The following is a 230,686-nucleotide window of genomic DNA, read 5'->3' as shown; positions in this document are numbered from 1 at the left end:
CTTTTTAGCGAATCTTGAAATTGTGTCTGAAAGCCAACGCGAAAGTTTAGGCCGCTATAATAAGAATCGGCTAGGGTTTCCTTGGTTCGTTCGTTGAATTTGAGTTCGCCTCCGCTCTCATGCTCAACTTGAAATATTAACCTTGTTTTTGCAGGTTTACGACTATCTGATGTGTCCTTTTGATTTTCTATTCTAGGGGTGACCTGCGCATTTGTACGAACGGAAAAGAGTGCGAAGACCACAAAAACAAGTATGCTTGATCTCATGAATTAAAACGTTAGCGTTTTTTTAAACTTGTGCAAAAATAAGAATGATTAACCATTGTAACAATATTCATTAAACTATTGGGAAATATAATTGATAAATTGCCGTATTCCAGCCACAGCGAACAACATGCAACAGCGCAGCGGCATAAATTGTTTTTGAGATGGATTTAAATATATTGTATATCCACAGCAATTTATCTAAGTTTGAATTGAAAAGAAAAAGGAAATATGATTAAAAACCTATTTAAAATTACCGCTGTTACGTTTGCTTTAACAACAGCGGGGGGTACTTTGTTTGCCCAAAACGCTAAGTTTGACTGGAAAGAAACCACAGAGGGCGGGTATACTTACAAGTACGTGACCAATGATCCTACCCATTCAAGGTTTTATAAACTTAAAAATGGCTTAACCGTTATCCTCAGTCCAACCAAAAAGGAACCGCGTATCCAAACCTACATCGCAACCAAAGCAGGGAGTAAAACGGATCCAAAAGATCACACAGGTTTGGCCCACTATCTGGAACATATGCTCTTCAAGGGTACGGACAAATTTGGATCTAAAGATTGGGCCAAGGAAAAGCCTTTATTGGATCAGATCGACGCACTGTATGAGAAGTATAATAGTACAACTGATGAAACACAGCGGAAAGCGATATATAAAGAGATCGATCGTGTGTCTGGCGAAGCTGCAAAGTATGCTATCGCAAATGAATACGATAAGCTGATGGCTTCCATGGGGGCAGAAGGTACCAACGCATTTACTTCGTTTGAACAGACGGTATATCAAGAGCAGATCCCAAGCAATGTGGTGGATAAGTATCTTGCTGTCCAAGCAGAGCGTTTCAGAAACCCTATTCTCCGCCTTTTTCATACAGAGCTAGAAGCGGTATATGAAGAGAAAAATATTGGATTGGATAAAGATAGCCGCAAGGCTATTGAGGCTATGTTTGAAGCTGCATTCCCAAATAATAATTACGGAAAGCAAACTACTATTGGTACAGTGGAACACCTGAAAAACCCGTCATTAAAAGCAATCCGTGAATATTTTCATACTTATTATGTGCCCAACAATATGGGTGTGATCATGTCCGGGGATTTTGATCCCACAGAAGTGGTAAAGAAGGTAGAGCGGAGTTTTGCCTATATGCAGCCAAAAGAAATACCTGCATATACCTTTGATCCGGAAAAGCCTATTTTAAGTCCAATTGTCCGTGAGGTGAAAGGTCCCGATGCCGAATTTATGTTTATGGGCTTTCGTTTTCCCGGGGCAGCGACCAAGGATGCGCAGCTATTAAATCTGATGAGTCAGATTTTGACCAACGGTTCCGCTGGTCTGATTGATCTGGATTTGGTGAAGAATCAAAAATTATTGGGGGCAGGAGCCTTTCCGTATGTATTGAAAGATTACTCGTTATTGATCCTGCAGGGGAATCCTAGTCAGGGACAGAGTCTGGAGGAGGTGCAGCGGTTGTTGTTAAAAGAATTGGAAAAACTGCGTAAAGGAGAGTTTTCGGATGATTTGATCGGTGCAATTGTCAACAATGAGAAAAAAGATGAGATCAAACAGCATGAAAGTTATGGTGAGCGGGCTGAAGCACTGATGGATGCTTTCACATCTGGCCAGGACTGGGCGTCGGTAGTGAGTTATTCTGATGGATTGAATAAAATTACAAAACAGGATATCGTCGATTTTGCCAATAAGTACCTAAACGAGAATAACTATGTCGTGGTGTATAAACGCAAAGGCGTAGATAATAATGTAGTTAAAGTCGTGAAACCGGAAATTACGCCTGTCACTGTGAATCGTGACGATCAATCTGATTTCTTGAAAACAGTGGCCGCAATGCCCGAGGACAAAATCCAACCGGTGTGGGTAGACTACAATAAAGATGTTCAAAAAGCTGCAGCTAATGGATTGCCGGTACTTGCTGTCAAGAATAATGATAACGAATTATTTTCCCTGTCTTATCGTTTTGACGTGGGTAAATGGAATAATAAATTACTTTCGCTGGCGGCTGGTTACCTGGAATTTTTAGGTACGAAAGGCAAGTCCAGTGAGCAATTCAGTAAAGATTTTTATCAATTAGCATCTGATTTTTCGGTATCGGCTGGAAACGAAGAGACATTGGTTTCGATTTCGGGGCTAAATTCGAATTTTATCGCCACGCAAACTTTAATCCAAGACTTATTGCGCAATTGTGTTGCTGACCAGGAAGCTTTCAAGATGTATATCGCGCGTCTTAAAAAATCAAGAGCTAATGCCAAGGAAAATAAGGCTGCTATTATGGAGGGGCTGAAATCGTATGCAAAATATGGGGCCAAAAATCCATTCAATAACGTGTTCACGGATGCAGAATTGGATGCATTGAAAGCAGAGGATTTGGTGAAAGCACTTCATGATCTGGCTAATATGAAACATACTTTGCTTTATTTTGGGCCCTTGAGTGTTGGTGAATTTGTTGCAAAGGCAAAACCGTTAAAACAAGGCTCAGGTGACTATGTTCAAGGGGCGAAAGCTTTGGTGTTCACTGAGCAGCCGACCAGTAAAAATCAGGTGTTGTTTGCAGATTTTGATATGAAGCAAGCTGAGGTATTCTGGTATAGGACATCAGGTGTTTATTCTGCAGCACTAACCCCTACCGTGTCATTGTTCAATAACTACTTTGGAGGAGGTATGGGAAGTATCGTGTTCCAGACTATCCGTGAATCAAAAGCGTTGGCTTACTCCACTTACGCATTCTATGGGCAGCCTTATAAAAAGCAAAATCATTATACGGTAGGTGCTTATGTCGGTACACAGGCTGATAAATTCAATGAAGCTATAAAGGGGATGAATGAATTACTGGACCTGTTGCCTGAAAGTGCGAAAGGCTTGGATATCGCTAAGGTAAGCTTGCAGAAATCGATTGCTAGTGAGCGTGTGCTAAATGCGTCTGTTTTAAGTAGCTACTTGGCCGCCCAGCGTTTGGGGAATGCAACGGATATTCGTAAAACGGTGTATGAGCAGGCTCCTAAGTTGACGTACGGTGACCTAAGCACGTTTCATAAGAAAGAGATGAGCCAAAAGCCGTATGTATATTGTATTGTAGCAAAGGAAAATAATCTTAAACAAGAAGATCTTGCAAAATTAGGCGAAGTGAAAAAACTAGACCTAAACGAATTGTTTGGGTATTAGTTTACTGGAATAAGAAGGCTTTCGATATGTATCGAGGGCCTTCTTGTTATTACTGTATCTTTATCTACAACGCTTGAGCTTGCCGGTACCTCCGGAAAGCGGGAGAGGGCAGTGTGTATAAAGGGATGGTGTGATTTGAAGATGTTCCCAGAAGGCGAATCAAAACCGCACGATTTCTTCAATCTGTTCGTTGATAAACTGCAGTGTGTCCTCTTTAAATAATTCCCCATTTTCGTTTAATTCCTGCTGTACGTTGGGAAGGAAGATCTTGAGAGGGAGAACATGCATTCTGAGGTAGTGGCATATACCGGTGAGATGGTCTATCCCGCGTAGGTTGCCATATCTTCCAGAAGATAATCCGACCAACGCAACTTTTTTGTGGTAAAAACTTATGGGAAAGGAGCAGCAGTCAATAAACAGCTTGAGCGCACCTGGTATGCTCCCATTATATTCTGGTGCCACAAAAATAAACATATCAGCTTCGCTAACCTTTTTCTGTATAGGTTCAAAAGCTGCACTTCTTTTGCCGTAAAGGTCTGTTTCTAAAATAGTTGCAGGCAGATCTGATAGGGAAAAGATCTCGTTCTCAATGGATTTACGATTAAGTAGCTGTTGGTAGCATTTTGCTATTTTTAACGTCTTACTATGAGGACGGTTTGTTCCGGATATTATTAAAATCATTGTGTTGTTGATACTTATAAAAAGCACTATTTCAAAGTGGATACATATCTTGATTTTTTGTATCTTAGCATCCTGAGGATATGTGCTTTTGATCAATCAAAAGTACAAAATATGCTGAATTTGTTAGGCTAATTTAAATTTAGTGTAAATATTTGGACAAATAAATCTTCAGGAAAGTGAAATGTAGTGTAAAATGACATTTTAATTAAGAAAGGTTTTCATTCAAGATGGGAAAAGTAATCGCAATCGCAAACCAAAAAGGTGGGGTCGGAAAAACCACAACGTCAATTAACTTGGCGGCTAGTTTGGCGGTTTTAGAATATAAAACATTGTTGGTGGATGCGGATCCTCAAGCGAACTCAACTTCTGGGATTGGTTTTGACCCTCGTACAATCAATGAAAGTATATATGAATGTTTGGTTAATGATCTAAACCCGAGAGACGCTATTCAATCAACTGAAACGCCAAATCTGGATCTTTTGCCCGCTCACATCGACTTAGTTGGTGCAGAGATTGAAATGATTAATATGCACGAGCGCGAGTACAAGATGAAAAAGATCTTGGATCAAGTGAAAAACGATTATGATTTTATTATCATCGACTGCTCACCTTCATTGGGCTTAATTACCATTAATGCCCTGTCGGCATCTGACTCCGTAATCATCCCTGTTCAATGTGAATATTTTGCCTTGGAAGGACTTGGTAAATTGTTGAACACAATTAAAATTGTTCAAAACCGTTTAAATACTAGTTTGGAGATTGAGGGGATTTTATTGACGATGTATGATGTTCGTTTAAGGCTCTCCAATCAGGTTGTCGAAGAAGTGAAGACACATTTTACGGATTTAGTTTTTGACACCATCATTCAACGTAATACCCGTTTAAGTGAAGCTCCTAGCTTCGGTATTTCTGTTATCATGCATGACGCTTCCTGTAAAGGGGCGATCAATTATTTGAATTTAGCGCGTGAAATTTTACAGAAAAACGGGCATCTTAATGAAATGAATACAACAGTAACCGCATAATATGGCAGCACATCAGCGTAAAACAGGACTGGGGAGAGGTTTAGGTGCGCTATTAAACGATAGTGTAGAAGCTCCTGCTAAAAGTAATCAGCAAGTTGAGGAGTCACCATTAGTGACTTCTTCTGTAATAAATAAAACGAAAGAGAACGGCAGCATCAGTCATGTCCGGGTAGAAGAAATATCGGTGAACCCATTTCAGCCCCGTATGGAATTCGATCCGGTTGCATTACAGGAATTATCTGAATCCATTATCTTACAGGGTTTAATCCAGCCGATTACAGTACGTAAGATTTCGGACGGAAACTATCAATTGATCTCTGGGGAGCGACGTCTTCGGGCTTCAAGATTAGCGGGATTAACAGAAATTCCAGCTTATATACGTACTGCCAATGATCAGCAAATGCTGGAAATGGCATTGATCGAAAATATCCAGCGTGAAAACTTAAATGCTATTGAAGTTGCTTTGAGTTTTCAGCGCATGATTGAGGAATGTAATTTAAAGCAAGAGGAATTGGGGGAACGTGTTAGCAAGAACCGTTCAACAGTCACGAATTATTTGCGCTTATTGAAACTTCCACCAGTTATTCAAGCGGCTATTCGCGATGGCGCATTGACCATGGGGCACGCACGTGCATTGATCAATATCGCAGAAGTAGATAAGCAGCTATATATCTTTAAATTGATTATCGATCAGGGGCTCTCCGTTAGAAAAGCCGAAGAACTTGTTCGTGAAATCCAAAAAGGAGGTAAGAAAAAAGCAAATAAGGACAAAGCTCCAAAGTCCTTTCAGCTACAGAAAATAGAAGATGATCTGGCTTCAAAATTTTCTTCAAGAGTCAAGTTGAACTTAAAGAGCACCAAAGGTAAGGGGGCTATTGAGATTCCTTTTGAATCGGAGGATGATTTGAGCCGTATTCTTGAACTTTTAGACTGGTAACATGACCAAGTTAATGAGCTTGCTCTTTGCTGTATTTGCTGTACTTATGGTACAGGGGCAAACTACCGATACAATTTCCAAAAAACCGATTCAGACAATCAAAAGAGAAGGTTTGAATCCCAAAGCAGCACAGGATACGGTTAAAAAAGAATCCCGAAAGGAGCGCAAAAAGCGTGAAAAGGAGGAAGCTAAAGCCAAGGAGAAGGTTGTGTTTAAAGATTCAACCCGATTAGCTATTGAGGCAAAAAATAAACAGGCCTGGAAACGCTCTCTGGTGCTTCCGGGCTGGGGACAATATACCAATGGTGGTGTGTGGTGGATAAAAGTGCCTGTAATCTATGGGGGATTGGCTACCACAGTCCTCGTCTTTGATTTTAATAATCGGTACTATAAAGAACTATTGGGGGTATTGCAAGATAGAGCCGAAGGTCGGCCAGTAGATCCTTTTTATCTCAATATTCCAGATGAGTCCATTATTCGGGCAAAGGATAATGCAAGGCGAAACCGGGATCTGATGGTGCTGCTTACCCTTGGCGTCTATGGACTGAACGTTGCCGAAGCTTATATCGATTCTATGCTAAAATATAGATGGAGTATCGGGGATGACAAACCTAAGAAGACCGCTTTTTCTATTGGACCTACATTGATGGATGCCAGTCTTGCATCCGGAACGTCTACTTTTAAGCCTACAGTTGGATTAAAGTTGTCCATGAAATTCAATTAATAACTTCCTCTCACGGGCCGCGCAAGCAATAAACGAGGGAGACTTGAGATGTTATTAATCTTTGAATAGGTATGCACCTGATAAAAAAAACGTTGTTTACCACGGTTTTGTGTCTGTTTTTCACTGGAATTTTTTAATTTTAAAAATAAACTATACTTTATTTTCTAGATATATGAACATCATTCTCTTGGGATATGGCAAAATGGGGCAGATTATCGAAAGGTATGCACTGAAAAGAGGCCATCAAATTTTTTTAGTTGTGGATGAAAATAATCGCCCTGGCCTGACAGTTGATGATATCAAGGGTGCTGATGTAGCAATCGACTTTAGTGTGCCATCTGCTGCTTTGGATAATATGAACCTTTGTTTGGAAGCAGGGGTGCCGATTGTAGTCGGTACAACGGGCTGGTACGATCAGCTGGAAAGCGTCCGAGAAAAATGTTTGGACATGGAGGGAACTATTTTATATGGTTCAAATTTTTCAATCGGCGTGAATGTGTTCTTCCATATCAACCGTATGTTGGCACAGGCTTTACAGCCTTATAAACAATATGATGTTCAGGTAGAAGAGATTCACCATATCCACAAATTGGACGCACCGAGTGGTACAGCGATAACCATTGCCGAAGGTATCTTAGCTAACAGTGATGTGAAGACAAACTGGGTGAATACCGTTGTTGGAGAGCAAGATGAAATTATTCCTAAGCCACAGGAACTTCTTATAGAGAGCCATCGAATCGAAGAAGTACCGGGTACGCATACTGTGTTGTACAGTTCCGAAGTGGATCAGATAGAATTTAAACATACTGCCCATAGCCGTGATGGCTTTGCTTTAGGCGCTGTAGTCGCCGCCGAATGGTTGAATGGTAGAAAAGGATTCTATCAGGTGACGGAAATTTTTGATTTTAATAAATAGTACTAATAAATAGATTATGTGGTTAATTATCTTTGCGGTTTTAACAGCAATAGCGGGATATGGATTGTGGCAATTGTTTGTTAAAGCTGGCAGAAAGGGCTGGGAAGCAATCGTACCTTTTTATAGTCAATATATTCAAGCTAAATTAACAGGGAGACCAACATGGTGGGTGATCTTACTTGTGGTGCCTATCGTCAATATCTTTGTTTTCTATAACCTTTACCTCGACTTTATCCATTGTTTTGGCAAACGCCGTTTTTGGGAAAATGCTGCCGCTGTTGTGGTACCGTTCATTGTACTACCCATGTGGGCGAAAGATAATAACGTACGTTTTTTGAATGGTTTGTACGCTAAAAATCTGAAGGCTGCCACTCAGGAGGGTCTGGAATTAACTGCGGAAAAGCGGGCAGAGATTGAACAGGAGTCTTATCAGGAGTATAAAATTAAGTATCCTTATAAAAAATCTATGGTACGCGAATGGGCGGATGCCATCGTGTTTGCCACTGTTGCAGCATCACTTATTCGTGGGTTTTTAATTGAAGCTTATATGATTCCTACGGGATCGATGGAGCGCACCCTATTGATCGGAGATTTTCTTTTTGTGAGCAAACTGAATTATGGCCCTCGCGTCCCCAATACACCCATTGCGTTTCCTTTTGCGCATCATACCATGCCAATAACAGGAGGTAAGGCCTATTCAGAACTGATTGAATTGCCTTATAAACGTCTTCCGGGATTTCAAAAGATCGAACGAAATGATGTTGTGGTTTTTAACTTCCCCGCAGGAGATACAGTCGCTCTGGAAAATCAGAATGCAAGTTATTATGATCTTGTAAGGGCCTACGGTTGGCAGACCGTCAATTCGCAATTTACCATCCAGGCTCGACCAATAGATAAACGCGAAAATTATATCAAACGTTGTGTGGGATTGCCCGGTGATAAGATAGCGATGCAGGATGCCAAACTCTTTATCAATGATCAGCCAGGATTTGATCCGCCCGAAAGCCAGCTGGATTATATGGTATTGACCGATGGGACACCATTGAATATGGACCGTCTACGTGAACTGCGAATTGAAGCTGTTGGTTCTGACCAACAGCCTGGCTTGTACCAGTTGTTTATGACCAAGGATGAGTTGGCATTGGTGAAGTCATGGTCCAATGTGAAAGAAATCAGGAGAAGCCCAGTTGGAGAAGGTGCTTATCCGTACGATCCTCAATATAAATGGGATTTTGATAATTTTGGGCCGATCTTGATTCCGAAAAAGGGCTGGACGGTTGCTTTAAATGCACAAACTTTACCAATCTATGAACGCGCAATTCGCGTCTACGAAAACAATAAACTCGAAAAGCGCACCGACGGGATCTATATCAACGATGTTAAAGCAGATAGTTATACCTTTAAAATGGACTATTTCTGGATGATGGGGGATAATCGCCACAATTCGTTGGATTCCAGAGGCTGGGGTTTTGTTCCTGAAGACCATATCGTAGGTAAAGCATTATTTACCTGGATGAGTTGGGATGAAATTGGTTCGGGCCTTTCTAAAATTCGCTGGAACCGTATATTTAAAGGAATTCATTAATAGCGTTAAAGGGGAGCCCCCGTTCGTTTTGATAAATGATTTGAATAAAAAAAGGCTTTCTGCAGGAAAGCCTTTTTTTATTGAATAATTTTTTCTTTCAGAAAAAACTGAAAGAAATCCCCGAATGGCGCAATAGGCGCAATCCCATTGTCTCGTTTATTTTAAACAGGCCAGATAACGTTTGATTGTCTCCTCGAGCCCTAAGTATAAAGCATCTGAAATTAAGGCGTGACCAATACTCACCTCCAATAGTTCAGGTATATGCTGATTGAAATACTGGAGATTATTGAGGTCCAGATCATGACCGGCATTCAGACCCAGTCCTACCTCGCGTGCTTTAAGCGCTGCTTTAAAATAAGGTTGGATCGCAGCTTCTTTATCAAAACCGTATTCGCTGGCAAAGCCTTCGGTGTATAACTCGATGCGATCTGTGCCGGTCTCTGCTGCAGCCTCAATCATGTCTTCAACGGGATCTACAAAGATTGATACCCGGATGCCCGCATCTTTGAACAATTGGCACATATCCTTTAAGTAAGCGCTGTTTTTGATGGTATCCCAACCGTGATTGGAGGTCAATTGTCCTTCCGAATCCGGGACCAATGTGACTTGGGCAGGTTTGTTAGCCAATACAAGGTCAACGAATTTCTGTTCCTGACAATTGCCTTCAATATTAAGCTCAGTCTGAATTTCAGCTTTTAGATCGAATACATCCTGATAACGGATATGCCGTTCATCCGGTCTTGGATGGACAGTGATGCCTTGTGCCCCAAAACGTTCACAAGCTAATGCTGCAGATACAAGATTAGGGTTATTGCCCCCTCTGGAATTTCTGAGTGTTGCGATTTTATTGATATTTACTGAAAGTCTAGTCATTTTCCTGTATGTTATACCGTAAAAATACAAATAATATCTATTTTTTTTTAACTTGCATGTATGGATGGAATCGATTATAGCTTGTTTAGTGGCTTTCGCCTATTGGACGTTATCGATATTATATTGGTAGCGATTATTATCTACTATATCTATAGTTTGATTCGGGGCACCATTGCCGTAAATATCTTGATCGGAGTTGCCTTGTTTTATGGTGTCTATATTGTTGTCAAACAGATGCACATGCGTCTATTGACCGAGATATTTGGCGGATTTATATCCGTAGGATCCATTGCGCTTATTGTGGTATTCCAGCAGGAAATCAGGCGCTTTTTACTTCACGTGGGTAAAAATATATCGATGAAGCGGAAAAAGGTATTCTGGTCTTTTTTAGGAAATAAAAAAGCGATACAGAAGGATCTGACTGAAGATCTAAAACCAATTGTCGAGGCCTGCAGAAGTATGTCACGTACACGGACAGGGGCCTTACTGGTCTTCTCAAAATATTTTGATGAAGAATATTACCAGAGCAGCGGCGAATATATTGATGCCCATATTTCGAAACGGTTAATAGAAAGTATCTTCCATAAAAACAGTCCCCTACATGATGGGGCAGTTGTGATTGTCGACTTCAAGATTATGACGGCTTCCTGTGTATTGCCGCTTTCGGATAGTGACGACTTACCCCTTCAGTTTGGGTTGCGGCACCGTGCGGCGATCGGCGTGACGGAGATCTCTGATGCAATTGCAGTCATTGTCTCTGAAGAAACTGGCGAGATATCTTTTGCAAAAGACGGAAACGTGAACATGAATGTTTCACCCGAAGAATTGGAACAGTTGCTAAAAGATGAGTTATAAAAAACGGCATCGTAAATACGATGCCGTTTTTTATAATTTAAAATTATTCAAATGCCTTATTTTTTTGCGGCATTGATTACTTGCGTATTCAGCTTGATGTATTCGCTATTTTTACCTTCTGTAGCGACTTCAACTCCTTTCGTGGCTGTTTCTATAGCCCCCCTTTTATCTCCAGCTTTAAGTTGCGCTTTTGCTTTCCAGTACAATACATGGGCGGCCTTCGGTTGTGCTTTGGCTGCTTCATCAAACCAAGTTAATGCCTTATTTAAATCCAGATTGTTGTTGAAATAATATTGGGCAGCGGCAAAATATGGTTTTTTCTCACCTTTCATTGCTTCGTCGATGGATGCAATAATTTTTGCCTGTTGATTGACTTTAAGGTCAATCTTTACTGCTGTTTTTTCCCACGCAAGCGTTAATACGGCGTCCGTTGGAGTAACATTGTCAAAAGACAGTGTAAATGTTTCTACGGGGTTGCTTAAAGACTGTGGTTTAACGTTAAAACGAACAGCGTCTTCGGATTGATTGTAGGTATAAGCACCCCATTGTTTGGTATTCTTGCTAATAATAACGGTCCATTCAGTTTTGTTTGGAATGGTGAATAATGCATATGTTCCTGCAGGGAGTGTATGTCCATTTAGCGTGACATCGCCTTCAAATGTCAAGGTTGTATTGGTATTGGCACCTGTACGCCATACCTCGTTGTAAGGTACGAGCTCGCCAAAAATCTTACGGCCGTTCATACTTGGACGGCTGTAGTTAAGCGTTACATTTTCAATTCCTAAACCTTGTGTGATGGTTTGGGCGCTACTTGCTGCCGGTAGTTTTAACTGGGCAAAAGATTCATTCGCAGTAAATAGTAAGGCTGCTGCAAAAGCAATGGCAAAGAATTTCTTTTTCATTTGTTCGATAATTATTGTTTGAGCTTTTCAGCCCGATTATTTATGCATGTTGAATTGCTAATTAATGGCTAACGCTTTCTTAGTGTATAAAAACATTTCGCATGATTGTATGAATGAAGCCTGTTGCAATTAACTCGGATTCATTTCTTAAAAATAACAAGAATTTCACAAAAACGGGCATCNNGATGCCCGTTTTTGTGAAATTATACGGTTTTTGTATTACATTACGCTTTTTTACCAATTTTATGACCAGCTATTGAAAAATACATGATATACAGGTATCCTGGAATCATCGCATAAAGGAATGCATGTTGGAAATCAATATGTAGGTGGTCTTTTAAATAGCCGTATACTAAAGGCCAAATTGCCCCTCCCGCAATCCCCATAATCATAATAGCAGAACCAGTTTTGGTGAATTTTCCAAGACCTTTGATTCCTAGTGGGAAGATTGCCGGCCACATTAAGGAGTTTGCAATCCCCAATAAAGCAACAAAGACGAATGATGTGGTTCCTGTCGTAAATACAGAGATCAGTGTAAATGTAATTCCAATAATTGTACAGATCCGTAATGCCATTTGTTGAGACACATATTTAGGAATCGAGATGATACCGATGATGTACCCGATCAACATGCATGAAAGTGTAAAAGCTGTAGCATAGGTCGTAAAGAACGGATCAACTTTTAGCTCGCGTGCATATACGCCAATAATATCGCCTGCCATTACTTCAACCGCAACACAGAAGAAGATCGCCAATGATCCCAAAAATAGATGTGGGAATTGGAAGATCGAAGTCTTTTTCACTGTTACAGCACCATTTTCTTCTCCACTTTCTTCTTCTGCATCGACATCAACTTCTGGAAGATGTGTGAATTTTAAGAAAATTGCAAATGCAACGAAGATTACTGCAAGGGAGATGTAAGGGGTATGAACACGTTGAAGAAGATCATCTAAAATGGCATTTTTTTGTACTATATCTGCTGTCGCTTCTAATTTTGCCGTCACATTTTGTGCATCTTTCAAAAAGAGCGTTCCAAATAGTATAGGAACGATGATTCCCGCTGATTTATTAAAGAATCCCGCAATTGAAATCCGTTGTGCAGCGCTATCAATTGGGCCAATAATACTTAAATAAGGATTGACAGCAGTTTGAAGTAAGGCCATTCCAGATCCCTGAATGAATATACCCGTTAAGAATAAGGCATAACTTCTACTGTCGGCGGCAGGTATGAAAATCAATGATCCCAAGCCTAATATAACAAGACTGACGACTAAGCCATTTTGGAAACCTATTTTTTTAATTATAACTGAACTTGGAAGCGCCAGGAAAAAATAAGCAATATAGGAAGCGAAGGTTACGAAAAATGCCTGCAAGTCTGTTTCTAGGTTACATGCAATTTTCAGGAATGGAATTAGTGTTCCATTTGCCCAGGTAATAAAACCGAGGATAAAAAATAATCCACAGCAAATGGCCATAGGGCGAAAAGCTGTTTTACCAACGTTAGGATTAGTGGTCATGTTTTGTTTTATATATTTAGTTAAGTTATCGTTGACGGATTTGTCAATCAGAAAAAAATAGCTTTAAACAAACGATTGCATGCTATTTTTGTTGATTTTTAAAATATCCATCTTACAAGACTACTTAATTTTCTTGAATATTCGAAATAAATAAAGGGGTATTTTGATAATTATTTGGCAAAAAAAAGAAGAATAAATTATGGTTATTCTTCTTCTTTACGTCCAAATATTGTTGATTTCGAATTGTGCGGTATTTATAATTTGAGCTAGCCGTAGAGGGCTACTTTGGTACTATGGCCACTGTTAGTCTTGAGATACAATTCAATTTATTGAAGCGGTCATACATTTTTATCTCCCAAATATGAGTCGATCGCCCAATATGAATTGGGCTGCATTTTGCCGTAATAATTCCACTGCTTACCGGTCTAATGTGATTTGCATTAACTTCGAGTCCTACACCTCGATATTTATCCGAATCGACCACCAAATTGGATGCAATACTTCCTAAAGATTCTGCAAGTACTACTGAGGCACCACCATGCAGGATACCATGTGGTTGTTTGACATTGTCCGTGACAGGCATGGTAGCCGTAATACTATCATCGTCTATTTCGGTTGCCCTGATTTCCAATAGTCCTGAGAGGTATTTGTTGAAAAAAACATTTATCTCCTCAATGTTGTAAGGCTGAAACCAAATTTTTGACATCGTCTGAATTTAAATAACGTTCCTGAATGATAATACGATGGTGATTGAGATGCCCTGCAATCACGTACAATAATGCTTTGACACTGGTCAGTCGCTCCGAAGCCATGCCTTTGCGTTCTAATTCTGCATCGTTAAAGCTGCGGAAGAGCATTAGATTTGCCTTACGGAGATAAGTAAATTCTTTGCTTAAACTTTCCAATGTACGATCATTATAACGGGAATATTGAATAAAATAGTCTTGATCGTAACCGGCCAGCTCTTTCAGATCGTTGCGTGAAAAACGTAATGCACGGTAGGCCATGATACGTTCATTGTCAATGACGTGTCCCACCACTTCTTTAATTGTCCATTTGTCTTCTGCATATTTGAAATTCCCCCTTTCTTCTGGAATGGTATCCAAAAATGCTGGAAAGGAGAGTGTTTGTTCTTCTAATGTATCTAATACGTTATCAACTACAGTCTCAATATAAGGAGCGTAAACTGCTGGATATTCATCAGATTTGAGTGGCTTCATATTTTAAGTTGCTTTTTAAGATTATTCGAAATGTTGTTCCTTTACCTATTTCAGATTCTTTAACAAAGATTTGTCCTTGATGATACCGCACCATCCGTTTGGTTAGGCTAAGGCCAAGTCCCCAACCTCTTTTGCGTGTTGTAAAACCTGGCTGGAAGACAGATTCAAAATTTGACCTTGAAATTCCTTTGCCCGTATCACTAATGTCTATAAAAATTTCTTCTTTCGCAATATTTTCTGAAATATTAACAGTTATCTTTCCTTCTGTGCCAATTGCATTTACGCCGTTTTTCAATAAATTCTCAATGATCCAATCAAAGAGGGGAATATTAAGTTTGGCCTCTACATGTGTATCTCCGGTTAATTCGAATGTAATTTTGTTACTGGTCCGTATGCGGAAATAATCGATGTAATTTTTGATGACATCATACAGGTTATGCGTGGTCAATACCGGTGTTGACCCTATTTTTGAAAAACGATCGGCGACGATCTCTAACCTTTTAATGTCGTTTTCCATTTCATTCAGTGTATCGTCGTCTTCGGCGTCAAATTTGATGCGAATCAGCTCCAGCCAGCCCATCAATGAGGATATTGGGGTGCCCAATTGATGGGCAGCTTCTTTTGTTAGCCCCACCCAGACAAGGTTCTGTTCAGATTTTCGAATGGAATTGAAAACGGTATAAGCAATAATCAGGAAAAGGGCAATCAGTGATAACTGAACATAAGGGAATACTCGTAATTGTTGCAAAAACCAGGAGTCTTTATAGTAAACATGCCACTTTTGACCATTCTCCAATTCGAGGGTAATGGGTGGATGACTTTTCTTCATAAAGGCAAGCTGTTTTTGGAAATAAGCAGGATCATAATCCAGATGCTTTGTAACACTGTCGTTGTGGATTGGTTTGATATTCGTCTTGGTAGAATCTAGATTACGCCAAAAAATAATCTCCTCTTTATCGTCGGTAATAATTGCGGGTAAATTTAAACTATCCCTGACGGCATAGATGAAGGTAATGAATTCATCGTCGACATCGGGCATGGTCATAATGTTTTTGGTACTCATTGCCCAAACCTCAGCTTTTGAACGTTCAGCATGTGCTAGGTTCCGGACGAGATAATTGGTGTAAACCAGCGATGCGATCGCGATGATTGCCGCAAAGATGAGCAAAATAAATTTCCAGCGTTGTTGGCTTATCTGAGAGGGTTTCATGATTCCGTATTTTGTACTCTATTGCAAATTAATGAATAAATGTCTGGTTTCTGCACTTTTATTTTACCTTAGAAGTGATCCTGTTATCCAAATCAAAAATTTTGTGGTAATTTTGCGACATGAGTTCAGAAAGAAGAGTAAGGGTGCGATTTGCACCGAGTCCTACTGGTGGTCTGCACCTTGGAGGCGTACGTACAGCTTTGTTTAATTTTCTCTATGCACGTCAGCATCAGGGTGATTTTATTTTACGTGTCGAGGATACGGATCAAACTCGTTTTGTCCCAGGCGCAGAGGAGTATATCAATGAATGTTTAGCTTGGTGCGGCCTGACTCCAGATGAAAGTCCCTTACAAGGTGGCCAATATGGTCCTTACCGACAAAGTGAACGAAAACCGTCATACCGTCAATACGCAGAACAATTGATTGAAAATGGATATGCCTATTATGCATTCGACACAGCGGAGGAATTGGAAGAGCAGCGTAAATTGCAGCCAAACTTCCGTTATAGCCATGAAAATAGACTGCAGTTGCGTAATTCTTTGAGCCTGAGTGAGTCTGAAACTCAACAATTACTGGATGCGGGAACACCGCATACCATCCGAATAAAGATCCCGACAGAGGAAACGGTGTTATTCACCGATATGATCCGTGGGAAGGTCGCTTTTGATACCAATCTGGTCGATGATAAGGTGTTGCTTAAAGCTGATGGAATGCCTACTTATCATTTAGCGGTTGTCGTGGATGACAAAGCGATGGAGATATCCCACGTCTTTCGTGGTGAAGAGTGGTTGCCCTCGGCACCAATTCATATCTTATTGTGGGAATACCTCGGATGGGCTGATAGCATGCCACAATGGGCACATCTCCCTTTAATTCTCAAACCCGATGGGAATGGAAAATTAAGCAAGCGTGATGGTGACCGTTTAGGATTCCCTGTTTATGCAATGAATTGGACGGATGCCAAGACAGGTGATACAACAAAAGGGTTTCGTGAAATGGGGTTCTTACCTGAGGCATTTATCAATATGCTTGGCGTATTGGGCTGGAATGATGGTACAGAACAGGAGCTATTCTCTTTAGAGGCGTTAATCCAGAAATTTAGTGTTGATCGCATCAGCAAAGCCGGTGCAAAATTCGATTTTGAGAAGGCGAAATGGTTCAATCATGAATGGATTAAACGTTCTTCGAGCGATTCTTTATTGCCTCAGATCAAGGAGGTGCTGTCTCATCATCAAATAGAAGCAGAAGAAGATTATATAAACCGTGTATTGGAAGCTGTCAAAGAACGGTTGACGTTTGTTGAAGATTTCTGGAGCCAGGCTTCTTTCTTTTTTGCACAGCCTGTTGAATACGATCTGAATGCCGTGAAATCAAAATGGTCTGCAGAGAAAACAGCATTTTTTGAAAATATCATCACATCATTTGAAGGCTTTGCGGATTGGAAAGCATCTGAACTGGAGGCATTCTTTAAGGAGGCAATTCAAAACTCAGGTATGAAGATGGGCGAATTGATGATGCCATTCCGCATTATGCTAGTAGGCGGTAAATTTGGTCCTGATGTATTTCAAATTGTTGAATTACTCGGCCAAGACGAAGTTATTGCGCGTGTAAAAAAGGCACTTCAAGAATTTGATACCTAGGGTGAGCAAGATATATCATATAAAAAAGCTGTTGCATTTTGACAACAGCTTTTTTATTTTTATAGGTATGACATTCTTAGCCGCATGAGGAGTGCTTTTGCGGGTCCGAATAAAAAAATGATCAAGGTGATGGCTGTCCCCAATATGCCTAAATAGGCAAAGATCTCCATATTACTGATCAGCGACGCTTGCTGGCTAATTGTAGCCTGAAGACCTTTACTAGCCAGATTAGTTGCCAGCTGGTCGCTGGATGTATCTAAGTGTTTTCCTATTAATGAATTCCAGTAGGAGATCACGATTGGATTGCTTGTATTTAAGTTTTGCTGGAGTTGTATAAAGTGTTTCTGATTTAAAGAGTAGCTGATATTCTGAAACAAAGCGAAACCAACATTTGTGCTCCAGAACCTAATGGTAGTACCCATTAAACCTGCATTGCCTGAATGATGTGGTGCAACTCCCGTTAGAATATAAATAACAAGTGGAGTAAAGAGCCAGCCCTGCCCAATTCCCTGGATAAATAATGGTAAGCCTATCACTCCAATACTGCTATCGGGATAGAAGGTCGGAACAAACAAAAAGCAGGATATAGTCAATAGCAGAAAGCCCAGGCCGAAAATGTATTTTGGTGATACATCCCGCAATAGGAGTATTCCTGAGCTAGCAACTCCAACGACGGTACCCAGTACATTAATATATTGGATGTCGACGATGTAATGCCAGGGCCACTTCCAAACATTGGCCATGACCGTGTATACATTGTTGAGGCTACTGCGGATGATATAAAATAGGAAGAATAAAATAACACCAAGAATGATATTTTTATAGTTTAAAATTTCGAAATGAAATAGTGGTCGTTTTACGAGATATTGTTTGATGACAAAGAGTGCACCGAAAATCAGGAAAAGTGCCAAATTAATGGTGATTGCGTTATGTTCGAACCAATAATATTTACGACCGTAAATCAATACATATGCACCACAGCTTAACGAAAGTAAGAGGAAGAGGCAGCTGGCTAGATCCAATTGATAGAGGGGGAATTTTTTGCTTAATCGGTTGTTATTTAAGATTGTCAATGCGATTGCGATAACCATCAAATGCCAATAGAGCACAACATGGATCATATCTTCCCAACCATAATCCATAATACTTTCTTTTAGAAGTGAGGTAGTTATCGTTCCGCCAGTCAACATAAAAGTATATAAAAAGAAATAGGCAATAGTCCGGCTTTTGGGATGCCTGATTTGCATCATCAACAAGGGAAGAAAACAGGCGCCCTCGAGCACACAGAAGACCCCCTCGATTACTCTTAGGATAGCAATGACGAATGGATCTCTGGTCAGGGAAATGGCCAATAGAATGAGAATGGATACCGTACAAGTCAATAAGATGTACGTCCTAACCCGAAAGAAGGCAAATAGCCGTTGAAATATCAAAAGTGCGACGACAATAGCGCCATACATCAATGACAGAAAATACTGTATATCTTCCATTTCGATCCCCAACGCAGAGGCGGTAAAAGCGGTATTCGAATGAAATAGTGACATCAGCATGAGGTGAGGAAACATGGCCAAGATCATCAAGGGAAGTTTAATCCATTCGGGAACCCAGCTGTAATATAAAGATTTGCTTGAACTCATGAATAATTAAGATTGGTGGGTGGCATGAACCACAACGTTCATTCCTGCACGTAGTTTTGTCAAATCCTGTTTTGGAGAAAAAACAATTTTGATGGGTATACGTTGCTCTATTTTAACGAAATTTCCGGTGGCATTGTCTTGAGGTATTACCGAAAATTTGGACCCTGAAGCCGGAGAAAAGGAATGAATTTTTCCTTTCAGCTGTAATTTTGGAAAAGCATCTACATGTATGCTGACCTCAGTGCCTTCGGTCAGGTGTTCCAATTGTGTCTCTCTAAAGTTGGCGTTAATCCATTTCTCTTCGCTGACTACGTTAACTAGCGTTTGTCCTTCTTTAACAAATTGTCCCGGTTGGATACTTCTTTTGCCGACAAAACCATCATAAGGTGCAGTCACCACAGTGTATGAAAGAAATATTTCAGCATTGTTTTTTGCTGCTTTTTTAATATCGATATTGGCTCTGGCAGGTAGCTCGTTGGCTTTTTCTTTGTTTGTATTCAGTTGTGCAGCGTTGTATTCTTCCTGTATGGTATGGAGCTCCGCTAAAGAAATATCATACGCAGCCTTGGCATTATCGTATTGTTGTTTGGTTGCAGCATCTGCCTCAAACAAATTTTTAAATCTTGTGTAATCTTGTTCGGTCTGCCATACACTCACTTTAGCTGCTTCTAATCTTGCCTTTTGGATAGAAATGCTATTGGCAGTAACATTTGCATTTTTGGTAATCACTTTGGCATTGTGTTGGCTACTTCGAAGTTCGGCGTTAGCCATGTCTACTTTGGTCTGATACTCGCTGGCATCTATGAGCAATAAGGTGTCACCACGATGTACATATTGATTTTCTTCAAATCTAACTTCCTTTACAAAGCCGGATATTCGACTTGCAACTGGCGTCACATACTGATCAATTTGTGCATCGTTTGTCGTGATATGCTGACTGGTAAATAGTAGATGTTTACCCAAAATCCCGATTCCGACAAGCAGCAAGGCCGCTGCGAATACAACTAAAACTTTATTAAATCCTTGTGTTCTGTCTTTATTTTCTTTTTTACCCATTTGTCTTTATGAATATTTTATTGCTTTTTCAGCTACTCTCCAGTTGGCCTACCGGTGCGGTTTGGATGATTTGCGCCCCATATTTCAAACAGCAATTTCAAAATTGAATGACAAATTGTTCTTGAATTGAGGTCGCGCGGATGCGCTGCATAGGATACAACTGTGAGCAAGGAATGAAACTGTGCACAAAGATACTGCTGTAGGGGGGAGTTTAGTTTTGTATAGTCGGACGGATATTTGTTCAATTGCGCCATATTGTGAAAAAAGTGTAATTTTAAATCATGGAACTTGAACAACTAGCAGCTATCGATGACGATCAGGACGACTTTTATGTGTACCATACGCATGTAGATCGGATTGATCCCCGTGAATATATACATCGGAAAGCGCGGTTACTTTATGCTGATGGTGGAATTATCCATGTCTTTACCGCTACGCAGCATTGGTATTTGCCGGGGCGGTTTTACATGTGGATTCCAGCAAATACTACTTATCATCTGGAAAGTTCCAGTTCCCGCATTCATCTATATAGCTTTTACTTTAAAGAACAGAAAGGAGCTCATCCTGTTCTTTTAAATCCCAATATATTTTTGAGCAACGACCTGATGCGGGAGATGTTCTTATTTGCCCAGGATTGGGAAGGGCGAATTAATAAAAAGAACAACTATTCAAAATATTGTTTATTACGTGCGATGATGGCTATTATCCCTGAGATGAGTCCGCCGATCGATGCTTTTCCTATGCAGCATCCTTATCCGAAAAACGAAAAGCTTCAGCGTATTGCCAGGTATTTAAATACGAATATTGATCAGGCCTTTACAATCGAGCAGGTAGCAACACAGTTTGGGATGAGTAGCCGATCTCTTTCACGGCTTTTTAAGGAGGATATGGGCATTAGCTATATCCGTTTTTTGAGAGCTATACGCATTGCGAAGGCCTTGGAGCTGATGGCTGAAAATACCTATTCCATCCTAGAAATTGCAATGCGGATTGGCTACAATGAACTGTCGTCTTTCAGTAATATCTTTACACGTGTTACGGGTATCCGTCCTTCGGTTTATATGTCGAAAATCAATGAATACAAAAATTGATTGGACTGGATTACGCCAAAAGTTCGTGTAGATCTTCCTGAGAAAGAGATTTTATAAAACTTTCTTCAGTTGTAATAAGGGTTTGTGCAATAGATTTTTTTCTGTTCTGTAGCGCCAATATTTTCTCTTCGACAGTGTCTTTGCTGATGAATTTATAGATGAATACGTTTCGCGTCTGTCCAATGCGATGTGAACGGTCTACAGCTTGTTGTTCTACCGCTGGATTCCACCATGGATCTAATATAAAAACGTAATCTGCTTCAATTAGGTTGAGCCCCACACCGCCGGCTTTGATCGATATTAAGAATAATTTGGTGTTATTGTTTTTACGGAACTGACTGACAGCTTCGTCCCGATTTTTAGTCCCACCATCCAGGTAGGCATAGTTTGTTCCTTTCTTATCAAAATATTGTCTGAAGATATTAAGCTGTTTGACGAACTGGGAAAAAATAAGGACTTTGTTTCCGCGTTGCATGACCATTTCAAGTGTTTCAATAACAGCGTCGAATTTCCCCGAATCACCTAAAAAATCCTCGTCGACCATTCTGGGGTGATTGGCAAGTTGACGGAGTTTGGTCAGTCCCTGTAACAAAGCAATCTGAGTCGATTTCGGTTTGTTGTCCATTTGTCCATCAAGAATCGCATTACGATATTCCGACTTCACTTTTTCATAAAGTTCCGACTGTTTATCAGTCATTTCGCAATAAAGTACCTGTTCTGTTTTGGGCGGTAACTCTGTCGCGACTTGATCTTTTGTACGCCTTAAAATGAAAGGCTTGACAATCGCCTGAAGACGTTGCGCTTTTTCTTCATCTTTTTTCTTTTCAATGGGCTGTACAAATTCTTTTTGAAAATAAGTGTAACTTCCCAATAAACCCGGATTGGTAAAATGCATTTGTGCCCAAAGATCAGAAACAGAGTTTTCAACGGGCGTACCACTTAAGGCGAGTTTATTCTTGCTCTTCAAACTCTTTATGGCTTTGAACGATTTTGACGTTGGATTTTTAATGTTTTGGCTTTCATCTAGAATGATGTAATTAAAATAAAATCCACTTAATATATCTTCATCAATGCGAGCAATACCGTAAGTTGTAATAACGAGATCATATTTGGTGAACAGTGAAACATCTTTTATGCGATTGTTTCCCGTATGCAAATGGATCTTCAGTTGGGGGGCAAATTGATGTGCTTCTTTCTGCCAGTTATAAACGAGCGATGTTGGCAATACCAAGAGTGAGGTATGTACTTCCTGCGGATCGATAATTTGCTCTTTTTGCTGTTGTAATAAGGCTAAGGTCTGAATGGTCTTACCCAGTCCCATATCATCTGCAAGGCAGCCGCCAAATTTATATTGTTTTAGAAAATTGAACCAATTGTATCCTGCTTTCTGATAAGGCCGCAGGTTTCCTTTGAAATGCTTAGGTTCTGGGATATCAGCAATTTCTTCGAAAGTAGCGAGATTTTGTAATTTACGGTTGAAAACTAATTTGGTATGTTCACTGATCTCAAATAGTAGACCGATATGTACCTTATTTAATTTAAGTTCATGTCTGTCGGCAGAGAACTGGAATAGATGATTGTATTGTGCAAACCATTCCTCTGGGATCATTGCAATTTCACCATTTGGTAAAGTAAATTCTTTGATATTGTTTAGAATATGGTTTCTTAACTGAATAAAAGGAATTTCGTAGGGGCCAAATTTCGCAATAGCACTGATATCGAACCAGTCATTATCCTCATCTATGGCGATGTCCAAGGAGGTATGTCCAATGAAAAAGCGTTTTTGTTCGCTGTTTTGTATGATTTGAAATCCAAGGGCTTTTATTTGCTCCTGATGATTATTTATCCAGTCAAATATCGAAATCCGTTTTCCGGATTGCATAGCTGGGGCAAGCAATCCAAGCTGGCGGTCCAGATCTTCCAGACCCAACGCTTTTAGATTTTCCAACTGCTGTTCTTCCCATTGTAAAGAGCGTTTGACCCGATGGAAGATATATAAGTCCTCTTTCTCGTTATATTCCATTCGGACGGTCACTTTATTTTCGGCTCCTGCCGTAAATGTATGGGGGCCATAATTGAATTGCAATTGTAATTGCGAAGGACCATCTTCGACGTAGATCAGATGGAGTAATGGGATTGCCTGATGTTGATGTGTCTGGATTTCAAAACCCTCTGCATAGACATGGTAGCGTTCAATCAGTCCGCAAACAAAGGTTTCAAAATATTTTTTTTCCGTACTTCTTCCGACCGAAATGTATCGTTTATTGAGAAAGGGGCTAAGTTTTTTTCCTTCCAATGCTTGGTCAAAAAAGTATAAAGTATTATTTAAAAGAAGCCAAGCTTGGGCGTTAGTCAAGACAATGGCATTCTTAAACATGAATTCCAAGCGTTGATTTTCGTACTTTATTGTTGGAAAGTAACGTGTTTCTTCCTCATTACGGCGAAAGTGGAATAGAATAGAGGCCGCTGATGTTGCCAATTTAATTTCCTGATCTGCCGGATAACCATCTTTACTCATCATAAACAGTGGTTTATCGCCGATTGCCTCAAAGCATTGAATCATCTTTTCATCAATCTTTGGCCGCAATAAATCATAGAGCTTTTTGTCGAAGACTTTAGAGAAGAAGTCTACAGGCCTGATTGCTTTTTTATAATATTTCTTAATGAGGTTGGTCTGCTCGATGTCGTCGAGCAATCGGATTAGCTTGTAATCTACCTCATCCAATTCTGCTGCATAGGCATCTACAGTATTGCTAAATATACGTTGATATCGTAATGAGTAAGTTCCATTGGGATTGAGTTTGACCATATGTGGCTCAATGAGATAGCCGAGATAAGGATGCTCACAAATAGAATAAACGATTTTATATACTGGAAATGACTTTGACTGTTGCATTAAAAATAGCGGACCTTGTAAATAAAGGTATCTAATATACAATAAAATATACCATTAAACGTAATTTGTCGAATGAAATTTAAAAAAATATAGATTACAGAAACTGCCTGTAATATTTTAGGTAATAAATTGGCATCGTATTAAGACTATACTGAATGGCGATAGCAATATGTCTTCCCAAATACTAGCAGTTGCCCTCAAAAACAAATTGAGCAGGGCCCTTGAGAAAAACATTTGTAAAGCTATTTTCTTTCTTATGGAAAGAGATATACAATTGTCCACCTAATACGCGAATTGGGATGACGATATCGCCTTCTAGGTTCAGTTGTAAGGCTACGGCCATTGCTGCAGCAGTAGCGCCGGTGCCACAGGCATAAGTTTCGTCTTCCACACCACGCTCAAATGTGCGCAGGAAATAACCATTTTCCTCTTTCTCTATAAAATTGACATTGATGCCATCGTTGGCATAGGTAGCGTTGTTGCGAATCGAGTGACCATCCTGAAAAACATTTTTTTCTTTAAGGTTTGTAACAAAACAGACGTAATGGGGCGACCCGGTCTGCAGGATGTAAGCATCGCCATCTCGTCCAAATTCATGGACGTCGATCATTTGCAGGTTGACAAGTTCAGCGGATAGAAAAGCATGGTGTATACCGTCTACTGCCAAAAAGTCAGTTTTGTCAGTAATGATGCCTAAATCATGTGCAAAAGCGACGATACAGCGCCCGCCATTGCCACACATACTCCCTTCTCGACCATCAGCATTATAGTAGATCATCTCAAAGTCGTAATTTTCTTTGTTTTGAAGCAGCATAAGGCCATCCGCGCCTATCCCAAATCTGCGGTCACAAAGCCTTTTTACCAGTGCTTCGTCCGCCCGGTTAAATGAATTGTCGCGATTATCGACTAGGATGAAATCATTGCCTGCTCCCTGATATTTTGAAAATCTTATTTTCGATGCCATTCTATTGATTTGAAGTAACAAAAATACGTTTTTTTGTTACAAAAAAACGGTAGGAAGTTAAGATTTGTTAAAATTATTGCATTTGTCTAGCAATTAACATTTTTTAACGTGACGGATTTTCCGAAGGCCTTGAAATGGTATTACATTTGAACATATCCGAATAAAATCGGTAATTTTAAGAGCAAAAATTATCAGCTTATATTAAGACATTTTTAAAATATAAATAAGTTTATGAATAAGGTCGGTTTAACGCTATTAACAGCTGTTTTCGGTGGAGCAGTAGCATTAGGTGGTTACAAGCTTATTGAAAATAAGAAACTTGATGGTATGTCTTTTGAGGACAAACAGAAAGTTTATTTTGCCAATAACCCTACAGGAGTCATGTCTTCAACGGGCAATCCTGATTTTACACAAGCATCTGCGGCGGTAGCTCCGGGTGTCGTACATATTAAGACAACATATAGTAGAAAGGGGTCGCAGCAATCACAAGGTTCTCCATTCGACATGTTTGAAGAATTCTTCGGTATGCCTCAGGGTGGGGGACGCCGTCAGATGCAGGCGCAACCTGTGCAAGCTTCAGGATCAGGAGTCATTATCTCTGACGATGGGTATATTGTTACCAATAACCACGTAGTAGAGGATGCTGATAAGATCGAGGTGGTGCTAACAGACAAGCGTACTTATGAAGCGAAGTTGATCGGTCGTGACCCAAATACGGATATCGCTTTATTAAAAGTAGCAGGAAAAGGTCTTCCTGTTGTAAAGTTGGGTAACTCGGATAATGTCAACGTAGGCGAATGGGTATTGGCCTTTGGTTACCCACTTGGGCTTCAATCAACCGTAACAGCTGGTATTGTCAGTGCAACAGGTCGTGATATTGGTATCTTAAGAGAGGGGCAGCAACAACGTGGTAATCCTTTTGGCGGGTCTACAGAGCAACCACTTGCAAGCTCTGCTATCGAGTCTTTTATCCAGACTGATGCGGTGATCAATAAAGGGAATAGTGGTGGAGCATTAACCAATGCCTCCGGTGAATTAATCGGTATCAACTCTGCTATTGCGTCACCAACAGGTGTGTATGCAGGTTATGGTTTTGCTATTCCTGTCAATTTAGTGAAAAAGATTGTAGATGATTTTGTAGAATTTGGTAATGTAAAACGTGGCTATATTGGCGTTAGTTATACGCCAATAACGTCAGAACTGGCCAAAGAAAAAGGGATCACTGATGTCAATGGTTTATATGTGCAAGATGCGGTAGCTGGTGGAGCTGCGGCAGCTGCAGGGATCAAAAGTGGTGATATCTTGACTAAGATCAACGGTAAGACCATCACAGGATCGCCTGTATTAAGTGAGACGATTGGCCGTCTACGCCCAGGAGATAAAGTGAATATTACCTACAAACGTGACGGTAAAGAAAAACAGGTTACATTGACATTGAAAGGTGAAGAGTCTTTGAAATCAGCATCTAGCGCCAGCGGAAAAGCGTCGAAAAGCGCAACCGAAATTTATAACAAATTAGGGGCTAGCTTTATTCCTGCTTCTGCGGCGAAAAAGAAAGAACTGGGTGTAAACGCTGGTGTCGTGGTGACACAGGTAAACCGTGGTGGTATATTTGATTATTTTGGTGTCGAAAGAGGTTTAGTGATCACCGAGGTAAATGGAAAAGCCGTGAACAGTGTTGATGATATAGAATCTGCATTGGGAGCAACACAACGCAATATCGTTCGCTTAAAAGGTGTATCTCCACAAGGAGGTGCTGTTCAGTTAAGCTTTCCAGTGGAATATTAAAAATTGAATTAAGAATTGGTTGATTAATATAGTTTAGGTGGTTCTAGCCGTAAGGTTAGGCCACCTTTTTTATTTAGGGGCCATGCGAAAGGGCCTAAGTATTTTAAATGTCTATGTTTGATGCCTTAAAGTCCTGAAATTGAATTTTAAACCCCGCTATCAAAAATGATCAACGTATTGAGGTCGTCACAGAAAGTACGATTTCATCCGGATTGTTTCTTTAATAGTTTAAGTTTAGTTATTTTGTGCAATAAAGTATGATAAACTGATCCTGTTCGTAATGTAACAGCAATATAGTTTATGATTTAGTTATTATAAAAACATAGGCTCATGAAATTTTAATATTCGTATTCTATTTCATAGCATAAAAAAAGTATTTAGATGAAAATTTTAATGGTTTGTTTGGGTAATATCTGTCGTTCGCCATTGGCACATGGTATATTAAAGCAAAAAATAAAAGATAAACAATTAAACTGGGTTGTAGAATCTGCTGGTACGGGTGATTGGCATATCGGTGAGGCACCCGACCGAAGGGCGATTACAATTGCCAAGAAGTATGGTGTTGATATATCCGGCCAAAGGGCAAGGCATTTTCAGCCTGCTTTTTTTAATGAATATGACCTTATTTTTGTGATGGATCGACAGAATTTTGCGGATGTGTGTGCACAGGCAGAAAACAAAAATGATCTGGAGAAAGTACAATTATTTTTAGATAATGATGTTGTGCCTGATCCGTATTTTGATGATAATTTGTTCGATCCGGTATTTCAGATGATTGACAAGCGCTGTACGGAGGTAATCGAAAAAGTATCTTTATCTTCGTAAATAATTATATATTACAGAAAAATGGTGCAGTAATTTCCTAATTTTCATTGGCTCAGAACACCAAGTAGGAATAGGAAACAATCTCGCATGTCACTATGCGTAAAACATGGGTGAAAAATAGCGATGAATAATGTTTTATCACAAGACAATGAAATTAGCCTATCAAGCCATTGTCTTAGTTAGTATAAAGGAAAAAAATGAAAGCAGCAGAAGTAAATAAGAAGTGGAGCATACTACAGGGTGAAATTGCTTCTTTATTTGATATGGAAAAGCCTGACATCAAGGTATGTTTATTCCTTATCGGTGTACAGGAATTGGGGAAAGGTCCGCAGACCTTCTCGAAACGGCAAAAGGAGGAATTGATGCATATTGCAACATGCCGCCTATTCAGTGCCATGGGTTTTTATAGCCTAAAGGGATTGGATGAGGAAGGCTGGCCACACTGGGAATTGATCAAGCCTATTCCTAATTATACGTTATTGGAACAAGAGCTTATCATGAAGTCCTTGATTATTGATTATTTTGAAGAATTAAACGTCATCTAACGCATGAGATTTTTAAAAGTTTGTTTAGTAGCAATATTTTGCTTTTTGCAGGTCATGGCATTTGCTGCCAAACCGGAATATAAGTATGTTCAGATTATTACAGATAAAGGAACCTGTGTGTTGCGATTATATAATGAGACACCAAAACATCGGGACAATTTTGTGAAGCTGGCAAAAACGAAATACTATGATGGCACATTGTTTCATCGGGTGATTCAAAACTTTATGATCCAAGGTGGTGACCCAGACTCAAAAAATGCTGTTGGTGGGGCTCAATTAGGTAATGGAGGACCTGGCTATACTATCCCTGCTGAAATAGCGGATGGACTCTTTCATAAGAAAGGTGCTATCGGTGCTGCCCGGGACAACAATCCAGCGAAGGCATCTTCAGGATCGCAGTTTTACCTCGTTCAGGGTAAGGTATTTACTCCTGAAGATCTCAATCGTCTTGAACAGACACGGATGAATGGAAAGAAATTTTCTGAAACCCAGCGGCAGGCTTATACCACAATTGGTGGTGCTCCACATCTGGACTGGAATTATACTGTATTTGGCGAATTAGTAAAAGGAATAGAGGTAATTGACCAGATTGCGGCAGTTAAAACCGATAAGAACGACCGACCGGAAGTAGACCAGAAAATGACTATGCATCTACTGACCAGACGTGAGGCACTTAATCTGGAGCGCGAACTGAAAGGTTTAAAGCCACAGACTGGCTTCTTTACCAAGATAAGTGATTTATTCTCTTCTAAAGATTATTAAAATTACCATTAATGGATCTCGCTGTCAGAAAGATTTAAATTTATCGTGTCAGCGTGTGAAGGGACTGTAACAGTCAAAAATAAAAAAATAGTAAGACGTTGTAAGGTTCTAGGCTTTAGGAGTTAACGTCTCAGATCTAATATCTCAATACTCATATCTATACAATGAAAATAGTAACCTATAATGTGAACGGTTTGCGAGCTGCTTTAAAGAAAGATTGGTTGGGCTGGCTAAAAAATGTGGATGCTGATGTCATCTGTCTTCAGGAGATCAAAGCTACTCCAGATCAAATCCCGGAAATCGTTCTATTGGAAGAGATGGGATATGAACATTACTGGTATCCAGCTCAAAAGAAGGGGTATAGTGGGGTCGCTATTTTTACTAAAATTACGCCTACACATGTCGAGTATGGATGTGGTCACGAAGACTATGATTTTGAGGGAAGGATCATTCGGGCCGATTTTGATAAAGTTTCAGTGATGAGTACTTATTTTCCCTCTGGAACAACAGGGGATGTAAGACAAGATTTTAAATATCGTTTTTTGGATGATTTTCAATTGTATAGTGACAAGCTGCTGGTAGAGCGTCCGAATCTGGTCGTCTGTGGAGATTATAATATCTGTCATCGTGCAATTGATATTCATAATCCTAAATCAAATGCGAACTCTTCCGGATTCTTGCCTGAAGAACGCGAATGGATGGAAAATTTCATTCATTCGGGATATATTGATTCTTTCCGTCACTTGAATCCGGAGCCGCATAACTATACCTGGTGGAGTTATCGTGCAGGTGCCCGTGCCCGAAATCTGGGTTGGCGTATCGATTATAATATGGTATCAAAACCGTTGACAGCACAGATCAAATCATCACAAATTTTAGCGAATGCAGTTCATTCGGACCATTGTCCAGTTTTATTGGAATTGGACGTGTAACGAGCCATATATCTCTAATAAAAAAGGCTTTCATTAACTGAAAGCCTTTTTTATAGTTATGAACATTTTATTTGAAGACAGTCATCTGCAATGCTGTATCGCTTGTATGCCTCAAATGAAGTATTTAGGACTTGCTTTGAATGATGGAAAGTTGCTGTGCAACTTTCTCTGCAATTGTTAGAAATGATTTTGTTACAGGGTCTTCCTGATCTATTGCAACGGGAAAACCGTTATCTCCAGCATCGGAAATACCTTTTAGTAAAGGTATCTCGCCAAGGAAGGGTACCTGATATTCTTCAGCTAAACGTTTTCCTCCATCCTTGCCGAAGATATAATATTTGTTTTCCGGCAGTTCTGCTGGAGTGAAGTAAGCCATATTTTCGACAACGCCCAAAAGTGGGATATTGATACTATCCATTAAAAACATACCAATTCCTTTGACGGCATCCGCCAACGCTACATGTTGCGGTGTAGTGACGATGACTGCCCCAGCTATTGGGAAAGTTTGCGATACTGTGATATGGATATCTCCGGTTCCTGGAGGCATGTCAACAACGAGATAATCCAATTCGCCCCAATTGGCATCGTTGAATAGCTGTTTGATAGCAGAGGTGGTCATCGGTCCACGCCATGGAATGGGTTGGTTGGGATCCGTAAAAAAACCAATTGAAAGTAGTTTTAAACCAAATTTTTCAAGAGGCTGAATTTTTACCTGACCATCCGGCATTTCGACTGATCCAGGTTTCGCTCCCTCTAATCCAAACATAATTGGTAGTGAAGGACCGTAAATATCGGCGTCCAAAAGGCCTGTTTTTGCACCTTTGGCATGAAGTGCCAAAGCCAGGTTTGCGGCGACGGTAGATTTCCCTACACCACCTTTACCCGAAGACACCAGAATGATGTTTTTAATCCCCGAAACCTGAGCCCCTTGTTTACCGATTACATTGGAAGTCATGTTGATCTGAACTTCAAGATTTTTGTCAATAAAATGCGCTATAGCATTGCGGCAGGCATGCTCAATATGGTCTTTTAATGGACAGGCTGGCGTGGTCAATACAACATCGAAGGCAATTTTTTGGTCTTCGATCTGAATATTTTGAATCATATTCAATGTTACAAGATCCTTTTTTAGATCGGGCTCTTCAACATACGATAATGCATTTAATATTTGTTCTTTGGTAACCATCTAGTATTCATTTGAAATCATGGAATACAAAACTACTCATTGCCGACCAATTTCCTGTCATTTGTTTGTTTTTAATGGAATTGAGATCATGTATCTTTCTTTTATAGTGGATTTAGGACATCTCTATGGTTTCGAAGGACATCAAAAAATAATCCTATTGCAGAGGACAACATGTTGCCGACCCGGTTTTTGATGTTTTCTGCTGTACCCAGTAATAAGACTCACCATCGATACTCGGTGTGACTGGTATTATGGTGGAAGTGTGTCAACCGGGGGCGTGTAATTATAATTGTATATAAAGGCAAATTTATCTAAGTTTGACTATTGATATGCATGGATTTGCATGAAATTGTAATTATGTCCAATCGATTTATAACATCTCTGAAGTCCCGCAAGTGGCGATGGCTTTATATTACTTTGGCTGTTTTCTTAATTTTGGTAATCGCGTTAGGTACTTATGCTTATCAAAAGAGAGATGGGATGCTCATGGGAGCGATCAATAAGGCAAAAGCTAAACTGCTGGAAAAGTATGATATTGATTTAAAAATTCAATATTATGCTTTTCAGGGAATTAATGCAGTGCAGTTTAAAAATATACAGTTATTACCTAAAAATAGGGAACCACTGGCACAAATTAATGACCTGACCGTATCTGTTAAACTCTGGCCACTTTTATTCGGCGATGTAAAACTCGGGGAGGTTATTCTGGATAATGCTACCGTATCACTGGTCAAGAAAGATTCGATTAGCAACTATGATTTTTTGTTTAAGAAACAAAAGAAGGATACGATCGAGAATGATAATCCAAAACAGAATTTAGCAGCCTTGGCGGATCGCTTGCTGAAAAATGTATTTTTTAAGATCCCGAACGATCTGGATCTCAAAAATCTTGAGCTTTCCTACAAAGATGACAGTACGGCACAGCTTATTGTTATTCCTTCGGCTGTCATTGATGGTGGTGATATGGAATCCAAATTTTTGTTGAACGATCATGAGGCTGCTTGGAACCTAACAGGGACAATAGATTCGGATAATCAGGAATGTGATCTACGTCTTTTTTCGGATAAAAAGGAAGTAAATCTGCCTTTATTACAGCGTAAATTTGGTCTGGCAGTTAGCTTCGATGAGATATCCTTTCGATTGGATAAAGCCAATCGACGCAATAAGGAATTGTTGGAATTGCATGGACAATGGGGATTTAAAAATCTGAAAGTAAACCACTGGCGAATTTCCAGCAAAGATGTTATTTTCCCAGAAGCGACGATGCAGGGGGCACTCAATATTGGAGCTTCTTCTATTGAAGTTAGTAAGGAAAGTACGGTACAAGTAAAAGATTTTGTTTTTTCGCCTTACTTAAAATATGTCCATAAACCTGAAAAGGAGATTTTCCTGGCTGTGCACACCGATAAAATAAAAGCGCAGGATTTTTTTGATGCTATGCCGGTTGGATTATTTCCTGGTTTGGATGGCATTCAGGTTGAAGGCCATATTCAATATGATTTAAATTTCGCTCTGGAGTTAAAAAGACCGGATAAGCTTCTTTTCTCTTCTAGAATGGATGATAAAGATCTGCAGGTGGTTAAATGGGGTGAAGCTAATATTGGGATGTTAAATACGCCCTTTACTTATATCGCTTATGAGGATGGCAAACCCATGCGCGAAATTGTCGTCGGCCCACAAAATCCGAATTTTACACCATTAGATCAGATCTCCCGTTATATGCAGATTAGTTTGATCAATACTGAAGACCCATTTTTCTTTAAGCATAAAGGCTTTGAGGAGAAAGCCTTTAAACTCTCCATCGTTACAAATATCAAAGAAAAAGGGTTCAAGCGAGGCGCAAGTACGATATCCATGCAATTGGTGAAAAATGTATTTCTGAACAGAAACAAAACTGTGGTCCGCAAATTGGAGGAAATTTTATTAGTCTGGTTGATGGAGCGATCGCAGCAAGTGAGTAAAAAGCGTATGTATGAGGTTTATCTCAATGTGATCGAATGGGGCAATAATGTATATGGGATCACAGAGGCTGCCCGTTATTATTTTGGAAAAACACCGGCGCAACTTGGACTTGGGGAAAGTATATTTTTATCGAGTATCGTACCACGTCCGAAGAAAGGACTGAACTTTTTTGATTGGACGGGGCATCTTAAAGGAAATATGTTGCGGTATTTTAATATCTATGGCCATATCATGACCAAGACAGGCCAAATTGGCATTGATTCAACTACATCGGCCTATGGTTTTTATGAGGTGGTATTGCAACCACATCTACGTGCAGCCAGACCTGCTGTCGTGGATTCGATAGATACATTGGATATGGGCGATGACCCGTTGCTGTTCGACGATCTGGAGGGTCGCCCGTCTACTGATAATATCGAGGGGTTGACTGTTCCCAAAACCATAAAAAAGATGTCTAATCCTGATAAACAGGATGAAGAAACGGCCGAACCGGATAAGCATAAGAGATCTATATTCGATAAGATCCTGGGCAGGAATAAAGAAGAAAAGGAAAAAACGGAAGACGAGCCGACGCAGCGTTCGAAAAAATAGCAAAAGTGACCTGGATTAGTTAGTGGTCTGGATGGCAAGTGCCCGGAAATAATACAGGACGGAGTTTGACGATAACATCGTGGGATGAAACCATGATGATTTTATTCGGTCATACAGAGAATTGGTAAATCGGATAGCTTCATCACGATCGAAACTGCAGATGGCTGTATGAGCGCCGTAAAGCGGAAATTGACGGATGGATAATAATTTAAATAGATGAAAAAGATAGAAATTGACGGATTGCTTTTTGAACCACTTTTTGAAGATGAACAGATTCAAAAAAGGGTTCGATTGATGGGCATAGATATCAGCCTACGCTATGAGCATAAGCAGCCTGTTTTTATAGGTGTTTTAAATGGATGTTTTATGTTTATGGCAGATTTGCTCAAACAAATAGACGTTCCCTGTGAGATGTCTTTTATCAAATTAGCTTCCTACATTGGTACAGGGCAAACTGAATTAAATGAACTTTTGGGGTTGGGTATTGATCTGGAAGGACGTGATGTAATTATTGTGGAAGATATTGTAGATTCCGGTCACTCGTTGAAACATACTTTAGATGCCGTAAAGCGGTTGAATCCGGCAAGTGTTATCGCTTGTGCCCTGCTGGTAAAGCCTGAAGCATTACAATATCATTTTGAAGAACTGACGTATGTCGGTTTTGAGATTAGCAAGGAGTTTGTGGTAGGCTATGGAATGGATTATAATGGGCTATGCCGAAATCTTCCCGATATCTATAAGAATGTCCCTGTCTAGATCTGCACATTGGTTATTCGTTTTGAAATTTCTGCCATGTGAATTCAGGGCTTAACTAGGGTTTTTATTGAAAAATAACTCAAGTATCGAGATCGTTGAGAGCTTGTAGTGGGGACAGATAGTGTTCTATAGGCAAGGCCCTACATAACGTCATGATGTGGGCCTCGCAGTTGTTAATATGTACTAATATTTAAAGGAGCAAGTCGCAATATGGTCATTGACCATGCCTACCGCTTGCATATAAGCGTAGCAAATGGTAGAACCAAAAAATTTAAATCCTCTTTTTTTCATGTCCTTTGCTATTTGATCAGAAATCGCGGTTGTTGCTGGAACGTACTGTAAACTTGGCCAGTGGTTGATTACGGGTTGTTGTTCTGGCAGAAATGTATACAGATAATTGAAAAAACTGCCATATTCAGATTGGACTTTTTTAAATAGTATCGCATTCGAAATGGTCGATTCGATTTTATTCCGATGTTTAATAATCGCGGAGTCTTTTAAAAGCAGTTCTACATCATCGGCTGTATAGTTGGCTACTTGATCAACATCAAAATTAGCAAAAGCTTCTTTGTAGGCCGATCTTCGGCGGAGGATAGTAATCCAACTCAAACCAGCTTGTGCGGATTCCAGGACCAAAAATTCGAATAAGGTTTTATCATCTTTTACCTGCCGCCCCCATTCTTTATCGTGATAGTCGACATACTGTTCGTCGGATCCGCACCATTGACAGCGTATTATTTCTTTTGGCATGTTCTATAAGATTTTTTGAATGCAATATAACTTTTTATCCTAACTTTACGACCATAAAAAAGAGTTTCGAATCAAACGGCTTGTGATTTCTGGATGGCCGATAGGGACAATTTATTTCAATGAAAGTTAACATCTTTAGATATTATATTGTATTTGTAATCCTCTTTGTGTTTTCGGTAGTACAATTGAATGCACAGCGCCGGACAGTGCGACAGGTTGCCCAAAGTAGCGTGTCCGTATCTGATAGTATACATGTTTTGAGCGATTCTGTGTCGTCGTCGAACCAAGAAGTATTAGCATCATTGAATCCCGAACTTCAAAAACAATATCGTATTGCTACTGTGGAAGCGGAGGGGTTGGTTATTCACAACATATATAATTATGATGTAAAACAATATTTCAAAGGAAAGCAGCGTAACACGACCTTGGAGCGGCAATATGGCAGTCCTAAGCCACATCGAGAGAATTGGATATTATTTACTGTGCTCTTTTTGATATTTGGCGTTGGCCTAATTCGTGTCTTTTTTCCGTCCGATATCAAATTGGTTTTTCAGGGCTATTTTGATGACCGGGTGCTTTTGTCCGTTAGTAAGGAAGATACGATCTTAACCTCCTGGCCGTTCATTTTCCTATTTATATTGTTTTCAGGCGCAATGGCGTTATTTGTCAGCCTATTTTATGCATATGAATTAAACCGCTTTGATTTTATTACCTTCCCCAACTATATTAAAACCGTTGGAATGGTTGGTGGGCTATTTGCTTTTAAAATCGGTTTTATCCGGTTTTTGTCTTTCGTTTTTGAAATTAGGAAACTTGTCAAAGAATATGTGACGGTGTTATATCTGATTTATTTTAATACATTATTTTTGATGCTCCCGGTGTTATTAATATTGAGCCTAGTTCCGTTGACGACTGTTGGTGTCGTTTTACATTTGGCCATTATCGGAGCGGCGTTGTTATTCTTATATCGATTTCTCAAGACAGCGGCTCATATTATGTCAATGTATAAATTTTCAATTTCCTATTTAATTTTGTACCTTTGTTGCCTAGAAATAGCACCAATATTAATACTGTTAAGATTATTGAGCTAAAACTGGTTAATATGCAAACTTCAGACGTAGAAAGAGCAAAGAAGGTAAAAAGTGTACTGGTGACTTTACCAAAACCTGAAAACGATAAGTCCCCTTATTATGATTTAGCAAAAAAATACGGGTTAAAATTAGACTTTCGAGGTTTTATACACGTAGAAGGTGTTCCTGCCAAAGATGTGCGCAGGGATAAAGTTAATTTAGCGGATCACACTGCGGTAATATTTACAAGTAGAAATGCTGTAGATCATTATTTTAGGATATGCGAGGAGATGCGGTTTGAGGTGTCTGCGGAAATGAAATATTTCTGTATTTCAGAGACAATTGCTCTTTATCTTCAAAAATATATTCAATACAGAAAACGCAAAATTTTCTTTGGTAAACAAACCGCTAAAGATTTAGAGGAAGTGCTTAAAAAACATAAGGCAGAAAACTTCCTTTTTCCTTGCTCGGATGTTGCCAATGAGGAAACAAGGAATTGGTTGCTGCAGAACGGATATAAGTTTACTCCGGCGGTTCTTTTTAGAACTGTGGTAAGTGACCTAAGCGATCTGAAGGATGTATTTTATGATGTAATCGTATTCTTTAGTCCTTCCAGTGTTCAGTCGTTATATGATAACTTCCCTGATTTTAAGCAAAACAATACTCGAATTGCCGCGTTTGGTGCTTCGACACAACAGGCTCTTTTGGAGCATGGATTGATATTGGATATTCCTGCACCTACACCAAAGGCACCTAGCATGACGATGGCGGTAGAAGAATACATCAAAAAAGTGAATAAATAATACCTATCTTAGGTCAATTATATAAAGGGTTTTTTAACCCTTTTTTTGTTGGATATGTTTAACGGATACTGTTAATGTATCGTAGTTATATACGGGCTTACTCTATAATAATACAAGTGCAATAAAAGTGTTCGCCTAGTTTTTATATTATAGTGTAAGCGAAACGTGATGAGGATTTGAAAGAAGATATGTCATTTGCGGATAACTGAATAGGTGCCAAAGATGATGCAGCCCAAATGTAAAAATGAGGCTCTTTAATAAAGGGCCGGATTGTTGTAGGGTAAATGTAATGAAAGTGACAGTTGTCATTTAGATTTTAATTATATTTCTATTAAATTGTATTGGGGTAATTTGTTCCAATTAAAAATAAGGTATAAGCGTTATTTTTAAAATTTGGTAGAAATATTTTTTATGTTTGTAATTAAGCAAAATTAGTCAGTCGTGAAGTTAAAGCAAGTTGATAAAATTTCGGGCATTCGATCAGAAGACTTTTTAAAAAAATATCTGAAACCTGGGTTTCCGGTGATTATAACAGATTTTATTAGTGCTGATAGTCCTGCATGGAAGAAATGGAGTTATGATTACTTTAAGGAAATAGCCGGAGATATTAAGATCGATGTCTATGGAAAAGAAGAAGATTCTATGGATCGTGCTGCCAGTGCTCCTGTGGGGCAAATGACATTTGCGGAATATTTGGATCTCATTACCAAAGAACCTACCGAGTTGCGGTTATTTCTGTTCAATCTGCTTAAGATACGTCCTGAATTGAAGCAGGATGTTATCTATAATGATGTGACTGGAGGGAAAGTGTTGCAGTGGTTGCCATTTATGTTTTTTGGTGGTGAAGGATCAAGTACACGGAATCATTTTGATATCGATATGTCTCATGTATTCATTTCACAATTTCAGGGGCTTAAGCGTATTTGGCTTTTTCCAAATGATCAATCTGATCTGATGTATAAGTTACCGTACAACTTCCATAGCATCGCTAATCCAAAATATAGTAACGTAGAGGAATTTCCAGGAATAGAATATCTGGAGGGGTACGAAGCTGTAATTCACCCAGGAGAAACACTCTATATGCCTGCCGGCTGGTGGCACTACATACAATATGAGACGGAAGGATATTCTATTTCAGTAAGGGCGCTGGCGAATTCGATCAGTGAAAAATTAAAGGGGGCACGTAACCTTTTTATAACAAGACATTTTGATAATACAATGCGCAAGATCTTTAAGAATCATTGGTTCCATTACAAGATAAATACGGCCAAGCGACGCGCGAATAATGCGATTAAAAAAAATAAACGCTAAAAATAAGGGGACATTCATGAATGTCCCCTTATTTTTTTAAGCACTGAGCTAACGGGATGAAGGTCTTCCCTATACTGACTCTTCATTTTCCGTCCATTTGCTAGCTTCTCTATAAAACAGAGTATAAGGGTCACTAGGATAAATGGTTGCATCTGGATTATGTCTAAAGGAAACTTCTTGATTGAAAATTTCACTTAGTATATTCCTTAAAAATTTAACAAAATTCTCTTTCTGGAAGGCCAAAAAGTCCGCGGTTAATACCCCTTCTTTTCCATTAAACAGCGTTCCTTCCTCACGCATTTTACGAGCAACATATAGGTGTGGTTCCAGCTGTTTTCGTCCAGTCTTTTGCTCAAATACATAGGCATAGAAAAGTGTTTGTATCAGTGCTTTATTCTCGGTATTGGGAGCAAAAACCTGATCCATTTCTTTAAAGATAACAGAATCACCTCCTGTTTTATAATCGACAATCCGACTGATGATCCGATCGTCGTGCGTGATAACTTCGTCAACACGGTCAATGATGCCGTATAAAGTAACTTGCTCTTCTTTACCATTAATTTCAATGGTAAATGGAAGCGTATAGTCTGTATCGTTTTCCAGCTCTATAATCCGAAAAGCTTTATAATTGGCTATATCATATTCAAGGTACATTTTGACATATTCACAGGCGATCTTCAGCATGATGCGTTGGAGGCTATTTAAATCGCCTGTGGAGTTTAATTCCACCTGATATTGAAAACCTATCTCCCGGATAATGTAGGATTCGATCTGATTGAATTGCTGCTGCAAGATATTTGTTGGTGTAAATTTTTGCTGGCCCTTGAATGGCAGAAAAATCTTTTCCATAACATTGTGAATAACCGTCCCCAATTTATTCATCTCAAATTCCTGTGAAATAGCGGGCGGCTCTTTGATATTTGCAATATGTTTGAGGAAGAATTGCAGCGGAGATTGTAGATAAGTTGTCAGTGCCGTTGCTGATATTCTTTTTTGATCGACAATAAAGTCCTGATACATCTTGGTCCAGACTTCGCCTTGCTTTTCGATAATAATTTCCGTGCTTTTGTCGGCAAACTGGATTGTTTGTTGTTGAATTTTCCGTTCAAAATTAAACTTGCTTTCAAACTCCAGCTGTTTGATGAAGCGACTTTCTTCTCCTGTTGAACTTTCGTCCACCAGTCCATTGTAAAAAATATGGATCCCTTCGCTGTATTGAAAATGTCTATAAAACAAGTATGCGGATAGTGCATCTTGGTTTTCCAATATTGGGAGTCCGTAAGCTCTCCGGAGACTATTGGGGATAAAGGTTGGGGAATTGGATGTTTTGGGTAAGATGCCTTCGTTTGCCCCAAGAATATACACGTTATCAAAATTCAAACAGCGACTTTCCAAAAGTCCCATAATCTGGATCCCTTCTAGTGGATTTCCTTCTATCGCCGAATTGATAGGCGATATGGCTTTCTTGATCAAACCGATCTGGAAGCTGATGCTCAATGGAGCAACGGTCTCAAATCCCAGTAACAACTGGTTGAGTGTTTTCTTGGTTTCTACCAGTAGATTGTTGTCAATCTGACGGATGCGTTCATACGAGGAGATACTGTGCAGTAAGTCATCAACGATGGTGATGAGCGAAGGTATTAATTGAGCAGCATGCTCAATCGGAACGAAAAACTGAGGCAGGGAACTTTTGAAATGCAGCTCTTCTAATGCGATTTCAAATAATTGCTTATCAGCAATCTCTTTCTGAATTTGCAATTTGTCTTCTAGGGAGACCTGTGTCAGGGGATGATTGATGAAGGTCTCAATAGTCTGGTAGGATAGCTTGCGTCTCTTTAACTGTGATATTTCCAAATGCACTTCCATCCACAGGTCCAATAGCCCATAAATAGGGGATTGGGTCAAGGGATATCCAGTTGTGATATTGGGGTTAACGTCAGGAAGACTTTGCAACAAAGGAACCAATAGGTTCTCATCCGCTAATAAAATCGCTGACGTTTGATCTGTCGTATTCTGCCTTTCCAGAATGTCGTAAAGTAATTTTGTCTGGCTTATTTTTCCTGTACTCGCATACAGGTTGACCGTTGATGTCCTATTGCCGATAATGTTAGGGCTATCGCCAAGCGCGTTTACAAGCCCAGTCTGAAAAATATTGCGGCGAATAAACAGCCCCGCTTCTTGCATATTGTCCTCCAGGTAATAGGCATCTGCATCGAAGTAAAACAGCGCCCGTTCTTCTTCCTGCCACTGACGGAATAATTTAGCCTCGGCTCTATTTAAAGCATTGAAACCTACGAATAGAATTTGTTGAAAGGATGAAGTAAAATTTGGATAGGTAGCCCCGCCTTCAACCAGATCACGATAAATCGTTGGATAATTAGTTTGGCCCGCGGCTTTAAGCGTTTCCTTAAATCTCGTGTATAATATCGGAAGTCTCTTCCATAACTGTAAAAAGCGCTCCTGGACCCCGCTATGGCCAGCGATGGAAAAGGATTGCCAAAACTGGCGGATAAATCCTTGCTGTTCTTGTGTGAGATGCTGGAAAGCTATATCAATTTTGGTGTTATCATAAAGTTCCATGTAGATCTGATCGATGGGAACCAGATCATAATCCAATTGTCCGAAGTCACTTAATATAATCTCGGCAACAGGGTAAAACTCTTCTAACGTTTCAGGTTCCTTACCCTCTACAGCCAAAAGTTCATTATGAAGTTTAAAGAGTTGAAAAAATTGTCCGAGAGTGCTGGCTTCTGCATCGCTGGTTGATAGTTTAAAGAATTCCTGTATGGTGAAAAATTGGGGTGACCAGATTGCCTGTCCATAGACATCGGCAAGATGTTTTTTGAGGTATGTAATCGGGCGTTTATTGTTAAACACGATGGCAATCTCACTCAAATCGTTACCAAAACGTTGTTGAATATCTGCTGCTACTAATTTTAAAAAAGCTGTCTGCATCGTGATTCTTTATTTTACTTCAATTAATTGATTTGACTTGGCATAATAGAGATAGGCCCTAACATTATTATAGCCTAGGTTCTCTAAGTTTTTTTTGTAATTGTCGACCTGATATTTATGTCCGATGTAATCGGTTTGTGTAAATTTGAAATCCAGTACAATTGTCTCTTCTTGAGAGGTAAATACCTTATCGGGACGGATGGTTTCCCCTTTAGCAGTAATGATACTGGCTTCATTCCAGATTTTATATTTACCGGTAAGCCACTGATTGATGATAGGATGATTCCAGATCTGATTGATTTCCTGCATCAGGAAAGGCTCCTCTTCTTTTGTGAGTATGCCTTCGTGAATCAGCTGACGTACTAACCTGGCAATATCTTTTTCGTTAGCGATCTGAGACATGATTTCATGAGCCAAGATTCCATATTGTGCGGCTTTTTCCAGCATCATAATATCGTTGATCGTGCGTGTGCTGGCCTTCTCCAAAGCCATCTCCAGCTCCTTAGAAATCGGGTAATGGCTAAGTGAAATGATATTGTCCGTTTGGATTTGCTGATCTTTTCGTTCGATGGTCTGATCGACTTGTATGTGGGTGTTTTCAAGTATAAATGGGGAAGTAGGAGCATCTAAGACCTGATAGAGTATATCGCTTATATATTCATTCTTGATATCATGGCCTGTTATTTCGCCGGTTTTTTTGTCGACTGACTCTTTAAATGAAGGAGCGGTGATATAGAGATGTTCGATAGCACGTGTTGTTGCCACATAGAATGTATTCAATGCATCCATGTAATTGAACAGCATTTCTTCAAAATATTGTTTGAAGAATACTGATTTTCCAACTGTCGTTGTATATTTTATGGGAATTTTTCCCAATTGGGCAAATGGGGTATCGTAAGTGTCGATCCAGAAATCACCATTGATCATGCCATCTAGATCCCATGAACAGAAGGGGAGCATGACAACATCATAAGCAAGACCTTTTGATTTATGAATTGTCGTTACCTCAATCGCATTGATTTCGCCGTTGGAGGGCAATACAGCCCGATTGCCATCTTCTTCCCAAAATTCCAGGAACTGAATTATTCCACGTTCACCGTTGGTCGAAAAAGCCGAAATCATATCTTTGAAAGCCAGCAGGTAAGGCAGATGGATGTTGTGTTCTGTCGTGAAGCCATAGATCTCGATGAGTTTTTCGATCAAATGAACTAATGGCTGTTTCTGCCAGGCCTCCCAGGAGTCGATCAAGGCTTGGGGAAGAGAATCTTTCAGCGCATGAATGTCGTTCGAAGCAAATTTTAACCAAGCATTTTGACTAACTATATTTTTCTGTATGGTCTGATAGAGATAGACCATTTTTGCCTTATGGATGTTATGTTTATCCGAATTGTATACAAGTGCTTTTAATGTTTCTATTAGCAAGAGTACGGCATCGTTGCTCGCTAGTGATAGCGCATCTCCAGAGATAACCTCAAAACTAAGATTTTGCTCTTTTTTGAAATCCATTAGTTTTTGGATGACTAATTTAGCCTGCGCATTACTACGCACAAGGATACCTATTTGTTTGGCATGATATCGGCCTGTACGAAACCATTCGCCTATCTTTCCGCATAGCCTTAAGAGAGATTCCTCAATGACCTGATTTCTTCTATAGCGTCCATCTGAAACTGGGATGTACGAAATCTCAATCGAGCCTAATTTATTGGGATTATCCTTTTTATGTGCAGGGACCTCCTGCTGACTGTTCTCATAAGCTTTTATAAGCATCGTATTATTGCCGGAAGCAGCCCACCAACGTTTTCCATCTTCATCTAAGTTTTCATCTACCTTTTCATTGAGAACCTCTTGCAAATGTTGGGGAATACTGTTAAAAAGGTAGTTGTTTAGCTGGATGATATTTGGGAGACTTCGATAATTAGTGTCAAGGCTTCCATTTTCGATAAAGGTCGTTTTAGCCGTTTCATCCAGATGGAATGCATGGCCAATTTGTTGTTCAACTTGTTGGAGCAATATGCGCCAATCTCCGTTCCGCCAACGGTATATGCTTTGCTTGACATCCCCGACAATCAGATGTTCACTTAGTGTTCCTTCGGCATCTGCCAGCGCATTGATCAGTAGTGGGCTATAGTTTTTCCATTGAATCCGCGAAGTGTCCTGAAATTCGTCGAATAAAAAATAATTGAAGCGATTGCCTATTTTTTCCCAGATGAATGTCGGATCACTATTCTCATCAATGCCGAGCTTATTTAGTAAGATCTGGGAATCGGAGATTAACTGAGCACCGTTTTCCTTACGCCATTGGGTAAGCAAGTCGCTCATTTCTTTGAGCAAGCGTAAGTAATAGAGATTGTTTTGTACAGCCTGATAAGCGATATAGGCTGGTAGATTCTCCTGTAGCGTCTGAAAAGATAGAAGGATGGGCGTTAGTGCCGAAAGAAGATCATAGCGTATATTTTTATTGCTGTCGGTAAATGCGTCTTCATTGTCTATTAATTGTACATATTTGTCAAGTATTTTGGCTATATCGGAAGAACTTAACTTGTCCGTCTTTTTGCTGGTTTTGCTGGCGGAAATAATCTTGTTGCGGGATTTTCCTTTGAGCTCATGTTCGGCAATGTTGAATTTCTTGAATGCTTCACTAAAAGTTTCGATGGTCAGGGAAAGTGCTTCCGTAAAGGCATTTATTTTTTGCTCGATCTCCTGATTCAGAAGATTAAATACCTCTTTGGGATTGGCTGAATTAATATAACTGTCAAATTCCTGGAAATTTTCAGAGAAAATAAGGTTGGCGAGGCCCATCAATTGTTGTCGATAGTTCCAGTTTTCATTTTTGGCTATTTTTTTCTCAGCATAGGCGATGATCCAGTCAAGCAGATCAGGGCGTTCGTCCAGTAGCTGATTGAGCATGACGGTCAAATCATTTTTTACTTTATTGACATTCATTTCAATCTTGTAAGCCGCATCCAAATTGAGTTCATAAGTGAATGCTCGGATGACTTTTTGAGAAAAACCATCAATTGTACTGATGGTAAAATGGCTATAATCGTGTAAGATCCGACGGTATACACGATGTGATTTTTCTTGAATCAGATAAGGCGTCCAATCGAGCTGTTGTAGCAGCAATAATTTTCTAAAATCTTCGATTTTTGGACTGGGATCCCCAATAGCTAGACCGTGGAGTACTGATAGTATGCGCTCTTTCATTTCGGCGGTAGCCTTGTTGGTAAATGTTACGGCCAGTATCTCCTTGTAGCTATTTTCATTGGACAGCAGTAAGGTTAGATAGTGCAGTGTTAGGCTAAATGTTTTCCCGGAACCGGCCGAAGCTTTAAGTATTTTTAATGGCGCAACAGATTTCATGGAATGAAGGTAGAAAGTAAAATGTGAATTGGCAAATGCTTTGGAGAAAAGCAATTTGTTATGTGTATCCGGCTGGAGTATCATTACTTGACTTGAACTTGCTTAATTTGAACAATAAGATTGTCAGTTGATGACGTATTTGCAATTTTTAATTTTGTAATACCTTTTTGGAAAGATAGCTTACTATTTGCGAATTGGCTCTAAAGTAGGGTGGTCGGTATATGGGTATTTCTGAGGAAGAAACTTAGTGCTTTGGTATTCTGAAATTTAGCTGTTTTTGTTTTCGTTTTTCCTTTTTTTATGTTTATCTTTGCATCCCCTCTAGTATGAAGCTCGGGGGATATGTTGAATACATAAAATAAAATTAAGAAATGGCAACTAAAATCAGATTGCAAAGACATGGTAAAAAAGGACGTCCTTTTTACCACGTAGTCGTAGCGGATTCTCGCGCTCCACGTGATGGTAAATTCATCGAACGTATTGGTTCTTACAACCCAAACACAAATCCTGCAACTATCGTTTTGGATTTTGAAAAAGCTTTGGATTGGATGAATAAAGGTGCTCAACCTACTGACACAGCTCGCGCTATCCTTTCTTACAAAGGTGTTCTTTACAAAAAACACTTACAAGGTGGTGTGAAAAAAGGTGCTTTTGACGAAACTGCTGCTGAAGCTAAATTCACTGCTTGGACTGAAGCTCAAGAAGCTAGAATCTCTGGTAAAAAAGATGGTTTAGCTCAATCTCAAGCTGATGCTAAAAAAGCTGCTTTAGCTGCTGAAGCGAAGAAAAAAGAAGAAAAAGCTGCTGCTGTAGCTGCTAAAAATGCTCCCGTAGCAGAAGAACCTGCTGCTGAAGAGACTGAGGCTCCTGCATCAGAAGAAACTGAAGGTTAATTCTTTCATAAAGTATTCGAGAAAGCCGACTCAATCTTGAGCCGGCTTTTTTAATAAAATATTTTATGTGTTAAAATGTGATGCGGATTGGTCTACTTTGAAATCGGAAGCAGGTCATACCATCATCTCTTCATACAAAAAGTTGAACATTAAATAGATGCTGAATATTAAGCGGAAGCTGATAAGAAAAGTATCTCAATACTAATATCTCAATACTACCAAATGACTATCGATCAAAGTTTTTATATAGGCTATATCAGCAAAACGAGAGGTCTTAAAGGCGAAATGCAGCTGTTTTTCGAATTTGAAGACTACGAAAGCCTGGATATGGATGTCGTTTTTTTGGAGGTCAACAAAAAACTTGTGCCTTATTTTATCGATGCTATAAAACTACAGAAAAATAGTACGGCCTATGTGACATTTGAAGATGTCGATCACATCGACAAGGCACAGGCACTTGTCCGCAAGAAAGTTTATCTTCCTAATGATAAAATGCCAGAACGGGATCCAGATGATTTTAGATATACAGATTTAATCGGCTTTTTGGTGGTTGATGAAAATCATGGTGAATTAGGGGAAATTACTGATGTACAAGAATTTCCACAGCAATTCGTGGCTACAGTTGATATGGGCGGCAAAGAGTTGATGTTTCCATTATCGGATGATTTAATCTTAGGAATAGATGGTGAAGAAGAGGTTATTGAAGTCGCATTACCCGAAGGGCTAGTCGATCTTTATAAAGAATAGGAAAAGTCGTCTTAGATACTAAATCCCTTTATATAAATCGGGATGATAAATAGTGCTTCCTGATCCGTACAAATATTCAATTCCCTTCTCTCCCTTCAGGATAAAGCGTATTTTGTCCTCGCAATAGACGATATCCTACTGTATGGTAAATACAGATTTAATGGAATTAAACTTGAGCTTATAGATGATCAAAAAGGGAAACTCGACTTGGATATTATTGTTCATAATGATTATACGATAGGTGGCGTTGAGTCACCGATTACCTATGGCCAAATGGAATTATATTAAAGTAGCGGGAAGATGTTCCGGCCTCCTGGAAAGAGTTGTTTTACAATGAAAAAGACGCATTGGTAGCCCAAAATATTTACTGGATGGCTTTAAATATGGGCAAAAGGAGAAGTATAGTGTGACCGGACTGTTATTAATTACATTTTATTTGAAGAATTTGCGTAACTCATTATTGGATTTGGGATAATTTGGCTTGGCAATCTGGAATAAAGACAGCTATTGCTATAATTTATAGATTTTCGAAAAATATTTTTGTTGTTTGGTTTTTTAAAACGATATTAGCAACGCTTATAGAGAAAGGCCGAGGGACTAGACCCAATGAAGCCTTAGCAACCTGTATTGTTCAAGGTGCTAAATTCTACCCTGCTCCATGTGGGAAAGATAAGTTACATGCCGATAGACATATCCTCGATTTGTGCGTTTCGATGTAAGCCAACCCAAACTTAAAACAGTTTTTTAATGAAGATTACCGACCATATCCAGAACGCTAAAGGAAAAACATTGTTTTCTTTTGAGCTATTGCCTCCTGCAAAGGGACAAGGCATCCAAAGTATTTTTAAAACAATGGATGAACTGATGGAATTTAAGCCACCGTTTATAGATGTAACCTATCATCGTGAAGATTACATCTATAAAGAACATGCTAGCGGACTGTTAGAGCGTGTATCCTACCGCAAGCGACCAGGAACAGTGGCGATATGCGCTGCTATCATGAATAAATATAAAGTGGATGCGGTTCCTCATCTGATATGTGGTGGCTTTACAAAAGAGGAAACTGAAAATGCTTTGATTGACTTAAACTTCCTCGGTATCGATAATGTATTGGTCTTACGGGGCGATGCGCGCAAAGGAGATGCCGACTTTATTCCAACTGATGGTGGGCATGCGTTTGCAACAGATTTATTGGAACAGGTTGCTGATATGAATAAGGGGAAGTATCTTCACGAAGATATTATTACATCTGAAAAAACCGACTTTTGTATCGGCGTTGCCGGATATCCTGAGAAGCATTTTGAATCTCCTAATTTCAATACCGACTTCAAATACCTGAAGCAGAAAGTCGATATGGGTGCTGAATTTATTGTTACTCAGATGTTTTTTAACGTCGAAAAATATAAGGAATTTGTGACCAAATGTCGTGACAGTGGAATCCATGTCCCTATTATCCCAGGTCTCAAGCCATTGACGACAAAAAAACAGTTGGTCACATTGCCAAGAATTTTCCACTTGGATATTCCGGAGGAATTAAGTGACGCTGTAGCAGCATGTAAAACCAATGCTGATGTGCGGCAAGTAGGTGAAGAATGGCTTGTTCAACAATGTAAGGAGCTGATCAAATTTGGAGCACCGGTACTACATTTTTATACCATGAGTAATCCTGGGCCAACGAAAAAAATCGTTGAAAAATTAGCCTAACAATATAAATAGAGCGAGGGAAGAGTCCCTCGCTTTTTTTTGAACCTATAATAGGAATACGTCTATACCTATGTGAAAGAATTCCTATTCATCCAATTGTTACCTGTCGTGTATATGCGGTCGTAGGATGATATCACTTCCCTTTTAAAAATCTGTATTTTTCTTTTCATTATAGAAGCAACTTCTTTAGAAAAATATTTTTAGTTCAATCATGATGTTAAATAGTGTTAATTAACATATTTAAATCGAGATAACTGTTTAATTTAAAGTGCTAAAGATAGACCAATTGGCCTTATGACGTACAATAAATTAAATACCCTATTTGGTTTGGCCTGTGGGCTCGTTGCTACCCTTGTTTACACCACAACTGTAGAAAAGACCGTAAGCTGGTGGGACTGTGGTGAATTTATAGCCTGCGCCTACAAACTTGAGGTTGCCCATCAGCCTGGCGCCCCCCTATTTCTACTTATCCAGAATATTTTCGCTAACATGGCTCTCGGAAATACAGGTCAGATAGCTTATTGGATGAATATTGGTTCGGCAGTCTGTAGCGGTCTGACTGTGACGTTTTTGTTTTGGACAATAACTGCTATAGCCAAGAAGATTTTAAAGAAGCCACAGCAACCTACTTTTTCTTACTACTTACAGCTGTTCGCAGCAGGTGCGGTGGGGGCAATGGCTTTCAGTTTCAGTGATACGTTCTGGTATTCTGCTGTAGAGTCCGAAGTGTATGCCATGTCCTCGCTTTGTACGGCAGTGGTTTTCTGGGCAATTTTTAAGTGGGAAGCACGTGCAGATCAGGGAGGGAGTGACCGTTGGCTGATTTTTATTGCATTCGTCATGGGGCTTTCGATCGGTGTCCACCTATTGAATCTTCTAGCGATTCCGGCCATCGGCATGGTGGTCTATTTTAAAAGGACTTCGCAGATCAATCTAAAAGGTATTCTAACGGCATTTCTATTGGGCTTGTTGGTCTTGGCAGCGATTCTTTGGGGGGTTATCCAGTGGTTGGTGGGTTTTGCTTCCAAAATAGATCTGTTGTTTGTGAATGCGCTCGGATTGGGATTTGGTTCGGGAATTCTCTTTTTATGCGTGCTCGTCGGTGCTGCCCTCGTATATGGTCTCTTTTATTCACATAGAAACCGAAAGTATACGTTAAATACGGCCTTATTGATGTTTTGTTTTATTCTGTTTGGTTATAGCTCTTATACCATGGTATTGATTCGGGGAAAAGCAAATCCATCCTTAAATAATAATTCACCTGATAATGTATTTTCTTTTCTGGGCTATTTAGGACGGGAGCAATATACACGGGAGCCTTTGGTGAAAGGGCCTTATTACGATTCCAAAGCTGTGGATATAGAAAGTAAAACCAGTTATCGGAAAGATGAATCCAATTATACTGCGTTTACACAGGTTGATAAGTATGAGTTTGATCGTGAAACATTTTTCCCACGTATTTATAGTCAGGATGCAAATCATCAAGCCTACTATAGAAGTTATCTCAAGTTGAAAGAGGGTGAAAGACCACAGTTCTCCGATAATTTTAAGTTTTTCTTTCATTTTCAATTGGGCGATATGTATGCGCGTTACTTCCTGTGGAATTTTGTCGGTAGACAGAACGATAAGCAAGGTTATGGAACATATAGCGAGGGGAACTGGATTTCCGGAGTGAAAACCTTGGATAACTGGCGTCTTGGGGGGCAAGATAAGCTTCCGGATTCCCAAAAAAATGATCCTAGTCGAAATACGTACTTTTTCTTGCCTTTATTATTGGGGATAGCAGGGGCGGTTTGGTTATACAAGAAAAGTAAGCCATACACCTTAGTATTGACGTTGTTATTTGTTTTCACGGGTGTAGCGATTGTCGTGTATCTCAACCAAACACCATTACAACCTCGTGAACGTGATTATGCGTATGCTGGATCGTTTTATGCTTTTGCCATCTGGATTGGGCTAGGTGCAATTGCATTGGTACGTTTTTTTAAACGTTTTTTTCATTCCCGTTATGCCTTGGCTACAGGATTATCTTTCGCACTGTTGGGGGGACCGATTATTCTGGCGCATCAAAACTGGGATGATCATAATCGTTCGGAGAAATCCCTGACGCGGGATGTCGCTCGTAATTATCTTGAAACCTGTGCCCCCAATGCCATTTTGTTTACCTACGGCGATCATGATACATTCCCACTATGGTATTTGCAGGAGGTAGAAGGTGTCCGTCCGGATGTGCGGATTGTTGTATTGAGCTACTTAACCGGAGACTGGTATATGCAGCAGGCAAAGAAACCAACTTATCAGGCAGCAGGATTACCGATTGGTATCCCTACCGAAAAAACAAAAAAGGGTATTCGGGATTATATTCCATTTATAGACAGGGAGTTGAATGAAGCAGTGGATGTTCAGCAATTATTGCAGTTTGTTACTTCCGATAACCCAGATTACAAAGTGCAGTTGAACTCGGGTAATCTGGAGAATTATTTTCCATCAAAGAAGGTCAAACTGACCATTGATAAAGACGAAATCTTAAAAAAGAAGGCTGTACCAGCTTATTTTCAGCATGCAATTGTCCCCACGATGGAATGGGAAATACCAGGGGATCATTTAACACGTGCGGATCTGACTTTGCTGTCTCTTCTTGAAAACAATCATTGGGATCGACCCATTTATTTTTCGAATATGCTTCCTAGTGATATTAAGTTGGGATTGGATAAGTATCTTGTCAATGAAGGATTCGCTTCAAGGCTGATGCCAGTCGCTTCCACGAATGAACAACAAACGGCTGGGGAGATAGCGGCTTTGGTCAACGTTGAGGCTTTATATGATAATATTATGCATAAATATAATTGGGGAAATATCAAGAATGCAACTTATTTAGATACCGACTCGTTTCGCTTTTCCAGTATGTATGCCCGGGATATTTTTGGAAAGACAGCCCGTTTGCTGCTAGAAAAGGGAAAAGTTAAGCAAGCTGGGGAAGTGGCGAAAAAAGCATATGACCAATTGCCAAATCGTGTTTATGCAATGTCTGATGCAATTAATTACGCGGATGTCATTGACAGTCTATATCGCTCTGGGCAAAGCCAGCTGGCAGGAAATGTCGTAGATCGAAATTTGGATTATGTTGCTCAAAATATGGAATATTTACATCAGTTGGTACGAGATAAGAAATATCTGAGCTTTGAATGGAACGATATACAGACGGCTCTGGACTCTGTTGACCGTTACCAAACTATTTTATTAGCGGCGAATGATGGCAAGCGGCTGGAGCGTGTGGAAGGGCTTCGAAAACAGTACCAGGAATGGTATGGTATAGAATAAGTTGTGTTATGAAATTGCTATTAGAGGGAGTGAGTTAATATAATGAATATTAATTTGGGGGGTAATTCTTAGAGGCACCTTTTTTGTATCAAAAGGTGCCTCCTTTTTGTACAGGGGACTTAAACAACTAGAATTTCATGCCGAACCCGACACCCAGAAGAAAGGGGTTGATATCTACTTTTGCCGGTATTGATAAGTTGGGGGCCAAATTGGAAGCATCCACATTGACATCCGTCTTTAAGAGGATATACTTCGCATCCAAATTCAGGAAGTATTTTTCTGACAGTTTGAAATCAATACCAAGTTGTGTCGCAAACCCAAATGCATTGTCATACTTTACGTTCTTGACAGTAGGACCTTCATTTATACTATAGAAAATTGTATAATTTATCCCTGCTCCCACATAGGGTTTGATATTACCTTCTGGAAGAAAATGATATTGTGCTGTCAAGGTCGGAGGCAGGAGCCATACACTGCCCAAATCTACATTTGTTGAGCTGTTTCCTCCAATAGCACTTAAGTCGGATCCAACTGTATTCACCTTGTGCTTCGTTGTACCTAAGATTAGTTCAGCGGCAATATGCTTTGTAAAGAAGTAAGTGAAGTCCAGTTCCGGAATAAATTTCGTATTAATATCAATATCACCACCAATGGTACTGATATCGGCCGATTCCGTAGGTGCTACGGTTACTCCTCTGAGTCGAACCTGCCAACGTTGGTCGGGAATGGTTTGTGCCTGTAAATTTAAGGTGCCTAAAGTAAGTGCAAGAGCAAAAAATAATAACTTTTTCATATCGTTAAGGGTATTTGTTTGCTGTAAAAGTATTTGTTTTGCGGCTTTGGATAAATGACGATAATCAGGTTAAAAATTGAATGAAATGATTTATAGGGTGGTAGAAAAGATGTACCTTTATTATTTTGCTGTTTCCCAGAATGTGGACAAACCGGGGTTGTTTGTCTATGTTTATAAAGGGAGGGTAAAGCCAAAATGGGTCTTTATTTTACGATATAAAAGCAAAAGGTCGGANNTCCGACCTTTTGCTTTTATATTATGGTTTCTTTAACCATTTTTCTTTACTTCTTTTCCCCATGAATCTTTTAACGTAACTGTACGGTTAAAGACCAAATGTTCTGAAGTCGAATGTGTGTCTAAGGTAAAATAACCCAAACGTATAAATTGATATCCTTTACCAGGAGTGGCATTTGCCAAGTCAGGTTCGATATAGGCTCGTTCTACCACGTGTAAACTTGCCGGGTTGATCGATTCTTTGAAGTTCTCAGCTGCTACAGGATTTTCATCATTAAACAGTCTATCGTATAATCTTACCTCAGCTTCCTTGGCATGAGGAGCGGAAATCCAATGGATCGTTCCTTTTACTTTTAATCCCGATGTATCTTCACCTGATTTGGAATTAGGAACATAGGTACAATGTACTTCTGTTATTTTTCCATTTTCATCTTTGATGAAGTCGTTGCAAGTAACGATATAAGCGTGTTTTAGGCGGACTGAGAGTCCAGGGGCCAGACGGAAGAATTTTTTTGGGGCGTCTTCCATAAAATCTTCACGCTCAATCCACAATTCGTTGGAAAAAGGGATGATACGAGCACCTTCACCGCCTTCAACTTCGGGATTATTCTCACCGACCAGATCTTCGATCTGACCGTCTGGATAGTTTGTGATCACTAATTTGATCGGATCAAGGACCGCCATTCTACGCCAGGCAGTTTTGTTGAGATCCTCTCGGATACAGAACTCCAACAGGCTGACGTCAATCATATTTTCACGCTTTTGAACGCCGATCTTCTCGCAGAAGTTGCGAATACTCGCCGGAGTGTATCCCCTTCTTCTCAACCCTGAAATTGTAGGCATACGAGGGTCGTCCCAGCTTTCAACAAACTTATCGTTGACCAGTTGAAGTAGCTTGCGCTTACTCATAACCGTATATGTCATGTTTAAGCGTGCAAATTCATATTGTTTGGATGGGAAAATTTCCAGCTTTTCAATACACCAATCGTAAAGTGGACGATGTGGAATAAATTCAAGTGTACAGATCGAATGTGTGATTTTCTCAATAGAATCAGATTGACCATGGGCAAAATCATACATTGGGTAGATGCACCATTGATTACCCGTCCGATGATGGTGGGCATGTTTGATGCGGTACAATAATGGATCGCGTAGGTGCATATTTGGACTAGCCAAATCTATTTTTGCACGAAGTACTTTCTCCCCATCTTTATATTTTCCTGCCCGCATATCTGCGAATAAGTCCAGATTTTCTGTTATAGACCGGTCGCGGTAAGGCGTTGGAATACCCGGTTCTGTCGGAGTACCTTTTGCTGCCGCAATTTCTTCCGCGGTGCTATCGTCCACGTAAGCGAGCCCTTTTTTTATGAGCTCAACAGCGTAGCCGTAAAGTGTTTCAAAATAATCTGAAGTATATAATTCTTCTGCCCACTGGAATCCTAGCCATTGAATATCTTTTTTGATGCTTTCAACATACTCGGTGTCCTCAGTGACAGGATTAGTGTCATCAAAACGTAGATTGGTCTGGCCATTATACTGCTGTGCCAATCCAAAATTCAAACAGATGGATTTGGCGTGACCAATGTGGAGGTAACCATTTGGTTCAGGAGGAAAACGTGTCAATACACGTCCGCCATGTTTTCCTGTACGAAGATCTTCTTCGACAATTTCCTCGATAAAATTTAATGATTTTTCTTCACTCATAGTACAAAGTTAAATATTAGAAGTGAGATATTAGGTAGGAGATGATAGATATTCGGCTTAGCATGAGCAACTAATCGATCGAAAAATTTTCATTACTGTTGTGCCGGCTGGGGTAGCGCTGACCTGAAATAAAAAGGGACGAAATTTTCGTCCCTTTTACCGATTCTACTATTTGTAAGCGAACACCTTTCCAAGGGATTCATTGCTTGTAAATGTACAATTTTGATCTATTAATTGACCTGTTCCGATATTGATTACCATACCATGTACGGCAAGTGGCTGCCCGTTTTTCCAAGCATTTTGGATAATGGAAGTGGAACAAAGATTAAAGACTTGTTCTTTGACATTAAGTTCAACTAAGCGGTCTGTCTTCTTTTCGGCATCTTCGATACCGTCAATCTCGTCGCTATGCAATCGGTATACATCCTTGATATGCCCTAACCAGTTATCAATAATACCATACTGGTTGCGACTTAACGATGCTGCCACACCACCACAGCCATAATGTCCCGCTACGATAACCTGTTTTACTTTTAATACATTGACAGCATAATCCAGCACACTCAATAAACTCATGTCGGAGTGGATAACCATATTGGCAATGTTGCGGTGTACAAAGACCTCACCAGGCTTTGTACCGGTCAATTCATTGGCCGGTACACGGCTGTCTGCACAACCAATCCAAAGAATTTCGGGGTTTTGACCTTTTGCAAGTTGTTGAAAACGACCTGTTGTGTCATTTTTAACAAAGTCCATCCACTCTTGATTTCCTTTTATAATATTGTCAAATCCTGCTTTTAAATCTTTATTTTCCATATACTGTTTAATATTTTTTCCGCCAAAAGGCATTTTTTCCAATTCTATAATGCTACAAATTTCTAAATTTATTGTTTACTTGTAACAACTTTATTTTTTATATACCACTTGTAAAAGCTCGATTTCCTTGCCTTTACTTTTGGCGTTCTGTTCAAAGTCCTTGATGACTTCAATCACATCTTTGTCGATAAACTTGCTGAAAGACCCATCGATACGGATCTTACTGACCGATTTTGGCAAACTATACAATTTTTGTTGGATAGGAACCTTATTCAGAAATGATACTTCCTCTGCTAATGTGATAACCGCCTTATCCTCTTCGTTATCTTTTTCAATGTTATATTTAAAGGCATTTTTCATATTTGCCCGTAAAATATAGAATGTAGCTACAACGATGCCAATCCCAACACCCATTAATAGATCTGTCAATACCACCGCAATAATAGTGACAAAGAAGGGAATAAATTGATCCAATCCTTTACGATACATTGAAGTAAATAAGGCGGGTTTAGCTAGTTTATATCCCGTATGCAGTAGAATTGCCGCCAAGCATGCTAAAGGAATCATATTTAATAAAGTAGGGATGGCCAATATGGCAACGATCAACCACATGCCATGCATAATGGCAGACTGTCTTGTCTTTCCACCTGCATTGACATTTGCCGATGAGCGTACAATAACTGAAGTCAATGGTAAACCACCCAAAAGTCCGCTTGTCATATTTCCGATTCCCTGAGCAACCAGTTCGCGGTTAGTCGGCGTATTGCGTTTATATGGATCTATCTTGTCCACAGCTTCAATACTCAATAGAGTCTCAAGACTGGCAATAATGGCAATCGTAAAAGCAGCTATCCATACCTCTTTATTGACAATCTGTGTAAAATCGGGAAAAGTAAATAGACCAGTAAACTCGGCAAACGATCCTACAATAGGTACAAGGACAAACTGTTTGTCAAGTAGCTGGAATGAAGTCCCATTAAATAGGTAGGCCAAAGCTACGCCGACAATAACCACAACCAGTGGTGCCGGTACCTTATTCAATTTAGGAATCGCTGGCCAAAAGATCAGGATCGCTAATGATAGCATACAGATGATGAATGCACCAAAGTTGATCGCTGACGCGAGTGTGTCGAAATATGCACCGATACCATGGCCATTGTCCAGTTCAAAGGCGTGCGATTCGACAAGTCCGAGAGCCAATGGAATTTGTTTCATGATAATGGTAATACCGATAGCAGCCAACATACCGACAATAACGGCAGAAGGGAAATAATTTCCGATCATGCCCGCCTTGAGAATGCCTAAAATCACTTGTACCACACCTGCGATGACAACCGCAAGAAGAAACGTTTCATAAGCACCTAGGCTCTGAATGGCGCCTAGAACAATAACTGTGAGGCCTGCGGCCGGCCCACTTACACTGAGTGGTGATTTACTGATTGAAGCAACAACGATTCCACCAATTACACCAGTCAATAATCCTGCAAACAATGGCGCACCTGAGGCCATTGCAATTCCCAAACATAATGGAAGTGCCACCAAAAACACCACAACACTAGCAGGGAAATCATATTTTAAGTCTCTTTTCGAAAGTTTCAGAAAAGCCGACGTACGAGTTCCAAACATAAAATTTGTGTTTATCTGTATAATAAATCTTCTTGAATCTGCCTACAGCAATGCTAATGAGTACTTATTTGAAGGCTCACGATGCTTCTGCACATTGGCATTTTCAGGAAAAAATCAATAAGAAACCGCATACTGGAATTCAGTATGGGATAAGTTAAGTACATCCCAAGAGGACGTATGTATTAACAGTTAGGAGGCGGCGTTGGAACCGTAGGATGGAAAGCTAAAATGCTTTTCTCGTTTTTTAGATAATTCTTTTGTTTTCCTTGGTTCTCAACAATGATGGTTTCGAATACAATGGGTTCGTTTGTCTTTGTATTGAAAAATTTTGAGGCAGTCTCAAGCGTGTCAGTGCTCGCGCCATTATTGTTCTCGATTTCTATTTGTAAAACAATTTGCAGAATAGTATTTTGATCTAAGCTATTCGAAAAAATAGGCGAAATAGAGATGGCCATCTTTGTGAAAAAGATGATCGCACATAAGAATGCTGCCACAAATCTAAATCTCTTATTTAACATTTTTTAGTATCTTTAATGTTATCGTTTACATCGTAAAAATAGCAATTCTATGTTAATTTCAAATTAAAAGTGCATAAAAAATGAAATTTGGCACGAAATTGTGACGAAAAGATTATTTTTTGGAAAGTTTTCAAATAGTGTTTATGAATTATAAATATTAAGCCTTATCTATGGCAAACAAAGAACAATTTATCGAGAAGGTTCAAACTTCTTATAACCCTAAGGGTGCTTTTATCTATTTGGGAGCAGGTATATTGAATGGGGAAATTTTAGCGGAGGCGAAAGTCAATCTAGCGCTTAAAATGATGAATCGTCATGGATTGATTGCTGGTGCGACGGGAACAGGTAAAACGCGGACACTGCAATTGATTGCCGAGCAACTATCAGATGCCGCAGTACCTGTATTTATGCTGGATGTAAAAGGCGATCTTTCTGGTCTGACTGTTCCAGGTGTGACTAATCAGGCATTATTGGATCGTGGTAATGCGGTTGGGATACCCTTTGAACCTGCAAGTTTTCCTGTCGAATTATATTCGCTTTCGGGTAACAAAGGAATTCCGATGCGGATTACAATAGACGATTTTGGACCTGTCTTACTGGGAAGAATTTTGGAGTTGAACGAAACGCAGACCGGGGTTTTGGCCGCTATGTTTAAGTATGCGCAGGATCATCAAATGCCATTGATAGACTTTGCGGATACCAAAAAGTTATTAACCTATCTTTCTGACGGTCCTGGAAGCGAGGAGATCAAAAATGATTATGGTAAGATCAGCTCGGCAAGTTCAGGAACGATCTTGCGTAAGATCGTTGCTTTGGAACAACAGGGGCTAGCCCATATCTTTGGTGAGAAGGAGTTCGATATCAACGATCTATTCCAGAAAATCGACGGCAAAGGCATTATCAGTTTACTGAACATTTCGGATGTACAAGATCAGCCAGTTCTCTATTCGACATTTTTATTAAGCTTACTTGCCCAATTGTTTAAAAACATGCCCGAAGTAGGGGATTTGGACAAACCAAAATTGGTGTTTTTCTTTGATGAGGCACATCTTCTTTTTAATGGAGCTTCCAAAGCCTTTCTAACACAGGTAGATCAGATTATCCGCCTTATTCGTTCCAAGGGAATCGGTGTGTTTTTCTGTACACAATCTCCGACAGATGTTCCTGAATCTGTATTGGCGCAATTGGGAAACCGTGTACAACATGCTTTGCGAGCCTTTACGCCCAATGATGCCGAAAATTTGAAAAAGACAGTAAGAACCTATCCAAAATCAGACTTCTATGAGATTGACCAAGTGTTAACTTCACTGGGTACTGGTCAGGCCCTGATTACTGTATTGAATGATAAAGGTATTCCTACTGAGGTGGTAGCGACCCATCTTGTACCTGCCCGCGCGGTAATGGGGCCAGCAGACGATACGACCGTCAATCAGATTATTAATCAGTCCGACCTAAGGGCAAAGTATCAGGAAAGGCAGGAAAATCGTTCTGCCGCTGAGATGATCGATGATAAAATGCAGGTAGTGCAGCAGGAAGAACAACGTGCAGCGGCAGAAAAAGAAGCCGCGAAAAACGATAGGCCGACGTCGAGAAGGCAAACGCCATTGGAAGCCGCACAGCGCACCGCGACCACGACACTTGCACGGGAAGGAGTCAAGCTTTTGGGTAAATTGGCAACAGGGTTATTGAACGCATTTTTAAAAAAGAAATAATACGATTTATTGATAATTTCCATTCCGATACGCTATTTTTAGAAAGTATCAGCACTTAGCTAAATTTGCTTTTAAGGGCAAATTTAGCTAAGTTTGGGGACGAAAAGAAAGTTCTATTAACGCAATTTAAATATGAGTAAACCAACCCTTTTGATTTTGGCAGCAGGAATGGCTAGCCGGTATGGTTCTTTAAAACAAGTAGATGGTTTTGGCCCACACGGCGAGACAATTATTGACTATTCAATCTATGATGCCATTCGTGCAGGATTTGGAAAAGTTGTATTCATTATCCGGGAAGAATTCCTAGACAAAATGAAAGAAGTTTTTGATAAAAAATTGGAAGGTAAAATAGAAGTAGACTACGCTTTTCAAGATTTTGACTTAACGAAATTTGGCGTGAATCATGTCATTGAAAGAACGAAACCTTGGGGGACGGCACATGCTGTCATGAGCGCTAAGGATAAGGTGAACGAACCATTCTGTGTCATAAATGCGGACGATTTTTATGGTTCAGATTCTTTTGACAAGATGGCGAAGTTTTTAACGACTGAGGTATCAGACCAGCAGATGTCATTGATGGGCTTTCAGGTCGGAAATACAATGTCTGATTACGGCTATGTATCACGTGGAGTATGTGAAGTTAGTCCTACTGGCCATATGGAAAGTGTCACCGAACGTACCAACATCTATTACAAAGGTGAGGGCGACGATCGCAAGATTGTTTTTGAAGAAAATGGTGTTGAATACGATTTGGATCCAGAGACACGTGTTTCGATGAATTTTTGGGGCTTTACACCAAAAATATTCGAAATCGCGCAAGCGATGTTCCCTGCTTTTGTCGAAGAAAATAAAGAAAATTTAAAGGCAGAATTTTTTATTCCTTCTGTTCCGGATTATATGGTGAAACATAAATTGGCGGATTTTAAAGTAATTCCGACCTCATCAAAATGGTTTGGCGTAACTTATAAAGAAGATAAGCCTATTGTTCAGGAATCAATTTCTAAATTGGTTGCCGATGGTATTTATCCTGAAAAGTTATTTTAAGAGCTAACGGAAATAGCTTATATTGAACCTGTATTGTTTGACAATACAGGTTTTTTGTTGTGGCAAATAATAGCAATAGGAACTGTACTGTTTTAGGAAGTGAAGGCATTGGCAGCAGCAATTAGTTAACCGTTATGTCCGACTGTGATAAAAAGTAAATTATGTAAATGAAAAAAATACTTCAGGTGTTAGGATATATTATTTTAGGAATTATAAGCTTTTGCATTTTATATGTTGTTGCGGAGTATAGTCTTTCAAGACTCTCCGCACCTCGTAAAGAGGCTTCGGAAAACCGGACAATACAAGTGTTTGTCAAATCCAATGGTGTACATACGGACATTGTTTTGCCGGTCGTTGTGAAAGAGATGGATTGGTCTATCCTATTTCCATATGCTAATACAGTTGGAAAAAAGACTAATTATCACTATATGGGTATAGGTTGGGGCGATAAGGGCTTTTACTTGGATACGCCAGAGTGGAAAGACCTCAAGGCATCAACTGCTTTTGTGGCTGCTTTTGGACTGGGAGAGTCTGCTATGCATGTGACCTATTATAACGCAATTGAAGCAGACGATTTGTGTTTTGAATATAAAATAAATGAGGAGCAATATCGTGCACTGGTGAAGTATATCTATGATTCTTTGGACCTGCGTGAAGGGAAGCCGATCTTGGTCGAGACAGATGCACAATACGATGATGCAGATGCCTTTTATGAAGCAAAAGGGTCTTATAGCATGTTCTACTCTTGTAATACTTGGACAAACAATGCATTAAAGAAGGCGGATATGCCAGCTGGAGTTTGGGCAACATTGGACAAGGGTATATTGAGCCATTATCGCAAATAGCTGTGGCTTATTGAATTCTCTTCTGTGCAATATAAATAAAAAGCTCTTTCGCTTTTCTAACGGAGATATCCTTATAAACAAGAAAGCTCNNGAGCTTTCTTGTTTATAAGGAGGAGTGATTATTTCACTTCTTCGTAATCTACGTCAGTTACGTCATCACCACCTTGACTTCCACCTTGTGCTTGACCAGCATCTCCTTGAGGTTGTTGTGCACCACCTTGCGAAGCAGCGTACATCTCTTCAGAAGCCGCATTCCAAGCATTTTGCAATTCTTCAGAAGCCGCATCGATATCAGCGAAGTTTTTCGCTTCGTATGCCGCTTTTAATTTTGTTAAGCCGGCTTCGATAGGAGCTTTCTTATCTGCTGAAATCTTGTCGCCATATTCTTTCAATTGTTTCTCAGTTGAGAAGATTAAGGCATCTGCTGCATTTACTTTGTCAGCTTCTTCTTTCATTTTTTTATCAGCATCAGCATTTGCTTCAGCTTCTTCTTTCATGCGTTTGATTTCGTCATCAGATAAGCCCGAAGATGCCTCAATACGAATGTTTTGCTCTTTACCAGTTGCTTTATCTTTTGCTGATACTTTAATGATACCGTTGGCGTCAATGTCAAAGGTAACTTCAATTTGAGGTACTCCACGAGGTGCAGGTGGAATATCGTTCAAATGGAAGCGGCCGATTGTACGGTTTTGGGCTGCCATTGGACGTTCACCTTGTAAGATGTGGATTTCTACTGATGGTTGGTTGTCAGAAGCCGTAGAGAATGTTTCCGATTTTTTAGTCGGAATCGTCGTATTCGCTTCGATCAATTTCGTCATGACACCACCCATAGTCTCGATACCCAATGAAAGTGGAGTTACATCTAATAATAAGACATCTTTTACCTCACCAGTCAATACACCGCCTTGGATTGCCGCACCTAAAGCAACAACTTCGTCAGGGTTAACACCTTTAGAAGGTTCTTTTCCAAAGAATGCTTTTACAGCGTCAACGATTGCAGGGATACGTGTAGAACCACCTACTAAGATAATTTCGTCGATATCTGATTTGCTGAAACCAGCATTTTTCAATGCAGATTCACAAGGAGCAATTGTTCTCTTGATTAAGTCAGCTGCCAAAGCCTCAAATTTAGCGCGTGATAATGTACGAACTAAGTGTTTTGGACCAGTAGCATCTGCCGTGATGTATGGTAAGTTGATCTCTGTTGAGGTTGCACTTGACAATTCAATTTTAGCTTTTTCAGCAGCTTCTTTCAAACGTTGCAATGCCATTGGGTCCTTTTTCAAGTCAAAGCCATTGTTTTCGCTTTTGAATTCTTCATTCAACCAGTTGATGATTACGTTATCGAAGTCATCACCACCTAAGTGTGTGTCACCATCAGTAGATTTAACTTCAAATACACCATCACCTAATTCCAATACGGAAACGTCATGTGTACCACCACCACAGTCAAACACAACGATCTTCATGTCTTTGTGTGCTTTATCTAAACCATAAGCTAAAGCTGCAGCTGTAGGTTCGTTGATGATACGTTTAACAGATAAACCAGCGATTTCACCAGCTTCTTTTGTTGCTTGACGTTGCGCATCGTTAAAGTATGCAGGCACCGTGATGACAGCTTCAGTTACTTCTTGGCCTAAGAAATCCTCAGCTGTTTTCTTCATTTTTTGAAGAATCATTGCAGAGATCTCCTGTGGCGTATATTTACGATCGTCAATTTCTACGCGAGGTGTATTGTTATCACCCTTAACGATATTATAAGGTACGTGTTCAGCTTCTTTTACGGCCTCATCATATGAAAGCCCCATAAAACGTTTAATAGAATAAATCGTTTTATGTGGATTAGTAATTGCTTGACGCTTAGCTGGGTCACCCACTTTACGTTCGCCACCTTCTACAAAAGCTACAATGGAAGGAGTGGTACGCTTACCTTCGTTGTTCGTAATTACTACAGGCTCGTTACCTTCCATTACGGCAACACATGAGTTTGTAGTACCTAAGTCAATTCCTATAATTTTAGACATATCTTGTATTTTAATTTTTTACTTAATAAATTCTAACACTCTATTATCAACCCTTATGCCAATCCGAATGTTTTGTAAAAAAATCACTATTTGTCATCAATTTGTCCTTAGGCACTGCCAAACTGACATTTTCAGTAGACAAGTTGCTCCAAGATCCGCTTTTTTGCTGACTCATTTTGACGATTGCGTGGCATATATCTGCCAAATAGCGCCGAAAATTCCTCCAATTTCATCTGCTTTGATTTTTTATCCCGCCATTCTGTAGGAACAAGATGATTGCTGTAGGCGATATGAGTTGCCCAATATTGGATGTGCATCTCGGGGATGACCAAACCCAATATCATTCCCGGGAGGCCGTGGCTCAAGGCTGGTCCGCCAGAAACTGGTATTTCCTCTGTGTAATAAGCGATTAAATACAGCGAGTCTTTGGTCGCTCCATTTACCCTTCGGCAATTGACTCCTGCGATCGTACGAAATTCTTCTGTAAAACGCCAGGTGATGCTATCCAAGGTTTCGGCGAGCAAATATTTCTCATCGATATCCAATTGGATATCAGCTGTCATAGCTTTTAAATCCTGAAAAAGTACTTTGCCGTTTTTGCTGGCACTACCTCTGAACATACCGCGTGGGTTTCCGCCACTACCGCGATTTCCACCCTGATTTCTACCGCCTCTTCCAGCACCTGAGCTCATAGTAGCTGTCCGCATTTTACCGCCCTCGTTCGACTTCTCTGTAGCCGGGCTTTCCTCCGGCATAAGGACTGTCGCATTCTCATCGAAATATAAATTCAATTTATCCGTGTGTGAGTCGGGCATCTTATCCAAATGTTCCATAAAACCCATGCCGCGATCCATCATTTTTGAACTCATGTCATTGGATATTTGCCGCATCCGAGCTTTGGTATAAGTGACTTTGTCGAAGCTGATGGTTCCCCGGTTACCAAAATAGGCATATTGTGCCTGAAGAGATAAGCCCATTAGGCAAAGTATAGTGAGAATCAGAGATGTTTTAATCATTGCTTTTTCCTAAATATTTATTGAAATCCCATTTGACACCGACTAGAAAATACTGTGTTAATACCTGTTGGATAGACTCCGAATAGTTGGTATCACTGCCATTCCGACGCGTGTTGTTAAATGTATTGAAAAGATCAAAAGCCTTTAGGCTGATGGTCAGACTTTCATCTTTTAATACCTTTTTCTCCAGTTCTAAATTGGTATAAAATTGATTAATTGATTTTTTGTAGAGCTTGGTGGGGCCGGTATAACTATAGTAAATGTTTGTCATGATGTTGAATTTCTTCGGTAGAAAATATTTAATATATCCTGAAGCACCGCCTTCAAAGTTGGTCGAGTTATACTGCGTATTGATTGAGTTTTGCTGTGCGTTGATACCCGCATTCAAGGAGATATCAAAATCAAAGCCTTCCGAGTCCTGTTCATTCAAACTCGAGCCGAGATTGAATGAAGTGTTTTTTGAATTGTTTAGACGGAACTCGCCCACGGACTGTTCACTTTCAAATTTTGTGAAGCTATAGCTATTGCTGTAGCGTACATTTGCGCTCTTATTGAAGTTAATCCGACGGTTGGCTACTGGCTGCATATGATTGATATTCAATCCGCCATTCCAGTTCGATTTGCCGGATAAATTTTCATAACTACTGATCTGGGCCGAATTTTCGAGCACTGTTATTTTGTTAACAATTGGGTTATTGACAAAAGAGAAGTTTCCGTTAATGTTAATATTGGTGCCTTTTAATAGGCTGAACGCATTATAGTTCGCGGAAATGTTATTGTTCACGGCACGTTTAAGGTCGGGGTTACCGATCTGTTGAAACAATGGATTCGTTTGAGGCTGTAGTGGTTGCAATTGATCAAACGAAGGAATAATATTCGAACTTTGGTAGGCCAATCGGATATTTTTGCTATTTGAAAGCCGATAATTTGCATCAAAATTTAAGTTGTTGTCCCAGAAATTTCGGGAAAGGTCCACATTCCGAAAGCTATCATTTAATTTTTGGTTTTTATAGAATGTGCGGTTGGAGAGATTGACCTCAAATTTATCCTTTCGATAAGACAAATGGACATTGATCCCCTGGTTTGTATTGTTGTCGATCTGATCTTTGGAATATAAGGTGTCCACTTTACCCGTGGCATTATCTCTTGAGCGCTGTTCATTTGTGCTCTTGGAGTGATTGAAGCTATAGCCTAGCGCTAAATTCATTGCGTCATTGATCCGGTTGTTGAAATTCAGCGAGGAAGAAAAGTTGTTGCTTTTATTTTCGCCAATCCTGGTTTGATCAATAATGGTACTGTCATTGCTTTTAAATATATAGGTCTTTGAATTTACTTTGCTCTCCGAATTGGATTCATTAAAGTTATTGCCGACCATCAGGTTTAACGAGCTACCTGCTTTTAACCGCTTCCGGTAGTTCAGTCGAAAATTATTGCTTTTGCTCGAGGTATTTGATTCATTATCCTCGTTAAAGGAACTGACCGCAGTTCCTGCACCATCATTGGTGGCACTTTCAGTATGATTCAGGTTGAAATTAGTTGACCAATTGCCATTGGTCTGTAGTTCCATATTTTGGGTTGAATCCAGCCGCATGGATAGATTGGATCTGACGCCATTACTTCTTGAGCTGCTTTCGTTGTTCCCTTTGCTTTTTCGCTCTAATATGGATTCGTCAGGAAGGATATTTTTGTTGTAATCTTCTGAACGATTTTTATTACTGCTGTTGTTATAGTTGTAATTTGCGTTAACTTTTAATGCTTTTTTAAAGAACTGGTTCTCGTAGTTGGCACCTAAAGACGTATTCAGTGGTTCCCCGGTGATCTGATTGTTCATCCGCAACGATCCTTCACGGCCATTGGAACTGCCCATATTGTTGTGATTCGCGGTTATGCCGATCCGCTCCGTTTGGTTGAATTTTGCGGCAAACAAGTTTCCGGCATAAAGTTCTTTGGTTCCTCCCAGGGCCTCTATACTTCCGAAAATACCTTTTCTGGCCTTTTCTTTTAGAACTACATTAACGGTCTGAATACGGACACCATCGTCTATGCCCGAGAGTTCAGCTTCTTCCGACTTTTTCTCATACAGCTGTACTTTATCTACGGCATCAGCCCGGACATTGCGGATGGCAATTTTGGGGTCATAACCGAAAAACTCTTCACCATCAATAAAGACTTTCTGAACAGCCTTGCCCTGAGCGGAGATATTCCCATCACCTGAAACCGTGAAGCCAGGCAATCGGCGCAAAAGATCTTCGAGTTTGGCATTTTTTTCGGTTTCAAAACTCGCTGCATCATATTCTATCGTGTCGCCCTTGATTGTGATCGGTAACCTGCGGGATACGATGACCTCTTCCAGTACATTTTTTTGCGAATTGATTTTGATATCACTGAGATCAACATCCTTATCTTTGATGTCGATGGTATCACTATAAAGTTCAAACTTGGGGTAAGTAGCTAAAAGGATATAACTTCCCGGTTTTATATTTTTGATCTGAAACTTTCCTTCTTCGTTGGCCCTGTTGTAATAGCGCAGGACAGAATCCCTATTTAGTAGGATCACGGAGGCATTGGTCAATGGTTTATTGTCAGCTTTATCTAAAATTTTCCCTTTTAAACTTGCTTGGGAATAGGCCGTGCTAATCGTAAAAAATAATAGAAATAATTGAATTAATCTTTTCATTTACTGGTTATATCAGCCAAAGATAATTGAGTTAAATGTTAATAAGTGTGAAATCTTGTGTGTGATTGTAAAATCTTTGGTATATAGAATTTTGACAAAGTTGGATCTAAAAATTACCTTTGCACAAAATTGATGTTATGACGTTTGAAAATTATTTGCAACAATTCGAAGATATATTGAATCATCCTGAAAATCACCCGACTTATCAGGACGATGAATACTATCAATATACTAAAATGAACTGGACAAGGATGGGTCGTTGGCTAAAACGCTTTGAACCAAATGAAGCTTTTATACAGTTTATTGACACGATTTCGGAACGACAACAATGGATCATTATTACTGAGCCTTGGTGTGGCGACGCTGCACATTCTGTACCGATGTTAGCCAAGATGGCAGGCCAAAATCCCAATATTACTGTAGATATCCAATTGCGTGATAGCGCACCATTTTTAATAGATTCGTATTTAACAAATGGCGGGAAATCTATTCCGATTTTGGTGATCCGAGATCAGGATGGTGCTGATTTAGCTGTCTGGGGCCCGCGACCCAAAGATTGCCAAGACTTATTTTTGAGCTTGAAAGAACAAGGAAAAGATTTTTCGGAGATTAAAGAAGAGATTCAAAAGTGGTATAACGCCGATAAAGGAACGGAGATTCAAAAAGAGATTCAGGCACTTTTACAAAAATAGGTGTCAATAAAAAGCGATACCGAAAATGCTTAGTCCAGGGAGAACCACATCTAATAGATGTGGTTCTCCTTTTTTATTTTCCGTTGTCTTTCGCTTCCAGTAAGGCAACAATTTTATTAAATCCTTTTTTTCTTGCATACTCAACTGGGGTTATACCTTCATGGTCGGCGATGTTTTTATCACTATTTGCGTCGAGTAATATTTGGACAATATCCACATATTTTTGACTGCCATCACCCAGTATAATTGCCTCTAATAGTGCGGTCCAACCCAATCTATTGATATGGTCAATAGGAAACCCTTTTGTATTGGTCAATAATCTTACAGTCTCTACATGGCCGCGTTCACAGGCAGGAATAAGTGCAGTGCCATTATACCGATTGAAGACCTTTAAATCTGCACCATGATCAAGGTAAAGTTTAACCAGGTCTGTGTAGCCAGAGGCGCCAGCATAGAGAAAAGGGCTATTCAAGCTATTATCTTGAAGGTTCACGTTTGCACCATAACGAACGAGCAATTTTGCCATGGCTATATCTTTTCTTTCAGTTGCAGTCAACAACAATGGTTTCGAATCACTACCTTTTTGATTGGCATCGGCTCCAGCTTCCAATAGTTTTTGTACTGTAGCAACCCGGCCGTTGGCAACGGCTTCAACGATGTTGTCCTGTTCGATATTTTCTTGATTTGTCGTGTTCATACTTTTGCACTGTATTGAGATTATCGATATTAAAGTGAGTAGTACTATCTTGATATATGATTTTTTCATTTGATATATTAATTAATATTCTTTCTTATGCATCTTAGCTCCTTTGTCTTAGTTTTTTGATCTATTACAAATTTAGGTATAAACTAATCTGTTGTTTTTGTTAGATTTATATTGATTATTGTCAAATTTATAGTAATCAATTGTAGCTATAAACGAACTGACTTAAATTAGAGAAATATGAATATTGAAGAGCTAAGAAATTATTGTCTATCCATTGGGCATGTTACAGAGGAGACTCCTTTTGGTCCGGATACATTGGTTTTTAAAGTCGGTGGCAAGATATTTCTATTAGTGGGATTGGATCAGATTGATGGATTGCGATTTAATGTCAAATGCGATCCGGAGCGAGCTGTAGAACTAAGAGAAAGGTATGACCAGACTGTATTTCCGGGTTATCACATGAATAAAAAGCATTGGAATACTGTAGTTGCAAATCGGGAACTGGATGATAAGGTATTGGAAGAACTTATTATACATAGTTATAATCTGATTGTTGAGAGTTTGCCGGCAAAAGTCAAACAGGAAGTCAAAGGCGCTTAATTACCTATTGCAGTGTAAAGAATTGGTTGCCTAGAAAGAAAAGGTGATTGAAATGTCTTTTTTTGGAGGTTAGATCGGTAGCTTTGTGTTCCTTTCAATGCCGGATTGCCAGCATTGGGGTTAATTTACACTAATACTATTTTTTATGAAACAAAGACGAATTTACCGCTGGGTAATTTGTTTTATGCTTCTTTTTAGCTTAGGAAGTTGCATAAAAGAGGAGGCGCTAAATGCCGAAGCGGATATTGAAGGGGCTAGTATCGTTCAGGGTGACCAATTTTTGAAGCGAAAACCTTCAATTGATAATAACACAGTTGTTTTTTCGCTAAAACGCTTTACGGGAAGTTATGTGCAGGCACCTGAATTTGTATTAACAGCAGGTGCGACAATAGAGCCGAAAAGTGGAACAGAACGTGATTTCACTGAACCACAGAAATATACAGTTACCTCCGAGGATGGCGCTTGGTCCAAGACTTATACAGTTTCATTCATTATTGATGAAGGAGCGGAATTGTATTCTCCTTTTGAATATGCTGAGGTAGTAGATACTAAAAGTCCGGAAGGGCATTACCACAAATTCTATGATCTAACAAAACTTGGACAAAAGAAATATAGCTGGGCGACTGCGAATGATGGCTATAATATTCTGGCGGCAACGCTTGTGGGAGAAGGGGAAGAATTGGTTCCTAGTTTTTATCCTACATCGCAGATTGCAGAGGGCTATATTGGTAATGGTGTGCGACTTGTCACGAAGAGCACAGGCTCCTTAGGTGGTATTTTTGGTACACCACTAGCTGCCGGCAATTTATTTCTAGGTACATTCCAAACAACTTTTCCTACGATCAAATCTCCGCGTTTTGGAACATTGTACGAGGAAAAAACTGCACCATTGGCTATAAAAGGTTTTTTTAAGTATAAAGCTGGTGAAAAGTTTGTTGTAAACAATCAACCATCTTCGCTTACTAAGGATACTTGGGATGGGTATGCCCTACTATTTGAGAAAGCTTTACCTCCTAATGATGACTTTTTATCAGGAGACCATGGTTTTGTTGATAAGCGTATCGTCGCAATAGCAAGGGTCGGAGCCAAAGAACAGATAGAGACCAACGAGTGGACAGCATTTAACTTGCCATTTTCTTTTATCAATGGTAAATCATTTGATCCCAATAAGGAATATATGTATACGATTGTCTTTAGTTCAAGTAAAGAAGGAGATAAGTTTAATGGTGCGGTGGGTAGTATATTGCTTATTGATGAAGTTGAGCTTGTCGTCAATGATGCCCAATAATCATGGTTCATAGACTAGAAAAGTAATATAGACTGATTGATACGAACAGTTTTAAATTGATAGCTACGTGAATTTAATACAAGGGTATTGGTAGAGGGAAGACGGATCGCAAGACAATAAGCGACTGACTTTTGTTGATAAACATAAATCAAAGGAATATTTTAATGAAAAAAATACGATATATAATAGCTGTTTTCATGATAGCCACGGGTTATGCGCAGGCTCAAAGTGGTAGGTCGGACCATAATCCCAATTTTTTTAATACGGATATTGATTACTCGGTACAAGCCCAATTCAGTATCGGTGGTAGTAGTCCGTTGGGACTTCCTAAAACCATACGAAAAATTGAAAGTTACAATCCGGGGTTGCAGGTCGGACTTGAAGCAAATGCGACAAAGTGGTTGCCGGAAAGCAAACAGTGGGGAATTCGCACTGGTATCCGTTTTGAAGCAAAAGGGATGAAAACCGAAGCCCGTGTGAAAAATTATCTGACTGAAATTGTGAAAGATAATTCAAAAGTGAGAGGTTACTATACCGGAAAGGTAGAAACTAATGTGCAGAATACCTACCTTACATTACCTGTCCTAGCTGTTTACAAATTGTCGGATCATTGGAATTTATATGGCGGCCTTTATTTCTCGGCATTATTGGACAATACATTTGATGGGAATGTATCCGATGGATATTTAAGACAAAATACACCGACAGGAACAAAAATAACGTTTGAGGAAGGCAGTCAAGCTTCTTATGATTTCTCTGATAATATACGAAAATTTCATTGGGGCACACAACTTGGAACGGAGTGGAAAATGAATCGACATTTCAAACTGTTGACAGACCTTACCTATGGCTTTAATAATATCTTGGAAAAAGATTTTACCTCCATAGATTTTGGTATGCATAATATCTATCTTAATGTAGGATTTGGATACAACTTCTAATAGGAACCGATAAGATACACCTTAACGACTTCTGGAATAGGTCGTGAAAATATTAGCTTTGACTTAAATAAAACAGTCCGTTTAGTTCATAACTAACGGACTGTTTTATTTAAGCTTAAACGAAGCTATTCGTATTACATTTTTAAGCCAATCTCTCGCAATCTTTCATCGAGGTATTGGCCAGCAGTATAGTCTTCGTAGACCTTTGGATGAGCTGTATCAATACACGAATCCAATGAAGCTAAATTCATGGAAGATTTTGGATGTAAGAAGAATGGGATCGAAAAACGGGAAGTACCCATTTTTTCACGCGGAGGATTGACTACACGGTGGGTTGTTGATTTCAGTTTGTTGTTAGTCAGACGCTGTAGCATATCACCCACGTTGATGACAATATCTTCGCCTTTTGCTTTGATCGGGTACCATTCGCCATCTTTTGTCAATACTTCCAGTCCATCAGCACTGGCACCAATTAATAGCGTAATCAAATTGATATCTTCATGAGCACCTGCACGTACAGCATCCGGAGCTAATGCGTCAGGATCCGTAATCGGGAAATAGTGAATTGCACGCAAAATAGAATTACCATTGATCACAAACTGCTCAAAATAGTTCTCTTCGAGATCTAGGTAGGTAGCGATTGCTTTTAACAGTTCGCGACCTGTATCTTCTAGTTTTTTATAAACCTCAGCTGTAACACTGTTAAATCTAGGTATTTCTTTCACTTCGGGATTATCAGGAAAGTCAGTTTTTGAGTATTCTTCCCCAACGATTGTTTGACCACGTTGCCAGAATTCTTTTAAATCTGGCGTCTTTGCATCTTTAGCTTTCTCTCTTCCCTTAGCGGTGTATCCACGTTGACCGGCAAGCTCAGGGAATTCATACTTTTCTTTTGTCTCCGTTGGTAAACCAAAGAATTCAGGAACGACCTGGTATAATTCCTCAATTAATTCTTTCGATAAACCATGATTTGCAATCGTTACAAAGCCTGTCTCATTAAAAGCTTTGCCAATATCTTGAATAAATTGATTTCGTTGTTCTTGGGTTCCTTGTGTATAATGCAACAAGTCCAAGCGAGGTATGTTTACTAAAGCCATACGATGTCGATATTTGTTTAGGACAAATTTAACGCAATTAATTTTGAATATTACACATGAACTGTTAATAAAAGTTTTGTAATTTCATTTATTTTACTGTATATCAGATGTTAAAAGTTTTCAACATTTTGATTTAGTTATAAGAAAGCAAGAAAAGCAAAGGAGGGTATTGTAGTAAGGCTTAATTATTAAAAATTACATTTTCTAGCTTGTTATTCTAATTCTTAACTATTATATTTGTTATGCAAGCATAATAATAAAATCGCTTGTGAATACGCTATGAACCAAAATCAGACAATCGACTATTTTTTAAAAACGGGCTGGCAGACAATCGCCAATAAATATAATCAAATTGCTTCGCAGTACGGTTTCACTCAGGCGGCAGGTTATATTTTAATCAATATTCACAAAGAAGGTACTCCTGTTTCTCAGATTGCGAATTTGACTGGGGTTAAAACAACTAGTTTGTCCCGGGTGTTGAATAATTTGGAGTCCTTGGGGTTCATCTATCGCGAGACGAGCGAAACGGATAAACGCTCTGTGAAAGTATATTTGACGGAGTTAGGTCGTGAGAAAAGAAGGATTGCCAAGGATGTGGTACGTAATTTTAATCAGTATCTCGCTGATAATTTTTCGGAAAATGAACGCGATCAATTGATTGCTTCTTTGGCAAAGCTCAATGAGCTGGCTACGAGTTATAAGGAAGAATTAATCGTGTAGAAGTTAAACCAAATGTACGGATGTACAAGATAAATATGTTATGATGAACAGAAATATTAGAAAAGTGGCAGTTCTCGGTTCGGGTGTTATGGGTTCGCGAATTGCTTGTCATTTTGCTAACATTGGTGTCGAGGTTTTGTTGTTGGATATTGTTCCTCGTGAGCTGTTGCCAGCAGAACAAGCGAAAGGCCTAACGTTGGAGAATAAGACGGTTCGGGATCGGATTGTCAATAGTTCGTTAGAGACTGCCTTAAAGACAAATCCATCTCCAATTTACAGCAAATCATTTGTAAAACGTATCAAAACAGGCAACTTTGAAGATAATCTCAAAGATATTGCGCAGGCAGACTGGATTATTGAGGTGGTTGTGGAGCGCTTAGATATTAAGAAGTCTGTTTTTGATCGTGTTGAACAGTTCCGTAAACCGGGTACATTGATTACTTCCAATACTTCTGGTATTCCTATTCATCTCATGACAGAGGGTCGGAGTGAAGATTTTAAAGATCATTTCTGTGGTACGCACTTTTTCAATCCGCCGCGCTATCTGCCATTGTTGGAAGTAATTCCTACACCTCATACTAAGCCAGAGGTTGTTGATTTTATCCTTCATTTTGGTGATAAGATGCTGGGTAAGACAGTGGTGCTGTGTAAGGACACGCCTGCCTTTATCGGTAACCGTATTGGTGTTTACTCGATGCTTGCAGTGACTCATCTGGTAGAACCTTTAGGTCTCACCGTTGAGGAAGTGGACAAATATACCGGCCCGGCAATGGGACATCCAAAATCAGCTACTTTCCGGACCGCAGATGTTGTAGGCCTCGATACGTTGGTTAATGTCGCTAATGGTCTGACGCAGAATGCGCCTGAAGACGAGGCCAAAGGTGTCTTCCAGCTTCCGGCCTTTATCAGTAAGATGGTTGAAAACAAATGGCTTGGTGAAAAAACAAAAAAGGGATTCTATGAAAAGGTAAAAGCTGCTGATGGGAATTCTGAAATCCTTTCTTTGGATCTAAAAACATTAACCTTTGGCTCGCAACAAAAAGTTAAGTCCACAACCTTGGAGGCGACCAAGCCAGTCGAAGATATCCGTAAACGGATGAAAGTCTATGAACAGGGTACAGACAAAGCCGCAGAGCTCTTCCGTGCCATGCATTATCCTTTATTTGAATATGTTTCACGTCGTGTTCCTGAAATTACAGATGATTTCTTCCGTATAGATGATGCCATGCGCGCTGGATTTGGCTGGGAATTAGGGCCATTTGAAGTATGGGATGCTTTGGGGGTGCGTGAGACATTGGCGAAGATCAAGGCTGAAGAGAAACGTTTGCCCGGACAAGATGGTGAAGTGGCATCCTGGATACATGAAATGTTGGATTCGGGACATGAATCTTTCTATAAAATAGAAAATGGTGTTCGTCATTACTATGATATCGCTTCCAAATCTTATAAGCCTATTCCGGGAACCGAAGATTTGATTGTATTGGATCATATCCGTGAAAGCAAAACAATCTGGAAGAATACGGGCGTTTCGATTATTGATCTCGGTGATGGAATCATCAATTGCGAGTTCCATACCAAGATGAATACGATCGGTGGTGATGTTATCCAGGGGCTGAATAAGGCGATAGATCTTGCTGAAAAGGAATACCGAGGACTCGTCATTTCCAATGACGGGAAAAATTTCTCTGCGGGAGCCAATATCGGAATGATTTTCATGATGGCCGTAGAGCAGGATTTTGATGAGTTAAATATGGCTGTTCGTGCCTTTCAAAATACCTCAATGCGCTTGCGCTATTCGTCCATTCCGGTTGTCGTGGCGCCATTTCAGATGACCTTGGGTGGTGGATGTGAGTTTTCGATGCACGCAGACTTTGTGCAGGCTCACGCCGAAACCTATATGGGATTAGTTGAACTGGGAGTAGGTGTTATCCCCGGTGGAGGCGGTACCAAAGAATTTACATTACGTGCTTCCGAAGAATTTAAAGATGACCAGATCGTTCAGAATACATTAAAGGATAAATTCCTGACCATTGGTCAGGCGAAAGTATCAACCTCCGCTTATGAGGCCTACGAATTGGGCTACTTGCAGAAAGATAAGTTTGCCATCACGATGAACCGTGCGCGTTTACTTGCCGATGCAAAAGCAAAAGCGCTAGAGCTGGCCGATGAAGGTTATGTACAGCCAGCACCGCGCAATGATATCAAAGTGCTGGGCAATCAAGGATTGGGGATCGTATATGTAGGCGCATCTTCGATGCGTGAAGGGAATTATATCTCCGATTATGACCGCAAAATCTCGGAAAAACTGGGTTGGGTCATGTGTGGTGGAAACCTGTCATCGCCAACGGAAGTCTCCGAACAATATTTACTGGATCTTGAACGCAAGACCTTCCTTGAACTCTGTGCTGAACGTAAAACACTTGAAAGAATTCAGTATATGTTGACAAAAGGAAAACCTTTACGGAATTAGAATAGACAAAAGTATTTAGTACATAGTATTTAGATATGCATAACTATAAGGAATTAATACTTTGGCAGAAATCTATCACGTTGGTATCTGATGTATATAAAGTAACAGCTACTTTTCCAGATCGTGAACGATTTAATCTCATTTCACAAATAAACAGAGCTGCCGTATCTATTCCTTCAAATATTGCTGAGGGGGCGGGGAGAAATTCAGATAAAGAATTTGTTCAGTTTTTGGCAATAGCACATGCATCTACATATGAAGTCGAAACACAGTTAATAATATCAAAAAATTTAGGTTATTTATCAGAAGAGGGTTTGGAAGGCCTTTTAGAAAAGCTGGAGGAATTGCAGAAAATGAACTACATCTTTCAACAGAAGCTTTTGCTTAAGGTCAAAAATCTAACTACTAATATCTAACTACTAATATCTCAGATAATGGAAGCATACATAGTAGCAGGATTTCGTACAGCGGTAGGTAAAGCACCTCGAGGAGGATTTCGCTTTATGCGGGCCGATGATTTAGCATCAGATGTGATTAAACATCTTGTGTCCACTGTGCCAAATTTAAATAAAGATGATATAGATGATGTCATTGTGGGCAATGCGATGCCTGAGGCCGAGCAAGGGCTTAACATGGCACGTTTTATTTCCCTGATGGGTTTAGACACTGATAAAGTGCCTGGCGTTACCGTTAATAGGTATTGCGCATCTGGATTGGAGACAATCGCTACAGCGGTTGCAAAGATCAAGACAGGTATGGCAGATGTTATTATCGCTGGTGGAGTTGAAGTGATGTCCGGAATGCCCTTCGGAGGCTGGAAAATTGTTCCCAACCCTGTTGTTGCCAAAGAGCATCCCGATTGGTATTGGGGTATGGGGCTCACAGCGGAGGCTGTAGCGAAAGATTATAATGTCTCCCGTGAAGATCAAGATGCCTTTGCACTGAAGTCCAATCAAAAGGCTGTTGCCGCTATTCAAAATGGTCATCTTAAAGATGGTATTGTACCGATTACAGTCAAAGAGAACTACCTGAAAGACGGTAAGATCGCGACTAGGGAATATGTTGTAGATACCGATGAAGGGCCTCGTGCAGATACATCCTTGGAAGCTTTGGGTAAGTTGAAGCCTGTATTCGCTGCCAATGGTTCGGTAACAGCAGGAAACTCCTCGCAGACATCGGATGGCGCAGCATTTGTGCTGGTGATGTCTGAGGCTAAAGTGAAGGAACTGGGTGTTAAGCCCATTGCCAAGCTGGTTAGTTTTGCTGTTGCGGGTGTACCGCCACGAATTATGGGAATAGGGCCCATCTATGCAATACCTAAAGCTTTGGAACGGGCTGGGCTTAAAAAAGAAGATATCGATTTGTTCGAATTGAATGAAGCTTTTGCTTCACAGTCTTTGGCCGTTATTCGTGAACTGGGACTTGATGAAGAAAAAGTCAATGTCAATGGCGGGGCGATAGCCTTGGGACATCCCTTAGGCTGTACAGGAGCAAAGCTGACCGTGCAGGTCTTGCATGAACTGAAACGCCGCGGTAAAAAATATGGTATGGTGACCATGTGTGTGGGAACTGGTCAAGGAGCAGCCGGTATTTTTGAACTATTGGACTAAGACTCGGACATTAAAAATAACAGTATAAACCATTTTATTTGCTGTCTCACAGCGAATAAAATATTGTGTAACCGGTGAAGGTTAAAAGCCAATGATCGATTACACCTCAAATCTAAAAACAATGAGTGAAAATAAAGCAATCAAAGGCGGTGAGTTCGTTATAAGAGAAACTCCTTATACGGCTATTTTTATCCCGGAAGAGTTTGATGAAGAAGCAAAGATGATTCGTCAGACCTGTTTGGACTTTTTAGAGACAGAAGTATTAAATAAACTTGATCGTATTGACGCACAGGAAGAAGGATTGATGCCAAGCCTCATGGATAAAGCTGGTGAACTGGGGATGCTGGGTGTATCGATTCCAGAAGAGTATGGTGGGTTTGGCAAAAACTTCAATACGTCAATGCTTGTAGCGGAAGCTGTGGGTGGAGGTTTTTCTTTCGCCGTCGCCTTGTCTGCGCACACGGGTATTGGTACCTTGCCGATTCTTTATTATGGTAATGCGGAGCAGAAAACGAAGTATATTCCCAAGCTCGCCACAGGCGAATGGAAGGCTTCCTACTGTTTGACAGAGCCAAATGCCGGATCAGATGCCAATTCCGGCCGCACCTCCGCAAAACTAAATGCCGAAGGAACCCACTATCTGATCAACGGTCAGAAAATGTGGATTACCAATGGTGGATTTGCAGATATCTTTATTGTATTTGCAAAAATTGATGATGATAAAAACCTGACCGCATTTATTGTCGAAAAAGATTTTGGCGGCATCACCATGAACCCCGAAGAACATAAATTGGGAATTAAAGGATCCTCTACACGTCAGATTTTCTTTAATGACTGCCCCGTGCCTGTTGAAAACATGCTTTCAGAGCGTGAAAACGGATTTAAGATTGCCGTAAACATCCTGAATATCGGGAGGATCAAACTAGGTGCTGCGACCAACGGTTCGGCTCGTATGGTGATCAATCATGCGGTTCAGTACGCCAATGAACGTGTGCAGTTTAACTTGCCGATTTCTAAATTTGGTGCCATTCGATATAAATTGGCAGAGATGGCTACACGTCTATTTGCCGTGGAATCCGCATCCTATCGTGCCGGTCAAAATATTGATGATGCCTATGATGCATTGATCGCAGGCGGTATGGATGAGGCGAAAGCCAAATTGAAATCCGTGGAACAATTTGCGATCGAGTGCGCCATTATCAAAGTATGGTGTTCGGAGATGCTGGACTATGTGGTGGATGAAGGGGTGCAGATCTATGGCGGAATGGGGTATTCAGCCGATGCACCGATGGAGCGTGCGTATCGCGATTCACGTATCAATCGGATCTTTGAAGGAACCAATGAGGTGAATAGATTGCTTGTGGTGGATATGTTATTAAAGCGGGCCATGAAAGGGGAACTGGATCTGATGGGGCCAGCACAGGCCGTGGCGAGTGAACTATTGGCCATTCCTGATTTCGGCGAAGAAGATGAGGCCCCATTCGCGGCGGAGAAGAAAATTATCGCCAACCTCAAGAAGGCAGGTCTGCTCATTGCTGGAGCTGCGGTTCAGAAGTTGATGATGTCACTTTCAAAAGAAGAAGAAATCCTGATGAATATCGCAGATATTATCGGTTACGTATACATCGCGGAATCTGTCCTTTTACGTGCCGAAAAGCTTGTGCATACCGGTTCTGAAAAGGCCGAGTACGCGACAGATATGGCAAAGATCTATTTGTATGGTGCGATTGACAAAATTAATGCTGCAGGTAAGGAAGCTTTGTATTCCTTTGGCGAAGGCGATGAACTGAATATGATGCTTGTCGGATTGCGCAGGTTCACCAAAGCACAGCCATTTAATATTAAAGATGCACGCCAGCGGATTGCAAAAAAAATAATAGAAGAAAATAAATATTGTTTTTGATTGATAATGATTATTGGTTTTGGTTGTAGGCCGGAGAGAAATCTTCGGCCATTTTTGTGTTACAATAACCAAAAGTATTCGCAATTATATTAAATTTAGTTTTTTAATACTAACCATAATATGGCATCGTCAAGATCATTTGCATTTACAGAAGACTGGGTAGTCGTCATTTTGGGACTCGCTACCATTTTTTTAGCACTTTCCGGCATTGTTGCGCCGGTACCTAATTTCTCATGGGCTAATATATCAGAACTGACCTCCACGATTTTTGATCCGGCCAATCTCAGCAAGATTTTTCAGCAGTTTATCGTTGTCTTTGTGACGGGTATTCTTGGTGCATTTTTGCTCGGTAAATCCGTCAAACATCTGCTAGTTGTATTTCCAGTGGTATTTATTCTAACAATATTTGCACTGATATTAGCTGGTAACTCGACGGTGAAAGAATATAATCTCGAGGCGGTTATTTTTAGTTTGATCATTGGTTTAATTATCAGTAATTGCTTTAAGCTACCCTCCTGGTTTAAAGAAGCTCTGAGCACAGAGCTGTACGTTAAGATCGGATTAATTTTATTGGGTACTACCGTGATCTTTGGGGATATCCTAAAGGCAGGTTCGCTGGGCCTTATTCAGGCTTTAGCAGTTGTGCTATCGGTATGGTATTTTGCTTTTTGGATCTGTAAAAAATTGAAGATAGACAAAGAGATGTCCCTGATGCTATCTAGTGCCGTTTCGATTTGTGGCGTTTCAGCCGCTATAGCTACTTCCGGAGCAATTAAAGGTGATAGTAAAAAACTTTCTTATGTGATTTCCTTGGTGTTGATCACTGCAATCCCGATGATGATCTTTATGCCCTATATGGCTGAATGGATGGGCTTGTCGCAAGAGGTGACCGGCGCATGGCTAGGAGGGAGTATTGATACAACAGGAGCTGTTGTTGCTTCAGGTTCCCTTGTTGGAGAGGAAGCGTTAAAGATCAGTACAATTGTCAAATTCTCACAAAATGTGTTGCTGGGACTTGCGGCATTCGCAATCAGTATCTACTGGACCTATGCGAAATCTGTAGATGATGAAACAAAACGGGATAAACCTACGCTGAAAATTATCTGGGAGCGCTTTCCAAAATTTGTATTGGGCTTTGTATTTGCATCACTATTATTTTCCTTTGTAATCTCCCCAGATAAAGTAGATGCTGTAAAGGGAAGTCTTAAAAACCTGCAGGGACTATGGTTTACCTTGGCGTTTACCTCGATTGGTCTGGAAACCAATTTCAAAGATCTCTTTGTACAGGACAACAAGAAACCACTTTACGCATTTTTGATCGCGCAAACCTTTAATGTTGTTGTAACATTGCTCATTGCGCTGGTGCTGTTCCGTTAAGTTTGGTGCCATATAATGGATTATTATCCATTGAAAATATTATTTAAACGAAGTCCACCATTCCGGTGGACTTTTTGTTTTATGCACTTTTTAAAACATGACTGACAGTCATGTCGAACTGCATGTAAGAAAACAGATATTCCTTTCTTTTGCTAAAAATATTTTTGATTACTGGATCGGAAAATACGCACACATCAAAAAGAAGTAAGCGTTACCAACAGTTATCAGCAGGAGTATTTCAAGTGCGCAAAAATAGCGATTGGCTAGATTAGTTTTTAAAGAATTATCCTTTTTTTAATACTTAATAGTCTGTAAACTAGATATCTAAATTTGGTTTAAAAAAAATATTTATAAAATCTATCAAATTAGTAGTCTTTTAAAAAATATTTCTATATTTGTACTGTTATCCTGATTTACAGTGGGTCATGAGGGAGTAGCTGAAAAAAATGAATATACTTAATTATGGAAAGAATGAAACAAGATTACTTTTTAAAAATAAGCTTACAGATTAATGCATTGAAAGTGGCTTTTATTTCCCTAGAAAATAATGAAAAACGAATGTGTTGTTAAAATTTCTCTCTTACACTCTCTTATATTAGAAAAGGGAAGCCGAGGCTTCCCTTTTTAAACAAAGTTTTAACAATGAAACAAGTTCTATTGGCGTTGGCACTTGTTTATTTTCACTATTAAACTGAATAAATTTATGAAAAAAAATGCTATTTTTCGAATTAGCGTCATTTTTAGCTTGCTTTTAGCAGCGTCTTATCAGACATACGCGCAAGTAGAAGATCCTAAACCCATTATAAATGCTTCATTAACAGGTACTGTCGTAGATGCGGTGACAAAAGAACCCCTACAGGGTGTAACCGTACAGCTTGAAGCAGTTACCCACCAGGTGAAGACCGATAGCAAAGGCGTATTTCAATTCGTTACAGGACAAAAATTGCCTTTTTCCCTTATTGTATCCATTGTGGGTTATCAGACACGGCGTGTTGTTGTAGACCAGTCGCCTACCGTGATCGAACTTACTCCACGTTTGGAGGCCTTAGACCAAGTGGTGGTGACCGCCCGTCGACGCAAAGAGCAGTTGCAGGATGTACCTATTCCTGTTTCTATCATCCGTGGGGCAGCACTGGAAGACGCCGGGGCTTTTAATGTCAATCGACTAAAAGAACTTGTTCCAACAGTACAGCTGTACTCTTCCAATGCACGTAATACAACCCTGAACATTCGGGGCCTCGGTTCGACTTACGGCCTGACCAATGATGGGATAGATCCAGGTGTTGGATTCTATCTTGACGGTGTCTATATTGCACGGCCTGCAGCAACTTGGCTGGACTTTATTGATATTGACCAGATCGAGGTATTGCGTGGCCCACAGGGGACACTTTTCGGTAAAAATACCACTGCCGGAGCCTTTAATATTACATCACGGCTACCTCAATTTACACCTGAGGCTAATGTTGAAGTCAGCTATGGCAATCAGGGCTTTATTCAGGCAAAGACGTCGATCTCTGGACCTCTGGCTAAAAATCTAGCTGCCCGCGCTTCCTTTTCTGGCACACAAAGGGATGGGAATCTTTTCAACGTCCACAGCAATCGAAAGATCAATGATATCAATAACCTCGGATTCAGGGGGCAATTGTTGTTTACACCAACGGAAAATATCAAACTTGTGCTCTCGGGTGATGTTTCTTCCCAAAAGCCGGATGGTTATGGTTGGGCAGTTGCCGGTGTTGTCAAAACTCAGCGGGCTGATTACCGGCAGTTTGATGCCATTATCAAAGATTTAGGCTATGAGTTGCCTTATAAAAGTGCATTTGAACGTAAGATAGACCTCGATACGCAATCCAAAGCGGACAATAAACTGGGCGGCGTAGCGCTGAATGCTGATATCAAGATTGGTGAAGGTACTTTGACATCAACTTCAGCCTGGCGAAAATGGACCTGGGTGCCACTCAATGACCGGGATTATTTAGGCCTTCCTGTTTACACAGTTTCTGCCGGTAATTCAGTACATAACCAATGGTCGCAGGAATTTAGATATTCGGGCAAAATCAGCGAGAAAGTGAGTGGTGTGGTCGGCTTATTTGGTCTGTGGCAGGACCTTGGTACCGATCCTGTACATACAGAGGAAACGGGTTCCGCATTCTGGCGTTTCCAGAAAAGTTCGACAAGCGCCTTATGGGAAACTCCTGGACTATTTGACAATTTCGGCATCAAGACCGTTTACGGTATCAAAAGTACAAGCTTAGCTGCTTATACACAGATTGATTGGGAGGTGACTTCGAAACTTCATATCTTGCCGGGACTACGCTATAACTACGACAAAAAGAAAGCAAATTACGACAGACAGACTTATGGTGGGCTACAGACATCCGATCCGGCGCTGTTGGCGCTCAAAAACGGGGTCTATACCAACCAGACGTTTGATATAAACGCAGATGCAGATAATTTTTCTGGTCAGCTTTCGGCAAAATACCGTTTCAATCCGAAGATCAATGCTTATGCTACCTATTCCATCAGCTATAAGCCAATTGGAATCAATGTGGGGGGATTACCGACAGCAAATGGAGCGGTACTGTTGGATCTGGCGGAGGTAAAACCGGAAGCGGTACGCCATAAAGAGCTGGGAGTGAAGACCAATCCAACACGCAACTCGATCCTTAATCTATCCCTCTATCAAACCGATATCAAAGATTATCAAACACAGGTTCAAACACCCGAACCAGGTGTAAATCGCGGTTATTTGGCTAACGCCGAGAAAGTACGTGTCAAAGGCGTGGAATTGGATGGTAACATCAATATCGGGCACTTTCTGCGTTTAAATGGGGCACTGGCATATACCGATGCGAAATATGTGAAATTTACGAATGCGCCCGTGCCATTAGAGGAGGTTGGTGGACCTCAGGCTTTCAAGGATGTCTCAGGTGGAGCTCTTCCTGGCGTTTCCAAATGGTCTTGGTCTTTGGGCGGGGAAATTAATCAGAGTGGCAAACTGATCGGTATCAACGGATCCTACTTTTTAGGTGCTGATCTTTTCCATCGCTCTAAGTTTTCCTCAAGTTCATCCCCTTCACAATACCTGAACATCGACGCTTATACACTGCTGAATGCAAGACTAGGTTTTAGAGGGTCAAATGGTGTTTCGGTTTTTGTCTGGAGCAGAAATCTGACAAACAAAGATTATTATGAGCAGTTGCTCGCTGCTCCGGGTAGTTATGGCCAATATGCCGGTGTCGTAGCCGATCCAAGAACCTATGGCGTAACGCTTCGGTACAATTGGAAGCAAGGAAATTAGATCCGTAACCAATAACATATTTGATCGACCGTTTCTAAATCGTTAGAAACGGTTTTTTTGTATTCCGAGATGGGCAAGTGTTGCTGTAGGAATTTATAGTGGATATTTTTTTCGGCTATATTTGCTTTATTTATGGAAAACCGTATCTTAATTCATCATTAAGGTGAAAGATTTGCGCATGAACGAAAAAGAGCTATTACGGCATTATAAAACAACCGGAGACCTGTCTGCGCTGGGGAAATTATATTCACCTTACATGTCCTTGCTTTATGGTGTATGCTTCAAGTACTTACAGGATCCCGATCGTAGCCAGGATGCGGTGATGCAAATTTTTGAAGAACTCATTCAGAAGCTTCGTCATTATGAGGTCGATAATTTTAAAAGCTGGTTACATGTATACAGTAAGAATTACTGTTTGATGCAATTGCGCAGAGACAAGAGGACGACACAGGTGGATATTGAGGATAATTTGTTTGAGAGCGAGCAGAAACTCAATAGCAGTGAAGAGGCAAAATGGGAAGAACGGGATTTTGAAAGATTAGAAGGTTGCATGCAAACCTTAAATCAGGAGCAGAAAGAATGTGTACGTTTGTTTTATCTGGAACAAAAGTGCTATAAAGATATCGCAGATTTAACAGGGTATGACCTGAATAAAGTCAAGAGTGCTATCCAGAATGGAAAACGCAATCTAAAAATCTGTATGGAAAGGAAAGAAAATGGAAAATAATTATCAGTTATCGCGAATTCATAATTACATCCATGGTTTGATGAGTAGGGAGGAAATGTTTCAACTGGAAAAAGAAGCATTGGAAGATCCTTTTTTGCAGGATGCCATAGATGGATATCGATTGCAAAACGGTGTGGATGCGAAACAGTTAAGCTTGTTGCAGCAGCGACTTAACCGTCGGGTTGAGAACACCATAGCGACAAGACATGCACAATATTATACCTGGCAGCGTCTGGCTATAGGAGCAGCTGCAGGAGTTTTGTTTGTCGTTTTATTAGCGCTTCTCTATTTTAAACATTTTAACGGTAAAACTGAGCGTACCACAGATGTAACCTTAAGTGAACCCGAAAATATGGTGACTATTGAGCCGATGCTCGATGGCGGCGACGCGACTCCGTTGGACGGCTGGAAAGCTTTTGAACACTATTTAAACAACCAGGTAAAGGATGCCGGAAAAGGTGGGGATATTATAGTCAATTTCACGATTGGCAAAGATGGTCTTCCGGCTCAGATTCAGGCTGAAGGGACTCCCGGTCAGGCTCTTGTTGATGAGACTGTACGGCTTCTCCAGTCTGGCACAAAATGGCAAGGCTCCAAGGGGCGGCTGAAGATCACTTTTCCCCTAAAAGAGATGAAGGATCCCGCCCAATCGAATGTCATCAAACCTCCACATTGTTTTGGGATAGAAAAATCGTAGTGCAAAAAAAAGAGCCATTTCTCTTGAAGGAAATGGCTCATTTTTTTGAAAATAGTATCCATCCTTAAAATGCATACCTCAACCCAAGCTGAATTTGAAAAGGATTACCATTTAAATTGGATACACCAACACCTGAACTCATATTGTAAATATATTGCTGATTGGCTGCATCGAAACTCTTGATCGCATAAAGATTTTGTTTGCCTAAGTTATGCCCCACACCCCAGCTTTTTTTCAAGAGATTGGCTACATTGAAGATATCAATAGAGGCTTCAAGTCCATGATTTTTATAGAATTTTACGTTCTTTGCCAAATGCAGGTCAAATACGCCATAGAAACCATTGATCCCTCCATTACGTTCTGCTACTTGACCCAAATTGCCATTGATGTAGTTTTTAATGCTCTGTTCTGCATTTGGATCGTCCAAAATTGCTTGAATACCATTCTTGATATATTCTGGTGTATTAGTGCTATTAGGATCGTAGACAAAGGCAAGATCGTTGGAATTTACAAAGTCTCCATTGACATTTCCATTGACGGCTAATGAATAACGTGTTCCAGCAATTCCACTGAATCGCAGACCCATAGAAATACCCCATAAAGAGGGCATCGTTCCATAGAACACGACTTTATGACGGAATTGGTTATCCGAGTACGACATTGTACTTAAGTCACGCGGATCGTCTTTAACCATTAGGGAGAGGGTAGCAGTATTGGCAACATTACCATTATACGAGGTATTGTCTTTGGTATCATTCCAGGTATAAGACATCGTGATTTGTCCATCCTTGTAGTAACGATAAGTTCCGTCCAATACGACGGTGTACGAATTGTTTTTTCCATCACTATTCATTTCCAATACCCGACCGACCTGTTTGGTCTTACGGCTATTGGTCCAGTTGGCTGCGCCGTTCGTTGTATTGATGCTTGATGCAGGAACATACACGCCACGGTTACCCTCAGCAGTCAGCCTAAAATAAGGATCCTCCACCATGTTGCGATCCACATACATGTAGTTGTTGCGTCCCCAAGTACCGTAAGCACTTAAACCGATGCGTAGCGAAGGCGTGAAAAAATGATTGATGGAAATATTGGCTTTATATACCGTCGGCACTTTCACATCCTTGCTATTGGTATTGATTGTGACAAGTTTTTCGATCTTTGGATTGTCCAGCAGCTCGCGTCCTGGCGCTGTATCGGGGTCCTTGCGATATCCTGCGAAATTTGGCTTAGGAATTAATGTAGGATCCGTGATATCTACGCCAGCAATGCGTGAACCATCAAACAACATATTATTTAACATAGAATATGGGTTGAGTGCCGACCCAAATATACCAGCTCCAAAACGGATGATATTTTTCTTCTCTTCATTGATATCCCAGTTGAATTGCACACGAGGCTGTATTTGAAATGTGTTAATCCCATTGTCGGTTGAAAGACCTAGTTCGTCATAGACTGTTTGGTTGAATGTAGCCTTCTTGAGGTATTTCGTGTTGTCCAGACGTAGGCCGCCGACTACGTCAAGACCTCTTGCGATTTTAGCTTCCATTTGCCCATAAACACCTACAGCCAGATTGTTGACCAAAGTGTTTTCCTTGTCAGTCATATAAACATCGCGCGCATAGCGATAAGGGGTCAGGTTATCGAAGTTTTGTAAACCTGTAAAATAAAAACGACCGTTCATTTCACTACCATAACGAAAATCCATGTTCGTATACATGATATCGGCACCGAAAGTATATTTGATCTTATCCGTATTGTAATATAGGTTGTTGACTAACTGCAGCATATTGCCATTGAACCATTCTGGTGAAAAGCGTTGACCACCGAGTTGGATAGAATTGTTGTATTTATTCGCGCCATCTACTGATTGGATGGATTCAACGATCGCGCGGGGAATACTATGTGACTGGTCAAATCCATCAACATTATGCTGTGCTTCAGAGCGTTCGTAAAAATGCTGGATCTTCAAATCATTTGTCAACTTGGAACTGATCGAAGTACGCAAAGAAGCCATAAGGCTATTGTTTATATACTTTCTGTTGGTGTAAGATTCATACGCATTAATTCCCGTATTATCTCCTTCCTGTTGATTGTCGGAGTCATACACAAAGTTATTGCGAACGGTCAATAGGTTCTTTTCATTTAATTGCCAGTCGATTCGAGCGAAAGCGGCATCAGTCTTTTTCTTTTTGTCAAAAGAGCCAAATAGACGATCGGCACTAGCGCCATATTTATCTACAGCAATTCGAGTGAAATCATCCAAAGTCGTTTGTGTAACTTTGTATCGTGCAATATCTTCGGTTGTTTGGATATCAGCGATCTGAAGCGGCCGTGTATCCATTTGACGATCCCATGTAACAAAGAAATGGGCTTTATCCTTAATAATTGGCCCCCCCAACGAAAATCCATATTGATAAGTGGAGAATTTCTGTTTGCGTGGAGTTTCATTCAGATTATACTTACTGGAAAGCCAATCTGCCCGGGCAAAAGTAAAGGCACTTCCTGTCAGGGTATTTGTTCCTGATTTAGTCACGGTCGTAATGCTTCCACCGCCACTACGGCCAAAAGTGACATCGTAATCGTTGGTGACCACCTTGAATTCACGAATAGCCTCCATCGAAATGGAATAAGCACCACCGCTATTTCCGCCGGCCACCGTACTGCGTGAGTTCATACCATCTACCGTAAAATTAGTCGAAGATGCGCGTTGGCCCGCAAGGTTCGTACCGCTGCTCACTGGTGATAGATCGATCAGCGAAGAAAAATTCCGACCATTTACAGGCATTTTCTTTAGATCATTTGCCGTAATAGCGGTAGAAGCGCCTAATGTTTTGATCTTATTTTTAAGATCAGCAGCAGCGCCCTGTACAATCACTTCGTCAAGCTTCGTTTCTGTAGAAGATAATCTAAAATCTACTGTAAGCTCATCGCCATAACTTAATTTATAGTCTGTTTTCTTTTGTTCGGCATAACCGACATGATTGACTGATACGGTGTATGGAGAGCCTAAGGGCAGCTGCTGGAAGGTATATACTCCATTTTGATTGGTCAGCGTTGTTTGTCTAAATCCAGTGGATTCATTCCTCACCGATACTGAACTGCCCTTGACCGGTCCAGTTTCATCTGTAATACGTCCCGTGATAGTTGCTTCAGTACCTTGGGCCCAGCTTCTGCTTGGAATTTGAAAAAACGTAATAATGGTTAAAAGCACAAACCAAATGATGTTTTTCTGCATAATAATTTCGTTTCTAGTTTAGTTGATCAGTGTTTGTCACAAGTGTGTTGCGAAATTATTCGTATAGTATTGCTAAACCGTTAAGTCGATATTATTAAATATTTAAAAAAAATTGGCCATGTTAAGATAAAGATACAGCATGTACTCATGGGGAAATCAATAGCTTGCGCGAGCAGGATATATCCCTTGGTAAGGAAATCAATTGCCATAGAAGAACGTAATAACCAACAAGGGCCCGAATGATTCGAGCCCTTGTTTATTTATGGTAAGCTGTGCTACCTTATTCTTCCCAACGAATTTTTTCTTCGATAGCTGTACGTATAGGTTCACGTGCTTCCGATTGATGATGACCTAAATAAAATAAGCCGATACATTTTTGGTTCTCTTCCAGGTTAAGGAAGCCCCCCAAATGATTAATTAAGCCTGGTGTTGCCCAGTATCCGCCGATATTCAAAGAGTGTGCAGCTAACCACATGTTTTCTACAGCGGCAGCAGTACAAGCCAATTCTTCCCATTCAGGCACCTCGCCTGTATAGTTGACGATAAGCGCGATGGCAACATTGGATTGTGTTGCTTTCTTACCCATGGTGATTTCTGTCGCTTCCGTATATTTTTCCGCTGGGGTAACCGATTTATAGATGCGCGATAATTCGGTACCCAAACGTTGAAGTCCTTCTTTGCGGAAGATAACGAAACGCCAAGGCTGTGTCCGTTTATGTGTTGGTGCAGCATTGGCCGCCTCTAGGATGCTGAGGATATCTTCTTTGCTGACTTCTTCTTCGGTAAAAGAAGCTTGAAATACTGATCTTCTGTAGTGTATTGCTTTTAAAACGTCGTTTTTCATTAAAAATATGTTGATTTTAGAATGTATTTATGCTTTTTCTTCCCATAAAGATACAACATGCAAAATTGTTTTGACCGCTTTTTCCATATCTTGTGCCGATACCCATTCCTGTTTTCCGTGGAATGCATGTCCACCTGCAAAAATATTAGGACATAGAAGACCCATAAATGATAAGCGTGACCCGTCCGTACCACCACGGATGCTTCTTCTTTCTGCGACCATACCGGCTCTTGTAATCGCTTCCATACCGATCGCCATAATTTCTGGATGTTGATCCAAGACCTCTTTCATGTTGCGGTATTGCTCTTTTACAGCAAAGGTATAGCTGCAATTTGGATATTGACTGACGATGGATTTTGCAATTGCTTCCAGTTCATCTTCGTGTTTTTTTAGATTTGCCGTCGCATGATCACGAATGATAAATTGAATCTCAGCTTTTTCTACAGATCCACTGATATTGACCGGGTGTACAAAACCATCCTTTTTATTGGTGCTTTCCGGAGAAAGTCGGTCTTTCGGTAATGCCTCAATGATGGCACTAGCAATTTTAATTGCACTTTGCATCTTTCCTTTTGCAAAACCGGGGTGAACCGAGACGCCATGGATTGTTAATGTTGCCCCATCTGCGGAAAATGTCTCATCCTCGATAGTGCCGGCTTTTTCACCGTCCATGGTGTAGGCAAAGTCTGCTGCCAGACGCTTTAAATCTGCTTTATCAACGCCACGGCCAATTTCTTCGTCTGGTGTGAATAAAATCTTGATATCACCATGTTTAATCTCAGGATGTTTCATCAATAGGCGTGCAGCATCCATGATTTCGGCGATACCTGCCTTATCGTCCGCCCCCAATAGTGTTGTTCCACTTGCCGTAATCACATCGTTTCCGATCTGGTTGGCTAAATCGGGATGTTCGGCATACTTAATGACAATACTGTTATCATCCGGAAGTACTAAATCTTGTCCTTGGTAATTGTGGTGTACCAGTGGTTTTACATCTTTACCCGAGGAATCCGGAGAGGTGTCCATGTGAGAACAGAAACAGATAACAGGAACTTTTTTGGAGGTATTGGAAGGAATGGTTGCATAGATGTAGCCATTTTCATCCATGGCCGCATCCGAAATGCCCAGCGCCAATAGTTCTTCTACCAATAATTTGCCCAATTTTTTTTGTTTTTCGGTGGAAGGGCATGTCGGAGAATTTGCATCCGATTGTGTATCAATCTGTACGTAGCGTTGAAATCTTTCCGAAACCGAAAAGTCACTTATGTTATTAATCTCAAATGTACTCATTCTAATCGCCTTAATGTGATAAGGGTGATCAAATTTACAAATTCTAATGGGCTTCGGCCAAAAACAAACAAGACTTGTCAATAAACTGACAAGTCTTGTTTACCGGGATCAATGTTTAACTAAAATCCTGCACCTTCTTGAAGGACTAAATCAACAGTTTAGCTTATTTTTTTTCATCCGCGTAGCCAAATACTTTCTGCAAAATATTTGTATTCCGACTTCCACCGATATTGTTTCTAATTTTTGATTCTTGATCTGCCACCTTAATAAATAAACCATCTATGGCCTTTTGTGTGACATAAGCAGTCAAATTTGTTTCGACCTTATTTCCTAAGGGCAAGTTATTATAAGCACTCGTCAATTGCGTCCAATATTGATCTACATTGTTTACACCCATCGCCGACTGAATGACAGGGCTAAACTTATTGGTCAGTTCGGCTGATGTATTGGTTTTGAAAAACGTCGTTGCGGCATCTTGTTTGCTTCCCAGGAGGATATTGGTCGCATCAGTAATGGTCATTTTGGACAACGCATTCACAAATACTGGCGCGGCTTCTTTTACAGCACCTTCCGCAGCTCTGTTCATGCTTTGGATAAATTGATCACATAGCTTGCCCATACCCACAGCACGAAGTGTTTTCTCTACCTTTTGTGCCTCTGCAGGCATTAAAATCTTTACGGCTGCGTCGCCTAGGAACCCGTCTTTTTTTGCTAATGACTCTATACTTAGGTTAAGGCCATTGCTTAAAGCTTGTTTGATACCCAGTGAAGCATCTTTATTTGATAATGAGGCTAAGGCATTCGATGTGGTCGAACCCGAACCAGAGACTGGAGTTCCGGCGGTTGACGAACTCGCATTTTTCGTGCTGTCCGTTTGACTCTGGTTTGCCTTATTCAACGCCTCGTTAATCTTTTTAAAGATCTGCGCTTCACTTGAGTTGGAGTACAATAGCCCCGAAACAAATAGGGTACAATATAGTAATGGAAATTTCATCATGATATGTTTTGCTGTCAAAATTAAGGATATCGACTGTTAATTTTTATTAAAGTTTAAATTGCTCGCTGTTCTTCTATTAGATTGTCCGTATTCGTAACGGATACGCCACAACCTTCATTGTAACGAACGCTATGCATTGTCACAGCAGCCTTTGTTGGTAGATACGCCGAATTTAAAACTTATTTCAGTTTCGTCTCATAATTTTACTTCATAAAAACACCCTAAAAGTTGGATAAAACTTTTAGGGTGCAGTTCATTTTGGCGCGCTTTATTCGTCGTATTAAAGTTGCTTTAATTTTATAGGACCTATTTCCATGAAAGTGTTGTCACAACAGGGAAGTGGTCAGAAGGGAATTTACTCATGTAAGTATCTGTCAGAATACCATATTTTTTTGCCTGGAAAGGCTTTGTGATAAAAATATGGTCAATACGGCCAGAGGCTCTTAGGCTCTTTCCCCAACCGTTAAAAGAAGAGTTTGGCTCATATTTAAGCGGAGACAATTCATGTACATCTGTTACAACTTTGCTATTGGCAAGTGTAAAATAAGCTTCATCTTTCTCATCAACATTAAAATCACCTGTTAAGATCAATGGTAGATCCTTCGCAAATTCTTTTGCTTTGGCCAGGATCAATTTTGCACTTTCCGTGCGGGCCGTACGTCCGATATGGTCAAAATGGGTATTCATAAAGATAAAGCGCTTTTTATTGGCTTTGTCTTCAAAAATCCCCCAGGTGCAGATACGCGGTAAGGCCGCATCCCAGCCTTTATTTGGATGCTCAGTATCTGTCGCTGAAAGCCAGAATGTGCCACTTTTTATAACTTTGAACCGATTGGTATTGTAGTAAATTGCGGAGTGCTCACCTTCCTGTGCGCCATCATCACGACCCACACCGACATAATCGAATCCCGGGAGCAACGTTTTAAGATCCTGAACCTGATCATGAAAGGCTTCCTGAACACCGAATATATCGAAACCATGATATTTGATCAAATTAGTCAAAGGTGCTTTGCGGTCAGTCCACATATTACCAGTATCTACGGTATTCCGTTGTCTTATATTGTATGTAGCCGCAATAAAATCTTGTGCATAAGTGATATATGATAAGCATAATGCCGCAGCGAGAATAAAGTATTTTTTCATTAGAATTATTTATGTTCGAGTAACTATTTTCATCAGTATAATTGATGCTATAGTATGCTGTTTTTGTCTGTTACTTAATTTCGGAGATCATTTGTATCTCCCGCTTTACTTAGTTTTTTACATCACGATAGTGACAGGCTTAATTTGTCGCTTTTGATTGGTAATTCGCAGGAAAACAAATGATTTGTAGCAGAATATTTTAATGATCTTCAATGTATATTACCGGCGATGAACTCGGAGATAACCTTTATTTTTTCAATACGCGAAGTAGTAACTCTGGTTCGTCCGTGGTGATGAAATCGATTTTTTGATCAATTAGATTCTTCATTTCATCCTCGGTATTGACTGTCCAGGCATTTACTTTCATCCCCAATTTGTGGGCATCCTGCAACCAGCTCGCATTCTTTTTGAACACTGAAAAGTGGTAATCCAAACCGTTGATTCCAGCGGTATTAACGTCAGCAGGAGATTTATCACCATTCAGGTACTGAATATTTGCTTTTGGAGCGAGTTCATGAATTTTTTGACAGGCTTCAAAGCTAAAGGCGATATAATCTGTTATTTTTTCTGCATTTAGATTTTTTACCATTTCAACAGATTTTGTTGCTGCCTCAAGCGTCCGTTCGACACCGAGTTTGTTGGTTTTTAATTCCAGTATCAGACGTAATCCTTTTAGTTTTTTCCCTGCTTTGATATACTCTTCCAAGGTCGGAATGGATTCGCCATTGGGATGTTTTTTGGCGAGAAGTTCTGCATAGGTTGCTGTTGCGATGTCGATTCCATAGAAATCATTGTCATGGTTAACGACAAGGATATTGTCCTTCGTAAGATGAACATCAAACTCAGACCCAAAAAGTTTAAGTTCATGGGCGGCTTTTAAAGAAGCAATGGAATTTTGGGGTAGATGACTGTTTTTCCATACACCACGATGTGCTATTGCTTTGGTCTGTGCAAATAGTGCTGAAGATGAAATGACCATAGCCAACGTCAGACAGCTAAAAATGTGTTTTTTCATATGTGTTCGTTTGAAAGCTGATTTTACGGGATAAAAAAAGTGGTACTTTTTATCCCGATTCGCAAGATCTAAAGTACCACTTTTATATTTAGTTATTGTTAACTGTAATTTATTTTTTACCATTCCATTCTGCCAAAAACTCGTCGAGGAACCCTAGCATATACTGGTGGCGGTGTTCCGCGATTTTTTTTGCGGCTTCGGTATTCATCTTATCTTTTAACAATAATAGTTTCTCATAGAAATGATTGATTGTAGGCGCTTCAGAATGTTTGTAAGCTTCTTTGTCTTTATATTCCTGTACCGGAATATTCGGGTTGTACATCTCCCGTCCCTTATTGCCACCAAAACTAAATGCACGTGCAATACCTATCGCACCGATGGCGTCTAAACGATCGGCATCCTGTACAATCTCCATCTCTTTTGAGTGAAAAGATACTTCACCTAAACTCGCCTTAAATGACATGTTAAAGATGATTTTTTTGACATGATCAATGATTTCAGGAGAAATTTCTAGACTTGCCAAAAATTCTCCAGCAACGCGAGGGCCGATTGTCTCATCACCATCATGGAATTTGCTGTCAGCAATATCATGTAAGAGTGCTGCTAATTCGCAAACCATGACATCAGCCTGTTCATCTTCTAAAATTAACTTCGTATTGTTCCATACGCGTTGAATATGCGACCAATCGTGGCCTGCCTCTGCAAATTTCAAACGATCTTGCACAAATGCGACTGTGCGTTCAATAATGTTATTCATACAATACTTTTGTTTTTTCGCGAGTACCCTCGTATAATTCGTATTCTAATAATCTACAATCTAATTTACCATTATAAAATTCTATACGCCTAGACGCACGGAGTCCAATTTTCTTTGCTAGATCCGGATTACCTGTAAATATATAGCCTCTATAACCTTTGCACTCCTGTTTCATAAAATCACCCATGCGTTTATAGGTAATTTCCAATTTGGTATGGGTACCCAGACGTTCGCCATATTCTGGATTGAATAAAATGACACCACCCTCTTTAGGAACGTGCGTTTCCGCAAAATCGCATACCTCAAATGAAATTAATTGTTCTACGCCAGCTGTACGGGCATTCATCTTGGAGACGTTGATTGCCTCTTCGGAAATATCTGTCGCAATAATCTGTGGTGTCGCTTTTTTATTGATCTGATCTTTTAACAAGCGACGTTCCTGAAAGAAAATGGTTTCATCATAACCGATGAAATGCATGAATGAGTAATTCATGCGCAATAAACCCGGTTTTCTATTGGTCGCAATTAATGCCGCTTCGATAGCCAAGGTTCCGGATCCACACATTGGATTGACAAAGGGCGATACGCCATCCCATTTCGATGCGATAATTGTCGAAGCAGCTAAGGCTTCCAACATAGGGGCTTTGCCCGGAATCTTGCGATAGCCATGTTTGGCGAGTGTCTCGCCCGAGGTGTCAAGAAAAATTTCAGCACGGTCATCCTTCCAATAAAGGTGAACGACAGCTTTGTTGTTTTCCGGACCCGAGTTAGGCCGCATGCCTTTTTTATCTTTAATACGATCTACAATCGCATCCTTTACCTTGACATTTGCAAATAAAGGTGTACTGATCGTTTCATTGTCCACATTGGAGCTTACGGAGAAATAACCATCGAATTGGATCAGTTCTTCCCAGGCAATCGCACGCAGCTCTTCGTAGAGTTCGGTGGGATTATTGGCTGAAAATTCTTTTAACGAATACAGAATCTGTGAAGCTGTACGCAAGTTCAGATTGAGCTTGATCGTATCGTTTACACTGACTTTTAATTCGACTCCAGTCTGAAATGCTCTGACAATATCAAAACCTAACTCTTTAACTTCCTGTTGCAAATACGGCGATAAGCGTTTATTGCACGTAATGATAACTTTATTGGGGGTGTTGAAAACTTCCATCATATTTTGTACAAAGTTAATTAAACTCTTCCTCAAAAATTGCTTAATTTTACGCTTTAATATTTATTTTTTTGATTATGGAAATTAGAGGAAAAGTACACGAGATAGGAGCGACACAACAAGTGACAGAATCATTCAAAAAACGTGATATGATTGTAGCTTATGCCGAAAACCCACAATTTGTTGAGTATATCCGTTTTGAGTCTACACAGGACAGAACTTCAATTTTTGACAACCTAGCTATTGGCGAAGAGGTAGAGGTATCTTTTAATCTTCGTGGTCGTCCTTGGACAAATAAAGATGGCGTCACCACATATTTCAATTCATTGGTTGCATGGCGTGTAACAAAATTAGGTAATGCTGCTCCAGCACCATCTTCTCCGGGTTATGCTGATATGCCTGCTCCTGTAGATTTGTCGGGTTCATCAGATGATGATGATTTGCCATTCTAGTCTGAAATAAGATCTGCAATTCCTGTCGGCAAATTGTGCTATAAATAAATCAGTTTATAGTACTTATTGTTGTATAGTATATCATAAAAAGGACCGTCCAAAATTGGATGGTCCTTTTTATATCATATTGGATATATAGCTATACGTTCATTTTTAATTCTTCCATACAAAGTAGCTTTTTCAATTTTTATTTCTGTTTAGGTGGAGGGAACAGTTTTTTGAAATTGGATAGCATTTTCTTGGCGTCGAAATTGCTTGTTATTGGGTACATTTAACTCAAAATAGCACAAATATGAAATCATCAGTATTATTTATTTGCCTAGCAGCGCTTTCCTTGAGTGCCTGTAATCAAACAAAAAAGGAAAATCAACAGGTAGTAGAGTCAGATTCATCTGATCATGCAACAATGGCAGCAGACACCGTTCATACTTCCCAGAATTCATTAGATTGGCCCGGTAAATACGAAGCAACAATTCCCTGCGCGGATTGTGAAGGTATCAAAACGAATATTACCTTAAAAAATGATAATACTTTTTCTATTGTTAGTGAATATATCAATAAGAATACAAAAGTAGAAGATTCAGGTAAAGTGATGTGGCATGACAACGGTTCGGTTGTACACCTGACCGGCAAAGAAACCAACATAAAATTAAAAGTTGGTGAAAATAAACTGATCGGACTAGATCAGGAAGGAAAAGAGATCGAGGGCCCCAATGCACATCTGTATGTCTATAATAAGGTCGAGGGCGAAAAATAAGTGCTGGATCAAATTGAACTAACCACTGACATATTTCCCAAAAGGGATCTTGCGTAAGCAGTAGGTCAGTAGGGCACTGGTTACTAAGGTGAGGATAGCCGCTATCGGTATTTTCCATAGTGTAGCGAACGGAACCAGTGGATGTATATAGTTCAATAATAGAATATGACATAAATAGATTCCAAAACTATGGATATCAATAAATTCCCAGAATGCACTCAATCGTTCTGGGAGTTTTAGACATTGAATAAATACAAACAAACAACCTGCGCTCAAAGCAATATTAGGTGACAGATAATTATATAAGGTGGGATCAAACTCTCCTTTTTCAAGACTAAGATAATAGGTCCCCCAACCTGTGATAAGGCAGCTACAGATAAAGAATAGTAGGCTAGACCACTTTGGCCAAGTGAGTTGATAATTGTATAGATAATGACCCAATACGAGATAACCTATGTACCCGTAAAAGAATGTTAGATCAAAGTTTGGAAGATAAACATTAAACCATTTGTTGTTGAAAAATAGCGAAGCAAACCATAAACATAGAAATATTTCGATTTCTTTTTTCGAACAATTTCGGATCATTTTTCGCAAAAAAGGTATGGCCAGATAGAGCCCAATAAGCATGTATAAGTACCATAGATGTGCGTTGCTTCCTGATTTTAAGCGAATTAACACAATGTTAATAACTTGTGGAAAACCCACATACTCGAAATCGATGTACCGAATAAAGTAATAGACCAGATAGACAACCGTCCAAAAGGCAAAAGGTGGAATGATTTTGAGCAGACGCTTCTTGTAGAATATACCGGTCTCTTCATCTTTTTGCAAAAGCAATGCGCCCGAGATGATGACAAAAAGGGGGACGGAAAAACGGGAGAAGCTGTTGATCCAATTGGCATAATTCCAATCGAAAGCATCGAAATCATTGCTATTTAAATAACCCGAAGAAGAGTGGATCAGGATGACTAGAAAGATCGCAATGATACGCAATACGCTGATGTAACTACTTCGGGCCATTTAAATCGTTTTTTAGCTATTAATTTTTATTGTCATAGACTTTAAGATACAGTAAGGTTAACAATGCACCAATACTTGCCATACCCACACCTACGAGAGATGGTGTATTATAAGCCAATCCCAAGGTAATGGGAATACCGCCTAAAAAAGCACCGAGTGTATTGCCAAGGTTAAATGCAGCTTGCCCACCTGCAGCAGCCAGTGTAGCGGCTTCTTTTGAGGCTCGGATTAACATGAGTTGTGTTGGCGAACCGATAGTGAAAGATACCAAACCTGTAATGAAAGCCAGCGGATAAGCTGTCCAGCCCAGAGGCGAAACAAAATAAACCATGACCAAACAAAGCGCCATGGCGGAAAAGCTTGCAATTGCTGCTTTTGTTGGTGAAATGGTATCGGCCAGTTTTCCGCCGATCAGATTGCCAAAAAACATACCAACCCCAATCAAGATCATAATAAGCGGAACACGGTCCGCTGGAACTCCGGAAACTTTGGTCGCCAGAGGAGCAATATAGCTGATCCATGCAAATAATCCCCCGGTACCGATAGCAATGATTGCCATTAACAACCAGGCGATTTTTTTATTGAAAAAATTCAGTTGATTGAATATATTATTCCCTTTAGAAGCTTCAATTTTCGGCATCCAGGCATATATTGCGGCGAAAGTAATCAGGCCCAATAGGCTGATAATACCGTAGGTCAGCCGCCAGGAATAGTGATGACCAAGATAGGTGCCTAAAGGAACCCCCGCCAGGTTGGCGATAGTCATACCTGTAAACATAATTGAAATAGCCTGGGCTTCTTTTCCTTTGGGTGCGAGTTTGGCCGCAACAACAGACCCTACACCAAAAAATGCGCCGTGCGGAAGTCCGGCCATAAAACGCGAAAGACTGATCAGAAATTGTCCCGGTGCGATACTGAATAAGCCGTTGAAAATGAAAAATAGCAACATTAAAAAGAGTAACACCTTTTTTGGAGGATATTTACCCGTAAATAAGACTAACGTGGGAGCCCCCACGACAACGCCGAGTGCATACAGGGCAATAAGATGAGCCGCAGTAGGGATTTCGATCTGCAAATCCTTCGCGATATCCGGTAGGATTCCCATCATCGTGAATTCCGTCATTCCGATGGCAAGACCTCCGAAAGCTAAGGCAGTAATTCCTTTGTTCATATGGATGGTTGGAAGTTGATAGGCAAAAATAAAAATAAAAAACGGGTTATCGCGTGATTACCTTTTTTTCGGTACACAGGTGATATCCTTCGTCTTTCTGAGGATAATAGGGCGTTGATCAAATCTGCTTTCCAGTACCACCGAATCTGCGGAATGGTGGACTACTTTAAAACGTGGGATGTATTGACCCGAAAGATAGCATCCTGAAATTTTTTGTTTGCCATTTTCTTTGGTATAAATACCATCTACAATAATTGAATCACCACGTAGGACATAAATACCTTTGGCATGTTCTGTCCAGGCTCCATTTTTATAGCAACTATCCGGGATGGTCTGTACTTTGTTATTGACATGCATTGTAGCATAAACAGAATCACAGGTAAATTTAAACTCGGTCAATGTGTATTGCAGCATCTGGCCTTGTCCCGGAATACTGTCCTGTACCCATTCGCCTTGTAAAAATGAAGCTCCTTCACTTTGCATATCCGAATTGAATTTGCAGGCAGTGAAAAAGAAAAACATACCTATGGCAAAGGCCGATAGGTATGTTTTTGATGATATATTTTTTATTGAAATTATAGCCACAGCTTATTTTAAACTACCAACCATTTCCTCAGGTTTTACCCAAGCATCAAAATCTTCCGGCGTCACATAACCCAAACGTACTGCCTCTTCTTTAAGTGTAGTACCGTTTTTATGCGCCGTTTGAGCAATTTCAGCAGCTTTGTAATAGCCAATTTTAGTGTTTAATGCTGTTACCAACATTAATGAATTGTCTACCAGTTCTTTGATACGTTTGTAATTTGGTTCGATACCAGCGGCACAGTGCTCTTCAAAAGAAACACAGGCGTCGCCCAATAAACGTGCAGATTGCAAGAAGTTAGCGGCCATTAATGGCTTGAATACATTCAATTCATAATGTCCTTGTGTTCCACCAATTGTGATGGCAACATCGTTCCCCATGACCTGGGCAGCAACCATTGTTAACGCCTCACACTGTGTTGGATTCACTTTACCTGGCATAATAGATGAGCCTGGTTCGTTCTCTGGGATAAGGATTTCACCGATACCTGAACGTGGACCGGAGGCCAACATCCGGATGTCATTCGCAATTTTATTCAATGAAACTGCCAATTGTTTCAATGCACCATGTGTTTCAACAATAGCATCGTGAGCAGCTAAAGCTTCAAATTTGTTCTCCGCAGTAACAAATGGAAGACCTGTAAATTCGGCGATATATTTTGCGACAACAACATCATAGCCATTTGGGGTATTTAAACCAGTTCCCACAGCGGTACCACCGAGTGCTAGCTCGGATAGGTGTGAAAGCGTATTTCTTAAGGCTTTTAAACCATGGTTTAGTTGTGCTACATAACCTGAAATTTCTTGACCTAAAGTCAATGGCGTGGCATCCATTAAGTGAGTACGGCCGATTTTGACGACTTTTTTAAATTCCTCTGCTTTTTTCGCCAGTGTATCACGTAGTTTTTCCACACCTGGAATAGTGGTTTCCGCAACAGCTTTATAAGCAGCAATATGCATTCCCGTAGGGAAGGTATCATTTGATGATTGTGATTTGTTGACATCATCATTTGCTTTTAATACAGGTTCTCCTTCGCCAATTTTATATCCAGCTAATACTTGGGCGCGGTTTGCCACCACTTCATTCACGTTCATGTTCGATTGTGTACCTGAACCCGTTTGCCAAATCACCAGTGGGAATTGATCATCTAATTTACCTGCCAGAATCTCATCGCATACAGCTGCAATAGCATCACGCTTTTCAATAGGTAATACACCTAACTCGTGGTTGGCATAAGCTGCTGCTTTTTTCAAGTATGCAAAGCCTGCAACGATCTCATGTGGCATTGAAGCTGCCGGTCCGATTTTGAAGTTGTTGCGTGAACGTTCTGTTTGGGCACCCCAGTATTTATCTGCAGGTACTTGAACTTCACCCATTGTATCTTTTTCAATTCTGAATGACATATTGTTTTGTATAAGATAAAACGTAAAATTAATCCGTGTGAGTGCATGACACACAACACATCAGTCACAAAGTTAATGGATAATACAGTAAAAAGTAAACATTAAAAGGTAAAAATCAAAAATTGAAACAATTAGTAAGCCATAGGCTTGTATAACCAAAATCTAAAGACTCATTACTAAATACTCAAAAACCAAGGCGCTTTGTCAAGGATTCGTTCACATGATGAAATACTTGCTTTGGTTTCAACGCACGCCAGTGCAGTTCATTGAGTACACCGCCGAAGTTGATGTAATAGTCGATGTTCTGTTGTTGAAATTCTTCGATGACATGTTCGCGAAAGCCCACTCCCGCAATCCAACCATCATCAATATCCTGAAACCATTCCTCATAATAGGAATCATCCGAAGTATGAAAATTCAATACATTCTCTCCAATGAGAATAAAATATTTTATGCCCTGACTGATCATAACATCGATAAGTTCTCTTTTCAGTAACATGATGTCATTGTATAGTGCATCATTCCATTCACCGATCAATTCGATAATGCAGTATTGTTTTTCATAGTCGACAAACAATACCTTTAAATATAGTGTGAGCGAACCAAATTCATCCCATTGCGGATGTAGCAAAAAGTTATAGACCTGTTTGTCGAAATCGAATTCGCTATAAACCGTGCCATAGAATGGTGATTGTTCGTCTTCTGCAGCGATGTAATAGTCGCGCCAGTTGTAATAGGGTTCGATTTCATGCATATTCTAAATTCCTTTCCAAGTTCAAACTAAGATAAATTTGTGCTTATTTGCAAGTTTACTGCATGCTATTTCATATTTTCTGACAATAAGAATAGCCGCAATTTTTAAAGATGGACAATCAGCGACAATTTTTTGTTTTTAATGTAAAATTATACGGCTGTTTACAGATTAAACCGAATAAACTTGTTACTTTTGAGCTGTAATAATAGGAGCGTGCAGGCTCATGTTATGTGTTTATAAACGCTGGATTTTTCCTATGCAAAAGAGTATTAAGCGAAATATTTTTGTAGCTGCCACATACGCTGCGGTATTGCTTCTAGGCTTGCTGTTGGGACAAAATTATGCCGAAGAACAGGGAAGTAACCAGAAAAGAACTTTTTCCAGTTTAAGTTCCAATGGCAATTCAGACAAATTACAATACCTGATCCAGCTAATCTCAGAGAACTACGTAGACAATATCAGTGTAGACACGGTACAAGATGAAGCGATTGAACATGTCGTTTCCCGCCTTGATCCTTTTTCCTCCTTTTTACGCCCCAATCAAGTCCTTGCCAAACAGGAAACCCTTGAAGGTTCCTTCGATGGGATAGGTGTAGAGTATTTTCGTTTGAAGGATACGCTACTTGTGGTGGGGATGGTCTCTGCTGGGCCTGCTGAAAAAAGTGGGATGCGGATTGGTGATCGTATTCTAAAAATTGGGAATAAAGATGTTGCCGGAAAAAAGGTGCCGGAAGCGGAAATCGAAAAATTGATCCGTGGAAAGAAGGGGACTGCCGTATTTATTTCGATTCAACGGAACGGACAGACGCTCGTTAATCCATTGAAGGTCATTCGTGATCAGGTGAACGTAACTAGTTTGGACGCTTCCTATATGATTGCGCCAAAGACTGCTTATATCAAGATTCGACGTTTTGGACATAAGACTGCAGATGAGTTTAAACAATCGTTAATCGACCTGCGCAAAAGTGGTGCCCAGGACCTTATCTTAGATTTACGGAATAATGGCGGTGGCTTTGTGCATACGGCGATAGAACTAGCGGGACAGTTTTTTAAAGAAAAAAGGTTGTTGATGTATACCGAAGGAGCCAATGAATTACGTCAGGATTACTATTCAGAGAAGCCCGGGGAATTTGGTGACGGTCGCGTTGTGGTCTTGATCAATGAAAGTACGGCATCCGCGAGCGAGATCCTAAGTGGCGCATTGCAGGATTTAGATCGGGCTACCGTCGTCGGAAGACGGTCGTATGGAAAAGGACTGGTTCAGGAACAGTTTGATTTTTCCGATGGTTCTGCCGTGAATTTGACAGTGGCACGTTATTATACGCCTCTTGGAAGATGTATCCAACGCAAATATAGCCGGGCAAATTTTGATGCAGCAAAATATATGACCGGATTTGACCTTTGGACACTAGATACCGAATTTAGTCAAAAGGAAATGTTTACAACAAGCAAGGGAAAGCTTGTATTTGGTGGCGGTGGAATTTTGCCAGATGTGAACATCCCGATTGACACCAATGAAACAAGTGCTAAATACCGTGAAATCTTTCATTCCAATGCGATTGAGGAATTTGTATATGATCGTTTTACCAAACACCTCCCAGCATATTCTATTGAAAACTTTATTAGCGGTTACCATCTGCCAACCACCGAATTTAATTTATTTATATCATTTCTCAATGCGCAGAAACGGATTTCGGTCAATTCGGATGAGGCAAAAAATCTACATGATTTAATTCAATCTGATATTGAGGCACTGGTGGGGCGGTATTATTTCGGTCGTGAAGCCTATTATAAGATAAAAAACAGAAGAGATAAATTTATTGAAATAGGGCTCAAAACTTTGGGGTACCAGATGCCTAAGGTTTAAGTCGAAGATCTGCCCATACCGGATAGTGATCGGATAGTTTTTGTTTAACGACCTGATAATTCATGACCTGAAATTGGGGGCTGGCAAAGATATAGTCAATTTGAAAAATTGGCAAAAGAGCATGGTGGGTTACGCCCCACCCATTTCCTTTTTCTTTAAAGGCGTTATACATACCGCCTCCAATTAAATTAACCGAATAACTCATCGGTGTATCATTAAAATCACCAACGGCGACATAAGGGTATTGACAGTCATTCATGTGCTTCTTTAGCGAATGCGCCTGTTCACTGCGCAGTTCAAAAGCATTTTTTAATTTTCTACTCAGCCGACGTGTTGCAGTATTGTCGTCTTCATTCTTATTGGATAGGTTTTGGATAAACTCCTTATCTTCATTCTGGAGGGCAAACGAACGTAAATGGATATTATATATGCGAATTAATGTATCCTGCTTTTTGATGTCCACATAACATATTCTATTGATGCCATAGTCGTTGTCACGAATAGTGCCCGAATCGTAAATGGGGAAACGTGATAAAACAGCCATGCCATAAGCTTCGTAGTCATTTTTGGAACTAGGTTCGAAAAAGAAATAGTCATACCCCAATTTATCCTTAAACTCTTCGGAGAATACGTGTTTTCCCTTGATTTTACTGATGTATTCTTGAAAACAGATGACGTCCGGTGAGATGCTATCAATAATACGGACGACATCAGCCTTAAAGCTTTTTTTTTCATCGTTGACCTTTTTGAATAGATGAGCATTGAAGGTCATCATGCGGAGTGTCCGTGTTTCAGGTGGAGCTGCTGGGTTTTCTTTACGGATGTTCCAATGTTTGGTCAGAAATGGCCAGCCGATTAAGATTGCTACCAACGAGAAAAGTGCGACCTTTCGTTTGCGAAGTAACCAGTAGCAGATAAACCCAATATTGACAAGAAGGAGAGGAAGATAACCTAATCCCAGAAATGCAATGGGCCAAAAAGATTTGGGGTTGATGAAGGTTGCCGCATAGCTCATGAGCAAAGCAATGATCGCAAGCATATTTGCCAGAAACATTGTTTTGCTTATAAATCCCAGTTTTCTTCTTAAAAAAGTCCTTCTATCCATCAACCTTGTCGCCACTATTGCTTGCTCTAAAGAGCGTTTCTTTTTCATGGTGTGTCAGACTTTCATAACCAGATACTGAAATCTTATCCAAGATGGCGTCAATTTCATCCTGATTTGGTAAGTCATAACGATGCTTCCGATTTGCCGGTATATTATTGCCTACAACAACTTTCATTTTTGCGGGCTTTTTTTGTTTTTTCTGAAAAAGTGTGGACCAATCCATCCCTGATCTTAGCGCATAGGTAAATGCCATTCCAAATAGTACTACTGCGAAATAAGAGATAGCTGCAGGTCTATTGCCAAGCGTGAAAAATAAAAATTCCAGCGCGAAATAGACAATGGCTACGATTTTTAGTTTAACGGTACCAAAAAGCAATAGCCTTAATTCGTAGTTCGGAACTAACGTGACAATTGCCGCAAGGACAGCAGCCAACGGATGAGCCCCGCCCATGAGATGAAGGTTCGTGGGCGGCGGAATAAGGGTGCCAAAACCAACATAAAGGGCGCTGCTAAGGAGCCAAGATGCGATGTAAACAAAGAAAAATTGTCTGTTGTTTAAAAAGGTAAAGAATATCTGACCAACCCAATATAACCAAAGGCTGTCAAAAATCAAGGTTAAAAGCTGAACGTAGACAAAATTGGATGAGATGAGGGACCAGGGTTGCGCTAAGAAACTTGAAAAATTGCTAGGCAAGCTCAAATGCTGTACAATCGGCTGTAAAAAGCTTTGTGAAACAAGTTTCAACTCAAAAAGCAGGTCCAGAAAATAGATGAGGACAAATAAGCACACCTGTATACTGATCACAACCGGAATCGGTGAGCCAGTTTTATACGTTTGCCTCCAAAAATCTTTTAAACCAATGTTATTCATTACACATGCTATTAATAAATTCCCTTCCTAACCTTCCAGAATTTGAGCAGCAGGTAACCAAATAATGCCCCACCTACGTGAGCCAAATGGGCTACCGAATCTCCCGGTCTAGATAAGCTCATATAGATCTCGATTAAGATAAATCCACCGATCATATATTTGGCCTTGACTGGTACAGGAATAAACAAAAATTGAAGCGGTATGTTTGGAAAAAGGTAAGCAAAAGCCAATAGGACGCCATAGATCGCTCCAGAGGCTCCTAGCATAGGTATGACATATGATAATGCTTCGTTACTGCCTGTATTTGCCAGGGAAATGATTTCATTTCCGCTCATGCCGTGCAATGGAGCGAAAGAACCCGTAGCATGATACAGTTGTATACCATTCACCGCTGTATAGAGAAACCAGGCGCCAATTCCCGAGATCATATAGAAATTTAAGAAGCGTTTCGGACCGAGCACTTGTTCAATCATAGGACCAAACATGACAAGGGAGAACATATTGAAGAAAATATGTGTAATGTTGTTTTTGTCATGCATAAACATATGTGTGATCACCTGCCATATTTTGAAATAAGGCGAATCCGGATAATATACGGCAAGATAATCATATGCTATAGGTACAAGTTGCGATCCAATATAAAATATAATATTGACGATCAGTAAATTCTTGATAACGGGTGTCAATTGTTGAAACATATAGTTTTATCTTCTAGTTTTTGCCAAATTTTTCTGCCAACTCCTGCAATGTAAACGTTACGATAACCGGGTTGCCATAGATGGAACTATTCGGTGATTGACAGGCGAAGAGCTTATCGACCAATTCTGCCATGGCCGTATTATCAAGTTGCGTGCCTGGTTTGATCGCTGCATTGCGGGCAAGGCTTTTTGCCAGATTCTCTCTTTTTGCAAGCTTATACTCGGATTGATTATTCTTATAATCTTCCAATATTTTTTCAATCATTTTTATTTCGTCAAACCCAGTTCCCAAGTCTGCCGGAATTCCGTCAATAATATAGGAATTTTTTCCAAATTCGCGAATTTGAAATCCCAGGCCGTTGATGTCAACCAATAAATCTTTCATGAGCTCGTTATCCGAAGGGTTGAGATCTATCGTTTGTGGAAATAAGCTCTGCTGGCTCAAGCCTTTATGCTGATCGAGTTGTGTCAGGAACTGCTCAAATAAAATGCGCTCGTGTGCGGCCTGTTGATCAATAAGGATAAAGCCTGAATGAATTTGAGAAACAATATACTTATTGTGTAGCTGAAAGAATAACTTAGAAGAGGCTTTATCTTCCATTTGTATGGCTTGAGGATGATCGGTCTCCAATTCCGAACGGTTGTGCAATGGAAGTTGCACAGACTCTTCTTTTTCCACGATTTCATATAAAGAATCCCAATTGCTCGGTATTCCCCCTGTTTTTTTGGCAAAGCCTTCAGCATAGCTATCGGACCTGGAGTAGGACGATTTGGACTTGTCGGTATCAAAAGGATTAAAGTCCGGATTGAAGGTCACTGTTGGGACAATAATTTCATCCAATGATTTCTTGGTGATCAGATTGGAGAAACTAGTCTCCTGTTCAAAATCCAATGAAGGCATGATGTTATATCGGCCCAATGATCTTTTCACTGCCGAACGGATGATGGCGTAGATTGCTTTGTCATCCTCGTATTTGATTTCGGTCTTTGTTGGGTGTACGTTGATATCGATACGGGCGGGATCAATATCAATAAACAGTACATAAAACGGAAAGGTCTCCGCTTGCATAATATCTTCGTATGCATTCATCACCGCATGGTGCAGATATGGATCGCGTACAAAGCGTTTATTAACAAAGAAAAATTGTTCGCCACGTGTTTTTTTTGCAAATTCAGGCTTACCTATAAAGCCCTCCACCTTAATAATGGATGTATCCTCTTCTACAGGGACGAGACGCTGGTTGTAATTGTTGCCAAAGATATGGACAATCCGTTGTTTCAGTGTCTCCGCAGGAAGGTGATAAATCTCATTTCCATCACTATGTAGCGAAAGGAAAATCTGTGGGTTAGACAAAGCGATCCGTTGAAATTCATCAATGATATGACGCATTTCAACCGAATTGCTCTTCAAGAAGTTCCTACGGGCAGGGATATTGTAAAAGAGATTTTTAACTAAAATATTTGTTCCAGCAGCGACAGCTTCTGGGTATTGGTTGACAACTTTTGAGCCCTCTATTTCCACTACGGTGCCAAGCTCATCTTCGATACGGCGTGTTTTTAGTTCGACTTGTGCGATCGCAGCAATGGACGCCATTGCTTCGCCCCGGAAACCCATGGTGCGGATGGCAAATAAATCTTCAGCTTTTCTGATCTTTGAAGTCGCATGACGTTCAAAGCAGAGCCGAGCATCCGTTACGCTCATGCCGCAGCCATTATCAATGACTTGGATCAATGATTTACCTGCATCTTTAACAATAAGTTTTATTTTGTCAGCTCCAGCATCAATGGCATTCTCAATCAATTCTTTAATGGCAGACGCTGGTCGCTGCACCACTTCTCCCGCCGCAATCTGATTGGCAACATTATCTGGAAGTAATTGAATAATATCCGACATATAATACAAAGTTACGAAAAACCTTTATGAAATCTGCTGCTTGCCATTGAACCAAATCCGATGGGGAACAGGCAAAAGCAGGGATTATTTAAAATGTGCGACCGGATGACATTCCGGAGCACACGATAATCCTGAGTTACACGGTTACATGAGATTACAAGAATGTATAGTCTCCATATGGAGCACCTATTTCATCTCTAATTTTAGGAAACGTGCGGTTTCGCTTTTCTTGTTTTTAATTAAATTTTCTGGGGTCCCTTCAAATAATATCTGACCGCCCTCTTTTCCTCCTTCAGGACCGATATCAATCACCCAGTCCGCTGATTTGACAACATCCAGGTTGTGCTCGATAATCAATACGGTATTTCCTCGGTCGACCAATCGGTTGATTACGCCCATCAGTACATTAACGTCTTCAAAATGAAGTCCGGTTGTAGGTTCGTCTAGGATGTAAAATGTATTTCCGGTATCTTTTTTAGAAAGCTCGGTGGCAAGTTTCACACGCTGAGCTTCTCCGCCTGATAGCGTTGTAGACGATTGACCTAAGGTAATATATCCTAAACCGACATCCTGCAATGTCTTGATTTTTCTGTAAATACTTGGCACATTTTCAAAGAAATCGACGGCATCGTTGATGCTCATGTCGAGTACATCCGAGATGGATTTGCCTTTGTATCGCACCTCTAAAGTTTCTCGGTTGTAGCGCTTTCCATGGCATGTTTCACAAGGAACCTGTACATCCGGGAGGAAATTCATTTCAATGACTTTCAACCCCGCTCCCTGACAGGTTTCACAACGCCCACCTTTGACATTGAACGAGAATCGCCCTGGTTTGTATCCCCTGATTTTTGCTTCGGGAAGCTGAACAAACAAGGTACGTATATCAGAAAATACCCCTGTATACGTAGACGGGTTGGAACGTGGTGTACGGCCAATTGGGCTTTGGTCGATCTCGATCACCTTGTCAATATGTTCCAAGCCTTCGATCTTTTTGAAAGGCAGTGGAGTCGCTTTGGCCCTGAAAAAATGTTTATTTAGAATGGGGTATAAGGTACCTGTAATCAAGCTGGACTTACCAGATCCCGAAACGCCCGATACCACGATCAGTTTCCCGAGGGGAAATGTTACAGTCAGGTTTTTCAGATTATGCCCAGTGGCACCATGAATGGTCAGTGTTTTGTTATTGCCTTCACGACGTTTCTCAGGGATTTTAACTTCTTTTTTCCCATTAAGATAAGCCGCGGTCAACGAATCTGATTTTAAGATCTCGTCAGGTTGCCCTTCCGCAACTACCGTTCCGCCATGTACACCAGCAGCTGGTCCCATATCAATTACATAATCAGCATGCAAGATCATGTCTTTGTCATGCTCAACAACCAGAACTGAATTGCCAATATCACGCAGGTTTTTGAGTGCATTGATGAGACGTTCATTGTCACGTTGATGAAGTCCAATACTCGGTTCATCTAAAATATAAAGTACATTGACCAGCTGTGAGCCTATCTGGGTCGCTAAACGGATCCGTTGTGCTTCGCCCCCGGATAATGTTTTTGCGGTACGATCCAATGTTAAGTAATTCAATCCTACGTCCAATAGAAAACCCAAACGGGCCCTTATCTCTTTAAGTATCTCTGTAGCGATGACCAATTGGCGTTCGTCCAGTTTGCTTTCCACCTGGTCGAACCATTCTTTTAATGCCGAAATATCGAGGGTTGATAATTCATGGATATTCTTGTCTGCGATCTTAAAGTGCAATGATTCTTTCTTTAACCGCGCCCCTTGACAGGTTGGACAGGTAACTTTGGTCCTGAAATCATCTAATGAAGGTGCTTCATCCGAAGATTTTCCGGAAAACTCTTCCAGCATTTTAAAGATACCTTCGAATTCGACCCGATATTCACGGGATCCGTAGCTCCCATAGGACACGGTGACAACAATAGGTTCTTCTTTATTGCCAAACAACAGTTGGTCGATCTGTTCGTCGCTGAGTTTCTCCAACGGCGTTGTTACCGCAAAATCCAATTTTTTGGACACCGCTTTAAGCACTTCAAACGTCCAGTTCTCCCGTGTAGGCCCTAAGGGTGCCAGTCCACCTTTTTGAATGCTGAGTTTCTTATCGGGAATAACAGCGTTTTTATCAATTTCGAAGATATAGCCCAAGCCGTCACAGGTCGGACATGCACCATATGGCGAGTTGAATGAGAATGTATTGGGTTGAGGTTCATCATAAGAGATCCCCGATTCCGCATCCATTAGATAACGGCTATAAAATTGCTCCTGATTATCTTTGGTAGACACTTTAATAATACCTTTTGCCGTTTTCATGGCCTGCATTACCGAAGTCTGTAACCGTTTTTTGTCTTCACGCTCTATTTTCAAGCGGTCAACAACAATTTCAATATCGTGAATCTTATAGCGGTCTACTTGCATTTTGGGGACGAGATCCAAGATTTCACCATCCACACGTACCTTAACATAGCCCTGTTTACGAATTTGTTCGAAAAGCTCACGATAATGTCCTTTACGCCCTTTCACGACCGGAGCGAGGATATTGAGTGCTTGCCCATCAAATTCATCCAGAATACGCTCGATTACCTGATCATCCGACATGCGCTCCATCTTTTTCCCGGTGACATAGGAGAAGGCTTCTCCCGCACGGGCAAACAAAAGGCGCATAAAATCATATACCTCTGTAATGGTTCCGACGGTTGACCTTGGATTTTTGCTTGTTGTCTTTTGTTCAATGGAAATCACCGGACTCAAACCTGATATCTTGTCGACATCCGGACGCTCCATACCACCCAAAAATTGGCGACTATAGGCACTGAAAGTTTCCATATACCGACGTTGACCCTCTGCATAAATGGTGTCAAAAGCCAAAGAAGACTTTCCGCTACCACTCAAGCCGGTGATAACAACCAATTCATTTCTCGGAAAAGAAACATCTATATTTTTTAGATTGTGCGCGCGAGCACCAAATACTTGAACTTCACTCTGTTCGCCCAAATCTGGGCTTTTTTTTACTGCCATGAAAACTCCTTAAAATCCCTATTGAGGGATAAAATGCAAAACATGCAAAATTACAGATTTTAAAGGAATTATGCGAGGATATCTGACTTTTGGAATAAAATGTGATATAGATGTGATTTGAAGATCTCGTGATGACTGGATGAGGTAAGAAAGTTACGAAGGTTATTGCTATCTTGTGATCGGCTAAGGTGGCTATGACAACTTTTAAGCCCCTAAGTTTGTACAGGACCTAAAAAATAAAAATAAAACATGGAGATACTTCGGTAAGGCGAAATTTGCCGGATTAAAATCTTTGTTCTTTATTCTATAATATCAATACAATAACAATGCGAAAATACGATGTCAGCAAACAGGAGAAACAATCCATCGAAGATATTGTCCAATTTTGGAAAAAGGAGAGGCTATTGGATGAACAAAAAGCCAACGAACTCATGGATAGCCTCGATGTTAAAAGCTTTGATTGGGGCCAGCTGGCCCGGTATGCTTTCTGGATTGCATTAGCATCCTTGGTGTTTGCTGTTTTTTCGCTGTTTACGGATGCATCTTTCCTTGCCTTTGTGGACAGCCTTTACGAAGCCCCAAATATTTTATTTTGTTTCTTTTTTGCTGCGGTCGCTGTACTTTTTTACACACTGGGTTTTCGTTATAAAAAGCGTTATCCATATAAGAATCTTTCCACGGAGACCATGATGTTGATTGGTGTATTTGGAACAGCCGCCTGCATTGGTTTTATGGGCAAGGTCTTGGATAAAGATACCATGCATTATTCCCTCTTATTTTTACTTTCGGTCGCGATATACGGCGTGCTTGCAGTCAAATTGGACAGTAAGTTGATTTGGACCTTTATGCTCTTAGCGCTAGGCGTTTGGTTTGCCACTGAGACAGCTTATCACAGCAATTGGGGATTTAAATTCTGGGGAATGAATTATCCCTTACGTTTTACGATTTTCGGTGCTATAATTACGGCGGCAGCAGTTTGGCTACAGCCACGCTTTGAACGTTTACAGATATTTCAACCGGTCAGTTATATCATTGGGTTGATTTACCTTATGGTTTCTTTGTGGACACTATCTATCTTTGGCAACTATTCGGATTTTTATGAGTGGACTACAGTACGTCAATATCACATGTTTTATTGGGGGATTCTATCCACTGCGGTCTCGGCGTTTCTTGTAATTTATGGGTTAAAAGCGAAGGATAATGTTACCCGCGAGGTTGGTTTTGTGTTTTTGGTATTGAATATTTATACCCGCTATGTGGAGTATTTGTGGGATAATATCAATAGAGCAGTCTTTTTCCTGATTCTTGCAGTTTCCTTTTGGTTTGTTGGCCGTTGGGCAGAAAAACTATGGAACAGACGAAAAGAAGAGTTTGAAGGATAAACGTCGGGTAGATTCGCTTAGGGAACGGGTATCAAAAGCGTAAAGTGCTATACGGCAATAGCGACTTTCGCTAGGAGGATCTCAGATTTAAAAATGTACCATAAATCCTACTCCACGATTCGAACGAATATGAAGATCAGGGTCATGGCTTAAGTATTTTCTTAGCCGTGTGATAAAGACATCCATACTTCTGCCTGTAAAAAAATCAGCACTTCCCCATACTTTTTCGAGGATATCGCCCCGTGTCACCAACTGACCGTTGCGCTGCCACAGAAATAACAACAATTGTGCTTCTCGCTCAGTGAGTTTATATTGCGCCAAAGCATGGCTCAATAACAGTTGATCTGGGAAAAATAAATATGAACCAATGGCAATGGGACTTGGCGACATAGTTTTATGATTGCGTTTTAATATATTTTGTATGCGCAGTAATAATTCTTCAGGATCACAGGGCTTGGTAATATAATCGTCAGCACCAATTTTTAAGCCCGTTAACTTATCTATCTTTTGCTCTTTTGCCGTTAGAAAGATAAAAGGAAGTAAAGGAAAAAGTGTATTGATCTCTTTTGCCAAAGTAAAGCCGCTTACTTGTGGAAGCATGACGTCCAGAATAATTAAATCATAACCCATCAGCTTTTGAAAGTCTTCCATGAGCTCATTTGGCTGTGAAATCCAGTCCACACGAAAGTCCGAAAGCTCCAGATATTGTCTCAGCATAAATCCAAAATCCGGATCATCTTCTACCAGCAATAGTTTATTCTTCATTTCTTTGTTTCATCTAATGGATTTTTTAGCCCTTATTCTCTGATCCATTATAAAGTTAATAATACGATTTTTATTCAAGTGCTGCTTCACTGCTCTTCGTGTAGTAGCCTGTGCCGCCGATTGACGATGTTGGCCAATGATCTGATAAATTAAAGTGGTAAGAGAATGGCAAAAGTTGTCCCATGCTGCAATTTACTTATAACCTTGATCTCTCCGCCATATTTCTTGACGATATTTTTAACCAGAAATAGGCCAATTCCCAAGCCTTTCGTATCATGGATATTGTCTTTCTGGATACGGTAGAACTTTTCAAAAATATAGGGTAATTCGCTTTCTTCCATGCCCTGTCCATTGTCTTTGACCTGAATGGATAGATAGTCTTTTTGTTCCTCAAAACGGATATTCAACTGCGAGGAACCGTATTTGACAGCATTGTTCATCAGGTTGTGAAACAGCGTCGTTGTATCTATGGAATTAAGACAGACCTGCATGCCGAGGCTTGGCTCCACAAGTAGTCTGACTGTTGGATTGCATAGCTGAAAATCACTAAAAATTGCCTGTAGCTCTTTCGCTGTTGTTGGGGGTAAACTTGTTGCAGTTTGATTCTCGTTCAATGGATCCAGTGTTTGTTCCAAGCGGTTCACCTGACGTTCAATCACGGCAATAATCGTATTGTCAGGAGATTTTTGGAGGGTTTTGGCTGCTATTTTTAAGGTCGCAATCGGTGTTTTTAGCTCGTGGGAAATATTATCTACTACATCGTGCAACACGGCAATCTGTTTTTTTTGTTTCTTGAGATTGTTAATTGTCCGGTAAAACAACCAGATAAAAGCGGCCAGGATCAATAAGGTGCTCAACAGCAGTGAGGTTAGCTCCTTAAATAGAATCCAGCTCAGATTGACCACCTCAAAAGAAGTTTTGCGTGGAACAGAAAAAACATATAGAATTTCCCTGCTTTGGATACTATCCTGAATCTTGTTCATTTCAGTTTTTTCCGTAAGCCATTTACTGCTGGATAATTCTGTAGGATTTCGGAAAGTGCCGGATGTTGTGTATACAGTGATCGGGCCATTAACCAATGGTTTTGTCGCATCTTTATAGTAAATATTCAATATTTCCTGTTTAAGGATGACATGCATTCCCCGTGGCCGGAATATACTGTCAACATATCTTGTTAGTTCCCCGGAAGTTTTCTGTGCATGTGTTGTATATAGTTTTTTTAGGTCTTCTTCGGTGATCTCTTTTTTGACCAGTTTGATATAATAATCCCGGGCGATATCCTTACTCAATAGGTTGTTATCAAAAACGGAATCAGCGTCATCCAATTTGTTCAGATTTTTCTTTACGTCGGCGAATACCTCCCGTTGTTTAAGCCGATAGGTATTGTATAATTGATACCCTTGTATGCCGATCAGGACAGTAAAAAATAGGATGAAAAGAATAATATAATTTTTAGGCTTCAATTCCATATACAAATATAACTGCTCACAATGAAGATCATAGGCCTTAACATAGCATTAACTCTTCATTAACCATATTTAGCAAGGTTAATGGACAATTTTGGACATTAAATACCGAAATATGAAATGCTTATTATTTTTGCTTCTAGCTCCAGGGCTCGTAACAGCACAGACGATACGGGTGGGGAGAATTCAAAAGGGGAATAAGGAGATGCTGGCCGATGCATCGGTTGTCTTGTTGGACAGTACCTATCGACAGATTGGTGAAATGAAAACAGATACCGCTGGAAAGTTTGAATTATCATTGACACCGCACAGCAAATATTACCTCAAAGCCTCGCATTTGAACTTTGGGACTAAGGAATTATTTTTTTACAGTGATACTGTGAATAGTCCACTGATCTTGACACTTCTTCCAAAGACAAAGGAATTGGAGGAGGTGAATGTCGTGGGCAGACAGCCCCGACTGATCCGAAAGTTGGATCGCCTTGAATTTAACGTTCAAAATAGTAATCTCTCGGCATACAACACCTGGGATATTCTTAAACGTACACCTTTGGTGATGGCTAGCGGTTCAGACCTGATGGTCCGGGGGAGCAAAAAGATCGTGGTACTTATTAATGACCGCAAGGTCTTGCTGAGCGGTGATGAATTGAAAACCTACCTGGAGAACACAGCCGGTAATGATGTACAATCCATCGAGGTCATTACCAATCCACCGGCAAAATATGAAGCGGAGGGAAGCACGATCATTAACATCAAGCTGTCCAAATCCAACTTATATGGGTATCGGGGTACACTACTGGCCTTGGCCGAAAAGAGCACAACCTGGAAGCAACTGTTTGGGCTGACACAATATTATAAAAACGAAAAGTTCAATCTGCGGGGAACATACAATTTTGGGCGTGGTAAGTATGCCCGTTATGAGACAAATTATGTGTATTATCCCAAGGAACAGACCTCATGGGAAGGCACGATGGACCGTTTCGATACCAATAATAGCCAAAATAGTTACGTGTTTTCGGTGGAATATGCGCCAGATACAACTTGGTCTATCAATGCTGGCTTAAACGGCTATTATGGGCCGAGGTCCTATGGTGTTTATGAAGTGCCCACGGTAATCTATAACAAAGACCGGGTGCAGGAGTCTAGTTATTTTACAACAAATGACCATGAACGCTCCAACAAGACCAATAACCTTTATCTACAGGTGACGAAGAAACTCGGTCGCCAATGGAGTATCAATTGGTCGTCTTACTTTACGTCCAGCCATGCCAGCAATGATCAGGATGTCTTGACAGCATTGAATTTTAAAGGTGAACAGCCGTCGAGCACACGTTTTATTAGTAATAATGTCAGTAAAAATCGCCTTTTTTCCTCGCAGGTAGACGTTACAGGAAAGATAAAGGGACTGGAAGTAGAATTTGGTGGAAAGTTTAGTGCGGTAAAGACAACAAGTGACCTGCTGTTTTCAGACGATGCGTCCGGTACACTGCAGCACCGACCCGAAAAGAGCAGTCTGTTTGATTATAAAGAACGCAATGCGGCCTTATATACATCGTTTAACTATACCTGGAAAAAATGGAGCTGGAAAGCAGGCTTAAGGGGGGAGTATACCGATTTGGAGGGTATTGTCTCAGAGCCCAAGGATATCAACAAGAAGGATTATTTTGTGCTATTCCCGACGTTCTATATGCAATATGCATTGGCAGACCAACAGCAATTTGGGTTTTCCTATGGTAAGCGCATCAGCCGGCCAGCTTACTCCTGGCTCAATCCAGCGAAATCTTATTATAACTTATTTTCGTATTTTCAGGGCGACCCACGCTTAAGGGCTACCATTGTACATAACCTCAACCTGACCTGGACAAAGAACAGCTGGAATGTGGATCTATTTTACAGGTTCGAGAAATGGCCTAATATGGAAATCGCCTTGCAGGATAATGTCAATCATCAGCTGATCTTTCAATATACGAATATTAAAAAAGGACAGGGAGCGGGGATAGATCTGGGCAAGAGCTTTCAGTTGACCTCCCGCTGGGGATTAAATCTTCAGCTGGAAGGCATGTACAATGAGAATTATTTTATGGGATCTGATGCCGTGCTTCACAGGAATGACGTTTACATTGGCAATGGCAATATAAGTTCAAGCTATGTGCTGGACAAAAATGCCGACTGGAATGTAGAACTCGGAAACAGTTTTACTTCGCCGACTATTCAGGGGCCATTTCGGATTACAGGCTATTCCAGCACTTACTTGACGACCAACCGTAAATTTTTTAACAAAAAGCTGGAAGTCAATCTGGCGTTTATGGATATTTTCAGGACTGAAAAGATGAGAATCTCGTCAAAGTATGCCGATCAGGACAATTATTTTGACGATTACCAAGACACAAGAAAGGTCAATGTAACGCTTCGGTATCACTTTGGAAACCAAAAAATCAAGAGCAGCAACCAGCCGACCAAGACCGAAGAGCAAAAAAGACTTTAGCCCACAAAAAATGCCTACGCTTACACCTACAGACTTTAATTCCATCTGTGGATGTAAGCGTAGGCACTATAAAAATATTAGTTTATTTTTAGCGAATAAGTGATATTGATCCCGCCCGCGGCAAGCATATCGTGGACCGAACAATATTTCTTCACAGCCAACTCAGCTGCTTTTGTTGCTTTTACCTCGTCAATTTCACCCTTTAAGAAGAAATTGATGTGGATATCCGTGAATACCTGTGGAATTTCGTCACGACGTTTTCCTTCAACTTCCACTTGAATATCATCGATTTGTTGGCGTTGTTTGGTCAAGATACTGTGTAGGTCAAAAACACTGCAAGAGCCCAATGCCATTAATACCAACTCCATGGGGCGAACACCCTTGCCCTCACCGCCGATTGCTTCGGAGCCATCGATATTTACTTTGACAGGGGATAATTCACTGCTGGCTTCGAAATGCACAGCTTGGTTAACGCGGTTTAATTTGATTTTCATTCGAAATAATTTTAAAAGCTGTAATTTAATCGTGTAAATACACGGTTATACCCGGCTTATTTGTTCATTTTATTTAGCTGGCATGAATACTGTTTATCCCAGTATTTTACGCCTTTTTTTAAATGCATGTCTGTGGACTTTTAAAGTAAAGAGTGATACTCCTTAGCGATTAGACCCATCTGGTTTGCCTTCTATTTTGTTAAAAGCGAATAACTGTATAAACAAAAATAAGCATTGTTTCACAAAAAAAGGTCATTTGAATGTTCAATTCAAATGACCTTTTCTCCAGGTTATGTGCTGCATTAAAAGACTAAGGTAAAGCAACACCGCCATACTGGCTGACATTTACTTTTCCTAATTTGGTGCTATATTTTGCATTGATGGCGTCAACAAAAACATTGGCCATAATGGCATAGCCCATAGGCGTTAAGTGAACACCATCCAACGAGAATATATTACCGGTGATGTATTTATTGCTGATGGCGATACCGTTGATCTGATAGCCCGATTTTACCTTGTTCAAGAAACTATAGATGTCCGCTATTGCAAGTTTTTTACTATCCGCAACCTGTTTGATCGTGGTGTTTAGCGCAACAATACGATCTTGAACCATTTTTGCCTCAGCCTCATCCAAGACAAAATTGTCACCAACAGGATTTGCCGGATGTAGACCGTAAGGAGCTGGATTGACAACGCCAGTTACTGGGTCTTTGAGATCTCGTCTGCCCAATAAGCCCGCCGAAGAAAATGGTAGAATAAACATGTCTTTATCCGTTGCTGCCCGTGGAATTGTCTTTGTTTTAATATAGATATCCGTAAGCGGTGCGGCATTAGGATCTTGGGCTTTTAATGCTGCATTCGCACCGGCCAATAAGGCTTGACGTGTTACTGTCGTGAAATAAGGCACTGCCGTCACATCCGGAATGGTGGCGACGACCCCTTTTTGTTCTTTGCTGGTTAATTTGGTAACAAAGCCGGTGTAAAACCTCGCAAAGTCCTGTTCAGAAATCAAGGTGTTTGTGGCATCAGTAGTCACGGCACCATTTGTTGCATAGCCCAACACATCATTATTTCCTAATGAGAAGGAAAAGAAGGTATGGTCTTTGGTCGTTGCATAATCTACATAAGTTGTGGTAGCTGGCGCATTGTCTGGTAGCAATCGCTCAAAATAAGGATTCCCTTTTGTGGTACCTATTCCTGGCGCAAATGCCATATCCAAACGCATTCCCGGTACGCCCAGATTATTGATGGGACCAGTGTACTTGATGTAAAGCGGCTTTTTGTCTTCGGTCTGACCACGGATTGCCAGGTGGTCGGTGACGGTGCCCAATTGTGGTTGACCATTCACCAGTGCTTTTAAGTATAAGAAGCCGCTACCATTATAGTTTTCCGCAGGAAAATAAGGCTGCAAAAACTCTCCGCCGCCTACTTTTTTCATTTCTTGAGCAAGCATATTCGGGAAAGATTGTTCCTGACCCTTGAGACTGAGCCCACTATTGGCATAGCCAGAAGTCAGTGAGTTACCAACAGCTATGTATTTGCTGAAATCTACATTTTCGGGGTTTCCACCTTTGGTGTCAAGGTCGATAGACGGTTTACAGGACGCAGCCAATGCTATCGCCGCAAAACCAATATAAAGCTTAATATTTTTTTGAAATCTTTTCATAATCTATTACCATTTATAGGTGAATGAAATTGAAGGGGCATGAATGTTAGTCTTGTAAGCACCCTCAATTTGTGTGACGGGGCTTGTGACAGTACGCTCTTTCAATTTTTGTAAAACATAAGCAGCGTGCAGGCTGAATTTGTCGTTGATCGCGTAAGACAAGCCCAGCGCACCCATGACACGGTCGTTGTCCGGAGTCTCCGCATAGACATAGTCTTTATCAACTGGCGTTTTTACATATCCCACTCCGGCACGTACAGCTAACTTTTCGTTGGCTTTGTAATTCACCCCAACTTTTCCTGAAAATGCATTCTTATAATTTTTTATTTGCTCTGTATCCTGTAGCAAAGGTGTATTGTCTGCATAATCAAAGACTAGCTTTTTATAGATATTGTATTGGATAAAAGTTCCGTCGGCAACAATATCCACTTTGTCACTCACCGGAACCGAGAGGCCGAGGTTAAGTGATGCTGGCAAAGGAAGTTCTGCGCTGAATTTGGTATCGGGAAACGAGGCTGCAACAGCATCAGGCACCGTAAATTCGGCGTCACCCTTTTTCAGCTTTGTAACGACTTTTGAGCGGTAAGATAAAGAGATCGCGACATTGTTGTCAAAGTTGTAATGGGCGCCGACGTTGTAACCTATCCCGGTACCTGTTCCGGTCAATTTCGCATGTGCGGAGGACCCGTCCGGTAAAAATAAAGGTAATGATCTGGCCAAATCCACCATACCGATGTTGTAAACAAAACCTGCACCTACGCTTAAGTTATCCGTAAGTTTATAACTGATGGTGGGCTGGATGTAAATCGCACGCAATTTTAGGTGGTTGAGCTCGTATTTCCCAGGCCAACTGTCTCCCCAGTCCACTGCTCCGCCATAAGGCGTATAGACACCCAGACCAGCCTTCCAACGGGCATTGTCTGGACCAAAGGTCGCAAAAACAGAAAAAGGAGGAGTGACTTGCGAGCGCGTGTTATACACTTGATTGCTTCCTGATTCTTTGAAGGCTGATCGATACATTACCGTGGATATGCCCGCAGAAACCGCATTGTGGTCCATTTTTGCTAAACCTCCCGGATTGTAGAATATACTTGTTTCGTCTGTGAAAAGTGCAGATCCGGCACCAGCCATGCCTAATGCCCGTACGCCCTGTGTATTCACTTGAGACCCTTGTGCAAAGAGCAGTGATGGTGATGCACAAAGTATTGAGAATAATAATTTCTTCATACTAGTGTTTATTGTTGGTTAACGTTCCTCTTTAAAATACAATGCTAACATAGTAAATGTTTGGCTAATATTAATAAATGTTGTGTAATATTTTTTTTGCTCGTACCTTTAAGTGCAAGGAAACTAAAATTAAACAATCATATTTTATGGCTACAATCACTTTTAAGGGCAATCCGGTGAATACTAAAGGCAACTTACCACAAGTCGGTGAGCAGGCGCCTGATTTTAAATTAACTGCAGGCGATCTTTCCGATAAATCTTTAGCAGACTTTAAAGGGAAAAAAATTGTATTAAATATTTTTCCAAGTGTGGATACCGGAACTTGTGCAGCTTCTGTACGTGCATTTAATAAAGAAGCATCTCAATTGGAGAATACGGTTGTACTGTGTATCTCGAAAGATTTACCGTTTGCACAGGGACGTTTTTGTGCAGCTGAGGGTTTGAACAATGTGGTGACATTATCCGAATATAAAGATTCGAATTTCTCTGATGCTTATCAATTGGCGATTGCGGATGGACCCTTGGCCGGTCTATTGAGCCGTGTGGTTATTACATTGGATGAAAACGGAAAAGTATTGTATGAGGAGCAAGTTGCGGAGATTGCGGACGAACCGAACTATGCAGCTGCTATTGCTTCATTGAACTAACTAGGAGAATATTGGATGTTGAGAACAAATCTCATATCTCAATACTAAAAACCAAATAAGCAATAAAANNTTTTATTGCTTATTTGGTTTTCTCTAAAGCCTGTAAGATATCGTTGATAATATCTTCCTGATCCTCCAGGCCAACAGACAAACGAATACTGCCGGGTTGTATGCCCAGGTTTAGTCGCTCATCTTCTGACAACTTAGAGTGCGTCGTTGATGCAGGATGTGTAGCGATTGATCGCGAGTCACCTAAATTGGATGTATATAGGATCATTTCCAGCTGATCGACAAAAGCTTTTGCACGTTCAAAACCACCTTTGACAACAAGTGTAACAATACCACCTCCTGCTTTCATCTGTTTCTTCGCCAGTTCATATTGTGGATGGCTTGGTAGGAAAGGATATTTTACATCTTCAATCTCCGGATGATTTTCCAATGCTTGGGCCAACGCGAGTGCATTTGAACAATGGCGGTCCATACGGATACCCAGGGTATCGAGACTTTTAGAAATGATCCAGGCATTGAATGGTGATAATGCTGGTCCTGTGTGTCGGATAAAGAACATGAGCTTATCGATCAATTCCTGTTTCCCAACCACGATACCACCTAAAACACGACCTTGTCCGTCCATATATTTGGTGGCTGAATGGATCACCAAATCAAAACCATATTGAATCGGTTTTTGAAGATATGGTGTCGCAAAACAGTTGTCGATCGAAAGAATGATATTCGGATATTTTTGCTTGAATTTACCCAGCCATTCTAAATCTACTAATTCGAGTCCTGGATTGGATGGCGATTCCAGAAATATAATCTTCGTATTAGGCTGTATGGCCTTCTCCCACTCCTCAGGATTAGCTGCATCTACGTAAGTTGTTGTCACTCCCCAACGTGGAAAAAGTTCGGTAAATAACTGATGGGTGGAGCCAAATATTGCACGTGAAGAAACAATGTGGTCTCCACTTTCAATAATTGCCGCAAAGGACGCAAATACTGCGGCCATCCCGGACGCAAAAGATAAGCCAGCTTCGGCACCTTCCATAATACAAACCTTGTTGATGAATTCGGATGTATTCGGATTGGCATAGCGGGAATAAATCATTGCATCTTCTTCTCCAGCAAAGACCGCCCGACCTTGTTCAGCGCTGTCGAAGATAAAACTTGATGTGAGGTATAAAGGAGTCGAATGTTCGCGAAGTGCTGAACGATCGACCTGTTCACGTATGATTTTAGATTGATCTTTTTTCATGATGTGTAAAGTTACGAGATGAAATTTTAATATGGTATATTTCGCTGCTAAATAACGTGTTTTTATAAAAAAAACTGAGCACACCCTTGTACTCAGTTTTTTTCAGGATTCACAGTAGACCTGTAAGCCCCCTTTTTTATTACCACCGTTACGGGCAGCGACGCTTATATGCCAGCAGAGTTCGCTGTTATTACCCTATTTTTTTACAAATTGCATCACAACAATATCGCCGGAAATGAATGTTAACGCATTATCCTTAACATCAAAGTTTGTCGTTGACTTTAGACCATTCATAAATTCGTTATAAGCGGCATTTTCACAGTGCATCATCGTAGATATCAATTTATCACCGATTTTAATGGAATTGCCTTTTTCACTTTCGTAAGTGCCGCCGATACCATTACAGCCATTGTTGCCTTCTACTTTATGGTCTTTGGCTGTGAAAGTCAATGTTGGAATCTTGTCTTTAAAGAGGTCTTTGAGCCCTTTCCCGGCTGTCTCGGGCGTAGTGAGTGACTTTAGTTCCCAAGTTCCTTCCAGAGATGCATTATCCACCACACTTGGTTTTTGAACCGATGTTGCCGTATCACCAGCTCCTGTTGCTTCGGATTTTTTTCCAGCTGTATTACATGCGACAGTCGAAAATGCCAATGCTGCTGCTACAATCATTAAATTTACTTTCATAATCATTTTTAATAATAGATAAATATTCCTTTTTCTGCCCTATAGCTTATAATTATCATGCCAGTCTTGTCCCAATGACATGCAATCAGCTGCTGTAGCACAGCTAACTTCTTTATCTTCTATTAATAACAAACCTGTATTTTTTGTTTGCACTCCTGCGATGAAATAAATTCTTCTTTGTAAGAATTATACTAAAAAAACACACTTACACTGCGGCGGGAGATCATTTTACAGGATAGCTGAACACGTTATATCAATCGATTGATATCATTCGCGAAGGCCATTTTTTAGCTAGAAGGCACATTTTACACCTGTTTCCAATCTGTTCCAGTACGCAAATGTTACATGGATAAGTTTATAAAACTTCTTATATTAGGGCTTTACAACCTAATTTTCTAGTACTTATTTAATAAAGAATATGCTCACAATCTTGTTATCCTCCATCTTACTTTCCAGCGGTACGGTAGTCAAACCAGACACGTTAAAACCTTATGGGGCCTTGCCAACCGAACGTCAATTGAAATGGCAGGAGATGGAAACCTACTGTTTGATCCATTATACACCGACAACTTTTCAAAATAAGGAATGGGGGTACGGAGATGCGGAACCCTCCCTATTTAATCCTTCGGCATTTAATGCGAATCAAATTGCCAAAGCTGCGGCAGATGGTGGTTTCAGGGGCTTGATCAGTGTAGCGAAACATCACGATGGATTTTGTTTGTGGCCGACCAAAACAACTTCTTATAGCATTGCATCCTCACCTTGGAAGAATGGTAAGGGAGATATGGTGAAAGAATTTATGGAAGCGACACATCGCAATGGAATGAAATTCGGGGTATACCTGTCTGCTTGGGACCGTCATGATGAACATTATGGAACGCCGGCATATGCAACCGCTTATCGGCAGCAGCTGACCGAACTGATGAGCAATTATGGTCCTTTGTTCACTTCGTGGCACGATGGGGCAAATGGCGGTGATGGTTACTATGGCGGACATGAAGGAAAAAGGATCATAGATCGGACGACTTATTATGAATGGCATGAGAAAACATGGCCTATTGTGCGTAAACTTCAACCCGACGCCGTTATTTTCTCGGATATTGGGCCTGATATGCGCTGGGTCGGTAATGAGCATGGTTTCGCTGCTGAAACTTCTTGGGCGACATTTACACCGATAGGTTTAAATGGAAAAGTGGCTGTACCGGGTGCGACCGAATCGCATAATGCTGAATCGGGCGACCGGAATGGTAAATATTGGATTCCCGCAGAATGTGATGTGCCCCAACGTCCGGGATGGTTTTATCATCAGGAACAGGATAGCCGTGTAAAAACACCAAACCAGCTGTTTGAAATTTACCTGAAATCTGTGGGTAGAGGTGCCTGTATGAATCTTGGTTTGGCGCCAATGCCTTCAGGTACACTCCACGAAAATGACGTGAAATCGCTACAGGCTTTTGGTAAAAAGATCAAAGAAACTTTCCGGACAAATCTGGCAAAAGGTGCGACCATTACGGCCTCCAATACGCGCAATGGCGATTCCAAAACATATGCAACGTCCCTGATTACCGATAATGACCGTTACAGCTATTGGGCAACTGATGATGCCAAAACATCAGCTACGCTTGAAATTAAGCTAAAATCACCAGCGACATTTGATCTTATCCAATTGCGTGAAAATATCAAGCTCGGACAACGGATTGACAGCGTTATTATTGAACACAAGGTAGACAACGCCTGGAAGCCATTGGTCAGAGCGACCAGCATTGGTGCGAATCGCCTGCTAAAACTTGAGCAGCCAACGACAACGGCAGATTTACGCTTGCATATCTATGCTCCTGTAGCAATTACCATGAGTGACTTCGGCCTATTTAAGGAATATAACGAATCCTTTACTTTCAATACAAAAGAGCTTAAAAAACAAACAGGTTTTAAGTTAAAGACAGGCAGCTCTACCGATAATGCCTATATAACCGATGCCAATCCCAGTACCTTTGCGACCGTAGCAGACCGCGGGGTTTTGGTTATTGAGACCAGTGGTCCTACTTCAGGGATTGGTTTCCTGCCCCGTCAGGACAAAAAAACTGCTGGTATTCCGACCAAGTATACAATTTCAACCAGTATAGATGGCAAAAAGTGGACAAGCGTTAAGGAGGGCGAATTCTCCAACATCAAAGCAAATCCAATTTTGCAACAGGTATTTTTTGAAACAAACAACAATACCAAGTTTATAAAATTTGAACCAAAGCAATTTATTGAAGGAAATGAGCTGACAATTGCGGAGCTTGAACTTTATGGAAAATAGAATTTTAACACTTCTTGTGGTCTGCATCTGTCAGACCACGCTTTTGTTCGCTCAGCAAAATCCACTCAGCCTTTGGTACAATAAACCGGCCGATATCTGGGAAGAAACTTTGCCACTGGGCAACGGGCTAATGGGGATGATGCCGGATGGAAATCCGAAGAAGGAAAAAATTGTGTTGAATGAGATCAGTATGTGGTCTGGGAGTCCAGAAGATCCTAATAACTATAAGGCCTATAAAAATGTCAGTGCGATTCAGGACCTATTGAAAGCAGGTAAAAATGATGAGGCCGAGAAATTGGTTAATGAAACCTTTATCACCAAAGGAAAAGGCTCTGGTTTTGGAAATGGCGCGGAGGTTCCTTATGGCTGTTATCAGTTGCTGGGAGATCTCATACTTCACTATCAATTGCCCTCCTCTCCGATAGAGGACTATACAAGATCCTTGGACCTAACCACCGCGACAGCGCAAACCTCTTTTCGTACTGGGAACATAAAAATTCAGCGGACCTATTATACTTCGTTTGACAGGAATGTCGGTGTTATTCAATTGAATCAAAACAGCAACGCCAGACAGACGGTGGGTATTTCTTTCGAACGCAAGGAGCACATCGACCGTTACACGCTGTTGGACGATGGTATTTTGGTCGAAGGGTCGCTCCCGGATGGGAATGGGGGTAAAAACCTGAAATTTGTTAGTTTACTAAACGTACAGGGCAGGGATCTCCAGGTCAATAAAAAGGATCAGGTACTGGAAGTTTCGGCGAAGGGCAACCTTGCTATCTATATCACTGCGAGTACGTCTTATTATGGACAGGATCCACTGGCTACTGTAAAAGCGACCATTGCAGCATTGCACTCGTCCAATACAGCTAAAATGTACCGTAATCATGTGAATAGTTATCAGAAGACTTTTAACCGGGTCGAACTGAATCTATTTGGGAATAAATTGAATGCAAATGTTCCAACCAATGAACGAATTGCTAATTTTTATAAAGATCCGGCACAGGATCCCGATTTAGCAAGTATTTATTATCAATATGGCCGTTATTTGAATATTTCAAGTGCGGCACCAAAAATCTCAAATTCACTTCCGCCCAATTTGCAAGGCTTATGGGCCAATCAGATCAATACACCATGGAATGGTGATTACCATTTAAATATCAATGCACAGATGAATCACTGGGGAGTGGAGGTGAATAATCTCAGTGAATATCATCAACCTTTTATCGAGTTGATCAAGCGGATAGCAAAAACAGGCGAGCAAACTGCGAAAGCGTACTATAATGCGCCCGGATGGGTCGTTTATATGATGACCAATGTTTGGGGATATTCTGCTCCGGGCGAACAGGCTTCCTGGGGGGCAAGCACAGCGTCAGGCTGGTTATGCAACCACCTGTGGGAGCATTATCTTTTTACCAGTGATAAAGAATATCTGAAAGAAATCTATCCGATACTCAAAGGCGCTGCACAATTTTATGATCATACCTTAGTGCAAGATCCAAAAACAGGTTGGTGGGTAACCTCGCCATCTGTGTCCCCGGAAAATGCGTTTCGAATGTCCAACGGAAAGGTTGCGGCAGTCGTGATGGGGCCTACAATCGACAATCAGATTGTACGCGAACTGTATCAGGCAGTGATTCATGCAGATTCTATTTTGTCTATGAAAGATCGTTTTGCAGCTAGCTTGAAAGGGAAGTTAAAAGAGATTCCACCACCGGTAGTGATCAGTAAATCTGGACGTGTGATGGAATGGCTCGAAGATTATCAGGAGGTTGAACCCAAACACCGCCATGTGTCCCATCTCTATGGCTTGTATCCTGCGGCATTCATCTCGCCACAAACGACTCCTGCTTGGGCCGAAGCTGCGCGCAAGACTTTGGCAGTAAGAGGAGATGAAGGGACAGGATGGTCCAGGGCTTGGAAAATTTTATTTTGGGCAAGATTGCAGGATGGCGATCACGCGCTGGAGATTCTTCGCCAGCTGCTCAAACCTGCTTTTGTCAGTGAGACAACCTATCAGGGTGTGGGTGCGGGAACCTATCCCAACTTATTCTGCGCTCATCCGCCGTTTCAGATTGATGGCAACTTTGGTGGTGCTGCAGGTATCGCAGAGATGCTGATCCAAAGCCATAATGGCTATATTCACCTGCTGCCGGCCTTGCCCAAAACCTGGGCTAAAGGGCAGGTCAAGGGGCTGAAGGCCAGAGGTAATTACACGGTGGATATGCGTTGGGAACAGGGGAAAATTGTCGCATTTAAAATAAAAGGAAAAAAAGGAAATGTTCGCATATTTGAAAACGGAGCATATAAGGACTATAAAGTTCGTTAACTATTTTTGCTTGTTACTTATTTTTCTGGGAGCAGCCGCTTGTTCCCAGAAAACAGATAAGACAAGAAAAGAAGCGCTGCTGAAAACATTCACTTATAAGATAACTGGCCAGACAGCTGCAGCCGAAGGAAGTCCTGTGACACTTATAGACCCTGAGAACAAAATACAGCAATTTACAAAAACAAGCGTGAAGAATGGACAATTTGTCTTGGAAGGCGAATTGGCTATGACCGGTTTTTATGCGATCCAGATTAATGGAGGAGACCCCTATACACTTTTTCTGGAAGGCGATAGTGACTATGATCTAAAGGAAAGTCAAGGACTGTGTACCTTGACGACAACATCCGATAATGCAAGAGATTTTATCCAATTTACCGAAAGATATCACAAACGTGAACAGGCAGAAAAATTGAAGGAAGAAAAACGGAAGGGGAGGATCGGTACATTAAATGGTCAGCTTCCAGACATGGCAGCACGCAATGACGGATCCTACGAGCAAGCGGTGGATGAAATACAACGCTTGTCGGCCATTAAACCTTATAACCTTCGCGAATTATATGCTGATTTTATCCTGGACAGTATACATCGGTCCTCTTTGGTGCTCCCTTACTTTTTTAAATATGTTTCCGTCGATCAGGATAACTTTAAAAAATTTGATAGCGCGCTTGAACAGTTTGATGTGACTTTACAGAAACACCCTTATTATAAATTTGCACGTGAGAAAGTAGACCGTGTGAAAGATTTTTACGAGAATATGCCAGTCTTTCCAGCCATCACGCCAATGAATATTCAGCGGGATTCGCTGGCATTGACTGAATTTTCAAAAGCAAAAATGCTGATCGTCGCATTCTGGAAAGCATCCAGTTCATACAGTCTCTCCGATGTTAGTTTATTGCATAAAAAAGAGCCACAATTAAAGACAATGGGGGTGCGAGTCATTTATTTTTCCTTAGATAGTGATCAAGACAAGTGGATTAAGGCAAGTAACTCCCTTGCTTTGGGACCGCATAACTATTATCTGAATACCAATGATCGGACTACAATGGAAAATGATTTTGGTATAGATCGTTCACCAAGCTATCTGTGGGTTGATCCACAGACATTCAAAATCTTGTCGCTCACAGGCGAAGACCCCACGTTGCCGCGGTTTATCAGTAAAGTCAAAGAGTTTTTGGATAAAAATTAACGATTATTGTCTTAAAAAATGGTATATTTGAATTAACGGTTTAATATTTGTTATTTCAATAGACGATGAAAGTTGTTCAATTTACAGTTCCGGTGGTTTATCAAGGATCTATTTGCGTACAGGAAGATATCTTGCCCTCCTTTTATAGTAATTATCATCGGCATAAAGAGATCCAATTGACCTATATCCTAAAAGGACGGGGTACCTTTATGATCGGCAACTTTACGCATAGTTTTGAAGAAGATGAAATCTATATCGTTGATGCAGATGAGCCGCATATGTTTAAAACAGCAGAGGATATCAAGGATGGCATTCACGCCATCCATATTTTCTTTGATTATGAACATTTTAAATCCTTTCTGGATTTTCCCGAATTTGACGATGTCAAATATTTTTTGGAGCATATCAATGTAAGTAAGAAACTGGATGCCGAACATGCTGTTGCGCTCAAGGATAAATTTGTCCAGATCAATACAAGTGCAGGGATAGACCGGCTGTTATCTTTTGTAAAACTGATCAATTTTTTGAGTAAAAAGGTCGATCAATGGACCTCGCTGTATACTGGCATTCCTCAGAAGAAATTTTCGGATGCCGAAGGCTTGCGCATCAATGAAATATTTCAATATACCTTTCAGCATTTTGGCGATAAGATCTCCCTTGAAGATATTGCGGCAGTTGCCCACATGACGCCACATGCATTTTGTAAGTACTTTAAAAAACATACCCGAAAGACTTATGTTACTTTCCTGAATGAAATTCGGATTGAGCGTGCCTGTAAAATGCTGATTGACGAGTCCTCTGAGAGCGTTTCCAATATTGCATTTAAGACGGGGTTCAACAACGTGGTCAATTTTAACAGGGTATTTAAGAAGATCACAAAGCATTCCCCAAGCGAATATGTGCAGGAACATCGGATGCGGGATTAAACCAAGGACTTGCTACATCGAAGACATTGCCGGAAAGACGGCCGCAGAAGGGCCCTACAAATCCGGATCAGTGGATAATATCGGAGAAGCACTCAGCAATAAAGTTTAAAAATTAAGGGTGTGAAAACCCTAATTTTGAAGTCTAACGATTGTTACTCCGATGAATAAAAGCTTAATTTTTATAGTGCTTATACTACTTGGCTGTTGGTTGCCGGTAGCAGCCCAATCGCAGCATTTTAAGATTGATACCCTGCAGTACCAAGGATCAGCTAACCATATGGTGAACTTGGTTATCTTGGGTGATGGCTATACAAAAGACCAATTGGAAGATTATGCAGCAGATTCCAAGCAGTTTACCAACTATTTTTTCGCGATAGAGCCTTTCAAACAATACAGTAATTTCTTTAATGTGTTTGCTATTCGGACCATATCCGAAGAATCCGGCGCCACCCATGACTGTAAAGCGAGTGACTGCGTACATGGAGATACCGATCTCAGCAAATATCCAAAACGCTATAATAAATTCACCAGAGATCATGCGGTACCGGTTACGCATCCCAATACAATTTTTGGTAGTAGCTTTGACAATGGCGGATTGCACCGTCTCGTGGTACCTCAAAAAAATGACCGTATTGAAGAAGTATTGAAAACACATATCCCCAATTATACACAGGTGGTCATATTGGTCAACTCGCCATTTTATGGCGGATCGGGTGGAAAGTGGGCCACCTCAACGGTCAACTTCAAAAGTAACGATATCGCTGTCCATGAGATTGGACATTCTTTTGCGCAGCTGGCTGATGAGTATTGGGCAGGCAATCAATATGCTATCGAGTCAGTCAACCGTTCCCAAACGGCAGATGTAAATACTGTTCCCTGGAAATATTGGCTTGGAAAAGATGGCGTAGGTATCTATTCTTATGGCGGGAAAGGATCTCCGTCAACTTGGTTCAGACCGCACGAATACTGCAAAATGCAATATCTTGTGGCCCCGTTTTGTCCCGTTTGTCAAGAACAGTTCGTGGCTTCAATAAAGCGAAAATCGAGTCCCTTTATTGCTGTAAAACCAATACTAAATAATGTGCTGACCTTGGACAGTGTGCAGAAATTTACTTTGCGCCTAGCAAAACCGTCCCCAAATACATTTAAGCTGGTATGGCTTCTAAATAATGAAGCGATTGCTCATGATATCGACTCAATTTATTTAGACCCGGGAATGCTGCATAACGGCGCAAATGAATTGAAAGTATGTATTCAGGATACTACGGGTCTGCTCCGCAACCCAAATTATGTGAACCATAAGGATTCTATTGTATGGAAACTTAATCAGCTTCAATCCAATGCGCTTGCCAAACCCACCAATCGCTGGGGGGATACATTGGAAACTTGTTTTGGGGGCGATCAGGTACTTACGGTCAAAAAGCCTGTCGCAGGACTTGAATATCGCTGGTATGAGACAGCAACTGGTACACATATTGGCTCAGGAGCTAATGTTTTTGTACGAAACCTCTCCGTATCAAAAAAATATCATGTTGTTGCCTATTGGAAAGATAAGTACTCCACGCAAGCTGAAATTCTGGTGAAAACACTTACGCAAGTGGAAAAACCCAAGGATATCCGCATCAAGATTGACAAAAAGAAAAATAAGGTGCAGTTGACCGTACAGGAAAAACAAAATTCACGTTATAATTATATTTGGTTGGATGAGAAAGGTAAACCAATTTACGAATGGGACGAGTTCAATGGCGAATACGTCCGTCCGTCCGGAACAAATAATATATTAGTCCTGGATCGTTCCAGTACTTCCCGAAAAGTTTATGTCCAAAAAGTAGACAGGGAAACGACCTGTAAGAGTGATTGTACGGAAGTAACTTTTTAGTGACAGTGTTGAAAGCTAATGATTTATAAGTTAATTTTAATCTGCCGGTTAGTTAACTTATAAATCATTCATCGTTATGAAAAAGAAATCCCAGTTTACGTTGGGAGTTTTTTCGTGCTTATTCATTGTGATTCTAGCCGTAGCATCATCCTGTAAGAAAAACTCGAAACTTCCTGATGAAAGCAACGAAAAAACACATGCAGTAACATTCAAAATCAAGGATTTTGAAACGATTATCACCCCCTTGCGAGCACAATCGTCTAAGACTAAAAGCGTTTCGACAAGCGAAAGCAACACAGAACAACTCCTCTACCATTGGAATTTTGACAGCGGTAATGCTGATCCTACTTCAGCACTTGACGATGCCGTTGTGATTGATTATAACAATGGTAAAACGGATTATGGTTTTATAGGTGGTTGGCCGACTACAGGGAAAGCCATTAATTTCAAAGGTGCCAAAGAGATTATGATCAAGATACCTGTTGCTGGTATTGCCTCGTTGGCTAATCTGACTTTTGACGTCAATAGCTCTGGAACTGGTCCACGTGCCTTGCTCTTGAGTTATTCGACCGATAAAGGGGCGACTTTCAAAAAACTGACCGACACCCTTCATTACCCGCCGACACTCAGTACGTCGGCCAAGTTTTCGCTGGAGCAGACGCTTACGTCGATTCAATTGACAGCAGCACAGGGATGCTGGCTAAAAATAGCACTATTTCCAGGTAATCGGGATAATGGTACGGATTATAACGAAAGCACGGGGACGTTTAAGATGGACAATATCAAAATTATGGGGACTACAGATCAATCTGTTTTACCTGATAAATTGTATTACCATATTTTTGATGCCAACTCGAAGATACTCGTGAAAGCAGGTACACTCAATGCCAAAGAGACGTTTGGTGTTGCTTTGCCCCAAGGGACGTATTATTTAAGTCTACTTTCCAAAAATTCGAGTATACCATTAATAGTTCCGGCTGCGGTGACTGATCTTAGGAGCCTCTGGGTTTCTAATGCTTTTCATGAGCAGTCTGCGGAGGTATTTGCCGTACTGGACACTTTTGATGTGAAAGAATCCATAGAGCGGGTCCTGACAATGACACGTATCTATAGCGAAGTTAGATTTGAATGTACGGATGCCGACGGACTCAACCTTGTAGACAGTATCCACATCAAGCAACAGCATCATGCTTTCCAATATTACCCGTTCGCAACAGCATCGGATGAAAAAGCTGATCACACCATTCTACGCATTATTCCCAATTTTACCAGTACGCAAACTTTTTCGTTTAATCAGTTTATGGGCGATGTTCCTGAAAATAAGCCAGTCAGCTATGAGTTACGTGTTTTCAGAAAAGGAGAAACTGTGCGCATATTTGAGTTAAGCAGCGAAATTAGAAATAATGTACAGCTGCTATTCAAAGGGAAACTGCTCGACGGTGTAAGCGGAGATCAGGGATTTCAGGTGATTAAGAATGACAAATGGCGTGATAATGTCGTGGTAGAATACTGATGTTGAGAAGCAAAAACCAACTAACCAATTGTAATAAACAAAGCAATAAAAAAGGTGTCCTTAGGGACACCTTTTCTGTCATCAGATAAATCTAATTTATAGCAATTTTTTTAGCAAGGTATTCCAGCCAGCTAAGTCATTTAAAATCCGTCCAAGGTCGGCGATAGCTACCCGTTCTTGCTCCATGGTATCACGGTGACGGATCGTTACTGTGTTATCTTCCAACGAATCGTAATCAACTGTAATACAGATTGGCGTACCAATTGCGTCTTGACGGCGATAACGTTTTCCAATTGCGTCTTTTTCATCGTATTGCACGTTGTAATCCAATTTTAACGTATTGAGGATCTCGCGCGCTTTTTCTGGTAAGCCGTCTTTTTTGGTCAATGGCAAAATTGCGGCTTTCACAGGTGCCAAAGCTGCTGGAAATTTCAATACGACGCGAGAATCTTGTTTTTCTGGCGTAGAAAGATCTTCTGTGATCAATGAATTACATAGAACTGTCAGGAATAGACGGTCCAATCCGATTGAAGTCTCGATCACATAAGGAATGTAATTTTGATTGATTTCAGGATCAAAATATTGCATTTTCTTTTTCGAATATTCTTGATGCTGTTTGAGGTCAAAATCTGTACGGGAATGGATACCTTCCACCTCTTTAAATCCGAATGGGAAGTTAAATTCAATATCAACCGCAGCATTTGCATAATGCGCCAATTTATCGTGGTCGTGGTAACGGTAGTTGGCGGGGTCAAAACCCAATGCCAGATGCCATTTCAAGCGTGTTTCTTTCCATTTATTGTACCATTCCAGCTCAGTGCCCGGACGGCAGAAGAATTGCATTTCCATTTGTTCAAATTCACGCATACGCATGATAAACTGGCGCGCAATGACTTCATTACGGAAAGCTTTTCCAATTTGAGCAATACCGAAAGGAATTTTCATACGGCCTGTTTTCTGAACATTCAGGAAATTGACAAAAATGCCCTGAGCAGTTTCTGGACGTAGGTAAACCTGATCTGCCCCATCAGCCATGGCCCCCATTTGTGTGGCAAACATCAAATTAAATTGACGTACTTCAGTCCAATTCTTGGTGCCTGAAACCGGACAAACGATATTATGTTCTTCAATGATGGATTTTAATCCCGCTAGATCGTCAGCATTCAATGCAGTATTCAATGCTTCCAAAAGTGCAGCTGCTTCCGCTGCTTTTCCATCAGCTTCATAACGTGCAATCTTATCTTCGATCAATTGGTCGGCACGGTAGCGCTTTTTTGAATCTTTGTTATCGATCATCGGGTCATTGAACCCATCCACGTGACCAGATGCTTTCCAGGTTGTTGGATGCATGAAAATCGCGGCATCGATACCAACAATATTTTCGTGCAATTGCACCATAGATTTCCACCAATAAGTCTTTAGGTTATTTTTAAGTTCAGAACCTAATTGACCGTAATCGTAGACGGCACTTAATCCGTCATATATTTCGCTCGATTGGAATACAAAACCGTATTCCTTCGCGTGTGATACTACACTTTTGAAAAAATCGTCTGTCTGTTTGCTCATAAGTGGCAAATATAGATATTAGTATTTAGATTTTAGATATAAGATTCTAGATATGAGATATTAGATCCGCACCGCCCGTCAAATCAAGTAAACATAAGAATTGATGGCGGGAATACGGTCCGGTTAAATGCTCAAATCGCGGATCTGTTGTGACGCATTTTTGTTATCCACTTTTTTGATGATATGCTGAATAATGCCCTGCTCATCGATCACGAAGGTTGTACGTGCTGTACCCATATATTTTTTTCCGTACATGTTCTTTTCTACCCATACACCGTATGCTTCGACAAGACGTTTATCTTCGTCTACAAGTAGTTGAAATGGTAATTCATGTTTGGTCATAAACTTTTGATGAGACGCCTCATTATCCACGCTGACGCCTATAATTTCATAACCATCCTTTTTTAGGGATTGATAATTGTCCCTAAAGTTGCAAGCCTCGGTTGTACATCCAGGCGTATTGTCTTTGGGGTAAAAGTAGAGAATGACTTTTTTTCCTTTGAAATCCGAAAGATGGACTGTTTCACCATGTTGATTTTTTGCACTGAAATCTGGTGCGTGTTGTCCTATTTCTAGTGTTGCCATATGTATTGCTATTTAGCTTATTAAGTTACGATATTATCCGATAATAACCCATCAGGAGTGTAAACTTGCGCACAAAAAAGAAGCAAGAATAAAACCCATGGTAGATGAACCACTCCGAGGAGCTTCATTACCTGCTGAAGGAAGCTTCGTATATTTTTAAATTTCCTTTATTGTCTTTCACTTCCAACTTGAAGCTGTGCGAGCCACTGGTTAGATTGGACTCAAACTCATGCCATAAGTGTCTGGTTTTGGGGTCATACTTCATTAAAGCCCATTTGCCATCTATATATGCATCGAAGGTATCTATACCAGAGAGATTATCGCTGATGGTAAAATCTATGGAGCGTTGATTGGATACATTCTTCCCGTCGGTCAGGTTTCGGGCCGTGACATTAGGGGCTATGGTATCCACAGCAACATAGAACCCGCCAAATTCACGCACATTGGCGACGACCCAGCCGTTTTCATATTTACCACCTTGCGCGCCACCGTCTGTAGAGACGATCAGCGCCTTACCATATAGACTTTCCGGTAAGCTGTAATCTGGCTTGATCATTAGTTTGTAATACCCGAATAGAGGTGTATAGGCATTGTGGATATAATGCGTAGCCGAATATCCCTTCGTGGACTTTGCGCCTTGGGAATAATTAAAATAAAGGTCATTGTAAAGAATATTCTTACCCATATAGACGCGTGCATTTTCTGCCTCATATTTGTTATCATCAGCGTAATGAAACATTTTGAGGCCTTCGGCAGGCTTGCGGCTGATCGCTAAAGACGGATTGTTCTGTACCTTAAAATTGAGTTCGCTTTTATTGCCTTGTACATCCTTGACGACGTATTTTACGTCATGCACCTCATTATCTTTCAATTCGATCATACCCAAATTGTCCAGGTGTTTATAGATCGTAATAGGATTATTGGGATCCTTGAAGCTTTTCTGCACCCGAACACCCGATTTCTTAAGGTAAGGATAGTCTACATACGATTGAATTGCACGAGTTTGATCAAACGGGATGGCTTCGAATAGTACGGTACTGATATTTTTGTTGTCAAGAAATAGTTCGATCGAATAAACACCGTACGTAAAAGAAATACCGCCGCGTCTGTCTACGGTGTTGATGCCTAGTCCAAAGTTGCCATTGACCGAAATAGGGGAGCCTGAAGCCAGGGTATAGCGTCCATTACCTAGCGATCTGATCGTTTGATGCCTGCGTGGCGTATTTTCGTCAAAGACTTCGCGGCCAAGATCGTAGACTGTTATACCTCTTATCAAAGGTGCTACACCATCCGGAAATAAAAGCCCAAATAGCTGCGGGTTTAAGGGCAGCTGCGCCTTGGTATCCCGAATTTCAAAATGCAGGTGCGGCCCTGCTGAACCACCTGTGTTTCCGGAATTGGCGATAAATTCACCTTTTTTGACCGGTACTTGGTTAGGTTTTAAAAATACGTCGACATCAAAGCGTTTTTGTTTGTACTGCTCATCTTTTATAATCTTGGCAAGATCTGAATTAAAGCTTTCTAGATGCATATATACCGAAGTATACCCATTTGGATGATCAATGTAAACATAGTTGCCACCACCGCCAATTTGTACCCGTACACGTGAAACAAAGCCTTCTGCCGCCGCATGTACGGGGATATTGATGCGTTGTTGCGTTCGGTAGTCATCTCCACCATGGAAATGTGTTGCCCGTAACTCGCCAAATGATCCCGATGCTTGTGGAGCAATATCCATCGGACGTACGAAATAATTTTGCGGGTAGTTGCGACTTTTGATAATATCCTGTGCCTGGACAACGCTAGCGGACAAAGTCAATACGCCTAATAAATATGCCGTTTTTTTAATCATTTCTACTTTTTCTATTTGATCTTGCAGCTAAACATTTTTTGTTCTCCAATAAACCCTTCCAATATATCTCCAATTGCAACGGAGCCAACACCGACAGGAGTGCCCGTATAGATGAGGTCTCCTTTGCGGAGCGTAATAAATTTGGAGGTGTAGACAATCAGATCTTCAAATGAAAAAATCATGTCCTTGGTATTCCCCTGTTGCACGGTTTGTCCATTTTGCTGTAGAGAGAAGTCAATCGCATAGACATCCGCTAAATCTTCCTTTGGGATCAAGTTGCTAATCACTGCGGAGTGGTCAAAGGCTTTCGCCAATTCCCAGGGAAGGCTTTTTGCTTTGAGCTCCTGCTGTACATCTCTTGCGGTGAAGTCGATTCCCAGGCCAATCGCATCGTAATACGTTGACGCAAATTTTGGCGTAACATGTTTACCTTCCTTACAGATTCGGAGGACGACTTCGGTTTCGAATTGGATGTTTTGAGAAAATTCGGGGTAATAGAAATCTTTATTGTCCTTTAAGACCGCGGTGTCGGGTTTTAAAAATATGATGGGATTTTCAGGGACGGGATTATTGAGCTCTTTCGCGTGGTCGATGTAATTTCGGCCGATGGCAATTATTTTCATTGTATAAATTTTAAGACGATGAAGCTTTCAGATTTTTTCGTACTACGATGTGATTCGACCATTGATCATTTACCCTTCAGTCTGACCCTTGAAGCCACCACAGTCGGATTAAATAAATCATGCTGGTTCCATGAATGTAAAAACAAACTTAGCAAATGTCCAATGCTTATCCAAAAATGACGGCAGTTAACTTAAATTATAATTGATATAGGCATATATATTTATATAGGTTTTAGTTAGGGTTTGTTTAGGTTTAAGTTAGGTTTTGTTTAGGTATAAGCTAATCAATAGCTAACTTAAATCTAACTTAATTCTATTTTAAATCTAACCTATTGCAAACATTGAGGGCATTCATCTGTTATAATGGCAACATGGAAATTACAATTAAACCAAAAGCTTAAGAAATGGGTATATTACAAGATGGCCCGAACGGTGGTTTTCGGGGTAAAGTGGGCTCAGTATATGGTTATAACCTTAATGGGCAGTGGATTATTCGAGGCGCGAGGAGGAAAAGTAACAAACCTCCGACTGAGGCACAGCGATTACATCGCCAAAAACTAAAATTGGTAGGTGAGTTTTGCAGGGAAAATAAGCCTGTTTTTGATTTTGGCTATCGATTAAAAAAAGACAGTGGATCTAAATATGGCGTATTTCAACTCGCTCAAAAGCATGTTTTCAACGATGTTGTGACAATTGATGCTGATAATAATCCGGTGGTGAATTTTGAAAACCTAATGGTTTTTGCGGGAGAATTAATCTCTCCTGAGCAAGCAAAGGTAAGTTTGAATGACGGTCGTATCGATTTGGAATGGATACCAAACCCAGCTTATAACGATGAAATCTATAAGTTGAATCTGGCATTCGTTAGTTTAAAAGATTTGGGCTCACTAAAGTTGGCAATTGCAAATGCAGCCGATGGGCAATGCTCGGTAGAGATACCAGCTGAATTGAATAAAAAAGCCGAATATCATGTGTACATCGGTTTTTGGAATACATTTCATAACGAAATATCTGATTCCGCTTATTGCGGGCTGCTTCGATAGGATTTTTCAACCGACTTGTGTATCTTTAACACTATGAATAAACTACAAGCCGTATTGTTTGATTTGGACGGTACTTTAATTGATTCGGAATATTTCTATTTTAAAAACTGGGCGCCGATCCTAAAACAAGAATTTGATCTAGAGATAACTTATGACGATTGGATTCGTGATTTTGCGGGACATACCTTGGCGCATAACGTAAAACGTCTGGTCGAAGACTATGGATATGATACCACAGAGGAACATATGTGGAAAAGGACGCGCGCTGCTTATGCTGATTCCAATATGAGCGATATCGAATTAATGCCTTTTGCGAAAGATATTTTAACCTACCTAAAGGCAAATAACATTCGGATCGGATTGGTGACCTCAAGCTATCGGAGTACGGTGGATACCGTTTTGGGAAAACATGAACTGTTGGATTACTTTGAGTTTTTTGTGACAAGGGAATGTGTGGAGTCTCCGAAGCCAAATCCCGAGCCTTATCGCCTGGCCTTGACAAAATTGGACTTACCGGCAGAGGTCTGTCTCGCGATCGAAGATACGATAACGGGTAGCCAGTCTGCTTTAGAAGCTAATTTGCAGCTGATTGCTGTAACAAAGCAAGAGGTGGAGCGAGCTAGACTAACAGCTGTTGATAACATTGTGGAAAACTTGCAGCAGGCAAAACAGCTATTATCCGGCTGGATTTAATGAAATACTATAATTTAAACGTTTTAGCATTTGTAATTTTAGTTGGATATACGTAATATTACCAAATTGTAAAGGGAACTCTGATTATGAACCGTAGAACCGCAATAAAGCAATTTTTCATTATCGCAGGCGGACTGACTATTATGTCATCCTGTCTGAATGATGGAGGGGCATCGATTGTATTGAATAAGCTGAAATTATCGGCGGAGGATGAGAAATTTTTGGGCGATCTTGTTGATATTCTCATTCCAAAATCGGATACACCGGGGGGAAGGGAGCTCAACCTGCACCTGTTCGTGATTAAGATGGTGGATGATTGTGAATCGCCGGAAAATCAGGAGAAATTTGTCTCCGGTTTTAATAAATTGAGAAAGCAGCTGAATCTTACCAATGGCAAGGAAACAGAAAATACTTTAGCCAATCTGAAAGATAAAACAGATGAAAAGACCTTTTTTGAGATCTTTAAATCGCGTGCGATCCAAGGTTATATGAATTCGGAATATGTGATGAAGAATAAGGTTATTTATAAGCTTATTCCTGGACCGTACAATGGTGCGGTGAAAATTAATGGATAAATCCAGCATGGCAAATCTAAATATTGACAGTGAAAAAAATAGAACCTACGACGCAATCGTGATTGGTTCGGGAATTAGTGGTGGTTGGTCCGCAAAGGAATTGTGCGAGAAGGGATTAAAAACGTTGGTTTTGGAGCGGGGACGAGATGTACAGCATATCAAGGACTATCCGACCACGAATATGATGCCGTGGGAGTTTGAGCATCGGAATGAAATGCCCTATCAAGTGAAGGCTGAAAATCCTATTGTTAGCAAATGTTATGCTTTTCATGAAGATGCGGCACATTTCTTTGTGAAAGACAAGGAACATCCCTACATCCAAGAAAAACCTTTCGACTGGATCAGAGGGTATCAGGTCGGTGGTAAATCCTTGTTGTGGGCGAGACAGACCCAACGTTGGTCAGACTTTGACTTTGAGGGGCCAGCACGTGATGGTTTTGCAGTAGATTGGCCTATTCGCTATGCGGATTTAGCGCCATGGTATGCCTATGTAGAGAAATTTGCAGGTATTGCTGGGGACCATGATGGACTGCCCGAATTGCCTGACGGTGAATTTCTGCCAGGGTATCCATTGAATATTGTCGAAAAGTATTTCAAGGAGAAGGTACAAAAGAAATTTCCGGAACGGAAGGTGATCTCTGCACGATGTGCACATCTTTCCAAACCTAACCAGATTCATATTGACCAAGGCCGTGTACAATGCCAAAATCGTGTGCTGTGCCAAAGAGGATGTCCTTTTGGAGGATATTTCAGTTCGAATGCAACGACAATTCCTTGGGCCGCTAAAACCGGAAATATGACCCTTCGTCCACATTCGGTGGTTCATTCTATCTTATATGATGAACAAAAAGGAAAAGCGGTAGGGGTACGGGTAATTGATACAAACACGAAAGAAGAAATCGACTTTTATGCAAAATTGATTTTTGTCAATGCAGCAGCGATCAATACCAATCTGATTTTATTGAATTCCAAATCAAACCGTTTTCCCAATGGTTTGGGTAATGATAGTGGTGTACTCGGAAAATATGTGGCTTTCCATAATTACAGTGCACGTGTCTACGCCGAATACGAGGGGCTATTGGATTATACCGCAGAAGGCAGAAACCCTGCCGGCGGGGGATATATCCCACGTTTTCGAAACCTGCATAAGCAGGAGACAGACTTTTTACGGGGCTATGCCGCGGGTTTCGGCGCATCTCGAAGTAAGGAGTCCGATCGCTCTGGCTTAGGATTGGGACTTAAAGATAATCTCTTAAACCCGAAACTGGGGATTTGGCAGGTAGGCTCGCACATGATGGGTGAGACCATACCAAAAGAATCGGGCATGGTTTCCCTGGATGGCCGTAAAACAGACGATTGGGGAATTCCATTGTTAAAGATTGCGGTCGATTACGATGAGAATGATGAAAAAATGAAAAAGGATTATATTGCGGTTATGACAGAGATGTTTACCGATGCCGGTTTCACGAACATTCGGCCGGATACACATTGGCAGGCTCCGGGGTTGGATATCCATGAGATGGGCGGGGTACGGATGGGACACGATCCGAAGACTTCAGTATTGAACAAGTGGAATCAGATGCATGCTGTAAAAAATGTCTTTGTTACAGATGGCGCCTGCATGACTTCGACATCGACACAAAATCCATCATTGACTTATATGGCTTTTTCAGCGCGTTCAGTTGATTATGCGATCAGCGAAATGAAAAAGGGAAATATATAGTTTTAACGGCGGAAGATTTTGAAAATAAATCTTCCGCCGTTTGAATTTAAAATACTAAATTACGAGCTAATTAAAATATTAAAACATAACCAGAATGCGATAACCAAAAGAGGAAAAGAAAGACAGAAATTAAACAGTATAAACCAAATTAACAGACCATTTTTTTTGCAAAAATAGCAAAAGCGATTTAGCATACTAACGCGTATAAAGATCGGCTGCGCTGAGATATAGCCGACGTTTTTTAGGGCAATACATGTTAAATTGAAAAATTTATAAGGAAAGGTAAATGAACTAAAACCTTTTATTATAATCGATTATAGGGAAAACTAAATTAAACTAGACGTTGTAGTATCTTTTTGCTAAAACGTTTTTATAAACCAAATCACTATTAATATGAGCAAAGTTGACGTAAAATCATTTGCGCACCTTGGGAAAAAATCAAAGCTATTTTTCTCATTGGCTGTCATTGCTGGTACATTTCCACAAGTCAATGCCGCTGTAGCAACTTCAGCAAACTATGAAGGTAAATCCTTTGTAAAAGAAGTTCGTAATCTACAGCAGCACCTGAAAGGAAAAGTGCTAGATGCTAACGGAAAACCTCTCGTGGGCGCTTCAGTAGCAGTTAAGGGAACCTCAAAAGGTGCCCAATCAGATGCACAGGGGAATTTTTCTGTGGAAGCAAAGCCTGGCGATGTGCTGGTCGTTTCCTCTGTCGGTTATAAATCGAAGGAAGTGACTGTATCAGGTACCACAGTAACCGTTCAGTTAGAGGATGATCAGAGCCAATTGGATGAGGTCGTTGTTGTCGGTTATGGTACCATGCGTAAATCGGATGTAACCGGTTCTATTGCGATGGTCAAGGGAGCAGATATGATCAAAGATCAAAGTTTCAGCGCGCTTGATGCCCTAAGAGGAAAAGCCTCAGGTGTCAATATCTTTTCTAATTCCAGTCAACCTGGCGCTAACGCGAATAGAGTCGTTATCCGTGGTGTGGCCACAATCAACTCCTCTTCGAACCCGCTTTATGTCGTGGATGGAGTCGTCATGGAAGATTTTAATTTATTAAATCCAAATGATATTGAAAACATCGAGGTTTTAAAAGACGCTTCTTCTGCAGCGATTTATGGTGCGCGGGGTGCAAATGGTGTGATTTTGGTAACCACAAAACGTGGTAACAAAGATGGGTCTAGAACAATCAGTTACCAGGGATCGGCAGGGGTAAGTTCTGCGCAACGCTATATGGATCTACTGAATGCACAGGAATGGGTAGATGCCTTTATGATTGGATTGGAAAACGAAAATAAATATCAAAGTGAAGTACTGAAAAGTAAGAATGATAAATGGACACCTTGGTCTTTAAATAAAAAAGATTGGTTCAATGATCCAGATTACTTTGACGCAAACGGCAACCCCTTATATGATACAGATTGGCAACGCGAGGCCACACGGACGGCTATTTCACATAATCATCAATTAAATGTACAACAGGGGGATGAAAAGTCATCCGTTGGCGCATTTTTGAATTATACGGATCAACAGGGAATTATGAACAATACCTGGAATAAACGGATAAATGCAAAAATGGCTTATGATGCAAAACCAACATCTTGGCTCTCTACGGCAATCAACTTGACGGTCAATCATACCTGGGGCCGTTATACTCCTGAAGATGGTGGCGGACAAGAAGCTCGCCGTACGATGATCGAGATGATTCCTTGGTATCCGGTTTATGATAAGAATGGTCTTTATACGAATTCATCTTCATCTACCGTAGCTGAACAGCTGAGTTTTGAAGGGATGGCAAATCCGGTTTCCATTCTGGATTTGCAAAAACGCTTGCGTTATAATACGCAGATTTTTGGAAATGCGGCATTGACATTTCATCTGGCCGATGGGTTGGACCTGAAAACACAATTAGGGATTGATCACCATAGGAAAGATTATAAGGGATACTCTTCAAAGCTCTTGAATAATATTTCCAGACCGAATGGATGGGCGGAACGCACGCATACAAATACCTTGTATTGGCAGGAAGAGACCTATTTAACCTATAATAAGCAATTCGATAAACACCGAATCAATGCCATGGCGGGTTTGTCTTGGCAAAAGAAGACGTATGACTTTGATAAAATGCGGACGGAAGGCCTTCCGGATGATTTCTATGAGTATAATAGAATGAATTTAGGTGTTACACCAGCTACGCCCGAATCTTTTTACAATGATTGGGCGATGAATTCGTACTTCTTGAGGGCAGCCTATTCCTATGACAATCGTTATTCTGCCACAGTAACCAGTCGTTATGATGGTTCATCCAAATTTGGTAGGAACAATAAATATGCATTTTTTCCGTCATTAGGACTCGCCTGGAATGTTTCCAATGAGGAGTTTTTAAAGGGTAATCAGACCATTAGTAACCTGAAATTACATACCAGCTATGGATTGACCGGTAACTCTGAGATTGATCCTTATAGGTCGTTGGCGATCGTTGATGCGGGAACAATCTTATTGAATAATGGACGGGCTCCCTGGTCTTATGTCAGCACGATTGAAAATGAAGATCTAAAGTGGGAAAAAACAGCACAATTTGATGTTGGGGTGGAGTTGGGCTTACTTCAAAATCGCCTAAATTTCGATGTTTCTTATTATCGTCGAAAAACAACAGACCTCCTGTTGGAGACTCCGCTACCAAGAGCGACCGGTTTTAAATCCGTCATGAAAAATATCGGTTCCGTTCAAAATCAAGGCCTGGATATGATGATTACTGGTACGATTGTGACCAATGAGAATTTTGAATGGAAAGCATCACTGAACGCCAACTATAACAAAAATAAAGTATTGACTTTAGGTGAGAACAATGCGGATATTCTAAAGAACGATTGGGTTGGTGGGGCGAATAGTGTGATCCGTGTTGGTGAAAACTTAAATAGCTTCTACGGTTATAGAAGGTTGGGTGTGTATACACAGGCAGATGTCGATGCAGGAAATGCGGAAATAAAAGACATAGGTCGTGCAAAACGTACAACCGAGAAAGAAATTATCGGAAAAGGGTTGCCAGATTGGACCGGTAGTTTTGTAAATAACTTACGTTATAAAAATTTCGACTTTACGTTGGATCTCCAATTTGTTAAGGGGGTAGATGTCATGCAACAGTTCTTCCACTCAACTTACGATCGTTTTGGCATCACCAATGGTCTGAAGGAAATTTTGACCGATGCGTATAATGGATCGAATCCGAATACGATGCAGCAAGCGATCTATTTGACCAATGGGGGGCATGCTGGCCAGGATACCAACGTGGACGATTCTTGGGTTGCGGACGGTTCTTATGTGCGCGTAAATTTGATCCAATTTGGCTATACATTTAATGCGGATGTATTAAAGCGGATGGGCTTGTCCAGACTACGGATCTATGCGAATGCGAATAATCCATTTTTATTTACGTCAAAAGATTTTAAAGGTTATGACCCCGAAAGTACTTCTCAGTATGATCCAGAAATGACTTCTCAATTTACTGCTCAAGGGAATGGAAAATTTGGACAAAACATGACCTTTTTCTCCTATCCTAGAGCGAAAACATTCTCTTTGGGTGTTAATGTTACATTTTAATGCTTAGAATTTAAAAAGATGAAGACTAAATTATTTTTGTTGTTATTGGCCGGAATGGCGTTAACAACATCCTGTAATAAATTTTTAGAAGAAAATCCTCGCTCAAACCTGTCATTAATAAGTTATTATGAGAATGAAGGACAGGCTGAAGCAACTGTAAATGCGCTTTACCGTCGGGGTTCACCATTACGTTATTCTACAACGGGTTCTTATTTGGGATCTACCGCTTCCATTAATACCATTCTGACCGGGTATTTTACGAATAGTTATGAAGGGCAGGAGCGTGTCACCTTGTTTGCCCGTGAATTGACACGGCAGCAAAATGCCAACGTGATATCTCCAACGATGAATACCATCTGGGATGAGGCTTATGAGGCCATCAATATTGCCAATGCTGGTGTAAAATATATCCCGCAAATAAGCATGGTCAATGAGACCAAAAAAAATACCTTATTGGCTGAGGCGAAATTCTTTAGAGCTTACAACTACTTTTATCTCGTCAAGACATTTGGAGCACTCCCCTTGTATACGCTACCAAATGAGAAACTTACTGATCCACTTTATTTGGAGCGTACCGATGCTGCGAAAATCTATGAATTGATTGAGGCGGACTTAAAAAGTGCCGTAGAAATATTGCCAGCCAAAAAATTCGCGGAGAATGGGCATCGCATTACAAAATATGCAGCAGCAATGCTATTAGCTGATGTTTATTTGCAGCAAGGTAAATTTGCTGATGCGGCAACAGCAGCCAAAATTGTGGTGAATTCACCGCATAAGATGACCCAAAATATTGACCTTGAACAGAATAGTGCGTATAACTTGCTGCGTAAAACCGATGACTTGGATGAAGTCATTTATGCGCAAGAATTTGATGACCTTGTTACTAATAGCGGAGCAAGGACTGCCACCGCTTTTAGTTCGTCAGCAGTTTCGGTGTTTACCACTTATTCTATATTTGAGCGAGTTTTTGGCCCGACCAAACAATTTTTGAATGTATATGATAAAAAAGATCTGAGGATCAAACCCAATCAGTTCTACCACTGGTCGTATACTAATCCGATTAATGGTAAAAAATGGACATCAGAGGATGCCGGGATATGGTATTATGTGGATGAGCAAGCTTTGCTGACAACAGGAAGAGGTACAAAAGACTGGAATTTTTATCGTTATCCGGAAGCATTGTTAACTGCCGCTGAAAGTATCGCTAAATCTACAGGCGTAAGTGCAGAAGCAGCGGGTTATCTGGCGCAGGTAAAAGCTCGTGCGAATACAGAGGGAAAATCTGTTGCTGCTTTCACGGCAGAACTACAAGGATTGTCCGCAGATGATTTTGTGAAAGAATGTTGGAAAGAACGTCTACGCGAGCTGCCTTTAGAGTACAAAATGTGGGATGACATTGTACGGACGAAAATGTTCCCGGTGATTTCTACAACGGAAGCAGGCAAAGTGGACTTTGTTCCATTAATTGGAGCGAAGAACGCATCTGGAGCCGTATTTAAAGAATCTGATCTGTTATGGCCAATTTCTCCCGATGAAATTCAGCGTAATAATAAATTGACCCAGAATCCGGGGTATCAATAGGGTATAGTAGACTTAGTTATTATATGGATTCATTGATTAGAAATTCGATTCTTCTCAATGAATCCATTTTTTATTGTATTAGTTTAAAATGTCTGTTATCGTCATTATTACTCCCATAGCAATACGGCAATTGGGGTTAAGTTGTTTATTTTAACAACTTTTTTTGATTTAAACTTAAAAATACCTACCTTAATGTCCGAATCAAACACTTAAACTAAAAACTAAACCAAAGGAGAGAATCATATCGAATTTTCAAAAGCAGATTTTGCTTTTTTTTACCTGTATAGCAAAACCGATTTTGCTAGGCGAAAAGGGCAATTTAATTGCTTTATCACATTCAATAAAGATTGTTAAACACGAGGTTTTACTGATTCCAGCATTTGTTTTAAGTACAAATGCTAGAATCATTGCTTTCAACTCAAAATTTTGGGAGGGAATACTAACTATAACAAATACTTTTTCAAATAAGCTAAATCGTTTTATACACCAATAAATACTATATATGAGCATAATTGATTTTAAAACAGTTGCGCGATTAAAGGGGAAATCTAAATTGTTTTTCTCACTCATTGTCCTTGCCGGTACAACGCAGCATGCCCAAGCTTTTTCTTCTGAAAATAGGTTAACGAGTCGATTTTTAAAAGAATTGAAAGGAGATCAAGAACAAATTAAGGGAAAAGTGCTTGATGCCACTGGGAAGCCAATTTCGGGGGTTAGCATCGCGGTAAAAGGGACGTCAAAAGGCACACAGTCAGATGTGTCAGGTAATTTCACTTTGGAGGCTAAAACTGGAGATGTATTAGTCGTTTCTTCTATTGGTTACAAAGCCAAGGAAATCACTGTTAATGGAACTGCAATTTCTGTCCAGTTGGAAGAAGATCAGAGCCAATTGGATGAAGTCGTTGTTGTTGGTTATGGGACGCAAAAAATGAAGGAAGTAACATCTTCTGTTGCGCACGTAAGCGCAGACCAATTTCGCCAAAGTGGGGCAAGAAACCCCTTGGATCTGATACAAGGTAAGGTCGCAGGTCTTCAGGTTTCCAGAAGTGGATCAAATCCTAATTCGGGAGTAGCCACGCAATTACGGGGTGCAATTTCTGTCACAGGTAGCGCCAGCCCCCTTTTCGTCATTGATGGAATACCTGGAGGTAATCCAGATCTTTTGCAACAAGATGATATTGAATCTGTGGATGTATTGAAAGATGGATCTGGTGCTGCTATCTATGGAACTAGTGCTAACGCAGGGGTTATTTTAATTACAACAAAAAGGGGAAAACCAGGTAAAGCTATATTTAACTATTCCAGTTATTTTAGAAAGGAGTTTGTTTATAACAAGCCTGATTTTTTGACTCCACAGGAGTTTAGGGACAAGATCGCATCTGGTGAGTTAAAGCAAACAGATTTCGGGAATTCTACAAAGTTTTTTGATGATTTGATTAATAAGGATAATTTTTCACAAAATCATAATCTTTCATTGTCAGGAGGTAATGAGTCAACCACTTATCGCGGAAGTGTGAATTTCCGAAATCTGGAAGGTATCGCCAAGGAAAATTCGCGAAAGGAGTATACCGTGCGAACAAGTATCAATCAGAAGGGACTTAATGATCGCTTGAACGTTCTCTTGAATATAGCGACAAATACAAACAATGCAAACTTGTTGGGCGGTGGAGGATGGGAAAGTGAGGCGACCAAAAATCCGACGCTTTCAAACTTTAACGAAGATGGATCTTATCGCTATGATCGGACAAGTACAAATGAATTTGCTCGATTATTTACTGAGACCAGTTATCGGAAACAACAGACATCTTCACTCGATGGAAAAGCGGATTTAAATATAATTGAAGGGTTAAAAGCTAGTGTGTTTGGGTCTGTGCAGCGTAATTCTTATATAGATGGTGCTTATAGGGCTTTAAACAGCGAAGCATCGTTGGAAGACCAAGATTATCCAGGTGGCGGGTATGCTTCCAAATCCAATCTGTTGAATGAAAAGTATGCGTTTGAACCCACACTCCAATATAATACGACAGTCGCAGAGAAACATGGCATAACAGCATTGGCAGGTTACAGTTACCGTTATGAGAAAGATGAGGGGCAAAGTGCAGACAATAGGGGCTTTATAAACGATCGTTTTAATGAGGATAACATGTCGGAAGGGCAAGCGCTACGCGATGGACGTGCCAACCTGGATAGTTATAAAAACGATAATACATTGATCGCTTTTTTTGGTCGGATAAATTATACTTTCTCGGATAAGTATATGGCCCAATTTATTTTAAGACGTGAAGGTTCATCCAAATTCGGTGCGAATAACAAATGGGGAAGCTTTCCTGCGGTGTCAATAGGCTGGAATATCAGCAATGAAGACTTTATGAAGGATGTTGGTTTTATAAATAATTTGAAATTACGTGCAGGTTATGGCGAAACGGGAAATACGGGTTTTGCAAATAATGCCTCTCGATTGACCTTAGGAGGAGGAGGTAAGTATTTGTACCCAGATGAAGTTTATCGGGAAACCTATGGTCCTGATCGTAATCCTAACCCAAATTTAAGGTGGGAGACCAAGAAGGAAACAAATATTGGTGTTGATTTCACGATGTTTAGCAATAAACTATCTGGTTCCGTTGATCTTTTTCAACGAAAAACCGTTGATCTTTTGGATACCTATACTACCCCTCAGCCACCCTATATAAGAAATAATATCTATTCCAATGTAGGCACACTCTCTTCAAAAGGTATTGAATTAGCACTAAGCTATCGCGCTATCGAGCGTGATAATTTTAGGTGGAACATGGATTTTACGGCGAGTACATTGAAAAATGTATTAGAAAGTTATTCAAACGATATATTCAAAGTGAAATATAAAACATTTGGTGAGATCGGTGGAGCTGGCGCATTGGGTGATGCCTTTACAACTTATGAAGGGCACCGTATTGGTGAGTTTTTTGGTAAACGGTTTGCTGGATTTGATGATGAGGGAAAATGGCTATTTTATAATCGAAACGGCGAGGCTGTACGCAATGACGCGATTAATAATTCAAGAGATGATTTAAGTGCTTCTGACCTGGCAGTGTTAGGAAACGCGGTTCCAAAATATTATCTCTCTTGGACCAATAATTTCTCTTATAAAAATTTTGATTTAAGAATCTTTATGCGAGGTAAATTCGATTACGATATATTAAATACGACAGCGCTTTCTTACGGCAACAAAGTATGGTCAGGGAATCTTTTGAGAGACGCATTTACCAAATATAGGGAAATAGACGATACCTATATGTACTCTGATTATTATTTGGAGAGCGGTAGCCACTTAAAAATTGATGAAGTTACGATCGGTTATCGGTTTAAATTGAAGAGCAATACTTGGGTAAATAATGTACGCGCTTATTTGACCGTTCAGAATTTGGCAACTATTACTGGCTATTCGGGAAATGATCCAGATTTTGTATTGGATACGGGCTTAGGTAATGAAATTAATGGACAGCGTTTGGGCATTGACAGTAGAGGTCCCTATCCCAACACCAGATCGCTTTTGTTTGGCGTAAATTTTAGTTTTTAATGAATGATTACTATGAGAAATATTGTTAAAATTTTACTTCTAGTGTGTGTAATAAATGCATCAAGTTGTACAAACCTAGATGAAAACGCTTATGATGTTATTGTCGCAGGCGATTTTTATAAGAATAAGAATGAAGTGATATCTGCAGTATTACGACCATATACGCATGCAAATGCATGGATATCACCCTCAGGGCAGGATGGATGGTGGCGACCTGCAGAGTTGTCTGCGGATCAACTGGCCTGGCCAACCAAGGGACGGCATGGAGAAGACGGCGGGAAATGGAAACGGCTACATTATCATACTTGGACAGTAGATGAGGGAGGATTAAACAATGCATGGGTATTGATGTATTGGGGGGTTGGTTTGTGTAATAGTCCCATTGATATTCTTGAAAAATCTGATGTGGCTGAGATGGGTTTAACAGATGTCGAGAAAACGGAATTCATCGCCGAACTTAAGCTGCTGCGTGCATTACATTATTTAAAATTAATGGATCTATTCGGAAACATCCCGATAACGACTAAAGCCCCTAGTACAGCGGAAGAACCATTACCCAAACCTTCTTCTACGAAAGAGGTTTTTGAATTTATTGAAAAGGAAATCTTGGATAATATTGATTCAGCGCCCAAACTATCTAGAGCGATGTTAGGCCGAGTTTCGCAGGCTACAGGTTATGCGATGTTAGTCGAACTGTATTTAAATGCTGAAAAATGGCATGGGCAACCACGATGGGATGATTGTATCGCGGCGGCTGACAAATTGATATCGGGTGCTGGGGGAGGATTGAACGGTGCTATGGCGTTAGACCCAAATATAACAGACTCTTATGTGCCTACGAATGATATGTCTAAGGAAACCATTTTTTCAATTGCCTACGATTATAAAATAGCAGATTTTGCAACTGGATTTCCTGGTGAGTTTTATCATTTCGTACAAAGCGAGATTTACGGTGGCGGGAGAACTGGAAATAATGGTATCGTCTTGATTCCAGGGGTTTTTGGTCAATACAATGAAAAAGATCTGCGAAAAAAAGAATGGTTTTTAAACGGACCGATGGTTAAGTTTGTGGATGGTAAAATTGTGGAAGGATCAGAAGAATATAAGGGAGAACAGCTGGTTTTTGTCGATTATATTCGAAGGGCCAAAACTGGAGGTACATCCTCTACAATGAGCGACGGTGAAGAAAATAGTGGGATCCGTTTTAATAAATATAAACTCGGTAACTCACTTGTCGGGAATGTTAATGGTGTAAAGATACCAGTGGATGAAAATTATAATAATACGGATTGGAACGTCTATCGTTTGAGCTGGATTTATTTTGCGAAAGCAGAGGCCCTAATGCGGAAAAATGGTGGTATTGCATCTCAAGAAGCTGTTGATCTAATCAATAGTTGCAAAAAACGAGCATTTACGAATACAGATTGGGCTGAAGGGCAATATACAACGGGTACATTAACATTGGATGAACTTTTAGCCGAGCGTGGTCGTGAGTTTATTTTCGAGGGATTCAGAAGGAGGGATTTAATTCGTTTTGGTAAATTCCACACAGCAACTTGGTGGGATCACAAGCCGACAACTGAGACAAAGACAGTATTTCCTATACCTCAACAACAAATATCGATGAACCCTAATTTAAAGCAAAATCCGGGTTATTGATGGGGCACTAGAATGCTAGGTTGAGGCAATTGAATTATAGTGCTGAATTGTCCTTTAAGAAAGCCGCTAGTAGAATTACTAGCGGCTTTCTATGTGTCAAATTTTATGTAACATGTTGGTTAGATATATTAAATAATGTTTACTTAACATAATGAATAGAATAAAGTTTCTATTTTTGAGTTATTAAGTCTTTGAAAGCTCAATAATTATGAAACCATCATGATTTATTCAAACCGAGTGAAACGAGTTCATGAATACAATTAAAAAACAAATTAATTATGAATGAATAATCACAAAAGAGCATGAATAAATCTGATAGCTTCATCACAATTAAAAAACGAATTTATACAGATGAAAATTAGAAATTTATTATTACCATTACTATTGGTAGGTTTATCGACCAGTGCAGTGATGGCACAAAGCAAAAAAATCAAACATGTCGTTTTAGTAGGGTTCGATGGGTTCGGCGCTTATGCCCTCCCTAAGGCTGAAATGCCAAACCTCAAACAAATGATGCAGGAGGGAACCTATAGCACGCATGTGCGTACGGTTTTACCTTCATCTAGTGCGGTAAACTGGGCATCTATGCTTATGGGGGCTGGACCGACTACACATGGTTACACAGAATGGGATAGTAAGACTCCTGAAATTCCTCCAACTGTCAGAACTGAAAATGGGATGTTTCCTTCTTTATTTAATGCGGTGGCACAGAAGAATCCCAAAGCGCAATTTGCTGTCGTGCATAGCTGGCCGGGGATAGGGTATTTAATTGACAATAAAGTGGTCCAAAAGATCATTAATACCAAAGATGATGATGAGGCCGCGTTGAATACAACTGTGGACATTATCAAAAAAGACAAGCCCACCATTACTTTTGTACATTTCGACCAGCCCGATGGTGTCGGTCATAATATAGGTCACGATACCCCCGAGTATTATGCCGAACTAAAGCAGGTTGACCGACGGATCGGAACATTGCAGCAAGCTGTTAAGGATGCGGGTATCGCAGATGAAACTATCTTTGTTGTCGCCGCAGATCATGGGGGTACGGGTAAAGGACATGGTGGCAAATCATTGGCAGAAGTTGAGATTCCTTGGGTAATGACCGGGCCGGGAGTATCAAAAGGAAAAGAGATTAAGGGCACGATCATGATTTATGATATCGCGCCCACATTAACCTGGTTGCTTGGCGCTCCACTTGATGCTGCTTGGCGCGGCCAGGCTATTAAAGCTTTTCAGCAATAATAGAATACGTTCACCGCAATAAAAAATCCCCGGAAGTTTTTTTAACTCCCGGGGATTTTTTATCAGATCTATTGATAATCCTTATATATCTACGACCACATCCATTTTGAAGTCATCATCTTTCAGATGGACAATCTCAGTAGCTTTTTCGTAGTTTGTTGATTTCTTGGAGAAGAAGTCATGTTGTGTCGTTTCTGTATTCAATCCATTCAATACAATTGGATTGACCTGTTTTACTTCAAAGATCGGATCAAAACCTAAGTTCATCAATGCCTTGTTTGCATTATAACGAACATATTCTTTAACCTCAGCAGTCAAACCTACCTCAGTATAGATCTCTTCGGTATATTTCAGTTCGTTTTCATATAGGTTATAAAGTAAAGCCAAGAAACGTGCTTTCACCTGATCTTGATTCTTTAATTTTTTGAATTGATCTTGTGCCATCAATCCTACGAATACACCGTGAATAGATTCGTCAGCGATGATTTTCTTAATGATATCTGCAGAAGCAACCATTTCACCTTGACCACATAACCATAAGGGTAGGAAGAAGCCAGAGTAGAATAAGAAGGATTCCAATAAAACAGAAGCAGCCATAGCCATATAGATCTCCTCATCAGAGGCATCTTCTTTATCGATAGCACGGTAATAACCATCGATCATTTGTGCTTTGTATTGTAGGTATTTATTTTGTTGAACCCACTCGAAGATATCATTGATTTCAGCTGTCGTTGAAACCGTTGTGAAAATTGTGGAATATGATTTTGCGTGAATGGCTTCCATCATACACATATAGGACAATACAGCTTTATTTTGTAAAGTATCTATATGGTCGATAATTTTTGGCATACCCGTATGACTCTGCAAGGTATCTAACAGGGTCAAACCACCTAATGCTTTTTTATAGGCATCTTTCATTTCTGGGCTGATACGTTTCCAACTATCGATATCTTTTGATGGAATGTATTCGGTGTCAATCCAGAATTGACGAATATTTTGCTCCCAGAACATCAATACATAATCATTCTCGGGAGTATTCCAATTGACAGCTTTATATGTTTTACTCATTTTTATTTTAAAGTATTAGGCATTTATTATCATGTATTTGAACTTCTGACCTGTCGATTAAGCCAAAAGTTGCCGATAACTTGGCAACTTTTGACCTATTCACATTATATATCCAAATACTAAAATCTCAAGATTAAGCTGAACAAGAGACACATTCGTCGATGGTCGATTTTCTTGTCCGTGTGTAATAGAGGGATTTTAATCCCAATTTATGCGCATAGATATAATATCTAGACAAATCTCTTGTGGAGTCTTTCGAATTGGTATGCAAAATGGTAGATACACCTTGGTCAATATGACGTTGGATGACCGAAATCAATTTCAATACTTTGAACTGATCCATATCGTAAGCCGATTTGAAATAGAAATAATTATCATTTGTCAAATATGGCATTGGGTAATATGTTGTACTGTCCCCATATTCGCGCACTTCAATAATATCCACAATTGGCATAACCGATGCTGTTGCATTCATGATATAGGAAGTAGATTGATTTGGAGCAATCGCCAAACGGTACGCATGGTATATACCATGTTCTTTGATTTTTGCTTTTAATTCTAACCAATCTTCAACAGTTGGAATGTGTATACCTTCAAACAATTCATTTACCTTAGCTGTTTTTGGAAGGTAATCACGGTTCACGTAATTATTGAAATAAGTGCCATCTGCATAAGCTGATTTCTCAAATCCAACAAATGTTTTTCCACGTTCTTTTGCAATTTCCATGGATGCTTCTAATGAATAGTAGTTCATCATCATGAAGAATGTATTGGCAAAGTCCAATGCTTCATTAGATTCATACATAATAAAGCTTTTTGCCAAGTATCCATGTAGATTCATCGCTCCAAGTCCTACAGAATGCAATTCGCGATTTGCTTTTGCAATAGAGGGAACCATATCGATGTTAGTTACATCTGTGACAACTGTTAAAGCTCGCATAGCTGTCTTAACCGTTTCTTTGATGCGCTTGTTGTCCATCACCGTAGCGATATTCAATGAACCTAGGTTACAGGAAATACCATAACGGATCGTATCTTGCTTGCCATAAATCTCGATATCCGATACCTGTGATACCTGCATAATCTCAGTACATAGATTCGAGAATTTGACCTGACCGATTTCATTCAGAGCATGGACGCGATTGGTGTTTTCTTTGAAGAAGATATAAGGGTAACCAGATTCTTTTTGTGTCTGTGCAATCTTAACCAACAGGTGACGCGCGTTGATTTTTTTCTTTTTGACGTTTGGATTGGTGATTAACTCGTCATACATCTTGTCCATATCCATTTCGTCCAAGAACTGCCCATACTCCTGCACGACTGTATGTGGATAAATCAAATAACAAGGTTCGTCTTTCTCCGCCAATTCCATGAATTTATCTGGGACGATAATACCGATCGAAAGTGATTTGATACGTACTTTTTCGTCCACATTGATTTTTTTACAATCAAGGAACTCCTCAATGTCAGAGTGAAAGATATTCAAATATACCGCTCCAGCACCTGGGCGCTGCCCCAATTGGTTCGCATAGGAGAATGTATCTTCCATGATTTTCATGATCGGAAGTACCCCTCCGGCACGGCCTTCAACACCTTTGATCGCTTCTCCACGTGCACGGATTTTGGAGATATTGAATGAAACTCCACCACCGATGGAAGATAACTTCATTGCAGAATCAACCGCATAACCGATACCGTTTAGATTATCACCGATTTCATCCAAGAAACAAGATACCAATTCGCCAGAACGTTTTTTACCTGCATTCAGGAATGTTGGCGTTGCAGGCTGGTACTCTTGGTTGATCATGATCTCTGCATATTCAATCGCTTTTTTTACACCTTCCTCACGCGCTAGGAATAGGGATACCGCAACAACGCGGTCTTCATAGCGCTCTAAGAATTTTTCACCAGAGTCATCACGAAGTGCATAGCTCTGGAAGAATTTAAAGGCTGCCATAAAGGATTCGAAACGGAATTTTTTAGCATACACATAGTTGAACACTTCTTCCATTTCTTCAAATGTAAACGATTGATAAAAATCAATATAATAATTGTTTTCTATCAAATAGTCTATTTTTTCTTTCAATGTATAAAAGAACACCGTGTTCTTATTTACATATTCCAGGAAATATGCACGAACAGCTTCCTTATCTTTATGTAAGCTGAATTCGTCATCATGCTTAATCATGATTTCATTATTAAGCAATATCCAGTTTTTTGCTACTTCGTTTGCTACCATCGCAAAAGTTCTTTAAGATGTCAATAAATTGGTTTATATCTTCCATTGTTCCGGACAATTCAAATTTGAATGCCAGTGGAATGTCGAAATCCTGTGAAATGCGATCAGCCGCCAAACCGAAATTTGGCCCCCAGTTGCGGTTACCACTTGAGGTAACGGAATAGATATTTTTTGCCTCTCGTTTCATGAATTCTTTTGTGTTTTCGGGCACCTGTCCAAAATTTGTGGTGAATGTGACCAAATGACCTGGGTGATTTACCGCAAGGTCAGCGGTGATTTTATGAATTTGCCAACCGGTGATCTGGGCGACTTTATCCATAAAACGCTGTACGTTACCCGTTCTGGAATCGTAATAAATGTGTATCATATTGTTGTTCTTATTTTAATGATACCTTCAATTTATTAAAGTGCAATGGCAGCCAATTCTTCTGGTTTAAAGCCAATGATACGGTGTTGAATTTCTTCATTTTCCAATACGATCACTGTTGGAACCGTACGGATTTTGAATTTTGCGGCCAAGTCAGGTTCATCAAAAGGATTAACCGTTTCATATTGGATACCTTTTTGATCCAAATAAGCCGATACTTGTGCACAAGGGGCACAATCATTTTTCTCAAATTTGATAATTCTTGCCATGTTTGTATGTTTATTTTTTTTATCCAATCTTCATAGAAAAAGAAAGGTCGTTACTTCGTTGAATTGCCAATTCTTTCATTAGCTTAACAAATATCACATATTTTCTTGCGAAGCGGTAGTTTGACTTTTCCACATTTTGGGCAAAAGTTTGTCACAGGATGCGTTTGTCGCTAGTTGTCTTTATTAATTAATTGATAATCTATACTTTATAAATGTGGATAACTTTAAATTATGAAATTTTATCTGCTTTTTACTAAATAATTTAAGTTTAATTTTAGTGTCATAAAACGGCTACAGTACTTGTTTTTTTTTCATAAATTTATTACTTTTTATTGCCCTAATTTGCAAAATAAATTTATGAAGAAGCTATGCTATGGTCTCTTGCTATTATTGTCTCTAAAAGCACAGGCGCAAGAGAATATTACCTTTCAAAAACCGACTTCCGAAATTTTGGCTTTGGCCGATTTTATCCGGCCCCCTCAAATGAAGATGTCCAGTGATAACAAATGGATGTTATTCAGCTACCGTGCGACCTATAAGAGTTTGGCGGAACTGGGGCAGGAAGAAATGAAACTTGCTGGATTGCGGATCAATCCCCGTACAAATATGGAAAGTTCAACCATGTTTTTCGAAAAGATCGGATTGAAGAGAATTGGGCAACAAACTGAATATACAGATTTTGAAGGAATGCCAAAAATACCTTCCTTATCCAATTTTGTATTTTCTCCTGACAATAGCCGCCTAGCATTTACCAATACAAACGATGCCGGAACAGCCCTGTTTGTATTGGATTTAACGACAAAGACCGTCAAGCAGTTGACAGCTTACAATCTAAATGCCACATTGGATGCCCCCTTTCATTGGTTAAGTAATTCCAAGCGGTTAATTATTACAGCCTTGCCAAAAGAGAAAAAGGCCTTATTGGATCCTTCTAAAGATCTACCTACTGGACCTGTAGTGTCAACGAGCGATGGTAAGGTATCGCAATTAAGGACCTATCAGGATCTTTTAAAAAATCCCCAGGATGAGCAGAATTTTGAAACGCTGGTGGAATCCAATTTACAATTTGTGGATTTGGATGGGACAATTTCTAATTTTAAAGATAAAGGTATCTACACAGGGCTGGCTTTTTCGCCAAATGGTGCTTATGTGATGGTAACAACAATAATGAAACCATATTCTTATGTCGTGCCGGCTTCCCGTTTCCCGCAACAGACGCGCATCTTTGACCTATCCGGAAAAGAGATTGCTTTGGTTAATGAAGTACCTTTAACAGAGGTCATGCCGAAAGGGTTTTCTTCGACACGTCCAGGAAGACGGTCCTTGCAATGGCGGGACGACCAACCCGCAACCTTAGCTTATGTTAAAGCTTTGGACAGCGGTGACGCTAGTAGAGCCGCAGAATTTCGTGATGCTCTTTATACATTGGATTACCCTTATCAAGGCGATGGAAAGCTAATTTTCAAAACCAAAGACCGGTACGCGGGCGTTGTGTGGGGCAACGATAAGTATGCCTTGGTCCATTCGCAATGGTATGACACCCGCAACGCCAAGACTTTTGTTGTCAACCCTTCTACCGGTGAATCGAAATTGTTGCATGATCGAAATAGTCAGGACGTCTATAATGATCCGGGCACAGTACATCAGGAAAAAAATGCATTTGGAACCTACAGCATGTATATCGACAAGGATAAAACCTTGTTTGTGGGCAAAGGTTTTACCAAAGAAGGGGAGTTTCCTTTTGTCGAAGAATTGGACCTCCAAACGTTAAAGAAAAAACGATTGTATACGGCCGCCACATCTGAGTTACAGGAACGGATCGGAACGATTGTAAACCCAAAGACTGGCGAATTGTTGGTCTCACTTCAATCGGCGTCGGTCTATCCAAATTATTACCTCAAAAATATGAAATCTGGCAAGCAGGTGGCATTGACAACATTGGAAAATCCATTTAGATCGCTTGAAAAAGTACATAAGGAAATCTTAAATTATAAGCGTAAGGATGGTGTGGAACTCTCGGGTACCTTGTATCTGCCTGCTGGTTACGATTTTGACAAAAAGGAAAAATTACCCTTGCTGATGTGGGCTTATCCGCGGGAATATAAGAACAAAAGTACAGCCGGTCAAAGCACAGCAAATCCGAAAGAGTTTACATTTCCAAGTTATGGATCTTTTATATATTGGGTTTCCAAAGGATACGCCGTCTTGGATAATGCCGCATTTCCGATTGTGGGTGAAGGGAAGAAAGAACCTAACGACAGTTTTATCGAGCAGTTGGTCGCTAATGCTGAGGCGGCAATCAATGCGGTTGATAAACTCGGCTATATTGACCGAAAAAAAGTAGCTGTAGGCGGGCATTCGTATGGCGCCTTTATGACGGCGCATTTATTGTCCAATTCAAAACTATTCGCAGCAGGAATTGCCCGTTCAGGAGCCTATAATCGGACGTTGACACCTTTTGGTTTTCAAAGCGAACAGCGAAATTTTTGGGATGACCCAAAGCTGTATATGACCATGTCTCCATTTGTCAGCGCTGACCGTATGAAGACCCCTTTATTGCTTGTCCATGGCGGAGCTGATAATAACCCTGGCACATTTACCTTACAGACAGAGCGTTATTTTCAAGCCTTAAAAAACCTAGGTGCGCCTGTACGCATGGTTATTCTGCCACGGGAAGCCCATGGTTATGTGGCTAAAGAGAATATCTTCCACCTCCTATGGGAACAGGACCAATTTCTGGAAAAATATTTAAAGAACTAGTTCCCGTTTTCGAATATGGAAAGAGACTGTTTGAAAGAAGCAGTCTCTTTTTTTATTTAGCCTATTTTCCGAAAAAAGATGTAAAACAAGAACATTTTGTTCCGCTAAGTAGCGGGTAGACCGCTTTAGATGACCATGCCCTGTTCTTAAGTATTGAACACAGTTGCTTAACAACAATAGGGGTGAAATCTATAAAAGAATAAGGTTGATTATGCCTAGAATTTTAATTAAGTTTGGATAATTTACCAAAGGGGAAAATCCGATTATGAGGCCTGATATCTTTAGAGAAAAATCTCCATTGTCTTCTGACGACTGTTTTGTGGTCTTTGATCGAAGGAAATCTTCTTTTACCTTTCCAGTCCATATTCATCCCGAGTACGAGCTTAATTATGTAGAAGGTGCTGCTGGTGCCCAGCGGATTATTGGTAATTCGGTAGAAACGATTGGTGAGCATGACCTGGTACTGATTGCAAGTCCTGAGCTTGAGCATGCCTGGAAAGATGGGGAATGCCAATCCAATGATATTCATGAAATCACGATCCAGTTTCACCCCTCGCTCATCGAACAGTATTTGGATAAAAAGCAATTTGCAAGCATACAACAGCTTTTGGCCAAAGCCTCGCGCGGGGTGGTTTTTGGTAAGAACACGGTTGACCGTGTCCTCCCGCTGCTCCGGATACTGACTTTGGAACGAGATGGTTTTTATTCGGTGATGAAACTGTTTGTCTTGCTCTATGAACTGTCAAAAGGAGAGGATATCCGTATCCTATCTACAGCAACCAATACTGTTTTGAGCAATAGCGAGCTGCTTATGGGGCGTTTGCAAGAATATGTGGTTACCAATGTCAATAAAGAGTTAAATCTACCTATGGTGGCTGCGATCATGAACATGAGCAAGTCGACCTTCTCCCGTTTTCTAAAAACAGCGACAAGCATGAATTTTACAGACTATCTTCTTGATTTCCGGATTAATATGGCGGTTCGTTTATTAAAAGAAGAAACTCCGATTGCTGATATCGTTGAGCAATGTGGCTTTAACAGTGTCTCTTATTTTTACCGTGTATTCAAAAAGAAGAAGGGGATTACTCCAGTTGAGTACCGCAATAGCCTACGCAAACAACAGATGATTATCTAGTTGTATTTTGATTATTGAATTATTCCGTTCTCTCCTGGGATCCACAGCATTTTTTCTGAACAAATAGTTTGGGGAAGTTCATCGTATTGATGCCTTCCTTAAAAATGGCTTTATATCTAGGCTATTTGTTTATTACTACTCTTAAAAGCTGTGCTGAACATCGTTAATCAACTTACTTCATACTTCAATTGCAGTGAGTCCAAAGTTCAATGAAAAAATCGCCTATTTATGATAATGTGCTGTTTTATAGTGTTTTTTCGGTGCTGCCAAAATTCACTTTATTTGTTGAATTTTACCGTCTTTTTGATTTTACGCAATCGTTTGTATTTGTTTTTTACTGTTTTTGAAATCAGAAATATGAACTAAAAGTACAATATAAATGAGCTGATCTTGCTATTCGTGACCTTTCCTTTTCTCTAATTTCGTCTGATAAACCAATAGTCGCATACCAATTACGTATAGGCATATTATATACATCTATCTATTTATTGTAAACCTTAAATACAGACAAAATATGAGAAAAACTGCTTTACTACTCCTGCTTTCCGCCTATGGAACGTTTGCTTGGGCTCAGCAATCTCAAAAGGTACGGGGGAAAGTACTTGATGCAGATAATAAGCCAGTAGTGGGCGCTACGGTGAACATTAAAGGCGGTACCGCTGGTACAAAGACGGACGCCGATGGTTCGTTTGCGCTTGATGTTGAGAAAGGAAAGACCCTAAAAATTACTTATGTGGGGATGAAGGAACAGGAGGTACTTGTCAATGACGCGGCAACCTATAGCATCGTCCTTCAATCGGGAACTGACTTGGATGAGGTTGTTGTGATCGGATATGGTACAGTGAAAAAAAGTGACCTGACTGGTGCCGTCGCATCAGTGACTGGAAAAGATCTACAATCTAATTTAGCCAAAAGTGCTGCTGGGGCTTTGCAAGGACGTGTTGCTGGTGTGACGGTATCCAGTGCTAGCGGAACGCCTGGTGCAGGTATGAGTATTAACGTCCGTGGTTTAAGTTCTTTGGGTAATAATGCGCCTCTATACGTCATTGACGGGGTATTTGGCGATATCAATATGGTGGATCCGAATGACATTTCTTCGTTGGAAGTTTTGAAAGATGCTTCTGCGGCGGCGATCTATGGATCTCGGGCGGCCAATGGTGTCGTCATTATTACCACAAAAGGTGGTAGAAAAGCAAGCCCAGCGACCTTAAGTTTAAATGCATACACGGGGATTCAAAGTCTTCCTAAAAAAATGGATTTGATGGATGGCCCACAATGGAAAGAGTTTCAGCATGATAATGGGTATCTACCAACAGAAGCGCAAAATCTGAATACAAATACCAACTGGCAAGACGAAGTGTTTCGCACAGCCCCAGTTAATAAGGTCAATCTAGATATTTCGGGAGGGGGTGAACAGTCGACCTATAGTGTGTCCGGAGGTTATTTAAATCAACAAGGTATTTTGAAGACTACCGGTTATAAAGCCTTCAATCTACGTACAAAAAATACCTTTAGTTTTTTTAACAACCACTTACGGGTAGGAAATACCTTCTTGATAAAATCAGGTGACCGTAAATTTTCAGAGCTGACCATTACAGATATTTTGCGGCAAAACGCGCTGGTACCCATTTATGATGCCAATTTAGTTGGTGGATATGCTACTTATGCGCCATGGATGAAGAACTTGGACAATCCAGTGGGGATTTTGAACTTATTTAACCGACATGTATATCAGACAGATCTCATGCTCAATGGATATGCTGAGGTGGATCTGTTCGTTAAAGGGTTGAAATATAAATTGAATGTTGGGGTTAATCGAACGACAGGAAGGAATTATAATAAAGGGGACGCCTATACCTATGGTACCGATGTGCGTAAATCTTTTCTTAATGAAAGCGCATTTTTTAACAATCAATGGTTAGTTGAAAATACATTACATTACGATAACACATTTGATAAACATACCATTTCTATTCTAGCAGGTTATTCTGCGCAAGAAAATACCAATCGCGGTTTTGGTGTGGGAAGAAATAATCTTCCATTAGGTACGGATGCTATTGATGCAGCTTCTCCAACAGAACAAACAACCTCAGGTAGCTTAAATGAAGCCGCATTGATTTCCCAGTTTGGACGGGTGATGTATAGTTATGATAGTCGTTATCTACTTACAGCTACAATACGTCGTGATGGTTCTTCCAAATTCGCAGATGGAGCCCGATATGGGGTATTCCCGTCTATCGCTTTGGGTTGGAACGTGATGAATGAGAAATTTTTCGAAACAGCAAAAGGTACAGTCAATGAATTTAAACTCCGTGCTAGTTATGGTCGACTGGGTAATCAGGAAATTGCAAATTACACCACACAGCGGATAACCACCTACGGTATCAATTATTTACAAGGAGGTACCTGGTGGCAGGGGGCAAGTACAGGTATCAACTGGGTTTCGCCTCGAAATCTGACTTGGGAAGAAACAGCGACAAGCAATATTGGGTTGGATTTGGCATTTATGCAAAAGAAATTGAACATCAGTGCTGATTATTACGTGCGTGAGACCAAGGATATTCTTCTAGGTATCAATCAACCTCCTTCCGCTGGACTTAAGGGAACACCAGTGATGAATGCGGGTACAATTAGCAACAAAGGTTTTGAGCTATTAGCGACATACAAGAATTCTGTTGGAGAATTGAACTATAACATTGGCATTAATGCTTCTACCGTGAAAAATGAAGTGAAGGCTGTTACTATAGGTAATGTACAGGAATTTGGAGGTTATAATCCGCAAGGGGAGGGAACGATCACTTGGGCCAAGGTTGGGTATCCAATAGGAGGCTTTTGGGTAATCCAAACAGATGGACTTTTCCAGTCAGATGCTGAAGCTCAAGCCTATAAATCAGCAGAAGGTAATGTAATTCAACCGAATGCTGCTGCGGGGGATATCAAATTTGTAGATTATAACAAAGATGGTCGTATTGACAATAATGACCGTCAATATGTTGGAAGTCCTTTCCCTAAACTTGCTTATGGTATCCGCGGGGGCATAGACTATAAAGGATTCGATATGACTGTCTTTTTTGATGGTATGTATGGTAATAAGATTTATAACTATACCCGAGCACGCACAGAACAAACCAACGAAGTGAATAATCATTCCGTTCGTTTACTGGATTCTTGGACAGCAAGCAAACCAAATACGGATATTCCACGGTACACGCGAGAGGATCCAAATGACAATAAGCGCCGGGTCAGTGACCGTTGGATTGAGAGCGGAGCTTTCTTCCGTTTAAAAACGATTGAAGTAGGCTATACATTGCCAGCACAATGGCTAAGTAAGGCTACTTTGAAAAATGCACGCGTATTTCTGGCTGGAGACAATTTGTTTACAGTGACAAAATATAAAGGCTATACACCAGATTTGGGCCAAAGTAATGGTGATAATGGAACACCATCAGGTGTATTGACAGCTGGTACAGATCATGGTCGTTTCCCATTGGCACGAACGATTATGTTTGGTGTTCAGGCTAATTTTTAATGGATAATCGATCTGTTATATAAATAAATTTTATGTTTTAAAATACGATATAGATGAACTTTTCAATAAAAAAATATACGGTTATAGCGGCGTCCTTATTGTTTTTAGGAGGTTGTAAGTCAGATTTTTTGGATCGAAACAACCCCAATTTACCCATTGAGGAAACCTATTGGAGAATTGAATCCGATGCTCAATCTGCAATGGCTACGATTTATTCACCAATTCGCTCACAAATGTCAGGTTACTATGGGGCCTATGGTGGCTATCAAACGATGAATAGAGCGGACGATATGTGGTTTCTCAGTGGTGAGGAAGCGTTTACTTGGGAATATATCAATTTTCTCAATTCAGCGGGTACGCCGGAGAGCGATTTCGGTAGCTTGTATAGTGGAATAAACAGAGCAAATGTGTTTTTGAAAAATATCCCACGGGTTTCGATGGATGAAAACAGGAAGAAGGAATTGGTGGGGGAAGCGAACTTTTTAAGAGGGATGTATTATTTTCTGCTGGCGGCAAATTATGGTGATGTGCCTTTGCGTGTGTTGCCGACAGATGATGATCCAGATGGCGCGAGCAAACCTTCAGCACCGGAAGCCGAGGTCTGGAAACAGGTCATTGCGGATTTTAAAATAGCGAAGGACAATCTACCGGTAACACGATCTGCAGCCGAAGCTGGACGGATTACGAAAGGGGCAGCGGTTGCCTATCTGGGAAAGGCACTGGTATATACCAAACAATATGCTGAGGCCGAAGCTGAACTGAAAACCTTATTGACAGCACCCTATACCTATGATTTGATGACTAATTTTGAAGATAATTTCAAGGAAACGACCAAACTTAATAAAGAATCAGTTTGGGAAATAGTCTACGATAGTAAATTTGGAGGGGATGGCAATTGGGGCGTAGATTGTGCTTCTTGTGCTATGGGATTCGTTCTACCGAACTTTGCTGGGCCAGATGGCACAGGTGCTTGGTTTAAATTAATGCCAGGGGCAGCTGTCGTTCGTGACTTTATTTCGGAAGAACGTCCTGCGGGCGCTGATACGCGTTTTGATAAACGGATGTATACGAGTTTCTTTTGGAAATACTCTGACTATGAAACGGGACTTACTGATGGTGCCTGGTTTGGGAATCAATCTTTTGACCTTATGTGGAGCAATGCTGGACCTAAACGTCAGCGCGGTGAGCCTACTTTCCCAACAATTGATGGTAAAACTGGTCGTTTCCTCATTAAGAAGTATACTAATTTTTATCGCAATATCTCCGGAGCAAATAGTATGTATGATGCTGCCAACCGGAATAATAATCTTCGTGTATTCCGTTTTGCTGAAGTATTGTTGTTGCATGCCGAAGCCTGTGCAAAAAATGGAAACACCGCTGGAGCCGCATCTAGTTTGAAGCGTGTTCGTGATCGCGCAGGTTTAGCAAATAAAACTTGGGCCAATGCCGATGAGTTGATGAAGGAGGTGATCAAACAAAATGAACTGGAATTTTTCTTTGAGGGACATCGCTTTTTCGATCTAAAACGCTGGTATACACCAGCACAAATGAAACAGATTTTTGTCGATAATAAGAAGCAGGGGGCTAATAATTTCCAACCTAAGCATTATTATTTGCCGATTCCTGAAGGTGAGATCAATACAAATGGAAAAATTCAGCAACATCCATTGTGGCGATAAAGAATTTATTGGGAGGGTTGTTCGATCCTCCCAATAAAATCGTAAAAACGGAAGTATCGTTAATTCTTCATCCCTTTAAATTTATTCATCATTAAAATTGAAAAGTATGATGGAGAATGATCTAACATTAATTTTAAAAGGCCTAAAATCTGATCCCCTGAGACAGATTTCGGAACTTTCATCTCATTGCCTTCAGATCATCTTTCGTTTATATGCATACTTGCTCGTAGATCAAGTTCGTATGATAGCTGATTTTCTCCTGTGCTATTGAGTTGATAACAAGAATTGATTTGCAAAGAATATAAAGATGATTGTTGAGGTTTTAGTGGCCGTAATTTGATACAGGTGTTGTATGCATTCCATTAAGTTTTATCCAGCACGGTATTTTCGCTGGAACATAGAAAAAGCTCCATTTTTTTAACGAAATAACTGTATGATAGCTACGAAAAGAATAGGTAGGTCATTTGAAAATATGGTTCTGTATCCTGCAATATTAATTTTATTGCTTGTTTCTTGTAAAAAAGATCAGGAAAGACCGGTAGAATCAATCGCAAAACTATCCCTAAGTGCAAAAGTTGAGGATGGCGAGCTATTGCTGGACATCGCAAAAAAAACAGAAGAGTATATCTTCCATTTTGAAAAAGGAAGTGTAAACATTCCTCTGGAGGATATTTCAAAAATAGAACCTGAACTGGAACGCTGGCGCACTGATCTTACATTTAGTGACGGGTCCAAATTGATAGTTCCGACGAAAGGGAAATCGCTCGATTATACGATCGAAAAGATCAAACTCAATCCCTCGGGGTATAACCCATTGGCAGCCATGGTCGATCTCTGGCTACCTACTTATGGCCGTGTAAAAGTGATAGTGCAAGGGAAAAACGGATCAGCTGGTACAATTACACATTTATGCCATGCCGATATTCCACGTCAAAGTGTGCCTATACTGGGCTTGTATCCTGATCACGACAACGTCGTTAATCTGATTTTTACCGATCGGGAAGGCAATGAACGGGGGAAAACTACCATACATATTCAGACTGCGGCATTGACAGTACAAGACTTCCCAAGGTGGAAGATTGTAAAATCCCGAGCAGACAAAATGGAGCCGGGACTGAACCTCGTACATTATCCTGGTCGAAGTGAAGCCGATGTTTCACTTCCTTATATGGTCGACCAAGAGGGGGAATTACGCTGGCTTCTACAGCTTAAATCATCTCCCGAATTGCAACGTCTCTCTTATTCCATTGGCCTTAAGCGTACTAAAATCGGAACTTTTATTGCCGGTGACCAAGCGCAGCAAAGGGTAGTGGAAATTGATATGTTCGGAAATTTGAAACGTGAATGGGATCTTGCCAAAATGGGCTATGGATTTCACCATGAAATTACAGAAGCTACTAATGGTAATTTTTTGATAACAGTCACCAAGAATTCCGCACGTTTGGTGAATGGTGAGCCTCGTGTTAATGATCATATCATCGAATTGAATCCTCAAACAGGAGATTTAGTCAATGAATGGGATCTCAGCAAACAACTTGATACCATGCGCTATGTAAAACCTGACGGCATTACACCGCCTGCATTCTCACAGACGCCCAATAATTGGGCACACAACAATTCCATTGCAGAAATTGGAGATGATTTATTGGCGACTTTACGTTATCAGGGTATCTTGCGTTTTAATCATTCCGGACAGCCACAATGGATGATATCTCCACATAAATTTTGGGAGGCGAAATATCAACCGTTGTTGTTGAAGCCTATTGCAGAAGATGGCTCAGTCATTACGGATCCCGCTGTTATTAATGGTGATGCAAGCACCGCCGGATTTGATTGGCCGTGGGGGCCGCATACTCCTGTAGCCCTTTCTGAGGATCGTATTTTGGTATTCGATAATGGCTATAACCGTAATTGGATACCCAATTTTGGATCGGGAGCAAACAATTATAGCCGGGTTGTTGAATATAAAATTGATGCGGCCAAGAAAACTGTCCAACAATTGTGGTCGTATGGAAAAGAAAGGGGAACCGAAGCCTTTGCGCAGGCCTTATCCGGTGTACAATACCTGTCACAGACTGGCAATATACTATTCTTTCCGGGTATGGGTGTGAAAACGAGTGCTGGAACTGGTGGCCGGGTGATGGAGATTAACCCAAAGACGAAAGAGCTTGTCTTTGAAATGGAAATCACTACGGGTAGTGGTACAGCATTTCATCGGGTAACGCGTCTACCACTTTATCCAGCGAATTTATAACTAAAATTTTTTTGATCTTACGTATTTTTATGTCCGAATCCTTTGAACATCAATGTGTTTATGTCGTCGAAAAACAACGCTTATTATTGGAGAAAGCAAATGTCGGACTTTCTAATGCAGGGAAAGTAGTAACCCGTTATTTAAATCCGGTCATGACCAAAGAGCATATTCCGCTTACCTGGCGCTATGATTTTAATCCTCTGACAAATCCACATTTTTTAGAACGTATCGCTTTCAACGCAACAATGAACGCCGGGGCTCTCTATTGGAATGGTAAATACCTGTTGTTCCTCCGGGTGGAGGGTGTTGACCGGAAATCCATTTTTGCCATTGCAGAGAGTGATAATGGCATTGATAACTTCCATTTTTGGGCGCATCCATTGCTGCTGCCTGATTTGGACAATGAAGAGACAAATGTCTATGACCTACGGCTTACGGCTCATGAAGATGGCTGGATATATGGTGTTTTTTGTAGTGAAAAGCACGCTTCTGATGCTGCTGCGGGTGACCTGTCCAGTGCTGTTGCCGCTGCGGGAATCATCCGTTCAAAAGACTTGCTGCATTGGGAACGCTTACCCAACCTGAAAGCGAATAGCCAGCAACGTAATGTGGTACTGCATCCTGAATTTGTACAGGGTAAGTATGCCTTTTATACACGTCCCCAAGATGATTTTATTCTCGCAAAGAGTGGGGGTGGTATTGGCTGGGCACTCGTGGACGATATTACCAGAGCTGAAATTCGAAAAGAAAAGATTATCAATAAACGTTTTTATCATACCATCAAGGAACTCAAAAATGGGGAAGGGCCTGCACCGCTGAAAACGGAAAAAGGCTGGTTACATCTTGCGCATGGCGTGAGGGGGGCTGCAGCAGGTTTACGCTATGTATTGTACCTCTATCTCACCAGCTTAGCTGACCCCAGTGAATTAATTGCCGAACCTGCGGGCTATCTTATGGCACCTGAAGGGGAAGAAAGGGTCGGCGACGTCTCCAATGTATTGTTTTCCAATGGCTGGATTAAAGATGCAGATGATAATGTATATATTTATTACGCTTCCAGCGATACGCGGACGCATGTTGCGGTTTCTTCGGTGCCTAAACTGCTGGATTATTGCCTGAATACGCCCGCTGATGGGCTTCGTTCCGCGGAATCGCTTCAGAAAGTGGTCAATCTGATTGATCATAACGCGCGTTATGTGAATAATGAAAACAGCGGACCGAAGAGTCATTTCGTAAAATAGAACGAGGTGAAGCTAATCGGTAAGCTGTATTTTGCTTGTTGTGTAAAACGTAGCCTAATTTATAAGATGGGCTTAATCAATTTGCATCGGGCAGAGACTAATGGGATAATCAGGTAGAAAATAAAGGAATACATAAACAAAAGAAAGCTATAATGAATAACCAAATGTTATGCTAAAGAACACTCCAATTAAAATATGCGCACTCATTAGTTTATTGTGCTTGATGTCTTTTGTGCGTGCACAAGGACAGGCTGAATTGAAAATTATCTCCTATAATATCTGGAATGGGTTTGAACAGCAAGCGGATCGCAAGACGAAGTTTAGTGAATGGATGCAAAAAGAAAAACCTGATATTGTGGCGTTACAGGAATTAGTGGGTTTTAAGCAAACTGATCTACAGCAATTGGCGAAAACATATGGACACAGTTACACTGTATTGTTAAAGGAGGAGGGTTATCCCGTTGGGATTTCATCGCGCTATCCGATCACGCTCATCAAAGCCCAGCTGGATGGGTTTTGGCATGGTATGCTGCATGTTAAGATCAGAAATTTAAATTTTATCCTGACGCATCTAAGCCCCTTTTCCTGGGAGTTTCGCCTCAAAGAAGCAATTCAGATTACGGAATATGTGAAGAAGAATCTGCTCGATAGCTGCATTATTCTGGGCGACCTGAACGCATATTCTCCCTTAGATGCCATCTGGCTAGAGAAGAAACCTATACTCAAGGCAAATTTGACAAAATGGGATCGGGAGCATCCGCAATTTGGTAATATGAGCTGCGGTAGATTTGATTACAGGGTCTTATCTACTTTCCTGGCAGCAGGTTTTGACGATTGTATAGGACGGTCTGTGTTTCCGGATACTAAGCGCGCGAGCTACCCCGCTGCAACGCTTTATAATTGGACATGGGGAGACTCGCGCCTAGCGGCTATTTCTGAACGTCTTGATTATATCTTGATATCAGAGCCATTGGCGTCGCATGTGAAGCAGGTCGAAGTGCACAATAGTTCCGCGTTGGAGGGAATATCCGATCACTACCCGGTTTCGGTGCTCATTGACCAATTGGAGAAATAGAAATATAATTGTAGATTGCGGATGACCACGAAAAGAATATTCATGGAAATTTCCGTAATAGATATAGTTATCATCATTAGTTACCTACTAACGATGATTGTGATTGGTTTGATCCTTAAAAAAAGGGCCGCCAAAAATCTTGACTCCTATTTTTTAGGCGGAAAATCGCTGCCCTATTATATGCTTGGTATTTCTGATGCATCGGGTATGTTTGATATTTCCGGAACCATGTGGATGGTCTATCTTGCCTTTGTATATGGCTTAAAAAGTATGTGGATACCCTGGTTATGGCCTGTCTTCAATCAGATCTTTCTGATGGTTTATCTATCGGTATGGCTGCGACGGTCGAATGTATTGACCGGTGCAGAATGGATCCGTACACGTTTTGGTCACGGTAGAGGGGCCGATGGCGCTTATACCATTGTCATTCTTTATGCCATTGTTGCGGTGCTGGGATTTTTGTGTTATGGCTTTATTGGTATAGGAAAATTCATGGAAGTGTTTTTCCCGTGGGAGCAGTTGTCCCGTTTTATACCATTGACGATTGATCCCGCTATGGCTCCGCAATTGTATGGCATTTTCTTTACAGCGATTACAACTTTTTATGTTATGCTGGGTGGGATGCACAGTATTGTCTGGGCAGATATGGTCAAATTTGGTATCATGATTATTTCGGGGATAGCTATTGCTGTTATTGCGATGCAGCAGGTTAGTCCGGAACTTCTGGCAGCTAATACACCGGAAGGCTGGGACTCACCTTTCTTTGGCTGGCAATTGGACTTAGATTGGCGTACTTTACTTCCTTCCATTATGGATAGGATCGCTGCAGATCAATATAATCTATTCTCCATATTTGTCATGATGATGCTTTTTAAGGGCATATTTATGAGTATGGCAGGGCCGGCCGCCAATTACGATATGCAGAAAATATTGGCTTGTAGATCTCCGAAAGAAGCAGCCTTAATGAGTGGTTCGGTTTCTGTAATCCTGCTTATTCCCCGCTATTTAATGATTATGGGCTTCACGGTATTGGCATTGGTGTTTTTTCGGGATGAATTTGCACAAATGGGCAATCAGATGGATTTTGAGATTATTTTGCCCAAAGCGATCAGCCGCTTTGGAAAGGTTGGGTTGACCGGATTATTACTAGCGGGCCTTTTGGCGGCATTTATGTCTTCTTTCGCTTCAACAGTCAATGCAGCACAGGCTTATCTGGTAAATGATGTGCTGTTGAAGTTTATGTATCGGTCTGCTTCACCCAGGAAGCAGATCCGTTTGAGTTATGTTGTTTCTATCGCAGTGGTCGTCTGTAGTACCATTATTGGTTTATACGTGCAGAATATCAATTCGGTATTACAATGGATCGTATCCGCCTTATACGGTGGGTACATTGCGGCCAATGTATTAAAATGGCACTGGTGGCGGTTTAATGGCGCTGGATTTTTTTGGGGGATGTTGACTGGCATATTTGGTGCAGTAATACTCCCACAGTTTTTTCCAGATACCCTTCCGTTATATTTCTTCCCGTTCTTGTTTACCCTTTCTTTGCTGGGCTGTTTTGCGGGGACCTGGTTATCTAAGCCCACCGAAGAGGATGTCCTTATTGATTTTTATGTGCGTATACGACCTTGGGGCTTTTGGGCGCCTATTCACCAAAAAGCGCTTGAAAAATACCCGGATCTGAAAAAGAATGACCACTTTAAACGAGATATGTTTAATGTGCTTGTTGGGATAATATGGCAATGTTGTTTGACATTGCTTCCGATGTATATTGTGATTAAAGAGGGGCAGGGATTGCTGACAACAATCTTGATATTGGGAATTACTACGCTTATCCTTAAAAAGAACTGGTATGATAAAATGAACCGTGACGAAGAGGAGTATACTATTTTTATGGAAAAATATGGCCTGCATACAAAAGATAAGACTGCTGTTGATTAGCCCTAGCCCAGAGTGCCTGCAGATACAGAAAAAGGACATGATTTCTGTTTGAAAATGTCCTTTTTCTGCAAAACGGATTAGTCGATTCCGATCAGTTAATTACTCGCTTTAACCTTAAAGGGAACCACATATTCTCCCCATTCCAAGGATACAGTGCCTTCTGGTGTAGCACTTATCTTAAACTGCTCTTGCGCATTGCTGCTTGTGCCATTGCTAACGGAGACACGTAGGGCATCTTCATTGGCTTCATATTTTGTTCCCCATTGGTTCCATACTTTGTTGAACATCAAGGTTGTTTCGTGTTCTCCGGGGATACTATAAAGACCGTATTTTCCAGCGGGCAGTTTTTTGCCTTCGACCAGCACATCCTTATTAAATTCGATCGTGGTGGCTTCGTTGGCTCCGGTACGCCAAACTTTTCCAATGGGAGCGATATCAACACCAAGCTGACGGCCTTTAAGTGAAGGCCGGCTATAATTGATATCGATCGTAATACCATCGGTTGTGGTTACTTTGGTGTGGTCTGGAGGACTTGGACGTTTGCTTTTGTCTGTCTGCGCAAAGGTAAGTTGACCTATTAAGGTCAAAATTGTGAAAATTAATACTCTCATAGCATGCTTATTTTTGATTAAACACTTAAATATAAGATTTTTATCTGCGTAATTAGTATAATTTTATCGATAAATTGAATGTATGCATTAAGTAGGTCTGTCTTTATATTAGGGAAGTATAATGCAGTTCGATAAAAGCGTAACATCATCCCTACAACTATGACAGTTGATACATTGCCGTGGAGCGCTTTATTGCTGAGTGAAGTATTATGATGCTTGTTCTGTACTAAAAATGCCCTCAAAAAGCTTTTTGTCTAACTTTTGAGGGCACTGTATTTAAATTGCCGATTTTTGTTTTTATACCAAATACTCGAATAATGTTTGGTCTTTATTGATTTCAATTACATCAAATTTGTACTCTTTCATACGGGTAATTAAGGTATCATAATCTTCGGGTTTGTTGAGTTCAATGCCGACTAAGGCTGGACCACGTTCCCGTTCCGTTTTTTTGATAAATTCAAATCGGGTAATATCGTCTTTAGGCCCCAATACTTCGGAGACGAAAAGTTTTAATGCTCCCGGACGTTGTGGGAAGCGGACGATAAAATAATGTTTGTATCCTTCATAAAGTAAGGACAGTTCTTTGATCTCGCTCATCCGGTCGATATCATTATTCCCGCCAGATATGATACAGACTACTTTCTTGCCTTTAATTTCATCTTTGTGGAACTCTAGCGCTGCGACGGAAAGTGCTCCAGCTGGTTCGACGACGATGGCATCTTTATTATAGAGTTCTAAGATACAGGTACAGATTTTACCTTCTGGAATAGAACGCGTATCATCCAATAATTGCTTGGCAATATCAAATGTTATTGCACCGATTTTTTTTACAGCAGCGCCATCAACAAATTTGTTGATCTGTTCCAGTTCAATCGGTGCTCCGTTTTCCAGTGCGGCCTGCATGGACGGTGCACCTTCAGGTTCGACTCCATAACATTTGATCGCTTTATTTTTGCTTTTCAGGTAATAGCTAGCTCCTGCAGCTAGTCCGCCGCCACCAATCGGAATAAATATGACATCCATATCGGGAAGATCCTGAAGCGCCTCGACGGCTACAGTACCTTGTCCTTCCACGACTTTAAGATCATCAAATGGGGGAATAAAAGTCATACCATGCTCTTGGGTGTAAGCCAAGGCAGCTTTTTGACAATCGTCAAAAGTATCTCCGGTCAACACAATTTCAACATTGCCATTGCCCCACATTTCGGTCTGCGAAATTTTTTGACGTGGCGTTGGGCCAGGCATAAAAATAACACCTTTAATACCCAGTTTGTTGCAAGAAAAAGCTACTCCCTGAGCGTGATTGCCGGCACTTGCGCAAACCACACCGCGCTGTCTTTCTTCGTCTGTCAGGGAGATAATCTTGTTATAAGCACCGCGCAATTTATAGGAACGTACCACTTGTAGATCTTCTCGTTTGAGATAGACTTCGGCACCATATTTTTCGGATAAATGTCGGTTATATTGTAAAGGCGTACGATTGACCACCGATTTGATGCGTTCAAGCGTAGCTTCTGAATTAATGTTTAGGGTTGATAGATCCATTTTTTTACAGGATGATTAAGGTTGTATTTTGATGAAAAAAGGCTGCAGATGCAGCCTTCCATTTTCTATATCTTTTCTTGGATGAGGCTTTTTAGGTCATCATCACAAATATTTTTCTTTTCGTCAGCTAAAAGCAAAAAACGTTGATAACAATCTGCCAGATCATCTTTTTCAAGATGGAAACCTAAGCGCTCTAAATGGTGTTTAAGCGCGTGTCTTCCTGAACGGGCTGTTAAGATAATGTCTGCTTCGTCAAGGCCCACATCTTCTGGTCGGATGATTTCGTAATTTTCACGATGCTTCAAGAAACCGTCTTGGTGGATCCCTGAACTATGTGCAAAGGCATTACGGCCTACAATCGCTTTATTGGGTTGCACAGGCATGTTCATCATTTCACTGACCTTACGCGATAGATAGGTAAACATACGGCTATCGATATTTGAAGTTAAACTTCCGAACGCTTGGTTATGCACCTTAAGGATCATCGCAACTTCTTCCAAAGAGGTATTACCTGCACGTTCGCCAATACCATTGATGGTACATTCTACCTGACGGGCTCCATTTTGTATGGCAGCGATGGAGTTGGCTGTAGCAAGACCTAAATCATTGTGACAATGCGCCGAGATAATTGCTTGATCAATATTACGAACATGTTCCTTAAGATACTTGATTTTAGCCCCATATTGATCTGGCAAACAATAACCGTTGGTATCAGGAATGTTGACAACCGTAGCACCTGCAGCAATAACAGATTCAATCATTTTAGCCAAAAATTCCAAATCTGCACGACCTGCATCCTCTGCGTAGAATTCGACATCTTCCACATAGGATTTAGCGTGTTTGACAGCCGCTACCGCACGTTCTAAGATCTCCTCACGTGTACTATTGAATTTATATTTGATATGCATGTCCGAAGAACCGATTCCGGTGTGGATACGCGGACGTTTTGCAAATTTTAAAGCTTCGGCAGCTACGTCAATATCGTTTTGATTGGCACGGGTTAATGCACATATAATAACATCATTCACCGCTTTGGACAATTCTACAACAGATTGAAAATCACCAGGGCTTGACACGGGGAAACCGGCTTCGATGATATCTACACCCAGTTTTTCCAGGTCTTTAGCGATCTCAATTTTCTCCGGAGTAGTTAATTGGCAGCCTGGTACCTGTTCGCCATCACGTAATGTGGTGTCGAAGATGTAAAGATGATTAGGATCGTGTAACATAATTTCTTAATTCAAAAGATTTACAAATTAAAAGGGTATACTATCTAATAAACCCCAATACTTTTTCGCCCATTTCCTGAGTGCCTAGGATTTTGGAAGCCTCTGTATTGGTATTCGCGATATCACCGGTTCTCCAGCCTGCTTTAAGCGTTTCAGCAACAGCATTAGTCACTGCTTTTGCCTCTGCTTGGAGGCCAAAGCTAATGTCTAGCATTAATGCAGCTGATAAAATTGAAGCAAGTGGGTTCGCCTTATTCTGACCCGCGATATCATGCGCCGAACCGTGGATAGGCTCAAAGAAACCGGTACCATCGCCCACAGAAGCCGAGGCTAACATCCCCATTGATCCAGCAATCTGTGAAGCCTCGTCCGTCAGGATATCGCCAAAAAGATTTGCTGTTAATACCACATCAAATTTCTTCGGATTCTTAACCAATTGCATTGCTGCGTTGTCGATAAACATGTGTTCAGTTTCAACGTCTGGGTATTCTTTTGCAATTTCCTGGACAACTTCTCTCCATAGGCGAGATGTCTCCAATACATTGGCTTTGTCGACAGAACATAATCTCTTGTTTCGTGTACGTGCCGCATCAAAAGCTTTGCGTGCGATACGCTCAACTTCATAGCGGTGATAGTTCATCAAATCTGACGCGAAGGTGTTGTCCTCATTGCGGTTTTTCTCACCAAAATACACGTCACCTGTCAGCTCACGGAAAAATAGAATATCTGTTCCTTTCAAGATCTCAGGTTTTAAACTCGAAGCATCCAATAATTCATCAAATAAAAGGATGGGACGAAGATTGGCATATAGACCTAATTCTTTACGGATCTTCAGCAAGCCCTGTTCTGGTCTTACTTTAGCCGAAGGATCGTTGTCGTACTTAATATGTCCGATTGCACCAAAAAGGATGGCATCAGAAGCTTTCGCTTTCTCCAACGTTTCGTCTGGAAGTGGATTACCTGTAGCCTCAATAGCTGTATGTCCCATGATCGCCTCATCAAAACTGAATTCATGGCCATAATTTTCACCAATCTTTTCTAAAACTTTTTTACCCCAGGTGGTTACCTCTTGGCCAATACCATCTCCAGGTATGATTAAAATATTTTTCTTCATTGTTTTATTTAGTATTGAGATATTAGATCGGAGTATTGAGATTTTAGTTGTACAAGCCAATGGCTTACTAAACGTCTCCCTAGGGATTTTTCCTATCCATTGTCTAATATCTATAATCTATCATCTAATATCTGTTATTTAATTAACGTTTTCCACATTTTCTATGTTGATAAAGCTTCTTTTTTGTGGATAACCTGTTCTACCGATTTAATTTCTCCTTTTTCCAATATGATCCTGTTGTCTATACAGGAAGGTAATTGGCTTTGGAAATGACCAACATAGATGAGGGTTTGGCCACTTTTACTCAAGTCATCAATGACGTCATTGAAATATTGGCTTTGCTCTTTGTCCAAACCCTGGCAGGGTTCATCTAAAATAAGAAGTTCTGGATGTTTCACAATCGTACGAGCCAATAAGGCCAAGCGTTGTTGGCCCAAAGGCAATGACCCCAGTGTTTTGTGTTTTACCTCTTGAAGGTCAAAAAAATGAAGAATTTGTTCGAGCTTTTGCTGTTGTTCAAATCCTAATCGTTGGTAGAGACTCATGGAATCAAAAAAACCAGAAGCTATAGTCTGTCCAACGTTGGCGTTCATGTCGTAGTACCAATGTAATTCGGGGGATATGATACCCAGGTGTTCTTTGATGTCCCAGATACTTTCTCCGGATCCCCTTTTCTTGCCGAAAAGATGGATATCATTGGCATATGCTTGTGGGTGGTCTCCGTTGATGAGACTAAGTAAAGTCGATTTTCCAGAACCATTGTGCCCCTGCAATAGCCATTTTTCGCCTGCTCTCACTTCCCAGTCAATATTCTTTAAGACTTGTTTTTCGCCATAAGAGATATTGATCTTGCTCATCTTTACCATAACCTGAGAAGATACTTTAGGAGCCTGTTGCAGAAAATAGGGCAGTGCCTTTCTTGTCCGTGGCAAACCCTTAGAAATTTCTTCACTACTTTGACGCATGGCAATTTTACCATTCTGGATCTCTGCAAAACGATTGATGCAGCTGGGTTGTTCGTCATCATTGCTGATCAATAACAATGAGACTCCTTTATCTGCAAGCTGATCAAAGATTTGATTCAGATCTTTTCTTGATTGTACATCCAAACCTGTATAAGGTTGGTCGATGACAAGCACCTGAGGTTGAAGCCACAGCGCTTTGACCAACTGTAATCGTTTATGCTCGCCACTTGAAAGTTCGATCAGTTGTTGATCTTTGAAATTTTCGAATCCAAAAATTGTCAGGTAGGCGGTTACGTCCTCAAAAGAAAGCTGCTCTTCTTTTTCAAAATGTTTTAATTCAGCAAAAACGGTTAATGTATCGTTTTTTGCAAATTTGTTATATCGCTGTTGGTAATAGAAATTACGGTCGCCTTCGAGATTGGTAAACTGAAACCAATTGGAAACGTAATGAATTTTTGCTGGCAGTGAACTATTCGGATCAGGATTAAAGGTTATTGTGCCTTCATATTTCAATTGTCCAGCAATAGCTTTTGCAAGCGTTGTTTTTCCAGTGCCGCTGGGACCGCCTAAGATCCATTGCTCGCCAGGAAAAATTTGCCAATTTAAGTCCTGCAGCACGGTATCTTTACCATGTTGAATAGTTAAATTGGCAATATGGACGACTGGGTCTACCATTTTCTTATTGTCTCAAATGATTCGATTAATTCTTTTTGATTAAGGATAAAATCGATATCATCGTATCCATTAATCAAGCATGATTTTTTATAGGGATTAATCTCAAATTCAAATTGATCACCAGTTTCTGTTAACACAACTGTTTGCTTTTCGAGATCAACGATAATTGCTGTGTTTGGGTTTTGCTGTACCAATTCGAAGATTTTTGCCAAAAATTCTTCGGTAACCTGTATGGGCAATACACCATTATTAAGGGCATTACCTTTAAAGATGTCGGCAAAAAATGAACTGATGACAACATCAAAACCGTAATCTTGAATTGCCCAGGCAGCGTGCTCACGACTGGATCCGCAACCAAAGTTTTTGCCGGCAACCAATATTTTACCCGAATAGGTTGGGTTGTTTAATACGAAATCAGCTTTGGGCTGATTGTCGCTATCAAAACGCCAGTCGCGGAATAAATTGTCTCCAAAGCCTTCCCTTGTGGTCGCCTTTAGAAAACGTGCCGGTATGATCTGATCGGTATCAATATTTTCAATAGGTAGTGGAACTACCTGTGAAGTTAAAGTTTCAAATTTTTTCATTTTTTTTAAAGTCAAAATAAAAAACCAAAAGCTTTTAAATATTAGCTTTCTGTTTTTTTATCTGTTTTATTTTCAGTCGAACTATAGTTGTTCAAAACCTTTTCCCGTTGTTGTTCGTACTCCTCTTTGGTGATAAGCTTGTCATCGTACATCTTTTTAAGCTCTTGTAATTTCGCTGATAGTGATGTATCCGTTATTGCTTCCTTTTTTGCCCCTGCACCTAAAGGTATTAGTTCGTAGGTATGTTGGTCTTTATATTTCATTGTCCATAGAAATGGAACCAAGACAAAAATACCACCTATAATGGCACCGACATCAGCTTTTTCGTTTCGTGAGAAACTTGTCGAAAAAGGTTCATAACCTTCTTTTTCTATTTTCACGTCCGTTGTACTACCGACGATTTTAGTGTCCTTATACGAATATGGTGTTGTACCAGCATATTCTCCCTGAATATAAACTTTTGCACCAATAGGATTGGATTGAATTAACGTTTTGCTTGCGCAACTGGTAAAAAGTGTCGCCCCTGCCAAGATGATAGATGTGATCTTAATATTACTTTTCATTTTTTAGATTAATATATGCTATAATTTATTTTTAGATCAACTCTCTTACATCTGTTACTTTACCTGTTACTGCTGCTGCTGCTGCTGTCAATGGAGATACCAGCATAGTGCGGGCATTAGGCCCTTGGCGTCCTTCGAAATTTCTATTGGAAGTGGAGACACAATATTTGCCAGCAGGGATTTTATCCTCGTTCATACCTAAACATGCCGAACAGCCTGGTTCACGTAGTTGGAATCCAGCGGCTTCAAATATTTTATCTAAGCCTTCTTCTTTAGCTTGTTTTTCTACTTGTTTGGAGCCTGGTACGATCCATACTTCGACGTCATGCGCTTTCTGTTTTCCTTTAACAAATGATGCTACTTCACGTAGATCTTCGATACGAGAGTTCGTACAGCTTCCAATGAAGACGTAATCAACTCGATTGCCTAAGACTGTCGAATCGTCTTTAAATCCCATATAGTCCAGTGCTTTTTGATAAGATGGTCTTTCGGATTCAGGTTGTGCGTTTGTGGCTGGAATATGTTCGGCAATACCCATACCCATTCCTGGGTTTGTACCATAGGTAATCATTGGAGCAATATCAGCGGCATCAAAAGTCAAGACTTTATCAAAGATGGCATCTTCGTCAGAATATAATGTCTTCCAGTATGCTAAGGCTTTGTCCCATTCTTCTCCTTTTGGCGCGAATTCACGACCTTCCACATAATCAAAAGTGATCTGATCTGGTGCAATAAGTCCACCACGTGCGCCCATTTCTATACTCATGTTACAGATGGTCATGCGCGCCTCCATACTCAAGGAGCGGATTGCGGAACCAGCATATTCGATAAAATAGCCTGTACCGCCGGCAGCTGAAATTTTGGAGATGATATAGAGGATGATATCTTTTGCTCCAACGCCCTTTTGAAGGGTACCGTTAACTTCGATTTTCATTGTTTTAGGCTTGGATTGCAATAAACATTGCGTCGCAAAGACCTGTTCAACCTGAGAAGTTCCAATACCAAAAGCAATAGCTCCAAAAGCACCGTGTGTGGAAGTATGGCTATCGCCACAAACCATCGTTTTACCGGGTAGTGTGATACCCAGCTCTGGACCAATTACGTGTACAATCCCTTGATAAGGATGCCCCAAACCATATAATTCAATACCAAATTCAGCACAATTTTTGGTCAGCATATCGACTTGATATCTCGATAACTCTTCTTTGATCGGCAAATGTTGGTTGAGTGTCGGCACGTTGTGGTCGGCAGTAGCTACCGTTTGTTTTGGACGAAAGACTGGAATTCCTCTTTTGCGTAAGCCATCAAAAGCCTGTGGTGAAGTAACCTCATGAATCAAGTGGGTATCGATATACAAGATATCTGGAAACCCTTCTTCACGCTTGACGACGTGAGCATCCCAAATCTTTTCTACTAATGTTTTTGACATTTTTATTTCTCTCTTATGTTATTTTTATATTTATCAAGGTGATATTGTAAATGTCTCAATATCACCTTGATTTTAATATACTAAATTACGAAATATTCATGATTTTACGGCATGTATATGAATGGAATTCATCGGGATATTCCATCCGGCCATTCGAAAATAAATAATTTCGTATGTGTTTTATACAGTTTTGATTGCCTTCATAGCAGTCATTGCTTTGCGCAATTTACGGCCAACGATTTCAACTGGATGATCCCGTAAAATTTCATTGATGACAACTAGTTGTGCATTATCAACCGCTGCATCTTTACCTTCGTTAAAGTTTTTACCTACTAAATCGGTATCAACAGTTTTCATGAAGTCGGCCAACAATGGTTTACAAGCTTGGTCGAATAGGTAACAACCGTATTCTGCTGTATCAGAGATAACGCGGTTCATTTCGAACAATTTCTTACGAGCAATTGTATTGGCAATCAATGGTGTTTCGTGCAATGATTCGTAGTATGCCGATTCAGGTTTGATACCCGCTTCAACCATTGTTTCGAAGGCTAATTCTACACCAGCACGGATGAAAGCAACCATTAGCGTGTAGTTGTCAAAGTATTCTTGCTCGTTAATTTTAACGTCACCAGCAGGTGTTTTTTCGAAAGCAGTTTCACCTGTTTCAGCTCTCCATTTTAGTAAGTTGGCGTCACCATTTGCCCAATCTTCCATCATCGTCTTACTAAAATGACCTGACATGATATCGTCTTGGTGTTTTTGGAACAATGGGCGCATGATATCTTTTAATTCTTCAGAGATCTCAAAAGCTTTCACTTTTGCTGGATTGCTCAAACGGTCCATCATACCGCTTACACCACCATGTTTTAGGGCCTCAGTAATCACCTCAACACCATATTGTACTAATTTGGAGGCGTAACCCGCTTCAATTCCTTTTTCGATCATTTTATCGAATGATAGGATTGAACCTGTTTGCAACAAACCACAAAGGATTGTTTGCTCACCCATTAAATCTGATTTTACTTCAGCGACGAATGAAGATTTCAATACACCAGCTTTGTGTCCGCCTGTTCCAACACAGTATGCTTTTGCTTCTGCCCAACCTTTTCCTTGTGGATCATTTTCTGGGTGAACAGCGATTAAAGTAGGTACACCAAAACCACGAAGGTATTCAGCACGTACTTCAGAACCTGGACATTTCGGTGCTACCATGATCACCGTAATATCTTTACGGATTTGCATACCTTCCTCAACAATGTTGAAACCGTGTGAATAAGACAAGGTTGCCCCTTCTTTCATCAACGGCATAACAGCATTGATAACCGAAGTATGTTGTTTATCTGGAGTCAAGTTAATGACCAAATCCGCCGTTGGAATCAATTCTTCGTAAGTTCCTACGTTGAAGTTGTTGTCCGTAGCGTTTTTCCAAGAATCTCTTTTTTGTTCAATAGCTTCTTTACGTAAAGCGTAAGATACGTCCAATCCGCTATCTCTTAAGTTTAAACCTTGGTTCAAGCCTTGTGCACCACATCCTACGACTACGATTTTTTTACCTTTTAACGCATTTACACCATCAGTGAACTCTGTGTTATCCATGAATTCAGCATGACTTAATTGTTCTAACTGCTCTCTAAGCGGTAAGGTGTTGAAATAATTTGCCATTGTTTTACTTTCTTTCTGTTTATTGGTTGTTGATTATTTATTTTCTGATTGTACTAATTTACGTTGTGCCAGGGCATAACCATAATGGACATTATCATGTCCTGAGGTCAAAGCGATCACCTCTTCGACCGTATCCATTGGATAGCCATAGGTCGCGGTAGAAAAAGAAGTAATTGATCCAAAAAGGCCATCCTCATAGTCTTTGGCGATCTGTTCGATACTGTGGATAGCAATTTCTTTTAGTTCATCAATTTCAGCTTGTTCTACAAAACGTGTGGGTTTGGTATCTTTTTTATAGTCTTCGTTGTACTTTACCCATGAGGTATCTGCTTTGATACCAGTACGGACATAGACTAAAGTCTGCGTGCTCACAACGATATGTCCGAAATTCCAGATAATATTGTTATTGAATCCTGCAGGGACTTTGTTGAGTTGTTCTACGGAAAGACTATCAATTAATTCAATGAATTTTTGACGTGTCTTTATGATAAATTTAAATGTTTCTTGCATATTACTTTTAGCCCTTACATCGTAAATACATCATCTCGTTTATCGAGATATTCATTTTCTACAATTTCTTGAGATGGTTCTTTTGCCTCAAACTGAACTAATTTGGAGTGGAAGCCAGCACTATCTTTAATGATAGCAATACGTGCTCCGCGTACAAATTCGATCAATCCATATTTTGTCAGTTCCTCAGTCAGCTTATCGATCTCTTCACGATGTCCCGCTGTTTCAAATACGATATAATCATTACGGATAACAACCACGTTAGCACCGTATTGGCGCAATAAACGTTCAACATATACTTTTTCATTGACAACATCAGCTGGTACTTTATATAAAGCTTGTTCTTGCCAGATTACTTCGTCATTTGTGTTATAGTAGGCCTTAAGGATATCAATCTGTTTCTCCAACTGACGACAAAGCTTACGTATCACATCTTCTGCCTCTGTAATGACAATGGTAAATCGATGTATTCCTTCAACTTCAGATGGAGAGGTATTCAGGCTTTCGATATTGATCTTTCTTCTTGAAAAAATCGTGGAGATTCTACCAATAAGACCGATAGAATTCTCTGTATATAGGGTAATGGTATATTCTTGTTTTTCCATTTTAAACTTTACTTTAAGCGGATCTCTGATACGGATGTTCCTTGTGCAACCATCGGGAATACATTGTTTTCCTTTCCTACCATAACTTCCAATAGATAAGCGCCGTCATGATCAAGCATTGTCTGGAGAGCATTGCGAAGATCTTTTCGTTCTGAAATTTTCTGTCCCTCAATATAATAGCCCTTAGCCACTGCAACAAAATCAGGACTGGTGATGTTTACAAAAGAATAGCGCTTGTCGTGGAACAGTTGTTGCCATTGACGTACCATACCCAGGAACTCGTTGTTCAGGATCATAATTTTTACTTTAGCGCCAAATTGCATGATGGTCCCCAATTCCTGAATGGTCATTTGGATACCGCCGTCACCGATAATGGCTACGACAGTTTTCTCTGGAGCGCCATACCAGGCACCAATCGCTGCTGGAAGACCAAATCCCATGGTTCCCAATCCGCCCGATGTTACGTTTGATTTGCTCTTGTTAAATTTTGCATAACGGCAAGTGACCATCTGGTGTTGACCAACATCTGTGGTTATGATGGCATCACCACCGGTTAATTCATTTAGCACGTTGATCACCTCGCCCATGGTCATGATATCCGTTTTTGGATGCAACTCCTCCGTGATGACTTCCTTGATTTCCTCTTTTTCGAGTTCACGGAATTGAGCCAACCAAGCGGAGTGATCCACAGCTTTAACCAATTCAGTTAGCATTGGAAGCGATTCTTTACAGTCTCCCCATACCGGAACGGTTGTTTGCACATTTTTATCAATTTCGGCCGGATCAATATCCAAATGGATCACTTTTGCCTGTTTGGCATATTTGTCCAATCGGCCTGTGACACGGTCATCGAAACGCATACCAATCGCGATTAAAACATCACATTCGTTTGTCATAACGTTTGGGGCATAGTTACCATGCATCCCCAACATACCAACATGGAGTTTGTGGTCGGTTGGAAGTGCACTCAAACCCATGACAGTTGCCGCAGATGGAATGCCTGTTTTTTCGATAAAAGCTTTGAACTCCTCTTCCGCTTTTCCTAGGATAATCCCCTGACCAAAAAGTACGAATGGTTTTTTGGCATTATTGATTAATTCAGCGGCCTGTTCAACATATTCCTTACGGACCTGTGGTGCAGGTCTGTAGCTACGCACATGATTGCACTTTTCGTAACCCAAATAATCAAATAATTGCAGTTGGGCATTTTTAGTGATGTCGATCAGTACCGGTCCTGGACGACCCGTACTGGCAATATAAAATGCTTTTGCGAGTGCGGCTGGAATTTCAGTTGCGTCAGTGACTTGATAGTTCCATTTGGTGACCGGTGCGGTAATATTGATGACATCTGTTTCCTGAAAAGCATCTGTTCCCAATAGTGAAGCAAAGACCTGGCCTGTAATACAGACGATTGGGTTACTGTCAATCATGGCATCTGCCAGTCCAGTAACTAGGTTTGTTGCTCCAGGACCACTCGTCGCGAAGACGACACCTGTACGACCAGAAGTTCTTGCATAACCTTGGGCCGCATGGATTCCTCCTTGCTCGTGGCGCACCAAGATATGTTTCAAACGATCCGTATAATCATAAAGGGCATCATAGATGGGCATAATTGCGCCACCCGGATAGCCAAATACGGTATCAACTCCTTCGCTCAATAAGGCCTCCATAACAGCTTTCGATCCCGAAATTTGTGTCGGAGTTTCCTGCTTGGTAGCAGCCTTATTTTCTGTTATTTCCAGTGTACTCATTACGTTGATTTTTTAGTTTTGTTGATTATTCAGTCTTTTAGTATTTAGATATTAGATCTGAGACATTGGTTTTGAGCTACTGTTTGTTGAAGTCTCTACTTGCCAATGTCTCTATTTTTGATTTCTATAGATCAGTTACACAGCCTTCCGAAGCGTCGGCTACGGTCTTAGCATATTTATATAATACCCCTTTGTTAACTTTCAAAGCCGGTTGCACCCAAGCTGCGCGGCGTTGTGCAATCTCCTCATCCGAAAGGTTCACGTTGATCGTATTATTGACAGCATCAATCTCGATGATATCGTCGTCATGTACTAAACCAATTAACCCACCTTTGTAAGATTCTGGTGTAATGTGGCCTACAACGAAACCGTGTGTACCTCCGGAGAAACGCCCATCTGTAATGAGTGCCACTGATTTACCTAACCCAGCACCGATAATTAATGAGGTAGGTTTAAGCATTTCTGGCATACCTGGTGCGCCTATTGGACCTTCATTTTTAATAACAACAACATCTCCGGGCTTAATTCTACCTGAGGCAATTCCTGCTACTAAGTCATGTTCGCCATCGAATACACGTGCTGGACCGGTGAATTTTTCGCCTTCTTTGCCTGATATCTTTGCTACAGAACCTTTTTCAGCCAGATTTCCGTAAAGGATCTGTAAGTGTCCTGTTGCTTTGATCGGGTTGCTCAATGGTTTGATAATAGGCTGGTCATATTCCATAATGGATTTTACATCAGCTAAGTTTTCAGCAACAGTTTTTCCGGTTACGGTGATACAATCACCATGTAATAAACCTTCATCCAAAAGATATTTCATCACGGCTGGAGTTCCACCATATTGTTGAAGATCCTGCATCAGATATTTGCCAGATGGCTTAAAGTCTGCCAATACAGGTGTTTCGTCACTCATACGCTGAAAGTCATCTTGCGAAATATCAACGCCTACCGCCTTACCGATTGCAATAAAGTGAAGTACGGCATTGGTACTACCCCCTAAGATCACAATGGTACGTAATGCATTTTCGAAGGCCTTACGTGTCATGATATCGGAAGGTTTGATATCTTTTTCCAATAGGGTACGGATATGTTTACCCGCCTCTAGACATTCATTTTTCTTTTCTTCTGAGATTGCTGGATTAGACGAAGAGTAAGGTAAACTCATTCCCAGCGCCTCAATTGCAGAAGCCATTGTATTTGCTGTATACATACCTCCACAAGCTCCGGCGCCAGGGCAGGTATGTTTGATGATACCTTCGTAATCTTCGTCAGATAGATTGCCGCAAATGCGTTGTCCCAAGGCTTCGAATGCAGAAACAATGTTCAGTTCCTCGCCTTTATAATGTCCCGGAGCAATTGTACCACCATACACCATTAGCGATGGGCGATCCAAACGGGCCATTGCCATAATGGCACCGGGCATATTTTTATCACATCCAGGAATTGAGATCAGACCATCGTAATATTGACCGCCACAGATCGTTTCGATGCTATCGGCGATTACATCTCGGCTCACCAGGGAGTAACGCATGCCATCTGTACCGTTGCTCATTCCGTCACTGACACCTATTGTACCAAAGGTCAAACCCACTAAGTCATTGCTCCAGACACCCTTTTTGACAATTTGTGCCAAATCGTTAAGGTGCATATTACACGTATTACCATCATATCCCATGCTGGCAATACCGACCTGCGCTTTTTCCATATCGGCATCAGTAAGGCCGATACCATAAAGCATCGCTTTAGCAGCAGGTTGCGTTTCGTCTTGTGTAAATGTACGGCTGTATTTGTTCATTGCATTTTCGCCGTTAGATAATGACTTCATAATTTTCGTTCTCTAATACTAAATTTTTATATCTTCTTTGGATCGACGCGCCTATGCTGTGCTCCCACTCTTCTTGATAGATCACATCGTCAACTTGTTTGATTCCGATAATTTCTGCCGCAGTACCGCATAGGAATGCGCTGTCTGCGGTATAGATGTCTTCTACCGTCAATTGTCTCTCAATAACTTCGAAATTCAGTTTTTTACAGATGTTTTTAACGGTCTGCCTTGTAATACCAGGAAAAATGTTTTTTACTGGAGGTGTATAAATTTTGAAATCTTTTTCGATAAAAATATTTTCACTGGAAGCTTGGGCGACAAAACCTTCATGGTCAAGCATGAGCGCTTCGTCAAAACCCTTGTTGATAGCTTCTGTTGTTGCTAAAATGGAGTTTACATACTGGCCTGATATCTTCGAGTCCGTTTTAAAAGATTTTGGATTCGGTCTTTTGATGTCAGAAATACAGACACGTAATAGGTTATGGCCGAGATAAGGTCCCCATTCCCAAGCAGCAATCATCAAATTTGCTTCCGTTGAAGAAGTCAGGTGCATATTCGAGCCGGTGAGTACCAGCGGTCGGATATAAGCTTCCCGCAAGTTGTTGACGGCCAAAAGCTCATAACATTTGTCAATGAGTTCCCGGTTACTCCATTGGTAAGGGATATTGACTGCCTCGCAGGATTTTTTTAATCGGTCAAAATGCTTGTCAGCTTTAAAAATTCGCGGACCATTATGGGTATTGTACGCGCGTAAACCATCGAATACAGCGTAGCCGTAATGAAGTGATTGTGCAAAGGGATTCAATGCAGCTTCGGAAGCCTTTACAAAAGCTCCATCTAAATAAATCAATGTGTTCTTGTCGTAATATTTCATAACCCCAAATTTACCTGATGTAAATAATTTCCCTTTTTGGTTTTGCTGGTAAATCATGCTATCTCAGGCTTCTGTAAAAACCCGTGATTTTCATTTCCTCAAGGTAGCAGGAATTACAATAATTGGCAATAGGTAAAGTGCTAATTTTCTATTTAGAATAAAATTTTATGTTTTTAATTTTTTTAAAATTTTAAACTGAGTTTTTTGTGTTACTAGGTTTTAAATTTTGTTAGTCGTATACCGTATTTAAAATTGGTCTACTTGGTGAAAAAATTATTTTTTGTTACAAAGGGTAAATTTCTTCTTAAAATGAAGAAATTGTCAAAAAAACTTTAAAAAAAAGAGCTTCCGATATTTCTATCGGAAGCTCTTCAATATTTTAAAATCAATTGATTTAATCTCCGATAATTCCTTCAGCAAGCACGGTAATGACATTGTCTTTTGCTTCCACAACACCACCTTTAATGAACACTTCTTGTCCACCTTTACCTTGTTGAATAATTACTTTTCCATCTTCCAAAGTAGAAACAATCGCCGCGTGATCTTTCAAAATTTGAAAAGAGCCCGCAGAGCCTGGGACAGTAACCGATGTTACTTCGCCTTCGTATACTAATTTGTCGGGAGTGATAATTGTTAATTTCATTATTCTTAGATATAAGATTTGAGATATGAGATTTGAGAACTTTAGGTTTTCAAATAGATATGAGATAATCGAAAGTCTATTATCTCATATCTAAGGTCTAATATCTAAATTAAACTGCTTCTGCTAATAATTTCTTACCTTTTTCGATCGCATCATCAATGTTACCGACCAAGTTGAAGGCAGCTTCTGGATATTCATCCACTTCACCTTCAATGATCATGTTAAAACCTTTGATGGTATCTTTGATGTCAACCAATACCCCTTTTAAGCCTGTGAATTGCTCTGCTACGTGGAAAGGTTGTGATAAGAAACGTTGTACACGACGAGCACGGTGTACAGTTAATTTATCTTCTTCAGATAATTCGTCCATACCTAAGATGGCGATGATATCTTGCAATTCTTTGTAACGTTGAAGAATTTCTTTCACACGTTGCGCAGTATCGTAATGTTCAGCACCTAAAACAGCAGGAGAAAGGATACGTGATGTAGAGTCCAAAGGATCCACAGCAGGGTAGATACCTAACTCAGCAATTTTACGAGACAATACTGTTGTTGCATCCAAGTGAGCGAATGTTGTCGCTGGAGCAGGGTCAGTTAAATCATCGGCAGGTACATATACTGCTTGTACGGAAGTGATTGAACCGTTTTTAGTTGATGTAATACGCTCTTGCATCAAACCCATTTCAGTAGCTAATGTCGGTTGGTAACCTACTGCTGAAGGCATACGGCCTAATAACGCGGATACTTCAGAGCCAGCTTGTGTAAAACGGAAGATGTTATCTATAAAGAATAATACGTCACGACCTTGACCTTCGCCATCACCATCACGGAAATATTCCGCAACCGTCAAACCTGACAAAGCTACACGTGCACGCGCACCAGGAGGCTCATTCATTTGACCGAATACGAAAGTACATTTAGATTCTTTCATTAATTCGTGGTCAACAGTGTCCAAAGGCCATTCGCCTTTTTCCATGCCTTCCATAAAATGCTCACCGTATTTGATGATACCAGATTCCAACATCTCACGTAATAAGTCATTACCTTCACGTGTACGTTCTCCTACACCGGCAAATACGGAAAGACCACCGTGACCTTTCGCGATATTGTTGATTAACTCTTGGATTAATACTGTTTTACCTACACCGGCACCGCCAAATAAACCAATTTTACCACCTTTAGCATAAGGTTCTAAAAGGTCAATAACTTTGATACCAGTAAAAAGTACTTCGGATTCAGTAGATAGATCTTCGAATTTAGGAGGAACGTTGTGGATAGGACGACCATTCTCTTTACTCAAATTTTGGATCCCATCAATGGCATCACCAACTACATTGAATACACGACCTTTGATTTCTTCACCAACAGGCATTTTGATAGGAGCACCAGTATCGACAACTTCCATTCCGCGAACCAAACCTTCAGTTGCATCCATGGCAATTGTACGTACACGATCCTGACCTAAGTGTTGTTGAACTTCCAATACAACACGTTGTCCATTTTCTTTTTGAATGTACAATGCATCGTAAATTTTAGGTAGATTTTCACTGTCGGCGAAGTTGACGTCAACAACTGGGCCGATAATCTGCGCTATTTTACCAATCTTGGGCATATTATAGGGACTAAATATTTATTAATCAATTTTATATAAGAGACATAAAAGGCCTCTTTTTTGGTCAGCAAAAATAAGGTTATTCGTTTTTAAAAACAAATAGAATTTGCAATTAAATTACATTTTTATTAATGGCGGTCAAAATGTTATCTCTTGTAATTCTGTTAGTTTCGATTCTTGCAGTTACAAATATAGTTTTGCCTGGCATTACACACATTATTTTCTTATATCGATCGCGCTTTTCCAGATATTCATACGATTCAGATCCTATTGTCTTTAAATATTATCGACCTGAAGCGATAACATGATTAGAAGTCGCTTCAGGTCGATAAAACTACTGAATAGTATGTGCTTATTGAAACTAAACTATATTTTTTTGTTTAATTCGTCTTGCAATTGGCGTTTCAACAACTGCTCTTTTTCCATCGCCTTTTTTCGGAATGTTGCAAATTCTTCTTGCGATTGTTCAGCAGTCTTTTGAAACTCTACCGTATCGACTTTAGCTTTTCTATAAGAGAATAAGAAGACGAAAGTCGCGACAGCCAACACAGCAATAATTGTCCAAACGACTGTGCTGTATAAACCTTTGGATGTATTGATTCCCAAAAATGAAAAACTATCAGTTTTTTGTTGTTCCTGGGCGAGCTGATCCTTTAATGTTTGAATAGAATCTTGTAAATTTTTAGTGTTGGATGTGTAATTGCTGGAGGAGGATTTTAATGAATAGATTTCCTTATGCAATTTTGCAACAGTGTCAACAACATTCCTTTTAACGATATCAAGGTTGGTTTTGCGGACCATCTTGAAGTCATAATTGTTTTTTGATATATAATTTAGGTGATCAAATTGATTTGCCAAGCTTCCCTTCCTTAGTCCATCTGGGCTGTATTTGTAAGCCTCTTGGGCCTGTTTAGCGGTATTTGTTGGTGCTGCCGCAGGAGTTTGAGCCTGTAATAAGGTGTACGATGAAATAAATAAAATCGTAAAAAATACAAATGCTAATCTCAATTTGCTCATGTTTGTCTATCGTTATTATAATAAGTTTGATCCGTCTATGCTAGCTACAAAGCTAGCATATGCCTGTGATAAATATAAGGAATTATTAAAAAAACGAAAATTGAAAGTGAAATATTTCTCTTTCTTCCTGTTTCTTGTGTCGGACATTCTTATGTTTCGAGACTCCAGCTTGGTAAATAACGAAGAAAGGACATGATTTTTTCTTTATATATTGCTGTATTGAGCTTAAAATAATAGGCGCCTTTTTTTGAGTTTTCTTTATCTTTTTCCTGTAGTTTGATAATTAAACCTGAAGAGAGTAATTTTCGGCTAAAGTTGCGCTTGTCAAGTTCAATATTATACACCCCCTCATATAGCGCTGCAATTTGTGGGATCGTAAATTTTTCTGGTAGCAGTTCGAATAGAATAGGATAAAGTGCCGCCTTCATACGCAAACGGTATTGCGCTGCGGCAATCATTTGATCGTGGTCAAATATTAATTTAGGGTATTTTTGCAATGGGAACCATTTTGCCTCATAATTGTCACTCAAAATGTGCTTGTATTTTTGGGTATCAATTAACGCGAAGTAACAGATGCTTACGACACGATCATTTGGTTCACGATTTGGCTCACCAAATACACTGCACTGTTCCATATAGACATTTTCGAGTCCTGTCAGTTGTTTCAAGATTCGATAAGCAGCTGCTTCTGGCGCCTCATCCGATTGGACAAAACCACCCATCAGACTCCATTTATTCCTTTCTGGTTCGAAATCCCGTTTAATTAGTAAAATTTCCAGTGACTCTCCATTGAATCCAAATATGATACAGTCGATCGCTAAAAGTATATCTGAATCTTTTTTATAATATTCCATTATTTGTTGTTTTATCGATTTTCTGACTTTACTTCTCCACATGTAATAAATCATTAAAAAGTAAATAGCTAAAAATAAGTATAATACTTGGTTGTTGTAAAGCAAAAATTGTTTTACTTCGGTAGCTACATATTATTTGAGCTCCTTATGATTTGATGGTATGAAGTTAATTCAATTTTTCAAATATGAAAATTTTCTTTCATATCTAAAAAAATAAATGTTTATTTGACACTAATTATTTTTGAATACGTATCTTAGATGATGGGCATGAAAAATAATAGGCTAGAAACAATTGTAAGTTATAAACCAAATTCAGTATAAAATGAATGAATCATATGTCATCGGGGTGGATTACGGAAGCGATTCTGTCCGTTCTGTCTTGGTCGATGCGATTAATGGGGATGAAATCTCGTCGTCCGTATTTTATTATCCACGTTGGAAAAAAGGGGAATACTGTGATGCTGCCGCAAGTCAGTTTAGACAACATCCGTTGGATTACATCGAAGGCTTGGAAGCCACAATAAAGGATTGTATACAAAAATCAGGTATTGCAAATATTGGACAAGCTATACGAGCGATTTCGGTAGATACAACAGGATCTACACCGGTTGCCGTCAATGAGCAAGGGGTTCCTTTGGCTTTGCTGGAAGAATTTAAAGACAATCCCAATGCCATGTTTGTCTTGTGGAAAGATCATACCGCTGTTAAAGAAGCCAAGGAGATTAATCTTTATAATCAAAACAGTCCAGTGGATTATCTAAAGTATGTCGGTGGCGTATATTCGTCGGAATGGTTCTGGGCAAAATTGTTACACGTTTTTAGAGTTGACGAAAAGGTACGACAAGCGACATATAGTTGGGTTGAGCACTGCGATTATATCCCGTTTCTATTAACCGGCGGAGTACAGGCATCCGCTATAAAACGGGGTGTCTGCTCTGCGGGGCATAAATCGCTTTGGGCAGCTGAATTTGACGGGCTACCACCGAATGCGTTCTTTACAGGCATCGATCCGTTATTGGACGGCATTGTGGATCGGTTATTTACGGACACATATACTTCAGATAAGCCTGCCGGTAATCTCTCTGCGGAATGGGCCGATCGCTTAGGACTTTCTACCGCTGTGGTCGTTGGGATTGGTGCTTTTGACTGTCATATGGGAGCTGTAGGCGGACAGATCGAGCCTTATTACCTGAGTAAGGTCATGGGTACATCAACATGCGATATGTTGGTGGCTCCCAAAGAGGAGGTGCAAGATATTCTTGTGAAAGGAATCTGTGGTCAAGTTGATGGTTCTATCATTCCGGGAATGATCGGCATGGAGGCTGGACAATCTGCCTTTGGCGATGCATATGCTTGGTTAAAGCAGGTACTAATGTGGCCGACGAAGCATTTATTGCAGGAAGTCGAGGGGCTGACGGAGGTTGTTCGTGAGCAACTTCTGGAAAAGTTGGAAGAAAAGCTATTGATCAGTTTAAGTGAAAAAGCGGCAAATCTGCCGGTTACATCCACATCTGAGTTGGCAATAGACTGGTTAAATGGTCGTAGGACACCGGATGCGGATCAATCGCTAAAAGGAGCGATTACAGGGTTACATCTTGGAACTGATGCTCCTCGGATATTCAGGGCTATTGTTGAAGCGACCTGTTTTGGCGCAAAAGCTATTGTGGATCGTTTTGTAGATCAGGGGATTCCTGTGAAAGGTCTGATTGGCCTTGGTGGTGTTGCTAAAAAATCTCCTTTTATTATGCAGATGATGGCTAATGTCATGAACATGCCTATTCGAATACATAAGAGTGAGCAGACTTGCGCTATCGGCGCCGCTATGTTCGCGGCTACAGCTGCCGGTCTTTACAATGCTGTAGAGGACGCTATGCAAGCCATGGGCCAAGGTTTTGAACGCACTTATATACCCGAGGAAAAATGGGTGCCAATATATGCCGAACGTTATGAACGTTACAAAACTCTCGGAGCTTTCATTGAAGGAAAGGAATCATTAACCATTACTGTTTAATCGTCGAAATTTAAATCATGTATAATTCAATAAAAGAGGAAGCATACTATTGTAATATGCAACTGCCCAAGCTGGGCCTCGTGCTTTTCACATTTGGAAATGTCAGTGTCGCAGACAGACAGAACGAAGTTTTTGCCATTAAACCAAGTGGGGTACCTTATGAGGAGCTTTCGCCCGAACATATGGTTATTGTCGACTTCGAAGGGAATGTGGTAGAAGGTGATCTCAGGCCGTCATCTGACACAAAAACGCATGCTGTATTGTACAAACACTGGAAAGAAATCGGAGGAATTACACATACTCATTCTACATATGCAACGTCATGGGCGCAAAGCCAACGGGATATTCCCATCTTTGGGACCACACATGCAGATCATTTGACAACAGATATTCCTTGCGCTCCTCCTATGAGCGATGAGATGATCGCTGGAAACTACGAACATGAAACCGGTTTCCAGATTATCAATCACTTTGCCGAAAATCAATTGGATTATAAGGAGGTGGAAATGATCCTTGTGGGAAACCACGCGCCGTTTGCCTGGGGAAAAAACGGGATTAAGTCTGTGTATAACAGTGCCGTGTTAGAACAGGTCGCCAAAATGGCTTGGTTAACAGAACAAATTAACCCTGATGCACCTCGATTAAAGCCGGCTTTAATCAAAAAACACTATGAGAGAAAGCATGGGTCTAATGCCTACTATGGGCAATAACATACTGTATTGAGAAATTTAAAGCAAAACTAATATTTAAAATGAATATCAATTTAAAAGAGCTTGAGGTCTGGTTTATCGTTGGAAGCCAGGATCTATATGGAGAAGAAACCTTACGACAGGTCGCCGTGCATGCAACGGAAATCGCTAATTATTTAGATGCTCAGGCAGTGATCCCTGTGACGGTCAAATATAAGCCAATCGTAAAAAATACAGATGAGATCTATGAGACATTAACAGCTGCAAACAATGAAAAGAATTGTATCGGTGTCATTACATGGATGCACACGTTTTCGCCTGCAAAGATGTGGATCAGAGGATTAAAAGCTTTACAGAAACCGTTATTACACCTGCATACCCAATACAATCAGGATATTCCTTGGAATGGCATCGATATGGATTTTATGAATCTTAATCAAAGTGCACATGGAGACCGTGAATTTGGGCATATCGTGAGCCGTCTGAAAATCGGTCGTAAAGTGGTGACTGGCCACTGGCAAGATGTGGAGGTATTGGAACGTATCAATGTTTGGGCGCGTGCCGCTGCTGGATGGCACGATTGGCAGGGGGCCAAATTTGCAAGATTCGGTGATAATATGCGTTATGTGGCGGTTACGGATGGCGATAAGGTAGATGCCGAGTCGCAATTTGGATTTTCTGTAAATACCTATGCCATTGGTGATCTGGTGAAGATTATCAATGAAAGTTCTGAAGAAGAAATTGCTACATTATTAGCAGCGTATGAGGCAACCTACGAACTTGCTGAGAATGTAAAAGCTGGTGCGGAATATCATGAAAACCTAATTGAGGCAGCCAAAATTGAAATCGGTCTACGGAAGTTTTTAGAGCAAGGGAACTTTAAAGGTTTTACCGATACTTTTGAGGACCTGTATGGCATGGTACAGCTTCCGGGCCTGGCGGTACAACGTTTAATGGCTGAAGGCTATGGTTTTGCCGGTGAAGGGGATTGGAAGACACCTGCTTTGGTTAGAGCGTGTAAGGTCATGGGGGCAGGTCTGCCGGGCACAACAGCTTTCATGGAGGATTATACATACCATTTTGATCCTAAAAATCCAATGGTTTTGGGCTCACATATGTTGGAGGTTGACCCAGCTCTGGCCGACGGAAAACCCCGGATTGAAGTTCATCCTCTTGGAATCGGAGGAAAAGCGGATCCAGCGCGATTGGTCTTCAATGGTCAAAGCGGGGATGCTTTAAACGCTTCTCTGGTCGATATGGGAACCCGTTTTCGTTTAATTGTCAATAAGGTTAAGGGAGTCGCTGTCGAAGAGGAGTTACCAAAACTTCCTGTTGCGCGTGTGTTGTGGAAGCCGCTTCCTGATATGAAAACCGGTTGTAGTGCTTGGATTGTTGCCGGAGGAGCGCACCATACAGCTTATAGCCTAAACTTGACCCCTGAATATCTTGAAGATTTTGCCCGTATAGCTGGGTTGGAATATGTCTTGATTGACGAGGAAACGACAGTAGCAAAACTCGAAAATCAATTGAAATGGAACGAACTCTATTATTTACTCAGTAAATAGTAGGCATAAGCCATTTATGTTTTCCTACTACGGGACATAAATGGCTTATTGCTAAATAACCAATTTGGAAAATATGGAAAAATTTGCAATGGTAGATTACATCATCTTTGTAGTTTACTTTTTTATCGTAGCAGGCTATGGCTATTGGATTTATCGTAAAAAGACAAATAGTTTAAGCAGCAGTAAGGATTATTTTTTGGCGGAAGGTTCACTGACGTGGTGGGCAATTGGCTCTTCGTTGATAGCGTCCAATATCTCGGCCGAACAGTTTATTGGAATGAGTGGCAATGGTTTTGAGGTGGGTATTGCTGTGGCTGCCTATGAGCTCATTGCGGCAGTTGCACTTATCATTGTTGCAGTGTGGTTTATACCGGTCTATCTGAAAAATAAGATTTTCACCATGCCACAGTTTTTAAATAACCGGTACAATGAGACAACGAGTCTGATTATGGCCATTTTTTGGTTGTTTTTGTATGTGTTTGTTAACTTAACTTCTATTTTATATCTAGGAGCGATTGCAATCTCCAGTATGGCTGGTGGTGGAGAAAGTTTCCATATGATAACTGTAGCATTAGCGGTATTTGCAGTGATTATCACACTAGGAGGAATGCGTGTCATTGGATTTACTGATGTTATCCAAGTGGTGGTATTGATTGTTGGTGGAGTGGCAACGACATACGTGGCGCTAACATTGGTCAGTGAACATTTTGGTCTTGGAAAAGATGTCTTGGCCGGATTTAATAAATTGATGGAGGACTCACCAAATCACTTTAATCTTTTTGTTGAAAAACCCGGACCAGGGGCTAGTCAAGAAGACATCAATAAATATCTGATGTTGCCTGGAATCGGTATGTATCTTGCGGGGATTTGGATTGTGAATCTGAACTATTGGGGCTGTAATCAATATATCACGCAGCGTGCTTTAGGAGCGGATTTAAAAACGGCACGTACAGGAATCCTTTTTGCTGGTTTTCTAAAATTATTTATGCCGATTATCGTTATGCTACCCGGTATTGCGGCCTATGTCCTTTACAAAAATGGCGCCTTACAACAGGAAATGGCTCCTGGAGGAGTCTTTCATGCGGATAACGCATACTCAGCCATTTTAGGCTACCTGCCAAATGGTATGAAAGGGCTCGCATTGGCAGCATTGACCGCCGCCATTGTTGCTGGACTAGCAGGAAAAGCAAATAGTATCGCAACCATCTTTACCTTGGATATCTTTAAAAAATACATCAATAAAGAAGCAAGTGAAGCTAAAATGGTTTGGGTGGGGAAAATTACAATCGTTGTTTCGATTTTACTTGCGGTATTATTCACTTGGAATGACAGCTTAGGAATAGGTGGTGCGGGTGGATTTACCTTTATCCAGAAATATACCGGATTTATCAGTCCGGGTGTATTTGCAATGTTCCTGTTGGGCATGTTTTGGAAACGTACTACTGGAGCTGCAGCGATAACAGGTTTAGTAACAGGATTTGCATTGTCGGTATTTTTTAATGAATTTGCAGTGAAAATATTGGGGCCTGAAACCTGGCTTTACACCGCTTTTCCCAATAAGGCAGGAGTTTATGAAATTCCTTTTCAAATCTGCATGGGATTAGCTTTTGCGTTTACGATGATCGCTATGATCGGTGTCAGTATGCTAGGTCCGAAGGTTAATCCAAAGGCTTTTTCATTGGATAGGTCAATGTTTAAAGTCGAACCATCAGTATTGGCACTAATCGTGGTAACTTTGTTGATGGTGACAGCAATTTATGTGCGTTTTTGGTAGGTGAGATGTATAATTATTATAAACTATTCCTATTTGAAATAGGATAAATCCACCCTGTATGGTGGAATAAAAACTTAGTTAACGATGAATAAGAAAATTATTATTGGCTTGTTGACTTGCGCTTCATTAGCCTACGGATGCCAGTCTAACTCGACTCAAAACAAGCAAGAAGCAAGTTCGGTTGACACCACGTCAAATCTTTCTTTTGATAGTCAAATTGATGGTAAAGATGTAAAACTATATCACATAAAAAATAACAAGCTATCTGTTAGCTTGACGAATTATGGCGCCAGGTTAGTCAGTTTGAACGTTGTTGGTAAAGAGGGAAAAAGTACGGATGTAATCTTAGGTTATAATTCGGCAGAGCAGTACAAAGAAAATTTCAACAATTATTATGGAGCTATTGTAGGACGATATGGCAATCGAATTGGCAACGCTTCCTTTACGTTGAATGGACAAACCTACTCGTTGGAAAAAAATGATGGCGATAATTCACTCCATGGTGGAACCAATGGTGTTTATAATAAGGTGTGGGAAGTAGTCAGTAGTACAGAGACGTCAATTACCCTAGCGTATACTTCACCAGATAAGGAAGCCGGCTATCCAGGGACAGTAAAGATGGAAGTTACCTATGCGCTACAGGAAAATGGAGAATTAACGATCGAGTATAGTGCAACGACCGATAAGGAAACGGTTTTGAACCTAACGAATCACGCTTATTTTAATCTTAATGGGGCTGGAGATGCGTCAATCTTAGATCACGAACTCCAAATTGATGCCAAAGCAATTACAGAGGTGGATGCGACACTGATTCCAACGGGAAAGAGCTTGCCTGTAGCTGGAACGCCTTTTGATTTTAACAAAGCTCAGCTTATTGGCGCCCATATTGAAGATGAAGATGCCCAATTAAAGATAGGGAAAGGGTATGACCATAATTTTGAACTTAACAAGAAGGAAGGTTTTCAGAAAGTTGCTGCGGTGTACGCTCCTAAGACGGGAATTGAAATGCAAATTTATACCACAGAGCCTGGATTGCAGTTTTATAGTGGCAACTTTATGAAAGATACAGATCCCAAAGGGAAAGAGGGAAAAGCTTATCCTTTTCGTTCGGCGTTCTGTTTAGAAACGCAACATTTTCCGGATGCACCCAACCACCCCGATTTTGCATCGACAGTCCTAAAGCCAGGGGAAAAATATAGTTCAAAAACAGCGTATCGCTTTTTGGTTAGATAAATAAATAGCGAAATAGATGAAGGCAATTCAAATTATTGATCAAGGTATCGTGCAGCTGATTGATCTGCCTCTACCACAACTGGAAAGAGGACAAGTATTATTAAGGGTTCACTATGTGGGTTTCTGTGGGTCAGATTTAAATACGTTTAAAGGCTTAAACCCGCTGGCGCTTATGCCCGTTATTCCTGGGCATGAAATAGGGGCAGTTATTGCTGATGTCGGGGCAGATGTACCTTCCAATTTTATTCCGGGAATGTCTGTCACGGTGAATCCCTATACAAATTGTGGACAATGTGCTGCCTGCGAGAATGGTCGTCCCTATGCTTGTGAATTTAACCAGACCTTGGGTGTACAGCGCAATGGAGCGATGGCAACCTATATTGCGGTACCCTGGGAAAAGATAATTGGCGACCCGGCAATCTCGGTCCGTGATTTTGCTTTAGTAGAGCCTATGAGCGTAGGCTTTCATGCAGTAAGCCGTGCAGCAGTGACAGACAGTGATCGTGTCTTGATTTTTGGCTGCGGAATGATCGGCCTTGGTGCCATAATTCGAGCTGTTAGACGCGGGGCTACGGTTATCGCAGTCGATGTGAGTGACGAAAAATTAAGACTTGCACAAAAACTTGGCGCACAATATACGATCAACTCAATAACGGAAAATCTGGAAGAACGTATTGCAGCCATCACCGATCGTCGAGGAGCTGATGTGGTTATAGAGGCCGTTGGCCGCTCTGAAACCTACACAGCGTCGATTTCTGCTGTTGCCTTTACTGGAAGGGTAGTCTATATTGGCTATGCAAAAGAGAAAATCCCATTTGACACACAATTTTTTGTGAAAAAAGAGCTGGATATCAGAGGGTCAAGAAATGCTACGCCATCAGACTTTAAGGCAGTCATAACATATCTGAAAACAGGGGATTGTCCGATTGACGATTTTATCACTGCAGTGATTCCCCCGGAGGAAGCCCAATCTGCCCTGGAGCATTGGAGTAAAAATCCTGGCGATGTTTTTAGGATTTTAGTACAGTTTTGAGCATTAAGCGAGATATGAAGGCGGCGTCAATTTTTGACGCCGCCTTTTTATTTGCCTTACGATCAACTATCGGTTAACCGAAAATATTATTGGTGAATTTGAGGCGTATCCCGATTTGAAAATTGTGGATTGTTTTAAAGATTTCTTTCAAAGTTGCTTTTTCTATTTTTGTGAGACTATCAATCGGGATATAATTATTGGGATTTAACTTGGCGATCCGGATCTGATTAGCCTGATTTCTTAGTCTCAATGACATCAGGTAGTAATAGGATTGATGCAGTTCGTCATATTGTTCTTGTGTGAATATAGCCAAGTCCAAGAGTGCCTTTAAGCGACCGCCGGTATTTTCTTCATAAATTCTGTTTTTAAGTGCGTATACCCGGACGAGGTCAACAATGGGTGTCATGGCCTTTTTGATGTTGAATACTTCTGTTGAGCCTACCGTTTGGGTTTTGATGGTTTTAAAGAATGTCAGCGGTGGTTCATACTGTAATGCATTTTTGGCAATAAAGGCAAAAAAACGGTCGTTTGGTTTTTGCAATTCAATCGTTAAAAAATCCTTTAGCTGCTCGATAATATTCGGATCGCCATATAAGCGCCTGCAATCAAAGAAGGTGGAAAATTTAATGGCGTTTTCAGGAATGCTTTCTTCAATCCAAGTTTTGTAGTTGTTTTTCCAGTGTGACAGCGAATGTGTCCATTCTGGATTACTGGCCATATATCCTCCGGTGCAATAACTAAATCCAATGGTATTTAAATGATCTGATACCTGACTGGCGAATCGCAGGAAATAATCACGTACCAATTCACGCTGTTCGTTGGCTTTATCTTCGTAGATAATAGCGTTGTCTTGATCCGTCATTAAAGTCTGTTCTTTTCTTCCTTCACTTCCCGTTACCATGAAAACGAATTTTGCAGGAGGTTCACCAAGGTCTTTGATGACTTTTTCAATTACCTTTATGGCAATACTGTCGGCGACGGTAGTAATAACTTGATTGGCGATTTCGGCATTTACACCTCTTCCAAGCAATTGGTGGATAATTTCGGGAACATTGTTCCATTTATCCCGCAATTCTTCCAATGTTTCAGCTAGTTTGACAGATTGGATAAATACCAATGGAGATTGTCCTTGCTCGCTCAATAGCCTATTTCTACTCAGAAAGCCCACATAGTTACCTTCTTTTTCAACGAGGAGGTATTTTGATTTAGTCCGGAACATCTTTAAGACGGCTTCATAGAGATAAGCCTGATTTGAGATACTCACAATAGGATTGTCCATCACTTCTACAATATGCTGGCCGGTATCTGCTTGTTGAGCGATCACCCGGTCCCTTAGCGTCATGTCGGTCGCATAGCCAATGATTGAATCGCCCTCCTTAATAAATAAGCAGCTAACTTTTTGTGTAGCCATCATCTTTGCCGCCATATAAATAGGCGTGTCAGCGCTACACGCAACAATATCCTTGTAAACAATGTGTTCGATTTTGCGTGAATAAAGCTGGTCAGCAGCAAAGTAGCTTTCTTCAAAAGATGCTGGTGACTTTACGAAATGTGAAAACTCCTCATCCAGCATTCTTCTCCCAAAAGAATTCGTAAAAAAATGGAAAAATTCTTCATTGGCATTACATAGTTCGATGAAATTTTTCCGGGGTAAGCGATAAATGACAGTTCCCTTTTTGGCAATGACGGACTTGAGCGCCTTCGTCCTGTTCAACAAGACGGAAATTCCACCAAAGCAATAGGGGCGATGATGAATTTCAACTAACCTTTTGCCATCCGAGCTATCCAAGAAAAAGGTCTCATATTCACCTTGTTCAATAAGATCTACGCCGTCCATGTCCGTTATATGCTGTCTATAAACAAGTGTATCTTTTGAAAAACGCATTTCGTGAAACAGATCGATGAGGCTGAGTTGAACTATTTCGGGCAATACCTGAAACGGTTGCGTAGCTTTTAGAAGTGATAAGATAACTTCAGTATTTTTCATGCTAAATGTATTATATGATGTTATCGAATGCTGATTGCTGGTTTTGAATATCTTGATCGGATAGTTCACCCCGCCGTTTCATTTCAAAAAAACAGCTGGCTGTGATTGCGGCATCTTTTTCGGCATTGTGTATGTTTTTTGGTGTTTCCGAGAAAAGAGCTTCGTATAGCAGCGGAAGGGGAAGGTGAACCATATTTGGATTGCGCACATAGATCTTACTGTGCAATAACGTACAAAAATAAGTGATTCCAGAAAATGGTATAGGTAAATTGCAACGAAAGTATTCTGCACATAATACCTGTATGTCAAAAGAAAGAAAATGACCAATGACTTGGGGACGATATTTTTTGAGATCATGGCTAAGTTTGCGTAGTACATCTTTTTTCTTTTCGCCATGTTTCATAAGAAAGGGAGGAGTCAACCCATGTATTTGTTCCGCCGCAGGACTGATTGGAATCAAAGGCTCATAGATATATTTATTGGTACGTTTGACCTCCTGCATCTCTTCGTCAAAGATAATCCATGCCAGTTGCAGAACATGAGGCCAATTGTCACTCGCTGTATATTTTCTGTCCCATTTCTTGGGCAATCCAGATGTTTCCGTGTCTAAGAATAAAAGATATTTTTTCAAGGAATCGTTGATTATATACTAAAAATAGTAAAAATAATCTAGTTGATGCGGATTAAATCTTCATCTGTAAAAAATATACTTTGTAAAAAACGAGATACTTATTCTAATATTTGAAATTTTATATGTAAAATTGACATTTATTAGTGAATTGCAAAATAACCAATTATGTACAGAAGACTATTATGCGTTTTACTTTGTATCTGTTCTCTCATTGTAGAGCTTCACGCAGGAAACAAACAAAAAAATATTGTTTATACGATGGCGGGAATCGTAAATCAAGAGCGATTTCAATACGCTATTGACCTGCTACAAAAAGAACTGTTCAAATCGATTGTCACAAACTCTGTACAGGTTGAGGTGAGTACGTTAGCACAAAAAAAGTCTTTACCAGACTCTATTAAAGCTAAATTGATCGAGAAAGAACATTTTGTTTTATATCGGAAAACAGGAAAAGGAGTAATTGAACTTATCGGAGCAGACGAGTCAGGGGTATTGTACGGTTGTATGGAATTACTTGCTAATAAAACCTGGCATGGAAACCAGCCCTTTTTTATACAAGATGGACCCAAGATGGTGATGCGAGGCACGAGTATCGGGCTTCAGAAAACGACCTATCTACCGGGGCATGATATTTATGAATACCCTTATACACCAGAGTCTTTTCCTTGGTTTTACGATAAGCAATTGTGGCTGAATTATTTGGATATGATGGCTGAAAATCGATATAATGCACTTTACCTTTGGAATGGGCATCCTTTTTCCTCCTTAGTCAAATTAAAAGATTACCCTTATGCGCTTGAGGTTGATGAGTCTACTTTTCAGAAAAATCAAGATATCTATACTTTTTTGACCAAAGAAGCTAATAAAAGAGGGATCTGGATTATTCAAATGTTTTATAATATTATCCTACCAAAGCCTTTCGCCGACCGCCATGGTTTAAAGACACAGGAGCGAAATCGGATTATTACACCTTTAATTTCAGATTATACACGTAAAAGCATCGCTGCTTTTGTAGCCAAATATCCGAATGTGGGGCTCTTGATTACTTTGGGTGAAGCAATGGAAGGGGTGGGGCAAGACGATATCAACTGGTTTACAAAAACGATTATTCCGGGTGTAAAAGATGGTTTACAGTTGTCTCGGACAGCCGGTGAACCACCTATCATCCTAAGGGCCCATGATACGGATGCGCCTGCTGTTATGCAAGCAGCACTGCCGATATATAAGAATTTGTACACGATGGCTAAATATAATGGAGAGGCATTGACGACCTATACACCTCGGGGAAAATGGGCAGAATTGCATCGTTCATTAGGTGATATTGGTACTGTACATATTCAAAATGTGCATATATTGGCCAATTTGGAGCCTTTCCGTTATGGTTCTCCTGATTTTATCCAGAAATCGGTTAAAGCTATGCACGAAGTCCACCATTCAAATGGCATCCATATATATCCACAGGCTTCGTATTGGGATTGGCCTTATTCAGCGGATAAAGTTGACAATAGATTATTACAGGTCGATCGAGATTGGATGTGGTACAAAGCTTGGTCTAGATACGCTTGGGACGAAAATCGAGATTTATTAAATGAAAAATCCTATTGGTCAAAGGAACTTGTGCACTATTACGGTATTCCTGAAAAGGATGCGCAAAAGTTATTATTGGCCATTGAAGAAATAGGTGAGATATCGCCTAAAATCCTGCGGCGATTTGGTATTACAGACGGAAACAGACAGACCTCTTCTTTGGGAATGCTGATGACACAACTGATAAATCCTTATCGTTATGGATTGTTTACAATGCTTTATGAATCTGAGGCGCCAGAAGGAGAGATGATTGTTGATTATGTAGAGAAGGACTATCGTCATGAAGGCCATATTGGAGAAACACCTGACCAGGTAGCAAGAGAAATTGTGCAACATGGAGCGCGCGCAGCGGCTCTTATCAAAACATTGGGAACGCCCACCAAAAATGTAGCAGAATTTGATCGATGGCTTAATGATATCCGAATCCATCAACTGTTGGCTAATCATTATAGCTATAAGGTGAAGGCTGCCATTCAACTTCTGCGCTATAAATATATACGTGATCTAAGTGCTCTTCGAAAAGCTTTACCGGATCTGGAGCGAAGTGTCGAAGAATACCGTAAGCTAACAGCGATAACGGATATGACCTATTTATATGCAAACAGCATGCAGACCAAACAACGTAAAATACCAATGCGGGGAGCGGATGCAACCTTTATTCATTGGAAGGAAATGCTGCCTGTCTTTGAAACTGAATTGAATAACTTTAAACAAGCGATAGATTCTTTATCAAAGATGAGTGATACCCCTACGCAAATAAAAGTTGGATTAAAATCTCAGCAGGTCACGTTTTTGGATAATCAACAATTAATTCCATTGAAAAAGGGCGCGAAATTGTATGCGGATCAGGAATTGGTCGTAACACATTTAGCAAATGAATTAGAAGGGGTCCAAGCGATACAGATTGATGCGGCTAATCAAAAATTAGTCGGTACACATCTCCGGTTCAAAAATGAAAAACCAGTAAAGATATTAGTTGGCTATTTCAATAGCACCGACAAAGTTTTTGCCCCCAAACCTGTTTTGGAAATCGATGCGAGCGCCAATGATTTTGGACAGGCAGAGGCAAAAGTGCGTAATGCAATCCGAATTCAGTACATGCCTATGGTAGATATTCATACTTACTCCTTTCCTGCGGGAACAAACGAACTGAAAATTCCGAAGGGAGAGGTACTGATTTTAGGCGTTGTGGACGATAGGGAGCTCCCAAATCCGTATAATGCCGATGTGGATAATCAAGGGGATGACCTCGACGATTTATTTGGCTATTATCAGGGTACAAAACTGTAGCATAACGAGGCTCAGGATAGTACAGGATAAATAACTTAAACGAAGTAGGTATTTTACGAAAAACACAATAAATTGATTTCAACTTTTTGATATTAAATAAGTAATGAAAATTAAAACATCTATTCTTGCGCTTCTTTTCTGTGGACTTTCCTATGTAAAGGCGCAGGAAAAATTAGTGGAGAAGGTCCGATCCTATGTTCGGGAATTTAATAGTAATGACAATGAAGCAGTGGTCAACAAGATTCCAAATAAGGATGCTTACGATTGGCTGGTGGCGAATGTCCCCTTGCTGGATTGTCCTGATAAGGAAGTTGAGCAGACTTATTATTTTAGATGGTGGTCCTACCGCAAACATATAAAGTCAAGTCCAGAAGGTACTTTGGTAACAGAATTTATTGAACCGGTAAAGCATGCTGGAAAATACAATTCAATTAGCTGTGCACTTGGTCACCATTTGTATGAAGGGAGATGGATTCGCGACAATGCGTTTTTAAAAGAATACATTGATTTTTGGCTTTATCATGCTGATAAAGGTCAATCCAAGCGGAGATTCCATCAGTTCAGTTCCTGGCTGCCTGATGCATTATTGGCCTATTGCAAAGTCAATCCTGACAATCACTATTTAGAGGCTCGTTTGATGGACTTGGATCAAGATTTTGAAAAATGGGAAAAAGAAAGAAAGGCTAATAATGGTCTTTTCTGGCAATACGATGTCCAGGATGGGATGGAAGAATCTGTTTCCGGTGGACGGAAAGTGCATAATATGCGCCCATCTATTAACAGCTACATGTATGGGAATGCTGTTGCGATTGCAGCAATTGCCAAATTGGTGTCGAATAAGGGATTAGAGAAGAAATATAGTTCATATGCACAGTCTTTGCGTCAATTAGTATTAGATTCACTCTGGGACAAGGAGGATCAATTCTTTAAAACAAAGCTGGAAAAAGGACCACTACATTCCACACGTGAAGCAATTGGTTTTATCCCATGGTACTTTCATTTACCGCCCGATAAAGCAATGTATGGACAGGCATGGCTTCAATTGCCCGATACGGCGGGATTTAATGCCCCTTGGGGAACAACGACTGCCGAGCGACGTGAACCAACTTTTAGAACGCGTGGGACAGGGCATAGTTGTGAATGGGATGGTGCGATTTGGCCTTTCACAAGTTCGCAGACGATCCGTGGAATGGCTAATTACTTAAGCGATTACAAGCGGAATAAGGCGATAAATGCGAATGATTTATACGAGCAGATTCATAAATATGCCAAATCACATGTTATGAACGGTAAGCCTTATATTGGTGAATACCAAGATGAGCGGACAGGAGCATGGTTAAAAGGCGATAATCCGAGAAGTAAGTTTTACAACCACTCTACATTTGCGGATATCATTATTCAGGACTTAATTGGCGTAAAGCCACAAACGAACAATACATTGGAAATAAGGCCATTGATTACTAAAGACAGATGGGACTATTTTGCGCTGACTCAGTTAACTTACCACAATAAGAACATTGCGATTTATTGGGATGCTACCGGTGAAAAATATAACAAAGGAAAAGGATTTACTGTGTATGTGGATGGAACAAAGTCCTTCCACCAGATGGATTTAAAAAATTGTAAGATTAACTTAAATTAATATGATCAGAAAAAACTATCATCGTGGATTAATAACAGTTTTCTTTTGTTTATCCATGTTGGGTCTACAGGCACAAACTTGGCTAAATGTCATGGACTTTGGGGCGCGGAAAGACAGTACTGGCAGCAATACATTGGCTATCAAAAAGGCTATTGCAGCAGCAGCAAATAAAGGCGGAGGAACCATATATTTCCCGGCGGGAAAATATATAACAGGTCCAATTCACCTGAAAAGTAATATCACCATTTATATTGATGCTGGTGCTGAATTGCATTTTAGTGATAATTTTGATGATTATTTACCGATGGTGGAATCTCGATGGGAAGGAACTGCAGTAACCAATTTTTCACCATTATTCTATGGCAATAACCTAGAAAATATTAGTATTCAAGGACGTGGTACTATCGACGGGCATGGTAAAAAGTGGTGGGGCTATTCCGAGGTTGAGGTTAAAAAACAAACCGAAGACAGTAAATGGCAAAAAGAGTTTAAACGCCTCAATAAGGATGTACTGGCTCCAGATCTTCCAGGATGGATCGAGAGAGGCTTTCTACGTCCGCCGTTTATACAATTCTTAAATTGTAAAAATGTACAGATCAAGGATATTAAAATTCAAAATTCACCATTTTGGACAATTAATCCCCAATATTGTGATAATGTCACAGTGGATGGTGTGACAATAGATAACCCTCCATCTCCTAACACGGATGGTATTAATCCAGAATCTTGCTCCAATGTTCGCATCGCTAATTGCCATATTAGCGTGGGGGATGATTGCATTACGATAAAATCAGGAAAGGATCGTTCGGGACGAAAAATTAACATCCCAGCCGAAAATTATACGATTACAAATTGTACAATGCTTCGTGGTCATGGCGGCGTTGTGATTGGAAGTGAAATGTCCGGCGGTGTTAAAAACATTGTTATTTCCAATTGCATTTTTGATGGTACTGATCGTGGTATACGGCTTAAGACTGCTCGGGGCAGAGGAGGCATCGTTGAAAATATTCAAGTGTCCAATATTGTCATGCGCAACATTAGAGATCAAGCCGTTGTGATGGATATGCAATATGCTAAAACTGAGATCGAGCCTGTCGGCGAACGCACACCTAAGTTCAGGAACATCTTTATTAACAATCTATCAGGGACAACCAATCGTGTTGGGTATATGCGGGGGTTGGAGGAGATGCCAATTGAGAATGTTGTATTTTCAGATATTAATATGCAGGGGAACACAGGTTTTTCGGCTCTTAACGTAAATGGCTTGACATTAAACAATGTAAACTTGGCCATCAAACAAGGAGCTTTGTTGACTGCCAACAACAGTAAGGAACTGAATATTTTGAATGTGAAAAATACGACACCTGCAGTGGAGAAATCACTAATCGAACTGGAAAACTGTAAATCTGCCAATGTGCAAAGCTGTTTCCCTTCAGCAGGAACAGGATTGTTTCTGGATTTAGTTGGTCCCGCAAATGAAGAAATTTACGTGCAGGGCAATAATCTGGCTCGCGTAAAGCAAATCCTCCGTGGAACTTATAAAAGTGGTCAGTTAACATCAAATATAAACCCTTCAGACAATAAATAATGCGTTTACAACTGTATATCTTATGGTCGTTTTTATCGATATGCTCTTTGCGCTCAGCTTTTGCGCAGTCGCGCGTATGGTTTGATCATCCTGCTAAACAATGGGAAGAGGCTTTGCCTATAGGGAATGGCCACCTGGGAGCCATGATTTATGGTGGTGTTAGCAATGAGGAAATACAGTTTAATGAAGAGACCTTCTGGACCGACGGCCCACGGAATTATAATAAAAAAGGAGCGTCAAAGTATCTTCAAAAGATCCGAGAACTACTGGATCAAGGTCGCCAGAAAGAAGCAGAATCTTTGACGATGCAGGAGTTTATGGGAGTTAAAAGTGAATCCGAAGACCCAACCGCTTGGTTAAACAAGATTGACAAAATCCGAAAACAGGAACATGGTCCTTTTGAATTCGCTTTTGATGATAGTAAATGGCCACTTATTACCGTTCCTCATTATGAGGGTTGGGAAATAGAGGGGCTGGAGGGCCTGGACGGAGCAGTCTGGTTTCGTTATGATTTTAACCTGTCAAAAAATGATCTAGCTGAGCACTGGTCGTTGGATTTAAATAAAATACGAACCAATGATTATACCTATATCAATGGTGAGCTCGTCGGCCAATCTGCGGGAGATGAAATCAGGAGACACTATCAAATTCCTATGGGATTATTGCGTGAAGGGCGGAATAGTATCGCTATTCAGGTAATCAATCTAGAAGGTAAGGGCGGTGTGGCAGGATATAAAGATCCCAAACAAGCTATCGGTTTAAAAAGTAACACCGGTAGATTTGTGTCGTTGAAGGGAAAGTGGAGATACCATATTCAAGATCAAAACAGTCCGAAAATAGGGAGTTATCAAGCATCCTATCAACCTTTTGGTTCGTTGAAACTGCAGTTTGATCACGATGCTGCTGAAAACTACAGCCGGATACTCGATTTGGATAAAGGCGAAGTCCGGGTCAATTACGCTTTCAACGGGGTAAATTATAGGAGGACCTATTTTGCGAGTCATCCCAATAATTTTATTGCTATACGCTTGCAGGCTGATCAGAAAAATAAAGTTACTTTTCGACTCGCAATGAATACCAAACATCAGCGCGCTAAACTTCATCACATGGACGGCACATCAATCCGTTTGGAAGTGTGGGTGAAAAATGGGGCAATGCGCGGGACGGCTTTCCTGCAACTCAAATTGAAAGGTGGTGCAGTATCTTATGAAGGTGACGAACTTGTGGTACAACAGGCTGATGAAGCGCAGATTTATCTGATTGCCGCAACAAATTTTAAATCTTATCAGGAATTGAACGAGCAGTATGCTGCTACTGCTTTAGAACGATTCAAGAACTTATGTACGTTTGATCTAGATAAATTATATCAAGTCCATCAAAAAGATTACCAACGATTGTATCATCGCTTTGCAATAGATCTTGGTGCTAGCAACCAACTTGACACAATTCCAACTGATCGAAGATTGCAGCGGGCGACTGGACATGCAGACCCTGGGCTTGTAGCACTTTATATGCAATTTGCCCGATATTTACAGATCGCAGCGTCTCGCGAAGGTAGTCAGCCGATGAATCTCCAAGGTATTTGGAATCCATTTTTAGAACCGTCATGGGGCAGTAAATATACCACCAATATCAATTTGGAAATGAATTATTGGCCGACAGAAGCATTGAATCTTTCTGAGTTGCAGCAACCCTTATTTCAGATGATCCAGGATCTTCGTCTAGCTGGTGGGCAAACGGCTAAGGAATATTATGCTGCTCGAGGCTGGGTATTGCATCATAATACAGACATATGGCGTGGAACAGCTCCCATCAATAACTCCAATCATGGGATATGGCCCACAGGCGGGGCTTGGCTGGTGCGACATCTTTGGGAGCATTATCAATATACACAAGATCTACGCTTTTTACAGCAATATTATCCTATCATCAAGGACGCGACCTTATTTTTTAAAGATTTTTTAGTTAAAGACAAAACAACAGGATGGTGGGTCAGTTCGCCTTCAAACTCCCCAGAAAACGGAGGTTTGGTTAAAGGACCTACAATGGATCATCAGATTATCCGTTCGTTGTTTGCTATTTTCGATCAAAGTTCCAAGTTATTGGGTAAAGATGTTCAATTGCGGGATTCAATTATGGAGATGCGAGATCAAATAGCACCAAACCAAATTGGGCAACATGGACAGCTCCAGGAATGGTTGACGGATTTGGACGATCCAGAAAATAAACATCGTCATGTATCCCACTTATGGGGGTTATTTCCAGGAGATGAAATCAATACGACGCATACACCACAATTGGTTGAAGCTGCAAAACGGTCGTTGGTACTACGTGGTGATGAGGGGACCGGTTGGAGCCTGGCCTGGAAAATTAATTTTTGGGCTAGATTAAAAGACGCTCAGCATGCTTATCACGTGGTAAAAATGCTATTGCGACCGGCGGGTAAAGGAGGTGGTTCCTATCCAAATCTATTCGATGCTCATCCACCATTTCAAATCGATGGCAACTTTGGTGGAGCCTCAGGAATTACCGAGATGTTGCTTCAGAGCCATATCAACGGGATTGAATTATTACCAGCGTTGCCAGAGGAAATGAGCACGGGTAAAGTAAAGGGACTCAGAGCGCGCGGGGCGTTTCAGGTTAATATGGAATGGAAAAACAATCAGTTATTGGGGGTGACTGTTGAATCGCTTGCTGGAGAAGAACTCCATTTGCGTTATGCTAGTCGCGAAGTAAAAATCAAAACAAAGAAGGGCAAGTCTTATGCCTTCGATCAAGAATTGAAGTTAAAAAAATAATGATGACCAGATTGATGCTGTTGAGTAGGCTGTTTTGCTGTGCCTGTATGTTATTATTCGGAATGTTTTCCTATGGTCAAAAAATCCGTAAAACGATTGCTCTGGACACAGACTGGTTGACGATAATGGACCAAAAAGATTCTGCTAGGTATGGTGGATTTCACCGTTTGTCTTTTAAGACAGATAAAGATTGGCGGAAAGTAAATGTCCCACATAATTGGGATAGCTACGAAGGATATCGCAGATTGCTGCATGGCAATTTACACGGTTACTCATGGTATCGAAAAACTTTTTCTCTTAAACAGCAAAGGAATAAAAATAGGTTCTATTTATTTTTTGAGGGAGTAGGATCCTATGCCACAGTTTGGTTAAACGGCATACAGGTAGGATATCATGCTGGGGGAAGAACCACATTTACACTGGATGTCACTGATGCGATCAAATTGGATGGGAGTCCCAATCTTTTGGCCGTTCGGGCAGATCATCCGGCACATATTATAGATCTTCCTTGGGTGGATGGAGGCTGTTCGACAGAACGGGGATTTTCTGAAGGATCGCAGCCTATGGGAATTTTTCGTCCAGTGAGTCTATTGATCAAAAATGAAGTGTCTATTACGCCTTTTGGTGAACATTATTGGAATGATGAAACTGTTGATCATAAGAAGGCGGTCGTACACCAAGTCGTGGAAGTGAGTAATAAAAGTCAAGTTAATAAAGATCTGGAGCTTATAACGGAGGTTTTGGACCAAAAGGGAAAATTAATTGTTCGATCTACATCGAAAGACCAGATTAAAGGAAATGCTATAAAGGAAATTAGATTGAAAGATCTTGTTTTTAGAAATCCACAATTATGGTCTGTGGCCTCACCCTATTTGTATCGCATAAAAGTAAAATTAAGAGTAGGTCGACAGATCTTAGACGAGATTGAAACACCTTACGGAATTCGCACTGTTCGCTGGTCAAAAGGGTTAAAACCATCCGGTGATCCACGTCTTTTAGTTAATGGAACGCCGGTATTTATAAATGGTATCGCGGAATATGAGCATAAATTAGGCCAGTCACACGCCTTCGAAAAGGAAGAGATCGATTCCCGTATTAAGCAGATCAGAGCACTCGGGTTCAACTCCTTTCGTGATGCGCATCAACCCCATAACCTGCGTTATCAACAGGCATGGGATCAACATGGTATTTTGTTATGGACACAGCTTGCGGCACACATCTGGTTTGATACGCCTGCATTTCGAGAGAACTTCAAGAGATTGCTGACAGAATGGGTGCGTGAACGTCGAAATAGTCCATCAGTAATTTTATGGGGACTTGAAAATGAAAGTACGCTTCCGGAAGATTTTGCACGTGAATGTACTGCGTTGATTCGCAAATTAGATCCAACAGCATCTATACAACGTTTAGTAACCACATGTAATGGCGGTAGTGGGACCGATTGGGACGTACCGCAAAATTGGACGGGTACTTATGGGGGAGATCAAAAAACCTATGGCGACGATCTAAAAAAGCAACAGCTCGTGGGGGAGTATGGTGCTTGGCGCAGTTTGGGGATGCATGCCGAACCGCCCTATCTACCCAACGAAAATAATTACAATGAAGAACGTTTTGCTGATATTTTACAGACCAAGGTACGTTTGGCAGAGTCTGTGAAAGATAGCGCTGTTGGCCATTATCTATGGCTTTGGAACTCACATGATAATCCTGGCCGTATCCAGGGGGGAGAAGGAAATCGAGAGATTGATCGGATTGGGCCGGTTAATTATAAAGGGTTGTTGACCCCCTGGGGGGAGCCCACAGATGCGTATTATATGTATCTATCGCATTATGGTAAGAAAGAGCAACCTATGGTGTATATCGCCATGCATTCTTGGCCGAATCGTTGGTTGACCCCTGGGATAAAAGACAATATTCGTGTTTATTCGAATTGTGATGAAGTAGAACTTTTCAACGATCTCGGTTCGTTATCGCTTGGAAAGAAGAAACATCCAGGGTTTGGACAACATATTGAATTTGATGGCGTCAAAGTAAATTACAATGTACTTTATGCTGAAGGACGAAATGCTGGAAAAGTGGTTTCCCGTGATACCATTATATTACAAAACTTTCCTGAAAGTCCACACTTTGCTGCCTTGCAGCAGCAATCCAAGATTTTAAAACCAGATCAGGGATATCACTATATCTATCGCGTGAATTGTGGTGGAGATACTTATATCGATGAATATGGGGGATACTGGCAGGCTGACCAGCCTTATAGGCCCATGCTCGCTTGGGGAAGTAGATCTTGGGCGGACAATTTCGATGGGATGAGTACGAATTTCGCTAGTCAACGGGTAATTTTTGATCCTATCAAAGGAACAAAGGACTGGCCTCTTTTTCAGACATTCCGCTACGGGCTGGATAACCTGGGGTATCAATTTGACTTACCTAATGGAGATTATTTCGTTGAACTGTATTTTGCCGAACCCTGGTACGGGAAGTTTTCATCCGGACAAGGTGATCGTGTTTTTGATATTGCCATTAATGGTCAAGTTGTGGAAGATCAGTTTGATATTTATAAAAATGCTGGATTCCAGCAGGCCTTAAAAAAAAGCTATCCTATTAAAGTCATGAATGGAAAGATTGTTATTAATTTTCCGCGTATTTATGCTGGTCAGGCGGTGATCCAGGCCATTGCTATTGCATCAAAAGAAAACAGGAAAACCTTATCGCTTGATCAAAAGCATTATAATCTTGAATTAGGGAATCAAAATATAAAGCTCCACAGCTGGTTGGATATAGGTAGCTTCCTGAAAAAGGAAGGGATTACTGAAACAACATTTTTCTCCTTGCCTTCTTCCTTGTTTGGTTCAGATTATTTTGAGCTTGATAGCAATAGAACCTATCGCCTACGCTTTAAAGAGCCTACTAATGTTTTCTTATTGGGGGGTAATCAGCCCGATGATTTTGAACAGACCAAAGACAGTGTGCAATTGAATACAGGGAAATATCTGGCGGTATTCCGTAAGGTATTGCAGGCCGGCGAAGAGCTTTCCATAACGGCCAAGACGCCAGGGGAAATTCTGGTATTTCAGCAGCAAAGTGGGATGCTGCCCGTGTATGACCTTAAAGAGGTGAAAAACTATAAGGCCTATCAAAGTAGCTGGCGCGACGGTGTTTCCGAAATCGAGTTTGCAGGACAAAAGCGTTTGGTATTCAACAATCAAGGAGGTTATATCGGTTGGCAGTTTCAGGTTGGTGCGGCAGATGTGTATGCGTTATCGATTAAGTATCATAATCCATTTAAGGAAGCACGTCGTGGTTATTATGAAATTTTGGACAAAGATAAGCATGTGCTAGTGCCTAAAACTCCAATACAATTGGAGCCTACACGTGTAGGCAAATGGAATTATATCAATACTGATACAAAGACAATGATCAATGCGGGCACCTATTTTGTTAAGTTATACTCTTCTGATTTAGAAGGTGTTATTATTGATAATTTAGAGGTTAAATAGCCTAAGTGCCAGCATAGTACATGACGGTTGTCAATAAAATTTTCAGTTATATTGAAGACTCAAAAATTCTTTAATGTCATTTTGAAGTTTATTTGAGAGTTTATAGAAAAAAATAAAGGTAAGGGACTTTATTTAATGTTTAATAATAACCAAAAAAGGGATAAACTATTTCATGCCTATGAAACGTTTTGCATTACTCATGTTTTTATTTTTAAGTGTATCTATGACATTTAGTCAAACAGAAGACGCTTATTGGAAAACTATTACTGATCGGTCAGAAAAAATTGTCGCGAAATTAGCGTTACAAGATCAGACCAAACAAGAAAAATCAGCTCACATTATCCGTGACCAGTATTATCTTTTAAACGCTTGTTATACACTTCGTGATTTAAAAGTCAAGGAGAATACCGATAAGAGTTTAAAAGAGCAAATCACGCAAGAGACGCTACAGGAAACTACCAATTTAAATCAAGCGTTTGTGAAACGGCTAAAAGAGGTTTTAACAGATCAAGAAGTTGAGGCTGTTAAAAACGGTATGACCTATAATGTCTATCCGAATACTGTGAAAGCTTATCAGGATATGATTCCTCGACTCACAAAAGACGAAGTGCATATGATCGACAGCTTGCTTTATGAAGCACGGGATTTTGCGATGCAGGCTGAATCTTCAGAAAAAAAACACGCTTGGTTTGGTAAATATAAAGGCAAAATCAATAACTATTTAGCTTCCCATGGCTATAATCTAAAAGAAGAAGGTGACAAATGGGCCGCGAGATTAAAAAAATAACCCAGTAAATAAACTAATACCCAAATTATGAATCAGTTCATATTCCCGAGTAAATCCTCTAAAAGGTTAGCAAAATTGCTGGCCATTGGAATAATGACTGGCGGAATTATTCCGTCATACTCCTATGGAGTAAATCTAAGTGAACACAATTTAAACTTTTTTAAAAATATAACAGGAAAGGTTGTTGATCAAAATGGAAAACCTCTTGCGGGGGTAACGATATCTATTAAAGGATCAAAGACCGCGACTTCAACAGATGCAGATGGTACATTTAGGCTGAACCTGCCTGTTGGAAACGAGATTTTGGTACTCAATTTTGTTGGTTATAAAAGACTGGAAATCCCCGTTGGAAACCAAAATGTATTGAATATACGCATGGAAGCCGAAAGTCAGGAACTCGAAGAGGTAGTTGCTGTTGGTTACGCCACACAGAAAAAAGCACATTTAACGGGTTCTGTCGTAGCGATTAAAGCGGAGGAAATCGAAGACCTGCCATCGACGAATGTGGGCGCAACATTGGTGGGCCGGGTTGCAGGCCTTAACGTCAGCGGAGGAACGAGTCGTCCGGGAGCAAAACCAAGCTACATTATACGGAATCCGATGGGTGGAGGAAAAGATGGTGGAACAAGTGCCCCTTTATTTGTGATTGATGGTGTGATTCAGGTAGATGGGCAAAATCAACCTGATCAGACCCTATTTAATAATCTCGATGCGTCAGAAATTGAGAATATTTCCTTTTTAAAGGATGGCGCTGCCGCGGTATATGGTGTTAGAGGGGCAAATGGTGTTGTTTTGGTAACAACTAAAAAAGGGAAATCGGGGACACCAAAAATCAGCTACAATGGATCATATGCCATTAATGATGCGACCTACCATACAAAAGTAATGGATGCTTATCAGTTTGGTAATTACTTCAATATTATGAATGGGGAAAATGGTGCAAACCGTGATCCAAAATCGGCAGGCTTTGACAAATGGTTTTTCTCGCAAGATGAGCTGGACTATTTTAAGAATCATTCTTATAATTGGTTAGATGATGCCTGGAAAGTAAGTTATCTGACACGACATTCCTTGAATATTTCGGGCGGGGCAGATAAAGCGACCTATTTTGCAAACGTAGCCTATAACAAACAGAATGGTAATTTGGGCACGCTGGATTATGATCGTTGGAATTTTCGTGCTGGAAGCGATGTTCAGGTAGCCAGTAATTTTAAGGTTGGTATGCAGGTGTCCGGAAATACAGGTAATCAGCAAAAGACCTTTAATAAGATCGGTGGCGAAAATGACGATAACGATTACAGAAATCTTTTGTTGGCTTCACCGTATGTCCCAGCATACGTGAACGGTCTCCCGGTTCGTCTACCGGGAACATCGGAAGATCTATCTGCCTATCATTATTTTGAATTGCAGAAATTAGGCAATTTAACAAAAACTGATTCAAGACAGTTCAGTATTAACCTCAATGCTGAATATCAGGCACCTTGGTTGAAAGGTTTGACTTTACGTGGGGCCTATGCTAAAAATTTAAAAAATGAGCGTGGGGATCAAATTGGTACAAAGTACCGAACTTATACGTTTGATAAGAGAAGTGGCGAGAACGGCCATATTTACGATGAAAATATATCTGGTGAAAAGGCTGTTACTTTTGGTAATGGTAATCGGGTTTATTTTTCAAATGCGACTGGTAGCAATTACCAAGCAAACTTTACTGCAACCTACGATAAACAATGGAAGCAACATAATTTTTCAGGTTTATTTTCGGTAGAAAAAGCGGAAGCGAAATCATCCCAGGAAGATGTTTGGAAAAATGATCCACTACAAAATACGAATGGACAATTTGGAACCGCGTTTGGTACTGTAGAAGGGCGTACAGCGGCTTATGAATCCGGAACCTTGGGCTACCTTGGCCGATTGAATTATCGCTATGGTGATAAATATCTTGCAGAGGTATTATTCCGTTCAGATGCCTCGACCAAATTTGCTCCCGAAAACTACTGGGGTAAATTTTATAACGTCTCTGTAGGATGGGTGATCAGTGAAGAAGATTTCTTTCACGTAAAAGGTGTTGATTATTTAAAATTGCGCCTATCGCACGGTAAATTGGGGAATGATCAGACCGCCGCTTGGGGATGGAAACAACGATATACCTATCAAATCGGAAAAGGTGGCGTATTTGGAGGAAATGGCGATGCAACGACAGGCATGAAGATGGAGAAGACTGCTAATCGTAACGCCACATGGGCGAATGATTATAAAAACAATATCGGTATCGATGCCCGTTTTTTCAATAGCCGCTTATCGGCAACTATTGATGGTTATTATAATTTCGGACGGGATTTACTTCTCGAACGTACAGGTAATGTCCCAATCTCGGTTGGTGGTTCTGTAGCTGCTGAGAATTTTGCAAAAAAGAACACTTATGGGCTTGAGTTTGACTTAGGTTGGCAGGATAAGATTAATGAATTTAGCTATGGAATTGGCGCGCGCCTTTCATGGACCAATGATAAGATTCTTGTGTGGAATTATAATGATGTTGATATGATGTATCCATGGAATCCACATCTCAACGCTTCTTCAGACAATGGCGCTTGGGGTTATGATTATTTGGGTATGTTTAAAACACAACAGGATATTGACAACTATGTTAGTCAATATAATATTACGCAAGTGTTCAATGAGACGGTTGACAAGCTGAGACCGGGTATGCTCTACTACCGTGACGTTCGGGGTGCGCTCCAAGCTGATGGTACGTTTGCCGGCCCTGATGGAATTGTCAACGAATTCGACCAAATTCAATTAGCCAAAAATAATACCAATCATTACTCCGTGGGAATGACATTAAAGGCTGGTTATAAAGGAATCAGTGCGGAAGCAGTAATTACAGGTTCTTTCGGTGGTTATAATGAAATTACAGAACGTAAACCGTTGAATAATGATATTTCGCGAGTTTATACGAATTTACCTGCCTTTTGGGGGAATGTCTATGATCCAGTGTTAAACCCAACTGGGAATATGCCAAACCCAAATTGGTCAGATATGTATAATGTGCGTTCGAGTTTTTGGACTGTTCCAGCTTTTCAAATGCGGATGAGTAGCTTTAATATCGGCTATAGGTTTCCAGATAAAGTTAATAAATACTTGAAAGTTTCAAATTTACGGGCCTATTTAAGTGCTATGAATCCATTGACAATTTATAATCCATTTAGTTATAAAGATGGAAATGGTGGTGGATGGGATGTATATCCGAATTTGAGAACTTACTCTTTTGGTATTAACGTGACATTATAATTGAGCAATGAAAAAATTAACAATTTTAAATATAGGGCTTTGTTGTCTGTTATTGACGAATCAAGCTTGTAAAGATAACTTTTTAGAGGAAAAAAGAGATTTAGGGGCCGTAGATGAAGCGGATTTGTTCCAAGATCCTATTTTAGCTAGGGCTTACGTGGATTATGTTTATGGCTTATTCTTACCAGCTAATAATGCACAATCTTTTGTTGCTACTCAGGATGCCTCAGATAACGGAGGGTATAACAATGCTTTTACACAGACAACGGATGAGTTAGCAGGGGAGACCGATTTCAATAAGCAATGGAATGCGATTTCCTATATCAATAATCATGCAAATAAATATTTTGGTCAGCGCATGAGTGCCAATATTAATAATAATGTTTGGACGCGAATGAAAGAGATCAATGTCTTTCTCGAAAAAATTGATCAGGGCGGGATTGATGAGGCAACTCGAAATCAACTGAAAGGTCAAATGTATTTTTGGCGTGCTTTTCAATATTTCCAATTGGTACGGATGTACGGTGGTGTGCCTTTAGTTCTTGAATCACAAAATCCGATAGTGGGAGATAGTGATGCTAATTCAGTTCCTCGAAGTACAACGACTGAATGCATTGCGCAAATTGTGAAAGATTTGGATTTAGCCAAAAACCTCTTGCCAGGCAAGTGGGATGGGGGCAATTGGGGCCGGATTACCAGCGGCGCTGCAGCAGCATTAAAAGGGCGTGTGCTCTTGACTTATGCCAGTCCGCAATTTAATCCAAATGATTCACGTGATCGTTGGGAAGCAGCATATGCGGCAAATGCAGAGGCTAAAGCTTTGCTGGAACAAAATGGCTTTGGCTTATTTCAAACCGGAGGTGCTACAGGAGGCAAAGCTTGGGGTGATATGTGGTTTACCGAAGTAAATAATTCCGAAGCTGTTATTGTATACGGATTTAATAATGCATCTTCTAGCTCAACAGCTGTAAAAAATAATGGCTGGGAGCAAGCAATTCGCTCGCGAGAGCTTTCCGGTTCGGGATCGATTTCGCCAACTAAACAGCTATTCGATGCTTTCCCAATGTTAGATGGGAAAAATATTGACGATCCAACATCTGCATATACTTATGATGCGAAAAAGTTTTATAAAAATCGCGATCCGCGCTTTGTCAGGACTTTCGTTTATAACGGCGCTTTATTTCCTTATGCCAATGGAGAGAGCTATCGTCAGTGGACCTATTACTGGAAAAATAGCAAGGGTGCTTATGTCTCAACGGAAACTAAAGGTTCTAACGCCAGTGGTATCTATCTGCGAAAAGGATCTAACCCCGCTGCTTCTGCTACATCAAATGGGGCAGCTGGATTTCAGCAAAGTGGTACAGACTATATGGAAATGCGTTTTGCAGAAGTGATGCTGAATTTAGCTGAGTCGGCTATCGGTGTAGATAAATTACAAGAAGGCTTAGATGGAATCATTGAAATCCGCAAAAGAGCGGGAATCGAAGTTGGTGATGGATCATATGGTTTAGCCTCTGTTGCAGGGAATCGCGATAAATTATTTGGAGCGATTATTAATGAACGCAAATTAGAATTTGCGTACGAAGGTAAACGCTTTTATGATCTCAGACGTTGGAAACTTTTTGAAGAAGATTCACCTACCGCCCAACGTATTGGTGTAAAACCATTAAATGGAACAAGAAGAACAGGTTTGTTAATTACGGTGAAAAATAATGGTGTTGAATACACCGGTGCTTCAGATCCGTTAGTACGAAATGAGGCAGGTGTTCCTGTAATTGAACGCCAACCTACAACTTACCCTGAAGGCATCAAAAATCAAGATGAATACCTCGACTATCTTTATGATAATTATTTTGTAATTGCTGAAAAAGATGATTTGGATCCAACAAATACTCCCTGGAAATTTAGGTGGTACCCTGAGTATTATTTCTTCGGATTAAATCAGACAGCCTTGTCTACTTCACCTTATTTACAACAAACTAAAGGTTGGGATAGTATGAATGGAACTGGAACTTTTGACCCGTTAAAATAGCGCCCTTTATAAAATGTTAGAGCAATGTATGTGAAATGTGACATACATTGCTTTTAATAAATGTGCAATTGACATATATTTGAAATAGAATTATAAATCCTACTAACTAGATAAACATGTTACATAAAATAACGCTGACAGCATTGTTGAGTCTCATTACATCAATCGCATTTTGTCAGTATCCCAAAATTCCAGAAGATGTCAAGAAGAATACAGATGAGCTGATGCGTAAAGCGACTAAACAATCGGATGAAGCTTGGCAAAAAGCCCTACCTGTCATAGAAGAATATGCAAAACAAGGTAAACCTTATATTCCATGGGCAGGACGGCCTGATGATCTCCCGCAAGCTAAGATTTTGGCTTTCCCAGAAGCTGAAGGTGGCGGTAAATTCACCTTTGGTGGACGTGGTGGTAAAGTGTATGTGGTCACAAGCTTAGAAGATAATGGCCCGGGTTCATTGCGGGAAGCTTGCGAAAAAGGTGGTCCGCGCATTATTGTATTTAACGTTTCCGGGATTATTCGTCTAAAGACCCCTTTAATTATCCGCGCTCCTTATGTAACCATTGCAGGGCAGTCCGCTCCAGGGGATGGTGTGTGCGTGGCCGGTGAATCTGTTTGGATCAACACACACGATGTCTTGATCCGCCATATGCGTTTTAGACGCGGTGAAACTTATGTCGGCCGTCGAGACGATGCGATCGGTGGTAATCCTGTAGGAAATATTATGATAGACCACGTTTCGGCAAGCTGGGGTTTGGATGAAAATATGTCCATGTACCGTCATATGTATAATGACAGTACCGGAAAGGCAGAGGAGAAACGCGGTACTGTAAACATTACAATTCAAAATTCTATTTTTTCTGAAGCATTAGATACATGGAACCATGCGTTCGGAAGTACTTTAGGTGGAGAAAATTGTACGTTTATGCGTAACCTCTGGGCAAACAATGCGGCCCGTAATCCATCTATTGGTTGGAATGGTTTGTTCAACTTTTACAACAACGTGGTTTACAATTGGGTGCATCGTTCAATTGACGGTGGTGATTACCAAGCGACATACAATATTGTCAACAATTATTTTAAACCAGGCCCTGCGACTCCGTTGAGTCAGCCTGTAAGTTACCGTATCTTAAAACCGGAATCAGGAAGAAGTAAATTGTCCTATGTTGTATTTGGTCGTGCTCATGTAAAAGGTAATATCGTTGAAGGTAATGCAAAAGTAACATCAAATAACTGGGATGGGGGTATACAGTTGGAAAATAAAAAAGGGGATGCGATGACCTATGACGAAGCACAACCATACTTTGCTGCGATGAATGCAAAAGAAGAATTTCCACATGCTCATTTTCCAGTGATGACTGCGCAGGAAACTTATGGTTTTGTTCTTGATCATGCAGGGGCAACCTTGCCTAAAAGAGATCCTGTGGATACACGGGTGATAGGCGATGTGAAAAATGGGAAGCCAGTGAAGCTATTAAGCAATGTGCAACTTCCTGAAAAAGATTTTGAACATCGGAGATTACCAAAGGATTCGTATAAGATCGGCATCATTACCGATATATCCCAAGTAGGTGGATACCCAGTATATAAAGGGACGCCCTACAAAGATTCTGACAATGACGGTATTCCAGATGCAGTAGAAAAAGAAATGGGATTGAATCCAAATGATCCGAGTGATTCGGCAAAAATTACCGAATCAGGTTACGCAAACATCGAAATCTATCTGAATAAATTGGCTGCTAAATAAAGCAAAGCTATGAAATCGTTATTTAATCGAAATACCGTGTTACTATTGGGCCTAATAAGCCCAATAGCTGCATTGGCACAATATCCAATTATCCCAGATTCGCTGAAAAAATTGGCTGCTGAACGGGAAAATACGGAAAACCTACGTTTAGAAAAAGTTTGGGAAAAAGCACAAGAGGCCATGAAGGCCGAAGGTAAGCCTTATATTCCTTGGGCTGCCAAACCGAGCGATCTACCGCAGGCAAAAATAAAAGCTTTCCCAGGGGCTGAAGGCGGCGGTGCTTTTACTGCTGGAGGTCGAGGCGGAAAAGTTTTTGTCGTGACGAGTCTTGCGGACAGTGGTCCAGGAACGTTGAGAGAAGCCTGTGAAGCCGGTGGCGCACGTATTGTCGTATTTAATGTTGCCGGTATTATTCAACTTGAGAAACCGATTGTCGTTAAGGCTCCCTATATCACGATTGCTGGACAAACAGCCCCTGGCGATGGGATATGTGTGGCCGGAGAATCTTTTCTGATTGATACCCATGATGTTATCTTACGGTTTTTGCGTTTACGTCGTGGGCAAACCGATGTAACGCGCCGGGATGATGCTGTAGGAGGAAATGTAGTCGGCAATATTATGATTGACCACGTATCTGCAAGTTGGGGATTGGATGAAAATATGTCGATCTATCGGCATGTATACGACCGGGAAGGTAAGAACCTCAAATTACCTACAGTAAATATTACGATCCAAAATTCCATATTTTCGGAATGCCTGGATGCCTATAACCATGCTTTCGGAAGTACAATAGGCGGTTTGAATAGCACCTTTATGCGTAATCTCTGGGCCTCAAATATCAGCCGGAATCCTTCCATAGGGATGTATGGCGATTTCGGGTTTGTCAATAATGTTATTTGGAATTGGTGGAATAGAAGTGCTGATGGTGGTGATAATAGGTCGTTATTTAATTTTATCAATAATTACTATAAACCTGGCCCCATTACACCAAAAGATAAGCCGATTGCATACCGGATTTTAAAACCGGAATCTGGACGAGATAAGGCGTTTAAGGATCAATATGGAAAGGTGTATGCGCATGGAAATGTGGTAGAGGGTTTCCCAAAAGTTACTAAAGACAATTGGGCTGGCGGGATTCAGATTGAAGATCTACCGAACGTAGGCGACCGCGAAAAAGAAATTCGGGTGGATAAAGCTTTTCCAATGGCACCCGTTACAACACTATCCGCACAAGATGCTTACAACTATGTCCTTAAAAATGTAGGCGCATTTTTGCCAAAGCAGGATGCAGTGGATACACGGATTATAAAGCAAGTTGCTGAGAATAAAGTTTACTACAATCAAGATAAGACGCAGCATGGATTTGTATCGCCTTATGTGAAACGACGTTTGCCAGCGGATTCCTACAAGCAGGGGATTATATCTGATATCGCACAGGTAGGCGGCTATCCGGCTTATCAGGGAGTACCTTACCAAGACGCAGACCATGATGGTATTCCGGATGATGTAGAGAAAAATATGGGATTGAATCCCAATGATCCAAGCGATTCAAGAAAAATAGCTAAAAATGGCTACGCCAATATTGAGAACTATTTAAATGGGGTTGTAGCATTAGATGCTGTCGTGCCCAAAAAATAAGAAATAACCATGAGAAAAAGAATGCTGTTCTTTTCTTGTCTCGGACTATATGCCTTTATTTGTACTGCACATGCACAACAAATGAAGGCATATACTCCTTTGGTATGGGATGAGGCAAAGTTTGTTTATCATAAGGATTCACTTGGAAACCAAATTCCTGACTTTTCCTATGCAGGATACAAAGGGGGCAACGAAACTATTCCTACAGGACAGATTGCTGTCGTTGTTCCTGTAAGATCAGGCGATGCAACAGAGCGTATACAAGCTGCTATCGACTATGTTTCATCTTTGCCTTTAGGTAAAGATGGGCTGCGGGGCGCTGTTCTCTTGCAAGCTGGGTCTTATCTTGTTTCCGGTTCCCTTAAATTAAGTGCCTCAGGTGTTATTCTGCGTGGTAGTGGCTTCACAACAAATGGAACTGTCATCGTTGGTGAAGGAACAACAAGAGAAACACTCATCCGTATTCTTGGAAAAGACGATATCACATTTGCGAAAAAGACAAACGTAACAAGTTCTTACGTCCCTGTCAACGCGCGGGTATTGGATATTGACCATGCCGCTTCCTATAAAGTTGGAGATAAAATTAGGATTACAAGACCTTCCACGCAAGATTGGATTAATCAGCTTGGTACCGATCATTTTGGTGGTGGTATTACTTCCTTAGGTTGGAAACCCGGGCAACGCGATGTTACCTGGGATAGAACGATCGTTGCTGTGAAAGGTAATCGTATCGAGATCGATGCGCCAATCACAACAGCATTGGATAGACGCTATGGCCAAGCGACTGTTGAGCAATATACTTGGAAAGGAAGAATCGAAAATGTAGGTATCGAAAATATTGCACTTAAATCTGCTTTCGATGCGAATAACCCGAAAGACGAAGATCATCGCTGGATGGCAATTACGATTGAAAATGCAGAAAACGTTTGGGTTCGTCGCATGCAGTTCCGGCATTTTGCAGGATCGGCTGTCTACGCTTTGGCAAGCACTAAAAAATTAACCGTTGAAGATTGTATTTCTTTGGATCCAGTTTCGGAAATCGGCGGGCAAAGAAGATATACCTTTTTTACAAAGGGAGAGCAGACACTGTTTCAACGACTCTATTCCGAACATGGTTACCATGATTTCGCAGTAGGCTACCTGGCAGCAGGACCAAATGCGTTTGTTCAATGCCAAGCTGTAGAACCATTCAGTTTTAGTGGTAGTATAGACAGTTGGGCGTCTGGAATTCTATTTGATAATGCGGATATAGATGCACAGGCCCTTAGCTACAAAAACCGAGGTCAGGATGGCCAAGGCGCGGGCTGGTCAGCGGCAAATAGCGTGTTTTGGCAATCTACAGCGGGGCTTGTTGAGTGTTACCAACCGCCAACGGCGCAGAACTGGGCCTTTGGCATTTGGTCCCAGTTTCAGGGAAACGGCTATTGGGAGCAATCTAACGAATACATCAAGCCCAAAAGCTTGTATTATGCACAGCTACGGGAAAGAATTGGCCTAGCGGCTGATGAACGCGCAGTACTGTTGCCAGTTCTGACCGAAGCATCCAGTAGCCCTCCTGTCAGTGTTGCCATGGAGCTGACACGTCAGTCTGAAAACCCAATGACGAAACTGGTTGACTTTATTGCAGAAGCCGGTAATCGTTATCCCTTAAATACGAGCGCAAATGTAAAGACCATCGATCAAATCGGCTATAAAGAGACTACCCCAGCAAAAAAACAAGCAGATATGCGTGTCGTAAACGGTTGGTTGGTACGTGGTGATGAAGTACTCGTAGGGGCCAAATCGGATGTTCCATGGTGGAGTGGTAGCGCTCGGCCACATGGTGCTGAGAAAGCAAAACCACATATCACGCGCTATGTTCCTGGCGAGGTTGGCACGGGATTGACGGACGATCTAGAGGAGATGACGGATTCATTAAAAAAAGATAATATTATCGCCATTGATCACAATTACGGACTTTGGTATGATCGGAGGCGCGATGATCACGAGCGTATCCGACGGATCAATGGTGAGGTTTGGCCACCGTTTTATGAATTGCCCTTTGCGCGTAGCGGCCAGAGCTTAGCGTATGACGGTTTGTCGAAATATGATTTGACAAAGTATAACAAATTTTATTGGGGACGCTTGAAACAATATGCAGATCTAGCCGACCAAAAAGGTTTAGTCTTGATTCACCAAAATTATTTCCAACATAATATTATCGAAGCCGGTGCGCATTATGCGGACTTCCCATGGCGGACCGCCAATAATATTAATAATGTGGGATTTCCGGAACCCGTTCCATATGCCGGAAACAAGCGTATTTTCATGGCGGAGCAGTTCTATGATATCAGTAACCCTGTTCGTCGGGCATTACACCGCGCATACATCCGTCAATGTTTAAATAACTTTAAAGACAACTCGGGAGTCATTCAGATGATCAGCGCCGAATATACTGGACCTTTGCATTTCGTTCAGTTTTGGATCGATGTGATCAAAGAATGGAAGGCTGAGACGGGTAAAAATCCAATTATTGGTTTGAGTGCAACGAAAGACGTACAAGATGCCATTTTATCGGATAAAGAACGTGTCAAAGAAATCCAAGTCATTGATATCCGCTACTGGCACTACCAAGCCGACGGAAAGACCTATGCACCCCAAGGGGGACAAAATCTGGCTCCACGTCAGCATGCACGATTGTTGAAACCAAAGAAAACATCGATGGAGGCCGTTTATAAAGCGGTATCCGAGTACCGTACAAAATATCCGGATAAGGCGGTGTTATACTTTGCCGACAACTACCCAACGATGGCTTGGGCCTCTTTTATGGCCGGCGGTTCTATGGCCAACTTACCTAAAATAGGGAACAATGATTTCTACCGTGCGGCATCGACTATGAAAGCTGTACAAGTCAACAGCGGTACGTGGCTATTAAAGAGCACGCAGGGATTGATTATTTATAGCGAGCAAGCTATAGGTGAAGACATTGACTTATCCGATTATAAAGGGCGTTTTGAAATGATACATATTAATCCGAAAAGCGGAGCGATTACCAAAACCGAGCAGATCAATTTGGGCAAGCACATTAATTTAAGCAATTATACAAAAGGGCCGGAAATTATTTGGCTAAATAAGAAATAACAACATGTCTATACGTAAGAAACTTATATTATTTACAGTTGCAGGAGCACTGTTTTCATGTACTTCTAATAAAGAGTCAAAGCACACTACATTATTGAAGATATCTGAAAATGGCAGATACATGATGACCAAAGACGGACAGCCCTTCTTTTGGTTGGGTGATACAGGTTGGTTATTGTTTAATAAACTCAACCGATCCGAAGCCGATCAATACCTTGAAGATCGAAAACAAAAGGGCTTCAATGTCATTCAGGCGATGGTCTTGCATACCGTTCCTTCTGTAAATGTTTATGGAGATTCTTCGGTCGTCAATAAAGATATTTCTAAGCCATTTGTGACTGAAGGGAACAATCCGGATAATGCAACAGCGTACGATTATTGGGATCACATCGATTATATCATTGACAAGGCTGCTGAAAAAGGACTGTATGTAGCTTTGGTGCCAGTTTGGGGATCTCCGGTTAAGGATGGCAAAGTTTCGACGGAGCAAGCTGGAAAGTATGCTGCATTCCTTGCAGAGCGATGGAAAGATCGTCCGAATATCATTTGGTTAAATGGGGGTGATATCAAAGGATCTGACAAGATGGAAGTGTGGGATAAGATAGGTGAAACAATCAAATCGATTGATAAAAATCACCTGATGACGTACCATCCGAGAGGACGAGCAGCCTCTTCGGATTGGTTCCACGATCGACCTTGGCTGGATTTCAACATGGTGCAATCTGGGCACCGTACTTATGCTCAGGATACTTCTGCAAATGAACAGAAACATTATGGTGAGGATAACTGGAAGTTTATGGCAGCCGACTGGGATATGAAGCCCGTTAAGCCGACGATCGACGGAGAACCCTCTTATGAAGGTATCCCACAGGGATTACACGATATCACCCAACCGCGCTGGAAAGACGCTGACGTCAGAAGATACGGTTATTGGTCTGTATTTGCAGGCGCATTTGGGTATACCTACGGACAGAACTCGGTCATGCAGATGCATGGAAAGCAAGACTCCACTTCGGCCTATGGTTCGGATGAAGTATGGAGCTCGGCAATCAATGCACCTGGTGCTGCTCAAATGAAGTACTTAAAAGAACTTATGCTTTCTAGGGAGAATTACTTTGATCGTGTTCCAGATCAGTCTTTAATTGCGGATAATGGTGAGAAATACAATCGTTTAGTAGCGACAAGAACAAATGGCTATGCATTTATCTACAATTACAACGGTAGAGAAATGAAAATTAATATGGGAAAAATCAAAGGGGACAAGGTAAAAGCGTCTTGGTTTGACCCTCGAAATGGATCGACCAAGGTGATTGGGGAGTTTGAAAACAAAGGTGTACAAACTTTTGTGCCTGAGGGAGGACAAAAGGGCGGAAATGACTGGGTATTGATCTTAGATAGTATTTAATGAGGAATTTGGTCAAATTGTTTGTTTTATTTAGTGTGGCATCTCTCTTGGCCTCATGTCAGCGGGATGTTTACCTATTTACCTCATTCCATGAACCTGCCAATGAAGGTTTGCGCTATCTGTATAGCAAAGACGGATACCATTGGAATGCGATTAATGGGGTGTATTTAAAGCCTGAATTAGGAAAACAGAAAATCATGCGCGATCCGTCGATGATCCGGGATAAACAAGGTATTTATCATCTGGTATGGACCATTGGCTGGCAGGGAAATGAGGGGATTGGTTATGCCCGTTCAAAAGATTTGATTCATTGGGAAAATCAACAGATCGTTCCAGTTATGCAACAAGAAGCAACCACCGTCAATGTCTGGGCGCCAGAATTATTTTATGATGATGTGGAAGACCGATTTATAATTATTTGGGCCTCCACGATCCCTTATCGTTTTGCGAAAGGCGTAGAAGAGGAAAAGAATAATCATCGGATGTACTATACAACAACCAAGGATTTTAAATCTTTTACAGCCACGAAATTATTTAGCGATCCCGGATTTAGTATCATTGATGCGGTCATCGTCAA

The 230,686-nt window shown here is 40.5% G+C and carries 166 protein-coding genes and 1 riboswitch (2 of these 167 only partly in view); of the genes, 87 read left to right on the top strand and 79 right to left on the bottom strand.

Annotated elements, in window-relative coordinates:
• Positions 1-266: the 5' portion of an acyloxyacyl hydrolase gene (locus B4A24_RS01995; protein ID WP_293942017.1), read on the bottom strand. 931 nt of this gene lie to the left of the window's left edge; 266 of the gene's 1,197 nt are visible here — the first part of the coding sequence; its start codon is at positions 264-266; the stop codon falls past the left edge of the window.
• A gap of 228 nt (positions 267-494) precedes the next feature.
• Here B4A24_RS01995 and B4A24_RS01990 point away from each other — a divergent pair, with 228 nt between their 5' ends.
• Positions 495-3,440, top strand: a complete 2,946-nt coding sequence (locus B4A24_RS01990) for a M16 family metallopeptidase (protein WP_293942016.1) — start codon at positions 495-497, stop codon at positions 3,438-3,440.
• A gap of 159 nt (positions 3,441-3,599) precedes the next feature.
• On the opposite strand, the gene B4A24_RS01985 is transcribed toward B4A24_RS01990, so the two are convergent.
• The gene (locus B4A24_RS01985) at positions 3,600-4,121 is read right to left on the bottom strand and encodes an NADPH-dependent FMN reductase (protein WP_293942014.1); all 522 of its coding nucleotides are present in this window, start codon (positions 4,119-4,121) and stop codon (positions 3,600-3,602) included.
• Between the two features lie 227 nt (positions 4,122-4,348).
• On the opposite strand from B4A24_RS01985, the gene B4A24_RS01980 reads away from it, so the two are divergent.
• The 5 genes from B4A24_RS01980 to lepB all read left to right on the top strand — a co-directional run bounded on the left by B4A24_RS01980 (position 4,349) and on the right by lepB (position 9,308).
• Positions 4,349-5,146: a ParA family protein gene (locus B4A24_RS01980; RefSeq protein ID WP_172396097.1), complete on the top strand. Its 798-nt coding sequence runs from the start codon at positions 4,349-4,351 to the stop codon at positions 5,144-5,146.
• A gap of 1 nt (position 5,147) precedes the next feature.
• Complete coding sequence (locus tag B4A24_RS01975; protein WP_293942011.1) at positions 5,148-6,083, top strand: ParB/RepB/Spo0J family partition protein; 936 nt, start codon at positions 5,148-5,150, stop codon at positions 6,081-6,083.
• A gap of 1 nt (position 6,084) precedes the next feature.
• Positions 6,085-6,807 (top strand): DUF5683 domain-containing protein, encoded by a 723-nt coding sequence (locus B4A24_RS01970; protein WP_293942009.1) that lies wholly within the window; start codon positions 6,085-6,087, stop codon positions 6,805-6,807.
• Between the two features lie 172 nt (positions 6,808-6,979).
• The gene (gene dapB / locus B4A24_RS01965; RefSeq protein WP_293942007.1) at positions 6,980-7,723 is read left to right on the top strand and encodes a 4-hydroxy-tetrahydrodipicolinate reductase; all 744 of its coding nucleotides are present in this window, start codon (positions 6,980-6,982) and stop codon (positions 7,721-7,723) included.
• Positions 7,724-7,739: 16 nt separating this feature from the next.
• Positions 7,740-9,308 carry a signal peptidase I gene (gene lepB / locus B4A24_RS01960; RefSeq protein ID WP_293942005.1) on the top strand — a complete coding sequence of 523 codons (1,569 nt, stop codon included), beginning with the start codon at positions 7,740-7,742 and terminating at the stop codon, positions 9,306-9,308.
• 156 nt (positions 9,309-9,464) lie between these two features.
• Here lepB and B4A24_RS01955 read toward each other — a convergent pair whose 3' ends face one another.
• Positions 9,465-10,181 carry a pyridoxine 5'-phosphate synthase gene (locus B4A24_RS01955; protein ID WP_293942004.1) on the bottom strand — a complete coding sequence of 239 codons (717 nt, stop codon included), beginning with the start codon at positions 10,179-10,181 and terminating at the stop codon, positions 9,465-9,467.
• Positions 10,182-10,241: 60 nt separating this feature from the next.
• Between B4A24_RS01955 and cdaA the strand changes: the two genes are divergently transcribed.
• Complete coding sequence (gene cdaA, locus B4A24_RS01950; RefSeq protein ID WP_172396103.1) at positions 10,242-11,036, top strand: diadenylate cyclase CdaA; 795 nt, start codon at positions 10,242-10,244, stop codon at positions 11,034-11,036.
• Between the two features lie 56 nt (positions 11,037-11,092).
• On the opposite strand, the gene B4A24_RS01945 is transcribed toward cdaA, so the two are convergent.
• The 5 genes from B4A24_RS01945 to B4A24_RS01925 all read right to left on the bottom strand — a co-directional run bounded on the left by B4A24_RS01945 (position 11,093) and on the right by B4A24_RS01925 (position 15,885).
• Positions 11,093-11,938 (bottom strand): DUF2911 domain-containing protein, encoded by an 846-nt coding sequence (locus B4A24_RS01945; protein ID WP_293941999.1) that lies wholly within the window; start codon positions 11,936-11,938, stop codon positions 11,093-11,095.
• Between the two features lie 224 nt (positions 11,939-12,162).
• Positions 12,163-13,455: a sugar MFS transporter gene (locus B4A24_RS01940; RefSeq protein ID WP_172396105.1), complete on the bottom strand. Its 1,293-nt coding sequence runs from the start codon at positions 13,453-13,455 to the stop codon at positions 12,163-12,165.
• A 280-nt stretch (positions 13,456-13,735) separates the two neighbouring features.
• Positions 13,736-14,161, bottom strand: coding sequence for a hotdog fold thioesterase (locus tag B4A24_RS01935; protein ID WP_293941995.1), 426 nt, complete (start codon positions 14,159-14,161; stop codon positions 13,736-13,738).
• Entirely contained in the window at positions 14,127-14,675 is a 549-nt protein-coding gene (locus B4A24_RS01930) for a DinB family protein (protein ID WP_293941992.1), read from the bottom strand. The genes B4A24_RS01935 and B4A24_RS01930 overlap by 35 nt, the downstream gene beginning before the upstream one ends.
• Complete coding sequence (locus B4A24_RS01925) at positions 14,656-15,885, bottom strand: sensor histidine kinase (RefSeq protein WP_293941989.1); 1,230 nt, start codon at positions 15,883-15,885, stop codon at positions 14,656-14,658. The genes B4A24_RS01930 and B4A24_RS01925 overlap by 20 nt, the downstream gene beginning before the upstream one ends.
• A 119-nt stretch (positions 15,886-16,004) precedes the next feature.
• Here B4A24_RS01925 and gltX point away from each other — a divergent pair, with 119 nt between their 5' ends.
• On the top strand, positions 16,005-17,525 hold the full coding sequence (gene gltX / locus B4A24_RS01920; RefSeq protein ID WP_293941986.1) for a glutamate--tRNA ligase: 1,521 nt from the start codon (positions 16,005-16,007) through the stop codon (positions 17,523-17,525).
• A gap of 59 nt (positions 17,526-17,584) precedes the next feature.
• Here the strand turns inward: gltX and B4A24_RS01915 are convergent, their stop codons facing one another.
• On the bottom strand, positions 17,585-19,162 hold the full coding sequence (locus B4A24_RS01915; RefSeq protein WP_293941984.1) for a hypothetical protein: 1,578 nt from the start codon (positions 19,160-19,162) through the stop codon (positions 17,585-17,587).
• Between the two features lie 6 nt (positions 19,163-19,168).
• Complete coding sequence (locus B4A24_RS01910) at positions 19,169-20,218, bottom strand: HlyD family secretion protein (protein ID WP_293941980.1); 1,050 nt, start codon at positions 20,216-20,218, stop codon at positions 19,169-19,171.
• Positions 20,219-20,499: 281 nt separating this feature from the next.
• Here B4A24_RS01910 and B4A24_RS01905 point away from each other — a divergent pair, with 281 nt between their 5' ends.
• Positions 20,500-21,309: a helix-turn-helix domain-containing protein gene (locus tag B4A24_RS01905; RefSeq protein WP_293941977.1), complete on the top strand. Its 810-nt coding sequence runs from the start codon at positions 20,500-20,502 to the stop codon at positions 21,307-21,309.
• 10 nt (positions 21,310-21,319) lie between these two features.
• On the opposite strand, the gene B4A24_RS01900 is transcribed toward B4A24_RS01905, so the two are convergent.
• Positions 21,320-24,205, bottom strand: a complete 2,886-nt coding sequence (locus B4A24_RS01900; protein WP_293941974.1) for a DEAD/DEAH box helicase — start codon at positions 24,203-24,205, stop codon at positions 21,320-21,322.
• A gap of 184 nt (positions 24,206-24,389) precedes the next feature.
• The gene (gene dapF / locus B4A24_RS01895; protein ID WP_293941971.1) at positions 24,390-25,169 is read right to left on the bottom strand and encodes a diaminopimelate epimerase; all 780 of its coding nucleotides are present in this window, start codon (positions 25,167-25,169) and stop codon (positions 24,390-24,392) included.
• A 231-nt stretch (positions 25,170-25,400) separates the two neighbouring features.
• Between dapF and B4A24_RS01890 the strand changes: the two genes are divergently transcribed.
• From B4A24_RS01890 to B4A24_RS01870, 5 genes are all read left to right on the top strand, one after another.
• A complete protein-coding gene (locus B4A24_RS01890; RefSeq protein ID WP_293941968.1) occupies positions 25,401-26,957 on the top strand; it encodes a Do family serine endopeptidase in 1,557 nt (518 codons plus the stop codon).
• Positions 26,958-27,338: 381 nt separating this feature from the next.
• Positions 27,339-27,782 carry a low molecular weight protein-tyrosine-phosphatase gene (locus tag B4A24_RS01885; RefSeq protein WP_293941965.1) on the top strand — a complete coding sequence of 148 codons (444 nt, stop codon included), beginning with the start codon at positions 27,339-27,341 and terminating at the stop codon, positions 27,780-27,782.
• 197 nt (positions 27,783-27,979) lie between these two features.
• Positions 27,980-28,327, top strand: coding sequence for a hypothetical protein (locus tag B4A24_RS01880; protein ID WP_172396117.1), 348 nt, complete (start codon positions 27,980-27,982; stop codon positions 28,325-28,327).
• A 3-nt stretch (positions 28,328-28,330) separates the two neighbouring features.
• Complete coding sequence (locus B4A24_RS01875; RefSeq protein WP_293941962.1) at positions 28,331-29,089, top strand: peptidylprolyl isomerase; 759 nt, start codon at positions 28,331-28,333, stop codon at positions 29,087-29,089.
• A gap of 164 nt (positions 29,090-29,253) precedes the next feature.
• Entirely contained in the window at positions 29,254-30,021 is a 768-nt protein-coding gene (locus tag B4A24_RS01870) for an exodeoxyribonuclease III (protein ID WP_293941960.1), read from the top strand.
• 124 nt (positions 30,022-30,145) lie between these two features.
• Here the strand turns inward: B4A24_RS01870 and B4A24_RS01865 are convergent, their stop codons facing one another.
• On the bottom strand, positions 30,146-31,207 hold the full coding sequence (locus B4A24_RS01865; protein ID WP_293941958.1) for an Mrp/NBP35 family ATP-binding protein: 1,062 nt from the start codon (positions 31,205-31,207) through the stop codon (positions 30,146-30,148).
• 357 nt (positions 31,208-31,564) lie between these two features.
• Between B4A24_RS01865 and B4A24_RS01860 the strand changes: the two genes are divergently transcribed.
• Both B4A24_RS01860 and hpt read left to right on the top strand, forming a co-directional pair.
• Complete coding sequence (locus B4A24_RS01860) at positions 31,565-33,760, top strand: transglycosylase domain-containing protein (RefSeq protein ID WP_293941955.1); 2,196 nt, start codon at positions 31,565-31,567, stop codon at positions 33,758-33,760.
• Between the two features lie 216 nt (positions 33,761-33,976).
• Entirely contained in the window at positions 33,977-34,516 is a 540-nt protein-coding gene (gene hpt / locus B4A24_RS01855; RefSeq protein WP_293941952.1) for a hypoxanthine phosphoribosyltransferase, read from the top strand.
• A 183-nt stretch (positions 34,517-34,699) separates the two neighbouring features.
• Here the strand turns inward: hpt and B4A24_RS01850 are convergent, their stop codons facing one another.
• Positions 34,700-35,266 carry a DNA-3-methyladenine glycosylase I gene (locus tag B4A24_RS01850; protein WP_293941949.1) on the bottom strand — a complete coding sequence of 189 codons (567 nt, stop codon included), beginning with the start codon at positions 35,264-35,266 and terminating at the stop codon, positions 34,700-34,702.
• A gap of 119 nt (positions 35,267-35,385) precedes the next feature.
• Here B4A24_RS01850 and B4A24_RS01845 point away from each other — a divergent pair, with 119 nt between their 5' ends.
• The 3 genes from B4A24_RS01845 to B4A24_RS01835 all read left to right on the top strand — a co-directional run bounded on the left by B4A24_RS01845 (position 35,386) and on the right by B4A24_RS01835 (position 38,450).
• The gene (locus tag B4A24_RS01845) at positions 35,386-36,357 is read left to right on the top strand and encodes a DUF4271 domain-containing protein (protein WP_293941946.1); all 972 of its coding nucleotides are present in this window, start codon (positions 35,386-35,388) and stop codon (positions 36,355-36,357) included.
• An 11-nt stretch (positions 36,358-36,368) separates the two neighbouring features.
• Positions 36,369-37,139, top strand: a complete 771-nt coding sequence (locus B4A24_RS01840; RefSeq protein ID WP_172396125.1) for a uroporphyrinogen-III synthase — start codon at positions 36,369-36,371, stop codon at positions 37,137-37,139.
• Positions 37,140-37,580: 441 nt separating this feature from the next.
• Positions 37,581-38,450 (top strand): cupin-like domain-containing protein, encoded by an 870-nt coding sequence (locus tag B4A24_RS01835; protein ID WP_172396126.1) that lies wholly within the window; start codon positions 37,581-37,583, stop codon positions 38,448-38,450.
• 69 nt (positions 38,451-38,519) lie between these two features.
• Here B4A24_RS01835 and B4A24_RS01830 read toward each other — a convergent pair whose 3' ends face one another.
• The gene (locus tag B4A24_RS01830) at positions 38,520-41,405 is read right to left on the bottom strand and encodes a PD-(D/E)XK nuclease family protein (protein WP_293941941.1); all 2,886 of its coding nucleotides are present in this window, start codon (positions 41,403-41,405) and stop codon (positions 38,520-38,522) included.
• 9 nt (positions 41,406-41,414) lie between these two features.
• Positions 41,415-44,849, bottom strand: coding sequence for a UvrD-helicase domain-containing protein (locus B4A24_RS01825; RefSeq protein WP_293941938.1), 3,435 nt, complete (start codon positions 44,847-44,849; stop codon positions 41,415-41,417).
• A gap of 287 nt (positions 44,850-45,136) precedes the next feature.
• Here B4A24_RS01825 and B4A24_RS01820 point away from each other — a divergent pair, with 287 nt between their 5' ends.
• From B4A24_RS01820 to B4A24_RS01805, 4 genes are all read left to right on the top strand, one after another.
• Complete coding sequence (locus B4A24_RS01820) at positions 45,137-45,658, top strand: 30S ribosomal protein S16 (protein ID WP_293941936.1); 522 nt, start codon at positions 45,137-45,139, stop codon at positions 45,656-45,658.
• 222 nt (positions 45,659-45,880) lie between these two features.
• A complete protein-coding gene (rimM, locus tag B4A24_RS01815) occupies positions 45,881-46,405 on the top strand; it encodes a ribosome maturation factor RimM (protein WP_293941934.1) in 525 nt (174 codons plus the stop codon).
• Positions 46,406-46,978: 573 nt separating this feature from the next.
• Positions 46,979-47,081, top strand: a riboswitch (SAM riboswitch).
• 71 nt (positions 47,082-47,152) lie between these two features.
• Complete coding sequence (locus tag B4A24_RS01810; RefSeq protein ID WP_288808131.1) at positions 47,153-48,109, top strand: methylenetetrahydrofolate reductase; 957 nt, start codon at positions 47,153-47,155, stop codon at positions 48,107-48,109.
• A gap of 294 nt (positions 48,110-48,403) precedes the next feature.
• Positions 48,404-51,430: a protein O-mannosyl-transferase family gene (locus tag B4A24_RS01805; protein WP_293941930.1), complete on the top strand. Its 3,027-nt coding sequence runs from the start codon at positions 48,404-48,406 to the stop codon at positions 51,428-51,430.
• A 127-nt stretch (positions 51,431-51,557) separates the two neighbouring features.
• On the opposite strand, the gene B4A24_RS01800 is transcribed toward B4A24_RS01805, so the two are convergent.
• The 5 genes from B4A24_RS01800 to B4A24_RS01780 form a co-directional block, all read right to left on the bottom strand.
• The gene (locus B4A24_RS01800; protein WP_293941927.1) at positions 51,558-52,223 is read right to left on the bottom strand and encodes an OmpW/AlkL family protein; all 666 of its coding nucleotides are present in this window, start codon (positions 52,221-52,223) and stop codon (positions 51,558-51,560) included.
• 267 nt (positions 52,224-52,490) lie between these two features.
• Positions 52,491-54,161: a glutamine--tRNA ligase/YqeY domain fusion protein gene (locus B4A24_RS01795; RefSeq protein ID WP_293941924.1), complete on the bottom strand. Its 1,671-nt coding sequence runs from the start codon at positions 54,159-54,161 to the stop codon at positions 52,491-52,493.
• A 168-nt stretch (positions 54,162-54,329) separates the two neighbouring features.
• Positions 54,330-54,977 (bottom strand): carbonic anhydrase, encoded by a 648-nt coding sequence (locus B4A24_RS01790; RefSeq protein WP_172396136.1) that lies wholly within the window; start codon positions 54,975-54,977, stop codon positions 54,330-54,332.
• A 90-nt stretch (positions 54,978-55,067) separates the two neighbouring features.
• Complete coding sequence (locus B4A24_RS01785) at positions 55,068-56,603, bottom strand: SulP family inorganic anion transporter (RefSeq protein WP_293941920.1); 1,536 nt, start codon at positions 56,601-56,603, stop codon at positions 55,068-55,070.
• 182 nt (positions 56,604-56,785) lie between these two features.
• Positions 56,786-57,121 (bottom strand): hypothetical protein, encoded by a 336-nt coding sequence (locus B4A24_RS01780; RefSeq protein ID WP_293941917.1) that lies wholly within the window; start codon positions 57,119-57,121, stop codon positions 56,786-56,788.
• 170 nt (positions 57,122-57,291) lie between these two features.
• On the opposite strand from B4A24_RS01780, the gene B4A24_RS01775 reads away from it, so the two are divergent.
• From B4A24_RS01775 to B4A24_RS01765, 3 genes are all read left to right on the top strand, one after another.
• Complete coding sequence (locus B4A24_RS01775; RefSeq protein WP_293941915.1) at positions 57,292-58,833, top strand: helicase HerA-like domain-containing protein; 1,542 nt, start codon at positions 57,292-57,294, stop codon at positions 58,831-58,833.
• Positions 58,834-58,965: 132 nt separating this feature from the next.
• Positions 58,966-59,877, top strand: a complete 912-nt coding sequence (locus tag B4A24_RS01770) for a sugar phosphate nucleotidyltransferase (RefSeq protein WP_293941911.1) — start codon at positions 58,966-58,968, stop codon at positions 59,875-59,877.
• Positions 59,878-60,044: 167 nt separating this feature from the next.
• Positions 60,045-60,722, top strand: a complete 678-nt coding sequence (locus tag B4A24_RS01765; protein ID WP_293941908.1) for a TIGR02117 family protein — start codon at positions 60,045-60,047, stop codon at positions 60,720-60,722.
• A gap of 119 nt (positions 60,723-60,841) precedes the next feature.
• On the opposite strand, the gene dnaK is transcribed toward B4A24_RS01765, so the two are convergent.
• The 3 genes from dnaK to B4A24_RS01750 all read right to left on the bottom strand — a co-directional run bounded on the left by dnaK (position 60,842) and on the right by B4A24_RS01750 (position 66,439).
• The gene (gene dnaK, locus B4A24_RS01760) at positions 60,842-62,746 is read right to left on the bottom strand and encodes a molecular chaperone DnaK (protein WP_293941905.1); all 1,905 of its coding nucleotides are present in this window, start codon (positions 62,744-62,746) and stop codon (positions 60,842-60,844) included.
• 131 nt (positions 62,747-62,877) lie between these two features.
• Entirely contained in the window at positions 62,878-63,723 is an 846-nt protein-coding gene (locus B4A24_RS01755; RefSeq protein WP_293941903.1) for a GLPGLI family protein, read from the bottom strand.
• Between the two features lie 31 nt (positions 63,724-63,754).
• Entirely contained in the window at positions 63,755-66,439 is a 2,685-nt protein-coding gene (locus B4A24_RS01750; protein WP_293941900.1) for a TonB-dependent receptor, read from the bottom strand.
• Positions 66,440-66,576: 137 nt separating this feature from the next.
• Between B4A24_RS01750 and B4A24_RS01745 the strand changes: the two genes are divergently transcribed.
• Positions 66,577-67,131: a thioredoxin family protein gene (locus B4A24_RS01745; protein WP_293941897.1), complete on the top strand. Its 555-nt coding sequence runs from the start codon at positions 66,577-66,579 to the stop codon at positions 67,129-67,131.
• A 73-nt stretch (positions 67,132-67,204) separates the two neighbouring features.
• On the opposite strand, the gene B4A24_RS01740 is transcribed toward B4A24_RS01745, so the two are convergent.
• Positions 67,205-67,828 (bottom strand): ankyrin repeat domain-containing protein, encoded by a 624-nt coding sequence (locus tag B4A24_RS01740; RefSeq protein ID WP_293941894.1) that lies wholly within the window; start codon positions 67,826-67,828, stop codon positions 67,205-67,207.
• Positions 67,829-68,074: 246 nt separating this feature from the next.
• Between B4A24_RS01740 and B4A24_RS01735 the strand changes: the two genes are divergently transcribed.
• The 3 genes from B4A24_RS01735 (at position 68,075) to B4A24_RS01725 (ending at position 70,666) form a co-directional block, all read left to right on the top strand.
• Positions 68,075-68,437, top strand: a complete 363-nt coding sequence (locus B4A24_RS01735; protein WP_293941891.1) for an MmcQ/YjbR family DNA-binding protein — start codon at positions 68,075-68,077, stop codon at positions 68,435-68,437.
• 145 nt (positions 68,438-68,582) lie between these two features.
• Positions 68,583-69,725 carry a PCMD domain-containing protein gene (locus B4A24_RS01730; protein WP_293941889.1) on the top strand — a complete coding sequence of 381 codons (1,143 nt, stop codon included), beginning with the start codon at positions 68,583-68,585 and terminating at the stop codon, positions 69,723-69,725.
• A gap of 164 nt (positions 69,726-69,889) precedes the next feature.
• Positions 69,890-70,666, top strand: coding sequence for a porin family protein (locus B4A24_RS01725; RefSeq protein WP_293941886.1), 777 nt, complete (start codon positions 69,890-69,892; stop codon positions 70,664-70,666).
• Between the two features lie 134 nt (positions 70,667-70,800).
• Here B4A24_RS01725 and B4A24_RS01720 read toward each other — a convergent pair whose 3' ends face one another.
• Positions 70,801-71,763, bottom strand: coding sequence for an isopenicillin N synthase family dioxygenase (locus B4A24_RS01720; RefSeq protein WP_293941883.1), 963 nt, complete (start codon positions 71,761-71,763; stop codon positions 70,801-70,803).
• Positions 71,764-72,042: 279 nt separating this feature from the next.
• On the opposite strand from B4A24_RS01720, the gene B4A24_RS01715 reads away from it, so the two are divergent.
• The 9 genes from B4A24_RS01715 to B4A24_RS01675 all read left to right on the top strand — a co-directional run bounded on the left by B4A24_RS01715 (position 72,043) and on the right by B4A24_RS01675 (position 84,568).
• Complete coding sequence (locus B4A24_RS01715) at positions 72,043-72,483, top strand: MarR family winged helix-turn-helix transcriptional regulator (protein WP_172396150.1); 441 nt, start codon at positions 72,043-72,045, stop codon at positions 72,481-72,483.
• Between the two features lie 40 nt (positions 72,484-72,523).
• Positions 72,524-74,953, top strand: coding sequence for a 3-hydroxyacyl-CoA dehydrogenase/enoyl-CoA hydratase family protein (locus B4A24_RS01710; RefSeq protein ID WP_293941879.1), 2,430 nt, complete (start codon positions 72,524-72,526; stop codon positions 74,951-74,953).
• A gap of 35 nt (positions 74,954-74,988) precedes the next feature.
• The gene (locus B4A24_RS01705; protein ID WP_293941877.1) at positions 74,989-75,369 is read left to right on the top strand and encodes a four helix bundle protein; all 381 of its coding nucleotides are present in this window, start codon (positions 74,989-74,991) and stop codon (positions 75,367-75,369) included.
• A gap of 18 nt (positions 75,370-75,387) precedes the next feature.
• The gene (locus B4A24_RS01700; protein ID WP_293941874.1) at positions 75,388-76,563 is read left to right on the top strand and encodes an acetyl-CoA C-acyltransferase; all 1,176 of its coding nucleotides are present in this window, start codon (positions 75,388-75,390) and stop codon (positions 76,561-76,563) included.
• Between the two features lie 121 nt (positions 76,564-76,684).
• On the top strand, positions 76,685-78,466 hold the full coding sequence (locus tag B4A24_RS01695) for an acyl-CoA dehydrogenase family protein (RefSeq protein ID WP_293941871.1): 1,782 nt from the start codon (positions 76,685-76,687) through the stop codon (positions 78,464-78,466).
• Between the two features lie 120 nt (positions 78,467-78,586).
• Positions 78,587-79,843 (top strand): YeiH family protein, encoded by a 1,257-nt coding sequence (locus B4A24_RS01690; RefSeq protein WP_293941868.1) that lies wholly within the window; start codon positions 78,587-78,589, stop codon positions 79,841-79,843.
• Between the two features lie 703 nt (positions 79,844-80,546).
• Positions 80,547-83,144: a TonB-dependent receptor gene (locus tag B4A24_RS01685; RefSeq protein ID WP_293941865.1), complete on the top strand. Its 2,598-nt coding sequence runs from the start codon at positions 80,547-80,549 to the stop codon at positions 83,142-83,144.
• 178 nt (positions 83,145-83,322) lie between these two features.
• Positions 83,323-83,871, top strand: coding sequence for an RNA polymerase sigma factor (locus B4A24_RS01680; protein WP_293941863.1), 549 nt, complete (start codon positions 83,323-83,325; stop codon positions 83,869-83,871).
• Positions 83,861-84,568, top strand: a complete 708-nt coding sequence (locus tag B4A24_RS01675; protein ID WP_293941860.1) for a hypothetical protein — start codon at positions 83,861-83,863, stop codon at positions 84,566-84,568. Before B4A24_RS01680 ends, B4A24_RS01675 begins: the two co-directional genes overlap by 11 nt.
• Positions 84,569-84,632: 64 nt before the next feature.
• Here B4A24_RS01675 and B4A24_RS01670 read toward each other — a convergent pair whose 3' ends face one another.
• The 8 genes from B4A24_RS01670 to B4A24_RS01635 all read right to left on the bottom strand — a co-directional run bounded on the left by B4A24_RS01670 (position 84,633) and on the right by B4A24_RS01635 (position 95,023).
• A complete protein-coding gene (locus B4A24_RS01670) occupies positions 84,633-87,806 on the bottom strand; it encodes a TonB-dependent receptor (protein ID WP_293941858.1) in 3,174 nt (1,057 codons plus the stop codon).
• Positions 87,807-88,086: 280 nt separating this feature from the next.
• Positions 88,087-88,650: a nitroreductase family protein gene (locus B4A24_RS01665; protein ID WP_293941855.1), complete on the bottom strand. Its 564-nt coding sequence runs from the start codon at positions 88,648-88,650 to the stop codon at positions 88,087-88,089.
• A 27-nt stretch (positions 88,651-88,677) separates the two neighbouring features.
• Positions 88,678-89,940 (bottom strand): peptidase T, encoded by a 1,263-nt coding sequence (pepT, locus tag B4A24_RS01660; RefSeq protein WP_293941852.1) that lies wholly within the window; start codon positions 89,938-89,940, stop codon positions 88,678-88,680.
• A gap of 163 nt (positions 89,941-90,103) precedes the next feature.
• The gene (locus B4A24_RS01655; protein ID WP_293941849.1) at positions 90,104-90,934 is read right to left on the bottom strand and encodes a DUF4197 domain-containing protein; all 831 of its coding nucleotides are present in this window, start codon (positions 90,932-90,934) and stop codon (positions 90,104-90,106) included.
• A 309-nt stretch (positions 90,935-91,243) separates the two neighbouring features.
• Positions 91,244-92,080, bottom strand: coding sequence for an endonuclease/exonuclease/phosphatase family protein (locus B4A24_RS01650; protein WP_293941846.1), 837 nt, complete (start codon positions 92,078-92,080; stop codon positions 91,244-91,246).
• Between the two features lie 247 nt (positions 92,081-92,327).
• A complete protein-coding gene (locus B4A24_RS01645; protein ID WP_293941843.1) occupies positions 92,328-93,095 on the bottom strand; it encodes a glycerophosphodiester phosphodiesterase in 768 nt (255 codons plus the stop codon).
• A gap of 109 nt (positions 93,096-93,204) precedes the next feature.
• Positions 93,205-93,852 (bottom strand): HD domain-containing protein, encoded by a 648-nt coding sequence (locus B4A24_RS01640; protein WP_172396163.1) that lies wholly within the window; start codon positions 93,850-93,852, stop codon positions 93,205-93,207.
• Positions 93,845-95,023: a THUMP domain-containing class I SAM-dependent RNA methyltransferase gene (locus tag B4A24_RS01635; RefSeq protein WP_293942221.1), complete on the bottom strand. Its 1,179-nt coding sequence runs from the start codon at positions 95,021-95,023 to the stop codon at positions 93,845-93,847. Before B4A24_RS01635 ends, B4A24_RS01640 begins: the two co-directional genes overlap by 8 nt.
• Before the next feature lie 77 nt (positions 95,024-95,100).
• Here B4A24_RS01635 and B4A24_RS01630 point away from each other — a divergent pair, with 77 nt between their 5' ends.
• Both B4A24_RS01630 and B4A24_RS01625 read left to right on the top strand, forming a co-directional pair.
• Positions 95,101-95,475, top strand: a complete 375-nt coding sequence (locus tag B4A24_RS01630) for a DUF3127 domain-containing protein (RefSeq protein WP_077437102.1) — start codon at positions 95,101-95,103, stop codon at positions 95,473-95,475.
• A 292-nt stretch (positions 95,476-95,767) separates the two neighbouring features.
• On the top strand, positions 95,768-96,232 hold the full coding sequence (locus tag B4A24_RS01625; protein WP_293941837.1) for a copper resistance protein NlpE: 465 nt from the start codon (positions 95,768-95,770) through the stop codon (positions 96,230-96,232).
• Positions 96,233-96,250: 18 nt separating this feature from the next.
• Here the strand turns inward: B4A24_RS01625 and B4A24_RS01620 are convergent, their stop codons facing one another.
• From B4A24_RS01620 to B4A24_RS01600, 5 genes are all read right to left on the bottom strand, one after another.
• Complete coding sequence (locus tag B4A24_RS01620) at positions 96,251-97,252, bottom strand: acyltransferase (protein WP_293941834.1); 1,002 nt, start codon at positions 97,250-97,252, stop codon at positions 96,251-96,253.
• A 19-nt stretch (positions 97,253-97,271) separates the two neighbouring features.
• Complete coding sequence (locus B4A24_RS01615; RefSeq protein ID WP_293941831.1) at positions 97,272-98,423, bottom strand: MFS transporter; 1,152 nt, start codon at positions 98,421-98,423, stop codon at positions 97,272-97,274.
• A gap of 57 nt (positions 98,424-98,480) precedes the next feature.
• Complete coding sequence (locus tag B4A24_RS01610) at positions 98,481-98,906, bottom strand: fumarate hydratase (RefSeq protein ID WP_293941828.1); 426 nt, start codon at positions 98,904-98,906, stop codon at positions 98,481-98,483.
• Between the two features lie 105 nt (positions 98,907-99,011).
• The gene (gene fumC, locus B4A24_RS01605) at positions 99,012-100,409 is read right to left on the bottom strand and encodes a class II fumarate hydratase (protein ID WP_293941825.1); all 1,398 of its coding nucleotides are present in this window, start codon (positions 100,407-100,409) and stop codon (positions 99,012-99,014) included.
• A gap of 184 nt (positions 100,410-100,593) precedes the next feature.
• A complete protein-coding gene (locus B4A24_RS01600) occupies positions 100,594-101,163 on the bottom strand; it encodes a hypothetical protein (protein ID WP_293941822.1) in 570 nt (189 codons plus the stop codon).
• Positions 101,164-101,419: 256 nt separating this feature from the next.
• On the opposite strand from B4A24_RS01600, the gene B4A24_RS01595 reads away from it, so the two are divergent.
• Positions 101,420-103,030 carry a S41 family peptidase gene (locus B4A24_RS01595; protein WP_293941819.1) on the top strand — a complete coding sequence of 537 codons (1,611 nt, stop codon included), beginning with the start codon at positions 101,420-101,422 and terminating at the stop codon, positions 103,028-103,030.
• On the opposite strand, the gene B4A24_RS01590 is transcribed toward B4A24_RS01595, so the two are convergent.
• From B4A24_RS01590 to uvrA, 5 genes are all read right to left on the bottom strand, one after another.
• Positions 103,020-104,183: an endonuclease/exonuclease/phosphatase family protein gene (locus B4A24_RS01590; protein ID WP_293941816.1), complete on the bottom strand. Its 1,164-nt coding sequence runs from the start codon at positions 104,181-104,183 to the stop codon at positions 103,020-103,022. The two genes, B4A24_RS01595 and B4A24_RS01590, sit on opposite strands and share 11 nt — an antisense overlap.
• Entirely contained in the window at positions 104,128-105,006 is an 879-nt protein-coding gene (locus B4A24_RS01585) for a rhomboid family intramembrane serine protease (RefSeq protein WP_293941813.1), read from the bottom strand. The genes B4A24_RS01590 and B4A24_RS01585 overlap by 56 nt, the downstream gene beginning before the upstream one ends.
• An 11-nt stretch (positions 105,007-105,017) precedes the next feature.
• Positions 105,018-105,704: a rhomboid family intramembrane serine protease gene (locus B4A24_RS01580; protein ID WP_108634833.1), complete on the bottom strand. Its 687-nt coding sequence runs from the start codon at positions 105,702-105,704 to the stop codon at positions 105,018-105,020.
• 13 nt (positions 105,705-105,717) lie between these two features.
• Positions 105,718-107,598 carry a DNA mismatch repair endonuclease MutL gene (gene mutL / locus B4A24_RS01575; protein ID WP_293941805.1) on the bottom strand — a complete coding sequence of 627 codons (1,881 nt, stop codon included), beginning with the start codon at positions 107,596-107,598 and terminating at the stop codon, positions 105,718-105,720.
• Positions 107,599-107,784: 186 nt separating this feature from the next.
• Positions 107,785-110,628, bottom strand: coding sequence for an excinuclease ABC subunit UvrA (gene uvrA, locus B4A24_RS01570; RefSeq protein WP_293941802.1), 2,844 nt, complete (start codon positions 110,626-110,628; stop codon positions 107,785-107,787).
• A gap of 326 nt (positions 110,629-110,954) precedes the next feature.
• Here uvrA and B4A24_RS01565 point away from each other — a divergent pair, with 326 nt between their 5' ends.
• Positions 110,955-112,010, top strand: a complete 1,056-nt coding sequence (locus B4A24_RS01565) for a DUF2157 domain-containing protein (protein WP_293941799.1) — start codon at positions 110,955-110,957, stop codon at positions 112,008-112,010.
• 87 nt (positions 112,011-112,097) lie between these two features.
• Here B4A24_RS01565 and B4A24_RS01560 read toward each other — a convergent pair whose 3' ends face one another.
• Entirely contained in the window at positions 112,098-112,775 is a 678-nt protein-coding gene (locus tag B4A24_RS01560; RefSeq protein WP_293941796.1) for a response regulator transcription factor, read from the bottom strand.
• Positions 112,776-112,924: 149 nt separating this feature from the next.
• Positions 112,925-114,244, bottom strand: a complete 1,320-nt coding sequence (locus B4A24_RS01555; RefSeq protein WP_293941793.1) for a sensor histidine kinase — start codon at positions 114,242-114,244, stop codon at positions 112,925-112,927.
• A 112-nt stretch (positions 114,245-114,356) separates the two neighbouring features.
• Here B4A24_RS01555 and B4A24_RS01550 point away from each other — a divergent pair, with 112 nt between their 5' ends.
• Positions 114,357-116,726, top strand: coding sequence for an outer membrane beta-barrel family protein (locus B4A24_RS01550; protein WP_293941790.1), 2,370 nt, complete (start codon positions 114,357-114,359; stop codon positions 116,724-116,726).
• A 77-nt stretch (positions 116,727-116,803) separates the two neighbouring features.
• On the opposite strand, the gene B4A24_RS01545 is transcribed toward B4A24_RS01550, so the two are convergent.
• The 3 genes from B4A24_RS01545 to B4A24_RS01535 all read right to left on the bottom strand — a co-directional run bounded on the left by B4A24_RS01545 (position 116,804) and on the right by B4A24_RS01535 (position 120,113).
• Positions 116,804-117,220, bottom strand: coding sequence for an OsmC family protein (locus B4A24_RS01545; RefSeq protein ID WP_293941787.1), 417 nt, complete (start codon positions 117,218-117,220; stop codon positions 116,804-116,806).
• Between the two features lie 310 nt (positions 117,221-117,530).
• Complete coding sequence (locus B4A24_RS01540; protein WP_293941784.1) at positions 117,531-118,886, bottom strand: SGNH/GDSL hydrolase family protein; 1,356 nt, start codon at positions 118,884-118,886, stop codon at positions 117,531-117,533.
• 6 nt (positions 118,887-118,892) lie between these two features.
• Positions 118,893-120,113 (bottom strand): OmpP1/FadL family transporter, encoded by a 1,221-nt coding sequence (locus B4A24_RS01535; RefSeq protein ID WP_293941780.1) that lies wholly within the window; start codon positions 120,111-120,113, stop codon positions 118,893-118,895.
• 146 nt (positions 120,114-120,259) lie between these two features.
• Here B4A24_RS01535 and tpx point away from each other — a divergent pair, with 146 nt between their 5' ends.
• On the top strand, positions 120,260-120,760 hold the full coding sequence (gene tpx, locus B4A24_RS01530; RefSeq protein ID WP_293941777.1) for a thiol peroxidase: 501 nt from the start codon (positions 120,260-120,262) through the stop codon (positions 120,758-120,760).
• A gap of 79 nt (positions 120,761-120,839) precedes the next feature.
• Here the strand turns inward: tpx and B4A24_RS01525 are convergent, their stop codons facing one another.
• Both B4A24_RS01525 and B4A24_RS01520 read right to left on the bottom strand, forming a co-directional pair.
• Complete coding sequence (locus B4A24_RS01525; RefSeq protein WP_172396183.1) at positions 120,840-122,012, bottom strand: trans-sulfuration enzyme family protein; 1,173 nt, start codon at positions 122,010-122,012, stop codon at positions 120,840-120,842.
• 195 nt (positions 122,013-122,207) lie between these two features.
• Positions 122,208-122,696: an META domain-containing protein gene (locus B4A24_RS01520; protein ID WP_293941774.1), complete on the bottom strand. Its 489-nt coding sequence runs from the start codon at positions 122,694-122,696 to the stop codon at positions 122,208-122,210.
• 418 nt (positions 122,697-123,114) lie between these two features.
• On the opposite strand from B4A24_RS01520, the gene B4A24_RS01515 reads away from it, so the two are divergent.
• The 6 genes from B4A24_RS01515 to B4A24_RS01490 all read left to right on the top strand — a co-directional run bounded on the left by B4A24_RS01515 (position 123,115) and on the right by B4A24_RS01490 (position 132,831).
• Positions 123,115-124,998: an alpha-L-fucosidase gene (locus B4A24_RS01515; protein ID WP_293941771.1), complete on the top strand. Its 1,884-nt coding sequence runs from the start codon at positions 123,115-123,117 to the stop codon at positions 124,996-124,998.
• Entirely contained in the window at positions 124,988-127,327 is a 2,340-nt protein-coding gene (locus tag B4A24_RS01510; protein WP_293941768.1) for a glycoside hydrolase family 95 protein, read from the top strand. Before B4A24_RS01515 ends, B4A24_RS01510 begins: the two co-directional genes overlap by 11 nt.
• Before the next feature lie 10 nt (positions 127,328-127,337).
• Positions 127,338-128,513 (top strand): thioredoxin-like domain-containing protein, encoded by a 1,176-nt coding sequence (locus tag B4A24_RS01505; protein ID WP_293941765.1) that lies wholly within the window; start codon positions 127,338-127,340, stop codon positions 128,511-128,513.
• A gap of 65 nt (positions 128,514-128,578) precedes the next feature.
• On the top strand, positions 128,579-129,439 hold the full coding sequence (locus B4A24_RS01500) for a helix-turn-helix domain-containing protein (RefSeq protein WP_172396188.1): 861 nt from the start codon (positions 128,579-128,581) through the stop codon (positions 129,437-129,439).
• Between the two features lie 160 nt (positions 129,440-129,599).
• Positions 129,600-131,318, top strand: a complete 1,719-nt coding sequence (locus B4A24_RS01495) for a M64 family metallopeptidase (protein ID WP_293941761.1) — start codon at positions 129,600-129,602, stop codon at positions 131,316-131,318.
• Positions 131,319-131,394: 76 nt separating this feature from the next.
• Positions 131,395-132,831, top strand: a complete 1,437-nt coding sequence (locus tag B4A24_RS01490; protein ID WP_293941759.1) for a hypothetical protein — start codon at positions 131,395-131,397, stop codon at positions 132,829-132,831.
• A gap of 96 nt (positions 132,832-132,927) precedes the next feature.
• On the opposite strand, the gene B4A24_RS01485 is transcribed toward B4A24_RS01490, so the two are convergent.
• From B4A24_RS01485 to B4A24_RS01470, 4 genes are all read right to left on the bottom strand, one after another.
• Positions 132,928-134,397, bottom strand: a complete 1,470-nt coding sequence (locus B4A24_RS01485; RefSeq protein WP_293941756.1) for a glycine--tRNA ligase — start codon at positions 134,395-134,397, stop codon at positions 132,928-132,930.
• Between the two features lie 123 nt (positions 134,398-134,520).
• A complete protein-coding gene (bcp, locus tag B4A24_RS01480; RefSeq protein WP_293941754.1) occupies positions 134,521-134,982 on the bottom strand; it encodes a thioredoxin-dependent thiol peroxidase in 462 nt (153 codons plus the stop codon).
• A 127-nt stretch (positions 134,983-135,109) separates the two neighbouring features.
• Positions 135,110-136,834, bottom strand: coding sequence for a M23 family metallopeptidase (locus B4A24_RS01475; RefSeq protein ID WP_293941751.1), 1,725 nt, complete (start codon positions 136,832-136,834; stop codon positions 135,110-135,112).
• Between the two features lie 11 nt (positions 136,835-136,845).
• On the bottom strand, positions 136,846-137,457 hold the full coding sequence (locus tag B4A24_RS01470; RefSeq protein ID WP_293941748.1) for a fumarylacetoacetate hydrolase family protein: 612 nt from the start codon (positions 137,455-137,457) through the stop codon (positions 136,846-136,848).
• 404 nt (positions 137,458-137,861) lie between these two features.
• Here B4A24_RS01470 and B4A24_RS01465 point away from each other — a divergent pair, with 404 nt between their 5' ends.
• The 9 genes from B4A24_RS01465 to B4A24_RS01425 all read left to right on the top strand — a co-directional run bounded on the left by B4A24_RS01465 (position 137,862) and on the right by B4A24_RS01425 (position 153,138).
• On the top strand, positions 137,862-138,500 hold the full coding sequence (locus B4A24_RS01465; RefSeq protein ID WP_293941745.1) for a DUF6266 family protein: 639 nt from the start codon (positions 137,862-137,864) through the stop codon (positions 138,498-138,500).
• A gap of 33 nt (positions 138,501-138,533) precedes the next feature.
• Positions 138,534-139,193: an HAD family hydrolase gene (locus tag B4A24_RS01460; protein WP_293941742.1), complete on the top strand. Its 660-nt coding sequence runs from the start codon at positions 138,534-138,536 to the stop codon at positions 139,191-139,193.
• Between the two features lie 86 nt (positions 139,194-139,279).
• A complete protein-coding gene (locus B4A24_RS01455) occupies positions 139,280-139,768 on the top strand; it encodes a gluconate 2-dehydrogenase subunit 3 family protein (RefSeq protein WP_293941739.1) in 489 nt (162 codons plus the stop codon).
• A 7-nt stretch (positions 139,769-139,775) separates the two neighbouring features.
• Positions 139,776-141,491, top strand: coding sequence for a GMC oxidoreductase (locus B4A24_RS01450; RefSeq protein ID WP_293941736.1), 1,716 nt, complete (start codon positions 139,776-139,778; stop codon positions 141,489-141,491).
• 393 nt (positions 141,492-141,884) lie between these two features.
• Positions 141,885-145,097, top strand: coding sequence for a SusC/RagA family TonB-linked outer membrane protein (locus B4A24_RS01445; protein WP_293941734.1), 3,213 nt, complete (start codon positions 141,885-141,887; stop codon positions 145,095-145,097).
• A gap of 18 nt (positions 145,098-145,115) precedes the next feature.
• A complete protein-coding gene (locus B4A24_RS01440) occupies positions 145,116-146,678 on the top strand; it encodes a RagB/SusD family nutrient uptake outer membrane protein (protein ID WP_293941732.1) in 1,563 nt (520 codons plus the stop codon).
• 502 nt (positions 146,679-147,180) lie between these two features.
• Positions 147,181-150,234, top strand: a complete 3,054-nt coding sequence (locus B4A24_RS01435) for a SusC/RagA family TonB-linked outer membrane protein (protein WP_293941729.1) — start codon at positions 147,181-147,183, stop codon at positions 150,232-150,234.
• A 42-nt stretch (positions 150,235-150,276) separates the two neighbouring features.
• A complete protein-coding gene (locus B4A24_RS01430) occupies positions 150,277-151,893 on the top strand; it encodes a RagB/SusD family nutrient uptake outer membrane protein (RefSeq protein WP_293941726.1) in 1,617 nt (538 codons plus the stop codon).
• Positions 151,894-152,244: 351 nt separating this feature from the next.
• Positions 152,245-153,138, top strand: coding sequence for an alkaline phosphatase (locus tag B4A24_RS01425; protein WP_293941723.1), 894 nt, complete (start codon positions 152,245-152,247; stop codon positions 153,136-153,138).
• A gap of 81 nt (positions 153,139-153,219) precedes the next feature.
• On the opposite strand, the gene nrdF is transcribed toward B4A24_RS01425, so the two are convergent.
• From nrdF to B4A24_RS01405, 4 genes are all read right to left on the bottom strand, one after another.
• Positions 153,220-154,206, bottom strand: coding sequence for a class 1b ribonucleoside-diphosphate reductase subunit beta (nrdF, locus tag B4A24_RS01420; RefSeq protein WP_104383770.1), 987 nt, complete (start codon positions 154,204-154,206; stop codon positions 153,220-153,222).
• A gap of 133 nt (positions 154,207-154,339) precedes the next feature.
• The gene (gene nrdE, locus B4A24_RS01415) at positions 154,340-156,445 is read right to left on the bottom strand and encodes a class 1b ribonucleoside-diphosphate reductase subunit alpha (RefSeq protein ID WP_293941719.1); all 2,106 of its coding nucleotides are present in this window, start codon (positions 156,443-156,445) and stop codon (positions 154,340-154,342) included.
• Entirely contained in the window at positions 156,405-156,812 is a 408-nt protein-coding gene (gene nrdI / locus B4A24_RS01410) for a class Ib ribonucleoside-diphosphate reductase assembly flavoprotein NrdI (RefSeq protein WP_293941716.1), read from the bottom strand. The genes nrdE and nrdI overlap by 41 nt, the downstream gene beginning before the upstream one ends.
• 35 nt (positions 156,813-156,847) lie before the next feature.
• On the bottom strand, positions 156,848-157,081 hold the full coding sequence (locus tag B4A24_RS01405) for a thioredoxin family protein (protein ID WP_172396205.1): 234 nt from the start codon (positions 157,079-157,081) through the stop codon (positions 156,848-156,850).
• 357 nt (positions 157,082-157,438) lie between these two features.
• On the opposite strand from B4A24_RS01405, the gene B4A24_RS01400 reads away from it, so the two are divergent.
• From B4A24_RS01400 to B4A24_RS01365, 8 genes are all read left to right on the top strand, one after another.
• On the top strand, positions 157,439-159,841 hold the full coding sequence (locus tag B4A24_RS01400) for a S9 family peptidase (RefSeq protein ID WP_293941711.1): 2,403 nt from the start codon (positions 157,439-157,441) through the stop codon (positions 159,839-159,841).
• A gap of 265 nt (positions 159,842-160,106) precedes the next feature.
• A complete protein-coding gene (locus tag B4A24_RS01395; RefSeq protein ID WP_293941708.1) occupies positions 160,107-160,976 on the top strand; it encodes an AraC family transcriptional regulator in 870 nt (289 codons plus the stop codon).
• 514 nt (positions 160,977-161,490) lie between these two features.
• The gene (locus B4A24_RS01390) at positions 161,491-164,505 is read left to right on the top strand and encodes a SusC/RagA family TonB-linked outer membrane protein (RefSeq protein WP_293941705.1); all 3,015 of its coding nucleotides are present in this window, start codon (positions 161,491-161,493) and stop codon (positions 164,503-164,505) included.
• Positions 164,506-164,558: 53 nt separating this feature from the next.
• Positions 164,559-166,184, top strand: coding sequence for a RagB/SusD family nutrient uptake outer membrane protein (locus B4A24_RS01385; protein WP_293941702.1), 1,626 nt, complete (start codon positions 164,559-164,561; stop codon positions 166,182-166,184).
• Positions 166,185-166,617: 433 nt separating this feature from the next.
• Complete coding sequence (locus B4A24_RS01380; protein WP_293941699.1) at positions 166,618-168,438, top strand: aryl-sulfate sulfotransferase; 1,821 nt, start codon at positions 166,618-166,620, stop codon at positions 168,436-168,438.
• 29 nt (positions 168,439-168,467) lie between these two features.
• A complete protein-coding gene (locus B4A24_RS01375) occupies positions 168,468-169,679 on the top strand; it encodes a glycosidase (protein WP_293941696.1) in 1,212 nt (403 codons plus the stop codon).
• Between the two features lie 169 nt (positions 169,680-169,848).
• Positions 169,849-170,754 (top strand): endonuclease/exonuclease/phosphatase family protein, encoded by a 906-nt coding sequence (locus B4A24_RS01370; RefSeq protein WP_293941693.1) that lies wholly within the window; start codon positions 169,849-169,851, stop codon positions 170,752-170,754.
• A gap of 42 nt (positions 170,755-170,796) precedes the next feature.
• The gene (locus B4A24_RS01365; RefSeq protein WP_293941690.1) at positions 170,797-172,695 is read left to right on the top strand and encodes a sodium:solute symporter family protein; all 1,899 of its coding nucleotides are present in this window, start codon (positions 170,797-170,799) and stop codon (positions 172,693-172,695) included.
• A 95-nt stretch (positions 172,696-172,790) separates the two neighbouring features.
• Here the strand turns inward: B4A24_RS01365 and B4A24_RS01360 are convergent, their stop codons facing one another.
• The 18 genes from B4A24_RS01360 to B4A24_RS01275 all read right to left on the bottom strand — a co-directional run bounded on the left by B4A24_RS01360 (position 172,791) and on the right by B4A24_RS01275 (position 192,763).
• A complete protein-coding gene (locus B4A24_RS01360; protein WP_293941688.1) occupies positions 172,791-173,306 on the bottom strand; it encodes a DUF2911 domain-containing protein in 516 nt (171 codons plus the stop codon).
• Between the two features lie 297 nt (positions 173,307-173,603).
• The gene (gene ilvA / locus B4A24_RS01355) at positions 173,604-174,851 is read right to left on the bottom strand and encodes a threonine ammonia-lyase IlvA (protein WP_172396208.1); all 1,248 of its coding nucleotides are present in this window, start codon (positions 174,849-174,851) and stop codon (positions 173,604-173,606) included.
• A 65-nt stretch (positions 174,852-174,916) separates the two neighbouring features.
• Positions 174,917-176,080, bottom strand: coding sequence for a 2-isopropylmalate synthase (locus B4A24_RS01350; RefSeq protein WP_293941685.1), 1,164 nt, complete (start codon positions 176,078-176,080; stop codon positions 174,917-174,919).
• A 40-nt stretch (positions 176,081-176,120) separates the two neighbouring features.
• On the bottom strand, positions 176,121-177,194 hold the full coding sequence (gene leuB, locus B4A24_RS01345; RefSeq protein WP_293941682.1) for a 3-isopropylmalate dehydrogenase: 1,074 nt from the start codon (positions 177,192-177,194) through the stop codon (positions 176,121-176,123).
• 161 nt (positions 177,195-177,355) lie between these two features.
• Positions 177,356-178,834, bottom strand: a complete 1,479-nt coding sequence (locus B4A24_RS01340; RefSeq protein WP_293941679.1) for an ATP-binding cassette domain-containing protein — start codon at positions 178,832-178,834, stop codon at positions 177,356-177,358.
• Positions 178,828-179,418 carry a 3-isopropylmalate dehydratase small subunit gene (gene leuD / locus B4A24_RS01335; RefSeq protein WP_293941676.1) on the bottom strand — a complete coding sequence of 197 codons (591 nt, stop codon included), beginning with the start codon at positions 179,416-179,418 and terminating at the stop codon, positions 178,828-178,830. Before leuD ends, B4A24_RS01340 begins: the two co-directional genes overlap by 7 nt.
• Before the next feature lie 41 nt (positions 179,419-179,459).
• Positions 179,460-179,981 (bottom strand): PEGA domain-containing protein, encoded by a 522-nt coding sequence (locus B4A24_RS01330; protein WP_172396213.1) that lies wholly within the window; start codon positions 179,979-179,981, stop codon positions 179,460-179,462.
• Between the two features lie 31 nt (positions 179,982-180,012).
• Positions 180,013-181,410: a 3-isopropylmalate dehydratase large subunit gene (gene leuC, locus B4A24_RS01325; protein WP_293941673.1), complete on the bottom strand. Its 1,398-nt coding sequence runs from the start codon at positions 181,408-181,410 to the stop codon at positions 180,013-180,015.
• Positions 181,411-181,590: 180 nt separating this feature from the next.
• Entirely contained in the window at positions 181,591-183,072 is a 1,482-nt protein-coding gene (ilvC, locus tag B4A24_RS01320) for a ketol-acid reductoisomerase (protein ID WP_172396215.1), read from the bottom strand.
• Between the two features lie 33 nt (positions 183,073-183,105).
• On the bottom strand, positions 183,106-183,582 hold the full coding sequence (locus tag B4A24_RS01315; protein WP_293941669.1) for a DinB family protein: 477 nt from the start codon (positions 183,580-183,582) through the stop codon (positions 183,106-183,108).
• A 14-nt stretch (positions 183,583-183,596) separates the two neighbouring features.
• The gene (ilvN, locus tag B4A24_RS01310) at positions 183,597-184,187 is read right to left on the bottom strand and encodes an acetolactate synthase small subunit (protein WP_293941666.1); all 591 of its coding nucleotides are present in this window, start codon (positions 184,185-184,187) and stop codon (positions 183,597-183,599) included.
• A gap of 8 nt (positions 184,188-184,195) precedes the next feature.
• Complete coding sequence (gene ilvB, locus B4A24_RS01305) at positions 184,196-185,938, bottom strand: biosynthetic-type acetolactate synthase large subunit (protein WP_293941663.1); 1,743 nt, start codon at positions 185,936-185,938, stop codon at positions 184,196-184,198.
• A gap of 124 nt (positions 185,939-186,062) precedes the next feature.
• Entirely contained in the window at positions 186,063-187,763 is a 1,701-nt protein-coding gene (gene ilvD, locus B4A24_RS01300) for a dihydroxy-acid dehydratase (protein ID WP_293941659.1), read from the bottom strand.
• Positions 187,747-188,637 carry a branched-chain amino acid transaminase gene (locus B4A24_RS01295; protein WP_293941656.1) on the bottom strand — a complete coding sequence of 297 codons (891 nt, stop codon included), beginning with the start codon at positions 188,635-188,637 and terminating at the stop codon, positions 187,747-187,749. The genes ilvD and B4A24_RS01295 overlap by 17 nt, the downstream gene beginning before the upstream one ends.
• Positions 188,638-189,031: 394 nt before the next feature.
• A complete protein-coding gene (gene atpC, locus B4A24_RS01290; protein ID WP_028071934.1) occupies positions 189,032-189,280 on the bottom strand; it encodes an ATP synthase F1 subunit epsilon in 249 nt (82 codons plus the stop codon).
• A 109-nt stretch (positions 189,281-189,389) separates the two neighbouring features.
• Positions 189,390-190,892, bottom strand: coding sequence for a F0F1 ATP synthase subunit beta (gene atpD, locus B4A24_RS01285; protein ID WP_223581844.1), 1,503 nt, complete (start codon positions 190,890-190,892; stop codon positions 189,390-189,392).
• A 366-nt stretch (positions 190,893-191,258) separates the two neighbouring features.
• Positions 191,259-191,909, bottom strand: a complete 651-nt coding sequence (locus B4A24_RS01280) for a hypothetical protein (RefSeq protein WP_293941648.1) — start codon at positions 191,907-191,909, stop codon at positions 191,259-191,261.
• Between the two features lie 149 nt (positions 191,910-192,058).
• Positions 192,059-192,763 carry an NUDIX hydrolase gene (locus B4A24_RS01275; RefSeq protein ID WP_293941645.1) on the bottom strand — a complete coding sequence of 235 codons (705 nt, stop codon included), beginning with the start codon at positions 192,761-192,763 and terminating at the stop codon, positions 192,059-192,061.
• Positions 192,764-193,085: 322 nt separating this feature from the next.
• Between B4A24_RS01275 and B4A24_RS01270 the strand changes: the two genes are divergently transcribed.
• From B4A24_RS01270 to B4A24_RS01245, 6 genes are all read left to right on the top strand, one after another.
• Positions 193,086-194,774: a ribulokinase gene (locus tag B4A24_RS01270; protein WP_293941642.1), complete on the top strand. Its 1,689-nt coding sequence runs from the start codon at positions 193,086-193,088 to the stop codon at positions 194,772-194,774.
• Positions 194,775-194,791: 17 nt separating this feature from the next.
• Complete coding sequence (locus B4A24_RS01265) at positions 194,792-195,484, top strand: L-ribulose-5-phosphate 4-epimerase (RefSeq protein WP_293941639.1); 693 nt, start codon at positions 194,792-194,794, stop codon at positions 195,482-195,484.
• Between the two features lie 41 nt (positions 195,485-195,525).
• A complete protein-coding gene (gene araA / locus B4A24_RS01260) occupies positions 195,526-197,028 on the top strand; it encodes an L-arabinose isomerase (protein WP_293941637.1) in 1,503 nt (500 codons plus the stop codon).
• 73 nt (positions 197,029-197,101) lie between these two features.
• Positions 197,102-198,802: a sodium:solute symporter family transporter gene (locus B4A24_RS01255; protein ID WP_293941634.1), complete on the top strand. Its 1,701-nt coding sequence runs from the start codon at positions 197,102-197,104 to the stop codon at positions 198,800-198,802.
• An 84-nt stretch (positions 198,803-198,886) separates the two neighbouring features.
• Positions 198,887-200,035 (top strand): aldose epimerase family protein, encoded by a 1,149-nt coding sequence (locus B4A24_RS01250; RefSeq protein ID WP_293941631.1) that lies wholly within the window; start codon positions 198,887-198,889, stop codon positions 200,033-200,035.
• 16 nt (positions 200,036-200,051) lie between these two features.
• Positions 200,052-201,068, top strand: a complete 1,017-nt coding sequence (locus B4A24_RS01245; protein ID WP_293941628.1) for a zinc-binding alcohol dehydrogenase family protein — start codon at positions 200,052-200,054, stop codon at positions 201,066-201,068.
• 73 nt (positions 201,069-201,141) lie between these two features.
• On the opposite strand, the gene B4A24_RS01240 is transcribed toward B4A24_RS01245, so the two are convergent.
• Both B4A24_RS01240 and B4A24_RS01235 read right to left on the bottom strand, forming a co-directional pair.
• Positions 201,142-203,055, bottom strand: coding sequence for a DUF294 nucleotidyltransferase-like domain-containing protein (locus B4A24_RS01240; RefSeq protein ID WP_293941625.1), 1,914 nt, complete (start codon positions 203,053-203,055; stop codon positions 201,142-201,144).
• Between the two features lie 10 nt (positions 203,056-203,065).
• The gene (locus B4A24_RS01235) at positions 203,066-203,686 is read right to left on the bottom strand and encodes a 3'-5' exonuclease (RefSeq protein ID WP_293941622.1); all 621 of its coding nucleotides are present in this window, start codon (positions 203,684-203,686) and stop codon (positions 203,066-203,068) included.
• Between the two features lie 258 nt (positions 203,687-203,944).
• On the opposite strand from B4A24_RS01235, the gene B4A24_RS01230 reads away from it, so the two are divergent.
• From B4A24_RS01230 to B4A24_RS01170, 13 genes are all read left to right on the top strand, one after another.
• On the top strand, positions 203,945-206,563 hold the full coding sequence (locus B4A24_RS01230) for an alpha-d-galacturonidase (RefSeq protein ID WP_293941619.1): 2,619 nt from the start codon (positions 203,945-203,947) through the stop codon (positions 206,561-206,563).
• A gap of 103 nt (positions 206,564-206,666) precedes the next feature.
• A complete protein-coding gene (locus B4A24_RS01225; RefSeq protein ID WP_293941616.1) occupies positions 206,667-208,205 on the top strand; it encodes an MGH1-like glycoside hydrolase domain-containing protein in 1,539 nt (512 codons plus the stop codon).
• A gap of 1 nt (position 208,206) precedes the next feature.
• Positions 208,207-209,793 carry a glycoside hydrolase family 28 protein gene (locus B4A24_RS01220; RefSeq protein ID WP_293941613.1) on the top strand — a complete coding sequence of 529 codons (1,587 nt, stop codon included), beginning with the start codon at positions 208,207-208,209 and terminating at the stop codon, positions 209,791-209,793.
• Positions 209,793-212,591 (top strand): glycoside hydrolase family 95 protein, encoded by a 2,799-nt coding sequence (locus B4A24_RS01215; RefSeq protein ID WP_293941611.1) that lies wholly within the window; start codon positions 209,793-209,795, stop codon positions 212,589-212,591. Before B4A24_RS01220 ends, B4A24_RS01215 begins: the two co-directional genes overlap by 1 nt.
• Positions 212,591-216,091 (top strand): malectin domain-containing carbohydrate-binding protein, encoded by a 3,501-nt coding sequence (locus B4A24_RS01210; RefSeq protein ID WP_293941608.1) that lies wholly within the window; start codon positions 212,591-212,593, stop codon positions 216,089-216,091. Before B4A24_RS01215 ends, B4A24_RS01210 begins: the two co-directional genes overlap by 1 nt.
• A gap of 178 nt (positions 216,092-216,269) precedes the next feature.
• Complete coding sequence (locus B4A24_RS01205) at positions 216,270-216,878, top strand: DUF3826 domain-containing protein (protein WP_293941605.1); 609 nt, start codon at positions 216,270-216,272, stop codon at positions 216,876-216,878.
• A 27-nt stretch (positions 216,879-216,905) separates the two neighbouring features.
• Positions 216,906-220,166 carry a SusC/RagA family TonB-linked outer membrane protein gene (locus tag B4A24_RS01200; protein WP_293941602.1) on the top strand — a complete coding sequence of 1,087 codons (3,261 nt, stop codon included), beginning with the start codon at positions 216,906-216,908 and terminating at the stop codon, positions 220,164-220,166.
• Between the two features lie 7 nt (positions 220,167-220,173).
• Positions 220,174-222,198 (top strand): RagB/SusD family nutrient uptake outer membrane protein, encoded by a 2,025-nt coding sequence (locus B4A24_RS01195; RefSeq protein ID WP_293941599.1) that lies wholly within the window; start codon positions 220,174-220,176, stop codon positions 222,196-222,198.
• Positions 222,199-222,314: 116 nt separating this feature from the next.
• A complete protein-coding gene (locus B4A24_RS01190; RefSeq protein WP_293941597.1) occupies positions 222,315-223,946 on the top strand; it encodes a polysaccharide lyase in 1,632 nt (543 codons plus the stop codon).
• 9 nt (positions 223,947-223,955) lie between these two features.
• Entirely contained in the window at positions 223,956-225,584 is a 1,629-nt protein-coding gene (locus B4A24_RS01185; protein ID WP_293941594.1) for a pectate lyase family protein, read from the top strand.
• A 9-nt stretch (positions 225,585-225,593) separates the two neighbouring features.
• Positions 225,594-228,704: a DUF6298 domain-containing protein gene (locus B4A24_RS01180; protein ID WP_293941592.1), complete on the top strand. Its 3,111-nt coding sequence runs from the start codon at positions 225,594-225,596 to the stop codon at positions 228,702-228,704.
• Positions 228,705-228,708: 4 nt separating this feature from the next.
• Entirely contained in the window at positions 228,709-230,109 is a 1,401-nt protein-coding gene (locus B4A24_RS01175) for a glycoside hydrolase family 140 protein (protein WP_293941589.1), read from the top strand.
• Positions 230,109-230,686, top strand: partial view of a glycoside hydrolase family 43 protein gene (locus B4A24_RS01170; RefSeq protein ID WP_293941586.1) — the 5' portion only. The gene runs 352 nt beyond the window's last position; the window shows 578 of its 930 coding nt (coding positions 1-578); its start codon is at positions 230,109-230,111; its stop codon lies beyond the right edge, outside the window. Before B4A24_RS01175 ends, B4A24_RS01170 begins: the two co-directional genes overlap by 1 nt.

The sequence above is a fragment of the Sphingobacterium sp. UBA7249 genome (assembly GCF_002472835.1).
Taxonomy (GTDB): Bacteria; Bacteroidota; Bacteroidia; order Sphingobacteriales; family Sphingobacteriaceae; genus Sphingobacterium; species Sphingobacterium prati.
Note: the sequence above shows the minus strand (reverse complement) of the source record. Positions and strands in the feature narration are given on the sequence as shown.

What these genes read in the sequence shown, in the direction of transcription:
- B4A24_RS01400 (WP_293941711.1), top strand. Translation starts at nt 157,439, where the DNA reads ATGAAGAAGCTATGCTATGGTCTCTTGCTATTATTGTCTCTAAAAGCA.
- B4A24_RS01215 (WP_293941611.1), top strand. Translation starts at nt 209,793, where the DNA reads ATGCGTTTACAACTGTATATCTTATGGTCGTTTTTATCGATATGCTCT.
- uvrA (WP_293941802.1), bottom strand. Translation starts at nt 110,628, where the DNA reads ATGGCAGTAAAAAAAAGCCCAGATTTGGGCGAACAGAGTGAAGTTCAA.
- araA (WP_293941637.1), top strand. Translation starts at nt 195,526, where the DNA reads ATGAATATCAATTTAAAAGAGCTTGAGGTCTGGTTTATCGTTGGAAGC.
- B4A24_RS01940 (WP_172396105.1), bottom strand. Translation starts at nt 13,455, where the DNA reads ATGACCACTAATCCTAACGTTGGTAAAACAGCTTTTCGCCCTATGGCC.
- B4A24_RS01780 (WP_293941917.1), bottom strand. Translation starts at nt 57,121, where the DNA reads ATGTTAAATAAGAGATTTAGATTTGTGGCAGCATTCTTATGTGCGATC.
- B4A24_RS01865 (WP_293941958.1), bottom strand. Translation starts at nt 31,207, where the DNA reads ATGGTTACCAAAGAACAAATATTAAATGCATTATCGTATGTTGAAGAG.
- B4A24_RS01475 (WP_293941751.1), bottom strand. Translation starts at nt 136,834, where the DNA reads ATGATTAAAAAAACGGCATATTTATTAGGCGTATTGACTTTGTCCGCT.
- B4A24_RS01750 (WP_293941900.1), bottom strand. Translation starts at nt 66,439, where the DNA reads ATGAAAAGATTAATTCAATTATTTCTATTATTTTTTACGATTAGCACG.
- B4A24_RS01645 (WP_293941843.1), bottom strand. Translation starts at nt 93,095, where the DNA reads ATGAAAAAACACATTTTTAGCTGTCTGACGTTGGCTATGGTCATTTCA.
- B4A24_RS01295 (WP_293941656.1), bottom strand. Translation starts at nt 188,637, where the DNA reads ATGAAATATTACGACAAGAACACATTGATTTATTTAGATGGAGCTTTT.
- B4A24_RS01360 (WP_293941688.1), bottom strand. Translation starts at nt 173,306, where the DNA reads ATGAGAGTATTAATTTTCACAATTTTGACCTTAATAGGTCAACTTACC.
- B4A24_RS01860 (WP_293941955.1), top strand. Translation starts at nt 31,565, where the DNA reads ATGTCCAATCGATTTATAACATCTCTGAAGTCCCGCAAGTGGCGATGG.
- B4A24_RS01615 (WP_293941831.1), bottom strand. Translation starts at nt 98,423, where the DNA reads ATGAACAAAGGAATTACTGCCTTAGCTTTCGGAGGTCTTGCCATCGGA.
- B4A24_RS01520 (WP_293941774.1), bottom strand. Translation starts at nt 122,696, where the DNA reads ATGAAAGTAAATTTAATGATTGTAGCAGCAGCATTGGCATTTTCGACT.
- B4A24_RS01340 (WP_293941679.1), bottom strand. Translation starts at nt 178,834, where the DNA reads ATGGTAGACCCAGTCGTCCATATTGCCAATTTAACTATTCAACATGGT.
- B4A24_RS01280 (WP_293941648.1), bottom strand. Translation starts at nt 191,909, where the DNA reads ATGAGCAAATTGAGATTAGCATTTGTATTTTTTACGATTTTATTTATT.
- B4A24_RS01955 (WP_293942004.1), bottom strand. Translation starts at nt 10,181, where the DNA reads ATGACTAGACTTTCAGTAAATATCAATAAAATCGCAACACTCAGAAAT.
- rimM (WP_293941934.1), top strand. Translation starts at nt 45,881, where the DNA reads ATGACTATCGATCAAAGTTTTTATATAGGCTATATCAGCAAAACGAGA.
- B4A24_RS01635 (WP_293942221.1), bottom strand. Translation starts at nt 95,023, where the DNA reads ATGGAAGTTTTCAACACCCCCAATAAAGTTATCATTACGTGCAATAAA.
- B4A24_RS01910 (WP_293941980.1), bottom strand. Translation starts at nt 20,218, where the DNA reads ATGGGTAAAAAAGAAAATAAAGACAGAACACAAGGATTTAATAAAGTT.
- B4A24_RS01800 (WP_293941927.1), bottom strand. Translation starts at nt 52,223, where the DNA reads ATGAAAAAGTTATTATTTTTTGCTCTTGCACTTACTTTAGGCACCTTA.
- B4A24_RS01485 (WP_293941756.1), bottom strand. Translation starts at nt 134,397, where the DNA reads ATGAGCAAACAGACAGACGATTTTTTCAAAAGTGTAGTATCACACGCG.
- B4A24_RS01620 (WP_293941834.1), bottom strand. Translation starts at nt 97,252, where the DNA reads ATGGCCCGAAGTAGTTACATCAGCGTATTGCGTATCATTGCGATCTTT.
- B4A24_RS01850 (WP_293941949.1), bottom strand. Translation starts at nt 35,266, where the DNA reads ATGCCAAAAGAAATAATACGCTGTCAATGGTGCGGATCCGACGAACAG.
- B4A24_RS01745 (WP_293941897.1), top strand. Translation starts at nt 66,577, where the DNA reads ATGACGTTTGAAAATTATTTGCAACAATTCGAAGATATATTGAATCAT.
- B4A24_RS01775 (WP_293941915.1), top strand. Translation starts at nt 57,292, where the DNA reads ATGGCAAACAAAGAACAATTTATCGAGAAGGTTCAAACTTCTTATAAC.
- B4A24_RS01880 (WP_172396117.1), top strand. Translation starts at nt 27,980, where the DNA reads ATGAAAGCAGCAGAAGTAAATAAGAAGTGGAGCATACTACAGGGTGAA.
- B4A24_RS01830 (WP_293941941.1), bottom strand. Translation starts at nt 41,405, where the DNA reads ATGCAGACAGCTTTTTTAAAATTAGTAGCAGCAGATATTCAACAACGT.
- bcp (WP_293941754.1), bottom strand. Translation starts at nt 134,982, where the DNA reads ATGGCAACACTAGAAATAGGACAACACGCACCAGATTTCAGTGCAAAA.
- B4A24_RS01585 (WP_293941813.1), bottom strand. Translation starts at nt 105,006, where the DNA reads ATGAATAACATTGGTTTAAAAGATTTTTGGAGGCAAACGTATAAAACT.
- B4A24_RS01210 (WP_293941608.1), top strand. Translation starts at nt 212,591, where the DNA reads ATGATGACCAGATTGATGCTGTTGAGTAGGCTGTTTTGCTGTGCCTGT.
- B4A24_RS01980 (WP_172396097.1), top strand. Translation starts at nt 4,349, where the DNA reads ATGGGAAAAGTAATCGCAATCGCAAACCAAAAAGGTGGGGTCGGAAAA.
- gltX (WP_293941986.1), top strand. Translation starts at nt 16,005, where the DNA reads ATGAGTTCAGAAAGAAGAGTAAGGGTGCGATTTGCACCGAGTCCTACT.
- B4A24_RS01220 (WP_293941613.1), top strand. Translation starts at nt 208,207, where the DNA reads ATGATCAGAAAAAACTATCATCGTGGATTAATAACAGTTTTCTTTTGT.
- B4A24_RS01685 (WP_293941865.1), top strand. Translation starts at nt 80,547, where the DNA reads ATGAAAAAAAATGCTATTTTTCGAATTAGCGTCATTTTTAGCTTGCTT.
- leuC (WP_293941673.1), bottom strand. Translation starts at nt 181,410, where the DNA reads ATGTCAAAAACATTAGTAGAAAAGATTTGGGATGCTCACGTCGTCAAG.
- nrdE (WP_293941719.1), bottom strand. Translation starts at nt 156,445, where the DNA reads ATGGTAGCAAACGAAGTAGCAAAAAACTGGATATTGCTTAATAATGAA.
- atpC (WP_028071934.1), bottom strand. Translation starts at nt 189,280, where the DNA reads ATGAAATTAACAATTATCACTCCCGACAAATTAGTATACGAAGGCGAA.
- B4A24_RS01385 (WP_293941702.1), top strand. Translation starts at nt 164,559, where the DNA reads ATGAACTTTTCAATAAAAAAATATACGGTTATAGCGGCGTCCTTATTG.
- pepT (WP_293941852.1), bottom strand. Translation starts at nt 89,940, where the DNA reads ATGAGTACATTTGAGATTAATAACATAAGTGACTTTTCGGTTTCGGAA.
- B4A24_RS01890 (WP_293941968.1), top strand. Translation starts at nt 25,401, where the DNA reads ATGAATAAGGTCGGTTTAACGCTATTAACAGCTGTTTTCGGTGGAGCA.
- B4A24_RS01330 (WP_172396213.1), bottom strand. Translation starts at nt 179,981, where the DNA reads ATGAAAAGTAATATTAAGATCACATCTATCATCTTGGCAGGGGCGACA.
- B4A24_RS01440 (WP_293941732.1), top strand. Translation starts at nt 145,116, where the DNA reads ATGAAGACTAAATTATTTTTGTTGTTATTGGCCGGAATGGCGTTAACA.
- B4A24_RS01610 (WP_293941828.1), bottom strand. Translation starts at nt 98,906, where the DNA reads ATGCAAAGTGAAGGAGCTTCATTTTTACAAGGCGAATGGGTACAGGAC.
- B4A24_RS01715 (WP_172396150.1), top strand. Translation starts at nt 72,043, where the DNA reads ATGAACCAAAATCAGACAATCGACTATTTTTTAAAAACGGGCTGGCAG.
- B4A24_RS01935 (WP_293941995.1), bottom strand. Translation starts at nt 14,161, where the DNA reads ATGTCAAAAATTTGGTTTCAGCCTTACAACATTGAGGAGATAAATGTT.
- B4A24_RS01550 (WP_293941790.1), top strand. Translation starts at nt 114,357, where the DNA reads ATGAAATGCTTATTATTTTTGCTTCTAGCTCCAGGGCTCGTAACAGCA.
- B4A24_RS01535 (WP_293941780.1), bottom strand. Translation starts at nt 120,113, where the DNA reads ATGAAGAAATTATTATTCTCAATACTTTGTGCATCACCATCACTGCTC.
- B4A24_RS01595 (WP_293941819.1), top strand. Translation starts at nt 101,420, where the DNA reads ATGCAAAAGAGTATTAAGCGAAATATTTTTGTAGCTGCCACATACGCT.
- B4A24_RS01465 (WP_293941745.1), top strand. Translation starts at nt 137,862, where the DNA reads ATGGGTATATTACAAGATGGCCCGAACGGTGGTTTTCGGGGTAAAGTG.
- B4A24_RS01625 (WP_293941837.1), top strand. Translation starts at nt 95,768, where the DNA reads ATGAAATCATCAGTATTATTTATTTGCCTAGCAGCGCTTTCCTTGAGT.
- dapB (WP_293942007.1), top strand. Translation starts at nt 6,980, where the DNA reads ATGAACATCATTCTCTTGGGATATGGCAAAATGGGGCAGATTATCGAA.
- B4A24_RS01580 (WP_108634833.1), bottom strand. Translation starts at nt 105,704, where the DNA reads ATGTTTCAACAATTGACACCCGTTATCAAGAATTTACTGATCGTCAAT.
- dapF (WP_293941971.1), bottom strand. Translation starts at nt 25,169, where the DNA reads ATGGCATCGAAAATAAGATTTTCAAAATATCAGGGAGCAGGCAATGAT.
- B4A24_RS01540 (WP_293941784.1), bottom strand. Translation starts at nt 118,886, where the DNA reads ATGAAAAGATTTCAAAAAAATATTAAGCTTTATATTGGTTTTGCGGCG.
- B4A24_RS01790 (WP_172396136.1), bottom strand. Translation starts at nt 54,977, where the DNA reads ATGGAAAATAAAGATTTAAAAGCAGGATTTGACAATATTATAAAAGGA.
- B4A24_RS01710 (WP_293941879.1), top strand. Translation starts at nt 72,524, where the DNA reads ATGATGAACAGAAATATTAGAAAAGTGGCAGTTCTCGGTTCGGGTGTT.
- B4A24_RS01770 (WP_293941911.1), top strand. Translation starts at nt 58,966, where the DNA reads ATGAGTAAACCAACCCTTTTGATTTTGGCAGCAGGAATGGCTAGCCGG.
- B4A24_RS01225 (WP_293941616.1), top strand. Translation starts at nt 206,667, where the DNA reads ATGAAAATTAAAACATCTATTCTTGCGCTTCTTTTCTGTGGACTTTCC.
- B4A24_RS01885 (WP_293941965.1), top strand. Translation starts at nt 27,339, where the DNA reads ATGAAAATTTTAATGGTTTGTTTGGGTAATATCTGTCGTTCGCCATTG.
- B4A24_RS01375 (WP_293941696.1), top strand. Translation starts at nt 168,468, where the DNA reads ATGTCCGAATCCTTTGAACATCAATGTGTTTATGTCGTCGAAAAACAA.
- B4A24_RS01460 (WP_293941742.1), top strand. Translation starts at nt 138,534, where the DNA reads ATGAATAAACTACAAGCCGTATTGTTTGATTTGGACGGTACTTTAATT.
- B4A24_RS01560 (WP_293941796.1), bottom strand. Translation starts at nt 112,775, where the DNA reads ATGAAGAATAAACTATTGCTGGTAGAAGATGATCCGGATTTTGGATTT.
- B4A24_RS01675 (WP_293941860.1), top strand. Translation starts at nt 83,861, where the DNA reads ATGGAAAATAATTATCAGTTATCGCGAATTCATAATTACATCCATGGT.
- B4A24_RS01525 (WP_172396183.1), bottom strand. Translation starts at nt 122,012, where the DNA reads ATGAAAAAAGATCAATCTAAAATCATACGTGAACAGGTCGATCGTTCA.
- B4A24_RS01905 (WP_293941977.1), top strand. Translation starts at nt 20,500, where the DNA reads ATGGAACTTGAACAACTAGCAGCTATCGATGACGATCAGGACGACTTT.
- ilvA (WP_172396208.1), bottom strand. Translation starts at nt 174,851, where the DNA reads ATGGATCTATCAACCCTAAACATTAATTCAGAAGCTACGCTTGAACGC.
- B4A24_RS01735 (WP_293941891.1), top strand. Translation starts at nt 68,075, where the DNA reads ATGAATATTGAAGAGCTAAGAAATTATTGTCTATCCATTGGGCATGTT.
- ilvC (WP_172396215.1), bottom strand. Translation starts at nt 183,072, where the DNA reads ATGGCAAATTATTTCAACACCTTACCGCTTAGAGAGCAGTTAGAACAA.
- B4A24_RS01380 (WP_293941699.1), top strand. Translation starts at nt 166,618, where the DNA reads ATGATAGCTACGAAAAGAATAGGTAGGTCATTTGAAAATATGGTTCTG.
- B4A24_RS01245 (WP_293941628.1), top strand. Translation starts at nt 200,052, where the DNA reads ATGAAGGCAATTCAAATTATTGATCAAGGTATCGTGCAGCTGATTGAT.
- B4A24_RS01350 (WP_293941685.1), bottom strand. Translation starts at nt 176,080, where the DNA reads ATGTTACACGATCCTAATCATCTTTACATCTTCGACACCACATTACGT.
- B4A24_RS01200 (WP_293941602.1), top strand. Translation starts at nt 216,906, where the DNA reads ATGAATCAGTTCATATTCCCGAGTAAATCCTCTAAAAGGTTAGCAAAA.
- B4A24_RS01930 (WP_293941992.1), bottom strand. Translation starts at nt 14,675, where the DNA reads ATGAAGCCACTCAAATCTGATGAATATCCAGCAGTTTACGCTCCTTAT.
- B4A24_RS01545 (WP_293941787.1), bottom strand. Translation starts at nt 117,220, where the DNA reads ATGAAAATCAAATTAAACCGCGTTAACCAAGCTGTGCATTTCGAAGCC.
- B4A24_RS01470 (WP_293941748.1), bottom strand. Translation starts at nt 137,457, where the DNA reads ATGAAAATAATTGCCATCGGCCGAAATTACATCGACCACGCGAAAGAG.
- B4A24_RS01500 (WP_172396188.1), top strand. Translation starts at nt 128,579, where the DNA reads ATGAAAGTTGTTCAATTTACAGTTCCGGTGGTTTATCAAGGATCTATT.
- B4A24_RS01205 (WP_293941605.1), top strand. Translation starts at nt 216,270, where the DNA reads ATGAAACGTTTTGCATTACTCATGTTTTTATTTTTAAGTGTATCTATG.
- B4A24_RS01450 (WP_293941736.1), top strand. Translation starts at nt 139,776, where the DNA reads ATGGCAAATCTAAATATTGACAGTGAAAAAAATAGAACCTACGACGCA.
- B4A24_RS01630 (WP_077437102.1), top strand. Translation starts at nt 95,101, where the DNA reads ATGGAAATTAGAGGAAAAGTACACGAGATAGGAGCGACACAACAAGTG.
- B4A24_RS01190 (WP_293941597.1), top strand. Translation starts at nt 222,315, where the DNA reads ATGTTACATAAAATAACGCTGACAGCATTGTTGAGTCTCATTACATCA.
- mutL (WP_293941805.1), bottom strand. Translation starts at nt 107,598, where the DNA reads ATGTCGGATATTATTCAATTACTTCCAGATAATGTTGCCAATCAGATT.
- B4A24_RS01875 (WP_293941962.1), top strand. Translation starts at nt 28,331, where the DNA reads ATGAGATTTTTAAAAGTTTGTTTAGTAGCAATATTTTGCTTTTTGCAG.
- B4A24_RS01230 (WP_293941619.1), top strand. Translation starts at nt 203,945, where the DNA reads ATGGCGGGAATCGTAAATCAAGAGCGATTTCAATACGCTATTGACCTG.
- B4A24_RS01825 (WP_293941938.1), bottom strand. Translation starts at nt 44,849, where the DNA reads ATGATACTCCAGCCGGATACACATAACAAATTGCTTTTCTCCAAAGCA.
- B4A24_RS01795 (WP_293941924.1), bottom strand. Translation starts at nt 54,161, where the DNA reads ATGAGTGAAGAAAAATCATTAAATTTTATCGAGGAAATTGTCGAAGAA.
- B4A24_RS01185 (WP_293941594.1), top strand. Translation starts at nt 223,956, where the DNA reads ATGAAATCGTTATTTAATCGAAATACCGTGTTACTATTGGGCCTAATA.
- B4A24_RS01425 (WP_293941723.1), top strand. Translation starts at nt 152,245, where the DNA reads ATGAAAATTAGAAATTTATTATTACCATTACTATTGGTAGGTTTATCG.
- B4A24_RS01810 (WP_288808131.1), top strand. Translation starts at nt 47,153, where the DNA reads ATGAAGATTACCGACCATATCCAGAACGCTAAAGGAAAAACATTGTTT.
- B4A24_RS01765 (WP_293941908.1), top strand. Translation starts at nt 60,045, where the DNA reads ATGAAAAAAATACTTCAGGTGTTAGGATATATTATTTTAGGAATTATA.
- B4A24_RS01725 (WP_293941886.1), top strand. Translation starts at nt 69,890, where the DNA reads ATGAAAAAAATACGATATATAATAGCTGTTTTCATGATAGCCACGGGT.
- B4A24_RS01655 (WP_293941849.1), bottom strand. Translation starts at nt 90,934, where the DNA reads ATGAAATTTCCATTACTATATTGTACCCTATTTGTTTCGGGGCTATTG.
- ilvD (WP_293941659.1), bottom strand. Translation starts at nt 187,763, where the DNA reads ATGAAGTCATTATCTAACGGCGAAAATGCAATGAACAAATACAGCCGT.
- B4A24_RS01315 (WP_293941669.1), bottom strand. Translation starts at nt 183,582, where the DNA reads ATGCAAGAAACATTTAAATTTATCATAAAGACACGTCAAAAATTCATT.
- ilvB (WP_293941663.1), bottom strand. Translation starts at nt 185,938, where the DNA reads ATGAGTACACTGGAAATAACAGAAAATAAGGCTGCTACCAAGCAGGAA.
- B4A24_RS01370 (WP_293941693.1), top strand. Translation starts at nt 169,849, where the DNA reads ATGCTAAAGAACACTCCAATTAAAATATGCGCACTCATTAGTTTATTG.
- B4A24_RS01680 (WP_293941863.1), top strand. Translation starts at nt 83,323, where the DNA reads ATGAACGAAAAAGAGCTATTACGGCATTATAAAACAACCGGAGACCTG.
- B4A24_RS01600 (WP_293941822.1), bottom strand. Translation starts at nt 101,163, where the DNA reads ATGCATGAAATCGAACCCTATTACAACTGGCGCGACTATTACATCGCT.
- B4A24_RS01700 (WP_293941874.1), top strand. Translation starts at nt 75,388, where the DNA reads ATGGAAGCATACATAGTAGCAGGATTTCGTACAGCGGTAGGTAAAGCA.
- nrdF (WP_104383770.1), bottom strand. Translation starts at nt 154,206, where the DNA reads ATGAGTAAAACATATAAAGCTGTCAATTGGAATACTCCCGAGAATGAT.
- B4A24_RS01640 (WP_172396163.1), bottom strand. Translation starts at nt 93,852, where the DNA reads ATGAATAACATTATTGAACGCACAGTCGCATTTGTGCAAGATCGTTTG.
- B4A24_RS01840 (WP_172396125.1), top strand. Translation starts at nt 36,369, where the DNA reads ATGCAAACTTCAGACGTAGAAAGAGCAAAGAAGGTAAAAAGTGTACTG.
- B4A24_RS01755 (WP_293941903.1), bottom strand. Translation starts at nt 63,723, where the DNA reads ATGGGCTTATCTCTTCAGGCACAATATGCCTATTTTGGTAACCGGGGA.
- B4A24_RS01565 (WP_293941799.1), top strand. Translation starts at nt 110,955, where the DNA reads ATGCGAAAATACGATGTCAGCAAACAGGAGAAACAATCCATCGAAGAT.
- leuB (WP_293941682.1), bottom strand. Translation starts at nt 177,194, where the DNA reads ATGAAGAAAAATATTTTAATCATACCTGGAGATGGTATTGGCCAAGAG.
- B4A24_RS01405 (WP_172396205.1), bottom strand. Translation starts at nt 157,081, where the DNA reads ATGGCAAGAATTATCAAATTTGAGAAAAATGATTGTGCCCCTTGTGCA.
- B4A24_RS01785 (WP_293941920.1), bottom strand. Translation starts at nt 56,603, where the DNA reads ATGTTTGGAACTCGTACGTCGGCTTTTCTGAAACTTTCGAAAAGAGAC.
- B4A24_RS01240 (WP_293941625.1), bottom strand. Translation starts at nt 203,055, where the DNA reads ATGAAAAATACTGAAGTTATCTTATCACTTCTAAAAGCTACGCAACCG.
- B4A24_RS01990 (WP_293942016.1), top strand. Translation starts at nt 495, where the DNA reads ATGATTAAAAACCTATTTAAAATTACCGCTGTTACGTTTGCTTTAACA.
- B4A24_RS01925 (WP_293941989.1), bottom strand. Translation starts at nt 15,885, where the DNA reads ATGAAACCCTCTCAGATAAGCCAACAACGCTGGAAATTTATTTTGCTC.
- B4A24_RS01665 (WP_293941855.1), bottom strand. Translation starts at nt 88,650, where the DNA reads ATGAAAAACGACGTTTTAAAAGCAATACACTACAGAAGATCAGTATTT.
- B4A24_RS01515 (WP_293941771.1), top strand. Translation starts at nt 123,115, where the DNA reads ATGCTCACAATCTTGTTATCCTCCATCTTACTTTCCAGCGGTACGGTA.
- B4A24_RS01670 (WP_293941858.1), bottom strand. Translation starts at nt 87,806, where the DNA reads ATGCAGAAAAACATCATTTGGTTTGTGCTTTTAACCATTATTACGTTT.
- B4A24_RS01705 (WP_293941877.1), top strand. Translation starts at nt 74,989, where the DNA reads ATGCATAACTATAAGGAATTAATACTTTGGCAGAAATCTATCACGTTG.
- lepB (WP_293942005.1), top strand. Translation starts at nt 7,740, where the DNA reads ATGTGGTTAATTATCTTTGCGGTTTTAACAGCAATAGCGGGATATGGA.
- fumC (WP_293941825.1), bottom strand. Translation starts at nt 100,409, where the DNA reads ATGTCATTCAGAATTGAAAAAGATACAATGGGTGAAGTTCAAGTACCT.
- B4A24_RS01900 (WP_293941974.1), bottom strand. Translation starts at nt 24,205, where the DNA reads ATGCAACAGTCAAAGTCATTTCCAGTATATAAAATCGTTTATTCTATT.
- dnaK (WP_293941905.1), bottom strand. Translation starts at nt 62,746, where the DNA reads ATGTCTAAAATTATAGGAATTGACTTAGGTACTACAAACTCATGTGTT.
- B4A24_RS01740 (WP_293941894.1), bottom strand. Translation starts at nt 67,828, where the DNA reads ATGAACACGACAAATCAAGAAAATATCGAACAGGACAACATCGTTGAA.
- B4A24_RS01175 (WP_293941589.1), top strand. Translation starts at nt 228,709, where the DNA reads ATGTCTATACGTAAGAAACTTATATTATTTACAGTTGCAGGAGCACTG.
- B4A24_RS01250 (WP_293941631.1), top strand. Translation starts at nt 198,887, where the DNA reads ATGAATAAGAAAATTATTATTGGCTTGTTGACTTGCGCTTCATTAGCC.
- B4A24_RS01985 (WP_293942014.1), bottom strand. Translation starts at nt 4,121, where the DNA reads ATGATTTTAATAATATCCGGAACAAACCGTCCTCATAGTAAGACGTTA.
- B4A24_RS01590 (WP_293941816.1), bottom strand. Translation starts at nt 104,183, where the DNA reads ATGAAAAAGAAACGCTCTTTAGAGCAAGCAATAGTGGCGACAAGGTTG.
- B4A24_RS01730 (WP_293941889.1), top strand. Translation starts at nt 68,583, where the DNA reads ATGAAACAAAGACGAATTTACCGCTGGGTAATTTGTTTTATGCTTCTT.
- B4A24_RS01720 (WP_293941883.1), bottom strand. Translation starts at nt 71,763, where the DNA reads ATGGCTTTAGTAAACATACCTCGCTTGGACTTGTTGCATTATACACAA.
- B4A24_RS01255 (WP_293941634.1), top strand. Translation starts at nt 197,102, where the DNA reads ATGGAAAAATTTGCAATGGTAGATTACATCATCTTTGTAGTTTACTTT.
- B4A24_RS01265 (WP_293941639.1), top strand. Translation starts at nt 194,792, where the DNA reads ATGTATAATTCAATAAAAGAGGAAGCATACTATTGTAATATGCAACTG.
- B4A24_RS01975 (WP_293942011.1), top strand. Translation starts at nt 5,148, where the DNA reads ATGGCAGCACATCAGCGTAAAACAGGACTGGGGAGAGGTTTAGGTGCG.
- B4A24_RS01435 (WP_293941729.1), top strand. Translation starts at nt 147,181, where the DNA reads ATGAGCATAATTGATTTTAAAACAGTTGCGCGATTAAAGGGGAAATCT.
- leuD (WP_293941676.1), bottom strand. Translation starts at nt 179,418, where the DNA reads ATGAAAAAATTTGAAACTTTAACTTCACAGGTAGTTCCACTACCTATT.
- B4A24_RS01870 (WP_293941960.1), top strand. Translation starts at nt 29,254, where the DNA reads ATGAAAATAGTAACCTATAATGTGAACGGTTTGCGAGCTGCTTTAAAG.
- B4A24_RS01845 (WP_293941946.1), top strand. Translation starts at nt 35,386, where the DNA reads ATGAAAGTTAACATCTTTAGATATTATATTGTATTTGTAATCCTCTTT.
- B4A24_RS01455 (WP_293941739.1), top strand. Translation starts at nt 139,280, where the DNA reads ATGAACCGTAGAACCGCAATAAAGCAATTTTTCATTATCGCAGGCGGA.
- hpt (WP_293941952.1), top strand. Translation starts at nt 33,977, where the DNA reads ATGAAAAAGATAGAAATTGACGGATTGCTTTTTGAACCACTTTTTGAA.
- B4A24_RS01915 (WP_293941984.1), bottom strand. Translation starts at nt 19,162, where the DNA reads ATGAGTTCAAGCAAATCTTTATATTACAGCTGGGTTCCCGAATGGATT.
- B4A24_RS01945 (WP_293941999.1), bottom strand. Translation starts at nt 11,938, where the DNA reads ATGAAAAAGAAATTCTTTGCCATTGCTTTTGCAGCAGCCTTACTATTT.
- B4A24_RS01445 (WP_293941734.1), top strand. Translation starts at nt 141,885, where the DNA reads ATGAGCAAAGTTGACGTAAAATCATTTGCGCACCTTGGGAAAAAATCA.
- B4A24_RS01270 (WP_293941642.1), top strand. Translation starts at nt 193,086, where the DNA reads ATGAATGAATCATATGTCATCGGGGTGGATTACGGAAGCGATTCTGTC.
- B4A24_RS01805 (WP_293941930.1), top strand. Translation starts at nt 48,404, where the DNA reads ATGACGTACAATAAATTAAATACCCTATTTGGTTTGGCCTGTGGGCTC.
- cdaA (WP_172396103.1), top strand. Translation starts at nt 10,242, where the DNA reads ATGGATGGAATCGATTATAGCTTGTTTAGTGGCTTTCGCCTATTGGAC.
- B4A24_RS01180 (WP_293941592.1), top strand. Translation starts at nt 225,594, where the DNA reads ATGAGAAAAAGAATGCTGTTCTTTTCTTGTCTCGGACTATATGCCTTT.
- ilvN (WP_293941666.1), bottom strand. Translation starts at nt 184,187, where the DNA reads ATGGAAAAACAAGAATATACCATTACCCTATATACAGAGAATTCTATC.
- B4A24_RS01555 (WP_293941793.1), bottom strand. Translation starts at nt 114,244, where the DNA reads ATGGAATTGAAGCCTAAAAATTATATTATTCTTTTCATCCTATTTTTT.
- B4A24_RS01510 (WP_293941768.1), top strand. Translation starts at nt 124,988, where the DNA reads ATGGAAAATAGAATTTTAACACTTCTTGTGGTCTGCATCTGTCAGACC.
- B4A24_RS01195 (WP_293941599.1), top strand. Translation starts at nt 220,174, where the DNA reads ATGAAAAAATTAACAATTTTAAATATAGGGCTTTGTTGTCTGTTATTG.
- atpD (WP_223581844.1), bottom strand. Translation starts at nt 190,892, where the DNA reads ATGCCCAAGATTGGTAAAATAGCGCAGATTATCGGCCCAGTTGTTGAC.
- nrdI (WP_293941716.1), bottom strand. Translation starts at nt 156,812, where the DNA reads ATGATACACATTTATTACGATTCCAGAACGGGTAACGTACAGCGTTTT.
- B4A24_RS01490 (WP_293941759.1), top strand. Translation starts at nt 131,395, where the DNA reads ATGAAAAAGAAATCCCAGTTTACGTTGGGAGTTTTTTCGTGCTTATTC.
- B4A24_RS01395 (WP_293941708.1), top strand. Translation starts at nt 160,107, where the DNA reads ATGAGGCCTGATATCTTTAGAGAAAAATCTCCATTGTCTTCTGACGAC.
- B4A24_RS01690 (WP_293941868.1), top strand. Translation starts at nt 78,587, where the DNA reads ATGGCATCGTCAAGATCATTTGCATTTACAGAAGACTGGGTAGTCGTC.
- B4A24_RS01970 (WP_293942009.1), top strand. Translation starts at nt 6,085, where the DNA reads ATGACCAAGTTAATGAGCTTGCTCTTTGCTGTATTTGCTGTACTTATG.
- B4A24_RS01650 (WP_293941846.1), bottom strand. Translation starts at nt 92,080, where the DNA reads ATGAAAAAATACTTTATTCTCGCTGCGGCATTATGCTTATCATATATC.
- B4A24_RS01495 (WP_293941761.1), top strand. Translation starts at nt 129,600, where the DNA reads ATGAATAAAAGCTTAATTTTTATAGTGCTTATACTACTTGGCTGTTGG.
- B4A24_RS01275 (WP_293941645.1), bottom strand. Translation starts at nt 192,763, where the DNA reads ATGGAATATTATAAAAAAGATTCAGATATACTTTTAGCGATCGACTGT.
- B4A24_RS01820 (WP_293941936.1), top strand. Translation starts at nt 45,137, where the DNA reads ATGGCAACTAAAATCAGATTGCAAAGACATGGTAAAAAAGGACGTCCT.
- B4A24_RS01695 (WP_293941871.1), top strand. Translation starts at nt 76,685, where the DNA reads ATGAGTGAAAATAAAGCAATCAAAGGCGGTGAGTTCGTTATAAGAGAA.
- tpx (WP_293941777.1), top strand. Translation starts at nt 120,260, where the DNA reads ATGGCTACAATCACTTTTAAGGGCAATCCGGTGAATACTAAAGGCAAC.
- B4A24_RS01390 (WP_293941705.1), top strand. Translation starts at nt 161,491, where the DNA reads ATGAGAAAAACTGCTTTACTACTCCTGCTTTCCGCCTATGGAACGTTT.
- B4A24_RS01365 (WP_293941690.1), top strand. Translation starts at nt 170,797, where the DNA reads ATGGAAATTTCCGTAATAGATATAGTTATCATCATTAGTTACCTACTA.